The 230,686-nt window shown below is 38.2% G+C and carries 190 protein-coding genes, 8 tRNA genes and 2 rRNA genes (2 of these 200 cut by a window edge); 113 read left to right on the top strand and 87 right to left on the bottom strand.

Annotated elements, in window-relative coordinates:
- Positions 1–1,285: ribosomal RNA gene (locus tag FRZ67_RS06935) — 23S ribosomal RNA — on the top strand; it begins 1,508 nt to the left of the window's first position.
- Positions 1,286–1,356: 71 nt separating this feature from the next.
- Positions 1,357–1,468: ribosomal RNA gene (gene rrf, locus FRZ67_RS06930) — 5S ribosomal RNA — on the top strand.
- 514 nt (positions 1,469–1,982) lie between these two features.
- Here rrf and FRZ67_RS23375 read toward each other — a convergent pair.
- The 5 genes from FRZ67_RS23375 to FRZ67_RS06910 form a co-directional block, all read right to left on the bottom strand.
- On the bottom strand, positions 1,983–2,141 hold the full coding sequence (locus FRZ67_RS23375; RefSeq protein WP_158638325.1) for a hypothetical protein: 159 nt from the start codon (positions 2,139–2,141) through the stop codon (positions 1,983–1,985).
- Positions 2,142–2,211: 70 nt separating this feature from the next.
- Positions 2,212–2,757, bottom strand: coding sequence for an inorganic diphosphatase (locus tag FRZ67_RS06925; protein ID WP_147188839.1), 546 nt, complete (start codon positions 2,755–2,757; stop codon positions 2,212–2,214).
- 171 nt (positions 2,758–2,928) lie between these two features.
- Positions 2,929–3,315, bottom strand: coding sequence for a fluoride efflux transporter CrcB (gene crcB / locus FRZ67_RS06920; RefSeq protein WP_225975534.1), 387 nt, complete (start codon positions 3,313–3,315; stop codon positions 2,929–2,931).
- A gap of 12 nt (positions 3,316–3,327) precedes the next feature.
- Positions 3,328–3,738 carry a hypothetical protein gene (locus FRZ67_RS06915; protein ID WP_147188838.1) on the bottom strand — a complete coding sequence of 137 codons (411 nt, stop codon included), beginning with the start codon at positions 3,736–3,738 and terminating at the stop codon, positions 3,328–3,330.
- A gap of 181 nt (positions 3,739–3,919) precedes the next feature.
- Positions 3,920–4,903 (bottom strand): PhoH family protein, encoded by a 984-nt coding sequence (locus FRZ67_RS06910; protein ID WP_147188837.1) that lies wholly within the window; start codon positions 4,901–4,903, stop codon positions 3,920–3,922.
- Between the two features lie 372 nt (positions 4,904–5,275).
- Between FRZ67_RS06910 and FRZ67_RS06905 the strand changes: the two genes are divergently transcribed.
- Positions 5,276–6,655, top strand: coding sequence for a UDP-N-acetylmuramate--L-alanine ligase (locus tag FRZ67_RS06905; RefSeq protein ID WP_147188836.1), 1,380 nt, complete (start codon positions 5,276–5,278; stop codon positions 6,653–6,655).
- Between the two features lie 55 nt (positions 6,656–6,710).
- On the opposite strand, the gene FRZ67_RS06900 is transcribed toward FRZ67_RS06905, so the two are convergent.
- On the bottom strand, positions 6,711–8,531 hold the full coding sequence (locus FRZ67_RS06900) for a T9SS type A sorting domain-containing protein (protein ID WP_147188835.1): 1,821 nt from the start codon (positions 8,529–8,531) through the stop codon (positions 6,711–6,713).
- A 271-nt stretch (positions 8,532–8,802) separates the two neighbouring features.
- Complete coding sequence (mgtE, locus tag FRZ67_RS06895; protein WP_192903902.1) at positions 8,803–10,209, bottom strand: magnesium transporter; 1,407 nt, start codon at positions 10,207–10,209, stop codon at positions 8,803–8,805.
- A 206-nt stretch (positions 10,210–10,415) separates the two neighbouring features.
- On the opposite strand from mgtE, the gene FRZ67_RS06890 reads away from it, so the two are divergent.
- Positions 10,416–10,799, top strand: a complete 384-nt coding sequence (locus tag FRZ67_RS06890) for an SET domain-containing protein (RefSeq protein ID WP_147188834.1) — start codon at positions 10,416–10,418, stop codon at positions 10,797–10,799.
- 79 nt (positions 10,800–10,878) lie between these two features.
- On the opposite strand, the gene FRZ67_RS06885 is transcribed toward FRZ67_RS06890, so the two are convergent.
- The 6 genes from FRZ67_RS06885 to FRZ67_RS06860 all read right to left on the bottom strand — a co-directional run bounded on the left by FRZ67_RS06885 (position 10,879) and on the right by FRZ67_RS06860 (position 16,875).
- On the bottom strand, positions 10,879–12,168 hold the full coding sequence (locus FRZ67_RS06885) for a TolC family protein (RefSeq protein ID WP_147188833.1): 1,290 nt from the start codon (positions 12,166–12,168) through the stop codon (positions 10,879–10,881).
- 141 nt (positions 12,169–12,309) lie between these two features.
- Complete coding sequence (locus FRZ67_RS06880; protein WP_147188832.1) at positions 12,310–13,890, bottom strand: DHA2 family efflux MFS transporter permease subunit; 1,581 nt, start codon at positions 13,888–13,890, stop codon at positions 12,310–12,312.
- Positions 13,891–13,896: 6 nt separating this feature from the next.
- On the bottom strand, positions 13,897–14,946 hold the full coding sequence (locus FRZ67_RS06875) for an HlyD family secretion protein (RefSeq protein ID WP_147188831.1): 1,050 nt from the start codon (positions 14,944–14,946) through the stop codon (positions 13,897–13,899).
- 23 nt (positions 14,947–14,969) lie between these two features.
- On the bottom strand, positions 14,970–15,587 hold the full coding sequence (locus FRZ67_RS06870) for a TetR/AcrR family transcriptional regulator (protein ID WP_147188830.1): 618 nt from the start codon (positions 15,585–15,587) through the stop codon (positions 14,970–14,972).
- Positions 15,588–15,965: 378 nt separating this feature from the next.
- A complete protein-coding gene (trxA, locus tag FRZ67_RS06865; protein ID WP_147188829.1) occupies positions 15,966–16,283 on the bottom strand; it encodes a thioredoxin in 318 nt (105 codons plus the stop codon).
- Positions 16,284–16,422: 139 nt separating this feature from the next.
- On the bottom strand, positions 16,423–16,875 hold the full coding sequence (locus FRZ67_RS06860) for a response regulator (protein WP_147188828.1): 453 nt from the start codon (positions 16,873–16,875) through the stop codon (positions 16,423–16,425).
- Positions 16,876–17,033: 158 nt separating this feature from the next.
- Between FRZ67_RS06860 and FRZ67_RS06855 the strand changes: the two genes are divergently transcribed.
- From FRZ67_RS06855 to FRZ67_RS06835, 5 genes are all read left to right on the top strand, one after another.
- Positions 17,034–17,786 (top strand): hypothetical protein, encoded by a 753-nt coding sequence (locus FRZ67_RS06855; protein WP_147188827.1) that lies wholly within the window; start codon positions 17,034–17,036, stop codon positions 17,784–17,786.
- Between the two features lie 248 nt (positions 17,787–18,034).
- A complete protein-coding gene (locus FRZ67_RS06850; protein WP_158638324.1) occupies positions 18,035–20,227 on the top strand; it encodes a sensor histidine kinase in 2,193 nt (730 codons plus the stop codon).
- Between the two features lie 19 nt (positions 20,228–20,246).
- The gene (locus tag FRZ67_RS06845; protein WP_192903901.1) at positions 20,247–21,383 is read left to right on the top strand and encodes a sensor histidine kinase; all 1,137 of its coding nucleotides are present in this window, start codon (positions 20,247–20,249) and stop codon (positions 21,381–21,383) included.
- A 479-nt stretch (positions 21,384–21,862) separates the two neighbouring features.
- Positions 21,863–25,285, top strand: coding sequence for a DUF8818 domain-containing protein (locus FRZ67_RS06840; RefSeq protein WP_225975533.1), 3,423 nt, complete (start codon positions 21,863–21,865; stop codon positions 25,283–25,285).
- Between the two features lie 132 nt (positions 25,286–25,417).
- Positions 25,418–26,713 carry a 4-hydroxy-3-methylbut-2-enyl diphosphate reductase gene (locus FRZ67_RS06835; protein WP_147188823.1) on the top strand — a complete coding sequence of 432 codons (1,296 nt, stop codon included), beginning with the start codon at positions 25,418–25,420 and terminating at the stop codon, positions 26,711–26,713.
- A 43-nt stretch (positions 26,714–26,756) separates the two neighbouring features.
- Here FRZ67_RS06835 and FRZ67_RS06830 read toward each other — a convergent pair whose 3' ends face one another.
- The 4 genes from FRZ67_RS06830 to FRZ67_RS06815 form a co-directional block, all read right to left on the bottom strand.
- Positions 26,757–27,314, bottom strand: a complete 558-nt coding sequence (locus FRZ67_RS06830; RefSeq protein WP_147188822.1) for a hypothetical protein — start codon at positions 27,312–27,314, stop codon at positions 26,757–26,759.
- A 221-nt stretch (positions 27,315–27,535) separates the two neighbouring features.
- Entirely contained in the window at positions 27,536–27,952 is a 417-nt protein-coding gene (locus FRZ67_RS06825; protein ID WP_147188821.1) for a thiol-disulfide oxidoreductase DCC family protein, read from the bottom strand.
- 78 nt (positions 27,953–28,030) lie between these two features.
- Positions 28,031–28,753, bottom strand: a complete 723-nt coding sequence (locus FRZ67_RS06820; RefSeq protein ID WP_147188820.1) for a YebC/PmpR family DNA-binding transcriptional regulator — start codon at positions 28,751–28,753, stop codon at positions 28,031–28,033.
- Between the two features lie 313 nt (positions 28,754–29,066).
- Positions 29,067–30,554 carry an amino acid permease gene (locus tag FRZ67_RS06815; RefSeq protein WP_147188819.1) on the bottom strand — a complete coding sequence of 496 codons (1,488 nt, stop codon included), beginning with the start codon at positions 30,552–30,554 and terminating at the stop codon, positions 29,067–29,069.
- Between the two features lie 140 nt (positions 30,555–30,694).
- Here FRZ67_RS06815 and FRZ67_RS06810 point away from each other — a divergent pair, with 140 nt between their 5' ends.
- The 6 genes from FRZ67_RS06810 to FRZ67_RS06785 all read left to right on the top strand — a co-directional run bounded on the left by FRZ67_RS06810 (position 30,695) and on the right by FRZ67_RS06785 (position 36,065).
- A complete protein-coding gene (locus FRZ67_RS06810) occupies positions 30,695–31,951 on the top strand; it encodes a dicarboxylate/amino acid:cation symporter (RefSeq protein ID WP_147188818.1) in 1,257 nt (418 codons plus the stop codon).
- Positions 31,952–32,063: 112 nt separating this feature from the next.
- Positions 32,064–32,786, top strand: a complete 723-nt coding sequence (locus tag FRZ67_RS06805) for a DedA family protein (RefSeq protein ID WP_147188817.1) — start codon at positions 32,064–32,066, stop codon at positions 32,784–32,786.
- A 9-nt stretch (positions 32,787–32,795) separates the two neighbouring features.
- A complete protein-coding gene (locus tag FRZ67_RS06800) occupies positions 32,796–34,043 on the top strand; it encodes an MFS transporter (RefSeq protein ID WP_147188816.1) in 1,248 nt (415 codons plus the stop codon).
- Positions 34,044–34,123: 80 nt separating this feature from the next.
- Positions 34,124–34,600, top strand: coding sequence for a hypothetical protein (locus FRZ67_RS06795; RefSeq protein WP_147188815.1), 477 nt, complete (start codon positions 34,124–34,126; stop codon positions 34,598–34,600).
- A gap of 16 nt (positions 34,601–34,616) precedes the next feature.
- Positions 34,617–35,621 carry a glycosyltransferase family 9 protein gene (locus tag FRZ67_RS06790; RefSeq protein WP_147188814.1) on the top strand — a complete coding sequence of 335 codons (1,005 nt, stop codon included), beginning with the start codon at positions 34,617–34,619 and terminating at the stop codon, positions 35,619–35,621.
- A gap of 15 nt (positions 35,622–35,636) precedes the next feature.
- Positions 35,637–36,065 carry a hotdog fold thioesterase gene (locus FRZ67_RS06785; RefSeq protein WP_147188813.1) on the top strand — a complete coding sequence of 143 codons (429 nt, stop codon included), beginning with the start codon at positions 35,637–35,639 and terminating at the stop codon, positions 36,063–36,065.
- A gap of 131 nt (positions 36,066–36,196) precedes the next feature.
- Here FRZ67_RS06785 and FRZ67_RS06780 read toward each other — a convergent pair whose 3' ends face one another.
- On the bottom strand, positions 36,197–36,616 hold the full coding sequence (locus FRZ67_RS06780; RefSeq protein WP_147188812.1) for an NUDIX hydrolase: 420 nt from the start codon (positions 36,614–36,616) through the stop codon (positions 36,197–36,199).
- Between the two features lie 89 nt (positions 36,617–36,705).
- Between FRZ67_RS06780 and pyrE the strand changes: the two genes are divergently transcribed.
- Positions 36,706–37,338: an orotate phosphoribosyltransferase gene (gene pyrE / locus FRZ67_RS06775; protein ID WP_147188811.1), complete on the top strand. Its 633-nt coding sequence runs from the start codon at positions 36,706–36,708 to the stop codon at positions 37,336–37,338.
- Between the two features lie 18 nt (positions 37,339–37,356).
- Positions 37,357–37,980: a DUF4240 domain-containing protein gene (locus FRZ67_RS06770; protein ID WP_147188810.1), complete on the top strand. Its 624-nt coding sequence runs from the start codon at positions 37,357–37,359 to the stop codon at positions 37,978–37,980.
- A 112-nt stretch (positions 37,981–38,092) separates the two neighbouring features.
- On the opposite strand, the gene ychF is transcribed toward FRZ67_RS06770, so the two are convergent.
- Positions 38,093–39,190 carry a redox-regulated ATPase YchF gene (gene ychF, locus FRZ67_RS06765; RefSeq protein WP_147188809.1) on the bottom strand — a complete coding sequence of 366 codons (1,098 nt, stop codon included), beginning with the start codon at positions 39,188–39,190 and terminating at the stop codon, positions 38,093–38,095.
- 276 nt (positions 39,191–39,466) lie between these two features.
- Between ychF and FRZ67_RS06760 the strand changes: the two genes are divergently transcribed.
- Together FRZ67_RS06760 and FRZ67_RS06755 are read left to right on the top strand one after the other, a co-directional pair.
- Positions 39,467–40,699 carry a spore maturation protein gene (locus FRZ67_RS06760; RefSeq protein ID WP_147188808.1) on the top strand — a complete coding sequence of 411 codons (1,233 nt, stop codon included), beginning with the start codon at positions 39,467–39,469 and terminating at the stop codon, positions 40,697–40,699.
- Between the two features lie 206 nt (positions 40,700–40,905).
- Positions 40,906–42,510, top strand: coding sequence for a flavin monoamine oxidase family protein (locus FRZ67_RS06755; protein ID WP_147188807.1), 1,605 nt, complete (start codon positions 40,906–40,908; stop codon positions 42,508–42,510).
- A gap of 115 nt (positions 42,511–42,625) precedes the next feature.
- Here FRZ67_RS06755 and FRZ67_RS06750 read toward each other — a convergent pair whose 3' ends face one another.
- The gene (locus FRZ67_RS06750; RefSeq protein WP_147188806.1) at positions 42,626–43,114 is read right to left on the bottom strand and encodes a hypothetical protein; all 489 of its coding nucleotides are present in this window, start codon (positions 43,112–43,114) and stop codon (positions 42,626–42,628) included.
- A 255-nt stretch (positions 43,115–43,369) separates the two neighbouring features.
- On the opposite strand from FRZ67_RS06750, the gene fusA reads away from it, so the two are divergent.
- Together fusA and FRZ67_RS06740 are read left to right on the top strand one after the other, a co-directional pair.
- Entirely contained in the window at positions 43,370–45,520 is a 2,151-nt protein-coding gene (fusA, locus tag FRZ67_RS06745; RefSeq protein WP_147188805.1) for an elongation factor G, read from the top strand.
- Between the two features lie 392 nt (positions 45,521–45,912).
- Positions 45,913–46,293: a hypothetical protein gene (locus FRZ67_RS06740; RefSeq protein WP_147188804.1), complete on the top strand. Its 381-nt coding sequence runs from the start codon at positions 45,913–45,915 to the stop codon at positions 46,291–46,293.
- A gap of 50 nt (positions 46,294–46,343) precedes the next feature.
- On the opposite strand, the gene FRZ67_RS06735 is transcribed toward FRZ67_RS06740, so the two are convergent.
- The 4 genes from FRZ67_RS06735 to FRZ67_RS06720 form a co-directional block, all read right to left on the bottom strand.
- Positions 46,344–46,416: transfer RNA gene (locus FRZ67_RS06735), tRNA-Gly, on the bottom strand.
- 28 nt (positions 46,417–46,444) lie between these two features.
- Positions 46,445–46,756, bottom strand: coding sequence for a tetratricopeptide repeat protein (locus tag FRZ67_RS06730; RefSeq protein WP_147188803.1), 312 nt, complete (start codon positions 46,754–46,756; stop codon positions 46,445–46,447).
- 80 nt (positions 46,757–46,836) lie between these two features.
- Positions 46,837–47,244 (bottom strand): hypothetical protein, encoded by a 408-nt coding sequence (locus FRZ67_RS06725; protein ID WP_147188802.1) that lies wholly within the window; start codon positions 47,242–47,244, stop codon positions 46,837–46,839.
- A 175-nt stretch (positions 47,245–47,419) separates the two neighbouring features.
- Positions 47,420–48,916 carry a tetratricopeptide repeat protein gene (locus FRZ67_RS06720; RefSeq protein WP_225975532.1) on the bottom strand — a complete coding sequence of 499 codons (1,497 nt, stop codon included), beginning with the start codon at positions 48,914–48,916 and terminating at the stop codon, positions 47,420–47,422.
- A 58-nt stretch (positions 48,917–48,974) separates the two neighbouring features.
- Here FRZ67_RS06720 and FRZ67_RS06715 point away from each other — a divergent pair, with 58 nt between their 5' ends.
- A complete protein-coding gene (locus FRZ67_RS06715) occupies positions 48,975–49,319 on the top strand; it encodes a hypothetical protein (RefSeq protein WP_147188801.1) in 345 nt (114 codons plus the stop codon).
- Positions 49,320–49,423: 104 nt separating this feature from the next.
- Here FRZ67_RS06715 and FRZ67_RS06710 read toward each other — a convergent pair whose 3' ends face one another.
- Complete coding sequence (locus FRZ67_RS06710) at positions 49,424–50,050, bottom strand: hypothetical protein (protein ID WP_147188800.1); 627 nt, start codon at positions 50,048–50,050, stop codon at positions 49,424–49,426.
- A gap of 189 nt (positions 50,051–50,239) precedes the next feature.
- Positions 50,240–51,112: a sigma-70 family RNA polymerase sigma factor gene (locus tag FRZ67_RS06705; RefSeq protein WP_225975531.1), complete on the bottom strand. Its 873-nt coding sequence runs from the start codon at positions 51,110–51,112 to the stop codon at positions 50,240–50,242.
- Positions 51,113–51,382: 270 nt separating this feature from the next.
- On the opposite strand from FRZ67_RS06705, the gene FRZ67_RS06700 reads away from it, so the two are divergent.
- A complete protein-coding gene (locus FRZ67_RS06700; protein ID WP_147188799.1) occupies positions 51,383–51,766 on the top strand; it encodes an START-like domain-containing protein in 384 nt (127 codons plus the stop codon).
- Positions 51,767–51,928: 162 nt separating this feature from the next.
- Here FRZ67_RS06700 and FRZ67_RS06695 read toward each other — a convergent pair whose 3' ends face one another.
- Positions 51,929–52,537 (bottom strand): hypothetical protein, encoded by a 609-nt coding sequence (locus tag FRZ67_RS06695; RefSeq protein WP_147188798.1) that lies wholly within the window; start codon positions 52,535–52,537, stop codon positions 51,929–51,931.
- Positions 52,538–52,558: 21 nt separating this feature from the next.
- Here FRZ67_RS06695 and FRZ67_RS06690 point away from each other — a divergent pair, with 21 nt between their 5' ends.
- Both FRZ67_RS06690 and FRZ67_RS06685 read left to right on the top strand, forming a co-directional pair.
- Positions 52,559–53,986, top strand: coding sequence for an LptF/LptG family permease (locus tag FRZ67_RS06690; RefSeq protein WP_147188797.1), 1,428 nt, complete (start codon positions 52,559–52,561; stop codon positions 53,984–53,986).
- A 184-nt stretch (positions 53,987–54,170) separates the two neighbouring features.
- Complete coding sequence (locus FRZ67_RS06685) at positions 54,171–55,154, top strand: cation diffusion facilitator family transporter (protein WP_147188796.1); 984 nt, start codon at positions 54,171–54,173, stop codon at positions 55,152–55,154.
- Between the two features lie 28 nt (positions 55,155–55,182).
- Here the strand turns inward: FRZ67_RS06685 and FRZ67_RS23755 are convergent, their stop codons facing one another.
- Both FRZ67_RS23755 and FRZ67_RS23750 read right to left on the bottom strand, forming a co-directional pair.
- Positions 55,183–55,449 (bottom strand): SIMPL domain-containing protein, encoded by a 267-nt coding sequence (locus tag FRZ67_RS23755; RefSeq protein ID WP_147188795.1) that lies wholly within the window; start codon positions 55,447–55,449, stop codon positions 55,183–55,185.
- On the bottom strand, positions 55,437–55,895 hold the full coding sequence (locus FRZ67_RS23750) for an SIMPL domain-containing protein (protein ID WP_147188794.1): 459 nt from the start codon (positions 55,893–55,895) through the stop codon (positions 55,437–55,439). The genes FRZ67_RS23755 and FRZ67_RS23750 overlap by 13 nt, the downstream gene beginning before the upstream one ends.
- 363 nt (positions 55,896–56,258) lie before the next feature.
- Between FRZ67_RS23750 and FRZ67_RS06670 the strand changes: the two genes are divergently transcribed.
- The 3 genes from FRZ67_RS06670 to FRZ67_RS06660 all read left to right on the top strand — a co-directional run bounded on the left by FRZ67_RS06670 (position 56,259) and on the right by FRZ67_RS06660 (position 59,817).
- Positions 56,259–57,251, top strand: a complete 993-nt coding sequence (locus tag FRZ67_RS06670; protein WP_147188793.1) for a sugar phosphate nucleotidyltransferase — start codon at positions 56,259–56,261, stop codon at positions 57,249–57,251.
- A gap of 237 nt (positions 57,252–57,488) precedes the next feature.
- Positions 57,489–58,724 carry a DUF6786 family protein gene (locus FRZ67_RS06665; RefSeq protein ID WP_147188792.1) on the top strand — a complete coding sequence of 412 codons (1,236 nt, stop codon included), beginning with the start codon at positions 57,489–57,491 and terminating at the stop codon, positions 58,722–58,724.
- A 91-nt stretch (positions 58,725–58,815) separates the two neighbouring features.
- Positions 58,816–59,817: a GRP family sugar transporter gene (locus tag FRZ67_RS06660; RefSeq protein WP_147188791.1), complete on the top strand. Its 1,002-nt coding sequence runs from the start codon at positions 58,816–58,818 to the stop codon at positions 59,815–59,817.
- A 107-nt stretch (positions 59,818–59,924) separates the two neighbouring features.
- On the opposite strand, the gene FRZ67_RS06655 is transcribed toward FRZ67_RS06660, so the two are convergent.
- Both FRZ67_RS06655 and FRZ67_RS06650 read right to left on the bottom strand, forming a co-directional pair.
- Entirely contained in the window at positions 59,925–60,335 is a 411-nt protein-coding gene (locus FRZ67_RS06655) for a hypothetical protein (RefSeq protein WP_147188790.1), read from the bottom strand.
- 64 nt (positions 60,336–60,399) lie between these two features.
- Positions 60,400–60,993, bottom strand: a complete 594-nt coding sequence (locus FRZ67_RS06650) for a hypothetical protein (protein WP_147188789.1) — start codon at positions 60,991–60,993, stop codon at positions 60,400–60,402.
- Between the two features lie 158 nt (positions 60,994–61,151).
- On the opposite strand from FRZ67_RS06650, the gene FRZ67_RS06645 reads away from it, so the two are divergent.
- From FRZ67_RS06645 to FRZ67_RS06630, 4 genes are all read left to right on the top strand, one after another.
- Positions 61,152–63,383 (top strand): DUF4954 family protein, encoded by a 2,232-nt coding sequence (locus tag FRZ67_RS06645; protein WP_147188788.1) that lies wholly within the window; start codon positions 61,152–61,154, stop codon positions 63,381–63,383.
- 547 nt (positions 63,384–63,930) lie between these two features.
- Positions 63,931–65,955 carry a choice-of-anchor X domain-containing protein gene (locus FRZ67_RS06640; protein WP_147188787.1) on the top strand — a complete coding sequence of 675 codons (2,025 nt, stop codon included), beginning with the start codon at positions 63,931–63,933 and terminating at the stop codon, positions 65,953–65,955.
- Between the two features lie 204 nt (positions 65,956–66,159).
- Complete coding sequence (locus FRZ67_RS06635; RefSeq protein ID WP_147188786.1) at positions 66,160–66,903, top strand: electron transfer flavoprotein subunit beta/FixA family protein; 744 nt, start codon at positions 66,160–66,162, stop codon at positions 66,901–66,903.
- Between the two features lie 145 nt (positions 66,904–67,048).
- Positions 67,049–68,008: an electron transfer flavoprotein subunit alpha/FixB family protein gene (locus FRZ67_RS06630; protein ID WP_147188785.1), complete on the top strand. Its 960-nt coding sequence runs from the start codon at positions 67,049–67,051 to the stop codon at positions 68,006–68,008.
- Positions 68,009–68,164: 156 nt separating this feature from the next.
- On the opposite strand, the gene FRZ67_RS06625 is transcribed toward FRZ67_RS06630, so the two are convergent.
- Entirely contained in the window at positions 68,165–69,694 is a 1,530-nt protein-coding gene (locus FRZ67_RS06625; protein ID WP_147188784.1) for a S8 family peptidase, read from the bottom strand.
- Between the two features lie 203 nt (positions 69,695–69,897).
- Here FRZ67_RS06625 and FRZ67_RS06620 point away from each other — a divergent pair, with 203 nt between their 5' ends.
- Positions 69,898–70,368 carry a Dps family protein gene (locus FRZ67_RS06620; protein WP_147188783.1) on the top strand — a complete coding sequence of 157 codons (471 nt, stop codon included), beginning with the start codon at positions 69,898–69,900 and terminating at the stop codon, positions 70,366–70,368.
- A gap of 46 nt (positions 70,369–70,414) precedes the next feature.
- On the opposite strand, the gene FRZ67_RS06615 is transcribed toward FRZ67_RS06620, so the two are convergent.
- A complete protein-coding gene (locus FRZ67_RS06615) occupies positions 70,415–70,864 on the bottom strand; it encodes a GNAT family N-acetyltransferase (RefSeq protein WP_225975530.1) in 450 nt (149 codons plus the stop codon).
- The gene (locus FRZ67_RS06610; RefSeq protein ID WP_147188781.1) at positions 70,864–71,280 is read right to left on the bottom strand and encodes an OsmC family protein; all 417 of its coding nucleotides are present in this window, start codon (positions 71,278–71,280) and stop codon (positions 70,864–70,866) included. Before FRZ67_RS06610 ends, FRZ67_RS06615 begins: the two co-directional genes overlap by 1 nt.
- Before the next feature lie 291 nt (positions 71,281–71,571).
- Between FRZ67_RS06610 and FRZ67_RS06605 the strand changes: the two genes are divergently transcribed.
- Together FRZ67_RS06605 and FRZ67_RS06600 are read left to right on the top strand one after the other, a co-directional pair.
- Positions 71,572–73,272, top strand: a complete 1,701-nt coding sequence (locus tag FRZ67_RS06605) for an acetate--CoA ligase (protein WP_147188780.1) — start codon at positions 71,572–71,574, stop codon at positions 73,270–73,272.
- Between the two features lie 54 nt (positions 73,273–73,326).
- A complete protein-coding gene (locus tag FRZ67_RS06600) occupies positions 73,327–74,328 on the top strand; it encodes a 2-hydroxyacid dehydrogenase (RefSeq protein ID WP_147188779.1) in 1,002 nt (333 codons plus the stop codon).
- A gap of 165 nt (positions 74,329–74,493) precedes the next feature.
- On the opposite strand, the gene FRZ67_RS06595 is transcribed toward FRZ67_RS06600, so the two are convergent.
- Positions 74,494–76,383, bottom strand: a complete 1,890-nt coding sequence (locus FRZ67_RS06595; protein ID WP_225975529.1) for a gamma-glutamyltransferase family protein — start codon at positions 76,381–76,383, stop codon at positions 74,494–74,496.
- A gap of 362 nt (positions 76,384–76,745) precedes the next feature.
- On the opposite strand from FRZ67_RS06595, the gene FRZ67_RS06590 reads away from it, so the two are divergent.
- The gene (locus FRZ67_RS06590) at positions 76,746–78,923 is read left to right on the top strand and encodes a carboxy terminal-processing peptidase (protein WP_225975528.1); all 2,178 of its coding nucleotides are present in this window, start codon (positions 76,746–76,748) and stop codon (positions 78,921–78,923) included.
- A gap of 245 nt (positions 78,924–79,168) precedes the next feature.
- Here FRZ67_RS06590 and FRZ67_RS23915 read toward each other — a convergent pair whose 3' ends face one another.
- Positions 79,169–79,456, bottom strand: a complete 288-nt coding sequence (locus tag FRZ67_RS23915; protein WP_374728503.1) for a DUF1328 domain-containing protein — start codon at positions 79,454–79,456, stop codon at positions 79,169–79,171.
- Between the two features lie 9 nt (positions 79,457–79,465).
- Here FRZ67_RS23915 and FRZ67_RS06580 point away from each other — a divergent pair, with 9 nt between their 5' ends.
- The 3 genes from FRZ67_RS06580 to FRZ67_RS06570 all read left to right on the top strand — a co-directional run bounded on the left by FRZ67_RS06580 (position 79,466) and on the right by FRZ67_RS06570 (position 85,668).
- On the top strand, positions 79,466–81,367 hold the full coding sequence (locus FRZ67_RS06580; protein WP_147188778.1) for an OmpA family protein: 1,902 nt from the start codon (positions 79,466–79,468) through the stop codon (positions 81,365–81,367).
- A 240-nt stretch (positions 81,368–81,607) separates the two neighbouring features.
- Positions 81,608–83,095 carry a PQQ-dependent sugar dehydrogenase gene (locus tag FRZ67_RS06575; RefSeq protein ID WP_158638323.1) on the top strand — a complete coding sequence of 496 codons (1,488 nt, stop codon included), beginning with the start codon at positions 81,608–81,610 and terminating at the stop codon, positions 83,093–83,095.
- 422 nt (positions 83,096–83,517) lie between these two features.
- The gene (locus FRZ67_RS06570; RefSeq protein WP_147188776.1) at positions 83,518–85,668 is read left to right on the top strand and encodes a xanthine dehydrogenase family protein molybdopterin-binding subunit; all 2,151 of its coding nucleotides are present in this window, start codon (positions 83,518–83,520) and stop codon (positions 85,666–85,668) included.
- Positions 85,669–85,767: 99 nt separating this feature from the next.
- Here the strand turns inward: FRZ67_RS06570 and FRZ67_RS06565 are convergent, their stop codons facing one another.
- From FRZ67_RS06565 to FRZ67_RS06550, 4 genes are all read right to left on the bottom strand, one after another.
- The gene (locus tag FRZ67_RS06565) at positions 85,768–85,983 is read right to left on the bottom strand and encodes a hypothetical protein (protein WP_147188775.1); all 216 of its coding nucleotides are present in this window, start codon (positions 85,981–85,983) and stop codon (positions 85,768–85,770) included.
- Positions 85,984–86,722: 739 nt separating this feature from the next.
- A complete protein-coding gene (locus tag FRZ67_RS06560) occupies positions 86,723–87,274 on the bottom strand; it encodes a hypothetical protein (protein WP_147188774.1) in 552 nt (183 codons plus the stop codon).
- 119 nt (positions 87,275–87,393) lie between these two features.
- Positions 87,394–88,023, bottom strand: coding sequence for a 7-carboxy-7-deazaguanine synthase QueE (locus FRZ67_RS06555; RefSeq protein ID WP_225975527.1), 630 nt, complete (start codon positions 88,021–88,023; stop codon positions 87,394–87,396).
- 264 nt (positions 88,024–88,287) lie between these two features.
- Positions 88,288–89,163: a bifunctional 5,10-methylenetetrahydrofolate dehydrogenase/5,10-methenyltetrahydrofolate cyclohydrolase gene (locus FRZ67_RS06550; protein ID WP_147188773.1), complete on the bottom strand. Its 876-nt coding sequence runs from the start codon at positions 89,161–89,163 to the stop codon at positions 88,288–88,290.
- Between the two features lie 442 nt (positions 89,164–89,605).
- Here FRZ67_RS06550 and FRZ67_RS06545 point away from each other — a divergent pair, with 442 nt between their 5' ends.
- The 4 genes from FRZ67_RS06545 to FRZ67_RS06530 all read left to right on the top strand — a co-directional run bounded on the left by FRZ67_RS06545 (position 89,606) and on the right by FRZ67_RS06530 (position 96,880).
- A complete protein-coding gene (locus tag FRZ67_RS06545; RefSeq protein ID WP_147188772.1) occupies positions 89,606–92,839 on the top strand; it encodes a SusC/RagA family TonB-linked outer membrane protein in 3,234 nt (1,077 codons plus the stop codon).
- Positions 92,840–92,860: 21 nt separating this feature from the next.
- A complete protein-coding gene (locus FRZ67_RS06540; protein ID WP_158638322.1) occupies positions 92,861–94,444 on the top strand; it encodes a SusD/RagB family nutrient-binding outer membrane lipoprotein in 1,584 nt (527 codons plus the stop codon).
- A gap of 38 nt (positions 94,445–94,482) precedes the next feature.
- Positions 94,483–95,382, top strand: coding sequence for a DUF1735 domain-containing protein (locus tag FRZ67_RS06535; RefSeq protein WP_147188770.1), 900 nt, complete (start codon positions 94,483–94,485; stop codon positions 95,380–95,382).
- 376 nt (positions 95,383–95,758) lie between these two features.
- Complete coding sequence (locus tag FRZ67_RS06530; RefSeq protein ID WP_147188769.1) at positions 95,759–96,880, top strand: TlpA disulfide reductase family protein; 1,122 nt, start codon at positions 95,759–95,761, stop codon at positions 96,878–96,880.
- A 7-nt stretch (positions 96,881–96,887) separates the two neighbouring features.
- Here FRZ67_RS06530 and FRZ67_RS06525 read toward each other — a convergent pair whose 3' ends face one another.
- From FRZ67_RS06525 to FRZ67_RS06515, 3 genes are all read right to left on the bottom strand, one after another.
- Entirely contained in the window at positions 96,888–97,583 is a 696-nt protein-coding gene (locus tag FRZ67_RS06525; RefSeq protein WP_147188768.1) for a hypothetical protein, read from the bottom strand.
- Between the two features lie 152 nt (positions 97,584–97,735).
- Positions 97,736–98,089, bottom strand: a complete 354-nt coding sequence (locus FRZ67_RS06520; RefSeq protein ID WP_147188767.1) for an Hpt domain-containing protein — start codon at positions 98,087–98,089, stop codon at positions 97,736–97,738.
- Positions 98,086–99,471, bottom strand: coding sequence for a sigma-54-dependent transcriptional regulator (locus FRZ67_RS06515; protein ID WP_147188766.1), 1,386 nt, complete (start codon positions 99,469–99,471; stop codon positions 98,086–98,088). Before FRZ67_RS06515 ends, FRZ67_RS06520 begins: the two co-directional genes overlap by 4 nt.
- Before the next feature lie 364 nt (positions 99,472–99,835).
- Between FRZ67_RS06515 and gatC the strand changes: the two genes are divergently transcribed.
- The 3 genes from gatC (at position 99,836) to FRZ67_RS06500 (ending at position 101,553) form a co-directional block, all read left to right on the top strand.
- Positions 99,836–100,126 (top strand): Asp-tRNA(Asn)/Glu-tRNA(Gln) amidotransferase subunit GatC, encoded by a 291-nt coding sequence (gatC, locus tag FRZ67_RS06510; protein ID WP_147188765.1) that lies wholly within the window; start codon positions 99,836–99,838, stop codon positions 100,124–100,126.
- A 49-nt stretch (positions 100,127–100,175) separates the two neighbouring features.
- On the top strand, positions 100,176–100,880 hold the full coding sequence (locus tag FRZ67_RS06505) for an ABC transporter ATP-binding protein (RefSeq protein WP_147188764.1): 705 nt from the start codon (positions 100,176–100,178) through the stop codon (positions 100,878–100,880).
- Positions 100,881–100,983: 103 nt separating this feature from the next.
- Positions 100,984–101,553, top strand: coding sequence for a cob(I)yrinic acid a,c-diamide adenosyltransferase (locus tag FRZ67_RS06500; RefSeq protein WP_147188763.1), 570 nt, complete (start codon positions 100,984–100,986; stop codon positions 101,551–101,553).
- 22 nt (positions 101,554–101,575) lie between these two features.
- Here the strand turns inward: FRZ67_RS06500 and FRZ67_RS06495 are convergent, their stop codons facing one another.
- Positions 101,576–102,595 (bottom strand): serine hydrolase domain-containing protein, encoded by a 1,020-nt coding sequence (locus tag FRZ67_RS06495; protein ID WP_158638321.1) that lies wholly within the window; start codon positions 102,593–102,595, stop codon positions 101,576–101,578.
- Positions 102,596–102,877: 282 nt separating this feature from the next.
- Between FRZ67_RS06495 and clpB the strand changes: the two genes are divergently transcribed.
- The 7 genes from clpB (at position 102,878) to coaD (ending at position 110,219) form a co-directional block, all read left to right on the top strand.
- On the top strand, positions 102,878–105,505 hold the full coding sequence (gene clpB / locus FRZ67_RS06490; RefSeq protein ID WP_147188761.1) for an ATP-dependent chaperone ClpB: 2,628 nt from the start codon (positions 102,878–102,880) through the stop codon (positions 105,503–105,505).
- Complete coding sequence (locus FRZ67_RS06485; RefSeq protein WP_225975526.1) at positions 105,477–106,139, top strand: DsbA family protein; 663 nt, start codon at positions 105,477–105,479, stop codon at positions 106,137–106,139. The genes clpB and FRZ67_RS06485 overlap by 29 nt, the downstream gene beginning before the upstream one ends.
- A 182-nt stretch (positions 106,140–106,321) precedes the next feature.
- On the top strand, positions 106,322–107,368 hold the full coding sequence (locus FRZ67_RS06480; RefSeq protein WP_147188760.1) for a flavin reductase family protein: 1,047 nt from the start codon (positions 106,322–106,324) through the stop codon (positions 107,366–107,368).
- A gap of 16 nt (positions 107,369–107,384) precedes the next feature.
- The gene (locus FRZ67_RS06475; RefSeq protein WP_147188759.1) at positions 107,385–107,906 is read left to right on the top strand and encodes a DinB family protein; all 522 of its coding nucleotides are present in this window, start codon (positions 107,385–107,387) and stop codon (positions 107,904–107,906) included.
- A gap of 204 nt (positions 107,907–108,110) precedes the next feature.
- Entirely contained in the window at positions 108,111–108,632 is a 522-nt protein-coding gene (gene pyrR / locus FRZ67_RS06470) for a bifunctional pyr operon transcriptional regulator/uracil phosphoribosyltransferase PyrR (protein WP_147188758.1), read from the top strand.
- 81 nt (positions 108,633–108,713) lie between these two features.
- Positions 108,714–109,640, top strand: coding sequence for an aspartate carbamoyltransferase catalytic subunit (locus FRZ67_RS06465; protein WP_147188757.1), 927 nt, complete (start codon positions 108,714–108,716; stop codon positions 109,638–109,640).
- Positions 109,641–109,748: 108 nt separating this feature from the next.
- Positions 109,749–110,219, top strand: a complete 471-nt coding sequence (coaD, locus tag FRZ67_RS06460; RefSeq protein ID WP_225975525.1) for a pantetheine-phosphate adenylyltransferase — start codon at positions 109,749–109,751, stop codon at positions 110,217–110,219.
- 83 nt (positions 110,220–110,302) lie between these two features.
- On the opposite strand, the gene FRZ67_RS06455 is transcribed toward coaD, so the two are convergent.
- Positions 110,303–111,583, bottom strand: a complete 1,281-nt coding sequence (locus FRZ67_RS06455; RefSeq protein WP_147188756.1) for an RNA polymerase sigma factor — start codon at positions 111,581–111,583, stop codon at positions 110,303–110,305.
- A complete protein-coding gene (locus tag FRZ67_RS06450) occupies positions 111,583–111,921 on the bottom strand; it encodes a YciI family protein (protein WP_147188755.1) in 339 nt (112 codons plus the stop codon). Before FRZ67_RS06450 ends, FRZ67_RS06455 begins: the two co-directional genes overlap by 1 nt.
- Positions 111,922–112,137: 216 nt before the next feature.
- On the opposite strand from FRZ67_RS06450, the gene FRZ67_RS06445 reads away from it, so the two are divergent.
- The 6 genes from FRZ67_RS06445 (at position 112,138) to rbp (ending at position 118,596) form a co-directional block, all read left to right on the top strand.
- Positions 112,138–112,371, top strand: a complete 234-nt coding sequence (locus tag FRZ67_RS06445; RefSeq protein ID WP_147188754.1) for a hypothetical protein — start codon at positions 112,138–112,140, stop codon at positions 112,369–112,371.
- 159 nt (positions 112,372–112,530) lie between these two features.
- Positions 112,531–113,277, top strand: coding sequence for a hypothetical protein (locus tag FRZ67_RS06440; RefSeq protein ID WP_147188753.1), 747 nt, complete (start codon positions 112,531–112,533; stop codon positions 113,275–113,277).
- 140 nt (positions 113,278–113,417) lie between these two features.
- Positions 113,418–114,131, top strand: coding sequence for an endonuclease/exonuclease/phosphatase family protein (locus FRZ67_RS06435; protein WP_147188752.1), 714 nt, complete (start codon positions 113,418–113,420; stop codon positions 114,129–114,131).
- Positions 114,132–114,344: 213 nt separating this feature from the next.
- On the top strand, positions 114,345–117,314 hold the full coding sequence (gene porW / locus FRZ67_RS06430) for a type IX secretion system periplasmic lipoprotein PorW/SprE (protein WP_147188751.1): 2,970 nt from the start codon (positions 114,345–114,347) through the stop codon (positions 117,312–117,314).
- A 503-nt stretch (positions 117,315–117,817) separates the two neighbouring features.
- On the top strand, positions 117,818–118,066 hold the full coding sequence (locus tag FRZ67_RS06425; RefSeq protein ID WP_147188750.1) for a hypothetical protein: 249 nt from the start codon (positions 117,818–117,820) through the stop codon (positions 118,064–118,066).
- A gap of 215 nt (positions 118,067–118,281) precedes the next feature.
- Entirely contained in the window at positions 118,282–118,596 is a 315-nt protein-coding gene (rbp, locus tag FRZ67_RS06420) for an RNA-binding regulator (protein ID WP_147188749.1), read from the top strand.
- Between the two features lie 159 nt (positions 118,597–118,755).
- On the opposite strand, the gene FRZ67_RS23590 is transcribed toward rbp, so the two are convergent.
- Both FRZ67_RS23590 and FRZ67_RS23585 read right to left on the bottom strand, forming a co-directional pair.
- Positions 118,756–119,355, bottom strand: coding sequence for a sensor histidine kinase (locus FRZ67_RS23590; protein WP_225975524.1), 600 nt, complete (start codon positions 119,353–119,355; stop codon positions 118,756–118,758).
- On the bottom strand, positions 119,292–119,831 hold the full coding sequence (locus tag FRZ67_RS23585) for a PAS domain-containing protein (protein ID WP_225975523.1): 540 nt from the start codon (positions 119,829–119,831) through the stop codon (positions 119,292–119,294). Before FRZ67_RS23585 ends, FRZ67_RS23590 begins: the two co-directional genes overlap by 64 nt.
- A gap of 378 nt (positions 119,832–120,209) precedes the next feature.
- Here FRZ67_RS23585 and FRZ67_RS06410 point away from each other — a divergent pair, with 378 nt between their 5' ends.
- Entirely contained in the window at positions 120,210–122,393 is a 2,184-nt protein-coding gene (locus FRZ67_RS06410; RefSeq protein WP_158638320.1) for a PAS domain S-box protein, read from the top strand.
- A 13-nt stretch (positions 122,394–122,406) separates the two neighbouring features.
- The gene (locus FRZ67_RS06405) at positions 122,407–123,045 is read left to right on the top strand and encodes a response regulator (protein WP_147188747.1); all 639 of its coding nucleotides are present in this window, start codon (positions 122,407–122,409) and stop codon (positions 123,043–123,045) included.
- A 180-nt stretch (positions 123,046–123,225) separates the two neighbouring features.
- Here FRZ67_RS06405 and FRZ67_RS06400 read toward each other — a convergent pair whose 3' ends face one another.
- The 3 genes from FRZ67_RS06400 to FRZ67_RS06390 form a co-directional block, all read right to left on the bottom strand.
- Positions 123,226–124,395, bottom strand: a complete 1,170-nt coding sequence (locus FRZ67_RS06400) for a dipeptidase (RefSeq protein WP_147188746.1) — start codon at positions 124,393–124,395, stop codon at positions 123,226–123,228.
- 329 nt (positions 124,396–124,724) lie between these two features.
- Positions 124,725–125,081, bottom strand: a complete 357-nt coding sequence (locus tag FRZ67_RS06395) for a hypothetical protein (RefSeq protein ID WP_147188745.1) — start codon at positions 125,079–125,081, stop codon at positions 124,725–124,727.
- Positions 125,082–125,288: 207 nt separating this feature from the next.
- Complete coding sequence (locus tag FRZ67_RS06390) at positions 125,289–125,909, bottom strand: hypothetical protein (RefSeq protein WP_158638319.1); 621 nt, start codon at positions 125,907–125,909, stop codon at positions 125,289–125,291.
- Between the two features lie 160 nt (positions 125,910–126,069).
- Between FRZ67_RS06390 and FRZ67_RS06385 the strand changes: the two genes are divergently transcribed.
- The gene (locus FRZ67_RS06385) at positions 126,070–128,436 is read left to right on the top strand and encodes a penicillin-binding protein 1A (protein ID WP_147188743.1); all 2,367 of its coding nucleotides are present in this window, start codon (positions 126,070–126,072) and stop codon (positions 128,434–128,436) included.
- A gap of 142 nt (positions 128,437–128,578) precedes the next feature.
- On the opposite strand, the gene dprA is transcribed toward FRZ67_RS06385, so the two are convergent.
- Both dprA and sucD read right to left on the bottom strand, forming a co-directional pair.
- Entirely contained in the window at positions 128,579–129,676 is a 1,098-nt protein-coding gene (gene dprA / locus FRZ67_RS06380; protein ID WP_147188742.1) for a DNA-processing protein DprA, read from the bottom strand.
- 251 nt (positions 129,677–129,927) lie between these two features.
- On the bottom strand, positions 129,928–130,800 hold the full coding sequence (gene sucD, locus FRZ67_RS06375; RefSeq protein ID WP_147188741.1) for a succinate--CoA ligase subunit alpha: 873 nt from the start codon (positions 130,798–130,800) through the stop codon (positions 129,928–129,930).
- Positions 130,801–131,125: 325 nt separating this feature from the next.
- Here sucD and FRZ67_RS06370 point away from each other — a divergent pair, with 325 nt between their 5' ends.
- A complete protein-coding gene (locus FRZ67_RS06370) occupies positions 131,126–133,615 on the top strand; it encodes a DUF5686 family protein (protein WP_147188740.1) in 2,490 nt (829 codons plus the stop codon).
- Positions 133,616–133,780: 165 nt separating this feature from the next.
- Positions 133,781–135,166, top strand: coding sequence for a tRNA lysidine(34) synthetase TilS (tilS, locus tag FRZ67_RS06365; RefSeq protein ID WP_147188739.1), 1,386 nt, complete (start codon positions 133,781–133,783; stop codon positions 135,164–135,166).
- 92 nt (positions 135,167–135,258) lie between these two features.
- Here the strand turns inward: tilS and FRZ67_RS06360 are convergent, their stop codons facing one another.
- Positions 135,259–135,894, bottom strand: a complete 636-nt coding sequence (locus FRZ67_RS06360) for a rhomboid family intramembrane serine protease (RefSeq protein WP_147188738.1) — start codon at positions 135,892–135,894, stop codon at positions 135,259–135,261.
- Positions 135,895–135,975: 81 nt separating this feature from the next.
- The gene (locus tag FRZ67_RS06355) at positions 135,976–136,449 is read right to left on the bottom strand and encodes a 23S rRNA (pseudouridine(1915)-N(3))-methyltransferase RlmH (protein ID WP_147188737.1); all 474 of its coding nucleotides are present in this window, start codon (positions 136,447–136,449) and stop codon (positions 135,976–135,978) included.
- Positions 136,450–136,719: 270 nt separating this feature from the next.
- Between FRZ67_RS06355 and epsC the strand changes: the two genes are divergently transcribed.
- The 5 genes from epsC to FRZ67_RS06330 all read left to right on the top strand — a co-directional run bounded on the left by epsC (position 136,720) and on the right by FRZ67_RS06330 (position 141,431).
- Positions 136,720–137,529 carry a serine O-acetyltransferase EpsC gene (epsC, locus tag FRZ67_RS06350; RefSeq protein WP_147188736.1) on the top strand — a complete coding sequence of 270 codons (810 nt, stop codon included), beginning with the start codon at positions 136,720–136,722 and terminating at the stop codon, positions 137,527–137,529.
- A 306-nt stretch (positions 137,530–137,835) separates the two neighbouring features.
- Positions 137,836–138,750 carry a cysteine synthase A gene (gene cysK, locus FRZ67_RS06345; protein ID WP_147188735.1) on the top strand — a complete coding sequence of 305 codons (915 nt, stop codon included), beginning with the start codon at positions 137,836–137,838 and terminating at the stop codon, positions 138,748–138,750.
- 92 nt (positions 138,751–138,842) lie between these two features.
- Entirely contained in the window at positions 138,843–139,736 is an 894-nt protein-coding gene (locus FRZ67_RS06340) for a DUF4249 domain-containing protein (protein WP_147188734.1), read from the top strand.
- Positions 139,737–139,970: 234 nt separating this feature from the next.
- Positions 139,971–140,924, top strand: a complete 954-nt coding sequence (gene trxB / locus FRZ67_RS06335) for a thioredoxin-disulfide reductase (protein ID WP_147188733.1) — start codon at positions 139,971–139,973, stop codon at positions 140,922–140,924.
- 132 nt (positions 140,925–141,056) lie between these two features.
- A complete protein-coding gene (locus FRZ67_RS06330) occupies positions 141,057–141,431 on the top strand; it encodes a hypothetical protein (protein WP_147188732.1) in 375 nt (124 codons plus the stop codon).
- Positions 141,432–141,454: 23 nt separating this feature from the next.
- Here the strand turns inward: FRZ67_RS06330 and FRZ67_RS06325 are convergent, their stop codons facing one another.
- Positions 141,455–142,801 (bottom strand): FAD-binding protein, encoded by a 1,347-nt coding sequence (locus FRZ67_RS06325; protein ID WP_147188731.1) that lies wholly within the window; start codon positions 142,799–142,801, stop codon positions 141,455–141,457.
- A 209-nt stretch (positions 142,802–143,010) separates the two neighbouring features.
- On the opposite strand from FRZ67_RS06325, the gene FRZ67_RS06320 reads away from it, so the two are divergent.
- The 10 genes from FRZ67_RS06320 (at position 143,011) to FRZ67_RS06275 (ending at position 156,383) form a co-directional block, all read left to right on the top strand.
- A complete protein-coding gene (locus tag FRZ67_RS06320; protein WP_147188730.1) occupies positions 143,011–143,376 on the top strand; it encodes a dihydroneopterin aldolase in 366 nt (121 codons plus the stop codon).
- A 59-nt stretch (positions 143,377–143,435) separates the two neighbouring features.
- Complete coding sequence (locus FRZ67_RS06315; protein ID WP_147188729.1) at positions 143,436–144,188, top strand: tetratricopeptide repeat protein; 753 nt, start codon at positions 143,436–143,438, stop codon at positions 144,186–144,188.
- 31 nt (positions 144,189–144,219) lie between these two features.
- The gene (locus FRZ67_RS06310) at positions 144,220–144,480 is read left to right on the top strand and encodes an acyl-CoA-binding protein (RefSeq protein ID WP_147188728.1); all 261 of its coding nucleotides are present in this window, start codon (positions 144,220–144,222) and stop codon (positions 144,478–144,480) included.
- 241 nt (positions 144,481–144,721) lie between these two features.
- Positions 144,722–146,221, top strand: coding sequence for an IMP dehydrogenase (gene guaB, locus FRZ67_RS06305; protein ID WP_147188727.1), 1,500 nt, complete (start codon positions 144,722–144,724; stop codon positions 146,219–146,221).
- Between the two features lie 659 nt (positions 146,222–146,880).
- A complete protein-coding gene (locus tag FRZ67_RS06300; RefSeq protein WP_147188726.1) occupies positions 146,881–151,227 on the top strand; it encodes a T9SS type A sorting domain-containing protein in 4,347 nt (1,448 codons plus the stop codon).
- 605 nt (positions 151,228–151,832) lie between these two features.
- Positions 151,833–152,117 carry a hypothetical protein gene (locus FRZ67_RS06295; protein ID WP_147188725.1) on the top strand — a complete coding sequence of 95 codons (285 nt, stop codon included), beginning with the start codon at positions 151,833–151,835 and terminating at the stop codon, positions 152,115–152,117.
- Between the two features lie 57 nt (positions 152,118–152,174).
- Positions 152,175–152,588, top strand: a complete 414-nt coding sequence (gene tsaE, locus FRZ67_RS06290) for a tRNA (adenosine(37)-N6)-threonylcarbamoyltransferase complex ATPase subunit type 1 TsaE (protein WP_147188724.1) — start codon at positions 152,175–152,177, stop codon at positions 152,586–152,588.
- Positions 152,589–152,721: 133 nt separating this feature from the next.
- Positions 152,722–153,936, top strand: coding sequence for an alanine dehydrogenase (locus tag FRZ67_RS06285; protein ID WP_147188723.1), 1,215 nt, complete (start codon positions 152,722–152,724; stop codon positions 153,934–153,936).
- A gap of 394 nt (positions 153,937–154,330) precedes the next feature.
- Positions 154,331–155,206, top strand: coding sequence for a cupredoxin domain-containing protein (locus FRZ67_RS06280; RefSeq protein WP_147188722.1), 876 nt, complete (start codon positions 154,331–154,333; stop codon positions 155,204–155,206).
- Positions 155,207–155,351: 145 nt separating this feature from the next.
- A complete protein-coding gene (locus tag FRZ67_RS06275; RefSeq protein ID WP_147188721.1) occupies positions 155,352–156,383 on the top strand; it encodes an alpha/beta hydrolase in 1,032 nt (343 codons plus the stop codon).
- 181 nt (positions 156,384–156,564) lie between these two features.
- On the opposite strand, the gene FRZ67_RS06270 is transcribed toward FRZ67_RS06275, so the two are convergent.
- Together FRZ67_RS06270 and FRZ67_RS06265 are read right to left on the bottom strand one after the other, a co-directional pair.
- Entirely contained in the window at positions 156,565–158,814 is a 2,250-nt protein-coding gene (locus FRZ67_RS06270; RefSeq protein ID WP_147188720.1) for a multicopper oxidase domain-containing protein, read from the bottom strand.
- Positions 158,815–159,128: 314 nt separating this feature from the next.
- Positions 159,129–159,818 (bottom strand): aspartate/glutamate racemase family protein, encoded by a 690-nt coding sequence (locus FRZ67_RS06265; protein ID WP_147188719.1) that lies wholly within the window; start codon positions 159,816–159,818, stop codon positions 159,129–159,131.
- Between the two features lie 92 nt (positions 159,819–159,910).
- On the opposite strand from FRZ67_RS06265, the gene FRZ67_RS06260 reads away from it, so the two are divergent.
- The 3 genes from FRZ67_RS06260 (at position 159,911) to FRZ67_RS06250 (ending at position 162,874) form a co-directional block, all read left to right on the top strand.
- Entirely contained in the window at positions 159,911–160,390 is a 480-nt protein-coding gene (locus FRZ67_RS06260) for a hypothetical protein (RefSeq protein WP_147188718.1), read from the top strand.
- An 18-nt stretch (positions 160,391–160,408) separates the two neighbouring features.
- Positions 160,409–161,356 carry an MBL fold metallo-hydrolase gene (locus FRZ67_RS06255; protein ID WP_147188717.1) on the top strand — a complete coding sequence of 316 codons (948 nt, stop codon included), beginning with the start codon at positions 160,409–160,411 and terminating at the stop codon, positions 161,354–161,356.
- Positions 161,357–161,440: 84 nt separating this feature from the next.
- Positions 161,441–162,874, top strand: coding sequence for a glycoside hydrolase family 30 protein (locus tag FRZ67_RS06250; RefSeq protein ID WP_147188716.1), 1,434 nt, complete (start codon positions 161,441–161,443; stop codon positions 162,872–162,874).
- Positions 162,875–163,125: 251 nt separating this feature from the next.
- Here FRZ67_RS06250 and FRZ67_RS06245 read toward each other — a convergent pair whose 3' ends face one another.
- Both FRZ67_RS06245 and FRZ67_RS06240 read right to left on the bottom strand, forming a co-directional pair.
- Positions 163,126–163,890, bottom strand: a complete 765-nt coding sequence (locus FRZ67_RS06245; protein ID WP_147188715.1) for an SDR family NAD(P)-dependent oxidoreductase — start codon at positions 163,888–163,890, stop codon at positions 163,126–163,128.
- A 95-nt stretch (positions 163,891–163,985) separates the two neighbouring features.
- Positions 163,986–164,372, bottom strand: coding sequence for a helix-turn-helix domain-containing protein (locus FRZ67_RS06240; protein WP_147188714.1), 387 nt, complete (start codon positions 164,370–164,372; stop codon positions 163,986–163,988).
- Between the two features lie 177 nt (positions 164,373–164,549).
- Here FRZ67_RS06240 and FRZ67_RS06235 point away from each other — a divergent pair, with 177 nt between their 5' ends.
- The 11 genes from FRZ67_RS06235 (at position 164,550) to FRZ67_RS06185 (ending at position 180,636) form a co-directional block, all read left to right on the top strand.
- Positions 164,550–164,906, top strand: coding sequence for a DUF4907 domain-containing protein (locus FRZ67_RS06235; RefSeq protein WP_158638318.1), 357 nt, complete (start codon positions 164,550–164,552; stop codon positions 164,904–164,906).
- Between the two features lie 79 nt (positions 164,907–164,985).
- Positions 164,986–165,207 carry a hypothetical protein gene (locus FRZ67_RS06230; RefSeq protein ID WP_147188712.1) on the top strand — a complete coding sequence of 74 codons (222 nt, stop codon included), beginning with the start codon at positions 164,986–164,988 and terminating at the stop codon, positions 165,205–165,207.
- A gap of 41 nt (positions 165,208–165,248) precedes the next feature.
- Positions 165,249–165,869, top strand: a complete 621-nt coding sequence (locus FRZ67_RS06225) for a T9SS type A sorting domain-containing protein (protein ID WP_147188711.1) — start codon at positions 165,249–165,251, stop codon at positions 165,867–165,869.
- A 272-nt stretch (positions 165,870–166,141) separates the two neighbouring features.
- Positions 166,142–169,123, top strand: coding sequence for an FG-GAP-like repeat-containing protein (locus FRZ67_RS06220; RefSeq protein WP_147188710.1), 2,982 nt, complete (start codon positions 166,142–166,144; stop codon positions 169,121–169,123).
- Positions 169,124–169,396: 273 nt separating this feature from the next.
- Positions 169,397–172,405 (top strand): FG-GAP-like repeat-containing protein, encoded by a 3,009-nt coding sequence (locus FRZ67_RS06215; RefSeq protein ID WP_147188709.1) that lies wholly within the window; start codon positions 169,397–169,399, stop codon positions 172,403–172,405.
- 151 nt (positions 172,406–172,556) lie between these two features.
- On the top strand, positions 172,557–174,110 hold the full coding sequence (locus FRZ67_RS06210; protein ID WP_147188708.1) for a T9SS type A sorting domain-containing protein: 1,554 nt from the start codon (positions 172,557–172,559) through the stop codon (positions 174,108–174,110).
- 272 nt (positions 174,111–174,382) lie between these two features.
- Positions 174,383–175,933, top strand: coding sequence for a T9SS type A sorting domain-containing protein (locus FRZ67_RS06205; protein WP_147188707.1), 1,551 nt, complete (start codon positions 174,383–174,385; stop codon positions 175,931–175,933).
- Between the two features lie 241 nt (positions 175,934–176,174).
- A complete protein-coding gene (locus FRZ67_RS06200) occupies positions 176,175–178,655 on the top strand; it encodes a bifunctional glycoside hydrolase family 9 protein/polysaccharide deacetylase (protein ID WP_147188706.1) in 2,481 nt (826 codons plus the stop codon).
- 82 nt (positions 178,656–178,737) lie between these two features.
- Positions 178,738–178,920, top strand: coding sequence for a hypothetical protein (locus tag FRZ67_RS06195; RefSeq protein ID WP_147188705.1), 183 nt, complete (start codon positions 178,738–178,740; stop codon positions 178,918–178,920).
- 228 nt (positions 178,921–179,148) lie between these two features.
- Positions 179,149–179,766: an HAD family hydrolase gene (locus FRZ67_RS06190; protein WP_147188704.1), complete on the top strand. Its 618-nt coding sequence runs from the start codon at positions 179,149–179,151 to the stop codon at positions 179,764–179,766.
- Between the two features lie 99 nt (positions 179,767–179,865).
- The gene (locus tag FRZ67_RS06185) at positions 179,866–180,636 is read left to right on the top strand and encodes an alpha/beta fold hydrolase (RefSeq protein ID WP_147188703.1); all 771 of its coding nucleotides are present in this window, start codon (positions 179,866–179,868) and stop codon (positions 180,634–180,636) included.
- A 1-nt stretch (position 180,637) separates the two neighbouring features.
- Here the strand turns inward: FRZ67_RS06185 and FRZ67_RS06180 are convergent, their stop codons facing one another.
- Positions 180,638–182,158 (bottom strand): sterol desaturase family protein, encoded by a 1,521-nt coding sequence (locus FRZ67_RS06180; protein WP_147188702.1) that lies wholly within the window; start codon positions 182,156–182,158, stop codon positions 180,638–180,640.
- Positions 182,159–182,714: 556 nt separating this feature from the next.
- A complete protein-coding gene (locus FRZ67_RS06175) occupies positions 182,715–184,685 on the bottom strand; it encodes a multicopper oxidase domain-containing protein (RefSeq protein ID WP_158638317.1) in 1,971 nt (656 codons plus the stop codon).
- A 326-nt stretch (positions 184,686–185,011) separates the two neighbouring features.
- Here FRZ67_RS06175 and FRZ67_RS06170 point away from each other — a divergent pair, with 326 nt between their 5' ends.
- Complete coding sequence (locus FRZ67_RS06170; RefSeq protein WP_147188700.1) at positions 185,012–187,060, top strand: DUF3858 domain-containing protein; 2,049 nt, start codon at positions 185,012–185,014, stop codon at positions 187,058–187,060.
- Positions 187,061–187,143: 83 nt separating this feature from the next.
- On the opposite strand, the gene FRZ67_RS06165 is transcribed toward FRZ67_RS06170, so the two are convergent.
- Complete coding sequence (locus FRZ67_RS06165) at positions 187,144–188,607, bottom strand: alpha/beta hydrolase-fold protein (RefSeq protein WP_147188699.1); 1,464 nt, start codon at positions 188,605–188,607, stop codon at positions 187,144–187,146.
- 255 nt (positions 188,608–188,862) lie between these two features.
- Between FRZ67_RS06165 and FRZ67_RS06160 the strand changes: the two genes are divergently transcribed.
- The 3 genes from FRZ67_RS06160 to FRZ67_RS06150 all read left to right on the top strand — a co-directional run bounded on the left by FRZ67_RS06160 (position 188,863) and on the right by FRZ67_RS06150 (position 191,964).
- Positions 188,863–190,062: a helix-turn-helix domain-containing protein gene (locus FRZ67_RS06160; RefSeq protein WP_147188698.1), complete on the top strand. Its 1,200-nt coding sequence runs from the start codon at positions 188,863–188,865 to the stop codon at positions 190,060–190,062.
- A gap of 230 nt (positions 190,063–190,292) precedes the next feature.
- Positions 190,293–191,285 (top strand): alpha/beta fold hydrolase, encoded by a 993-nt coding sequence (locus FRZ67_RS06155; RefSeq protein ID WP_147188697.1) that lies wholly within the window; start codon positions 190,293–190,295, stop codon positions 191,283–191,285.
- A gap of 1 nt (position 191,286) precedes the next feature.
- Positions 191,287–191,964 carry a hypothetical protein gene (locus FRZ67_RS06150; protein ID WP_225975522.1) on the top strand — a complete coding sequence of 226 codons (678 nt, stop codon included), beginning with the start codon at positions 191,287–191,289 and terminating at the stop codon, positions 191,962–191,964.
- A 239-nt stretch (positions 191,965–192,203) separates the two neighbouring features.
- On the opposite strand, the gene FRZ67_RS06145 is transcribed toward FRZ67_RS06150, so the two are convergent.
- On the bottom strand, positions 192,204–193,130 hold the full coding sequence (locus FRZ67_RS06145) for a LysR family transcriptional regulator (RefSeq protein WP_147188696.1): 927 nt from the start codon (positions 193,128–193,130) through the stop codon (positions 192,204–192,206).
- Between the two features lie 81 nt (positions 193,131–193,211).
- Here FRZ67_RS06145 and FRZ67_RS06140 point away from each other — a divergent pair, with 81 nt between their 5' ends.
- The 4 genes from FRZ67_RS06140 (at position 193,212) to FRZ67_RS06125 (ending at position 196,461) form a co-directional block, all read left to right on the top strand.
- Positions 193,212–194,648 carry an NADP-dependent isocitrate dehydrogenase gene (locus FRZ67_RS06140; protein WP_147188695.1) on the top strand — a complete coding sequence of 479 codons (1,437 nt, stop codon included), beginning with the start codon at positions 193,212–193,214 and terminating at the stop codon, positions 194,646–194,648.
- A gap of 26 nt (positions 194,649–194,674) precedes the next feature.
- Complete coding sequence (locus FRZ67_RS06135) at positions 194,675–194,941, top strand: hypothetical protein (RefSeq protein WP_147188694.1); 267 nt, start codon at positions 194,675–194,677, stop codon at positions 194,939–194,941.
- 347 nt (positions 194,942–195,288) lie between these two features.
- On the top strand, positions 195,289–196,002 hold the full coding sequence (locus FRZ67_RS06130; RefSeq protein WP_147188693.1) for an EcsC family protein: 714 nt from the start codon (positions 195,289–195,291) through the stop codon (positions 196,000–196,002).
- 144 nt (positions 196,003–196,146) lie between these two features.
- Positions 196,147–196,461, top strand: coding sequence for a hypothetical protein (locus FRZ67_RS06125; RefSeq protein ID WP_147188692.1), 315 nt, complete (start codon positions 196,147–196,149; stop codon positions 196,459–196,461).
- An 18-nt stretch (positions 196,462–196,479) separates the two neighbouring features.
- On the opposite strand, the gene FRZ67_RS06120 is transcribed toward FRZ67_RS06125, so the two are convergent.
- Entirely contained in the window at positions 196,480–197,025 is a 546-nt protein-coding gene (locus tag FRZ67_RS06120; protein WP_147188691.1) for an RNA 2'-phosphotransferase, read from the bottom strand.
- A gap of 47 nt (positions 197,026–197,072) precedes the next feature.
- Here FRZ67_RS06120 and FRZ67_RS06115 point away from each other — a divergent pair, with 47 nt between their 5' ends.
- Positions 197,073–198,959 carry a tetratricopeptide repeat protein gene (locus tag FRZ67_RS06115; RefSeq protein ID WP_147188690.1) on the top strand — a complete coding sequence of 629 codons (1,887 nt, stop codon included), beginning with the start codon at positions 197,073–197,075 and terminating at the stop codon, positions 198,957–198,959.
- Between the two features lie 160 nt (positions 198,960–199,119).
- Here FRZ67_RS06115 and FRZ67_RS06110 read toward each other — a convergent pair whose 3' ends face one another.
- Entirely contained in the window at positions 199,120–200,583 is a 1,464-nt protein-coding gene (locus FRZ67_RS06110; RefSeq protein ID WP_147188689.1) for an RtcB family protein, read from the bottom strand.
- 270 nt (positions 200,584–200,853) lie between these two features.
- Between FRZ67_RS06110 and FRZ67_RS06105 the strand changes: the two genes are divergently transcribed.
- Positions 200,854–201,081 (top strand): hypothetical protein, encoded by a 228-nt coding sequence (locus FRZ67_RS06105; protein WP_147188688.1) that lies wholly within the window; start codon positions 200,854–200,856, stop codon positions 201,079–201,081.
- Position 201,082: 1 nt separating this feature from the next.
- Complete coding sequence (locus FRZ67_RS06100) at positions 201,083–201,388, top strand: type II toxin-antitoxin system RelE/ParE family toxin (RefSeq protein WP_147188687.1); 306 nt, start codon at positions 201,083–201,085, stop codon at positions 201,386–201,388.
- 4 nt (positions 201,389–201,392) lie between these two features.
- Here the strand turns inward: FRZ67_RS06100 and FRZ67_RS06095 are convergent, their stop codons facing one another.
- The 16 genes from FRZ67_RS06095 to FRZ67_RS06025 all read right to left on the bottom strand — a co-directional run bounded on the left by FRZ67_RS06095 (position 201,393) and on the right by FRZ67_RS06025 (position 214,403).
- Positions 201,393–202,346 carry an ABC transporter ATP-binding protein gene (locus FRZ67_RS06095; RefSeq protein ID WP_147188686.1) on the bottom strand — a complete coding sequence of 318 codons (954 nt, stop codon included), beginning with the start codon at positions 202,344–202,346 and terminating at the stop codon, positions 201,393–201,395.
- Positions 202,347–202,537: 191 nt separating this feature from the next.
- The gene (locus FRZ67_RS06090; RefSeq protein WP_147188685.1) at positions 202,538–204,058 is read right to left on the bottom strand and encodes a cryptochrome/photolyase family protein; all 1,521 of its coding nucleotides are present in this window, start codon (positions 204,056–204,058) and stop codon (positions 202,538–202,540) included.
- Positions 204,059–204,207: 149 nt separating this feature from the next.
- Positions 204,208–204,705, bottom strand: a complete 498-nt coding sequence (locus FRZ67_RS06085) for a ribonuclease H-like YkuK family protein (RefSeq protein ID WP_225975521.1) — start codon at positions 204,703–204,705, stop codon at positions 204,208–204,210.
- Positions 204,706–204,812: 107 nt separating this feature from the next.
- Positions 204,813–204,884 (bottom strand) — tRNA-Phe (locus tag FRZ67_RS06080).
- A gap of 108 nt (positions 204,885–204,992) precedes the next feature.
- Positions 204,993–205,064 (bottom strand) — tRNA-Asn (locus tag FRZ67_RS06075).
- Positions 205,065–205,144: 80 nt separating this feature from the next.
- Positions 205,145–205,219 (bottom strand) — tRNA-Lys (locus FRZ67_RS06070).
- Positions 205,220–205,224: 5 nt separating this feature from the next.
- Positions 205,225–205,299: transfer RNA gene (locus FRZ67_RS06065), tRNA-Ile, on the bottom strand.
- Between the two features lie 8 nt (positions 205,300–205,307).
- Positions 205,308–205,379 (bottom strand) — tRNA-Arg (locus FRZ67_RS06060).
- 6 nt (positions 205,380–205,385) lie between these two features.
- Positions 205,386–205,456: transfer RNA gene (locus FRZ67_RS06055), tRNA-Arg, on the bottom strand.
- A gap of 111 nt (positions 205,457–205,567) precedes the next feature.
- Positions 205,568–205,640, bottom strand: a tRNA-His gene (locus FRZ67_RS06050).
- Between the two features lie 55 nt (positions 205,641–205,695).
- The gene (locus FRZ67_RS23370) at positions 205,696–205,857 is read right to left on the bottom strand and encodes a hypothetical protein (RefSeq protein WP_158638316.1); all 162 of its coding nucleotides are present in this window, start codon (positions 205,855–205,857) and stop codon (positions 205,696–205,698) included.
- 115 nt (positions 205,858–205,972) lie between these two features.
- Positions 205,973–207,391 carry an MATE family efflux transporter gene (locus FRZ67_RS06045; protein ID WP_147188684.1) on the bottom strand — a complete coding sequence of 473 codons (1,419 nt, stop codon included), beginning with the start codon at positions 207,389–207,391 and terminating at the stop codon, positions 205,973–205,975.
- A 452-nt stretch (positions 207,392–207,843) separates the two neighbouring features.
- On the bottom strand, positions 207,844–208,398 hold the full coding sequence (locus tag FRZ67_RS06040) for a hypothetical protein (RefSeq protein ID WP_147188683.1): 555 nt from the start codon (positions 208,396–208,398) through the stop codon (positions 207,844–207,846).
- Positions 208,399–208,958: 560 nt separating this feature from the next.
- Positions 208,959–209,789 (bottom strand): hypothetical protein, encoded by an 831-nt coding sequence (locus FRZ67_RS06035; protein WP_147188682.1) that lies wholly within the window; start codon positions 209,787–209,789, stop codon positions 208,959–208,961.
- Positions 209,790–209,970: 181 nt separating this feature from the next.
- Positions 209,971–213,390: a ThuA domain-containing protein gene (locus tag FRZ67_RS06030; RefSeq protein ID WP_147188681.1), complete on the bottom strand. Its 3,420-nt coding sequence runs from the start codon at positions 213,388–213,390 to the stop codon at positions 209,971–209,973.
- 332 nt (positions 213,391–213,722) lie between these two features.
- Positions 213,723–214,403, bottom strand: coding sequence for a YqgE/AlgH family protein (locus FRZ67_RS06025; protein ID WP_225975520.1), 681 nt, complete (start codon positions 214,401–214,403; stop codon positions 213,723–213,725).
- On the opposite strand from FRZ67_RS06025, the gene FRZ67_RS06020 reads away from it, so the two are divergent.
- Positions 214,402–215,748: a sensor histidine kinase gene (locus FRZ67_RS06020; protein ID WP_147188680.1), complete on the top strand. Its 1,347-nt coding sequence runs from the start codon at positions 214,402–214,404 to the stop codon at positions 215,746–215,748. The genes FRZ67_RS06025 and FRZ67_RS06020 overlap by 2 nt on opposite strands.
- A 122-nt stretch (positions 215,749–215,870) precedes the next feature.
- Here the strand turns inward: FRZ67_RS06020 and FRZ67_RS06015 are convergent, their stop codons facing one another.
- The 4 genes from FRZ67_RS06015 to FRZ67_RS06000 form a co-directional block, all read right to left on the bottom strand.
- Complete coding sequence (locus FRZ67_RS06015; protein WP_147188679.1) at positions 215,871–217,103, bottom strand: S-adenosylmethionine:tRNA ribosyltransferase-isomerase; 1,233 nt, start codon at positions 217,101–217,103, stop codon at positions 215,871–215,873.
- Positions 217,104–217,299: 196 nt separating this feature from the next.
- Positions 217,300–217,608, bottom strand: a complete 309-nt coding sequence (locus FRZ67_RS06010) for a rhodanese-like domain-containing protein (protein ID WP_147188678.1) — start codon at positions 217,606–217,608, stop codon at positions 217,300–217,302.
- 25 nt (positions 217,609–217,633) lie between these two features.
- A complete protein-coding gene (locus tag FRZ67_RS06005) occupies positions 217,634–218,446 on the bottom strand; it encodes a PASTA domain-containing protein (RefSeq protein WP_147188677.1) in 813 nt (270 codons plus the stop codon).
- Positions 218,447–218,537: 91 nt separating this feature from the next.
- Complete coding sequence (locus FRZ67_RS06000; RefSeq protein WP_147188676.1) at positions 218,538–219,521, bottom strand: D-alanine--D-alanine ligase; 984 nt, start codon at positions 219,519–219,521, stop codon at positions 218,538–218,540.
- A 406-nt stretch (positions 219,522–219,927) separates the two neighbouring features.
- Between FRZ67_RS06000 and FRZ67_RS05995 the strand changes: the two genes are divergently transcribed.
- From FRZ67_RS05995 to FRZ67_RS05975, 5 genes are all read left to right on the top strand, one after another.
- Positions 219,928–220,527 carry a porin family protein gene (locus FRZ67_RS05995; RefSeq protein ID WP_147188675.1) on the top strand — a complete coding sequence of 200 codons (600 nt, stop codon included), beginning with the start codon at positions 219,928–219,930 and terminating at the stop codon, positions 220,525–220,527.
- A 295-nt stretch (positions 220,528–220,822) separates the two neighbouring features.
- Positions 220,823–223,468, top strand: a complete 2,646-nt coding sequence (locus tag FRZ67_RS05990; protein ID WP_147188674.1) for a TonB-dependent receptor — start codon at positions 220,823–220,825, stop codon at positions 223,466–223,468.
- A gap of 123 nt (positions 223,469–223,591) precedes the next feature.
- Complete coding sequence (locus FRZ67_RS05985; protein WP_147188673.1) at positions 223,592–224,308, top strand: LolA-like protein; 717 nt, start codon at positions 223,592–223,594, stop codon at positions 224,306–224,308.
- A 66-nt stretch (positions 224,309–224,374) separates the two neighbouring features.
- A complete protein-coding gene (locus tag FRZ67_RS05980; RefSeq protein WP_147188672.1) occupies positions 224,375–224,566 on the top strand; it encodes a hypothetical protein in 192 nt (63 codons plus the stop codon).
- Positions 224,567–224,666: 100 nt separating this feature from the next.
- Positions 224,667–225,821 carry an alpha/beta hydrolase-fold protein gene (locus tag FRZ67_RS05975; protein WP_147188671.1) on the top strand — a complete coding sequence of 385 codons (1,155 nt, stop codon included), beginning with the start codon at positions 224,667–224,669 and terminating at the stop codon, positions 225,819–225,821.
- A gap of 221 nt (positions 225,822–226,042) precedes the next feature.
- On the opposite strand, the gene FRZ67_RS05970 is transcribed toward FRZ67_RS05975, so the two are convergent.
- Positions 226,043–226,822 carry an NUDIX hydrolase gene (locus FRZ67_RS05970; protein ID WP_147188670.1) on the bottom strand — a complete coding sequence of 260 codons (780 nt, stop codon included), beginning with the start codon at positions 226,820–226,822 and terminating at the stop codon, positions 226,043–226,045.
- Between the two features lie 305 nt (positions 226,823–227,127).
- Between FRZ67_RS05970 and FRZ67_RS05965 the strand changes: the two genes are divergently transcribed.
- From FRZ67_RS05965 to FRZ67_RS05955, 3 genes are all read left to right on the top strand, one after another.
- Positions 227,128–228,042 (top strand): sugar phosphate isomerase/epimerase family protein, encoded by a 915-nt coding sequence (locus FRZ67_RS05965; RefSeq protein WP_147188669.1) that lies wholly within the window; start codon positions 227,128–227,130, stop codon positions 228,040–228,042.
- 157 nt (positions 228,043–228,199) lie between these two features.
- A complete protein-coding gene (locus FRZ67_RS05960; protein ID WP_147188668.1) occupies positions 228,200–229,219 on the top strand; it encodes a hypothetical protein in 1,020 nt (339 codons plus the stop codon).
- 81 nt (positions 229,220–229,300) lie between these two features.
- Positions 229,301–230,686, top strand: the 5' portion of a protein-coding gene (locus tag FRZ67_RS05955; RefSeq protein WP_147188667.1) for a glycoside hydrolase family 3 protein. Its footprint extends 939 nt past the window's final position; the window shows 1,386 of its 2,325 coding nt (coding positions 1–1,386); the start codon lies at positions 229,301–229,303; its stop codon lies off the right edge, out of view.

Below are 230,686 nucleotides of genomic sequence, written 5' to 3'. Positions count from 1 at the left end.
TGGTGAAAGTTCTTCCAAGAAAAGCGAGCATAGCGGCCAGTACCGCAAACCGACACAGGTAGACGGGATGAGTATTCTAAGGCGCTCGGGTGAGCCGTGGAAAAGGAACTAGGCAAATTGACGCTGTAACTTCGGGATAAAGCGTACCACAGTGATGTGGTCTCAGTAAATTGGTTCAACCAACTGTTTAACAAAAACACAGGGCCCTGCAAAATCGAAAGATGACGTATAGAGCCTGATACCTGCCCGGTGCTGGAAGGTTAAGGAAGGATGTTCGGCGCAAGCCAAAGCTTCTGACTGAAGCCCCAGTAAACGGCGGCCGTAACTATAACGGTCCTAAGGTAGCGAAATTCCTTGTCGGGTAAGTTCCGACCTGCACGAATGGTCTAATGAGTTGAACACTGTCTCTTCCACGAGCCCGGTGAAATTGTAGTATCGGTGAAGATGCCGGTTACCCGCCACGGGACGGAAAGACCCCGTGAACCTTCACTACAACTTTGCATTGATTTTGAGCAACAAATGTGTAGGATAGTTGGGAGACTTTGAAGCAGTGTCGCCAGGCATTGTGGAGTCAACGTTGAAATACCAACCTTTTGTTGCTTAGAACCTAACCCCTTGCGGGGGACATTGCATGGTGGGTAGTTTGACTGGGGTGGTCGCCTCCTAAAAAGTAACGGAGGCTCGCAAAGGTACCCTCAGTACGGTTGGTAATCGTACATAGAGCGTATTAGTATAAGGGTGCTTGACTGTGAGGCAAACACGCCGAGCAGGAGCGAAAGCTGGCTAAAGTGATCCGGTGATTCTGCATGGAAGGGTCATCGCTCAAAGGATAAAAGGTACTCCGGGGATAACAGGCTGATCTTACCCAAGAGCTCATATCGACGGTAAGGTTTGGCACCTCGATGTCGGTTCGTCACATCCTGGGGCTGGAGAAGGTCCCAAGGGTTCGGCTGTTCGCCGATTAAAGTGGCACGTGAACTGGGTTCAGAACGTCGCAAGACAGTTCGGTCCCTATCTGTGGTGGGCGCAAGTAAATTGAGTGGACATGCTCTTAGTACGAGAGGACCGGAGCGTACGTACCGCTGGTGTATCTGTTGTGGTGCCAACTGCAATGCAGAGTAGCTATGTACGGCCAGGATAAACGCTGAAAGCATCTAAGCGTGAAACCTTCCACAAGATGAGTTTACTTTTAAGGGTCGTCAAAGACTATGACGTTGATAGGCTACAGGTGTAAATGTGGTAACACGTTAGCCGAGTAGTACTAATTGCCCGTAAGCTTTAATTTTATTTTTGATACCTGATTAGAAAGCAATCCCAATATGTAAATTATTATACCGTAAAAACCGGTAACCTCTTTATGGTGGTTATTCCGGGGGTGTTCACCTCTTCCCATTCCGAACAGAGTAGTTAAGTCCCCCATGGCCGATGGTACTGCACAACAATGTGGGAGAGTAGGTAGCCGCCATTCTTATTGAGCCTCGTAGTTTTCTACGGGGCTTTTTTATTTTTTCCCATTAGGTCAGGGTTCCTTTAAGAAACAAAATCACCTTCATCCGTAATAATAAGTCTTTCTGTGAAACAATGCATCTTCCTGTTAAGTAAAAGCATTTTACTGAATAGTAATTGACTCTTTCACTGAAACAAAGGCATGTTGCGGTAAAACAAAGGCATCTTGCAGTAAAGCAAAAGGTCCTTACAATAAAACAATTTCAGCTTACAATGAAACAATGATATGTTGCTGTAAAACAATTGCATCTTACTATTGAGCAATGTGCTCTTACCTTGATGCAAAAGCTCCCTGCACTAAAGCGAAAGCATTTTTCCTTAATAACAATGACATATTTCTAAGCTGCAAAGCACTAAAATAAAAAAGACTGAATATTTCAGTCTTTTTTATTTTATCTGCTCAGTAAAGATTAGAATGTACAAGAGTGCGACGCAACGGACGCTAAATAGTAATGGTAGGCCTGGCTAAAAAAAATCTAGATAATATTCATTGCGAGTGAGAATTGTGTGCAAACGCCTGGCAATGCTAACCAGAAAAAAGGCCTTGCACCTGGCATTACAAGCATTGTAATTATAAGGGCAAGCCATAAAAAGAAATATATCCAATATTTTCCTGCTGATCTTTTAGCTTCCATGTATTTGAAATTTTGGTAAAAATAATACTTGATTAATTACAGCGTAATTTCTTTGGTGTATTTTTTTGAACTAAGTCTTACTAAACTTCTCTCTATAAGCTTTAATTGCCTCTTCAATAATCTGCATAGCTTGTGCTTTGTCGCCAAATTCTTCTACACTAACGGATTTATTCTCGAGTGTTTTATACTCTTCAAAGAAATGCCTTAACTCATTAAAGAAATGTTTTGGTAATTCTTCAATATTATTCCAATGGTTTACACCCGGGTCGTTAGCTGCAACTGCGATAATCTTATCATCTGCATCTCCACCATCGATCATCTGCATTACGCCTATTACTTTTGCTTCTACAATGCACAATGGCCTTATACCCTGGCTTGAAATAACTAATATATCCAAAGGATCTTTATCATCGCCATAAGTTTGCGGAATAAAACCGTAGTTGGTAGGGTAGTGGAAAGAAGAATAGATAACCCTGTCTAATCTCAAGAGCCCTGTTGGCTTATCTATTTCATATTTAGATCTTGAACCCTGGGAAATTTCAATTACTGCATTTACTGTTCTTGGAGATTGCTCGCCATAATGAACACCATGCCATGGATGTAAAACCGTCATCATAATGTTGGGTAGTGTTTTTGGTTTTTAAATGTTTTTTCTTTTCATGCAGAAGCTTTGGTTAGAGAGCAACTATTTTATAAAAAATATTGCATTTAAAACAGAACGCAAATGTACGGTCAAAATTTTATTAAGGCCGAGAAAGCTATGAGGCAAATCATTGTTTGAAAAATATTATAGCCATTTTACCAGGTAAATACCTGCGAAAACACCTACAATTCCAAGTATTACGCTTGTTCCGATGTATAAAAAAGGCGTAGAGTAATTACCAGCCTTTAGCAGGAATACATTTTCGTAAGCAAATGTTGAGAATGTTGTAAAACCTCCGCAGAAACCGGTGGTTAGTGCTATTCGCCATTCCGGTGTAAGTATATTATGTTTCTCGCTAATTGAATAAAACAAGCCTATTAAAAAGCAACCGAATAAATTAACGATGAATGTACCAATAGGAAATATACCTGGATATAATCTTAGTAACCATGTTTGCATTCCATACCTGGCCACACCTCCAAAACCACTTCCAGCAAAAACAATGATCATTGCTTTAAGAGAACTATTCATGTAGTTTAAAAATTATAGGTTACCGTCAAAAGTATATTTAAAATCGACGAGCCAACTTTCTTTGTGTAAGATGACTTTTACTTTTCGCCCAATCTTATCATAGGAGTTCTGGAAGTTTATAATATGTGTTGTATCATTTAAAACGGCATCTTCAAAAATGGTAATTGAAGCATCGTGGTATTCTTTTTTCTCCTCTTCGGATTTTGTGGTGTAACTATTTTTTTGCTTAAGCAATAAGTCGTTGTTGCGGGGATCCTGCACCATGTAAAAAGAAGCCTTATCAAAATCTCCTTTGAGTGTGGCATCAATAAATTCGCGACCAGCATCTAATGCATTTTCGGCTTTAACGTAATTAGTACCGTTGCCGCAGCTGCTTAACACGAATACAAAAAGAAAAGCAATGCAGTATTTTATGCGTAGCATATTTGAATAAGTTATGAGTCAAAATTACGGTTAGCTGATAAAATGTTTTTATAAAAGTTGATAAAGCTTACTACAGTACAAGTGAGTGACACAAGGGACGATGCCATGAAAGACAAATGGCCGCCAATAATAAAAATAAAAAAGGCAGCAAACGCTGCCTTTTAATAAACTTTATTGCTGATTAATGCCGGTGATAAGAAGGCTCTCCATCTCTTTCCTTTTCTTTTTCATACGCCTTGATAATAGCCTTTACAAGTTTATGACGTACCACATCTTCTTCATCAAGTTCTATATGCGCTATGCCATCTATGTTTTGCAATATACGTGAGGCTTTTTCCAAACCGCTACGTTGGTTGCGGGGCAAATCGATCTGAGTTGGGTCACCAGTGATGATTGCTTTTGCATTGGCACCAATACGTGTTAAAAACATTTTTAATTGCAGGTCGTTTGCATTTTGTGCTTCATCAAGTATAATAAATGCATTATCCAATGTACGTCCGCGCATGTATGCAAGTGGTGCAATTTCTATGGTACGTGTGCTCATGTAATAACCCAGTTTATCGGCCGGTATCATATCATCGAGCGCATCATACAATGGGCGTAGATAAGGATCAATTTTTTCTTTAAGATCACCAGGCAAAAAACCAAGGCTCTCACCAGCTTCTACTGCAGGCCTTGTAAGAATGATCTTTTTGATGATCTTGTTTTTCAGCGCTCTTACCGCAAGTGCAACAGCAGTATAGGTTTTACCTGTACCGGCAGGACCAATGGCGAATACGATATCATTTTTGTCGCTTGCAGTAACCATACGTTTCTGGTTGGCAGTTCTTGCACGAACTGTTTTGCCGTTAGGTCCAAAAACCAGTATGTCGTTAGGATTACGCTCTTTAAAATTATCAATCGTTTCGGCATCGTCGCCGCCAAGTATTTGCTCAAAGTAATTTTCGCTCAGGTCGCCATTACGTTCCATGTATTGAATGATAAGATCAATTTTTTCACGGGCCGTTTCGATTTGCTCGGGAGCGCCACTCAATTTTATCTGCGTACCACGCGAAAGAATTTTCAGTAAAGGAAACTTTCTTTTAAGGAGGTCAAGCTTTCTGTTGTTTACACCAAAGAACTCAATTGGGTTTACAGATTCGAGGTTAATAATTGTTTCAGTCAATGGTTTTTCAATTTAAGTTTTTCAAATTTTTTTCGACGCACTGCTTACTTTCTGTCATTTCAAATTTAATTTATTATCATTGAATCTCAAGTGTTATTATTATACACACAATGTGGATATAAAGTTCGTTTATTTACCTGTAAATATTTGTGAAGATTATATGAAGATTAGTGTTACCAAACATTAGTACATGCATTAAACTTGTGTTGCGTCGCACACTTGTACTTCCTGAACAATAAAAGCTGTTATTCGTAAATCGCTATTTAAAGAACCTAACACTTGCGCTTCTTATTCTGCCACGCTCTATTGTAATTGATGTTTTCAAACGCAGTCATACATGGATTTACGTTTTCTTTCAAATATATTCGCACCATGATTAATTCAATCACAGATTTTAAAAATGTATTCTTTATAGGTATTGCAGGCACGGGAATGAGCGCCATAGCTCAATATCTTGCCGGGGCTGGTTACAACGTAAGTGGTAGCGACCGCTATTTTCAACCTGGTGAAAAAAATGATACGAAAGAAAAACTGGAAGCAGAAGGAATACGATGTTTTTTACAAGATGGATCTGGCATAACAGAAGCAACAGAACTGGTTGTGGTATCTACTGCAATAGAAGATACAGTCTTAGAAGTGCAGAAAGCAAAGCAACTGAACATACCTATTATTAAACGTTCCGCATTACTGGCATTAATAGCAAAGAGTAAAAAAACAATTGCTGTAGGGGGTACATCGGGTAAAAGCACAACAACCGGTATGTTATTTCAAATACTGGAGTATGCGGGATTGCAACCTTCAATTATAAGTGGTGCAGGATTGGTGCATATAATAAAAGAAGGAAAGATCGGGAATGCAAAAAAAGACGATGGAGACTGGCTGGTAATTGAAGCAGATGAAAGTGATGGCTCAATAATAGCATATGAACCAGAAATAGGGCTGTTGCTAAACATAGATAAAGATCACAAAGAGATTGATGAACTGATGAAAGTATTTGAGGTATTTAGGAATAATACAGAGGGACTATTCATAGTTAATCAATCGCATGGTTTAGCAAAGCGATTATCAAAAGACAGTAAGCATGATTTTTCTATTGATGAAAATTCAGGTGCAGGCTTCATCGCAAAAAACTTTAAGCAAGAGGGACTACGCATTTCTTTTACAATAAATGATGTGCCATTTTCTTTGAACCAGGTTGGCAAGCACAGCATGGAAAATGCTTTGGCTGCGACAACTGTAGCTAATCAAATTGGTGTTGACCTTTCTGTTTGTGCAGCAGCCTTACATCAATATGAAGGTATTTACCGGAGACACCAGGTATTCGGTAACAAGCATGGTGTTTGGCTTATTGATGATTATGCGCATAACCCTGCTAAATGCGCTGCATCTATACAGGCATGTCAATATATTGCGCCAAAAGTTATTGCTTGGTTTCAGCCACATGGCTATGCACCTACAAGATTCCTGCACAAAGATTTTGTTGAAGAGATTGCAACCGTATTAAGACCTGCAGATGAGATATGGATGAGTGAAATTTTTTATGCAGGAGGCACTGCTACAAAAGATATTTCTGCCCGCGATCTTATTAATGATCTTAAGTCGATGAACAAAGCTGCATTCTTTGCAGACAACAGAAATACTTTTTTGGAGGAAGTCCGTTCTCATTTTACAGATGATTGTGTACTACTGTTGATGGGAGCGAGAGATCCTTCTCTTGAACAATTTGCAAAAAAGGTATGGGCTGAACTATAATAAAATAAAAGCCGCCGATAAATAACGGCGGCTTTTCAATAAACAATATGGGGGCTTACTTTATTATCTTGATGATCTGTGAGCCATCTGTATTTTCTAATCTTACAAAATAAGTTCCTTGTTTTAAAGCTGTAGCGTTTAATTCTCTCTGTGAAATACCTTCATCAACAGAAATAACGTTTCTTAAAATAGTACGTCCCTGCATGTCAGTGACTGTTACATTAAAAGTGGTTTTTACTTTACTGTTAATGTTCAAAACGATCCTGTCTTTTACAGGATTGGGATACACGGCAATGTCTGTAAGTTTATTATTCGAAGAAATCAAAATCGGGCTGTAAGTAAATTTCCCATCTGCATCCACGATCTTAAGCCTGTAGTAGTTGGTACCATTTAATGGTTTTATATCTGCAAACTGGTAGTTGTTTTGCGTTTGTTTATTCGCTGCCAATACTTTGCCAATAGCTGCGAAAGATGTATTATTTATACCTCTCTGAACTTCGAAATATGAAGTATTAATTTCCTGGGCTGTAGACCATGATAGAAGGTTGGAATTGCCATTTTTAGCAAGTGTGAAACGAATAAGATTAAGTGGCAATATAATTTCTGAACATGCAGTATCAACTGTTGCTGGATTTACCCAGGAAACTCTGGAGAAAGTAGCAACAGGTTCTGTAAGCGGAGAAAGTGTAGTAGAAGTAATTGTTGAAGACGTAAAAGTATAATCTGCAACCGTAAAAGATGCAGCATTATCAGTGCAGTTTTGAAGGCTGGTATCCAAATTGGAAACACTTATATAATTTGTACCTGCAGAAGCATCCCACCCACTAAGCGTGTATTCTGTTCCCATAGGCTTGCTTAAAAAATTAAACGTTGATCCTGTTGTTGTTTTCAAATTCTTGGCAGCCAATAAGCCTCCTGTTGTGTTATCAAGTCTTAAAACATTTATCTCGTTAGGAGAGCCACTTACAACTGTTGCAAGAATAAAGTTGCCTGAAGATAATTGAACAAGATCATTTACATCAACACCGCCTGAACCTGCAATAGACTTTGACCATTTTATATTACCCTTTTTATCAAGTTTAAAAGCCAGTGCGTCAGTACTTCTTGATGCAGCTATAGTGAGTTCTTTATTCTTTGATTCACTAATATCCATTCTGAATGCTGTAAGGTCTTCGTTGATGAGCTTTGTCCAAGTTGGAACACCAAGTGAATCTACTTTCATTACAAAAGAATTGGTGCCAGCCGTACCGATAATTGCAAAACCTTTTGCTGTTGTACTTAATACTTGAGTTTCGTAAGTATCATAGCCGGTAAGCTGATACACTTTATTTAACAAAATGGTTCCGTTTTTTGCTATTTGGGTTGTCCAGCAATAAGACGCACCACCAGAACCTGCATCTGACTTTCCGGCCACAAAAACATTTCCCATGTTATCTTCAGAAACACTATAAGCAGAAGTAAGTGCCTGACCCTTTAAAAATTTTTGCCAAAGCAATGTGCCACTGCTATTCAGCTTTAATACAAAAGCTGCCGTACTTGAAGCGCCATCAGCATATGAACCAACTAAAACAAAGCCCCCATCTTTAGATTGAATAAGAGCGTAAGGAATGGGTGTATTTGCAATAGTTAAGCCAAATGACCACTGAGTTGTGGAAGTTTTATCCATCTTGATAAAGAAAATGTTATTGGTGCTACCGGCATTGTAAAGCCCGCAAAAAATAAATCCACTATCTGCAGTTTGTTTTACGATGTAAGGCGCACCTCCGCTCCAGGCAAGCGGTAACTTTTTTAAGGAAATGTTGTTTTGATAAAAGGTCTGGGCATTAATAACTGTAACAGCAAAGATTAGCAGCAGCAATACGTAGATTTTTTTCATTGCAAAAATTTTAAAAGGATCAAAAGTTTTTTTAGGAAAGATAAGTACTATAATAATTAAAAATAATTTTTATTGGAAAATTCGGTGTACTAATAAGACATTGGTAATTGAATGTGTAGAACTTATGCTACAATTATACATCCTTGGATATTAGACACTGCAAATGAAAACAATCGTCAACATTAAATATTGGTTTGAATGTACAAGAGTGCGACGCAACAGGCGATGCCATAGAAGACAAGTGCCGGGCTCAAAAAGTTTTGGCAACACACTACAGTAAAATACCCTTCAGGAAGATAAACGCAACACTAAAATAAATAACAAGACCGGTAACATCTACAAGTGTTGCAACGAATGGTGCCGAAGAAGCTGCAGGGTCCGCTCCTAATTTTTTTAAAATGATGGGCAACATGGAACCACTTAATGTTCCCCAAAGCACTACTCCTATTAAAGAGAAGCCAACTGAAAAGCCCACCAGCAGCCAGTGTGGGCCATAGAGATCCTGTATTACGCCATGCTGCATCAGGAAGTGCCACAGACATATGCGCAGGAATCCTATGCTGCCTAAAATACTGCCAAGTGTAAGACCACTTAATAATTCGCGGCGCAAAACACGCCACCAATCTGAAAGCGATACTTCACCTACAGCCATTGCCTGTATAATTAATGTAGATGCCTGCGAGCCACTGTTACCGCCACTGCTCATGATAAGTGGTACAAAAATGGAAAGCACAATTGCTTTTGCAAGCTCATCGCTGAAGTATGCCATGGCTGTTGCTGTAAGCATTTCACCAATGAACAAAACGATGAGCCAGCCTACACGTTTTTTTATGAGTTTAAAAAAAGGTGTTTCAAGATAAGGTTCTTCCAATGCTTCCGTACCACCCATCTTCTGCATGTCTTCGCTAAACTCTTCGTTAGCTACCCACAACATATCATCTATGGTTACAATACCTAGCAGGATGTTATTGTCATCTGTAACCGGCAAAGCCACACGGTTATTCATTTTAAATACCTGGCTTGCATGCTCCTGGTCATCGTTTACATTTAATGCCACTACCCGCCCATCAAGCAGTTCGCCCATTTTTTTATCCGTTGCAGCAATAATAATGTCGCGTAATTTCACGTCATCAACCAGTTCGCCTTTTTCGTTAATGATATAGATCACATCAACGGTCTCACTGCTCTTGGCAACTTTTCTTATTACAGATAACGCCTCATCTACTGTGTTGTGTTCATACACATAAACATAATCAGGTGTCATCAATCGTCCTACACTATCTTCCGGGTAACCTAAAAGCGACAGCGTTATTTTTCTTTCTTCCGGGTCAATCAATTTTATAAGATCACGAATTACTTCTTTGGGTAATTCTTCCAAAAAATCTGTGCGGTCATCGGCGGGTAATTCATTTAAAAGTTCTGCAGTTTTAAAGGGGGGCAGTTCTTTTACTATACGTCGTTGTTCTGTAATATCAAGTATCTTAAACACACTGGCAGCTCGGTGTATAGCCATGTTGGCAATTATCTGTGCTTCATAATCCGGATATTCATTAATGAGTTCTGCCACATCGCTGATGTTCTGGTCATTCAAAAACTCAGCAATGGCCAGTTTATCGCCGCGTTGTATCAGTTGTTCAAACTGCTCGGCCAAAGGCAATTCTTCTATTTCAAAACTCATACGTGCAAATTAACAAATGATGTTGTGAAACAGGTTTTGTATAACTATTAATTTTTTATGTACCCGGCAAAACCTTTCTGTTAAACTTTCGTTGCGTCGCATTCTTGTACAAATGGTGCTTGTTTCATCAGATAAAACAAGATAAACGAAATTATTACAGCCTGTAAAATTTCTTAGTTTCGCAAAGCATCATTATCTTTCGCTGTATGATGTCACCTTATTTAGTTGTTGCACCTTCTGATAAAAGAGGGCGTGGTGTTTTTACTTCTAAAAGCATTCCTTCCAATACCATTATTGAGATATCTCCTGTGCTGGTGATAAGTGCTTCAGAGCGCGCCATTATAGAAAAAACAAAATTGTTCAGCTACATTTTTGAGTGGGGTAAAACAAGAAAGCAGGGATGTTTTGCATTAGGATATGTATCGTTGTATAATCATGCTTATCAATCTAACTGCGAGTATGAAATGGATTTTGAACACAGGCTTGTAACGATACGCACAGTACGCAAAATTAAAAAAGGTGAAGAGTTATTTATTAATTACAACGCACACCCTAATGATAATACGGCAGTGTGGTTTGATGCAACATAATTTATGGCGCAAAGACGGAGTAACAGAGAAAGCATCTATATGATATTTCTCTGCGTCTTTGTATTTCTGTTGTTAAACATTACCAATATTGATAGCCAAGTAATCTTGCTAATTCCACTTTAGCTAAACATAACTGGTACTCATATTGTAATCTTGTAAATTCTGCACGCTGCCTGTTGGTGCTTGCATTGGTAATTTCAAGATTAGTACCCACACCGTTTTGGTAACGGCTGGTAGCAAGGTCTTCAGCAGCTTTTGCCTGGCCTATTTGGCCGGCAGTGTTCTTAATTCTTTCCATGTTGCTGTTAAGATCTGTAAGGGCCTGTTGAATATCTTTTTTGAAAGCATTATCAAGTGTTGCTACTGATAATTCATTTTGTTTTACGATTGTCTCTGCAAGCTTTGTTTGCCGTTTTGTTTTGCCACCATCATAAATGGGTATTTTTAATGTTGCACCTGCCGCATAGTTGAATCTTATTTCATTAACATTGGGCACATAGCCATTCTTTAAACCGGCATTGGCGCCAAGGCTTACGGAAGGTTTATCATTTGATTTAATTACTGCAAGATCTGATTGCGCCTGTTGTATCTTGTCTTTTGCCAATACATATTCCAGGTTGTTTGTTTGTGCATCATTCATGGCAGACAGCGCATCTTTTAGTGTTACATCAAAATCGAATGCGGTTCCTGTGGCAGTTATATTACCTGTAGTGTAAGACAATAGGTTAAGTTGTTTCTGCAGGCTGTTTTGCAGATCAACTTTCCTGTTTTCTTCTGCATCAATACTAGATTGTACGTTCAAAAGATCTATACGTATTGCATCTCCGTTTCTTAGTTTACTATCAATGATCCTTTTGTTCTCATTTAAGTAAGCCAATACGCTATCCTCTATTTGTATGGCTCTTTGAAAATAAATAATATTATAATAAATGATAGCAACCTGGTTTGCCAGCTGGCTTTTTGCGTAATCAACATTATGCTGTGCATATTTAAGATCTGTTTTTGCTTTTTCTACATTGGCTTTTATTCTGCCGAAATCAAACAACAAATAATTAGCTCCTGCATTTGCATTAACATTATGTACCGGTGCAAACTGGAAATCTTTTACTTCACCATTTATTGGAAATGGTAATGTTATTTTAGGCTGCACAAAGTTGTAGCTTATGGTTCCTTCAACAGTTGGCATATTGGTTTGAGCAATCTCCAGTTTTTCCTGTGCAGTGCTTATTCCATTCTCTGCTTCTTTAATTTTTGGAAAATAACTGAATGACTGATTAATGAGTGTTTTGAGCTGGTTGTTTGTTTGTACCTGTGCATGTAGTGCGGCAGCAGATATTGTCAATAAGGTTATGAAGAAAATCTTTTTCATATTTATTTTGGTTGATCTTTTATTTATTTAAAGTTCATGGAAAAAATTATACTGTTGAACTGTTGCTTAATGATGTGAACGTATAAGTGTGCGACGCAACGAAAGCTAAATATATGTACTGCTGGTTGGCTCATAAATAAATTAATGTGCTTCTGCAACAGCTGCTTTTGCCGCTGCAAGATCTAGTGGTGATTTTTTCTTTACTCTTAAAAATGCTACCAATGGAATAACAGCTATAAAAAAAACAGTTATCAATCTGAAAGTATCTAAATAAGAAAGATAGTATGCCTGTTTGTCTGCAGCTGCATTGATGATGGTGTATGCTTTTGTAACAGCACTTGCAGAGTCGCTTCCACCTGCTATGAAACCATGTGTTAATGTAGCAACGCGACCGGAGAGCTGAGCACTGCCTTCTGCAAGATTCGATATCATATCAGTTTTATGCTGTGCATAATGCTGTGCAACGTAATTGTTGGCAATGGCTATACCAAAAGCGCCACCTAATTGTCTTGTCATGTTGTTTAATGAAATGCCTGCCGCATAGTCTTTTGGTTGCAAGCCGGCAACGGCCTGGTTAATGAGCGGTAATTGAACAAGGCTTAAGCAAAGAGCACGTAATGCCAGCGGAAAAAAGAAATCCCAGCGGTTTACATCAGGGCTAACTTTTGCACTGTACCAGCAATAAGCTGCAAAGAAAATAAAGCCTGTTACTACAAATGGAATTGGAGAATACCCCTTACTCATTGTTTTTCCAATGATGGGCATCATGATGACAGTGATCATTGTAGGCGCAAGTAATGTTAAACCAGTTTCGTAAGGGGTATAACCTAAAACGCGTTGCGCTAAAACAGGAAAGACAAAGACAGATGTATATAATCCGAAGCCCACTACAAAAGTGAATATGGTTGTAAATGCAAGGTTGCGGTTATTGAGTACACGTAGGTTTACCGCAGGTTTTTTGATTGATAATTCATACCATATAAAACTTACCAAACCAACGAAAGCAAGTATGGCGCAGATTCTTATAGTGTTGCTGCTGAACCAGTCTTCTGCTTCCCCTCTTTCGAGTACATATTGTAAACATCCAATTCCTACGATCAATAGAAGTATTCCATTGTAATCAATGTGCATTCCTTTTTTGTGTTTGCCTTCCCCTTCTTTTTTGTCAATGAATGAAAAGGCAAGCATAGTTGCTATAATGCCAATAGGAATATTTATCATAAAGATCAAGGGCCATTGGTAATTATCCATAATATACCCGCCAAGCGTTGGCCCTAATGTTGGCCCGAGCACAAGGCCCATACCAAACAAACCAGATGCTACAGGTCTGTCTTCTGGTTTAAAGGCATCAAATAAAATAGCCTGAGATGTGGATAATAAAGCACCACCACCCACACCTTGTATAAACCGCCACATAACAAGTTCTATCAATGTTGTTGAGTCTCCACACATGTAAGAAGCAATGGTGAAGATGATCATGGAAGCGATGTAATAATTCTTTCTTCCAAAATATTCTGCCAGAAAACCTGTAAGCGGTATGATGATTACATTGGCAATGGCATAAGCCGTAATAACCCAGCTTATATCTTCGATGCTTACACCAAGGCTGCCACTCATATCAGTAAGCGCTACATTTACAATGGAGGTATCAATTAACTCCATAATGGCAGCGGATACCGTTGTAATAACGATAATAAATTTAGCTAAACCTTTCGCGGCCATGACGCTTTATTTTGTATTAATAGTAATCTCTGCACTGAGGCCTGCCCTCAATATTTCTTTGTATTTGGTAATGTCATTAATGGCGATCTTTACCGGTACGCGCTGCGTAACCTTTACAAAGTTGCCACTTGCATTATCAGGAGGAAGTAAAGAAAATTTTGCACCTGTTGCATCGCTAAGGCTTTCGATTGTGCCGGTTAGCTTTAAATCAGTATATGCATCTAAAGCAATTTCAACCGGCATACCGGGATGAAATTTTTTGATCTGTGTTTCTTTGAAGTTTGCAACGATCCAATATGTGCTGTCATTTACAATAGAGAATAATGGTGTTCCGGCCTGAACATATTGACCTGCCGTTACATTTTTCTTTCCAAGTTTGCCAGATTGTGGCGCATATACTTTAGAGTAGGATATCTTTAATTTTTGTTGCTCTATAGCTGCCCGCTTTATCTCTAATGCAGCTTGTGCTTTTTGTATAGATGCACTTAAGACGGATAATCTGCTATCTGCCGCGGTAAGATCACTTCCGCTGTTGTTAACCTGCTGGTTGGCTACTTCCATTGCATAACGGCTGTCATCTAACTGTTTTTTGGTAATAGCCTGGTCTGCAAAAAGTTTTTGATTACGCTCATAATCTTCTTTGGCCTGTTGTTGTTTTACTTCGTTTAAAGTAATATTCCCTTTATTCACTCTTAGTGAAACCTGTGCATTGTTCAATGCAGCTTTTGCATTAAGTATATCGGCTTCTGCCGCTTTATAATCAGCCTGCATTTGTAATAATTGTACCTGTAACTCATCATCATCAATTGTTGCTACAAGCTGACCTGTTTTTACAGAGTCATAATCCTGTACGGTAATTTCTTTTATATAGCCTGAGATGCGTGGTAATACTGGTGCAATCTGTGTTTCTACCTGTGCATTGTCTGTTGTTTCATGCGCCATCGCAAAAGAGATTTTTGAATAAGCAATTATGCCCCCGGTAATCAGCACAACTGCCAGTACAATAATGCGAATAATTGATCCTTTTTTTTTCTGTGATAATTCCTGTTGTTCCATAATTTCTAAGTATTGTGTAGTGGTTAGTTTTTCAATAAGTATGTGTGTAAAAGATCTTTTAAATGATCGATAAGTCTTTTTTTGAATTTCGGATCCTCATAAGGAATATAGTCTGGATTTTTGTCTAATAGTTTATTGCACATTTTCTTTGATAACAAAACCTGGTTGAATGTTCCGAAGAGCGATGCAATTAAAAGTGGCGGATCTATTTTTCTAAACACTCCTTTTCTTATACCTGTTTCAATAATATTTTTAATAGCGACCGCATTGGGTGATACTATATTTATAATGCTGTCCTGAAGACTCTCCCGCTGATGAAGCAGTAATTCTTGGTGAATAACGCGGTGAAAAAGTCTGTTGTTAAACATCTTGTTTACATAGCTTTCTATTATACGGTCAAGTTTTTCTATTTCAGTTAATGAATTATCTTTTGATAATTCCTCTATAATTCCCTTCAGATAAGCAGCCTTGTGCTGAACCATTGCTTCAAACAATTTTTCTTTCGATCCAAAATAATAATTCACCATGGCTACATTTACTTCTGCTCTGGCTGCAAGGTCTCTTATAGAGGTACCTTCAAAACCTTTCTCTGCAAAAAGCTCCACCGCATGGTTAATAATATGTTCTTTTTTGTCTGTCATAATTAATCGGTTTCAAGAATCCGCTGTAAAGTTTAAACAAATGTTTAAATTAAACAAACGTTTAATTAACTTTTTTTAAAAAATTTAATTTGTATGACAATTGAGTGAATAATGAATAGTACGAAGCCAGGCTTTATATTAGTATGGCATCGCCTCTTGCGTCGCACTCTTGTACTATTTTTTCCCTGATGAGCAGGAAGAATTATTATATGTGGATATCATTTGTCACTCAGTTAAAAAACTGTATTAAGTGTTCCATAAAGAATAAAGCGCCGCAATGTGCGACGCAACAGAGCCTCATTAATGATCCACAGGTGGGTAAATAGCAAAAAAAAGCAGGCTGTAAAGCCTGCTCTTAATGAGTGAGATACTTTTAGCTTATATGTGAGACTGTATCTTTTTTTCGATGATTGACCTTGGCACTGCACCAATCTGTTTGTCTACAACCTTTCCACCTTTAATGAAAAGTATTGCGGGTATAGAAGTAATGCCATAGTTAATACTTACGTTGGGGTTATGGTCAACATTAAGCTTACCAATATTAACCTTTCCATTATATTCTTTGGATAGTTCTTCAATTACAGGACCAATCGCACGGCAGGGACCACACCACTCAGCCCAGAAATCTATCACGGTTAATTTATCACTGTCCAAAACCGAAGTCTGGAAATTTGCATCTGTGAATTCTAAAGCCATAATTTTATTTTTTATGATTAATGATTTACTGTTTGTAAAGTGCAAATTTAAATCCAAAACAAATAACAGGTTTATTTGACATGCACTTTTAGTGTTTAGACGAACAAGTGGTGGAAAACTGACAGTGGGGCAGTAAAAATCAGGACAACAGGTTCTGCCTTGCTAAAAACTCTAATTTATCATTGGCATCAAGAAGTTTATGAGTTAATTCATAGTTCTCTTTTCGTAATTTATAAACTTCATACGCTTTATCTACAAAAATTCTTATATCATTTTCATTCCATGGTTTGGTAAGATATTTGTAAACTTGTCCACGGTTAATAGCATCAATAACCGCATTTATGTCTGTGTAGCCAGTAATAAGAATGCGAATAGGGGAGGGAAAGGATTCAAGAATTGATTCAAAAAACTCGATGCCTGACATACCTGGCATACGCTGATCACTAAGGATAACATGTATTTCGATTTTTTCCAGAATCTTTCTTCCTTCTTCTGCTGATTCTGCGGTAAATACGCAGAACTCTCTTCTGAAAGAGGCTTTGAAGGAAAGAAGATTGTGTGGTTCATCATCTATATATAATACATTAATCATATTGGAGGGGTAAATATTTTACGATATTTATGCAAATTAAAGTAACCATTGCTATTTTATATACTATCTAACGATAAATTTGTTCATATTTTGTGTATAATTGCGATTATTTTAAATTTTATTTTGTTGTAGCCAAAAACTGAGCACACCTTCAATCGATGGAAACTGAATTGAGAATAAGAGCATTCCGGGCAACAGATGATTTTGAGACCTGTCTTAAGTTTTATGAAGGACATAAGAAGGTATTGGAAAATCACGGCATATACAAAGTAACCTCCTCTACTGCAGAATGGATACAAAGCAGTTCAGTTTTCCTGATTGTTGTGGAGACTCTTGATGGAAGCAAGCTTTACGGAGGTGCACGCATCCATGCTGCCGATGGCTCGATGCTTTTGCCTATCGAACAAGCTACTTCAAAACTTGATCCTACTATACTTGATTATGTACGTTATTACAGTATGAACGGAACCGGTGAGTTATGTGGCTTGTGGAATTCTGTTGAGGTTGCAGGTTTGGGTATTGGAAGTCTATTTCCTTCAAGAGCTGCGGTTGTAATTGCCGAACAGATTGGCATGAGTTCGCTTTTTTCGCTTTGTTCACCAGCTACTGTAAGGTTCAATCAATGGATAGGAAGCCGCGTGTTTACGGAAGTAGGTAACAATGGTACTTTTTATTACCCAAAACTCGACCTGCTGGCTACGGCAGTTTTTCTTGATGATGTAGGTGAACTTTCAAAAGCGCATCCAAGAGAAAGGCAAAAAATGCTTTACCTGCGGCAAAATCCTGCATCCTCCATGGCAGAAACCTCGCCTTTTAAAAAGAATATCAGTGTAAATGTACATTATAATTTAAGCCTGCCTAACACTGATGTCAATGAATTTAAGATGCGATATTATAACAGGGCTTCTTAGAGTAGTTTTGTTTCTGTGCCTTTTCCTTATAATAATTCTTTTATCTTTTTTTAAAACCAACAGCTCGGTTTAAATACTAAAATTATAATACATTGCGTGTTATGCATATAAATGTATGGCTACATTAGTTAGATTGTTGAAAAATAATTACACACTGCAAACGAAATAGGGTTGTAAAAAATAAAATCCAATTAATTGGCAATTTGATTTTGATGCCTTTACCTTTAAAAACCATTCAATTTTTTTTGATGAACGAAATAAGGTCAATAACCAAAACGCTGAAAGTTGTTCTAATTACTTTCGCTTTTATTAATTGCTCACTCTATTCTTACGCTTTCAATAAAAATAAAATTTTCGTTGCAACGACTGCTTCGAATTCAACTCCTATCGGTAAATATCTTTATTTGTTGGTTGATAAAGAATCCCGCTTCAATGAATCTAACATAACAAATGATGATACAGCATTTAAGCTTCAAAAAAAGGACATACCTAAAATGGATGTTAAGGATGGAACAAGCTGGCTTAATTTTTCAGTTTTAAATGCTACACAACACCAGGATCTTTTCCTTGACATACAGTATTCTAATATTTCTGAAATTTCACTTTATAGAAAGATTGATAATAAACTTGTACTAATTCAGCGTGCAGGAAATAGCATTAAGCCAGAGTTACAAGCGCAAAAAAGAGCATTTGCATTTAGACTTAGACTACCGCCTTCGGATACAGGAATCTATTACCTGAAAATTAAAAGTTATCATCCCCTGTTTTTACCAATGTTCATTAAAGACACAACATCTCTCGATGAATCAATAAATTCAGGCAACCTTATTTTCGGGCTTTATTTTGGTATTATTTTATCCTTATTACTTTATAACATATTCCTGCTTATTTCAACCAAAGATCTTAGCTATCTTTTTTATGTAATTTATTTATTCTTCCTGGGTTTTGCACAGGTTACCGTTTCCGGTTACGGGTACACTTATTTCTGGCCTTCCCATCCTGATGTAAACAGGTATATGTTGCTGCTCACTTCATGTACCGCAGGTATTACGGGTATACTCTTTGCAATTTTCTTCCTGCGTATAGCGTATTATTACAAGACCTTTGTTTTTCTTTTTTCAATTGTTATTTTTCTTTTTTTTGTTGCAATTATAGCCACCATTTCCGGCAATAATCAATTAGGGTATAAGGTTATAGATTATGCACAACTTGCAGGTGGTGTGCTACTTATTTTAATTTCTTTCCTCATAGGAAGAAAAGGGTATAAACCTGCCTATTTTTATCTTATTGCCTGGACAGCATTCCTTGCAGGGGTTATTGTAATTTCATTACGCAATATTGGTATTGTACCTTATACAACATTTAGTACATATGTATTATACCTTGGATCTGCAATTGAGGCTATATTTCTATCGACTGCTTTGGCCGACAGGATAAATTCTTTGCGAAAAGAAAAGCAGGAATCGCAGGTTTATGCACTTAAAATATCAAGGGAGAATGAAACACTTATTAAAGAACAGAATGTTGTACTTGAACAAAAAGTTACAGAACGTACAAACGAATTGGTTAGTACTAATATGCAGCTTAACCATACCCTTGCTGAACTTAAGGACGCACAAACGCAATTGGTGGAAGCAGAGAAAATGGCCTCTCTTGGTCAGCTTACTGCTGGAATTGCACACGAAATAAATAATCCTATCAACTTTGTTAAATCAAATATCAAACCTTTAAATCTTGATATTGATGATGTTTTTGAAGTAGTAGCCATGTACAGAAAATTGCACAATGCTAACAAAGAAATCATTCCCTCATTATTGCAGGAAGTAGACAGGAAACAGGAAGAGATAGATATGGAATTTGTCAAAAAAGAAATAAGGCAATTAATAAAAGGCATAGAAGAAGGGGCAGAACGCACTGCAGAAATTGTAAGAGGTCTGCGAACATTTAGCCGTCTGGATGAAGGTGAATTAAAAGTGGCTAATGTGCATGAAGGCCTAAATTCCACACTGGTATTATTACGCAACAGTATGCCTGGTTATCTTCGTGTAGAAAAACAGTTTAATGCCAAAGGTGATATTGAATGTTTTCCGGGAAAACTGAATCAGGTTTTCATGAACATAATTAATAACGCCATTCAGGCCATAGACGAAAAGCAGGTAAAGCAAGAGCAAGAATGGATATTAATATCTACTGTGGATGTTCCAGGAAATAAGATGCAGGTTCGTATAAAAGATAGCGGTATAGGAATGAACGAACAGGTAAAGCATAAAATATTTGAGCCCTTCTTCACCACAAAATCTGTGGGAGTAGGCACCGGCCTTGGTATGGCCATTGTATTTAAAATAATAGAAGAACACCATGGTAAAATTGAAGTGGAATCCGAACCTGGAAAAGGAGCTGAATTTATTTTAACTTTACCGTACATTCACCCGGTTACTTAAAACAATCACCAAACTTATCATGCGACAGGACGAGAAAATATCAGTGCTATTCATAGATGATGAGAGTAACAACCTTTTATCCTTTCAGGCTACTTTCAGGCGTAAATACAAAGTATTTCTTGCCAATTCACCTGCAGAAGGAATGGGCATATTAAATAAGGAACAGATACAGGTTATCATTGCCGATCAGCGTATGCCGCAATCAACCGGTGTAGAATTTTTTCAGATCGTTAGAAAAGCACACCCGCATCCTATCCGAATTTTGCTTACAGGATACACAGATGCAGAAGCTATTATCGATGCTATAAATAAAGGAGAGATATACCGCTATATAAAAAAACCATGGGATGAATTTGAACTGCAAAACGCCATTCAAAATGCTTATGAAATATATATAACCCGTGAAAAACTAAATCGTAAAATAAGTGAGCTTGAAAAAACAAACGATGAGCTGAATCGTTTTGTGTACAGCACTTCTCATGATCTTCGTTCTCCGCTTGCTTCAGTCATGGGTATTCTCAATCTTGCTAAAATGGAAAACTCTGTCCAGGATCCAAACGGCTATCTCGGCATGATAGAGACCTGCGTGAACAAGATGGATACTTTCATACAAAAGATTATTGAGTATTATAAAAGTATACGGGTGGAACAGGAGTATACAAGGATCGATTTCAATGTATTACTTGAAGAAAGTATACAATTGTTTAAAATGCAGCGCCCGGATATTACTTATAGTATAAATGTAGATCAGCCCGGAGATTTTATGAACGATGCATTCAGGATGTCTGTAATTATCGATAATCTTATTTCCAACGCCGTTAAATATCAGAAACCATCAGAGCCAAATCCAAAAGTAGAAGTTACAGTTAAAGCAGATGATAAAAAAGCTACTATCAAAATTGAAGACAATGGCGTGGGCATACTCGATAACCACCTAAATAATATATTCAAAATGTTCTTTCGTAGTAATAATACGGTTAATGGACTTGGCATAGGTTTATACATTGTTAAAGAGGCCCTTACCCGCATTGGGGGAGAAATTTCTGTTCACTCTACACATGGTGAAGGGACTGCCTTTTATCTTGAAATACCCAACTATGTAAATATGCCCGATCCGGGGCATGTGCGTAAAGAAGCATTAACCGAAAGTAAATAGCGATAACAAATAAATAGTAATTTTTTGTACCCGGCAGCATAACTTTTTGAATGCTTCCGTTGCGTCGCACACTTGTACAGAAGAATACAAGTGAACAATAAAATACTTATTGCCTGTCACATCGTAGCCTGCTTTTCAGAACGCACAAGTGAGTGACACAACAGGCGTTACCACAAGGTGTCAAAAGCTTGCAACAAAAATAATTCTCCAAAAATCTGCATTCACTGTTTTCATCGTATATATCTGCGCTATGGAAAGTATGCTTTTGTTACACGCAGTTGGGTGCAAAAGGTTTGACAAAAAAATTACACGCGGAGTTGGTAAGTTATAAATAAATGCAAATCTATTACTGTCTTTGTTAGCAGTTTAAACTGGTTATCTTTAAATTTTCAGGGCAATAAACTTTACCCGAAAATTGTTAATCAATAAAAGATAATTAACTGCGGTTCTCAATTATTATACCTGTTCTACTATTGCTTTTGTCGTATCATAACGCAAATGCACAAACGTCTTCACTTCGGAAGAAAAAAATAGCCACGCAAGGGCTGGTGCAGCTGGATTCATTAAGTATAGTGCCAGCTACGTTTTATGCAGCAGGTATCGATTCATCTTATTATTATATCGACTTAATAAATGCAACACTTGCATGGAGAAAGAAGCCCACTATCGATAGTGTAGAAATATCTTATCGTGTTTTTCCTTTTAAGTTGAACCAGGTTGTAAAACGTTATTCATTCGACAGTATCAGAAATAATTTTATAGCTGCGCCCCAATATGACGCCAGCCTTAAAAGCGCAAATGAAAATGCACTTTTCAATTTTGGCAAAGTGAACTATGGCGGCAGTTTTGGCCGCAGCATAAGTTTTGGTAATAATCAGGATGCTGTGCTTAATTCGCAATTTAACCTTCAGTTAAATGGTTATCTCGGCGATAGCATTGAAATAGCCGCCGCCATTACAGATAATAATATTCCTATTCAACCTGATGGTACTACACAACAGTTGAATGAATTTGACAGAGTGTTGCTTCAGTTTAGGAAAAAGGATTGGGAAGTAAGCCTTGGAGATATTGACCTTAGGCAAAGCCAATCTTACTTCCTTAAATTTTATAAACGTTTGCAGGGGCTTGCTTATACACAGCAGTTTAATCCTTTTAGAAATGTAACAAATAAAACAACAGTTAGTGGTGCTATTGCCAAAGGAAAATTTGCACGTAATATTTTCCAGGGTATAGAAGGCAACCAGGGGCCTTATCGTTTGCAGGGGAATAATAATGAGCTTTTTTTTGTGATACTTGCCGGAACAGAAAAAATATTTATCGATGGTGTTCAGTTACAGCGCGGCGAAGACCAGGATTATGTGATCAACTACAATACGGCGGAAATAACTTTTACGCCCAAACAAATGATCACAAAAGATAAACGTATACAGGTTGAGTTTGAATATGCAGACAGAAACTACCTTAACTCTATGCTGTATGTAGCTAACGAAACAAATTTCGGCAATAAGTTACAATTGTACGTTTCAGCTTATAGTAATGCAGACGCCAAAAATTCTCCGATCAATCAAACATTAGATAACCCGCAAAAACAATTTCTTGCTAATCTTGGCGATAGTATTCAGAATGCATACTATCCTTATTCATCCATCGACTCTTTTTCCACAGCTAAAATTTTATACAAAAAAATTGATACGCTTTACAATGGTGTGCATGATTCCATTTATGTTTATTCCACTAACCCTGACAGTGCAAAATACAGTCTTGCATTTGCGGATGTTGGTGTTAACAAAGGAAATTACAGTCCACTTTTCAATGCCGCAAATGGACAAGTATTTCAATGGATACAACCAATAAATGGTATTCCCCAAGGTAATTATGAGCCTGCTACTTTTCTTGTAACACCAAAGAAGCAGCAACTGCTTACAGTAGGAGCGGTATATAAATTAAATGAGAGAACGAGTCTTCATACAGAAGTTGCAGCAAGCAGGTATGATGTAAATACTTTTTCTTCAAAGAATGAAACAGACAATCAGGGTTATGCAGCAAAAATATCTGTCGAAAGAAATGATACACTTAAAACACATGCCGGCAAACAGTTACAGTTAAACAGTACAGCAGGTTATGAGTGGGTAGATCAGCACTTCAGGCCCATTGAACGATTACGTTCTGTAGAGTTTACAAGAGATTGGGGCTTGCCATTGCTTGTAAATTATGCAGATGAAAAACTGCCCTCCTTCTCTGTTCAATTAAAAGATGAAAAAGGGAACTATGCTCAATACCAGTTTGGTGCTTATTTGCGCGGAGATGGTTTTAAAGGAACAAGGCATATTATCAATCATGTGCAGGATATAAAAGGCTTTCATTTTAATAATATTTTCAATATCACCAATAGTAATACACCTTTCGATAAAGGCTTTTACCTGCGGCCAGCAATTGATGTAAGCAAACAATTTCCTGCATTGCATAATTATACTTTAGGAGCAACTTATTTATTAGAGCATAATGAGATCAGTAATAAACTTACAGATACCATCACGCCGTTGAGCTTTGCTTTTGAAACGGTCTCTGCGTATATCCGGTCAGACGCAACAAAAAATAATCATTGGTCATTTACTTATTTTACAAGAAGTGATAAACTTCCGTATCAAAAAAGTCTATTGCAAACAGACCGCAGTCATAACTATAATTTTCAAATGGAGTTGCTGCAAAATAAAAACCAGCAATTGCGATTTAATGTTACTTACAGGCAATTGCAGGTTACAAACACTTCTTTAACCACACAAAAGCCCGACAACAGTTTATTGGGCAGGGCAGAATATATTGTAAATGCCTGGAAAGGTTTCCTGCGTGGTAATGCATTGTATGAATTAGGCACGGGCCAGGAACCACGCCGCACTTTCACTTATGTAGAAGTCCCCGCAGGGCAAGGCCAATATACATGGATAGATTATAATAGCGATGGCATTCCTCAGCTCAACGAATTCGATATTGCTGTGTTCCAGGATCAGGCAAAATATATTCGTGTATACACACCCGTAAATGAATATATCAAAGCAGATTATACGCAGTTAAATTATGCGCTGTCCATTGCGCCACAGGCATTGGCAGCAGCTATAAAAAATAAAGGATGGAAAAATATTATCACCAAACTCAGCCTGCAATCATCATTACAGAGTTTTAAAAAACAACTGGCACAAGGTGGCCCACAATTCAATCCATTCAAAGGTAATATTAGCGACACAGCATTGCTTAACTTCAGTTATATTTTGAACAACACTATTTCGTTTAACCGCTACAGCACAAGCTGGGGTATTGATATTACCAATCTTATTAATTACAATAAAGCCTTGCTTACTTATGGCGCAGAAACAAACCAGTTCAAAGAATGGAACGCAAAAGGGCGTATAAATTTTTTCAAGGTGTATACATTCGAACTTATACAAAAGATCGGTACTGCAAATCTGTTTACACCTTCATTCAATAACCGAAACTATGCCATCAGTATTCATAATACAGAGCCACGTATTACTTACACTTCTGGTACGCGATTCAGGTTACAGGCAGGTTATCAATATACCCGCAAACAAAACGATGCATTGTACGGTGGCGAAGAAGCAGCATTCAATGCCATTAATCTCGAAACAAAATACAACACTTTTTCAAACACCAGCTTAACAGGCAAATTCACTTTCAATAATATTAAGTTTACCGGTACTGCCAATACAACCGTAAGTTATATTATGCTCGATGCATTGCTGCCCGGTAAAAATTATTTATGGACCATCGATCTTACCAAACGTTTCATCAATAACCTTGAACTGAATTTTCAATATGAAGGCCGCAAGCCCGGCAATACCAGAACGATCAATACAGGTCGTGTAAGCTTAAGCGTTTTATTATGATGCCAGCTGTAGCATTTACGAAATGAATGAGGAGAAATTATTTATTTGTCAGCTACAGCATTTCATGGCATCGCCGCTTGTGTCACTCACTTGTGCGTTCTGAAATTTTTTCAGCAATGAAGTCCATTCAAAATTTGCTTTGGTTCAACTTTATTAACTTCGCGGCGTTATAAAGGAGCGCAGCAAAGCGCAGCAAAGATTATGAAGAAGTTCAATGTTCCCAATATATATCGCAGCGATCTTATCACAGCCATTAAGAATAAACGCAAACAGGATGATAAATTAAAAAAAGATTTCTCACCAACACTTCTTGATTTTGGTAGTTTACAAATTTATCTTGCACGTCATTTTGGTTTTTGTTATGGTGTAGAAAATGCAATTGAAATTGCCTTCAATACCATCGACGCAAACCCGGGCAAAAGAATTTTTCTGCTCAGCGAAATGATCCACAACCCACAGGTAAATGCCGACCTTACTGTGCGTGGCGTTCAGTTTCTGCAGGATACTTATGGCAAACAATTGATACCATTTGAATCTCTACAACAAGATGATGTGGTAATCATTCCGGCGTTCGGCACAACAATAGATATAGAAAAATTGCTGAATGAGAAAGGCATTCAAACAGAAAAATATAATACTACCTGTCCATTCGTAGAAAAGGTTTGGAACCGCAGCGAACAAATTGCTGCCAAAGGCTACAGTATTGTTGTACATGGTAAACCCAGGCATGAAGAAACAAGAGCAACTTTTTCTCATGCATCTGCACATACGCCAACTGTAGTGGTAAATGATATGAAGGAAACTAAAGAACTTGCCAAATATATAACAGGTGAGAAACAAGCTGAACAATTCTATACAGAATTCAAAGGAAGGTTTTCAGAAGGGTTTGATGTTACCAAAGATCTGCAACGTATTGGCGTAGTAAATCAAACTACACAACTGGCAACAGATACGCAGGCTATTGCAGAATACTTAAAAGAAACAATAAAAACACATTACAAGCTCGATAATACAAATATTGGAGAAAAGTTTTCCGATACAAGAGATACTTTGTGTTATGCAACCAACGACAACCAGACTGCAGTAACCGGTATGCTGGAAACAGAAGCGGATCTTGCGATCGTTGTTGGTGGTTATAACAGCAGCAACACATCTCACCTTGTAGAGTTGTGTGAACAAAAACTACCTACTTACTTTATTAATAACGCTGATAAGATTATTTCTTCAAAAGATATACTGAATTGTAACTGGATAACCAAAGAAGAAAAACTGACAAACAATTTTCTTCCTGCAAAAGAACCTGTAAAAATATTACTTACAAGTGGTGCAAGCTGCCCCGACGCAGTAGTGGAAGAAGTTATTGAAAGATTAGTTTCATTATTTCCTGCAAAAATATCCGTTGAGCAAATGATTGAAAATTTTGTTTAAAAGGTTCCCGCAGTATTACCTGCGGGAATCACTTTTCCATCCTTTATTGTCTTGTAAGAATTTCTGTAACTTGATGCACTACACTATTATTTGATTCTTTCACTTCTGTAAAAAATGTGAAAGTAGAAGTGAACCTGTCAAATGTTGCCAAAACAGTTTTAAAAGAACCAGGTACTATCTGCGCTTCCATAACACTGTTGGGCACCAATTTGATTGTCCCTGTTTTTTTATCTAGTATAACTTCATACTTCCACCCTTTACTGCTTAAGCCTCCATCCGCATAATCAAGCAATAATCTTTGTCCATCGCCTGCAGTAAATTTTTTTTGAATCAAAAAATCCAGGGAAACAATTGCGGTAGTATCACTTATTTCTCCTCTAAAATCTGTTCTGCTACCCCTTGAACTAAAAGGTGCTTTAAAAAATCTCGCCAAAGCAGTATCTGATACAATTGCATCGCCTGCTGCTGACTGCAATGCTATGCTGTTGCTCTCATTTGTTTCAACTTGTTTTCCGTTGATCTCTTTAGAGCATCCTGTGGCAAATGTTACACCCAACAGGCACACTAATCCTGTGTTTCTCCAGTTTAAAATACGCATCATGTTCATGTTTTTTAAATAATAATTAGTCAGTACCACAGGTAATGGTACAATTAAATAATTGATAGATTAATTTTAGAAGATAAAAACTGTGTACTTACTGCAGGCGCACACATCGTTGTTTTACTGTACGGAATTTATAGTTGATGTGTTGGTGTAACTTTCAAAAACAATGATAAAAGGGGGGTAGACAGTTAACATCCGTAGAAAACAAGAATCAAAACTCAGTTTAAAAAAAGTTGTTTCAATTCGGTTGTAGGCACCCAACAAACCTCTTTTTTTCCGAACCATTTATAACGGTGCTGTGCTATATAAGTATATACTGCATTACGGATAAAAGGCGGCACAATAATAAAACCATAAAGCAATGGCCATAACCCACTCAACTTTTTTGTTACCCTTAACGCGCCTGCAGATCTTGTATAAATCTTTTCGTTTTCTAGTAGAATAAAAGAATTTAATTCATTTTCGGGCAGGCCAAATTTTTTTAACACACGCTGTCCATAATCACTTTGAAGTGATGCATACCGGAATTGTCTTTTGGGATCATGCTTTATTACAAACTGCACACTGCTGCTGCATAAATTGCATACGCCATCAAAAAGAATCACCGGATGGTCTGCTTCTATATCACTTTGCATTCTGTAAAATTACGGCTTAAATAAAAAAGAGGTTGACTGCAAAGCCAACCTCTTTCAAAGTACTTCTTCATATCTGGGTTATCCCATATTGTGAAACACTTTGTTTACGTCTTCATCCTGCTCCAGGCGTTCAATTAATTTCGAAACATCTTCAGCCTGTGCATCGGTTACTGGAACTGTTGTTGTAGGTATCCATTCCAGTTCAGCACTTATAGGTGTGATGCCTTTTTCTTCCAGTGCTTTTTGCAAGCTGCCAAAATCCGTAAAGGCACAACGTAATACCAGTACGCTCTCATCATTTTCATTAGTACTTTCACCAAGTTCATCCAAACCATGATCTATCAGTTCCAATTCAAGATCATCAACATTCAAACCTTCAGGTTTTAATTTAAACACACCCATTTTTTTAAACTGGAAACTTACACTGCCACTATTGCCTAATGCACCACCGCCTTTATTAAAATGGCTCTTTACGTTGGCCACTGTACGCACATGGTTATCTGTTGCAGTTTCTACCAACAGTGCTACACCATGGGGCGCATAACCTTCATATAATATTTCCTCATAGTTGGCTGTGTCTTTGCCCATCGCTCTTTTAATGGCAGCTTCCACGCGGTCCTTAGGCATGCCAACGCTGCGTGCATTCTGGTAACAGCGGCGTAATGCCGGATTGGTGGCCGGTTCCGGTCCTCCTGCTTTTACGGCAATCACAATTTCTTTTCCTATGCGGGTAAACTGTTTTGCCATCCTGTCCCAGCGGGCAAACATGGTGGCTTTACGAACTTCAAATATCCTTCCCATATAAGTTATAAGTTGTATGTTATAATTTGTAAGTTTTTCTTTGAGTGAACTTTTTGTTCTTTGGTCATCGCCTGTTGTGTCACTCACTTGTGCTTTGGGAAAAGGCGTCAACAGTTGACGGTCAACTGTCGGCAGAAGCACAAAGCGTACAAGAGTGCGACGCAATAGAAGCTAAATAAATATTCAAAAAGCCGGGCTCAAAAAAATATCTGTTCTTTTAGCGGCTGCAAATTTAGCAGAAGCAAATGAAGTAGCCAACCAAAAAAGAAAGCCTCACCATAAATGATGAGGCTTAATAAATTGGAAATATTTTTTATGGATTTCTTAGTTTGCTATGTCGCTGGCTGTAACCAAAGTAAACCAGTAGACCTACGATCATCCATATAAAGGCGCTTAGTAAAGTATCATTTGGCAGACTTACAATCATCGCTGTACAAACAATAATACCCAGGATTGGTACCAGGGGAACCAACGGCGTTTTAAAAGGCCGGTGAAGATTAGGATCTTTTTTGCGCAGGATCATAACGCCGGCACATACCAGCACGAAGGCGAATAATGTACCTATAGAAGTAAGATCTCCTGCAACCGTTCCCGGCACAAATGCAGCAAATAATCCCACGAATACAAATAGTACCATGTTACTTTTATATGGCGTGCGGAATTTCGGATGCAATGCAGAGAAAATTTTTGGCAGCAGGCCATCCGAAGCCATTGTATAAAATACCCTCGATTGCCCCATCAGCATTACCAGTATAACAGAGGAAAAGCCGGCAAGTATAGCCACGGTAACCAGGGTGGCAAGCCATTCATATCCCGGCATATAGGTATCAATAGCATACGCTACGGATGCTTCTTTACCTGCCTTTAAAAAATCGGTATAAGGTGCAACACCTGTAAGTACGTAGGAAAATAGGATGTATAAAATGGTGCAAATAACAAGCGAACCAAGAATGCCCAGCGGCATATCTTTCTTAGGATTTTTTGCTTCCTGCGCTGCAGTAGACACGGCGTCAAAACCAATAAAGGCAAAGAACACAATGCCGGCACCAGTCAATACGCCTCCCCATCCATGACGGAAAAAATCTGCATAAGAATACAGGGATCCATCCGGTTGAACAGCAGGTGGAGCATCAGCAGGTATAATATAAGGTGTATGATTGGCAGGATTGATGTATCCCCATCCAATGGCGATAAATATCAGAACAATACTAACTTTTACAATAACGATGATTGTGTTTACGGTCGCAGATTCCTGGGTACCTTTTATAAGAAGTAATGAAAGTATTAATAAGATAAGCAACGCAGGTGCATTAATGATGCCGGTATGTAAAACATTGTTGGCATCAAGCGCCGACTCAAACGGCGAGTGGCACCATTCATAAGGAATTCTGCCTCCCAACAGCCGGTTTAAATATTCGCTCCATGAAATAGACACTGTGGCGGCACCAAGAGCATATTCAAGAATCAAAGCCCATCCGATAATCCATGCAACCAATTCTCCCATGGTGGCATATGCGTAAGTATATGCGCTACCTGCAATAGGAATAATAGAAGCAAATTCTGCATAACAAAGACCAGCAAAAGCACAGCCAATAGCAGCAATGATAAAAGAAATGGTTACTGCAGGACCAGCATGCTGCCCGGCGGCCAAAGCGGTTCTTACAAATAGCCCCGCACCAATAATAGCGCCGATACCCAGGGCAACAAGGTTTCCGGCTGTAAGTGTTCTTTTAAGTCCTTTTTCTGAATCACCTGCCTGAGCAAGCAAAGATGATAATGATTTTTTGACGAATAGACTCATACAGTTCGTTGATTTTTAATAAATGTATCTGGCAAAATAAGGATTTCTTTTTGTACAGCTTTAAATCTTTTATAAATGTCGCAAGCTTGATGCAGTAAAGTTTTAAATACTATATTGCGAACTTATTAATCTGGTATTGAATGAAGTCATCCGGCAGGCTTACATTGTATATATTGATTGCCATGTGTACCGGTGCAATCGTTGGCTACATTGTATATATCAATGGTTCGAAGGATTTCATAACTTCTTTTTCCAATAACATAAAATTACTTACAACAATTTTTTTGCGCCTGGTGCAAATGATCATTGCACCGCTTGTATTTTCAACACTTGTTGTAGGTATTGCAAAACTCGGCGATCTTAAAACTGTTGGTCGTGTTGGGGGTAAGGCATTATTGTGGTTTGTTTCTGCTTCACTTGCAAGTTTACTGCTTGGTATGGTGCTGGTAAATTTTTTTAAACCGGGTGTTGGTCTTGATCTTAGCCATGCAGATGCAAACAGCGTTAAGGACCTTGCAGGAAAAACACAAACATTTACACTACAGAATTTTGTGGAGCATGTTTTTCCAACAAGTCTCATTGATGCAATGGCAACAAACCAAATTCTGCAAATCGTTGTTTTCTCTGTTTTCTTTGGTATTGCAACTGCAGCGATGGGTGATTATGCGAAGCCATTGATAAAAGCACTGGATGTTGTTTCGCATATTATTTTAAAAATGGTTGGTTATGTAATGAAGTTTGCACCATTTGGTGTGTTCGGAGCAATTGCAGCAGTGATAGCAGTAAACGGTTTAGGCATTTTTGTTTTTTATGCGAAATACTATTTGTTCTTTGTTACAGGAATTTTATTGCTGTGGGTTTTATTGATAACAGTGGGCTTTCTTATTTTGAATAAACGGTTGCCCTCGCTTTTGAAACATATTGTGCAGCCATTGATCGTTGCATTTACCACAACAAGCAGCGAGGCTGTATTTCCAAAACTTACGGAGGAGCTGGAACGTTTTGGTTGTAAGGATAAAATTGTTGCGTTTGTTCTTCCATTAGGATATTCATTTAATCTTGATGGCAGTATGATGTATATGACCTTTGCAAGTATTGCTATTGCGCAGGCTTATGGAATTCACCTGGATACGCCTACACAACTTACTATGTTGCTGGTGCTAATGCTTACGAGTAAAGGCATTGCAGGAGTGCCACGTGCATCGTTAGTTGTTGTACTGGCAACCTGCAGCATGTTTAAGATACCGCCTGAAGGTGTAGCGTTGATATTACCAATAGATCACTTTTGCGACATGTTCAGAACTGCAACGAATGTTTTGGGGAATGCACTTGCCACAAGCGTGGTTAGCAAATGGGAAGGTGAATTGGATAACGAAGTTGATATATTGAAAAGTTAAGTGGTTTTAAGTTGAATAAAGAATTTAAACGTACAAGAGTGCGACGCAACGAAAGTTTAATAGTAGCATTGCAGTTCGGCTCATAATTTTAAAGTACCAAGAACGATTATACATGATACCTTATTTATTGACTTTTGACTGGCATGAATTATTACAACCGCAATTTTATATTCAGAATGGGGGCTTGTGGTTATTGCTGTTTGTAATATTTGCAGAAACGGGTTTGTTTGCTGGTTTCTTTTTACCGGGAGACAGCCTGCTTTTTGTTGCAGGAATTTATGCACAAAACATGGATGACGGCAGCCCGGGCTTATCTCATTCTTTCCTGGATCTTATAGGGCTTGGAAATACAAGCAGTGAAGCACTTGATCTTTTTACTTTGATATTACTTGTATCCATTGCAGGTATACTGGGCAATTTTGTTGGCTATTGGTTTGGTCTTAAAAGCGGGCCTTTTTTATACCAGCGAAAAGATACTTTTTTGTTCAAGAAAAAATACCTGCACCAGGCACATGACTTTTATCAAAGGTATGGCGGGTGGGCAATTGTAGCTGCGAGATTCGTACCTATTATAAGAACGTTTGCTCCTATCGTTGCCGGTGTAGTGGGAATGGAGAAAAAGAAATTTACTTATTTTAATATTGTGGGTTGTGTGGCATGGGTAACGAGTATGATACTGGCTGGTCACTTTTTACAAAAATGGATATTGAATGAGTTTGGGTTTGATCTTAAAGATCATTTGGAAATAATTGTGATAGGTATTGTGCTGGTTTCAACTGTTCCTATTGTCTGGAAACTTTTCTTTAGTAAAAGCAAACCAAAAATTTCTCAATAGTTTAGAATTATGCAAGAAAAAAAATACGGCATACTTTCTCTTCCTGTATTAGTTGCTGCACTGGGATATTTTGTTGACATCTACGATTTACTACTGTTTAGTATCATAAGAATCCCGTCTTTAAAATCTTTAGGTTTAAATGATGAACAAATTGCGAAAGATGGATTATTTATTCTCAACATTCAAATGATCGGTCTTTTAGTCGGTGGAATTTTGTGGGGTGTACTGGGTGATAAAAAAGGAAGATTAAAAGTGTTGTACGCTTCCATCATTTTATATTCTCTTGGCAATATTGCAAATGGATTTGTGCAGACTGTTGATCAATATGCAATCATAAGATTTATTACAGGTATTGGTCTTGCAGGCGAGCTGGGCGCAGGCATTACGCTCGTTACAGAATTATTACCCAAAGAAAAAAGAGGTCTTGGCACTTCAATGGTTGCAGGCATTGGATTGCTGGGTGCGGTGTTTGCCTTCTTTCTTAAAGAAATATTTATTCAGCCAGACAATACCGGCTGGCGTATTTGTTATTTTATAGGTGGTGGCTTAGGAGGTTTGTTACTAATACTTCGTGTTGGTGTGTTGGAATCTTTTATGTTTAAGAGCATTCAGAATGCAAAAGTTTCCAAAGGAAATTTTTTGATGCTCTTTACAAATGGCAAGCGATTCAGAAAATATTTACTCGCAATTTTAATCGGTTTGCCCAACTGGTACGTCATCGGTATACTGATCACTTTCTCGAAAGAGTTTGGTGCAAAGATGAATGTTCAGGGCGCCATTGATCCGGGGAAAGCAGTAATGTATGCCTACGCTGCTATTTCTGTTGGTGATATTCTTATTGGTTTTGTAAGCAACTGGCTCAAAAGCAGGAAAAAAGCATTGTATATTTTTTATGTGCTTACTGCTATAGGTATTATTTGGTTCTTCAATCTGCATGGCGCTTCTGTGTCGGAATTATATCTAGCCTGTGCAGTGCTTGGTTTTGGCACAGGCATGTGGGCAATTTTTGTTACGATGGCTGCAGAACAATTTGGCACAAACATTCGCGCTACTGTTGCTACCACAGTTCCAAATATGGTAAGAGGTTCGCTAACAATTATCTCTATTTTGTTTGCCTGGTTGCAAGGGCAAACAGGCGATTATTTAAAAGCAGGCTGGATAACTGGTGTCATCGTTCTTTCGATTGCAATTTTAGCTGCAGTATTTTCAGAAGAAACTTACCACAAAGATCTTAACTATCTTGAAGGCGCAGTATAGTTTTTTGATACCAGCAACAGTTCTTTGTGGTATCACCTGTTGCGTCGCAATCACTTCATCGTTCAGAACAATCATGAACAATGCAAAGACAGAAACTTTCTCAAAGGACTATTTTCAGTGGAATTATACTTTTATTATTCGGTATTTTATCTTCATTTTTTTTCATAAGAAACGTAGATATAAAAGAAGATGGAACAATCGGTTTAATCTTTTTATTTCTTTTATTTGGATTGCTATTGGTGGCTTTGGGTATTTATTTTGTCTTCGATTCTACATTACTCGAATTCGATGAAGAGTCTTTATACATAATAAATCGCAATGAAACCCAACAAATACCGTTAGCAAATATTTATAAAATCAAACGTACAGCATTCAATATAAACTATTCGAAGTTTTGGAAAATCGGGTATAAAGACAATGAAGGAATAGATAAGACAATTCGATTTATGCCAAAATTATTTAATAACGCATTAACGAATTTCCAGCAGAAGGTAAAGATGCATAACCCCGATGTATATATAAAGAAATGGACTTGGTCTTTTGATTTTGATCAATAATAATATTTAAAAAAGCATGAAGTTTCTTGTTATCCGTTTTTCTTCTATTGGTGATATTGTATTGACCACGCCTGTTATGCGTTGTTTGAAAAAACAATTGCCGGATGCTGAAGTACATTTTCTCACCAAAAAAAGTATGAAAGCAGTAACAGAACACAATCCTTACATTGATAAATTTTTCTACTTCGATAAAAATTTAAAAGAACTAAAACAGGAATTAAAGAAAGAGCAATACGATTACATTATTGACTTGCATAAAAATTTTAGAACATTCAGCATCAAGCTTTCTTTGCGCAGAAAATCGTTTACCTACAAAAAAGAAAGCATCAGGAAATTTCTTCTTACAAAGTTTGGCATCAATATGATGCTGAAGAAACACATTACGCAAAGAAGTCTTGAAACGATCTATCCGTTAGGTATAAAAGATGATCACAAAGGGCTTGATTATTTTATTGCAGAAAAAGATGTGGTACCGATTGATGCAATTCCATTAACACACAGGTTTGGGTTTGTTGCTATTGTAATTGGCGGCTCTTACTTTACCAAGAAATTACCAATAGAAAAATTACAGGAGCTATGTACAAAAATAGAACATCCCATCATATTGATCGGTGGAGGAGAAGATGTGTGGGAGGCAGAACAAATTGAAAAAGTAGATACCATAAAAATTTACAATGCCTGCGGTAAATTCAATTTGAATCAATCTGCAGATCTTGTAAGAAAATCGAAACTTGTAATTTCTCATGATACAGGTTTGCAGTATATAGCCTGTGCATTTAATAAACCTGTACTCGCAATTTGGGGCGGCACTTCACCAAAGCTTGACGTAGAACCTTATTATGGAAATGCGTATATCGCATCGCACCCAAAATTCACGTACAAGAATTTTTTAGTAGAAGGTTTATCCTGTCAGCCATGTTCTAATTTTGGAACGAGGAGTTGCCCCAAAGGACATTTTAAATGTATGAAGCTGCAGGATGTTGGTACGATACAGGCATTCACAGAAAAAGTTTTGTGGTAAAATAAATATAAGTTTATGAGCATATGGTTTAACAAATCACTCACCATAAAAAACATTGCACCAATAAGCAAGAATACACTTGGCGAACACATTGGTATGGAGTTCTCTGAAATTGGTGAAGATTATTTAAAAGCAACCATGCCTGTTGATCATCGTACACATCAGCCATATGGTTTGTTGCATGGCGGCGCTTCTGCTGCATTAGCAGAGACATTGGGTAGCGTTTCTTCGGCATTGGTTATTGACCAGGAAAAATTTATTTGTGTAGGTATAGAGATCAATGCCAATCATGTGCGTAGTGTAAGGAGTGGGATTGTAACAGGCACATGCACACCTATTCATATTGGTGCCACCACGCATGTATGGGATATACGCATACATGATGAAAGAAATAAACTGGTTTGCGTAAGCAGGCTAACTGTTGCGATTTTGAAAAAGAAGTGAATAATTCAAAATTAAAAAGTCAAAATTCAAAGCCTGGTTGATCTTATTTGCTCAATAAAGTGTTGAACCTACAAGTGAGTGATACAACAAAAGTTGATAGTAGCAATAAAGATGGAAACAAAAACTTCTTTTTAAAACCCATTACCCTTAAACCTTGCAATGATCTCCTCAATATTCGGGTAACTGTTTTTTAAACATTCATTTATTGCTGCATCGTCTGCCCAGATGATCTTTTCTATATGTTCTTCAACTTGCGGTGTAGGTATTGGGCTGCCTTTTACGTTCATCTTATACCAATGTGTTTCTTTTAAAGCTTCATCATTTATCCATCGGTCGAAATATTCGTGAAAGGTAAGCCCGATAAATTTGCCCAATTCCACATTGCCGATGCCTGTTTCTTCTTCCACTTCTCTTACGGCACATTCTTCAATTGTTTCGCCATCATCAAGTTTTCCTTTGGGCAGGTCCCATTTGCCGCGGCGGAAGATCATTAGTAACTCATTATGTTCATTGGTAACAAGACCACCGGCGGCAACGATTTTTACAGGCATAATTTCTGGTGTTTATAATTATTTGGTAAAGCAATCGGGTTTATTTCTTTGCGCCACTTACCTTCGTCCGAACGGTAAATATAGTAGTTATGTTGTCAAATGAAAAAGCAGTAGCAGAAAAATTATTACAGGCAGGCGCTGTAAAATTAAGTCCCGAAAAACCCTTTACCTGGGCAAGCGGATGGAAGAGCCCGATCTATTGCGATAACAGGAAAGTATTGTCTTTTCCATACATCCGCGACTTTATAAAAAGTGAAATGTGCAATGTGATCTTCGAAAAATTTCCTGAAGCAGATGCGTTGGCTGGCGTTGCTACTGCGGGTATTGCATGGGGTGCCATGGCTGCAGATCAATTGAAACTGCCGTTCTTATATGTGCGCCCCAAACCAAAGGAACATGGTATGGGCAACCAGATAGAAGGCGCTTATGAAGCCGGTCAAAAAGTTGTGGTGATTGAAGACCTGATCTCAACAGGCAAAAGCAGTTTACAGGTTGTTGATGTTTTAAGAAATGCAGGTGTTGAAGTTGCAGGCATGGTTTCTATTTTCAACTATGGGTTTGATGTAGCTGGCAAGGCTTTCGCAGAAAAGAATTGTAATTATATATCGCTTACGAATTATACGGCAATGATTGCGCTTGGTATGGAGAAAGGAATAGTTGCAAAAGAATTAGAGCCGTTGTTGTTGCAATGGAGAAGTGATCCGGCGAATTGGATGAAGTAACATCTACAATAAAATATTATGTCAACCCTTACTATTATTATTCTTTCATTTATTGCCATTCTATTTTTAAGATTACTTTTTAGGAAAGTTGTTGATCTACCTGCTTTTAAAGGACCAGTTTTTTCGGACTTATATCAAGTAGATAATATAATGCTTGAAGAAAATTTTTGGAACATCATTCATAGCGCAGGAAGGGAAGCTAAAGGGAATTATCAATTACAATGCAACTTATTAACAGAAAAATTAGAATTATTATCTACAGAAGAGATCATAAAATTTAATAGACTGTTTTCATTATTAATGGCGAAATCTTTTAGCTATAAAATTTGGGAAGCCGCTTATGCTTTAAACGGAGGCTGTTCTGATGATGCTTTTGAATATTTTCGGTCTTGGTTAATTGCACAAGGAAGAAATAAATTTTACTGGACACTCAGGTATCCCCGACTTTTATTCTTGTTTGGTGTAAAAGAAATGATAGTGAATTATGAAGGGATTGATTATTGCAGTCGTGATGCATTTGAAAATAAAACGGGAAATGATATTCCAGATACATTCGATATAGATTATGCAGACGGAGGAGAGTTATTTAAAGAAAATGCAGCTTTTTTTAAATATCCTGAATTAGCGTTATTAACCTGGTAAAGTTTTTGCCATAAAAATCTTCAGCACAAGAGTGCGACGCAACAACTGTCGCCATAAAATACAAAAGTCGGGTTCATAAAAATTCCCGGCTTTTATTATAAAATTTCATCAACTATACATTAAAACGGAAATGCATTATATCTCCATCTTCCACTACATAATCTTTTCCCTGCACGGCAAGCTTACCATTATCGCGGCATGCAGCTTCTGAGCCGTACTTAATAAAATCTGCATATTTGATAACTTCTGCGCGAATAAAACCTTTTTCAAAATCAGTGTGAATAACGCCTGCAGCCTGCGGAGCCAACATGCCTTTGGTAATGGTCCATGCACGAACTTCCTGCACACCGGCAGTAAAATATGTTGCAAGATTAAGTAAACGATACGTTGATTTTATCAAACGCGCCACACCACTTTCATGCAAGCCCATGTCTTCCAAAAAGAGCTGACGATCATCAAAACTTTCCATCACCGCGATCTCACTTTCAATAGCAGCACTGATAAAAAGTATCTCTGCTTTTTCATCATGCACCGCATCAATCAAAGCGGTTGTATGTTTGTTACCATTCACTACAGATTTTTCATCCACATTGCACACATAGATCACGGGCTTCATTGTAAGCAGGAACATATCGTCAATATGTTTTACTTTATCTTCAACACTCACTGCAAATGCACGTGCATTTTTTCCTTGCTCAAGATGTGCTTTCAATGCTTTTAAAATTGGTAGCGCAGCCGCTGCATCTTTATCATTCTTTGCGATCTTCTCGCATTTATTAATTTTTTTGTCAACGCTGTCAAGATCTTTCAACTGAAGCTCGGTATCAATAATTTCTTTATCGCTGACAGGATCAATTTTCCCATCAACGTGAATCACGTTATCATCATCAAAGCAACGCAGCACATGAATGATCGCATCAGTGTTACGAATGTTGCCAAGGAACTGGTTGCCCAAACCTTCGCCTTTGCTGGCGCCCTTTACAAGACCCGCAATGTCAACGATCTCCACTGTTGTCGGCACCACGCGATTTGGTTTTACCAGTTTTTCCAGTTCAATCAAACGCTCATCGGGCACAGTGATCACACCCACATTCGGTTCAATGGTGCAGAACGGAAAATTGGCAGCCTGCGCCTTTGCATTGCTCAATGCGTTGAAGAGTGTTGATTTGCCCACATTTGGTAACCCCACGATGCCTGCTTGTAAAGCCATATAAATACCCCCATCCCCTAAAGGGGAGTTGAAGCCCCAGCCCTAAAGGGAGTTTTTTGAATTTTGATAAATTTTTGTTACCCAACTACATTGCTACTATTAAACTTTTGTTGCGTCGCACTCTTGTACGTTTTGAACCTGCCTCTGCAGGCAGACTTTAAGCAGCAACAGCAATATTTTCGAGGCGCAAAAGTAACATTGTAGATATTAAATTGAAAGTTTAATTTATTTTCGGCTTTAATACTTAACTCCCCTTTAGGGGTTGGGGGCTTCATTATGGCATTAAACATTGTTTGGGTTGCATTCATTGTAATTGCATTTGTTATTGCACTTATCAAATTTATTTTTCTTGGCGATACAACCATCTTTAAAGTATTGGTAGATGGCATTTTTGATTCTGCAAAATCTTCTGTTGTAGATGTAGCATTTTCACTTGCAGGCACCATGGTTTTCTTTCTGGGACTAATGAATATTGCAAAAGAAGCAGGTGCTATTAACTGGCTTGCAAGAAAGTTAAATCCATTCATGAAAAGATTGTTTCCGGAAGTGCCGGATGGTCATCCTGCAATGGGGGAGATGGTAATGAACTTTAGCGCAAATATGCTTGGTCTTGATAATGCTGCGACGCCTTTTGGTTTAAAAGCAATGAAGAGTTTGGAAGATATTAATCCAAATAAAGGAACTGCTTCAAATGCACAGATCATGTTTTTGGTATTGCATACGAGCGGACTTGTATTGATTCCACTTTCTATTTTTACTTACAGAATTGCTGCTGGTTCTACAGATGCTACGAGTGTGTTTATTCCATGCGTATTGGGAACGGTTATAACAACACTTGCTGCCATATTTGTAGTAGGCATCAAACAAAAAATAAAATGGGATCTTGTTTTTTCAACATGGATCATTAGCATTCTTGTATTGGTTGGTGCACTAATGACCGCTGTATATTTTATGAGCCCTGAAATGAAAAACACTTTTAGCACCGTTTCAGGAAATCTTGCTTTATTAATAATCATTGTTGCCATCATTCTTGGTGGCGTGTGGAAAAAAGTTTCCATCTTCGATGCATTTATTGAAGGCGCGAAAGAAGGTTTCAATGTTGTAATAAAAATCATTCCTTACCTCGTTGGAATGCTTGTGGCAATAAGGGTTTTCAGGGATAGTGGCGCATTGGGTTATTTAACTGATGGTATTGCGTGGGTGTTGCACCAAACAGGTGTTAATACAGATTTTGTACCTGCATTACCAACTGCAATTATGAAACCTTTTAGCGGCAGTGGTGCAAGAGGTTTAATGATCGATACCATGAAAGCCTATGGCCCGGACAGTTTTGTTGGTAAAGTTGCTTGTACATTCCAGGGTAGTGCTGATACTACTTTTTATATTCTTGCACTATACTTTGGAAGCGTAGGAATAAAGAAAGTTCGTTACTCTGTTTGGGCTGGTATGGCGGCAGATTTTATTGGTGTTATTGCCGCGATATTTATTGCCTATATTTTTTTTAGTTAAAGCTGCAAAAAGTTTTCTTGCACAAGTGTGCGACGCAACCGCAGCTTAATAGTAGCAATGCTGCCTGGTACAAAATAATTTTCTTCTTCTCCTGTTTTTTTCTTTCAAAAAAGAATCGCTTAACTTACGTTTTATAAAATAGTGCAATCATATACCGCTATGTATAATGTACTTCATTGCACTTATTCCTCACTACAAACTGCTTTATGCCGGTAAGACATGGATCAAAAACATTTTCCCTGCAGCAGCTGAAAAAATTATTTCGGTTATCCATTGAAGCAAATGACAAACAAACAAACGATGTAACTGCGTTGGTGGAAGAAAATAAATTCTATTCTGCAAACAGGAGAAAATTTTTGAAAGACACATCAAAGATCGCTTTACTGGCAGGTATTTCATCTTTATATAAATCATGTGCACCGGCAAATACTGCAACACTGCCAACCATTGCAATTGTTGGTGCAGGTATCGCCGGTTTGCATGCTGCATACATTTTAAAGCAGGCAGGTTATGAAGCGTATGTTTATGAAGGCAGCGGCAGAATCGGTGGCAGAATTATGAGCGTTACTGATATGCTTGGCCCGGGATTGTGGACAGAAATGGGTGGTGAGTTCATAGATTCTACACACACGGAAATGCTAAACCTGTGCACGCATTTCAATCTCCCATTACTTGACAGGATGGAAGCATCAGAAAAAAATCTTGAAGAGTTTGCATATTATTTTAATGGTCAGCATTATCATGAAAAAGATGTGATAGCTGCACTGCGTCCTTATGCTGCACAAATAAAAAAAGATGTTGATGCATTGTCAGACGAAATCACTTACAAATCTTTTTCTCCAACAGATAAGAAGTTTGACAGCATGTCTGTCATGCAATATCTTGACAGCATTGGTGTTTCAGGATGGTTGCGCAGTATGATCTATAACAGTTACACAGCAGAGTATGGCATGGAAGCAACAGAGCAATCGGCTATCAGTTTTCTTTCTGTATTTGATGTGGGCGATGAAAATCATTATAACATTTATGGCAGCAGCAATGAACGGTATTCTATTATTGGTGGTAATTTAAAATTATGCGAAGCGCTGGCAAACGAAATGCAGGATTATATTTTGCCCAATCATTTTCTTACAGCAATCAAACAAAACAATGATAGGAGTTACCAGTTATCTTTCAAGATCACAGGCTCCGGCACTATTGGCGCTACTGCAGATATTGTGATCCTTACCGTTCCCTTTACGGTATTAAGAGAAGTCGATATACAGGTACCCCTGCCTGCATGGAAAATGAATACGATCAAAAACCTTGGTTACGGCACCAATTCAAAAATGTTCTTTGGGTTAAATGAGCGCATCTGGCGCAAACAAGGTTATGGTGGTTATGCGTTTGCCGATAACGGCATGATGAATGGTTACGACAATACAATGATGCAAAACAATAATCTTGGCCCCGGAGGCTACACAATTTTCCCTGGTGGTGAAGCGGGTGTTGCGGTTGGCAACACGGATCCTTTGATACTGAAAGAAAAATATATTAATGCACTCGATGGCGTATATCCCGGTGCAAAAGGGCAGTTCAATAATAATTTTCAATTCTGGTGCTGGCCCACATATGGTTATTCAAAAGGCAGCTATGTTTCGTTCAGGGTAAATCAATACACAACCATGGCGGGCACAGAATTCGAGCCTGTAGATAATTTGTATTTCGCCGGAGAGCACTGCAGCTACGCATTCCAGGGTTTTATGAATGGCGGCGCAGAAACGGGCAGGATGGCTGCAGAAATGATCATTCAAAAATTGAAAGGAAAATAGAAACGGATATTGAGATATTGGGACAGTATGATATTGTAATTTGATTTCGGGCTGTTGTTCTTTGTGGCATCTTCGTTGTGTCACTCACTTGTACTGTAAAATATTATGGCGACACTTACCAGAAAAATAACAGGCAGGAAAATAATCCAAACAACATGGCTATTAAAACAACCATATCGTTCGGATATTTTTTCAACACGATACTAATGATTGATATGAGAAAACATAGTGCAGCAATCAATACAAATATTTCTAATCCTAATGAACTGTTTACACTATTTACGGGAATGATTGTATTCTGTCCTTTCAATGATGTTTCAAAATATAGCGGTTGTTTAAATATTAATGATACGTGCAAAAACAAAGGTTGGCCATATTCGAAATAATAATCCCAATCATCAGGTAATGAAAGCACTTTTCCTTTATGCGTAATTATTTTTCCTTCCAGATAATTGCCATCATATGAATCTTTTGTGTAAGTCAGAATATGATCATAATAATCTTTTTCACTTGTAGTATTCAGTAGAAAGGTATCCGCAACAATACCTGCAAAAATTACGAACTCAAGGCAAAATAGGATCCTTATAAATTTATATGAAAACATCTGTAACGGGTTTATAACAGTTCGGGTTTAATTGCACAATTAATAACCAATTGTACAAGAGTGCGACGCAAGCAAAGATGCTATGAAAAACCGAAGCTAAGTACCAAAAAATCAACACAAAAAATCCTGGATCACTAATCCGGAATCCGAAATTGACTGTCTTTTCTCCACATTCCTGTTAAGTTTACTTTAACCCATTGATTTATGCCGGATTTTGTTACCTTTGCCGCCCGAAAACTTAAATTTTAATTTTTTATGGCGGATCTGAGATTACAACGCAACTTTGGGATTGCCGCACACATTGATGCAGGCAAAACCACAACCACCGAGCGTATCCTGCGCTACACCGGTATGATTCACAGAATTGGTGAGGTGCATGAAGGTGCTGCTACCACCGACTGGATGGAGCAGGAAAAGGAAAGAGGTATTACCATTACCTCAGCGGCTGTAAGCTGCCAGTGGAATTTCCCTACCGATAAGGGTACGGCAAATGCAGATACTAAAAAATATTATTTCAATATCATTGATACTCCGGGCCACGTTGACTTTACCGTTGAGGTTGAGCGTTCTATGCGTGTACTGGATGGTTTGATCGCCCTGTTTTCTGCTGTTGATGGTGTAGAGCCGCAATCAGAAACTGTTTGGCGCCAGGCTAACCGTTATGGTGTACCACGTATTGGTTTCGTAAACAAAATGGACCGCAGTGGTGCTGACTTCCTGATGGTAGTAGCACAGGTAAAAGAAATGCTGGGTGCGAAAGCAGTTCCATTACAATTACCAATCGGTGCTGAAGATAACTTCAAAGGCGTGGTTGATTTGATCACTATGAAAGGTGTTATCTGGGATGATGCGACAGAAGGGATGACTTACAAGGAAATTCCTATTCCTGCCGATATGCAGGCAGAGGCTGAAGAATGGAGACAAAACCTGATTGAAGCTGTTGCTGAATATGACGACAAATTATTGGAGAAATTCTTCGACGATCCTAACACTATTACTGAAGTTGAGGTACATGAAGCTATCCGTAAAGCTACGCTTGACCTTAGCATTGTACCAATGATGTGCGGAAGCTCATTTAAGAATAAAGGTGTACAAACTGCACTCGATGCGGTTTGTCGTTACCTGCCTTCACCAGTTGATATTCCTGATACAAAAGGAACTGATCCTGAAACAGGCGAAGAGATCAGCCGTAAACCAGATGCAAAAGAACCTTTTGCGGCATTGGCTTTCAAGATCATGACCGATCCCTTCGTTGGTCGTTTGGCATTCTTCCGTTGTTACAGCGGTCATCTTGATGCTGGTTCTTATGTATTGAACGTAAGAAGTGGTAAAAAAGAGCGTATCAGCCGTATCATGAAAATGTTTGCAAATAAACAGAACCCTATCGATTTCATCGAAGCTGGTGATATAGCTGCGGCTGTTGGTTTCAAGGAAATCAAGACCGGTGATACTTTGTGCGATGAAAATCATCCGATCACTTTGGAAAATATGTTTATCCCTGAGCCGGTAATCGCCGTTGCCGTTGAGCCAAAAACACAGGCAGACGTTGACAAAATGGGTATGGCTATTTCCAAACTTGTGGAAGAAGACCCAACATTACGCGTAAATACAGATGAAGATACCGGCCAGACCATCCTTCGTGGAATGGGTGAGTTGCACCTTGAGATCATCATCGACCGTATGCGTCGTGAGTTTAAAGTGGAAGTAAACCAGGGTAATCCCCAGGTGGCATATAAAGAAGCCTTCGGTACTACAGTTACGCACCGTGAAGTATTAAAGAAACAGTCTGGTGGCCGTGGTAAGTTCGCCGATATCCAGTTTGAAATAGGACCTGCTGATCCTGAATGGCTGACAGAAAATCCAGGCAAACACTTCCAGTTCAAGAACGATCTTTTTGGTGGATCTATCCCTAAAGAGTTTGTGCCTGCTATCATTAAAGGTTTTGAATCTTCAATGGGCACAGGTGTTTTGGCTGGTTATCCTGTAGTAAGCATGAAAGTGCGTGTATTTGACGGTAGCTTCCACGCGGTTGACTCTGATGCTATGAGTTTTGAGCTTTGTGCAAAAGGTGGTTTCCGTGAAGCTGGCCGCAAAGCAAAAGCAACTTTGCTTGAGCCGATCATGAAGGTAGAAGTTGTTACACCAGACCAGTACATGGGTGATGTAACAGGTGACCTTAACCGTCGCCGTGGTATGCTTGAAGGCATGGATAGCCGTGGTAATGCACAGGTTATTAAAGCCAAAGTTCCATTGAGCGAAATGTTTGGTTATGTAACACAGCTTCGTTCACTTTCTTCAGGTCGTGCAACTTCAACCATGGAGTTCAGCCACTATGCACCAGCTCCAAACAATATTGCTGAAGAAGTAATAGCAAAGAGCAAAGGCAAAGTAAAGGTGGAAGATTAATCAGAACCAGAGACAAGTTAGAATATAAGCCCCGCTTAAAAGAGCGGGGTTTTTTATTTTCTATTTTGGTACAGTATTTACTGCCTGAATGCTGCAATAATTATTTTGTTATTAGCTGTAGCATTTCATGGCATCGCCGGTTGTGTCACTCACTTGTACTGTAGAATTGTAACTCATCATAGCGAAGACAACAGCAAAGCTTCTCGTCTTAAATAAATAGGTTTTCACAACAGGCGGCGCCATGAAATACAAAAAGCCGGTAACCAAAATCCACCTTCCGTTTTGTTAAACAATAAGATAATATTGGCTGCCAAATGGAGAATGTTTTGTTGAGCATGCTTTTTGATTAAACTTGTTTAAACAAGTCTTGTCAATCTAAACAAATAATAATTATGAAAAAGTTTATGGTATGTTTTGTTTTTACTGCTGCGCTTTTTTTTACAGGAACGGAGTTATTTGCACAGGGTGGTAACGGGGGGCAAAAGGGACAGATGAAAGAGATGATGAAGAAAAATCTGAAAGATTCGGTTGGCCTTTCTGATGTACAGATTGATTCTGTGATGGCAATAAGGGAAGAAATGCAACCGAAGGTGAAGGATGTAATGAAGGATCAATCATTGAGCGATGATGATAAAAAGAGCAAGATGGAAGCGATAAAGAAGGAAATGTATGAACGTTATAAAAAAGCAGGCCTTACAACAGACCAGGTAAAAAAAATAAAAGAAATGGATGAAAAGATGCGGGAACAAATGCGTAACAGAAAAAATAAATAATACAAAAGCATAAAAAAATCCGCTCAACAAAGTGAGCGGATTTTTTATTGAGCGGAAAACGGGACTCGAACCCGCTACCTACAGCTTGGGAAGCTGTCGCTCTACCAGGTGAGCTATTTCCGCAGAATGCTAATGTAAGAAAAGAATTTATTTAATAAACCAAATCTTCGTAAGCACTTTGCAGTTCCTTATAGGCATGATCGTCGCCAGCTTTTTTTGCGGCGACCATTCCTTTTTCGTACCAGGTAATAGCATTTTCTTTTTCGCCGGTTTGTTCTAATAATTTGGCGAGTTGATAATAGGAGCCAACATAATCAGGACTTTTTGTAAGTATTTCTTCGAATAACGATCTTGCTTTAGCAGGATCGTTGATTTTGATATATTCCAGTGCCAATGCATGTTTCAGGAAATTATCGTTAGGAGAGGTTTGTAGAAAGTCGAGTAGTTTTTGTATGCGATCCATAATCAAAAATAATTTAAATAAAAGCATAAAGCCATCTCAATTGGATGGCTTTATGCTTTTGAGAGCTATATGCTATAAATTTATTGACCGCCTGTTTTGCTCTTTTCTTTCTTCTTTTTTATTTTTTGTTTCTGCTCTGGTGTAAGCATGGCGTTTATTTTGTTTTTGGCATCTTTATCGATCTCTTTAAGCTTTTCTTCTTTTTGTGAGTCGGAAAGAGATGCATCATTCTTTATTTTTTCTTTGGATTTTTTAGTATCTGTAAGAATGTTGTCTGCTTGCTTTTTTTGATCTTCTGACAGATCAAGATCTTTCAGATTTTCTTTTGTGATGCCTCTATCTTTTAGGTTTTGTTTCTGAGTACTATCCATGTTCTGCACATGATTTTGCACTTTTTCTTTTTTCGTTTTTTTAGCGGTACTATCCTGCGCATTGGAGGTTATTGCAATTATTAGGATACAGGATATGAGAAGCATAATTTTCTTCATAAAATTTTTTATGTATGAATTGCAAAGTTGCGGTAAGTTTAAAAAAAAAGAAATTTTTATTTGAGGTTATGAAGAGATAACATGTGCTGATATGCTGTGCAAAGAACGGAACGTACAAGTGAGTGACACAACGAAGATTAATAGTAATAATGCAGCTGGTAAGCAAAGAACTGAATTATATTTTCTTCTTTTTCTTATAGGCTGCCAGCATATCTACCACGTTATTATTTTGAAGTATTGAAGGATTTAATTCGATAAATTTCTTTACAAGTTTTGGAGCTTTACTAAGCCCTTCTTCAAGATGCAGCAATGCTTCCTTGGATTTACCTGATGCAAACAGCACTGCGCTGTATAGAAAAGCGAAAACAGGTTTATTTTCTGTAGCCTGCTTTGCAGCAAGACACTGACGGGCGGCCTCATCATAGTGACCAGCTTTGTAAAGACAGCGTATAAGCGAGTCCCACCCACTTACATTTTTTGGTCTTACGCGAACTGCCACACTAAAGTATTGAATAGCTTCCCTGTACTTTTCGAGATGCATATAACATTCTCCCATGGCCAGATTGTATTCTGGGATATGCCGGTGCATACGCATGGCCTGCTCAAGAGAGCTAAGCGCCCTGTTCCATTGTTCTTCATTGATATAGGTTAGTGCAATTTTATAATGAAGTTTGCTGTCATCGGGGTTCATGTGGGAAGCCTTACGGTAATTAAAACGTGCCTGTGCATATTTCCCAAGCCGGTGATAGCAATGCCCGATAGCTTCATGAATTACTTCTTCGGGGCGGGTTAATTCCAGCACTTTTTCCAGGGTTTCAATGGCTTCTTTGTATTTGCGCAATCTTATGTAGGCGTCGCCCATATTGCGATAAGCGTAATCAAATTTTTCGTCTATTACCACTGCATATTGATAGGCATCAATTGCTTTTTCATATAATTTAAGACCCTGATAGGCTGCACCAAGGTTAAACCATGCCAATTCACTGTATGGAAAATCTTCAATGATGGATTGATGCAGGCGAATGCTTTCTTCATTGCGCCCGGTAAAATCTGTCCAGAAACAGATTTTATAAAGGGCTTCTTCATTTGTAGGTTCCTTTTCAAGGATCATTTTAAGGCAGTCGAACACTTTATCAAATTCTTCATAATCGTCGTAAACATCAGCTAACTCGAATAAGAGATCTACTTTCTCTTCCCCGTCAAACATTACCAATGCTTCTTCTAACAACTCTACCGCTTTTTCCTGCTCGTCTAATGCCAGGTATGCGTCTGTTTTTAGAATATAAATATTAATATCATTTTTGTCAAAAAGAGATGCCTGTTCCAGTTTTTCTAACGCTTCACGATAATATCTGGTGGCAATCAAAAGATCGGCTTTTTTGATTAATAACTGGGAGGAAAATGGGAAATATTCCAGAGCCGTATCTGCTGCCTGCATAGCTTTGGACATATCGTCCCTCTCATCAAAATAATCAATAATGCGTTCGAAAGCATCTTCTTCAAGAAACGCATGACTTTTGCCTGAGCGTAGATTTTGATATTGGCGCAGCAGTTCATTAAGTTCATCCCGGTCTTCACGTGAATGATTTTCCTGCATATTGTGATAGGTTTCTGTAAAGTAGTCAGTTTTTTTAAAATTCCAATAATATTTGTAACAATTTTTACTTTCCATCGTTAATTAATTAAGAAAATATTTTGTTAACGATTTTTAGCAATGTAACTTTGAATTAATGGGAAAAGGGCTAAAATACACTAAATACTTTGCAGCAGTTGTATGCATACTTACTGTACAGGTTGTATATGGTTCCTTTACTGGCAATTCTGATGGCTCGAAAGATAAATTCAGCCTTAAGAATCTAAGTTCTGTAAGTAAAGCTTATTCTTTGTCTTCTCTTAGAATAAATACCTTTCATTATAAAGGTACTACGGAATTGTCTCAACAAAATACAGGAGATCAGATTCAGGTTACATCAATGATAAGGCTGGAACGTGGCAATACTACTTTTATTTATCCCTATAAATATTCTGTAAAAGTGCCCCGCTTTGTTACGCCAAAAGCTCCTACTGCTCATTAATTTTTTTAATCAGCTATTATTTTTACCCCATCTTTTGTAGCGTCGCACACTGTCGTTTTCTATACTATATTGAGCGAAATTCTATATTGAGTGAAAATGATTATTTATTTTAAAAGCCTATAACCTGTAGATGGTATTTCAAATTTCGAAGCGGGAACGGGATTAAAATTTATCATGGTGGCAGTATAAACTATTTTTGATGTATTCGAGCCTGAGGAAGTTTCGTATTCAAGTACAAAACCAGGCATATTATTGAATTGATAGGGGTTCTCAGTTGCAGAAGGCAAAATGGCTAAAGCGCAATACATATTGTAAGAGCTTCGATCCCTTAATGTAACAATTACTTTTTCACATTCGTAACCCAGTATTGTTTTCTTTTCATTTGTTGGGGTAATCCTTATTCCTTCAAATCTTTTGTTTTCATTATTCCATTGTTCGGCAGTAAAGACCGACTTATATTTTTCTGAGCCAACTTCCTTCAAAATAACTGCCGTGCCTGTTTTGTTATCGTATATAACAGATTGTTTAAAACCCGGACTGTTTAGATCTACCCTGGATAACTTTCCTTTGATATAAAGATTTTTGGTAGCGCCGGCCAGGTTTTTATTTGTGCCCGCGTCATTTCCACTAATATTGTAAGTAACGGTACAGTCGCCTACTATCACAGGGTTTTGTGCAGTAGTGACGAAAACGTTACAAACAAAGTAAAATAAAAGTAAAATTTTTTGCATAAGCTGACACTAACTGTAAATGTATTGTTTTTTAAAAGCAAACAAGCCATCAATCAATAATCTTCTACTTAAAAAGTCATTGCTCTTTTTACAGAATGTTTATAGATAAACGTAATTAATGCAGCTTTTATGTTATTGAAATAAAAAACCCATGCTAAAAAACATGGGTTTTATTTAAAACGAAAAACATTAACCTAAATATACCTTTAATAATTTACAACGACTTGTTGATTTTAATCTCGTTATTGCTTTGTCTTTTATTTGTCTTACTCTTTCTCTTGTTAGATTGAATTTATGACCAATATCTTCAAGGCTTAGAGCGTCTTCCTGCCCAATGCCAAAGAAATAACATACTACCTCCTTCTGTCGTTGAGAAAGTGTTTCAAGTGATCTTTCGATCTCAGTTTTTAAAGACTCACAATGATCTATATAGTAATCCGCTTTTTCAGCATTTGGGTTTTCAAGTATGTCTGCCAAGGTATTTTCTTCCCCTTCAAAAATGGGCGTATCCATACTCAGGTGTCTGTTGGCTACATTCAATGCCGATGAAACTTCTTCTCTTTCAATATGCAAGAGTTCTGCAAGTTCATCGGTTGTGGGTTCTCTTTCAAATTCTTGTTCCAATTGCTGATAAGCTTTGCTTATCCGGTTTGTTAACCCAACTTTATTAAGTGGCAACCTTACAATCCTGCTCTGCTCGGCAAGAGATTGCAAAATACTTTGGCGGATCCACCAAACGGCATAAGAAATAAATTTAAATCCTTTCGTTTCATCAAAGCGTAAAGCAGCTTTTATTAAGCCCAGGTTCCCTTCATTTATTAGGTCTGGCAAAGACAGACCTTGATTTTGATATTGTTTTGCAACAGAGACTACAAACCTGAGATTTGCCTTGACAAGCCTGTCAAGTGCATTTTGATCATGTTTTTTGATACTTACCGCAAGACTTACTTCATCCTCTGCACTTAGCAATTCAACTTTACCGATTTCCTGCAGATACTTTTCAAGGCTTTGAGATTCACGATTTGTAATTGACTTCGTGATCTTTAATTGACGCATTGCCATGATAATTTGTTTTTAGGGTCAACAATTTTTAGATGCCATAAAAATCTGGTTTGGGGGAGGAATTACTGAAGTAACACCAAGTTAGAGTAATTCCTGTATATATGCCAAAAAAATTTCATGTGATTTTTCACATATTTTTTAGGTAAAAACACGTTGGAAAATTTGTTTTAAAATCACTATATAGTGTGTGATTTTTAAAAAGTTTTTTAACCTGTCAATTATTTAATATTATTGCAACCCCCAAGCTATTGGAAGTATAAAAGAAGCATAATGGCAAAAAAGCAACTATTTACACTTGAATATCCCGTAAGGTGCTCGCCCTCAATTTTGTATGAGTTCTTATCAACTCCTGCAGGCATGCAGGAATGGTTTGCTGATAAAGTAGATGAACGCGACCACGTATTTATTTTTTCCTGGAATGGCGCTGCTGTTGAAAAAGCGCAGGTAGTAGAAAAAGAACAGGACAAGTTTATAAAATATCATTGGTTACATTCTTCCAAAGATGAATATTTTGAATTTCGTATTGAGAAGACCGAGATATCCAACCAAACGATCCTTATTATTAAAGATTTTGCAGAGAAGCCCGACATCAAAGACCAAACCCAATTGTGGGATTACCAGGTGAAAGAATTATTTCACAGATTGGGGAATTAATTTGTACTGCAATTTTTAGTTGTGCAAAAAAACATTCGTAACAAAATATTTTTACGATGTCTGTCCTTGATTTGCTGAGTTGTATGCCTTCTGTACAAGAGTGCGACGCAACGAAAGTTTAAAGCTTATTCAAAAACCCGGCTCAAAAAATTACTTTCAATATTATTGTGTATTCAGCATAGAAAGAATTGCGGAAAAATTGTTTAGATAAAAATCATAAGCATTATCCCATTGTATCAAAGGAATTTTTCTTGATATCTTAAAAAAATCTTTTTTTATAGCTGTAATTGTCTTTATATTATCTTTTGTAATGATCGTGTAGTTGTGTTCTCCAAAGTCATGCTGCCATTGGTTTTCGTTAATACAATAATACCAATCGTGCATATTATTTTCATCTATTGTTCTGATAACTGAATGGCTATACAAGCTTGCATACTTACCGCCAAGATGCAGTGTAATGCTGAAAAAATTTCCCCACCAGAAAAAACAACGTATAGCAAAAGCATCATTGCTGTTAAAGCACCTGGGCTGATCAAGCATTACATAAGGCAGCGATTTATATTGTTCTCCTTTATAGATCTTTGGTGCCTGCAAAAATATTTCTGGCTCCGGAATGCTGTTATTTTGTTGAAGCTTGTTAGTAAACTCCATGCTTAATTGACCAAAGAGTTTGTAAACTTTATCAATAATGTTGTTCTTTGTTAAAATAAATGCTTCATCACAAACGAGTGATAATTCATTTTTTGAAAGCTTTACATTTGCTGGCACCATAATAAACAATAAGATTGCAAAGTGGTAAAAAAACTTGATATACTCATCTTACGGTCGTTTACTGGCCCTTTTCTTGCCACTTTTTTGATTGCACTCTTTGTGCTTACCATGCAGTTTTTCTGGCTATACATTGATGACCTGGTAGGTAAAGGGCTTGATATGGGTACACTTGCCTACCTGACAGGCCTGGTGGCTGTAACATGGGTGCCGCTTGCTTTACCGCTTGCATTACTGCTTTCTTCAATCATGACATTTGGTAATCTTGGTGAAACTTTTGAACTCGTTGCTATAAAGTCCGCAGGTATACCATTGATACGTTTTATGCGGCCATTGCTCATTGCAACAATCATGCTCAGCGGAATTGCATTTCTTTTCGCCAACAATATTATTCCTGTTGCCAATCTAAAACTGAATGCACTTAAATACGATATCATTGTTAAGAAACCTGCCTTTGATATTAAGGAAGGTATTTTTTATGATAAGATAGATGGCTATGTGATCAAGATCGGAAAAAAAGATGCGGATGACAGCACTATTCATAACGTAATTATTTATGAAAAGAATTATAGCCTGCAGGATCATTTTATGGTTGCACAAAGCGGTGTTATGCGCATTACACCAGATCAGCGTTTTCTTGAATTTGAATTACACAATGGATGGAACTACCAGGAAAACGGTAACCGTTATTCTCCCAATACAGAATTTATAAGGCTCGGGTTTAAAACCTACAAGAAAGAATTCGACCTCAGTACTTTTATGTTCAATAAAACAGAAGACAGCCTTTTTAAATACGATCCAAAAATGCTGAGCCTGCGCCAGATTGATATTGCACTAGACTCATTTGAAGCTGCCGATAAAGTTTTTTACACACGATCGCAAAAAGATCTAAAAACGTTCCTTAGTTTTTTGAGATACAAAGACAGCTCCTGGTCTACTGTAAAAAAAGTACAGGCAGATAACAAGATAAAAACTTTTGATTCCATTATTCCCGATTCATTGCGCATGACAGTTTTTGATGGCGCTATTTCAAGCCTCAACAGTGGTAAAGGTCAGGTAGAATTAATGGCTTCAGAATATAGCAGCAGGCAGGAAATGATACGCAAGCATTGGATCGAATGGAACCGTAAACTCACACTTTCTTTTGCATGCATTGTGTTGTTTATGGTTGGAGCGCCGCTTGGCTCCATTATCCGCAAAGGTGGGCTGGGCACGCCACTGATATTTGCCATTGCGTTTTTTGTGTTGTTCAATATGCTCAATACGTTTGGCGAAAAATTTGCAAAAGAGGGCGTCACCAGTGTGTTTACAGGTATGTGGTTATCAACTTTGGTTCTTGTTCCCATCGGTTTGTTTCTCACTTATAAAGCCATGCGTGATTCCCAACTGTTCAACAAAGAATTTTATTTCCGTCTCTTTAAGAAAAAAAGTAAAGAAAAAGCAGACGTATAATTTTTTTTGTGAGCCAAACTTTTATGGCTGCTATTAAGCTTTCGTTGCGTCGCACTCTTGTACGTTGGGTTTTGGTCTCAGCAGATAAAAGATTTCCCACAAATTTTAAACCTTTTATATAACAAATAATAAATGCAGTTGCATCTTGTCTTCAACTGATTAATTTTACCGCAAACATTCTCTTTTGAATTCAGCCAAACAAAACTTTCGTGTGCAGCAATGGATAACATTATTATCGGTAGTGTTGTTTGTTGCAAAGATCATTGCGTATTATTTAACATCATCGCTTGCTATCCTTTCAGATGCGCTGGAAAGTATTGTTAATGTACTCGCTGGTTTTATAGGATTATATAGTTTGTTTGTAGCCGCCAAGCCAAGAGACACAGAACATCCTTATGGCCATGGAAAAGCAGAATTTGTTTCCGCTGCTGCAGAAGGAGCATTAATTATTGCCGCTGGTTTTTTGATACTTTATGAAACACTGCAGAATTTTATTCAGCATAAATCTTTAGAGCAACTAGATACAGGCTTATATGTTGTAGCCATAACCGCTATTGTAAATTATATAGCAGGATATATATGTATTAATATCGGAAAAAAAAATAATTCACTGGCACTGCAGGCAAGTGGAAAACATTTACAGATAGATACATGGTCAACACTTATTATTATTGCCACACTCATAATAATGCTATTTACACAGCTTTTATGGCTGGATAAAGTGGTTGCACTCATTATGAGTTTATTCATCATGTACAATGGTTATAAGATCATCCGTAAATCGCTTGCCGGTATAATGGATGAAGCTGATATGGAACTCCTCCAGCGTTTGGTGATTCTCTTAAATAAGAACAGGCGCACCAACTGGGTAGATATGCATAATCTCCGCGTAATAAAATACGGCAGTGTATTGCATATTGATTGTCATCTTACTGTTCCCTGGTACATGAATATACATGAGGCGCATCTTGAAATAGACATGCTTACTGCTTTAATAAAAGCTGAGTTTGGAGATGCCATAGAAATGTTTGTACACACAGATGGCTGTCTCGATTTTTCCTGCAGTATTTGTACGAAAGATGATTGCGATGTAAGGCAACATCCTTTTAGTAAAAAAGTTGAATGGACTTTGGAAAATATTATTTCCAATAAAAAGCACCAGCTATAATAGCCGGCGCTTTTACAAGGAGCACTTTTTATTGTAAAGCAAATACAACGCTTACTTCAAATCTTACTTTTATTTTTTTAAAATCAACATCGAGTGCTGGTGTAACTGCATTGTCTTCCGTAAGTTTCATGGTCATATTTGCGTAATAAGGTCTTGGTGTATTATCAATTTCTACAGGATCATTGATGCTAATAGCCTGGCCAATATGTTCTCCAACCGCTTCTGAAAGATAAATGGCTTTATCCTTTGCAGCTTTTACAGCAGCAATCTTCATGTCTTTTTTCAAGTCATCCATTTTGCTGTATTCAGCTTTTGCAATAAAAAGTTTTGTGTGGCTTCATCATCCATTTCATCAACCAATTCATCAAGTTTTGAAACATTATTTACTTTAACCCAGTAACTGATGCCTGCTTTCATATCAGGGTTTTGTTTTTTATTCTTTTTGGTCATCCAGTAATTCTGGTCATAACCCTGGTAGCTTTGTACGGTAACATCTTTGTCTGTAAGACCAATACTTTTACAAGCTGCAAGAAAATTATTTTTGATAGTAGTAATATCTATTTTGTCACCATTCTTTTTATTGTATTCACGCAGATCAACCTGTACATAAATTTCATCAGGCGCTACTTCTGTTTCAGATGAACCACTTACAGATATTGTTCTTTGAACTGGTTTCTGTTCCTGTGCTATAACCTGGGATGCAAACATGATGATTGCAATTGCTGTTATTATTTTTTTCATATTTCTTTGTTTTGATTATAGATGTGTACATTAAAAAAATTACATAAATGTTTCTTTCACTAAACAACAGCTTAACAAACCGTTTGCATTCACAACAACCAGTAGAGCAATTCCTGAACAATAATGAGTAAACTTAAAAACCTGAAGTTTTTTTTGATTTTGAATTTCTGTATGCAGTACAAGAGTGCGACGCAACGATCGATGCTACCTGCAATGCAGTAGGGTCCAAAAAAGATTAAAAGCATACTCGTTCTTCACTCCATTATTAACATTTGATTCAGTTACAGTAGTTTTCCCTAATTTCACGCCCTCGATTTGAGCAGTTAGCAACAGAGAGATTAGCAGATAAAATATGACCTCCAAATGAAAGCTATTATACCAGTGGCGGGTGCAGGCGCAAAGCTGCGGCCACATACATATACACAACCAAAAGCATTAATACCTATTGCAGGTAAAACGATTCTTAGTTTTATTGTAGACCAGTTACACACCGCAGGCATAAATGAATTTATTTTTATCGTTGGTTATCTCGGCGAAAAAATCCAGGATTATGTAAAGCAAACTTATCCTGATCTTCATTGCCATTTTGTTTATCAAAATGAAAGACAGGGCACGGGCCACGCTATTGAGCTTACCAAAAATATTGTTGGCGATGATGAAGTGTTCGTGGTGCTTGGTGATACCATTTGCGATTATGATGTAAAAGAAATAATGGATAGTGGTTATAGCATGCTCGGTGTAAAAAAAGTAGATGACCCACGCAGTTTTGGTGTTGCAGAAATTGGTGACGAAGGTTTCATTACACATGTGGTGGAAAAGCCTTCCATTCCAAAAAGTAATATGGCGCTTGTGGGCTTGTATAAAATAAAAGAAACACATTTTTTATTTGAGTGCCTGCATCATCTTTTTACAGAAGATATAAAAACATATGGCGAGTATAATCTTACAGATGCACTTGACTGCATGATAAAACGTGGCGCAAGGTTTAAACCATTCAAGGTAAAGAACTGGTTCGATTGTGGTAAAAAAGAAACCCTGCTGGAAAGCAATGCCACATTGCTAAAAAAGTTTGGTGGTAAAATTCATGAAAGCGTACAGAACGAAAACTCAATCATTGTTCCGCCTGTAAGTATTGGCCCGGGTTGTATTTTAAAGAATGCCATTATAGGCCCGCATGTAGCGGTAGGCGCCAATACAACAGTGCAATATTCTATTCTTCGCGACAGCATCATTGGTTCTTACACTAATTTATACGAAGTTGTTTTAGACAATTCTCTTATCGGCAGCGATGCCAGTGTAAAAGGTCTCAGCCGCAGCCTTAATATTGGCGACAATACAGAAATAGATTTCGGATAAACAATTTAAAGCGATATAATTTTCTGAATTCTTTTTATGAGCCATAGTGCAGTACATGCATGAAGCTTCTGTTGCGTCGCACTTTTCAGCGCCTTGAAAAATATTCTACATAAGTCGCAATTACAATTCATACACAATCCTTCCAAAATGATGATGTTGGAAACGGTAGAACCGTATATTTGAAAGATATTCAAAAGCGGCAGCTACTGCCTGCCTTACTTACAACGATAGAAGCGTATGAATGCAAGGAAATATTTTACACTGATAATTGCTGCTTGTTTTTTAGCAGTTGCCTGCAACACTACACCCGAAAAAAAAGCCACAGCAAAAGATTCTATTCCTGTAAACCACACTTATGGCTACGATAAGAATTTTCTGAAAGAAAATATCATTGGCGCCTTTGAACTCGTAAGTGAGGATAGTGTTTCAAGGGTATTATTGTCTGCAGATTACCAGGGCCGTGTTATAACCAGTACGGCAGATGGAGATAGCGGTACAAGCTTTGGCTGGCTCAACTATAGTTTGATTGGCGGAGATCAAAAGAAAAAACAATTCAATCCATTTGGTGGTGAAGAAAGACTTTGGCTTGGTCCGGAAGGAGGGCAATACTCCATCTTTTTTAAAGGTGGGGATTCATTTAATATCAATCACTGGCAAGTACCAGCATTGATAGATACCGTAACATTTAATCTTGACCAGTTCTCAAGATCGTCTGCAACATTTACAAAGAAAGCACAGCTTACAAATTATAGCGGCAATGTATTCAATATAAATATTGAAAGAACAATTAATCTGTTGAACAAAAAGGATGTTGCCGGTAAACTACAAACAACAATTCCTCCAAATATAAAAATGGTTGGCTATGAGACCGTAAATAAGCTTACCAACATTGGCAATACTGACTGGACAAAAGGCAAAGGCTTATTATCAATATGGTTGTTGGGAATGTTTACACCTTCTCCTAAAACCGTTGTCATCATTCCATTTACACCGGTTACCAATGCAAGAAGTTTTATAACAGATAATTATTTTGGCAGCATTCCTGCAGAGCGTTTACAGGTAAAAGACAGTGTACTGTATTTTACCTGCGATGGAAAATTCAGGAGTAAAATTGGTTTATCACCAACAATCGCAAAACCCATTGCAGCAGGTTTTGATTTTGAAAAAAATGTATTGACGATTGTTATACCGCAGGTACATAAAGATGCACCTTATGTAAACAGTAAATGGGAATTGCAAAAAGAACCTTATAAAGGTGATGTTATTAATTCTTACAATGACGGTCCGTTAGCAGATGGCACACAAATGGGCCCATTCTTTGAAATAGAATCTTCATCCCCGGCAATGGAATTAAAGAAAGGCGAAACCGGAGAGTACAGGCAAACAACCTGCCACTTAACCGGTGATTACAACAGCCTGAAACAGATTGCACAACAATTACTCGGCGTAAACCTCGATGATATAAAGAAATAAATGAACTTTATATAATTTCCAACATGCTGATGTGATGAATGAAGTGAGCGATACATAGTAAGCAATTTATTTATCACTATAATACTGCCATATGTTTATTGTAGAATCTTACGGTGTTGCTGTATTCTTTTGCATAATTACCATGCTCTGCTGGGGCTCATGGGCCAATACACAAAAGCTTGCAGAAAAAACCTGGCGCTTTGAATTGTTCTATTGGGATTATGTAATTGGCATTGTATTATTCTCTGTAGTGTCCGCACTTACATTAGGCAGCACAGGAGATAAAGGCAGAAGTTTTATGGATGATCTGCAACAGGCAGACAGTGCAAACATCGGCAGCGCATTTCTTGGCGGCATAATTTTTAATGCAGCAAACATTTTATTCTCCGCAGCTATTGCAATGGCAGGTATGGCGGTAGCTTTCCCTATAGCCATTGGATTAGCGCTGGTACTTGGTGTAATAGTAAATTATGCTGCGTCCCAAAAAGGAGATCCTACTTATTTATTTCTTGGTGTTGCGTTAGTGATGATCGCTATTATAATCAATGCTATTGCATACAGGAGGATCAGTAATGCTAATCAAAAAGTTTCCGGGAAAGGAATTATTATTTCATTGATCGCCGGTGTGTTAATGTCTTTCTTCTATCGCTTTATTGCAGCATCAATGGATCTTGAAAATTTTGAACAACCAGCCGCTGGAAAGATGACACCTTATACCGCGGTCTTTATTTTTTCTATTGGAATATTAGCAAGCAACTTTTTATTCAACACCATTTTAATGAAGCGGCCGTTTGAAGGTGCACCAGTTTCTTATACAGATTATTTCAAAGGAAAATTTAAAACGCATATGGTTGGTGTGCTGGGTGGATTGATCTGGGGCCTCGGCAATTCTTTCAATCTTATTGCAGCAGGTAAAGCAGGCGCTGCTATTTCTTATGGCCTTGGGCAGGGTGCTACTTTGATCGCAGCACTATGGGGCGTATTTATCTGGAAAGAATTTAAACAATCACCCGCAGGCACCGATGGCTTTGTAACCGCCATGTTCTTATTTTTTATAACCGGATTGGCACTTATTATCTACGCAGGTTCGTAATACCATTAAAGAATTTTTTTGGAGCCCGGCTTCATTGCTGCTATTGTGCTTTACTTGCGTCGCACGCTTGTACAGTTGAATCAATATTCAGGTTGCTATTAAGCTTTCTATTTTTTCTCCAGCTTTATTATGCGGTATGTTTCATTTTTATGAAGTAAGATACCGGACATCTTTCTACCGCTTATAGTAAATGTCCAGTTGCTGTTATATTCATTTGAAACAAGCTGGTTTGTTTTTCCATTATAACCAAAATGCAATGTTCCCATATCTTCTTCCACACCATTTACAATTTTATTTGCCTGTATGGTGAAGCTATCAACACTGTTTCCTTTTGAGATGTGATACGCCACAACTTCATCATGGCATGGAGAATTCTTTACCTGGCAAATGGAAGTTCCCTGCCATGTGCCAACAAGCAATGTATCAACCTGCGTCGAAGTTTTTTGTGCTGATGCACATTGTGCAAACAACAGCGCTAAACAGAGAAGTTGATATTTGAAAAGTGCTTTTGTTTCCATATTGTTTTAGTAATTTTTATTTCTGGTTGATGAGGGGCACCAACCCGTAGCGATAATTCATTATTTAGTCACTCTTTTTGCTATGGTCAAGAAAAGTATCAAAAATTACTTTGGCTTGACTTTCTAATTCTATAATAATGTCTTTCACACCAGAAACTATTGTATTAGCTTTCAGTCCTTCTTCTAAAAATTTAATGTCAAAGTTAGTTTTAGAATATAGTTCAACCCATAATTCTGACAAATCACTGTTCTGAGCTAAGTAAATATTTTTCATTTGAGATTCTAGGATTGTTTTCATTTCAGTCAACGATTTAATGCATTTGTCTAAATTCTTTCCTTCGGCGTCATTTTGCCTTAACATGTCAATTGTAGTAAACAATGCAAATACTGAACTTTTTAACTCAATTTCCGATTGAGCCATATTTAGCCTGTCTACTTTTTCTGAAAGAGTGAATGTATTCTCGCTAATCCTGTATGAGTTATACGATAACATTACTGCGATAGCGCTGAGAAGTAATGTCAATATAATATTGAAAACATTTATCTTTTCAAATCTTGTCATTTTTTGTCCCATATTAATTAAAGCTATTACACGCAATATAATAGTTTTCTTATTCCTGAAAATCAGCCTATCATCCACCACCCCTCCGTTAACCATTATCCTTAACTAGAAGTACGCTTCCCGTTTACGCTATGGAATGCCGCTATAACAATATAATTTCAACAGTTCAACAGAAATTTCCACAGTACAAGAGTGCGACGCAACGAAAGCTTAATAGCTGTATTTTCGTTTGGCTCATAAAAACACTACAAACAATGGCGCAGAATAATATAAAGAAAAGCTCAATTGATAAACTGGGTTACAATTTTATAAAACCTGAATATCTACCAAAAGGTAAAGATGAATATTACCTGCGTGAGGTACAGAATCGCAGCGGCATTGAATACCGCAACCTTACAGCATATGAAATTGAGGCGCTGGTTAAGAACCGCAATGCAAGTGACGACTGGAACAAGATATTGGTGAGCGATGCATTCAATCCTGAACTGGTAAGGAACTGTAAATTTTTTGGCCTGGTGCGTATTGGCAAACTGGAACCCTGTTACCTGGAGTTTAGTGATATGAAATATGTGGTGGGTTTATATAATTCCACTATCATCAGTTGCGATCTTGGCGATAATGTAGTGGTGGATAATGTAAATTATTTATCGCATTATGTAATAGGTAATGAGGTGATCATTGTAAATGTAAATGAATTGATTACTACCGATCATGCAAAGTTTGGTATTGGTATAGTAAAAGAAGGCGAGCCGGAGTCTGTGCGTATATGGATGGAGATATGTAATGAAAATGGTGGACGCAGTGTTATTCCTTTTAATGATATGTTGCCTGCTGATGCGTGGTTGTGGAGTAAGTATCGTGACGATGAAAAGTTATTGGAACAATTTAAAATATTCACCGAAAGGCAATTCAAAAAAGAACGCGGCTATTATGGTAAGATCGGCGACAGAACCGTGATAAAGAACTGCGCCATTATAAAAGATGTTTGGATCGGCAGTGATGCGTATATAAAAGGTGCTAATAAATTAAAGAACCTTACCATTAATTCGGGGCCAGAAGGTATATCTCAGATAGGCGAAGGGTGCGAATTGGTAAATGGTATCATTGGTTTTGGCTGCAGGATATTTTATGGTGTTAAGGCAGTAAGGTTTGTTATGGCCAGCAACTCGCAATTGAAATATGGCGCAAGGCTTATCAATTCTTATCTCGGGAATAATGCAACCATCTCCTGTTGCGAAGTATTGAATTCTCTTATTTTTCCTGCACATGAACAGCATCATAATAACTCTTTTTTATGTGCAGCATTGGTAATGGGACAGAGTAATATTCCTGCGGGTGCTACTATTGGCTCTAATCATAACTCAAGGGCTGCAGATGGAGAGATCGTTGCAGGCCGTGGTTTCTGGCCGGGCTTATGTGTAAGCCTGAAGCATAATTCTAAATTTGCCAGCTTTACTATTCTTGCAAAAGCGGATTACTCCTACGAATTGAATATTCCAATACCTTTTTCATTGGTAAGTATTGATAGCAGTAAAGATTTTCTTACGGTAATGCCCGGGTACTGGTTCATGTATAATATGTATGCTTTGGCACGTAATGCATGGAAGTATGGAGATAGGGACAAGCGTATTCAACCCATTCAGAATATGGAATATGATTACCTGGCACCTGATACTGTGAATGAAATGTTTGATGCGATGAAGATGCTGGAATTATTTACAGGACGTGCTTTTTATAAAAAAGAAAATCCAGATACCAGCATTAATAATGATGATTGCAGTAAAAAAGGTAAGCAGCTACTGAAAAATAATGATGCTATTATTGATGAACTTGAGATTTTAGCTGAAGGTTTTGAAAATCACAAACGCAAAACCGTCATTATAAAAGTTCAGCAATCTTATAACTTGTTTGAACAGATGATCACCTATTATGGTGCCCTGCATTTGTTTAATCTCATTAAAGAAAATAATGCGACTTCTTTTGAAGCAGTAAAAGAAGTTTTGCCTAAAGCGGGCAGTCGCTCAGAATGGCTGAATGCCGGCGGACAGTTATTGCTGAAAAAAGATGTTGCACTGATTCGTCAAAGGGTAAAAGAAAATAAAATTAATTCATGGGATCAGCTGCACAGCGTTTATGATGAGATGGCTACCCGTTATGTTACAAATAAAACAGCCCATGCTATTGCTGCTCTGCTTGAAATTAAGGCATTAACAGCTAAGAAGCTTTCCGGTAATGATATAATTACAATTCTCGCAGAACTTATTACAACCAAAGAATGGATAGCCGCTAAAATAAAAGAGTCAAGAGCAAAAGATTATACTAATCCATTCCGTAGCATGGTTTACGATTCAGAAGAAGAAATGAACAATGTTGTAGGCTTGCTTTCCGAAAACAGTTTTATCAAACAGCAGCAGGATGAGTTGAAAAAATTTAAATCAATGGTTAATTTGACTTTAAAAAAGTTTAGTATGCCTTCGCCAAAATAACTGCATTTATAAAATTTTTATGATCCGGGCTTTATAATAGTTATCAGGCTTTCGTTGCGTCGCACACTTCAGGGCTTTTTTTCTAATGAGCAAATAAAATACGGTGTGCTTAAGAATTTTGATCAACAGGCAAATTTTGTGATCAGTAATATTCATGTAAAGATGATTTCATTATTCATTTGTTGTTGTTTAAAGCAAAGTTGTGCAATTAATTTTTAGAAAATTTTCAGGTTTTTACAAGGGTACATTTAAATTTTTTAAGCTGTTTATCAGAGTAAACTCGATTTTATTCCTCAATTTCGTGACATTGCTTTTAGTGCGTTGAAAAGCTAAGTGCTTTAATGTTAAACAAACCATTACTAAAACTATAGCTCAATCTAAACAGCATAATAGCAATTCCTGCAAGCGGTTTTTAATGTATAAATTACTGGCATTCCAGAATCATTAACTGCTAAGAAAGTCCAATCTCCAATGATCGATCAATATTAGTGTTGTATAAAAATCAACCCAGACTATTTTAAATTTTTGTAGACCCAACTATTTAACTATGAAAACTTCAAAACAAACGATCATTGTTTTTGGAATTGCTTTGTTGACTTTTGCTTTTATTTCCTGGGACAGGAATAAACAATCAGGCAAAACCAGTGATCCTGCATTCTCCAGAATATTTTCAACAAATAATACAGCATTGCCATGGGTAGATGACAATGATTACGCTGCATATCTGGCAGATGATAATTATGGATTTGATGGCACTACAGATCGTAACCCACCGGCAGAAGATGTTCTTGTGCAAAAAATACCTGGCGATAATTATCACCTCTTGTTAATGGCCGTTTACTCTTTTGAAAACTACTCAGGAACATCAATTACTGTTGACAATAATGGAGAACAGCTTGTTTTAAGAGATGATGGCCAGGGATTTGATAAAGTCGCAGGCGATGGTATTTTCACTACCAAAATTTTTGCTGATGTAAATGAGTTCCGGAAAACAGCTATGTCTTTATATAGTGAGGCGAAAAAAAATGGCCCACAAGTGCAATTTTATAATAGAGCAATCGCAAATCCGCAGGATTGTAATAGAGGTACATTTGATCCACAGTCTTTTGATAAAGTTCAGGCAGTTTCTATATCAGATCTTATAGGTGGTGGAAATGAGCTGATCGATTCTGTAAGAAGGAATTGTATTTTCATTACTGATTTGGCTGTTGTAGAAGATCCCACCCGTACCTGGAATCCATGTACCCAAACTGGTAATATAGATGGCCCATGGACATTTAAGACCATCATGAAGAACCTTGCAAAATCCTCTGCAGACGTTGACCCTACAGATGCTGAGCTATCTGATTTTGTAATGAAATTTTTACACAACTGGCAGGTACAAAGAGAGATCAATGGAGATACAGTACCTCCACGCCCTCTTATAACAGATAAAGTAATTACGCCATGGTTAGAAAAAAGTGAAGCAGCAGGGGCGCCTCCTGGTCAATTGGATATGCGCTTTGCTCCTTATAAATTAACTGCAATTGTAAACAGGTTCGATATTCGTGAAAGAGCAGCTGGAATACCTGCCGGAGAAGGGCGTTATACATTTTGTTTAATAGACAGTACCTGCACAGCACCTTTACAGGCGACCATGGTGGTTGAATATGGTATTACTTCTAAAAATAATTGTGACAGCTTGCAAAGCTGGGCTCGCAGATGGTATGATCTCAAAGATCTTGTGTTAGGTAGTCCGGAGTACAATGCTGCATTGGAAGATATTACTAACCGTTATACTCTTTGGGGTTCTGCTCCGGGAAGGGATTCGAAAATTGCATTGGATGCAATCAGGACTAATGAGCTTGAGTTTGCTCCTGAAGACGGGAGTATTAAAAGATATGAATTCAGAGAATTTAATCTGATGATCGACCCCGAAAGAAAGCTTTTTCAAAAAACCGTTGGTCAGATACCGCGTGATCTGTATAACGCACAGGTTGATAATCCTGATGTTAGGGCAATGGTTAACTGGATCAATAATAATAAGAGGCCAATCATTAATGATGCGTATGTAATTCCTGACAGCATAAACGGACAGCCATTTCTTGGCGGGCATGCACAGATTCTAGGTGAACCTGTTGGGCAACCTACTGGTATCTATCACTGGGATGGGATACAAACCAAGAATAATCCAGCACGTATAAAAAATACCACCGCACGTCATGTCTTTTCAAGAAATACCTGTACAGGTTGTCATGCTGGTGAATTACAAACCTTTTTCACTCATGTTGACCCCGTATTTTTTGGTACCGAAGCTACACTATCCGGATTTCTTTCAGGAACTGCAGGGCGCGGTGGTGCTATAGATTTCGATAATAATCCAGATAACGATAGTATGATGGTAAGGGACGCTGCTGGTCGTGGCGGCAAATTAAATTCACTGCGCATGTTTAACGATATTCTGCGTAGAGCCCGCGATCTAAAAGATTTTGTATTAACGCCTCCATGTGCTACAACTACTACTACATCTGCAGCAAATGTATTTGCACTAAGAAGTAAACTTATGTTCAAACCATTAAATTCTGTTCACTAGAATATATAGATTTGGCTTTTATACAAAGGGGTTTCAAATAATTTTGAAACCCCTTTTTTATTTGAGTTGTCTGCAAATCAATCCGTCTTCCAAAATTTAATAAATAAATTTTTATACAAACCTTTGTTAGTAATCTTTACATATTATATTTGCAAATAGTTGCATAAACAACTATTTTTTATATTTTTAAATAAAATCTCTGCCATGAAGATTTTAGTTTGCATAAGCAAAACACCAGATACAACTTCGAAAATTTCTTTTAAGGATGGAAACACAAAATTCGACGAAAGTGGAGTGCAATGGATTATTAACCCTTACGATGAATGGTATGCATTTGTGAGGGCCATTGAACTTAAAGAAAAAGATACTTCTGTTGCACTGCATATTATTACAGTTGGAGGAGCAGATTGCGATCCTATAATACGAAAAGCTTTAGCGCTTGGTGGTGATGAAGCTATTCGTGTTAATGCCGAAAGCAGCGATAGTTATTATATAGCTGCTCAAATTTCGGAAGTTGCAAAGCAAGGAGCTTATGATTTGATTTTTACAGGTAAAGAAACAATTGATTACAACGGATCTTCCATAGGTGGTATGATTGCAGAGTTGCTTGATATGCCTTATGTATCACTCGCTACAAAGTTTGATATTGGTGGAAATACTGCAACAGTAAGCCGCGAAATTGAAGGTGGTGAAGAAGTTTGTGAAGTAGCGCTCCCTGTTGTAGTTAGTTGCCAGAAAGGTGTTGCGGAGCAGCGCATACCCAATATGCGTGGTATTATGTCTGCGCGTACGAAACCATTAAAGGTAGTGGAGCCTGCTGCAATTAATGCATTAACTACAGTTTCAAATTATGAATTGCCGCCGGCAAAAGCGGGTGTAAAATTAGTTGCTCCTGATAATGTAGCAGAGCTGGTTAGATTACTGCATGAAGAAGCGAAAGCAATTTAATCAGTCGAGTGCTAACTATTATAAGCAATTATTTGTGAGCCGCCAATTGTTTTTTCATGGCGTCGTTACTTGCGTCGCACACTTGTACAGATAATTCTTTAAGCATCACAAAAGCGAATAACCAATAAATTTTCAAATCTATTTTATGCCAGTTCTTATATTCATAGACCATGCAGATGGTCACATAAAAAAAGCTTCTTACGAAGCACTAACCTACGGAGCAGCAGTTGCCAAACAATTAAATGATTCTGCAGAGGGTTTATTATTGGGCTCTGTAAATGATGATCTTGCGGCACTGGGTAAATATGGTGTTTCCAAGATACACCAGGTAAGCAATGAAGCGTTGAGCCATCTTGATGCGCAGGTATATGCAAAAGTTATTGAAGAAGCTGTAGCCAGCATAGGTGCTAAGGTTATTGTGTTTTCGCACAACCAAACAGGCAAAGCGGTTGCGCCAAGGGTTGCTGCTGGTTTGAAAGCTGGTATTGTTACAGGTGCCGTAGGATTGCCAGATATATCCAGTGGATTTGTTGTAAAAAAATCTGTATTTAGCGGTAAGGCATTTGCCAATGTAAATATTACTTCAGCTATAAAAGTGATATCGCTTAACCCGAATAGTTTTAAGACAGTTGCGGGAGAAGGAACTGCTGAAATAAATCAATTGAATGTTATCGTACCTGCTTCTAAGATAAAAATTACTGCAGTAAATAAAGTAAGCGGAGAAGTGCCTTTAACAGAAGCTGAAATAGTTGTAAGCGGTGGTCGTGGATTGAAAGGCCCGGAAAACTGGGGAATGGTAGAAGAACTTGCGCATGTATTGCATGCAGCTACGGCATGCAGCAGACCTGTTGCAGATAGTCATTGGAGGCCACATCATGAACATGTGGGGCAAACCGGTGTGCAGATTGCACCTGACCTGTATATTGCATTAGGTATTTCCGGGGCTATACAACATCTTGCCGGTGTAAACAGGAGTAAAACAATTGTTGTGATCAATAAAGATCCTGAAGCACCATTTTTTAAAGCAGCTGATTATGGTATTGTAGGTGATGTGTTTGATGTAGTACCTAAACTTACAGAAGAAATAAAAAAACTAAAAGCATAACAGCGATAAATGGTTTATAAAAAAAGTGCTACTCGCAGAGTAGCACTTTTTTTATATGTAGCACTTTTTTTTGTTGCTATATATTCTACAGTAGAAAGGATTGCGACGCAAGGAACGATGCTATAATTTTCCGCCGCTGGTATCACAATTGAAAAACTAATTTGTTGCTGCGTCTGCATTCATTTTACCCCAACCATAGTTCTTAGTTTTTGCAGGATAATTGCTTGCCGTGGTTGTAAGTTTATTGATAACATCTTGTCTTGTATAACCTGGGAATCGGCTCCACACCAGCGCGGCAATGCCTGCTGCTGTGGAGGTAGCAACAGAAGAACCACCAACAGTTGTGGGTACATCTCCACTGGTTGCTGTACTGAGTGCATGCAAGCCTCCATTGGCTTTTTCCATAACGATAACGAAATCAATTTGCTTGCCTTTGTGACAATCGCTGCACGCTGTTAGTGTAGCTTTATCTTTTATACCTGTTACGGCCTCTACATTTGGTAAACTTGCCGGAAATATAACGCCAACAAACAGGGCGGTCCAGCTAAAAGAAGTACCACCTGCACAGAACATCAGTTTGCCTTTTCCATCTGCATAATTAATGGCGTCTTTTATTTGGCTGCTGCCGGTAATACGGCCCATACTCAGGCTGATGATCTTAACTGTAGCATTGTCTGCTGCCCAAATGTAAGCATCGCTAACACCTTTTACTTCATCACTCTCATCTATAAAAACATCTCTTGCAGCACGACAGGCAACAAGGTTGCTATTGTATGCTACACCACATGAATTGCCATCTGTGCCGCGTGGTGCTGTTGCCTCGCCACACATAGTTGTGCCATGACCACAGCCATCATCTGCAGATGTGGCACCGGGGAGTGTAAATATTTTTTCGATGGTTCTTCCCGCAGAAAGTCCCTGGTTAAAATCGCTGCCAAGATTTTCCTGGTCGGGGCTTACACCACTATCTATAACCATGATCTTTACACCAGAGCCGGTAGATTTTGTCCATGCATTTGATATACCATGATAACTGTAGTTCCAGGAAACTTTTGCATTGGGAGAAACAACAGTATAGTCAGATCCATTTACCAAACTGGTATTACCATCGTAACCACCGCAGCCACTGCCATCGAAGATACTTAAGTCAGTTGCTTTATTTTCTTCAGCAATGGGATCGTAACCCATTGGTTCTACATAACGCACCAAAGGCAGACTTCGCAAGGCTTGTAGCGTTTTGATGTTTTCGATCTTTACATCTATAACAGGTAGTTTTTTATCTTTCCATATTTCAAGGTCTTCGAATTTGAGTGATGGATTTTTTTCTTTCTCGGAAGTATAAATTAATTCAAGCACTTGGTTTTTTGCATTGCTCCATTGTATATCGTTTATGTTGATGGAAGAAATTTTGTTATCAATATCTGTTTCTGAAACAGGTTTATAACCTATAGAAAAAATCTTATCACTGTTTTGCGCAGCACTCCATAACATTTTATCTGTTGCATCTTTCCAGTCAAACGTACCTGTTTGCGTAAACTTGTCCATGATAACATCGTTTATCTCTTTCCTGCTCATTTTTTCTTCCTGTGGATCTGCGGATACGGTAGTAGATTGATTTTTTATTTCTTTCTGGCAGGCACTTAATACGAAAGTGGCAATAGCTGTAATTGCATAAATTTTTCTCATACGGTTATGTTTTGGATTGGAGCATTGAATTTAACAAGTATCTGCTGAAAATAAAAATAAGAATGAAGGACGATTGATAATTCACGGTTTTGAAAAAATCTTACATTGCTTTTCGTCAATTTAATTTATTAAGTATGGGCAATTTTTTACTGTATATTATTGTGACAGGTATGTAACTTTAGAAAAAAATAAAACACTAAGCTATGAAAGCAAATGTTGGTCTTTCAGAAAAGAACAGCCAGGCTATTGCAGAAAAACTAAATACAATACTGGCAGATGAATTTTTACTTTCTCTTAAAACACGCAATTATCACTGGAATGTTGAAGGAAGTAATTTTATGGAGATGCATAAATTTTATGAGGGCATCTACGATGAACTGGATGAAGTAATTGATGAAGTGGCCGAACGAATAAGATCCATTGGGCATTATTCACAGGGCAGGATGGCTGACTTTATGAAAACAACCAACCTGCAGGAACAACCTTATACCAATGACCAGGGAAAGCAATTAAAAGATCTGTTGGATGATCATGAAACCATCATTCGTTATTTGAGAAAAGATATTGACCTGATGCAGGATAAATATAAAGATGCGGGGAATGCAGATTTTCTTACCGGGCTAATGGAGAAGCATGAAAAATGGGCATGGTTTATAAGAAGCTATTTAAAATAATTTGCCACCTGAAACATAAGGCCCCCTGCTTAGCAGGGGGCCTTTCTTATAAATTAATGCTGTAAAAAAGATCGGTTTCTTTATGCCAGCCATTCTTTTCGTAGAGTGACTGTGCTGCAGCGTTTGTGATACCTGTTTGCAACATGAGCCATTTACTGTTTGTACTTCTGCCAAAATCTTTTGCAGCATCAAGTAATGCACTTGCTATACCTTTTCCTCTTGCAGATGAATCTATATAAAGATCATTCAGCAACCAGGTACGTTGCATACCCACAGATGTAAAAATTGGATACAACTGTGTAAATCCAACTGCAACATTATTGATGAATGCAATAAATATTACACTCTCGTTTTGCTGTAACCTTTCTGTAATAAATTCTGTTGCTCCTTTTATATCAGAAGGTTGCTGGTAAAACATCCTGTATGCATCAAACAGTGTTGCAATAATACTTGCATCTTCTGCGGTGGCTTTATGTATGCTAAACTCCATAAACATTACAGCAATTCTGCGTCTAAAGTTATTTCAGCATTCAGCAGTTTGCTGATGGGGCAATTTGCTTTTGCATCTGCAGAGCATTCGTCAAATTTTTCTTTGCTTATACCCGGCACTTTTGCTTTTAAAACAATATGAGAAGCTGTAATTGCACCTTGTGCAGGATCTAAATTAATAGTGGCTGTTGCTTCCAGCGAATCAGGTGTAAAACCTGCAGCTCCTAATACAAAACTCAACTTCATAGCAAAGCAGCCTGCATGTGCAGCGGCAACCAATTCTTCCGGGTTGGTACCAATGCCTTCCGCAAATCTTGAGTTGAATGAATACTGGTTATCTTTCAATACACCGCTTTGCGTAGTTACGGTGCCGTGGCCTTCTTTTCCTGAGCCGTTCCATACGGCTGTTGCGTGTCTTTTCATAATCTAAAATTTTTTTGAGGCTGTAATTTACAAACAGATACTGTTTTGAAAATTAATTTTATGCAGCCAGCTTTGGTAATACTATTCAGCGCCTGCTGTGTCACTCACTTCTACGTTCGGAATGTAGAGCACCAAAGTGAAAAGTCAAAAGTAAAAACTCTTTGCCTCCTTGTCTCTTGCCTTTCTTTCTTCAGTACAAGAGTGCGACGCAACGAAGTTCAATGCACATTCTGCTGCCGGGTACAAAAAAATTAATAACTTGTATGCTTACCATTATATAAAATTATTGCTATGCCTTTCACCATTATGCGTGACATTCTACATGCAATTACGCATCGCCAATATGATATGATTCCATCTTTTGTTGTTCCCGAAAAATTTAACTGGGTAAGAGATGTTTTTGAACCATTGCACGTAGCAGAACATCCCGAAAAAAATATGCTCGAACTGGTGCATGATGATGGAACAACAGATACAGTTACATACAAAGAAGCATTAGATAAAAGTAACCAGTTGTTGAATTTTTTGCGTAGTAATAGTGTTCAGAAGGGCGATACAATATTCGTTATGTGCGGCCTGCACACAGGTTTATGGATCTCTTACCTAAGTATTATAAAAGGCGGGTTTATTATGATACCTGTAGCAAGTATAATGAGTGTTGATGATGTTGTGTACCGCTTTCAAAGATCAACGCCGAAAGTGGTGATAACAGATAAAGATAATGTTGATAAGACAGAAGCAGCAATGTCACTGTATGAAAAAGAGATTCCGGTTAAGATATTATTGGATGATGTAAAAGAAAACTGGCACAACATAGATGCAATAAGCGCAGAAAGCAATGCAGCTGTTGCAGCGGATACTAATGCAGATGATGTTTTATTCTGGTTCTTTACATCAGGCACTACAGGATTACCCAAGGTTGTAGCGCATACACATGCAAGCTATCCATTGGGCCATTTAACAACTGCAGCATGGATAGGTTTAAAACCGGATGATAAGCATTATAATATATCGCAACCGGGCTGGGCAAAATTTGCATGGAGTTGTTTTTTTGCGCCGTTGAATATTGGTTGTACTGTATTTATTTATGCGCAACGGGGACGATTTAATCCATCGGTTCAATTAAAAATTATGGAGCAGCATAAGGTTACTACTTTGTGTTGCCCGCCAACGGTATTGCGCATGTTGATACAGGAACCATTGCAACAATATCATTTTTCTTTTTGTGAATGTGTTAGTGCTGGCGAGCCACTTAACCCGGAAGTAATAGAAGCGTGGAGAAAAGGAACGGGTATTATAATTCGTGACGGCTACGGACAAACAGAAAGCACCTGTATGATATACAATTTGCCAGACGCTGTAATAAGATTTGGGTCAATGGGTAAGCCCGGGTTTCTTTATGACACAGTTATTGCTGATGAAGATGGTAATGAAAAGCCGTTGCATGAGGAAGGACAGATTGCGGTGCGCATGAATAATTCTTTTAATGGCATTTTCAAAGCTTACATCGGTGATGAAACAAGACAGAAAGAAGTATTTAAACATGGATTATATTACACAGGCGATAAAGCATATAAAGATGAAGATGGTTATATATGGTTTGTTGGCAGAAGTGATGATGTAATAAAGTCATCTGATTATCGCATAGGACCTTTTGAAGTAGAAAGTATTTTGATAGAAATCGAAGAAGTGCTGGAGTCGGCAGTGGTTGGCAGCCCACATGCTTTAAAGGGGCAGGAGGTAAAGGCTTTTGTTGTGCTGAATAAAGAAGCAGGAAGTAGTGAGGAACTTGCGAAAAAAATATTTGATCATTGTAGGCAAAAAATGGCGCCATACAAGATGCCACGCATCATTGAGTTTGTACAGGAATTACCCAAAACTATAAGCGGTAAAATACGAAGAGTGGAATTGCGTGCCATGGAAGCACAAAGTAAAGCGCGTAATGAAAAACGTGAAAATGAATTTTACTTTGGCAAAGGGATAAAACTATAAACATGATTTCTTGTTATTTTTATTGACAGGTTATCTTTTATTCAATTCAGCATTATGCAAAAAGATCCAAATGGAATAAAAATATTTGTAAGTAACACCATCCCTGATTTAGGTATTGAACTGTTGCGAAAGGAAGGGTTTGATGTATCGGCATGGGTAGAAGATGTTTTAATAACAAGAGATAAATTGATAGCTGAAACAAAAAAGTGCAATGCGTTGTTAAGTTCGGGTGGTGCTAAAATAGACGAAGCATTTCTTAATGAATGCAGCCATCTCGATATTATTTCCAACTTCGGTGTAGGGTATGATAATATTGATATTGCAGCAGCAACACGTTTAGGCATTCCTGTTGGCAATACACCGGGTGTATTAAATGATGCGACTGCGGATATAGCTTTTGGATTAATGATAGCCGTATCAAGAAAAATGTTTTACATGTATAAAAAGATTGAGAGAGGAGAATGGACGCATTTTAGTCCTAAAGCTAATTTGGGGATAGAACTCAAAAATAAAACACTTGGTGTTTTTGGTTTAGGCAGAATTGGAATTGAAATGGCAAAACGCTGTAAAGGTGCATACAACATGAATATTATTTATTGTAACCGTAAACCAAATAAAGAAGCTGAAAAATTATTAGATGCAAAGTATGTGAGCTTTGATGAGCTGCTTGCACAAAGTGATGTGCTGTCTGTGCATAGCGCTTTTACAGAAGAAGTAAGAGATATCTTCAATAAAGATACTTTTAGTAAAATGAAACCGACATCCATCTTCATTAATACATCAAGAGGTGGTGTACATAATGAAGAAGATTTGATTGAAGCATTGAATACAAAAAAAATATGGGGTGCAGGTTTAGATGTTACTAACCCTGAACCAATGCAGAAAGATAATCCTTTACTGCAAATGGAAAATGTTGCGGTACTACCTCATATTGGTTCTGCAACTGTTGAAGCAAGAGACGGTATGTCAAGATTGGCTGCTGAAAATATTATTGGTCTTTATAAAAACGGTAAGGTGCCCAATTTGGTAAATCCGGATGTGATGAAGAAATTATAACTGCAAAGGCAGAGAGACGCAGAGAAATATTTTTTATTCGGTTTTGTTAAGTATATAACAGAAAGCACAAGTGTGCGACGCAACAAAAGTTTAATGCTTATTCAAAAGCCGGGTTCACAAAGCTTTTCCATCTTATCCTCCCCACCGGAGGAGTTAGAGGGGGCTTCACCAGCCTATTCCATAATCTTCTCCATGATTACTTGAACCGCCCCAGAAACTGCCGTGTTTCCAGTCAAAATAAATGGCGTTGATCGGTCCGCTGGTGCGATCATCGAAAGTTAATTTGTAACCCATCTTTATTAATTCTCTTCTTACATAATCCGGGGTGTTGCTGTTTATTAAAATACTTCCGGGATGTGGCTGACGGTCTTTTACCTGCTCACCGCCAAGTGATAACCATAACTGGTCTGTATTAATGTTGGCGGCTTCAACAGCTTCCTGTATCGTCATTCCAAACTCAACAACATTCAGGAAACATTGCAACAGATTTTGGTCCTGTGTATCGCCGCCCTGCACAGCAAATGCCATAAAAGGTTTTCCATCTTTCATGGCAAGTGTAGGTGTTAATGTAACACGCGGTTTTTTTCCGGGCTCAATAACATTGAATGGATCAAGCGTGCTATCCAAAACAAAACTCTGTAAACGCTGGCTCATACCAACACCTGTATGCCCTGCAATGCAGGCAGGTAGCCAACCTCCGCTGGGTGTAACAGATACGACCCAGCCATCTTTATCGGCTGCTTCTACTGAAGTTGTGCCACGCCATAAGCGATCCATGTAAGCAGAATCATTTACAAATGATGTTGCATCATGTGATGGTGTAGCACCGGGATTTGTTTTGTTATCAGTATCAACATTGAAGCCTCTCTGTTTTAAAATATTGAGATAAGGATTTGTTTTTCCTTCAAAAGGATACGGATCACCGGGACCAATATCAGGATCATTCTTATCAGGATTTATTAATGCCGCTCTTTGTTTTGCATACGCTTTATCAAGTAAACCTTTCATTGGTTCTGCGGGTGGAAAATACGGATCGCCATAATAAAAATCCCTGTCAGCAAATGCAAGGCTCATTGTTTGATACAAGGTATTAATGTAGCGCGATGAATTATAGCCCATACTCTTCAGATCAAAATTCTCCAGTATATTCAACGCTTGCAACATACTTGGCCCCTGGCTCCATTGCTGCAACTTATATACATCAATACCCTTATAATTTACATGTAGTGGTTCTTCTTCAATTGGTTTCCATTTAGCAAGATCTTCCATAGTTATCAAACCTCCCTGTTCCTGTGCGCCGCGTACAAATTCTTTTGCAATATCTCCTTTATAAAAACGCTCCATCGCTGCATAGATCGCTTCTTTTCGTGTCTTCTTTTGTTTCAATGCCTGTTGCTCTGCATCAACCATTTTGGTTAATGTTTCCAACAGGTCTTTCTGTACAAATATTTCACCTGCTTCCGGTGCTTCTCTTTCCTGCCCTTCATGTGGTAAAAAAACGGATGTACTATAAGGCCATTGTTTGATCATTTTCTTTCCCCGCTCCATACTGTTGGCTGTTTGCGCTTCTATCGGATAGCCTGCAGCCAGTTGCATGGCAGGCGCCAACACTTCCTTCAAACTCATGGTGCCATATTCTGCCAGCATGTAACACAAACCACCCGGAGTACCCGGTGTTACTGCTGCAAGTGGCCCATATTCCGGAGGAAAATTCATGCCTTTGTTTTTAAAGAAGTCAACAGTTGCACCTGATGGTGCAACACCCAGGCCATCTATCGCAATTACTTTTCCTGCTTTTGGATTATAGATCAACGCCTGTGTTTCTCCACCCCAACTCAATACATCCCACATAGTGCAGGTAGCTGCAAGCATTGCACACGCTGCATCTACAGCGTTTCCGCCTTTTTGAAAGGTCATCGCACCGGCTTCAGCAGCTAATGGTTTGCCGGTTATTGCCATCCAGTTTTTGCCGTGTAATGGTGGCTTTTGTGTTTGCTGACAGAAAGTGAAAAGTGAAAGGTGAAAAGTGAATACAAAAATTATAAAGCATTTCATGATTGGTAATTTACCATTTAAAGATAACATCAAAAAACTGCTCACAGTTCTAATATTCAACACGTTTTATATGAAATATTATGGTACCGGCAGCAAAAAAGCATAAAGCTTCCGTTGCGTCGCACACTGCAGCGTCCTGTTCAATAACCAGCTTTGGGTTGCAGATATGCTCAAGTGCTCTTGCTGTAAATATGCAACTTGTTAAACATATCCCAGTAAAATGCCGTTAATACATTTATTCGTTCGCCGTTAGGGCTAAATGGTTTAATTTACTCCTTTAGCGGTTGCTTAAGCTAAAAAAACCTTGTTAATAAGTAACAAGGGTTATAGCGCCTTTTATTTTTTCGACTAATTTTGACCCAATGGCTTCTAAAATTTTAAAAATTATGATGAACAGGAAAGTTTGGCCCGTGTTGATTATTGTTCTTTTATTCAGTGGAATTTTTTGGGCATTTACCGGGAGAGGAGATGCACAGGTTAATATAAACAGTAATGATGATAAATATGTAAAGCAGCAAAAACTGCTTACTGCTATAGGTTCAATTCTTGAAGAAAGGCATTACAGCCCTAAAGCAATTGACGATGCTTTTTCAAAAGCTGTTTTCAAGAAATACCTCGAAGATCTTGATCCTGATAAGGATCTTTTCCTGCAATCAGATATAAAAACATTAGCTAAATACCAGACTTCTATAGATGAAGAAATTTTAGGCAAAGCAACGATGGAATTTTATCCTGCCGCGGGAGAAATTTACCAGAAAAGGTTGAATGAAGTTATGGCCGTTTATAAAGATATACTTGCCAAACCTTTTGATTTTTCTGTTAATGAAACAGTACAGTTAGACGGAGACAAAATTGATTATCCTGCTGATGAAGCCGCAAGAAAGGAAGCTTGGCGCAAGCGGTTAAAGTTTATGACATTGGAACGCTTTGTAGATCTGCAGCAGCAAAGAGAAAAGGCAGATAAGAAAGATACTTCTCTCAATAAAACAGACGTGCAGTTTGAGAAAGAAGCGAGAAACCGTGTATTAACTGCCTTAGACAGAAATTATAACAGATTGAAACTGGTATTTACAGAAGATCAGCAATTCAGCACATTTGTGAATACTATTACTGACCTGATGGATCCGCATACAGAATATTTTGCTCCTGTTGAAAAGCGTGGTTTTGATGAAGAAATGAGTGGTCGTTTTTATGGAATAGGCGCACAATTAAAAGAGGATGATGGTGCTATAAAAATTGCCAGCCTTATTACAGGCAGCCCGGCGTGGAAGAGTGGTCAGGTACAGGTAAATGATGAAATAATGAAAGTGGCACAAGGAAATGAGCCACCTGTTGATGTTGCAGGTTATGCAGTTACGGATGTAGTGAAATTAATTCGTGGTACCAAGGGTACAGAAGTAAGGTTGACATTTAAAAAGAATGATGGAACATTACAGGTGGTATCTATTATCAGGGACGAAATTGTGCAGGATGAGACCTTCGCCAGAAGCTCTGTTATACAAAGTGGCGATAAAAAAATTGGCTACATATATCTCCCCGAATTTTATGCTGACTTTGACAGGCCTGATGGTAACCGTTGCTCGCAGGATGTAGCAAATGAAGTAAAAAAATTAAAAGCAGAAAATGTTGAGGGTATTATTCTTGACCTTAGGAATAACGGTGGAGGTTCTTTATATGAAGTAGTACAAATGGTAGGATTATTTATCAAAAGTGGTCCTGTAGTGCAGGTAAAAGACCGGGATGGTAAACCAATTACGCTTAGTGATAATGATCAGAGTGTTTTATATGACGGACCTTTAGCTGTAATGGTGAATGAACTTAGTGCTTCCGCCTCTGAAATATTTGCCGCAGCTATACAGGATTACAAGAGAGGTGTTATTATTGGCAGTACTTCAACCTATGGTAAAGGTACCGTACAAAAGAATCTTCCATTAGGTAAACAGGATATGACAACTGGTCAAACAGAGTTTGGTGCATTGAAACTTACCTTTGAAAAGTTTTACCGTGTTAATGGCGGTTCTACACAACTGAAAGGAGTAACACCTGATATAGTTTTGCCAGACACATACGAGTATATTAAATTTCGTGAAAAAGATAATCCATCAGCATTGGCATGGGATCAGATTCCACAGGCAGATTATAAATACAGTCTTGATATTAACTGGGCTGAAATACAAAAGAAAGCTGCTGAAAGAATAGCCACTAATGAAGCTTTTACAGGTATAAAAAAGAATACAGACTGGCTAAGCATTAATACAGAAAAACCTTATGAACTAAATATTGATGCCTACAAAAAGCAGCAAAGCATTTTAAAGACAACTGTTAAACAGGATGACACGTGGAGCAAATTAACACAGCCCATGAATATGCGTCCTGTAGAAGTAGATAAAGACAAATTTTATAACAACGCAGATAAAGCTAAGGGTGAAAGATACCAGGCATGGTTGAAGAATGTACAAAGCGATCTTTATATAAATGAAACAGTAAATATTATAAAAGATATCATGCAGGTTCAGGACAGGGTAACTGTAAAACAATAACCTTATATTACCTGATAATCGTTTTCTATAATATTTATTTTACGGAAAGTTGCTCACTGTACAAAAGATTAAGGGATTGCGACGCAACGATGATGCCATAAGGACAAAGAGCTGGTATTACTATTACTTTTTTCATAAATAAAAAATAAAAGCTTTCCATAATGGAAAGCTTTTTTGATGATTACAGTGTTACACAAGTGGGTAAAAACAACCCCAGTTTATAACACATCCAAGCACTCAAAATTTTATTCTATAGATTTTCTGCCTAAGATCAAAGACAAAAGGAATAGTACAATAAAAATGAAGAATAAAACTTTTGCAATACCTGCTGCGCTTGCAGCAATACCGGCAAATCCAAAAATACCGGCTACAATGGCTACTATCAGAAAAATAATTGTCCAGCGTAACATAGATTTATGTTTTAATGATGAATAATATATTTCAATCTTTTTCAGAAAATGTGCCAGAAAATGTTCCACACAATAATCACCGATATTTGAAAGTTTAACAATGGGGATTACTTTATACCGCATTTATACAAAATGAAAAGACTCTTGTTTATAATATTAATAATTGCATCGTTTCAGGCAACAGCACAGGAACCAAAGATCAATCCTAAAGCTGCAAAAGCTTATAACGATGCCATTGCACAATTGCAGGATGGTTTTATAAAAGATGCTATACCATTGCTTGGTAAAGCGATAGAATATGAGCCACATTTTGTAGATGCTTGGTTATCGCTTGCAGGTGTGTATGGTGAATTAAAAGATTACCAGAAAGCAGTTGACCACTATGAGAAAGCAAGAGAAATGGATACGGCCTATTTCAAATTCTACAATCTTCCCTATGCCATTGATCTTGCAGGCCTAGGAAGATTCGAAGATGCGGCGAAAGCTATTGATACATTCCTTGCAATTCCATCCCTGAATGATAAGAGTGTAAAGAGTGCTATGTACTGGAAGTCCTGTTATTCATTTGCAATTGACTATAAACAAAAACATCCTGCAACAGATTATGTTTTTACACCGGAGAATCTTGGTGATAGCATTAATTCAAACAGGCCTGAAGTTTATCCCTCTTTTACCATTGATGACAGCACTTTTGTTTTTACAAGACATGAGCTCGATGGAAGAGAAACATTCATGATGAGCCGAAGAATACAAGATGGTTTTAGTACATCTGTACCCATTAAAGGACAGCTGAATGAAGAACCATCCAAAGGCGCTATCAATATTTCGCAGGATGGTGAGTGGCTTGTATTTGCAGGAAATTTTCCTGGTAAGGGTTATGGCAATTATGATATTTTTATTTCTTACAATACGCCGCAGGGCTGGAGTGTGCCTATCAATTTAGGAGAGAACATCAATACAGATTTCTGGGAGAGTTCTCCAAGTCTTAGCCCTGATAAAAATGCATTGTACTTCAGCAGCAACAGGCCGGGCGGTTATGGTGGTAAAGATATTTATGTAAGTTATCGTTCGGCAAATGGTAAATGGTTGCCTGCGCAGAATCTTGGCCCATCCATTAACACAGCAGGGGATGAGATAGAACCATTTATTCATGCAGACAATAGCACGCTTTACTTTACCAGCAATGGGTTACCCGGTTATGGTGGTTTGGATATTTTTCTTACACGAAAAGATGCGAATGGTAAATGGCAAACACCGGAGAATCTTGGCTATCCAATAAATACCATAAGCGACCAGGAAAGTATTTTTATTTCTGCTGATGGCGCCACGGGTTATTATGCAAGTGACCGATCAGACACACGGGGTGGTCTTGATCTCTACAAGTTTAATATGCGTAATGATATAAGACCAATCAAAACATTGTATGTGCAGGGAACCGTTTATAATGCTGAAACAAAACAAACCATTCCATGTGCAGTGGAGTTAACAGATAACGCCACACAAAAACTGATCACGAAAGTACAGACAGATGAAACGGGTTTTTATTTTATAACACTGCCAGTAGGAACAGATTATACTTTCACTGTAAATAGGAAAGGCTTTCTTTTTTATAGTGATCTCTATAATCTTGGCAATAAAGATGCAGACAGTATTTATGTAAAAGATATTCCGCTGCAACCCATTGCTGTTAATGCTGTTGGCGTGTTAAAGAATATACAGTTCGAAACAAACGCTGCAACATTAGAACCCGTGAGTTTAATTGAACTGGATAAGTTGTTGCAACTGCTGACTGATAACGTAACTATCAAAGTGCAGATAAATGGGCACACAGATAATACAGGAACAGATGCCCGCAACAATCAACTTTCTTTAGACCGTGCAAAGGCAGTTGCAGACTATCTTGCCAGTAAAGGCATAGATCCTAAAAGACTTACATGGAAGGGCTTTGGCGCAAGTAAGCCCGTAGCAGAAAATACTACAGAACAAGGCAAAGCACTGAACCGAAGAACGGAGTTTGTAATTATTGGTTTGTAAAGTCATTCTTTTTAATTCAAATGAGGTCTATTGGAAATTATGTAAACCATTTCAGCATATAAATATTCCAGTCTGGCAAATCATTTTTCGTAGCATAAACAGATATGCCTATCTTCTGTAATCTTTTATTATTCCCTTCCTGATGTAATAATTATCACTCCCCATAATGTGAACTTTTTACCAATGGCTGTTAACCATTGCTATGATTGCTTATTTGTTCACATTTAAATGATAAACACCATGAAAACGGTTACTCTCTTTGCGCTATGCATGCTGCTTGCGCATGCAGTTAATGCCCAGTCTGCAAACAATCTTCCAAAACTAGGACTCACTTCTTTTGCTTCAGGTTTCGATGCTCCGATGGATATTGCCAACTGCGGCGACAGCAGGCTCTTTGTGGCGGAAAGGTTAGGTAAAATATGGATACTCGATGCCGCAGGTAACAAAATGGCGGAGCCTTTCCTGGATATAACTGATATTGTTTTTACAGTTTACCCAAATGATTATGATGAACGTGGTTTGCTTGGTTTTACTTTTCATCCCAACTACCCTGATTCACCTTATGTATATGTAAACTATACAGGACATGACAGTGATAGTCACATCTCCCGTTTTACTACAAACCCAAATAACCCAAATAAAGCCATGCGTCATAGCAAGTTTGATATTATAAAGATTACCCAGCCATCAGATCCAGAATTTGTGAACCATAAAGCCGGTTGTATAAAATTTGGTCCGGATGGTTATTTATACAGCACATTTGGCGACGGCGGAAGTGCAGGTGATCCTTTAAACAATGCACAAAACCCACGCATATTACTTGGTAAAATGATACGCATTGATGTTGATCATCCTGATGCTGTAAATGACAAACATTACAGCATACCTGCAGACAATCCTTTTGTAAATGTTCCTAAATTCAAAGATGAAATATGGGCAACAGGTTTGCGCAATCCATTCCGTTTTAGTTTCGACAGCAAGAATGGTGCTTTATGGATAGCAGATGTAGGCCAGGACAAGTGGGAAGAAATAGACCTGGTAGCCGGTGGCAGTAAAGGCGGTAAGAATTTTGGATGGAGTTGTTACGAAGCCTACCATAATTACAAGCCCGACAGTTGCGATGCCAATGGCACATCATACACATTCCCTATTGTTGAATACAAACATCCATCTGATAATTGCGCTTCTATAACCGGTGGTTTTGTTTACCGCGGCAGCAAATTCAAAAAAATGCAGGGCAAGTATTTCTATAATGATTACTGCACCGGTAAATTCAGTACCGTATTTAAATACAATGATACATGGTTAAATATATTCCTTAAAGAATCTACACAATTTGCATTTACTACCTATGGTGAAGACATCAATAAGGAGTTGTATGTGGCAGACAACCTGGATGGTATTATTTACCATCTGGTAGATTCATCTGATACAGATGCAAAGAGCCCAATAGCTGCAGGCGATGATATTGCAAAGAGCCTTATTGTAAAACTCTTTCCCAATCCTAATCACGGGCAATTCAGTGTGGAACTTAATGCAATGCAAAACGAATCATATAACATAAGTATTACCAACGTTTTTGGTAAAGAAATGATACGCGATACACGAAATGCAGTTAAAGGATATAACCGCTGGAACTTTAATGCATCGCAATTACCCAAAGGCATTTATATATTGCATGTGCAAAACGGTAAAGGAAACGTAAGTACAAAGTTTACGGTTGAGTAAATAATATTATACTCCTCTTAGTTAAGCCGGGCACACATTGCTGTACCCGGTTTTTTATTTTATTATGAGACCAGGATTCTGAGAATTGTAATACCTGCTGCAGTATTTCATGGCATCTTCGTTGCGTCGCAAGCACTTTAATTGTTGAACCAATGAGCATCATTGATTTTGGCGAAGTGTACAAAAAAATAAAATGATATGTTTACAGTAATTGCCTTTAAAGGCTGCATAGTAAATTCCTGCAGTACAGGTGTGCGACGCAACCAAAGCTCATAGCATTCCATATGCCGGGTACAAAAGCTAATCCTAACGTTAATACTTGTCTGCTTAAATAAAGAGCAACTTATTTTTCAAAGATTGATTTAATTTCATACCGTGCTTTGCATTCGGGTAATGTCAGCATTTCTGCTAAATAATTTTTTATGAAGGCTTCCAATAAAATTGCCAGAAGAAAGTTCTTACAACTTACCGGCATTTCGGGTGCAGGTCTTGCACTTGGTTATACATTCATTGCGGGCAAGGCACCTGCAATTGTGCATACAGAAGCAGGCGATAATAGCCTTGCGTCAGAAGTGAACCCTTATATTTTTATTGACGATAAGGGAAAGATCACCATCTATAATCAGCGCCCGGAAATGGGGCAGGGAACTTTTACTGCGATACCCATGATCATTGCAGAAGAACTTGAGGTGAATATGGAAAATATTACCATCATGCCTTCGCCTGCCAACAGTGAAAAGTATGGCGACCAGGCAGTATATGGCAGCCGCAGCATAATGGAAAATTATGAACTGATGCGCAAGGTGGGCGCTTCTGCAAAAGAAATGTTCATCACTGCTGCTGCAGCAAAATGGAATATTGATACAGCACAATGCTATGCAGCAGATGGGAATGTTATCAACCGCAACACTGCGGCCAGGCTGAGTTACGGAGCACTTGTTACAGATGCAAAAAAACTTTCGCCGCCATCTGATCCAAAACTAAAAGACCCAAAAGATTTTAAGATCATTGGTACACCCGTTCCAAGAAAAGATCTTGATGTTAAGATAAATGGTGCAGCCCAATTTGGTATTGATATAAAAGTGCCGGGTATGCTGTATGCATCTGTAGAACACTCTCCTGTTTTTCTTGCAAAGCTGGTGAGTTTTGATGATGCAAAAGCAAAAGCAGTACCGGGTGTAAAATATGTTTTAAAAACCCAACGTGAAGTGTTTGGAAATATTCGTGAAGGCGTAGCGGTAATAGCAGATAACTATTGGGCGGCTACACAGGGAAGAAAATTACTCGACATAAAATGGGATAATGCCGGCAATGAAAAATGGAACACGCAAAATATAAAAGAAGATTATCTCAAAGCATCTCAACAAAAAGGTGAGTCATTTGATACAAGAGGTGATGCAGCGGCAGCTATAAACAATGCTGCTATAAAAGTAGAGGTAATTTATGAAACGCCTTACCAGGCACATGCACCCATGGAGCCTATGAATGTAGTGGTAAGTGTTGAGAAAGATACATGCAGTTTCTGGGGCTCTACACAGAACCCAAATGGTATGCGTTCTTTTCTTGCAGAAAAGCTTGGTATTAAAGAAGAGAATGTTGCTATCAATTATACATTCATGGGTGGTGCATTTGGCAGAAGATCTATGACCGATGTGGTGGAAGAAGCGGCGATACTTTCCAAAAAAGTTGGAGCACCTATAAAAATTATATGGAGCCGTGAAGATGATATTACACAAGGCCCCTTCCGTGCATGCTCGCTCAATGTATGTCGCGGTGCGGTTGATAATAACGGCAACATCATTGCGCTGGAACATAAAGTAATTTGCCAGGAAATACAAAACCAAAGTGGCAATGATATGAAGCCCAGCGGTGCAACAACAGAGGCTGTAAATACTGACTATGCAATACCCAATGTAACCGTTAGTGCAGTGCTGCGTAAATTGCCGGTGCCTGTATTTTACTGGCGTTCTGTTTACAATTCCACCAACTGTTTTGCACACGAATCATTTATAGATGAATTAGCATACGCAGCAAAGAAAGACCCACTTGATCTGAGATTATCATTACTAAAAGATCATAAACAATACACGCAGGTATTACAAACCGTTGCAGAAAGATCCAACTGGTACCAGCCACGTGAAAAAGATACCGGCAAGGGTGTTGCTATCGGAGAACGATCCGGTGCTTTTGTTGCAATGGTAGTGGAAGTAAAAAATACAAATGGTAAAGTAAAGCCTGTAAAAGTTAGCGTTGCTATTGATTGCGGTACAGCAGTAAACCCCGCCATTATTACCGAACAGGTGGAAGGCTGTGTGGTAATGGGTTTGCAGGCCGCGTACCAAAGCATCACTATTCAAAATGGTAAAGCAGCAGAACAAAATTTTGATACTTATAAAATGCTGCGCATTAATGAGTGCCCCGACATTTCTGTACATATCATTAGTAGCACAGCCGCACCGCAGGGTGCAGGTGAATCAGCATTACCCAATGTAGCGCCTGCATTGTGCAATGCTATTTTTGATCTTACTAAAAAACGCATCAGGGTATTGCCGCTTAATCTGGATGAAGTGTAGAAGAATTTTTTTGGTGATAAGCTGTAGTATTTCATGGCATCGTTCCTTGCGTCGCACTCTTGTGCATTTAGTTTGGAAGTCAACGAGACCGATTTAAACTTAAAATATCTGATTGCGTCGGGCATTATAAATAGCAACAACTAATAACGGTATGGTTAGTAGTAATGCCCAATACCAGTTTGCATTATGTATAAATGCAACTTCTGCAATAATTGCATTTATCAAAACAAATGCAAGAATGATAAGCTTGTTGATAGGTATATTTTCTTTTGAAGATGACATGGCTTTATCTTTTATCGTTAAGGGAAGCTGCATGATTTGCAAAGAGCAACATTGATTTGCCTGTAAATTTATCATGCGCTAAAAATGTAATTGTTTGTCAACAAAACTTTGTTTACTCCGCCAGTCTTTGATTTTATGGGTCAGCCATATACAAAAGGAAGCAATAAAAATTCTCATGATTGTAGTATTTTATTTTACGTTTTTGAATGCTGATTTTTATAATACCTGAATGCCGTTATTTCATAGCATGGCAGTTGCAGTGTTGTTTTTATATAGTACACTGCAATTGCTACATGCCGGATATCAGCATAACATCAACTCAATATTAGCAGAAACAAAGTAAGAATATCCCGTACCCAAAAAATTATAATAAGGCCGGGATGATAGTTTTAAAATCTTTGAAACTTGAAAAATAATAAAGCTCAGAAGCGAAAGGAAGAAATTCTGTAAATGAGCAAGTATAACAATCACGTGTGTCAGGTACAGGCAGATACCTTTTGATTGTTGAAGGTTTTATTTGGAAAACTTTACTTGTCATGATATAGGCAAACATAACATGTTAAATGCAAGGATTTGGTTAAAACTGATTGTTATTTGCTGCTATAAAAACAGAACGGACAAGTGTGCGACGCAACAGGAGATGCTATGAGATACAAAAGCTGGGGTCATATGATATGCCTTCTCACATTTTTATTTTGTGTAAAACAATCTGCAACCTGGACATATACACGGAAACTTATACTCGTTCACTCTAATAGGAACTGCATGCCCGTTAATTTGAATCTGTGCTGTTTGTGCCTATAGTTACACTGTTCAATCGTATCTTATGTGTTTTACCCTCTCTGTCTATTTCAAATTTTCCACTCCAGTTTGCAACCTTGAATGGACCGCTCGTCCATTGAACTGTTTTATTCGCTGCATTATATGTAAAAGACCCCTGCCCGATATTTTTTTTACTCATGTTATAATAGGTGTATTTACCATTTTGTAATTCAAAATATCCTATTCGTATTGGATTGGAGGCACTGCCATAGGAAAGGATTATATAGGTTCCGTTACGTGGTCCTTTCTTATCATTTTCCACATTTGCATCAGAGGTTTGCTGCATCCTGATATTTGCTGCTTTTATCCATTGCACCTGGCTATATCCATCATATTGAACTTTATAATACCCGGCATAGGTACCTGTACCGGTTTCAAGAATGCTTCCTTTATACCATGCACCGGAATTATATGCTTCTATTTTATCTCCTATGCTGAAACTTTGTGTAAAACCAATTGAAAAAAATAATTGAAGTGCTGCTACCAGTATAAATTTTCTCATAGAGTTTTTTTGATTAAAACTAGTAAAATTTACATACTGATAAATCTATTTTTTGTATGCACAGATTTTTTGAGAACAGAACTTGTTTGGGAACAGCATATTTGATACTGTGTGTTGTTTTATGGAACATTAATATACTTATGCAACTGCATGCTCAGTTCCCATTGAGGGTTTGCTTTTATATAGTCAATAATAAGCGGTGTAATCTTTTCGCTTTTGCCCCATTCAGGTTGCAGATACAATTTACAGGTTGCAGAAACTTTTGCGGCATAATCTTCTGCCCATTTAAAATCAGACTTATTATAAACAACAACTTTCAATTCATTGGCGAGTGGCAATATTTCCGGTAATGGTGCTTTGAATTTTTTTGGTGAAAGACAGATCCAATCCCATGTACCACTTAATGGATGAGAGCCGGACGTTTCAATATTATTTTCAAAGCCTGCATTATGCAATGCACGAGTTAGTGCATCAAGATCATGCATCAGTGGTTCGCCACCTGTTACCACAGCCAATCTGCCCGGATGTTTTTTGGCCTCTGCAATAATTTTGTCAATAGACAACACGGGGTGTTTCAATGCATCCCAACTTTCTTTTACATCGCACCACGAACACCCCACATCACAACCACCAAGCCTTATAAAATAAGCGGCCCTTCCCTGGTGAAAACCTTCTCCCTGCAAGGTATAGAAGGCTTCCATTACAGGAAGTGAAGTTGTTTGATGTTCTATTGTTGTTGTTACTATCATTACTTATTTCAGGTCTGTAAATCTGTAGAATATTTATTTGAATACCGGCTGTAGTGTTCATGGCATCGTTCCTTGCGTCGCAATCACTTCATCTGTATAACTACGGGCAACTTAACTTACAGAGGAAAATATTCCTATCAATTCACACTACTTTTATTTTAAAACCAAATGATAAAGATGAAGCGAACTTTTTATAAAAGTTGTATTGTACAAGAGTGCGACGCAACAGGTGATGCTATGAAAAACTTTTGCCTGGCCCATAAATTATTGTCTTTGATGATATGCCTGCAATGTATTCTTTAACAAACCTGCTATTGTCATTAAACCAACGCCACCCGGAACGGGTGTAATGGCAAATGTTTTTGGTGCAACCTCATCAAAAGAAACATCTCCTTTTATTCTGAAACCTTTTTTAGCAGTTGCATCTTCTACTCTTGTAATTCCAACATCAATAACAACTGCTCCTTCTTTTACCATGTCTGCTTTTACAAACTGAGGTCTGCCAAGTGCTGCTACAAGAATGTCTCCCTGTAAACAAATTTCTTTTAGATTCTGTGTATGGGAGTGACAAATAGTGACCGTACAGTTGCCATGTTTTATATTGCTGCTTAACAGAATGCTCATAGGGCGACCAACAATATTGCTTCTTCCTATTACAACAGCATGCTTACCTTTTGTTTCAATATTAAAATGATCAAGCATAAGCATAATACCATAAGGCGTTGCCGGAATAAATGCAGGTAGGCCTTGAACAAGCTTGCCGGCATTTACAGGATGAAAACCATCCACATCTTTTTCTGGTGCTATTGCTTCAATTACTTTTTGTTCATTAATATGTTTTGGCAGTGGCAGCTGAACGAGTATGCCGTCTACCGACACGTCATTATTTAAAAAATTGATTTTTTGTAAAAGGATAGATTCTGCGATATCTTCTTCTAACCTGATTAATGTTGACTGAAAACCAATTTCTGCGCATTGTTTTACCTTGCTTGCCACATATGTTTCGCTTGCTCCGTTATTTCCAATCAGTATTGCTGCAAGATGCGGGGGGCGCTTACCATTGTTAGTTAATATTTCCACTTCTTTTTTCAGTGATTCTTTAATTGCAGCAGATGCAATTTTGCCATCAAGTATTATCATGCTGCAAAAGTATTGCAGGCAGCTCAGATTTTTTGGCTAATTGTTTTCTATACCTGTTTTACTGCTGGAATTAAAATTGATTTTTGGGTCTTAATACCCAGATAATTTGAAGCTGATTGTTTTGATGATGGTATTAATTACGATTTTTTTGAGCAGTAAGGTTATGAAAACAGTAGTTGTGCAGGGTTTAATAATAATCTTTCTAAAACTTTTTAAAAACTGCTTGCCTGGATTTAAGAAATCAAAATAAGTAGCTGCAAAATATAAAAATACATATTAATATAAAATATATTTAACAAACTTACAGGCGTAAGCAGCGCAAACTTGCCGCTCATTGTCTTTTTTCTTGGTTTATAGAATTTAACAACACGTTTAAATTTATTTAACCATTTGTTTTTAATCCCCTACATTTGGGCGCAAATTTTTAAAAACCTATAGTCACATGAGAAAAATTGTAAGTTTCTTACTCTTGCTATTGCTATCAACCTCGATAGCTATTGCACAAACCCGAAACATTACGGGTAAGGTTACTGATGAAAATGGAAGTCCGATACCTTTTGTATCAGTAAAGGTTAAGGATGGCAAGACAGGCGTATCTGCAGATGCAAATGGTGTATTTATCATTAAGGCATCTATGGGTTCAACCCTGGTAATCAGTTCAGTTGGTTATACAGAAAAAGAAGTTACTGTTAATGCAGAAAGTATCTCTGTCACTTTAGCAAGAGATACTAAATCAACAATCTCTGAAGTGGTTGTTACTACTGCCTTTAACATTAAAAAAGATCAACGTACTACACCTTTCAGTACACAGGTGATCAAATCTGATGCCTTAACAATTATCCCTCAGTCAAACCTCAACGATGCGTTAGCGGGTAAGATTGCAGGTGTACAGTTCAGGTCTCAGTCTGGCGCAAAGCTCAACAGCCAGTCATTTGCACGTATCAGGGGTGGTTTATTACTCTCTGGTGATGTAGGTGCTATTTATGTTGTGGATGGAACAATTGTAGGTGATGCTTACGATATTGATCCTAACAGCGTAGAAAGTATCAACGTATTAAAAGGCGCTAACGCAACTGCGCTTTTTGGAAGCCGCGCTTCAAATGGTGCTATTATTATTACTACTAAAAAAGCTGCTGCCGGTAAAACAAGTATTGATGTAAGTCAGGGATTAACATTTGACCGTGTAAACAGGATACCTCATTTACAGAATAGCTATGCTGGTGGTGGATCCGCGGATCTTATCCCATTTACTTTTGTTGAGGGTATGCCTGAAGAATGGAGAGCGCTTGATGGCAAACTGTTCCCGGATTATACAGATGATGCAAGCTGGGGGCCTAAAATGGAAGGCCAGGAATATGTGCCTTGGTATGCATGGGTACCTGGTACAAAATATACAGGAAAAACAGCCAGCCTGGTTGCTCAGCCGGATAATATAAAAGATTTCTTTGCAAATGGTTTTAATTCTAATACCAACGTAAACTTTTATAAATCAGGTCAGGGCTATAGTACAAGACTTTCTTTCTCCAAACAATTTATACAGGGTATAATTCCTAATTCAAAATCTGACAGGTACGTAGTTTCTACCAGTACATCGTTAGACCTTAATAAATATTTTACTGCAGGTATAAACCTGAACTTTAATACGCAGAATATTTATGGTGAATATGATGATGGTTATGCCAACCAGACATCAGGAAACTTTGGTCAGTGGAACCACAGAGATCTTGACATGGGTATTATGAAAGAATTACAGTACTTACATGTACCTGATTATGCAGGCGGCGGCCTTGCAAGCTGGAACTGGTCTTCAAATCCAACAGCTTATGATCCAACTAATCCTGCAGGATTTTTTACCGGTAACTATTGGTATAATTTCTACAGTTATATGGATAACCTTGATCAGCGTCAAAGACGTGACAGGTTATATGGAGACGTTTATTTGAACTTTAAATTGAATAGTCACTTCAACATAAGGGGAACTGTTCGCAGAGACCAGTCAAATTATTATTATGAAAATAAAGTGAAATCACTTCTGGAAAAAAGTGCTACCCAAACAGGCCTTAAAGCCGGCTTTGGAACAGGTGAGCGTTATCAGAATGAGACCAATTATGAATTGATTGCCACTTATAATACTACTTTCCTGAAAGACTTTGGTCTTAATTTATTGGCTGGTGGTAATGTGCTTACTTACCTGCGGAAAGATCTTGATGCCAGCACTGTTAATGGTCTTACTATTTATGACCTTTATGCTTTGTCTAACTCTGTTTCCACACCTAATCTAAGTAATTCAAGGTTGGAATCAAGAACCAATTCTTTGTTTGCAAGTGGTGATCTTGAGTATAAAAAATTCATCAGTGCAACATTTGCGGTTCGTCAGGATTATAACTCTACCTTACCAACAAGCGATAATAAATTATTCTATCCTTCTGTGGGTATGTCTTTTATTCCAAGCACATTTACAAAGGACGCTTTGCCATGGTTGTCTTTTGCCAAAGTATTTGGAAGCTGGGGCAAAAAACCATTGGCGCTTGATATATATGCACTTGATCTTACATATCCTATTAACCAGAATAAATGGGATGATAATGCATTGCAGACTGTTAGCAATACTATACCTGACAGGAGTCTTGCCGGTACTACCATTACAAGCTACGAAGCTGGTGTTGAATTAAGGTTTGCTAAAAATAAGATCGGCTTAATGGCTACTTATTACAATGAGAAAGCTGCTGATCAGCCAATTAATATCCAGGTTCCCGGTCAAAGTGGATTTACAACAAAAACGGTAAATGCTGCTACAGTAGAAAGAAATGGTTTAGAATTTACAGTTGATGCTAAAATCGTTAACCGTAAAGACTTTACCTGGTCTGTAACCAAGACTTTTGGTTACCTGATGGGTAATAAAGTTACCAAGCTTATCGAAGGAACTACAAGAATTCAGCCTTCAGGTTGGGCAGGCGCATTTGGATCAAGATATGCTACAGCTTATCAGGTTCTTGGTGAAGATTGGGGCCAGCTGATCGGTGGTGGTATGACACGTAATGAAGATGGTAAAGCATTGATTGACCCATCGAGCGGCTTATATGCTGCCGGTAACGCTAATTATAACTGGGGCAATATAGTGCCAAAAGTTACAGGTGGTTTCCAGAGCTTATTTACTTATAAGAATTTTATATTGAACCTTAGTCTTGACTACCAGGTTGGCGGTAAATTCTTCTCATTGTCTGAAAGCTGGGGTGCTTTCTCTGGTTTGCTTGATTACACAGCAGAGACAAACGACAGAGGTAAGAACGTACGTGATCCTTTAAGCGAAGGCGGCGGCGTGCATGTTGTAGGTGTTAGTTCAGTTGACAGCAAAACTCCTGTTGACATGTATGTTGACGGATTCACATACTTCCACCAATTCTACGGTGCAGGTATTGCTGACCCATACGTTCATGACCTTTCTTACCTTAAATTAAGAGAAGTTAGCCTGGGCTACAGCATACCATCTGAAAAGCTTGGCTTTATGAGCAATACTGTGAAAGGTATAACGGTTTCTTTAATTGCCCGTAATCCATGGCTTATATACAGTGCGTCCAAGAATTTTGATCCTTCTGAAATTTCAGGCGTGTATGGTGAAGATGGCCAGTTGCCTTCTGTTCGTTCTCTTGGATTTAATGTAAAATTCAACTTCTAATTATTTCAAACATTAATGATTATGTTACGACCTAAAATAAAAGTATTCCTCGCTGCATCTTTAGCTGCATCATTGATGACCATGTCATCGTGCAGTAAGATTGATGATTTTGGTAATATGAATACCAACCCAACTGTGCCACTTACACCGCTTACTTCTGCATTGCTTACCCAAACTTTGAGCAATGTGGGAAGTAGCTATGCATGGGACCAGGGAGGTATTTCTACGGTTTCCGGTTTATACTGCCAGTATTTTTCAGAAACACAATATACGGATGCTTCTGCCCAGTATTCCAAACCTACATTTAACTGGGACGGTTATTACGCTGGTAATCTTAAAGATCTTCAAACCATTATCGATTACAATAGTGATCCAAATACTGCAGCAATTGCTTTGGCTAATGGTTCAAATGCCAACCAAATCGCTATTGCAAGAATATTGAAATCTTACATCATGTGGTTCATAACAGACACATGGGGTGATGTTCCTTACAACGATATTTTTAATGCTGATGCAAATGGTGTAATACCTTACACATCCCAGCAGCAAATTTATTCAAGCCTTTTTACAGAGCTGTCTGAAGCTGTTGCTCAGTTTGATGATGGTCCCGCTGTAAAAGGAGATATTCTTTTTGATGGCGATATCACCATGTGGAAGAAGTTTGCCAATTCACTCCATGCTTTAATGGCCTTACGTTTAAGCAAAAAGGATGCAACAACCGGTGCCGCTGAATTTAATGCTGCATTAAATGCGGATGGCGGTGTATTTGAAGAAGGCGAAAGTGCAACTATGGATTACCCCGGTGGTAATTTTAACAGCCCTGTATATAATTACTACAACATCATAGCACGAAAAGACTATGCGGTTACGGACGTTTTGATTGATGGTTTATATAATAATTATGATGACAGATACTATGTTTTTGGAACAGGTGAAGGAGCTACAGGCACTGTTGCGGGGCAAGTTATCACTGGTTTCCCTTTTGGTTTAACTAGGGATGATGCTATTGATTTTCTTAATAACCATGCAAGTTTTGCAAGAGTGGTTGGCAGCAGTAAAACTATTTTTACAGATGGTACTGATTTTAATGTTTCCACTTCTCCCGTAGTATTGCTTTCTTCATCTGAAGTATATCTTGCAAGGGCTGAGGCTGCTTACCTAGGTTGGACCGGTGATGACGTGAATGATATGTACACAACCGGCATAAGAGAAAATTGGAAGCAATGGGATATATATGCAGGAGAGCTGCAGGGAATTTTTGGTGGCGGTGCTTTGAATGGTGAAGATTACGATTATTATATTTCTCAGGACAATATCGCGTTAGGTACAGAAACTGGCGATGATTATGCAAAGATTGCTTATGAAGAATGGGTAGCACACTACCCTAAAGGCTGGATGGGTTTTGCAGATTGGAGAAGAACCGGTTATCCTGAATTAACACCTAGCGTTAATTCAAGTTTAGGCGGTATCCCACGTCGCATGCCTTATGGACCTAATGAATACAGTCTTAACCCAACCAATGTTGCATCTTCAGCAAGTCAATATACCGGTGGAAGCCAGTCTTCTGACTCTCAGCTAGGACGTGTATGGTGGGATGCCCAGTAAAAGGATTTATTTATCAATTAATTATTTAAAGTATAAATATGAAAAAAATATTGTCTGCCTTTTTGCTCGGTACCGCATTGTTCTCGGCCGGTTGCAGTAAGGAAAAAGTATTCTTCGAAGAGGAATTAAATGGAGCCAAGGCCGGCGCTGGTTTCGGTTTGCCAAACAGTGAGCCTCTGTCATTAACTGTTGAAGCTTCCAGTACTTCTATTACGCAAGCTATAAATGCCTTTGCGGCAAGTGGTATTAGTGCGGATATAAATTTAGCAGTTGACGAATCATTGGTAACTGCTTATAATGATGCAAATGGTACTGCTATAGATGTAATGCCTTCAGACGTTTATAGTTTGCCTAGTTCTATAAGTATTTCCGGTGGAAGTGGAAGTGCCGACGCAACTTTTGATATTCAGAAATTGCTTACTTATGGTACAACCCTCGCAATCGGTCTTAAAATTACCGATGTAAGCGGGGGCACGGATTATATTGTACCCGGTAATAGCGAACTTGTTATCATCATCAAAGTAAAAAATGCTTACGAGGGAGATTATGGTGTAAAGGGTTATTTTGTGCATCCAAGTTCTCCAAGAGCTATTGCAAAAGATAAATTTGTATCCACCGTAGATCCTAATAGCAGCGAAGCAGAATTGGGTGATTTGGGTGGATCTGCATATTATTTTGACTTTGATGTAGATGGCTCAACTGTTGACAATTGGGTTGCTGTTGGAGCAACACCTCCTGCACCGCAATCTGGCTTTATGACAGTTGATAACCCAACCGGGAATGCTACTTATCCTGGAGGTAATTATACAAGTGCCAATTATCCTAACACTTACGATGAAGCTACTGGTATATTTAAGTTGCATTACGGTTACGGTGGGGGTGCAGGTAGCCAGGCAGGTTATACAAGAGAAATTTTTGAGACATGGACCAGAAAATAAGTTTTAATTATTTCTTTTATAGAAAGGGCCACCTGTTAGGTGGCTCTTTTGTTAATTTAAAGAATTGAAACTGATTTAAAGAATAGAACTACTGATGCATACACGCAAATATTGCAGAAGAGATAATCTTAGTATCCTGCAATACAGCATTGAGCATCTTTTGTTGCGTCGCACACTTGTACATTTGAATACGACTGTTACAAAATACCAGTGCAAAAAATATTTGCCTTGAAAATGTAAACTCAGTGTGAATTGCCGTGTTGCCATAAAAGAAGAAACCCGAACTGAGCGTAGCAACAGGCGATGCCATTATATCTATAGCCGGCAACCAAAATAATCGTCCCTGATATATAATTTTGAATTTCACTTTGATAGTATGATACATAGAAGAATTGCCTTGTTTATTTTAGCAGCACTGGGTTTGGTTTCCTGTGGTAATAATAAAAACAGGCAAACGGAAATTACTTTGACAATAAAAGGTGCTGCCGGCAAAAAAGTGTTTTTATACAGGGAGCCTTTTGTAAACGAAGTTGCTGTTAAGGTTGACTCTGCCATTGTAGTTGATTTGAATCATCCTGTACATTTTATCATTCATGATACTTTACAGAGGCTCTATATGTTAAGGGTGGAGCAAAGTGGAAATAGGTATTATTTTATAAATGATGTGTCTGCGCTGCAGATAAATGCTAACGAAATAAATGGAAAATATGTAATCAGTTCATCTCCTGCAAGTATTTCGCTTAAAGCGTTTAATGAAAAACAGTCTCATATTTCAGATAGCCTGCGGCAATATGTAAAGCAGATGAAGGCTATATCCAAAAATAAAAAAGCGCTTGATTCAATGAAGCGTGTATACGATAAAAAGTTTGCAGTCTTTTCACAGAATTACATCAATTATGCGGATACTATACAAAACGGTGCATGCTTTATGACTGTTTATGAGAATATTGAATTTGGGAATAATTATGAGAAGCTTAAATCTTTTGTTGACAGGGCAAGTGAACGCTTTCCGGATTATAAACCAATTCAGGAACTTAAATCTGAAACATACGACATGATAGATATTTTTGAAAAAGAATATAATGTGGGTGATACTCTTCCGCATATTGCGCTTAATAATACTGCAGGACAAATTTTTTCTACAAAATCTTTAGAGGGCAAATATTATTTTATCGATTTTTGGGCTACGTGGTGCCCGCAATGTTTGTCTTATAATTATTACAAAAAGCAACTATGGAATAGTTATAAATTAAAGGGACTTGCTATGGTAAGCGTAGCGCTTGATGATGAAAAAGAAAATTGGCTGAATATGCTTACTAAAGACAGCCTTACATGGACACAATTGATAGATGAAAATATGTGGCACGGCACTGCTGTAAAAACTTTGAAATTTGATAGTATCCCGTTTAATTTTTTTGTGGATCCTGATGGCAGGGTTATAGGTAAAGCTATAAAACCTGATTCGCTAAAACCTTTTATCGGCAGATATTTGAAGTGAATATTTGTTAGGGTAAAGTATTATAATAATTAATCAGTTTGGCCCAGCCATCTTCACTACCTGCAGAGATGCCATTTGTTTTTGCATAACTATTTACAGCATCCCATTTAGCAGCAAGTAATTTTTCCAGGTTCTTTTTTCCCAGGCTTATTTCTTTGCCCGGCTGTCCATCTTCAATTACATAATATTTATTCTTATCAATAAATTTTTTCTCTTTGTAAGTAGGGCTTGATTCATACACTTCTTCAATATCCTTTACGTAATATTTAATAAAGGTTATTTTACCATCAGCTAAAAAGCTTACAAATTTATCGGGTGTAATTTCTTCAAGATTTATTCCATTGCTAAAGCTAATTATCTTGGTTGTATCAGGTGAATTAGGGAAAATATCAAATTGAATAATGCCGGAAGTGCTAATATCAAATATGGTATCGTTCAGGTTAACGTATATTTTGTTTGTGTGTACATCAAATTTTAATTTAAGATCTGTATACATTCTTGTTGAAGTAAACACTCTGCCCATAACCCAGGCTTCCGTTAAAAAACCATTGCCGATAATTCCATCATATTGGTTGTCGAATGCAACAGGAGATGATTTCATATCTTCTTTGTGCAATATTTCATACATGGTATAAGTGAGATGTTGTGCAAAGGATAGCTTAGCAGCAAAGAGGAAAAAGAAAACAAAAATAATCTTGCGCATAATTGTTCATTTAAAGAACAACAAGATATAAAATATAGTGTTATAAATATGAAGATATTGAGAAGAAAAATGTCCCGCTTAAGATGAAGGGTAAGAGAAAGGGGGCATGGCTTAATTGCAGAAAATATTCAGGAAAATCTATGGATGGTGTGTTATTTAAAATCAAAATCTTTTTTCATTTGCCCGGCGGCATTTTTGATTATTCCGTCAATGAAATTTACTTTGTCAGCGATCATATTAATATTAATTCTGTTCTTGGCGCTTTGCTCCACAAACTTTACGTCTTCAGTTATCATATCCATACTTAGCAGGGTTACATTCGCTTTTATTTTATGTGCAAAAAAATAAACCTGTTCCCAGTCCTTTTCTGCACATGCTTTAACCAGAGCCTCAGCATTAGATGGAACAGTTTCCAGAAAAATAGTGATCACCTGAAGAATAAAATCTTCATTGTCATCAATTTCTTTAAGTTGACCGAGGTTGTATAATTGCGCATCAGGGGTCATGAATGCTGGTCTTCGGTGTGCTTATAAAGTTTTAATTCATTATTGCTGATCATGCGGTATATGGTTGACTTACCTATATCCAGTTTTTCGGCAACTTTCAACACATCATATTCGAATGTGTCGAGATAATGCTGCAGCAATTGTGTAGTAAACTGTTTCAGCGTAAGGTTTTCTGTATTGTTGTTAAAACTTTTATTGTTGCTGGTATGTATCTGTATATGCTCCGTATTTATTTCATCTTCATTACTCATTACGCACGCCAGTTCCACGATAGATTTTAATTCCCTGATATTACCCGGAAAAGAATATAGCATCAATGTTTTTTTTGCTTCAACATCAAGATGCTTTTTAGGTAAATGGTTTTCGTTACAGAACTGATCAATGAAATAATTGGCGATCAGAATAATATCATTACCCCTGTCACGCAATGGGGGAAGATGTATAGGCAAACCCAATAAGCGGTAATAAAGATCCTCCCTGAATTTACCTTTCTTTACCTGTTCCTGAAGGTTGCGGTGCGTAGCAACTATAATACGAACATTGATCTTTATGATCTCATTACTTCCGATCCTTGTTAACTCCTGTTCCTGTAATACACGCAATAATTTGGCCTGCATGTTTACATCCATTTCACCAATCTCATCCAAAAACAATGTACCCTTATTAGCTTCTTCAAACTTACCAATACGCCTGTTGGTAGCACCTGTAAACGAACCTTTTTCATGACCAAAAAGTTCGCTTTCCAGCAAGTCTCTTGGTATGGCCGCTACGTTTACCGGAACAAAAGGAAATTTTTTTCTTTCTGAATTAAAGTGAATACTTTTTGCCACCAGGTCCTTACCGGTTCCGGTCTCGCCATATACTGAGCAGGTTATATTTGCAGAAGCAGCTTTTTCCATTAAAGCAAAAACCTGTTTAATGGCAGGGCTGTTACCAATAATAGCTTTTTGAAAATTGTATTTCTTTTGAACTTCCTGCTGAAGTGTTGCAATCTCTTTCTTTAATGAAATGTTTTCCCGCAGGTTCTGTATACTCATCCACAAACGCTCCTGTGTATCTGCATCTTTTACTATATAATCATTAGCTCCTTTCTTAAAAAGCTCAACGGCCACTTTTATATCTTCCTGCCCCGAAATTATGATTACTCTTGTTTCCGGGCTGGCTGTTTTTACCTTATCCAATAATATATCACCGGTCATATCAGGTAGCGAATAATCAAGTGTAACTATATCAGGTTTCTCATGGATGGCCGCTAATATTTCTTTGGCAGAAGTGAATTTTTTTACCTGGAAATCGGGATTTAACGAAAGGAAATGACTAAGCACAGCGCTGTAAACAGCATCGTCTTCAACGATAAAAATAGATATTGGGTCTTGCTTCATTTCAGTATTCAAACCTACAGCAAAAAGTTGGTTTTCCTTGTATCCCAAAACGGGAAAATTCCCACATTATTGTACAATGGCTGTATTTGATATAAAGATTTTGTGCCCGTCAGCAGAATAAGTATCAGGCATTGTTGCGTCGCACTCCTGTACGCTTTGTTCTTTTGGCGACCGGTGACAACTCCTTCAAAAGTACAAGAGTGAGACGCAACAAAATGATGCCGGCAGCATTACTGCCGGGCTAAAAAATAATTTTTAAAACAGCATTATTTATTTATCCTGCATATATCAAGGAACGGAGTATTTATTTGCCGTTGCTATATTTTTTGCCGCTGAATTCTGCTTTACAGCTATTTTTGTTATCATGGAAATAAATAGTGCACTGATAGATAATATAGCTCATTTATCCCGCCTTTATTTTACCGACGAAGAAAAGAAGGAGATAGAAACTGATATGCAACGCATGATATCATTTGTTGAAAAACTAGCAGAGATAGATACTTCTGGGGTAGAGCCGCTACAGCATATGGGTTCGTCTATTAATGTGTTGCGGGAAGATGAAGTAAAGGGCTCTATAAGCCGGGAAGAAGCATTACAAAATGCGCCGGTAACAGACGGAATATTTTTCAAAGTACCCAAGGTTATAAAAAAATAGCAGTTGTGGTTTATTTAGTAACCGCAAACTGTAAATTATAAAATGATTTATGGAATCAATTATCCATCTCGAAAATATCAGGAAAAGCTATTATATGGGTAGCCATGCCCTGGAAGTACTAAAAGGCATTACACTGGATATTTACAGGAAAGAATATGTGGCGCTGATGGGCCCCAGCGGTAGTGGCAAGAGCACCCTGATGAATATTTTAGGTTGTCTTGATACGCCTACTTCAGGCACTTATATTTTGAATGGCAGTGATGTAAGCAAAATGGCCGATGATGATCTTGCGGAAGTGCGCAATAAAGAGATTGGTTTTGTGTTTCAGCAGTTTAATTTATTGCCAAGGCTTACTGCTGCAGAAAATGTAGCGCTGCCTTTGATTTATGGTGGTGTAAGCAAAAAAGAGAGAATGGAAAGGGCATTGGAAGCGCTAAGAAAAGTAGGATTAGCAGACCGTAGCCAGCATAAGCCTAATGAAATGAGTGGTGGACAAATACAACGTGTGGCTATTGCACGTGCATTGGTAAATAATCCATCTATACTATTAGCGGATGAACCTACGGGTAATCTTGATTCAAAGACCTCTGTAGAAGTAATGGAAATATTTGGACAGATACAGGCCGCAGGAAATACAGTTGTATTGGTTACACATGAAGAAGATATTGCAGCATTTGCAAAACGTGTGGTTAGATTAAGGGATGGTTTGATTGAAACTGATACAACAAGAGAACCCAAGCATGCAATGGCGTAAAATATTGTATAAATAAAATAATAGAGGAGAGTTGCATACTCTCCTTTTTTATTTCTGCTGAACAAGCAATGTTTATTTTTGTTGCTCACTTAAATGTTTTTCCATGGCTTTAAAGATATATACCAAGACAGGCGACAAAGGCAAAACAAGTTTGATCGGTGGCACTAAAGTACCTAAAAGCCATATACGCATTGAGACCTATGGCACTGTTGATGAATTGAATTCATATATAGGTTTATTGAATGACCATATAAATAATGTGCATAGCAATAAAATGCTTAGAGAAATACAGGACAGACTTTTTACCATTGGTTCATCTCTGGCATGCGATCCTGATAAAGAACCATTAATGAAAATCCCTGATCTTAAAGAAGAAGATATAACAACACTGGAGAAAGAGATAGATGCAATGAATGAAGTGCTGCCCGCAATGAAACATTTTATTCTTCCCGGTGGCAGTATAGCTGTTTCCACGGCGCATATTGTGCGTTGTATTTGCAGGCGTGCAGAGCGGTTATGTGTAAATATGCAGGAACATGATATGTTTGTAGAAGCACTTGTTATAAAATATCTTAACCGGTTGAGCGATTATTTATTTGTGCTTGCACGATACATTGCACATATCAACAACGTAGAAGAAATTGCATGGAAGCCGAGAGTAAATCAAAAGTAAAATCACAAATCAAAAAAAATTATCAATTGCATTTCGATGCGATTTGCGCATCTATAGTTCTCTTAATGTCTGTATAAATTTCTTTCCTGCTATCTCGTAATAATGTCTTTACGAAAATAATGCAGGCATAACCTCTGCATTTGTCCACCATTGGCCAGGTGCCAAATAATCCGGGGCTTGCAACAGTGGTACTGCTACCGGTTGCATCAGCTTCAAGTATCCATTCGCCTAGTGCATAATTAAAGCCTTCGGCAGTTGGCGGGGCGTATCTTATCATGTTTTGATTGGTCTGTGCTTTTTGCATTTCTGCAACGGATTGTTCACTTAAAATTCTTTTGCCATTGAACATTCCCTTGTTTAATATCATTGTGAGAAAATTCATGTAGTCATTTGCCGTTGACTTTGCACCGCCGCTGGGGTTTGCAGCACGCTCACTATAAAATGTACTTGCTTTCATATTAAGTGGGCGAAATATTCTTTGCGTCATCAATTGGTCAAATGGTTTCCTGCTGATTATTTCCAATACCCGGCCAGCAATATTCAGCCCGACTGAACTATACGCAAACTGTTGCCCCGGCTGCGCAAATATTTCATGCTTGCTCATAAAGTTATTTACCTCATCCTCCAAAGTTGTAAATCGGCTATTTTCTAAAATGCCCGCAAGCCCGGATTTATCTTCAATGCCCGTTGTGTGAGATAAACAATTTCTAATCGTTATATAACCCTTGCCATAAGATGTAAATTCGGGAATGAATTTGCTTACTTTATCATCTAAAGAAAGTTTGCCTTCGTCAACAAAAGTCATAACCAATGCAGCCGTTAGCCATTTGCTGCAACTGGCAACCGGTGCAACCGTATTCGCTTTGAAATCCCCTAATTCTTTTTTATAGATAAGCTGGCTGTCTTTGTAAATCAATGTTACCACGTTACCTCCTAACTGCTGCTGGTATTGACTTAATTTACTATCCAGTTCGCTAAAATTATATTGTGCATCGGCAACCTGTAATAATAGCATGAAAACTAGTACAGTACTGACTTTCATGCAGGTTGAGGATATTTTTTGCGCCATATTTTCCTGTTACTTATGTTGGATTGTGATTTGCTGAAAGATATAAAGCTATTTGAATAAAAGATGTTAAAGCAATATTTATGAGCCCGGCTTATGAATAAGCATTGTACATCGTTGCGTCGCACTCTTGTACGTTCAGTTGAATATGGAACAGTAAGTACAAGTGAGTGACACAACGAAGAAGCCATGAAAAACTTTAGCCAACAACACAATTCAAAAAACCTTATTACTTAAAACTTATAACGTACAACATATATGAACTTAGGAAATTTCACTATTAAAGCGGCAGAGGCTGTACAACAGGCACAGCAGCTGGCGTTCAATAATCAGAATCCAAATATCGAAACAGAGCATATTCTAAAAGCGCTGCTTGATATGGAAGGCTCGCCTGTTGAATACTTGTTAAAGAAGAATAACGTAACCGTTAATCTTGTTGAAAACAAGCTTGATGAATTATTAAACAAACTTCCAAAAACAAATGGAGAAGCTGCACAATCAATTGGTCGCGATGCGAACAATGTTGTGTTGCGTGCAGGTGCTGTATTAAAGAAATTCAATGATGAATTTGTAACGCCGGAACATTTACTGCTGGCAATAGTGCAGGGTAACGATGCGGCTGCAAAATTATTAAAAGATGCAGGCTTAACTGAGAAGGGTTTGATAACTGCAATCAACGATTTGCGCAAAGGTGATACGGTAAAATCTCAAACACAGGAAACGCAATTCAATGCATTAAATAAATATGCAAAGAACCTGAACGAAATGGCAAGACAAGGTAAACTTGATCCTGTTATTGGTCGTGACCAGGAGATAAGAAGAACATTGCATATACTTAGCCGTCGTTCGAAGAACAATCCAATTCTAGTCGGTGAGCCGGGTGTTGGTAAAACCGCCATTGCAGAAGGTTTGGCAATGCGTATTATAAACGGCGATGTACCGGAGAATTTGAAAAGCAAAGTGATTTATGCATTGGATATGGGTCAGTTGATAGCAGGTGCAAAATATAAAGGCGAATTTGAAGAAAGATTGAAAGGTGTAGTAAAAGAAGTATCAACCAGCGATGGAGAGATCATTCTTTTTATCGACGAGATTCATACACTAGTTGGTGCCGGTGGAGGTGAAGGAGCAATGGATGCAGCCAATATTTTAAAACCAGCATTGGCACGTGGGGAGTTGAGAGCAATTGGTGCAACTACGCTTAATGAATATCAAAAATTCTTTGAAAAAGATAAAGCACTGGAGCGTCGTTTCCAGAAGGTAGTGATTGATGAGCCAACGGAAGAAGATGCAATTTCTATTTTGCGTGGTTTAAAAGATCGTTACGAAACGCACCATCATGTGCGTATTAAAGACGAAGCAATTATTGCTGCGGTTGAACTATCGCATCGTTATATAACAGACCGTTTCTTACCGGATAAGGCAATTGACTTAATAGATGAAAGTGCTGCAAAGCTTAGGTTGGAAATGAACTCTATGCCGGAAGAACTGGATAAGCTGGAAAGACAAATTCGTCAATTGGAAATTGAACGTGAAGCGATCAAAAGAGAAAATGATGACTTTAAATTAAAAGAACTGAATACAGAGATAGCAAATCTTTCTGTAGAGCGTGATACATTCAAAGCAAAGTGGAAAGAAGAGAAAGAACTGGTAGAAAAGGTGCAAAATGCAAAGGCTGAGATCGAGCATTTAAAACTCGAAGCAGAGCAAGCTGAAAGAAACGGCGACTATGGTAAAGTGGCTGAAATACGTTATGGAAAAATAAAAGATAAAGAACAGTCAATCGATAAACTTTCGAAAGAACTTGATTCCATAAGTGATAAACGCATCATGAAGGAAGAAGTAGACGCGGAAGATATTGCCGAGAGCATTGCAAAATCTACTGGTATACCTGTTGCAAAAATGCTGCAAAGTGAAAGGGAAAAACTTTTACATCTTGAAGAGCATTTACACGAAAGAGTAGTAGGTCAGCATGAAGCAATTGTTGCAGTAGCAGATGCGGTAAGAAGGAGCCGTGCCGGCTTGCAGGATCCTAAAAAACCTATTGGCTCCTTTATATTTCTTGGTACTACCGGTGTAGGTAAAACAGAGTTGGCAAAAGCGTTGGCGGCTTATCTTTTTGATGATGAAAGTATGATGACGCGTATTGATATGAGCGAATACCAGGAAAAACATACGGTATCACGTTTAGTTGGTGCGCCTCCCGGATATGTAGGTTATGATGAAGGTGGCCAGCTTACAGAAGCAGTTCGTCGTAAACCGTACAGCGTGGTTTTGTTGGATGAAATAGAAAAAGCGCATCCGGATGTCTGGAATGTTTTGTTGCAGGTTTTGGATGATGGGCGCCTTACCGACAACAAAGGGAGGGTGGTAAATTTTAAAAATACAATTATTATTATGACCAGCAATATTGGTAGCCACCTTATTCAAGACGCCTTCGAAAATGTTGATGAAGACAATGTAGAGCAAGCTACTGGTAGAGCTAAGATAGAGGTAATGAACCTGTTACGTCAAACTATACGTCCTGAGTTTCTTAACAGGGTAGATGAGATAATTATGTTCCATCCATTACTTAAAAAGGAGATCCGGAACATCATTAACATACAATTGAAACAATTAGAGCAGTTGGTTGCGGAAAATAGTATACATTTGACGTTCAGCGATTACCTGGTAGATTTTCTTGCAGAAAATGGATATGATCCACAGTTTGGTGCCAGGCCTTTAAAGCGTTTAATACAGAAAGAGATTGTAAATCAATTAAGTAAGCGAATTTTGGCCGGGGATATTGATAAGTCAAAACCAGTACTGGTGGATGTGTTCGATGGAACAGTTGTATTCCGGAATGAAACTCCGGAACTTGAAAAAGCAAACGGAAAAAGAAAATAAATACAGTGCCATCGCATCGCGATGGCATTTGTTTTCATATCAAAACAAAGAAAAGGAGTTAGTTATGGCATTTAAAAAAGAGGTAGTAGAAATCATAGACCCTAAAAAAGTATTTGTAGGTAGCAGCGATGCTCCTGTAACAATCATGGAGTTTGGTGAATATGAAAATGAGGATTGCGCCAAGGCAAATGAAGTGGTGAAACAGGTTTTGCAGGATTACGATGGTAAGGTAAAATTTAATTTTCGTCATTTCCCTCTTACAAGAATTCACCAGCGTAGCATGAAAGCAGCAGAAGCTGCAGTTGCCGCTGTTCAGGAAGGTAAGTTTTGGGAAATGCACAATGAAATGTTTAACAACCGTCGCAATCTTGGAACCATCAGCTTAAAACTTCACTCAAAAGAAGTCGGCATCAGTAATAAGAATTTCCTTACAGACCTTGTAAATGGAACTTACGGATGGCATGTACAGGACGATCTTAAAGAGGGTATTGACCGCGGTGTAAAAGAGTTACCAGCCTTCTTCATCAACGATGAACCGTTGCAGGGCAAACCAACTTATGCAAACATAAGTGCGGCTATCGATGCAGCATTGAAGAAATCAAAAAAGAAAACAACGCAAAAACAAGTAGCATAAGATTATCCCGCTGTAATGGCGGGATTTTTATTTATGTACTTAGCTGTAGTGCAGCTATTAAGCTTAGTTGTGTCACTCACTTCTACGCCTTTCAAAATAGCAGCCAGGCGAATAATTTATTTCACAATGAAATGTTTGCGCTCTTTATGGATAAATAACAGGTAAATCTTATTTTCATTTTTATGGATACTTCAGTGCTTCAAAAAGTGAAAGTGGCAGATATTATCGTTGAAACAGCTTTGACAAAAACTTTTGTATTACAACCACTCAATGGTTGGCAACCTCACTACCAGCCCGGACAATTCATTACCTTACTTTTTTATAATACGGGCACAGAAAAAAGAAGATCATTTTCACTTACCTCAAATCCTTTACAGGAAAATTTTTTAAGCATTACTGTTAAAAGAGTAGTAAACGGAGAATATTCCCGTTACATGCTGGATCATGTGTTAAACGGAGATGAATTCTATACAACAGGCATATCTGGTTTTTTTATACTTCCCAAAGAGAAACCAGCTAACATAAAACAGATACTCTTTCTCGCTGCAGGAAGTGGCATCACGCCTGTTTATACATTGATAAGGGCCGCATTGCAAAAATGGAATGATGTGTCCATAACACTCATTTACAGCAATCGTCATGAAAATGATGTGATCTTTTTTGAAGCATTGCAATTCCTGCAAAAGCAACATTCTGATCGTTTTAAAATTGAATTTCTCTTTAGCGACAATATTAATATTCATAAAGCAAGATTGAGCAATTATCTTTTGAATATTCTTTTAAAAAAATACAAAGTAGAAGCAAACAATGCTTTGTTCTATATGTGCGGTCCTTTTGATTACATGTTAATGATACAAATAACCTTGTTATCTTATGGAGTTCCAATGAAAAGTATTTATAAAGAACAATTCAGCACCTTACCAAGAATTGTAAAACCAGTTCCGCCTGATACCGGTAAGCATAACGCAACTATTCACATTGGGCATACAGAATATGAACTTTCTGTTCAATATCCATCAACGATCTTAGCTGTAGCAAAATCACAAAATATTATGCTGCCTTATAGTTGTGAAGCAGGTCGCTGTGGCAGTTGTACAGCAAAATGCACCAGCGGCAAAGTATGGATGGCTTACAATGAAGTACTCACCGATGATGAAATTGCAAAAGGTTGTGTATTGGTTTGCCAGGCTTATCCTGTAGGCGGCGATGTTGTGATAGAATATGAATAATCATAAACAAATTATTATGACAACTACAAAACAACCTGAATATTGGATGCGTGGTCCTATTGAAAATATTCCCGCATTATTGCAGCCTGTTGCCCACGCACTATTGCAGGCCAGAGATGAAATAAATGAAATGATGCGAAATTTTCCACCTGAATTATTATGGGAAAAGCCTGCAGGTAATGCCTCGGTTGCTTTTCATTTGCAACATTTAACTGGTGTGCTTGACAGGCTTTTTACTTATGCAAAAGCAGAACAGTTAGACCAGCAGCAATTAGATTATTTGGTAGCAGAAGGGAAAGAAGATAGTGCAATCAACACTGCTATGCTGCTGGAAAATTTTAATAAGCAAGTTGATCTTTCGCTTAAACAATTAAGCTCAACAAATGAAAACACGTTAACAGGTTTTCGTGGTGTTGGTCGTAAGCAATTACCTTCAACTGTAGTGGGACTATTATTTCATGCGGCAGAACATACCATGCGGCATACCGGTCAGTTACTTGTAACTGTAAAAGTTTTAAAACAAAATAATAACCGCTGAGGCGCAAAGGCGGAGAGATAATACGAATTTTCTTTTGTCTCCGGGCTCTGCGGTTTTCTCTGCTCAATATTATTCACACAGTACAAGAGTGCGACGCAATGAAAGCTCAATATCAGCTTTATTGCCTGGCTCAAAATATATCTCCAAATTGTCTTTTTTGTAAGTGTACCTGAATGCTTTATTTTAGTGCAAAATTGAACTGCATTGAAATCTATTTTGTCTCAGCAACAGGTTGCATTAAGTATAAAAAGACTGGCACATAATATTCTTGAAAATCATCTTGAACTAAATGATACAGTGATCATTGGTATACAACCACGCGGTATTTATGTAAGCGACCGCATTGTGAATGAACTAAAAGCTTTAATTGACCCTGCAAAAATTAGATACGGCAAACTCGATATCACTTTTTACCGCGATGATGTGCGCAAGGAACTTAAGATAGCCAACAAAACAGACATTTCTTTCAGCATTGAAAACAAAAGCGTGGTGATCATTGATGACGTGTTGTGGACGGGTAGAACCATTCGTGCAGCACTGGATGCATTGCTGGATTTTGGACGGCCTGCAAAAGTTGAACTATGCGTATTAATAGACCGCCGCTTCAGCCGTGAATTACCCATTCACGCAGATTATGTGGGCCGAACAATAGATACGTTTCCCTCGCAAAAAGTTCTGGTGCACTGGAAAGAAAAAGATGGTGTGGATGATGTTGTGCTTATATAATTAGAAAATTTATACACAAAAATTTCAACATAAAAAACTCAAAACTGTAAACTCGAAACATTCTTATATCTTCGCTTTTTAATGAAACTTTCTACTCGACATCTGCTCGGTATCAAAGACCTCACGAAGGAAGATATACAGCTTATTCTTTCCACAGCACAGCAATTCAAAGAAGTTTTACAGCGCCCAGTAAAAAAAGTACCATCGTTAAGAGATGTTACTATCGTAAATCTTTTTTATGAAAACTCTACACGTACACGTATGAGTTTTGAACTGGCAGAACGCAGGCTTTCTGCAGATACACTCAACTTTGCCGCAAGCACTTCATCCGCTGCAAAAGGAGAGACGTTACTTGATACAGTGAATAATATTCTCAGCATGAAAGTAGATATGGTGGTAATGCGCCATAGCGCCAGTGGTGCGCCGCACTTTCTTGCAAAACATATTCCGGCAGCAATTGTAAATGCAGGCGATGGCATCAATGAGCATCCTACACAAGGCTTGCTTGATGCATTTTCCATGACTGAAAAAAAAGGAACCCTTGAGGGCTTAAAAGTTGCGATCATAGGAGATGTTATGCACAGCCGTGTTGCTCAAAGTAATATTTATTTACTCAAAAAAATGGGTGCAGAAATTCTTGTTGCTGGTCCCCCAACACTTATTCCAAAATATATAAAAGAAGCACATGGCGTAAATGTTACCTACAATGTAATGGAAGCGTTGCAGTGGTGCGACGTTGCGAATGTATTGCGCATACAATTGGAACGTCAGAACCAACCATTGTTCTCTTCGTTGCGTGAATACAATCTTGCATACGGCATTAAACGCAGCATGCTTGATAAACTCAACAAAGAAATTGTGATCATGCATCCGGGTCCAATCAATCGCGGCGTGGAATTAGACAGCGATGTTGCCGATGGTCCGCACAGCATCATTCTTAACCAGGTAGAAAACGGTGTTGCAGTTCGCATGGCTGTGTTGTATTTATTAGCGAACAGGGAGAATTAATTTTATGTAACGGACTTTTGTTTTCATGGCATCGCCTGTTGTGTCACTCACTTGTACGTTCCGAGCAATAATGAGCAATCCGAAATCTGCAATCTAAAATCCGAAATCATGAGAGTATGTCTTTTTCCCGGCACATTCGATCCTGTAACGCTTGGTCATACAGATATTATCAATCGTGCATTGCCATTGTTTGATAAGATCATTGTAGGCATTGGTATTAATCCATCAAAAGAACCAATGTTCTCTGCAGAGCAACGGATGCAATGGTTCCGGGATATTTATAAAGACGAACCAAAGATCGAAGTACATACTTATGATGGATTGACAGTAAATTACTGCAAAACAATAGGAGCAAATTTTATATTACGCGGTATTCGTTTCGTAAGTGATTTTGAATATGAAAAAACCATTGCAGATGCTAACCGCACTTTAGACAGGAGTGTGGAAACAGTTTTTCTGACCGGCGAGCCTCAATATACATCAGTTGCTTCTACGATTGTAAGAGATATTTTAAGACATCATGGAGATGCATCTCCATTTTTACCAGGAGCCGTGATAAAAACATTAAAGGGATATTAGTTATTTGCAGCATTTATTTCTAACAGTACAAGAGTGCGACGCAAGCAAAGCTTAATTGAAATGCTTTAGCTGGGTTAAAAATTTTATGACCATTGTATACTGCGTAATGTGTTGATCTTCTCTTTCAACAATTTTTTTTCTGCATCACTTTGTGTAAGCTGTAGAGCTTTTTCTAAATAATCTGTAGCTTGTTGTGACTGGTTATTTCTTATATGTAACTCACCAAGCACAGCGTTGAACATATATTGAGTCTTCAATAAAAGTTCAATGCCTTCTATTGAACGCATCAGTTCAATAGCCTCTTTTGTTTTTCCTGTGTAAGAAAGCACGATGGCTTTGTTCATTTGCACAATGGGCGTGGGCTTCATTTGATAAAGCATATTGTACAGGTGCAACAATCGTGTAAAATTTGTTGACGCAAAATTTTTTGCAAGACAATGTTCTGCAGCAATAGCAGATTCTATATGATAGACCGTGATGTTTTCGCCCGAAGAAGATTTATTTAAATAATAATAACCACGATCTATCAGTTCACGATTCCACGAACTTCTGTCCTGTTGTTGCAAAAGAATGATGGTATTATTTTTATCAAGCCTGCTTTCAAATCTTGAAGCCTGGAAACACATCAAGGCAAGCAGCGCAAAAGATGCAGGATGTGTAACAGTTTTATGTTCGCACAATAACAAACATAAACGCATGGCTTCTGCACAAATATCCTTTCTTATCAGTTCATCAGATTTGCTAGCATTATAACCTTCATTGAAAATTAAATATAAAACTGTATGTACTGTATCAAGTCTTTGCTGTAATGCTTTTCCGGTAGGTATTTCAAGCTCAATATTATTTTGCTGTATAAATTGTTTTGCTCTGTATATTCTTTTTTGAATCGTTTCTTCCTGCGTAAGCAAAGCATTCGCAATTTCTTTTACACCAAAACCCGAAACAGTTTTCAATGTCAATGCAACCTTATCTTCTTCTTTTAATGAAGGATGACAACAAGCGAATATCAATTGCAACTGACTGTCTTCAATTTCTGTGTCAAGAAAAACCTGGTCAACATAATTACCTGTTGCTTCCTGTAGTTGAGTGGAGAGTTCTAGAGAATAGTGATCGGCAACATTTTTTCTGCGTAAAATATCCAGTGCTTTATTTTTTGCGACTTGCATTAACCACGCAGAAGGGTTATCGGGTACAGTTTTAAATTTCCATGTTTGTGTAGCTTTTAGAAATGCATCCTGCACTACATCTTCAGCCATAGAAAGATTGTGCATACCAAATAAACGTGTAAGCACAGCAATCATCTTTCCCGCTTCGTGGCGGAAAAGATGATCTACTAAAATTTCATTTGATGGATCTTCCTGCATTACATTTTCATTACTTCACGCACTTCAACAGTTCCGCTGCCGGGAAGGTCGGGGCAATCCTTTGCAAGTTCTGCAGCCTGCTCAATTGTATCGGCTTTAATAATAAAAAAGCCACCCACAACTTCTTTGCTTTCAGCAAATGGACCATCTGTTATTACAGTTTGTTTTCCTTTCAATACTTTGCCGGCTGGTGTTAATGGCTCGCCGGCTACATAAATGCCCTGGTTTTTTAATTTTTCCACCCATGCAAACCAAAGCTGCATATTGCTTTGCATTTCTTCTGGTGTGGCAGAAGGTCTGTCTGTGGTGTTACGGAAAATGAACATAAAATCTTTCATGATAAATTTTTTTTGAATTGTTGAATGTGTTTATCAATAAAATGACGGGTAACTAAAACATAAGCGGACAATAAAGTAAAACTTTTTTTGTACAATTTTATTCAGCATTTAAAAAGCCAAGATCAGCACAGTTATATACGGCTTCTTCTAATTTTAATCACGCTCCAATTATCTCATACCAAAAAGAAGCGTTAAATTTAGAGACATAAATATTTTATGAGAAAAAATATTTTGGTAGTTCTTGCTTTTAGCACAATGAGCCTTTTCGTTGTCGCAGGCTGTTCCAAAAAGGCTGTTGTTCCACCAAAGCAAACCGACAAAAGCGCTGCCACTGTAAAACCTGGTACAAGTGCCGGAAGCACGGCTGCTAATCAACCAGCCACAACCCACACGTGTGGTGGCGGTGGAAACTATGATGGTTCCGCAGCCAGCAGCACAGCTGGCTATTGAATTTGTCGGCTAACTGTTAAGTTCTCCTTGAGCTGCTAATAATAAATGCTGTTCAATGAGAACTTTTTATTTGTGATAATGTCATATACTCTTTATTTTACTTCATACGTTATATACAGGTAAATTTTTACAAAATCTTCTTTCCTTATCTTGCGTTGCATGAAGCAGATACTGTTTGCATTCTTTACTACGTCATGGTTGTTGCTGTCTTGCGCTAAACAAACCGAAACAGTAAACCTGCCTGCATTATCTGATTATTATCCCCTGCAAACCGGCAAAGTTTTTATTTACAAATTAGATTCATTACTTATCCCTATTTCCGGCGGCAGTGAACTTGAAGTAAAAAGTTATCATGCAAGAGACAGCATTGCTGATACTATAAGAGACAACATAGGTCGTCTTTCTTATCGTGTTTACCGTTCCATTACCGATACGCTGGAATCACAACCATGGAAAACAATAGGCTCTTATTACATAACTCCCGAAGACAATACTGTAGAAGTAATGGATGAGAACAATCTGCGGTTTATAAAACTTAAAGAGCCATTACGTAATGATTACAACTGGCAGGGAAATTCTTATATCGATACAAGAAGTGCATCCTCTTCATATCAATTCATGGATGGCTGGAATTATATTTATCAAAACGCTGCAATGCCTTATACGGTGTTAATGGGTGAACTGCCTAATACAATTACTGTTTTGCAGGAAGATGAAACTTCGCCGCCGGGAGACTTTGATCCTAATAGTTACCAGCAACGAAATTATTCCATAGAAGTGTATGCATACGGCATAGGTCTTGTATATAAAGAATTTCTCCATTGGACCTGGCAAACAACCCCGCCTCCGGCTAAGTTTGATAACGACAGTTATGGTATAAGACTTAATCTAATTTCTTACCGCTGATTTTTACTATAACCTGATTTTTTTTAGTGACCGGCATAAAAATTTTATGGCATCACCTGTTGTGTCACTCACTTGTACGTTCAGAAATAATAGCAACTAATAATTATTTATTAAGTTTATCTGTTCATATCTGCTATACAATGAAGATCATTACCTGGAATTGTAATATGGCTTTCCGAAAAAAAGCAGCAACAGTATTTCGGCTTCAGCCAGACGTTCTTGTTATACCCGAATGCGAGCATCCCGATAAATTAATGTTTATAAACATTGATGTTCAGCCAACACAAATACTTTGGTTTGGCGCAAATCACCATAAAGGTCTTGCCATAATTGCTTTCAATAATTACAAACTCAAACTACTGGATGTTCATAATCCTGCATTTAAAATGATCATCCCCATTCGTGTTACGGGTAATAAAAGAAAGTTTAATTTGTTCGCTGTCTGGGCAAATAATCCTCAAGATAAAGATGGGAAATATGTTGAGCAGGTTTGGAAAGCTGTAAATCATTATGATAAATATTTAAAGAAGACCTCAACAATACTTGCCGGCGATTTTAACAGCAACGCTATATGGGACAGAAAACGCAGGATCGGCAATCACTCAACAGTTGTAAAACGTCTTGAAGAAAAGGGTATTTACAGCACTTACCACCAACATCACAAACAGATGCAGGGCAAAGAAGAACATCCAACATTTTTTTTATACAAGAATAAAGACAAACCGTACCATCTTGATTATTGTTTTGTTTCTAAAGATCTGCTTCAAAAGCTGAGATCTGTTGAAATTGGCGATCATACTTTTTGGATGCAGTATAGCGACCATGTTCCTGTAATCGTGCGTTTTGATGATTGAAGTGAAATTCATTCAGCCGCCATATTTCCGAAAGTACAAGTGAGTGACACAACAGGCGTTCAATTGAAATACTGGCGCTGGTCACACAAAAGATTGCCTAAAATCGACCCTATTTGCATTAATATTTACTTCATGGCCCTGAATAAAAAATAACTGTACTTTTAAAAAATATTTTAGGCTGTTTTTAAGTTATTATAAACTGAACTTTACTGCATGCGTAAATCGTTGTTGAATATATTTTTAACCGTATTTCTTGCCATTATTTCGCTAACCGTTTTTTCCCAGCCGGGAACCACAGTTGAGCTGGATAAACCGAAGCAATACGAGAACCGCACTTTAAGTTCTGAAAAAAGTGACCAAAAGAAATTTAAATATCCAAAACGGGTTTACCAGAACGGTATTACGCATTACAATTATTACTTCAACGCAGAGAATAAATTAAACGAAATCCTGGACGGCGCAAAAAAGTCGTTCAAAGACGATTATACCAAACTACTTCCTTTTTACAATTATACGCTTGATGTTACAGCCACCAGCGGAGAACTTGATTCGGTTATCTATAAATGTAATGCAGGTATTTTATTACATGACCTGCGTAATGACTGGATTGATAATCTATACCTTTTACTTGGAGAGGCCTATTTCTACCGTAAGAATTTTGATTCGGCTAATGCTGTCTTTCGTTATATCAATTATGCATGGGCGCCAAAGGAAGAAGGTGGTTATGATATTCCTGTGGGCAGTAATGTTTCGGGAAACGGTGTTTTTAGCGTGGCCACTAAAGAGAATAATTCTTTGGTGCAAAAAGTTTTTGCTACACCACCCAGCCGCAACGAGTCTTTATTGTGGCAGGCGAGGAATGATATGGAGACGGATAATTTTGGCGAAGCAGGAGGCATTCTTGAAATTCTTCAGCATGATCCGGTATTTCCTGCCCGGTTGCAACCTGCGTTACACGAACTGGTGGCCTACTGGAATTATAAACAAGGCATTGCCGATAGTTCTGCGGCGCATCTTATAAAAGCATTGGAAGCAGCTGGCAGCAACCTTGAAAAAGCAAGAATGGAATTTCTGATTGCGCAGTTATATGAAAAAACTGACAGCATAGAGAAAGCAATTGCATGGTACAGCAAAAGTGCAGCTCACACTACAGATCCTGTAATGGAAGTGTATGCCAATCTCAATAGCATTAAAGCATCTGGCAGTAAGGATGAAAATGTATTGAAAGAAAAGCTTGATAATTTGCAGAAGATGGCAAAACGCGATAAATATTATGGTTACCGCGATATTATTTATTATGCTATTGCACAGGTAGAACTTGATATGAAAAATGATTCGGCTGCTGCTATTATGCTGAAGAAAAGTATTTATTACAACACGGAAGAAAATCCTGAACAAAGAAGTAAATCTTTCCTGCTGCTGGCAGACATCAATTACAATGATAGTAAATATGTTGACTCAAAAAATTTTTACGATAGTGTGGAAACTTCTTCTATAACAGACGAACAAGACCTTAAAAGAATTGACTTGCGTAAAGAAGCACTTACAATTATTGCAGCCGATGTGATTGTAATCAACAGGGAAGACAGCCTCCGGGAAGTGGCTGCTTTGCCTAAAGACAAACGGGATGCATTGATAAAAAAAACTGTACGGAGTTTACGCAAGCAAAAAGGGCTTTCAGAAGAACCGGAATTAAGTATAAACCCCGCTGTGCAACAGCCACAGCCCGCCGATCTTTTTAATGCTAACACCAGTGCAAGTAATAAGGATTGGTACTTTAATAATCTTCAGTTAAAGAGCAGTGGCGCTAATCAGTTCCGCGCTACATGGGGCAACAGGCCTAATGCGGATAACTGGCGCAGACTTGCCGGCATCAAGCAGGAAAAAGCCGGCGATGACCAAAAAGACGATAATGATACAGATACAGGAGATGACTCAACTGAAGTAGTTGCAAATACAGGAGAACCTTTGTTAACGGATTCAACCGGTGAAATTACTTACGAGAGTTTATTAGCATTATTGCCATTAACTGATGAACAAATGAAAGCATCAAATGAAAAGATTGCCGATGCTTTGTTCCTTAATGGCCAGGCTTTCCAGGATAAGTTAGAAGATTATCCTGCCGCCATAAAAACCTATATTGAATTACTGGAAAAATATCCTGATACAAAAAATAAAGAACAGGCATTGTTTAATCTTTATTATTGTTACAACAAAACAGGCGACAAGGCAGGTGCAGCAGCAGTAGCTGGTACACTTTCAAAGAATTTTCCTGAAGGTGATTTTACAGCTAAAATAAAAAATGCCCGTAAAAATGCAGAGAAGCAAAGCGATCCTGCTACGGCAAAATATAAAGAAATATACGATCTCTTTGTTTCCGGTGAATTTGAAAAAGCCGAAGCAGCTAAAGTTATTGCAGACAGCACTTATGGTAATAGCTATTGGACACCACAGTTGCTTTATATAGAATCTATTTACTACGTTTCAAAAAGAGACGACAGCACGGCTATTGAAAAATTAACTAACCTGCAAAACATGTATGCGCAAACACCGCTTGCAGAAAAAGCAGCCACTATGATAGATGTGCTTGGCCGCAGAAAAGAAATTGAGAACTATCTTACCAATCTTGATATTAAACGTTACCAAGAAGATGCTGGCCCTGTTGTAAATCTTGAAACACCAAAGACTGTTTTTGAAAAAGTAGATACCAAACGCGATTCCCTTGTATCAAAACCGGTAACGCAAATTGCCAAATCAAATGTTGATACAACCAACAAAGTTGCGGCTCCTGTTATAAAATCTTATGAGTTTAATGCAAAAGATCCGCAATATGTAGTTGTGTTGCTCGATAAAGTAGCGCCTGTTTTTGTAAGCGAAGCGAAGAATGCATTCAATAAATACAACCAGGTAAATTTCTACAATCAGAAATTAAATATTACGCCTGTGCCACTTGATGAGCGTTATAATCTTGTGCTCATCGGCCCTTTTACAGATGCGGCCGTAGCAGTTGAGTACGTTGATAAAGTAAAACCTGTAACCGGCAGCCGCATTATCCCATGGCTCACCCCTGATAAATACACTTACAGTATTATCAGCGAAAGCAACCTTGCTATTATGAAAGAAATTAAAGATGTAGACAGTTATAAAAAACTAATAGATAAAGTATTGCCCGGCAAGTTTTAATTTTTGTTTACAGGCTTTAGTATTTATTTCATGAAATGCCGTAGATATTATTTGCTTTTCAGCTACGGCATTTCATGGCATCGTCTCTCGTGTCACCATTTGTTCGCTTGGAAATTTTATTGTGCAGCAAAATAACTGAGCCCGCTATAAATTTTAAAAATCATGTTTCATAGTTCTAAGTAGAGGCTTGTATTAATGCGTGATGAGACATAGACTAATAGTTGTTGAACAGATATCTTATTTCCCTGTTTTGCTTATGGTACTACATCGCTTTTATAGAGAAAAATTTTGCCTGGCATAATAATCACTATATTTGTAAAGATCCCGTTTGTCTGCAACAATTCAGTACCCGTCTTAAGCACTTAATCATTTGTTGTTGCATGTGTCTTAAAAGTTGAAGTTCATTTAGTTATTGTCCGCGGTCTTTTTTGTTTTCGTTTAGTTAGTTCAGTTCAAGGTTATTAGTAAACATTTATTTAGTTAACGCTATTAAAATTAAAACTATGAAGCTTTCTGAATTTATTCTATTGAATGAGGCAGATAAAAAAAAGTCAGTGATGCAAGAGGGCGTGCTGCTCGCCAAAAGAACTTATCCCGATTCCATTGTTTTTCTTTTTCAGTTAGAAAATTATTATATAGAAACCTATTGCAATACAGCAAATAAGGTTATTGAAGAATACAGGGTTCTGCCCGGTATTGATGCACTGCGTCCTTACCTGGAGGCAATTCCTATTGATGATTTATTAAACTAACACTTGGAAAAAATTATCTCCTGACTGCATGATTATTAAGCAGGCCAGTATTCTTTTTGATGTTTTATTAGGTAATGCAGAAATAAAGGTTATCTTCGCACTGTTAATTTGAGCCTCGCATCAGTATTCATTAATTACATTGCTTAGTAAATCTGCATTTAGTTAGTTTCTTACTCTTTGCTTTCTCAGAAATCTTTAATTTTTAATTGTTAAGAATGAACATTTATGTTTCTAATTTAAGCTTCAACGTACAGGATGAAGACTTAAAAGAATTTTTTACTCCTTATGGAGAAGTAACCTCAGCTAAAGTTATCAACGACAGAGAAACAGGCAGATCAAGAGGCTTTGGCTTCGTTGAAATGTCTGACGATGCTGCTGGTAAAAAAGCTATTGCTGAACTTGATGGCGCAACTGTAGAAAACAGGGCTATCAGCGTAACAGTAGCTAAACCAAAAGAAGACAGGCCTGCACGTGGCAACGGTGGCGGCGGTTACAACAACGGAAATAGTTATAATAAAAACAGGTATTAAGATATTTTCCGGAAATGCATAAAGCCCTGGCAACAGGGCTTTTATTTTGCCCATAACTCAATAATTTTTTGTACCCGGCACTTGTATACCTATGTGGCTTTTCTTGCGTCGCACTCTTGTGCTTTTTAAACGCTAATGAGATTTATGTAAGCAATAATTTTATTCAGGCTTTAAGTATATTTTAAATTCTGAGCCTGTACCCAATTCACTTTCTAATACAATTTTTCCTCCTGAATTATTTACGAGCTCTTTTACCAGATATAATCCAATGCCGGAACCCTCAATAGCATTTTCAATGCGATAATATTTTGAAAAAATAGCATCAAACTTACCTGCATCAATGCCGATGCCATTATCCTTTACAGAAATAACAATGAAATTTCCTTCTCTTTCTGTTTTAATAAAAATTTGAGGCTTTCTGTCTGGTGATTTAAATTTTATGGCATTGCTTACAAGGTTATAAATAATGCTTCTTAACTTTCTTTTGGAAAAAGTAATTTCCGTAATATTTATTTCACTTTTTATAATTGCTCCCGATGCTGAAATATTATTATTAAGTGTAAGTCGGACATCTTCCAGTATATGTTTGAAATTTAAAACCTCTTCTTCAGCTTTATATTTTGGTCCTTCCTTCCTTGTATCCATTAATTCAATAATTATTTTATACATTTTCGACAAGGAACTATCTACAATTTTTAAAAGTGATTGAAATTCTTTTTGGTTATCAGGAGAAGTATTTTTGAACAGGTCAACAGCCATTGACAAATTAGCCAAAGGATTTTTATATCATGGGAAATGGTATCCAGGAGGGTTTCATAATCTGCAATCAGCTTCTCACGTTCTTTTAAATCGTTAATACGCATTGTAATATCCACAAATGTTATGATTACGCCATTTGTTTTATTAGTCCTGCGTTCTATATATGGAATAATATTCATTTCGAACCACCTGTAATCAGTAGTTTGAATTTCTTTCTCAAGAACTTCATTACTGCCTATTACTTCCTGAATGTCGTTTATGATTGTAGGGAAGCGAAAATTATCATGAATTTCAATAATTGATTTACCCATATCATCATCAGATATATTAAACTGTTTCATGGCTGGTGGCGTGTATTTCCTTAATATAAGATTGCCATCAATATATAACTGTGGTATAATGGTATTTCTAAAATAATTTTCCAGTTCATCATTCAGCTCTATCAGCTCACTTATTTTAGTATTTGCTTCAGGCATATTTAAAAGCTTGCACTTATTTAAACATATAGATAAAAGAAGGTAAAGATAATATTAGTTACAAGCTGTCTTATGAGGAATGTTTTACCCAATAAGAACGGAAGGTAACGTGTCTCATGCATTATCGTGAAAACGACAGAAAGAGGATAATAAACAATTAATATTAATATTATCGGCTTTATTTGGTACAGTAGAATTACCGGTCGTACAAGTGAGTGACACAACCAAAGCTCAATGGCACCCCTTATGCCAGCTTACAAAACTGCTTTTTTATTATGGAAGACCAACTTATTTATTTTTTTTATAAATTACACAGAGGTGACAAAAGTAAGGCATTGATAATTCTTTTACCGGAGGCTGCTTATGAAAATACATCTTATGTCCCGAAGAGTGCTGATACAAGTCATTGCATTGCTTTTAATAACTGTGTTTCTCATCCTGCTTATCGCTGCCCCACATTACAGGCGCATGGAGCCACTGCAATTTTATCTTTTACTTGCTCTTGTTTTCTTAGCGTTGATTTTATTGTTATTACTTTTTTTGCGTGCCCGGCAATTATCTGTAGAGAACAGGAAATACATTGCAGAGAGAGACGAATCAGAAGCAAAGATTATTAAAGCAAACAGGTTGTATCTTCTTATCAGTCAGATCAATCAAATGATTGTAAAGACTACTGATGAGGCAACACTTTTTAAAGAAGCCTGCAGGATTGCAATAGAGACTGGTAAATTTAAAATGGCATGGGTAGGCATAATAGATGAAAGCACCAGGATACTAAGACCTGTAATGCATGATGGGATGGATTTGGAATATCTATCTGCCATAAAAATTATTGCAGATAATCGTGTGCCGGAAGGAAGAGGACCAACGGGTACTGCTTTGCTGGAAGGAAAATATGTATTCTGTAATGATATAGAAACCGACCCAAGAATGGTTCCGTGGAGAACAGAAGCTTTGAAACGTAACTATCTTTCTTCAATAGCGCTTCCTATTATGAAATCAGGAAAACTTATAGGAGCCTTTACACTATATGCTGATACAAAAAATTTTTTTGATGCAGAAGAAATTGCATTACTGGAAGAAACAGCCCGTGATATTTCTTTTGCATTAGATGTTTTTGAAAAAGAAATGCTACGTAAAAGAGCAGAAGCAGTGATATTGGAAAGAGAGCGGCGGTATCAGACGCTTGCAGAATCATCCCCGGTAGGAATATTTCATACAGATGCTTCCGGTTATACCACATATGTTAACCCAATGTGGAGTCTTATTTCTGGTTTACCTTTTCAGGAGGCATTGGGAGATGGCTGGTTTAGTGTGGTACATCCGGAAGACAAACCCGCATTGGTAAAAGGCTGGCAGGAAGCAACAAAGAAACAGACAACATCATCTACAGAGTATCGATTTGTGCGCCCCGACGGAACAATTGCATGGGTTATTGGACAGGCTGTTCCTGAAAGAAATGCGGAGCATGAAATAATAGGATATGTTGGTACTATCACTGATATTACAGAGCATAAAAAAGCAGAACAAGAAATAGCGAGAATATACAAAGAAAAAGAAACAGCATTAAACCGAATCAAGGACAGGGTAATATCTCTTGATAATGAATGGCGGTATACTTTTTTGAATGATGCTGCAATGGTTATACACCCGGAAGGCAAAAAAGAAATTATAGGCAAAACAATTTGGGAAGTACACCCGGAACTTATCGGCACTAATTTCCAAAAGAATTATCAGGATGCGATGCGCGCCAAGAAAGTGGTTGAGTTTGAAGATTATTATGCGCCTATGGATAGCTGGTTTTTTGCAAAAGTATATCCTTCTGATGATGGGTTAACAGTCTTTTATAAAGATATAACAGAGCAAAAAAAAGCTGAAGAAGATATTAGAAGTACTAACGAAAAATTACGGCAGTTAACAACACACCTGCAAACCATAAGAGAAGAAGAGCGTAAAAGAATCGGCCGTGAAATACATGATGAACTTGGGCAACAGCTTACCGCCATAAAAATGGATGTTGCATGGATAGATAAAAAAATACCGGAAGAAACAACGCTTCTAAAAGCCAAATTAAAAAACATTATGACCTTGCTTGACGGAAGTAACCAATCAATAAGAAGGATATTGAGTGAACTGCGTCCCGGCGTTTTAGACGAAAATGGATTGCTGGAAGCTATGCAATGGTTAGACAGCCAGTTTACTGCCAATACCGGCATACCTGTTATATTTTCTACGGTTGAAAAAAAGATCAGATCATCCGAGCCAATTGCAAACTGCATTTTCAGGGTGTATCAGGAGGCTTTAACCAATATTACCAGGTATGCAAATGCACATAAAGTTTTCAGCTCTTTAAATATTACAGGTGATAATATTGTTGTAACTATTGAAGATGATGGGCAGGGTTTCGATATGGCATCTGTAAAAAATAAAAAATCTTTTGGTATCTTAGGAATGAAAGAAAGAGTGCTTTCACTGGGTGGAGCATTTGAGTTAATTTCTTCTCCAGGTAAAGGAACAAAGATTATTATCAGCCTGCCTTATATTACTTCAGATAACAGTTAAACCTGCATGCAAAATGAAACGAATACTTTTAGCCGATGATCATAGCTTTATACGGTTAGGCCTTATCCAGATATTGAAAGATGAATATCCATCTGTTGAAATAAAAGAAGTAGGCGATGGTGATGCATTGGTAAAAGAAGTAATGCAGCAAGACTGGGATCTCGTAATATCAGACCTTGACATGCCTGGCAAAAATGGCCTGGAAGCATTAGAACAAATTAAACTTTTAAAACCTAAATTACCAGTTTTGATCCTAAGCGTTTTTACAGAAGATCTTTATGCAGTAAGGGTTATAAAAGCAGGCGCATCGGGTTACATGAACAAGAACGCAGCTCCCTATGAATTAGTTACAGCCATACAGCGTATACTCTTGGGAAGAAAATATATTACAGCAGAGATTGCTGAAAAGTTATTGTCAAACCCCGACGCCGATAAAAAACCACATGAATTACTCAGCAACAGAGAATTCGAAATTTTTAAAATGCTTGCATTAGGAAAAACTATCTCGCAGATTGCAGACTCACTCTCATTAGCACTCACCACCATCAGCACCTACAGGGGAAGGATCATGGAAAAACTAAACCTGTCTACCAATTCAGAACTAACGCGCTACGCAATAACAAACCATATCATTTCGGATATCAACCTGTAAAAAATATGGGCAATATGTACACCATTGCAGGAAGAAATAACGCTAACAGGTATCAGCGTATTTTTTTATGAGCCCAACGCTGCTACTACTATTAAGCTTTCGTTGCGTCGCACGCTTGTACGCTTTGTTCTTTATTAAACTTTCGGTGCAGTAATAATGAAACAATCGTTGCTGTGCAAATTATTTTACTTCATTAGCTTTTAAAACCCTTAGAAAATTACCGCCGAGAATTTTAGTTATATCCGTTTTACTATATCCTTTTTCAACCAATGCTTTTGTGATCAACGGATAATTTGTAACATCATCCAGTTGCAACGGTGTAAGATTAATTCCATCAAAGTCTGAACCCAGGCCCACATAATCAACTCCCACCAATTTTATGATGTATTCAATATGCCGGATCACCAGGGACAAAGGCGGCCGTATCTGGTTTGCCTCTTCCGCATATTTATTATACAGGTAATCCATCGTATAAAAATCACCCATACCGCTTTTGATAAGAGAATCATTTTCTGCAGCATGTCTTATAAGAAAAGCTTTTTCTTTGGCACCAAAGCTGCTGTCGATAAACCCCGGGTTAAAGTTTATCTGTATCACACCACCATTTCTAGCAATAGCTTTTATTTGCTCGTCTTTTAAATTTCGGGGATGCGGCACAAGGCTGTATACTGAACTGTGCGAAGCGATAACAGGTTTTGTGCTTATCTTAATAACATCCCAGAAGGTTTGATCCCCGGCATGGCTTACGTCTATGATCATCCCAAGCTGGTTCATACGTTGTACTACCTGCCTGCCAAAATCTGTAAGCCCTTTGTGCTGTAGGTTTGGGTTGCTTGTCTCTTCTGCCGCGCTTGTTGCCCAGGAAGGTGCTATGTTATGTGTCAGGGTCAAATATCTTGCGCCTCGTTTATATAATGAATCTAATTTATTCAGATCATCTTCTATCATGTGGCCGCCTTCCACACCAAACATTGCAGCAATTTTATGTTGCTTTACAGTCTTTATAAGTTCATCATAGCTGCTGACTTTTGCAATCTTATCCGGATTTCTTGCCACTACAGCATCGAGACTATCCATTTCCCTGTTGGCAAAAGCAAATGGATTTTTCACATCGCCGTCACAGTAAACAGAAAATAATTGAACATCGAGTCCCCCTTTTTTCCAGCGTGCCAGGTCGCTATGCGTTTTACCTGTAAGATCCTGGTCAAATACAATTCCTTTATCAGCAGCCTTCATCAATATGTCGTTGTGTGTATCTGCCACAATAGCTTTGCGATGTATTTTTTTGTAAGACTGCGCATATGCATGGTCTATTAAAAGCATAGTGAGTACGAATAGTATTATTCTCATGTTGCCGTTTTGGTTTTTAAGTAAGTTCGACCTTGAATGATTGCTGACAAGTGCATCGGTTTTATCATACACAATGTAATATTTTTCCTGTTACTAAAAATTAATCCCGCTCTTGTATTGCTGTTGAACTAATACAACTTCGTTTTATAAACTTTATAAATATTTGAAAGTAAATATAGCAGGAGAATTGGTGTGCGTTTCCTTTACTTCACGGTTACTAAATGTATCTATAAAACTGGATTGCCCGAATTTTTTATGAGCCAGGGACCGGTGCTGCTATTGGGCTTTGGTTGCGTCGCACACTTGTGGGGTTGGATTGGTGGTTGGGCTTAATCAATATTTGAAACCCAATTCTTCATTTTATCAATTTCATTTTCTATTAAATGACTTTCACAATTGTAATCATAAACAATTGTGCTTTGCCCGTCTCTAAATTTGATATTAAAAGATTTTGCTAATGATACATAGGTAATTATAACCCTTGGATTGTCAAACCGCTCTTTATAATTGTTGAACATTGATAGAACTAAAGATTCATGCGAATTACTCGGATAAAATGTTTTGCAAAGACCATAATTCTCTAACTTGTTTATTAATTCAATAATGGGTTCCTGATCCCATTTATATTTGTCTATAAGCTCTAGGTAATTCTCAATATTCTCTTTCCACAATTCTTCTCTTGTCATATAAAAATTGATTTGTAATACAGGCATTTAATATTCACAGCATGTTTATGTCTAAGTTGCTTTTGTTTTATTATTGAAGATACATTTTTGTTTTGCGTGCAGTTTTGTAAAATAAAAAATCATGTTTACCGAAACGCAACTTCTCATAACCTATACACTAAATCTGTATGAAGACGTTGCTGAGAAAGAAGCACATTTTAGCGGTAATCAGTTTTCTGTCAACACTACAGTTATCTTCTTTCTTAGGTCGGTCTTGATGTTAATTGTTATTGGTTCAAGTTCTTTTGGAACGCTATCTTTTTTCAGATATTCTCTTCTGATGTTGTCGTTGCTATAGAACACTTCTGAAAATATATTAATACCGATTTTAAAATTTATTGTAATAATTGTGTCAGTCGTTTGGAAAAATGCAAATGTTTGAGGAGTACTAAGTCCAATGTAATAGCCCAAAGTGTCTTGCTGTCTATTTTTAATTATGCACTGTAGTTCTTCCGGTCTTTTGATTATGCTATATCCTTTGCCTTGTCCTAAAGTGTCTGTCCATTCTACGTAAAATAAATTTTTATCGTAGTCTTCAGGAATCACCTCGAATGTAAGTTTGATTTTTTGTTTTGTTTTAATGCTCAAAGTATTCGTCTGTTCGCAACTAAAAACAACAAAAAAAAATACTATGAAGTTTGCAAGTCGCATATAATTACCGCCAACGTTTGTATTTGCTTTGGCAAAATATTCGCATTCCCTCACGTTTATACCAAAGTTGCTTTTTGTTTTATTATAGAAGATACATTTCGCTGCAAAATAAAATAAATAGCTGTCTTGTTGCTGCATATCATTCCCAACCGTACAAGAGTGCGACGCAACCAAAGCTTCATGCTTATTCCAAAGCCGGGTATCAAAGCTATTTCTTCATTATAAAATGCTAAAGTGCAGCGCGGAATAATATTTGCAAGTAATTAAAACACCTAAATTGCGTTGTTTAAATTTTCGTATGAAAAAGTCTGTAAAAATTCTCTGGCGCGTATTCCTTTTTGGTTTCGGCCTTTTTATATTAATCATACTGCTGGCCAATTTTGGCATATTTGGCAGCATGCCTTCTATTGCTGACCTGCAGAACCCTTCTGCATCACAATCCAGCCAGTTATATGCAGATGATGGTACGCTAATGGGCAAGTATTACCTGGAAGACAGGGTAAATGTGGAATACAAAGACATTAATCCTTACATAGTAAAGGCATTGGTGGCTACAGAAGATGAGCGTTTTTATGATCACAGCGGTATTGACCCACGTTCTTTGGCAAGGGCCTTTTTTTTCCTGGGCAGTAAAGGCGGTGCAAGTACCATAACCATGCAAACGGCCAAGAACCTTTTTACAGAGAACTGGAACACGGGGAACATTTTCCTGCGTATCATACAAAAAGTGAAAGAGTGTATCATAGCAGTTAAGCTGGAAAGGAATTTTACCAAAGACGAGATCGTTACACTCTACCTGAATACTGTTGCTTTTGGTGATAATGTTTTTGGAATACGCAATGCATCAAAAACTTTTTTTGGTAAAGAGCCGGATCGTGTAAGCGTGGAAGAAGCTGCGGTGCTGGTGGGTATGGTTAATGCGCCTACTACGTATAATCCGCGCATTTATCCAAAGAATGCACTGGACAGGCGCAATGTGGTGTTTGAACAAATGGTAAGAAATAATTACCTGTCAGAAGCTGAAGCAACGGACCTGAAACGGAAAAAAATTCAGTTGAATTATAAAAAGCTGGATGAGACAGCAGGCCTTGCACCTTACTTTAGAATGGTAATGGGAGAGGAGTTAAAAAGATGGTGTAAAGAACATAAAAAATCGAATGGTGATAATTATAATCTTTACAAAGACGGGTTAAAAATATACACCACCATTAATCCGCGTATGCAGTTGTATGCAGAAGAAGCAGTTGCCAAACATATGGCTTATATGCAAAAACTTTTGAACCAGCAAAGCGATGTAAAAAGCGGCAGCGTTTGGAAAGAACATGAGAATGTGTTGCAGGCTGCTATGAAACAAACAGACCGCTGGAAGAATATGCAGAAAGCAGGAGTAACAGATGATGATATAAAAAAATCTTTCTATGTAAAAACACCCATGAAAGTTTTTGCATGGAACAACAACCGTTACAAGGATACGGTAATGACGCCCTACGATTCAATCAAGTATCACCGTCAAATGTTGCAGGCAGGTTTTATGGCAATGGATCCTTTAAGCGGTGAAGTAAAAGCATGGGTGGGTGGTATAGATTTCAAGACCTTTAAATACGATCACGTAAACGTTAATACTAAGCGGCAGGTTGGCTCTACTATAAAACCTTTGTTGTACAGCCTTGCCATAGAGGATGCAGGTTTTACACCAGGCACAATGGTAGAGGATGTGCAACAGAATTTTAAAGGTTATGGTATGGTACCGGCTACGGATAAAACATGTACGGGCCGAACGATGCCGATGGCTGAAGCGCTTGCCACATCAAGGAACTGCGCCACTGCTTATATCATGCAGCAGTTGGGTGGAGGCAATGAAGGTGCAAAAAGATTTATAGATTTTCTACGCAACTGCGATGTTTCTTCAAAGCTTGAACCTTATCCTTCTATTGCACTTGGAGCCGGTGAAATTTCTTTGATGGAAATGATGCAGGCTTACAGCATGTTCCCCGGTCGTGGGTTTAATGTTAAGCCCATGTATATAACACGCATTGAAGATAAGAACGGAAATGTGTTGCAGACTTTTACACCGCTGCGTAAAGAAGTGATCAGTGATGTTACCGCATATTCTGTTATCAGTATGATGCAGGGTGTAATGCAGTTTGGTACGGGTCGCCGAATATGGAGTTATGGTGTTACCGGTGAGATAGCCGGTAAAACAGGTACCACCAATGATAACAGCGATGCATGGTTCATGGGGTATACGCCACAGTTACTTTGCGGTGCATGGACGGGTTGCGATGATCGTTTTATTCGTTTCAACAGTACAGCGTTGGGTCAGGGTTCTTCTGTTGCCCTGCCTATCTGGGCCTATTTTTATGCAAAAGCATCAAATGATAAAAATGTAGCGATCGATAAATCATCTGTATTTGCAAAGCCCGATGTTATGGAGAATGATATCAGTTACGATTGGATCAATGATGTACCAACAGATCTTGGTGCAGAGGGTGATGATATTGGTAATGGCAATGCAAAGGATTATGGAGATGAAGTATTACCCCCAATAAAGCAGGAAGATATAAAACCCGAAAGCGAACTGCCCGATACAACAAAAAAAGAAAAATTACCGGATGGGAATGATAAGCCAAAAGCAATAATGCCAAAGAAGCCGGGTATTAAGTAGAATTTTTTTGTGACAGGCTCTTGTATTGCATGGCATCTTCGTTGTGTCACTCACTTGTACGGTTGGCTTTTTGTTGAGCAATAAAAGATGCTGTTTTTTATTAATTCGCACATCTGCCCATTTACATATCTGCACATTGGCTTTATGCCAGTCTGTACATTTTTCCGGGCAAACTTATCAGTACATTTTGCAGTTCAAGACTAAGCATTGATGCAGCGATGGCGCTGCTGCTTAAGCCACTTTTTATAAACAGTTCATCAATATGAACACTGTCTCTTTCTTTCAGAAGGTCAACAATTACTCTCTCATCTGCAGAAAGATCAATAAACAATTCTTTCTGCGCTTTTGCCTTTGCTTTCTTTTTTTGCCAGCCCAACATTTCTATCAGTTGCTGTGCATCGGTCAATAATGTTGCATGTTTTTGTTTAATAAGATAATTGCAGCCTGCACTCTTGCTGTCTGTTGTTTTGCCGGGCAATGCAAATACATCACGGTTATAATTGTGTGCCAGTTCTGCAGTGATCATACTGCCACCTTTTATAGCTGTTTCCACAACAATCGTTGCATCAGCCATACCCGCAACGATCCTGTTACGTTTTGGAAAATTATGTTTATCAGGTTTTGTTTGTTTGATGAATTCTGTAAGCAACCCACCCTGCTGCAGCATTTCTTTTGCCAGTCCTTTATGATGCGATGGATAGATCGTATCAAGCCCATGTGCCAGTACGCCAACAGTAGGTAAATTATTTTGCAATGCAGCTTTATGTGCAATGGCATCAATGCCAAATGCAAGACCACTTAGCACCAATACATTTTCATCTGCAAGATCGGCTACTAATTTTTCTGTTACCTGTTTGCCATAATCTGTGTTATTCCTTGTGCCGATAATGCTGATGATCTTTGTATGATTAAGATCTGCATTGCCGCGGTAATACAGCAGGGCAGGAGCGTCATAACATTTTAATAAACGCTGAGGATAATTTGTATCAGTAATAAAGATGGGTTGTATCTTATACTTCTCAATAAAATCTATTTCCTCCTGTGCCTTTTCGAAATTGTCAAATGCTTTAATAGATTCTGATCTTACTTCACCAATATTTTCTACGGCATTTAATTTTTTGAGGCTCGCTTTAAAAATACTTTCCGCATCTCCAAAATGATCAACCAGTATTTTGGCTTGCACGGCGCCAATATTCGGCACCAACGTTAAGGCTATTTGATATAAGAGATCGTTGGGCATGTTTCCGGTTTGAAATTCTTTATTTGATTGAAGATACTACTGTAAAAGAAAAATACAAACCGCAACGACGCTGAGACGAAGTGATGTTTAATATTTTCTTTGCGCTTCTCTGTCTTTGAGGTTTCAATGTCCAATTGAATTGTTGCTGCACAAGAGTGCGACGCAACAGTTGTTGAGAAAAGTTATAGTGACGGGCTCAAAATAAAAATGGCCGTCTTTACAGACAGCCATTCAATATATTAGTTTATAATTTATTTCTTTAACGCAGCAGCCATTGTTTTACCAATATCTGCGGGGCTGTCAACAACATACAGTCCGCAATCTCTCATGATCTTCATCTTTGCTTCGGCAGTATCGTCAGCACCACCAATAATAGCGCCTGCATGGCCCATCCTGCGGCCCGGAGGCGCAGTTTGCCCGGCTATAAAACCAACAACCGGTTTGGTACCATTTTCTTTTATCCAGCGTGCAGCTTCGGCTTCCATGCCACCACCAATTTCACCTATCATGATGATACCATCTGTATCAGGATCATTCATCAATAATTCAACGGCTTCTTTAGTAGTAGTACCAATGATAGGATCGCCCCCAATGCCAATGGCAGTGGTTATTCCAAGACCTGCTTTTACTACCTGGTCAGCAGCTTCGTAAGTAAGCGTACCTGATTTTGAAACCACACCTATCTTACCGGGTTTGAAAATAAAGCCAGGCATAATGCCAACCTTTGCTTCACCTGCAGTAATAACGCCGGGGCAGTTAGGTCCTATGAGTCGTGTATTTTTTCCCTGCAGATAATTTTTCACTTTCACCATATCCTGTACAGGAATGCCTTCTGTAATACAAACTACAAGCGCAATACCTGCATCAGCAGATTCCATAATAGCATCAGCAGCAAAAGCAGGTGGCACAAATATGATGCTTACATCAGCGCCTGTTGCTTTAACTGCATCAGCCACCGTATTAAATATCGGCCTGTCAAGATGCGTGCCGCCACCTTTACCGGGCGTAACACCACCTACCACATTGGTTCCGTATTCGATCATCTGGCCGGCATGAAAAGTACCTTCCGTACCAGTAAAGCCCTGAACAATTATCCTGGAATTCTTATTAACTAATACTGACATGATGCATTTTTTTCGGTTGCGCAAAAATAGGTGAAAGAGATTAGAGTTTACCTTTTATGGTTTGTAGTTTTTTTGTTCCCGGCATTTGAGTAAGGATTTGGCTTTTGTTGCGTCGCACACTTCATCGTTCTGTTCGTTTATCAGCATATATAAGCAAACTGTGTTAATTTTACGGCCATTTATAAATTCAATATTGTTGTGATACGCAATGCGTCTTATCTTACTGCTCTAAACACCAGCTGCCTTGTTAAACCGCTTGTAATTGTTTGCCGTATGTAAAGAAGCTGATATTCATGTTTTTGAATACAAGTAATTTTGAAATTGTATGGCATTGAAGAAAACGTTAGGAATTATATTGTTACTGTTTGTTGTCGGCATGAATAGTTCTTATGCCCAGGCAAGAATATTAAGAGGCGTAGTGCTGGATAAGCAGAGTGATGAGCCCATTCCGTTTGCTTCTGTTGTTTTTAAGGTAAATGGCAGAGGTGTACTTACCGACTCTCTTGGGCGTTTCGATTTTCAACTAAACACATGGCCTGTTGGCGATACACTTCAGGTACTTAACGTGGGATATAAAATAACCGAGATACCTTTTGCCAACATCAAAGACTCCTCTTCCATTACTGTTTATATAGAAGTATTGCCTTCAAGAAGTGAAGCGATCGTGAAAGTGAAATACAACAGGGCATTGTGGTTCTGGAGAAAAATAATTGCCAGCAAGCCGAAAAATAACCGGACCGTTTATGATAATTATGGTTATGAAGTGTACAACAAATTAGAGCTTGACCTGAATAAAGTAAACAAAGATAAACTCGAAAAGAATTTTGTATTAAAGCCGCTGAAATTTGCGTTTGATTACACAGATACCACCTCTGAAAGGGATCCATTTCTACCTGTGTACCTAACAGAAACGATCTCTGATTATTATTACCAAAAGAAGCCGTTCCGTACAAGAGAAGTTATCAAAGCAACCAATGCCAGCGGGTTTACCAATGAAAGCTGGATGAAACAATTGGGGGCTACCTACCAGAATATAAATGTGTACGATAACCAGATACCTGTTTTCGATAAATCTTTTGTAAGCCCTTTTAGCGATAATGGCGATAATTATTACAATTTTAAACTGCTCGACACACAATACCTCAGCAAACGCAGGCTGGTACATTTGCAGTTCAAGCCAAAACATGTTGGTGAAAATACTTTTGAAGGAGATTGCTGGGTGAATGATACCACATTTGCCATTCAGAAAATTACACTGCGTCCTGCGCTTGACGCCAATATAAATTTTGTTACCGGTTTAACACTGATACAGGAATATAAACTCATCAGCGATTCTGCATGGTTTTTATATAAAGACAAGTTCGTAGTAGACATTGCCCCAACAGGTCAAAATAAATTAGGATTTAAAGGAAGGAAGACCACCACTTACCGGAATGTAATTGTAAACAGTGATTCGGTAACTAATGAATTAAATAAAAGCAAACCAAGTGAAGACATTATATTGGTGCCCAATACACAAAACCTTCCTGATTCTTTCTGGTTACAAAACCGCTTTGAACCGCTTAGTAAAAATGAACAGAATATCTATTCTTTGTTAGATACATTACAGAACAATAAGACATTTATTTTTTATAAAAACTCCGTAGACTTTCTTACTACAGGCACAAAGTATATAGGCAATTATGTTATTGGCCCATGGTATTATTGGCTTTCCGGCAATCGGTGGGAGGGAACAAGGGTGCGTTTTGATCTTGGTACAAACAGAGGCTTCAGCCAGCACTGGAACCTGCATGGGTATCTTGCCTACGGCTTTCAGGACAAAAAATATAAAGGTCTTGGCGAAATAAAATACCAGTTCAGCCGCAAACCATGGAGTTATATAATGGCTTCTTATAAAAGCGATCTTGATAATGGCCAGGTTGTGTATGATCAATTAGGCAGCGATAATATTTTTGCTGTGTTTGCACGTAAACCCAATGTGCCTTATAAGTTTCAGCAGATTAGAGAAAAGAAGCTGGAATATTTTGCAGAAACAAATAAGAGCTTTTCTTTTGGCCTTACTTTATCAAGCAGACAATTTACGCCTTTACTAAACCTTCCGGGTAAAGAATACTTTCCTTCAAAAAATGGAGATCCGCTGAACACTTTTGAAACACGTTTCAAAATTCGTTATGCTTACCAGGAAAGATTCTTGGAAAGTAATTTTGACCGCAGCAGTTTTGGCAGTGAATATCCTATTCTTCAATTGATATATACACACGGTTTTAGTGGCATACTCAACAGCAGTTATGATTACAACAGAATTGACTTCAACATATCAGATTATTTAAAAATCGCGCCTTACGGAAGTCTGCGTTATAATTTATTTGCAGGAAAAGTTTTTGGCACATTACCTTACCAGATGCTGGTGCATCAACCGGGTAATGAGTGGTATTATTATAGCTATCATTCTTTCAATCTTATGAATCGTTTTGAATACCTCACAGATCAGTATGCCGGGTTTAATATAGAGCATAATATCGGTAGTGGTTTGTTTCGTTATGTACCCCTTACACGCAAGTTAAAGCTGCGTCAGTTCTGGGAAGTAAAAGGTGTTGCGGGTAATCTAAGCGACGCCAACAAACAACTCAATTTTGTAGAAGGCGCACCATTCAAATCATTAGATGGCAAACTGTATATGGAGGTAGGAACAGGCGTAGATAATATTCTTAAATTCTTCCGCATAGATTTTATATGGCGCGTGTTGCCACAGCCATTGCCCGATGTAAAGCAGCAAAGATTTGGTGTGTTCTTTGGTTTCAGGTTTGCTTTATAATGTTATAGAATAACATTTTTTTGTTGCCGGCAATTGAATATTAATTCAGCTTCTGTTGTGTCACTCACTTGAACTGCAACAATACTATTCAACCAGGATTTGAAGAGTTGGATATATACATTACTCCTGAAATTTTAAAGCGGCAACTTTCACTACTTTTACCACATGTTATTACAGCAGTTTCAGCAACGCTTAAAAGATCATTTTCAGTTGCAACAACAGCGGCATAAATTTTTGCTTGCTGTAAGTGGCGGAATAGACAGCATTGTACTTACCGATCTTATTTATAAAAGCGGCTTTGATTTTACGATCGCACATTGCAACTTTCAATTAAGAGGTGAAGAAAGCGAAAGAGATGAAGCATTTGTAAGATCGCTTGAAGCAAAATATAACAAGGCTGTTTTAGTGGAAAAGTTTGATACAAAAAACTATGCTGCACAAAATAAATTAGCCATACAGGAAGCAGCTAGAAACCTGCGCTATCAATGGTTTGAAGAAATCGTCAATCGTGAATCGTCAATCGTGAATAATAGCCGAAATTTTACTCACGATTCACGATTCACTACTCACCTTGCAACTGCACACAATGCCAACGATAATATCGAAACAATGCTGATGCATTTTTTTCGTGGCACAGGTATTCATGGTCTAACGGGTATTCCTGAAACAGATGTAGCAAGAAAAATTATCAGGCCTTTATTATTTACAAAGCGGGAAGATATTTTAGCTTATGCAAAAGAAAACGATTTGCAGTGGGTTGAAGATTCCTCCAACGCTTCAGATAAATACACAAGAAATTTTTTCAGGTTACAGTTGCTGCCAGCTATTAAAGAAATATTCCCAAAAGCAGAAGCTAATTTGCTAACTAATCTTGAACGTTTTAAAGAAGCAGATCAATTGTATAAACAAGCTGTTGACCTGCATAAGAAGAAATTAATTGAGCAAAAAGGAAACGAATTGCATATTCCTTTTTTGAAGCTAAAAAAAGTAAATCCGCTCAATACCATTCTTTGGGAGATTATAAAAGACTTTGGTTTTTCAGCAACGCAGTTGCCTGAAATAAAAAAACTCTTTAATGCAGATAATGGAAGCTTTGTAATGAGCACAACGCACAGGATCATCAAAAACCGCAACTGGCTTATTATTGCGCCATTGCAAACTGAAACAGCAGCCAATATTTTAATTAATGCCAATGACAGAAAGATAGGTTTCGAAAATGGAATAATTATGTTGCAGGAGAGTTCTGATTTTGTATCTCGGATTTCGGATGCTTCAACATCTGCTTTACTTGATGCCGCAACAATAAAATTTCCTTTGCTCCTGCGCAGGTGGAAACAAGGTGATTATTTTTACCCGCTAGGTATGCAGAAGAAAAAGAAACTCAGTAAATTTTTTATCGATCAGAAATTATCCAAAACAGAAAAAGAAAAAGTTTGGGTGTTGGAAGCTGACAAGAAAATTATCTGGATAATTGGTTACAGGATAGATAACAGGGTTAAAGTAACTGATAAAACAAAATCAGTTTTGCATATTGAATTCAAAAGCAAATAGACCATCCTATTTGCTGCATATAGATACCTGGTACAAGAGTGCGACGCAACAGCAGCCACATTTCTATTCTAATGCACGGTCCAAAAAAATATCTACCTGAAATAATCTGTTACCTGTTCTACAAAACTTTCTAAAGGCCTGAACTCGCTTAGGAAATACGATGTCACGATCAGGAAGGCCAGCCCATATAATGCACCCCATAAATGTGCAGAATGATTAATGCCGCTGTCTCCTTTTTTATCAAGATATGCGGTGATGATAAGATAAATGGGAGCGAATATAAAAGCAGGTATAATGGGTGGTATTACCAACAGACCAATTTTGGAAGTGGGAAAAAGAAGTATGCCTGCAAAAACTACTGCAGACACAGCACCTGATGCGCCAAGGCTTTTGTAATAATAATTGTCTTTATGTTTGGAATAAGTGGGTAAAAGACAAATAGCCAATGCAGATACATATAAGGTTACATAAAGAAATGTACCGATACCGGGAAATATTATACGAAATTCCTGCTCCACCAACTTTCCAAAAAGGTAAAAAGAAAACATATTAAAAGCAAGATGTGCAATATCAGCATGTATCAATCCACATGTAAAAAAACGATACCATTCTTTTTGCTTATTGATGGCAGGCGGATAAAAGATAAGCTTATCAACTATGGCCTGGTTGGAGAAGGCCATAAATGATACGACACAGGTGATAACCAAAATTGTGATCGTTACTTCCATTGCGTGTTTTCTTTTAAGCGGCGTAAATATACCGCAATGAACCAAAAAGCGGGGATGAATATTGTGTAAAGTCTTAAAAGATTACGAATGGTGATATTTCTCGTTCTTTAGTATGGTGCATGCACGGTACACCTGTTCTGCTAGTATAAGCCTTACCAGCATATGCGGGAATACCAGCTTAGAAAGACTCCAGGTATAATTAGCTCTTTGCATAATTGTGTCATTCACCCCAAATGCACCGCCAATCAGAAACACAATTCGCTTGATGCTCTCATTGGCTCGTTGCTGTATGAAATTGGCCAGCTCGGGAGAGGATAATTGTTTACCGCGTTCATCTAATAAAACAAGGTAGTCGTCTTTGGAAAGCTGTTGCAGCACTAGTTTGGCTTCCTGTTTTTTCAATTCGGTTTCGTTAAGTGCTGCTGCATTTTTGGGCGGCGCAACGATGATCCATTCTGCATTGAAATATTTTCCTGTGCGGCCTGTAAAATCTTCCACGCCGGCTTTTATATATGCTTCATGCGGTTTGCCAACAGACCAGAATTGTAATTTCATTATTGCGAATGTACGTTTGTGATTTTTTATGGCCTGAACGGTATGGTCAGGCCAGTTATCAAATGTCAGCAAAATGTTATTTTGTTATATTTATTTCTGAAATCAGAATAGTCTACTAAATTTGTCGTCAAATTATTTTTAACCATGCGCATTTGTCAAAACTGTTGTTGTTGTTTCCAGCTTTATTAACAGGGAGGAATGCGTGTAATTATATCAAACTAATTATTCCCTTCTCTCACCGGAAGGGTTTATTTTTTAAATAAAACATAAATGGAATACCCCGGCCATATTCTTACCAACCACCTCCCTTCAGTAAAAGAGATCAATGCTTTTACGGATGAGATGATCGCTTATCTTTTCCCGGTTAGCGATGAACCTGAAATGTTTATGGAACATCATGAAGCTTCCTTGTATAAGCTGGAAGAGCATTTCAGGAGGTTGCTCGATTCCGTTGACCTGAGTAGCAAATTGAATAAACATTCTATTACAGAACATTTCTTTTTGTCGTTATCCGGTATTAAAGATCTGTTGTTAAAAGATGCGCATTTAATCCTTGATTTCGATCCTGCAGCATCATCACTGGAAGAAGTGATCTTATCTTACCCCGGTTTTTATGCTATCATGGTGCATCGGTTGGCGCATGTTGTCTATCTCGCCAAAGTACCGTTGATACCGCGTTTCATGAGCGAGTGGGCACACAGCAAAACAGGTATTGATATTAATCCCGGTGCAACAATCGGCTCTCCGTTTTTTATAGATCATGGAACTGGTGTGGTAATTGGTGAGACTGCTGTTATTGGCAACAACGTTAAGATCTACCAGGGTGTAACGCTTGGCGCAATGGCTGTGCGCAAGGAAGATGCACAAACAAAACGTCATCCGACCATCGAAGACAATGTGATCATCTATGCAGGTAGTACCATACTTGGCGGGCATACAACCATTGGTCATGATAGTATCATTGGTGGTAACACCTGGGTTACGCAAAGTGTGCCACCGTTTAGTGTGGTGTATCACAAGAATCAAACGATCGTAAATGACCGCAAAGATTTTGAAGAGCCACTGAATTTTATTATTTAATTTTTTGTAACCGGCACTAGTTCTTTATTCAGCTTTGGTTGTGTCACTCACTTGTACGTTCGAAATTTTATTGAGCAATGTTTATGGGTTCACGAAGTTTACACGTTTACACGTTGGTCAAATGCAGAGAACTTGTGAACATGTAAACCAGTAAACTGCTGAAACTTTTGCATCAGCCCAAGAGTGCGACGCAACAGGCGATGATAAAAGAGTTAAATGCCGGGCTCATAAAAAAGACTTAAACTCAATTCTGTAAACTGCCAAAAATAAAACGGTAAATACGTGAACTTTGAAACTATTTAAAGCATGAAAGCAAACAACATTTTAGAAACGATTGGCAACACGCCGCATGTACGTATTAATAAATTATATCCATCAAACATTGAAGTATGGAGTAAACTGGAAAGGGCTAACCCCGGTGGAAGTATTAAAGACCGTATTGCATTATCCATGATCGAAGATGCAGAACAAAAAGGCATACTAAAAAAAGACAGCGTAATTATTGAGCCAACATCTGGTAACACAGGTATCGGCCTGGCAATAGTTGCAGCAGTTAAAGGTTATAAACTGGTATTGGTAATGCCCGAAAGCATGAGTGTGGAGCGCAGAAGATTGATGAGTGTTTATGGTGCAACATTCGAACTTACGCCACGCGAAAAAGGCATGAAAGGCGCTATTGAAAAAGCAAAAGAACTGATTGCCACTACACCCAATTCATGGATGCCGCAACAGTTCGATAATCCTGCAAATATTGATGTGCACGTAAAAACAACTGCGCAGGAAATACTCGCAGATTTTCCGGATGGCGTTGATTTTTTAATTACCGGCGTTGGTACAGGTGGCCATATAACCGGTGTAGGCGAAGTATTGAAACAAAAATTTCCTAAACTTAAAGTGTTTGCAGTAGAGCCGGAATTATCACCTGTACTGAGTGGTGGTGCGCCGGGGCCGCATCCCATACAAGGTATTGGTACCGGGTTTGTGCCGAACAATTTGCATGTTTCTGTGTTAGATGGAGTGATACAGGTTAGTAAGGATGAAGCATTTGCTTATTCACAAAGAGCTGCAAAAGAAGAAGGTATTTTCCAGGGTATTTCAAGCGGTGCTACTATGGCCGCGCTTGCAAAAAAATTACCAGACATTCCTGCAGGCAGTAAAGTGCTCATCTTTAATTACGATACCGGCGAAAGATATTTAAGTATTGATGGACTCTTCGCGTAACTATAGAAACCGCAGAGGCGCGGAGACGGAAAGAAAAGTATAAATATCACTCTGCGCCTTTGCGCCTCAGCGGTTAAATCTATTTTTGTATTATGAAATATATTTTAGTTGCCGCAGTATGTACGGTACTGTGTTCCTGTGAAAAAGAGATCAAACTTGACGTGCAGAACCAGCCTGCAAAACTGGTGGTTGATGCAAGCATAGAAAACAATAACGTGCCGGTAGTGGCATTGTCAAACTCCCTCAATTATTTTAGTTCCATTTCAGCAAAAGAACTTTCTAATTCATTTGTGCATGATGCCGTGGTAACAGTAAGTGATGGCACTATAACAGCAAAATTGAAAGAATACAGTTTTACTGATACAAGTGGTTTTACGGTATATTATTATAGTGTAGATAGTGCTGATCTTTCTTCCATTATAGTGGGGGCATTTGAAAGACAATACAAGCTTGGTATTACTACAAAAGACGGGCAAACATATACATCCACTACTACTATACCTGCACTTACAAAAAAGGTGGATTCTTTGTGGTGGAAACCTATATCTTTTACAGATGATACAACGCTTTGCGCTTTAGTGGCAAAAGCTACAGATCCTTCCGGTCTTGGGAATTACATACGCTATTTTACAAAAGTAAATAGTGGCCGTTTTTTGCCAGGGCTTAACTCTGTTTTCGATGACCAGGTGGTAGATGGTATTACATATACACTACAGTTTGATGCAGGCTGGGATAAGAACAGCCTTGAAAATCCTGCTTCCACAGATGATTATGGTTTTGTAAGAAGAGGCGATACGGTAACGCTTAAATACTGCAATATAGATAAGGCCACTTATACATTCTGGAGCACCTGGGAGTTTGCCTGGCAGAGTTATGGCAACCCTTTTTCTTCGCCCGGCAAGGTATTGGGCAACATCAGTAATGGGGCATTAGGCGCTTTCAGCGGTTACGCGGCACAATACAAAACCATCATTATCCCCAAATAATGCAGGTGTTTTTTTACTAACACTTTATTATGTAAGACGAACTTAACTTTGCACGTCTTTAGAAGAGTTGAGTAAGAATATTTATGTACCCAACTTTAGTTCCTGACTAAGCTTTCGTTGCGTCGCACTCTTCAGCATTCTGTTCATTTATGAACAAAGCGTACCAGTGAGTGACACAACGGAGATGACGGATGAATAAAAGTTTGTAAACAAAAAATTATTAAGACAACAGGTATGGAAAATGCTGCAACAGAAAAAGTTCATTGTTTGATTATAGGCTCAGGGCCTGCAGGTTATACTGCAGCTATCTATGCTGCAAGAGCAAACATGCACCCGGTTTTATACCAGGGTATCCAGCCCGGCGGGCAATTAACGATAACAACAGAAGTGGAAAATTATCCCGGCTATGCTGATGGTGTGCAAGGGCCCGAAATGATGGTGCACTTTGAAAAGCAGGCTATGCGCATGGGTACAGATGTGCGTTATGGTATTGCAACGGCTGTTGATTTTACAGGCCCTGTACATAAAGTACAGATAGATGAAGAGAAATGGATAGAAGCTGATGCCGTAATTATTTCAACAGGCGCCTCTGCAAAATGGCTTGGCCTGGAAAGTGAGCAACGTTTAAATGGTTATGGCGTTAGTGCCTGTGCTGTTTGCGATGGTTTCTTTTTTCGGGGTAAAGAAGTTGCTATTGTTGGTGCAGGTGATACTGCTTGTGAAGAAGCATTGTATCTTTCAAAACTTGCAACCAATGTGCACATGATCGTTCGCAAAGATGAACATGGCATGCGTGCCAGTAAAGTAATGCAGGATCGTGTAAAGGCAACACCGAACATAAAAGTTTACTGGAATTCGGAAACGCTGGAAGTGGTTGGTGAAACAAAAACGGAAGGTGTACGTATAAAGAACAATAAGACAGGAGAAGAGCAAACAATTCCTGTAAGCGCATTCTTTGTTGCCATTGGTCATGAACCCAACAGTGGCATCTTTAAACCGTGGATAGATATGGATGAAGCCGGATATATAAAAACAATACCAGGCACCTCCAAAACAAATATTGAAGGTGTATTTGCGGCAGGAGATGTGCAGGATAAAATTTATCGCCAGGCGGTAACCGCCGCGGGCAGTGGTTGTATGGCTGCTTTGGATGCAGAAAGATATTTAAGCGCCAAAGGCGTAGTATAAAGAAGAAACACATTTATAATAAAAAAGCAGCCGGGTAAAAGGCTGCTTTTTTATTGCAGGTATTATTTTTCTTAAATGGTGACTGGATTAATAAGCATTCCACTAAATTTGATAGGAATAAAACCATTGCATATGCCTGGCACTCTTTACCTGATGAAATTACATTTGCGTTACCGCCTCTGGATAGCTGAAATGAATGAAGACATAAGTGTATTACGCATCTTTGATGATCATCTTGCTGAACTGCAATCAAGACACGAGCCAACAACAGCAAATGCCGTTAATAATTATAAGCAACAATTCGCAGGTTTCAGGAAAACGATCGATGAATTAAAGCATGAAATGCATCTTCGTAAAATGGATATTGCAGCGCTTACAAAAGAAGAAGTAAATACTGAAAAGGAAAAGAACGAAAAAGAATTACATGTGGTTTTAGAGAAGCGCTATAATGATTTCAGGAAGCAATTTGATGCGTTTAAAAACTCTTTTGTATTGCTGGATGCGTAACGCCGGAAATCTCCGCCCAAATATTATACACCATAAATATTCCTGTCCAGAAATGCATTCCTGAATTTTCCTTTGGGGTCATAATCTTTCAATGTTCCAACAAATGCATGCATTTTTTTATGACGGTTTGCAAGTTGCGCATGCGTATGCGTAAACAACTTACCCCAATGGGGTTTAGCTTTGAAAGGCTCTAATGCTTTTTCAATAACCGGTAACAAATTCATTACTTCAGGAATTTCCTGCTTTAAAGTAAAATGTATAGTAACGGAATCCTGTTTATAACAGGGGCTCATCCAAAGATCATCTGCTGCCATAGTACGGATCTCGGTAATAAAAAGATGCGGTCCTATTTCTTTACCAAGCTTTGCAATTGCAAAAATGGCTTCTACTGCATGTTGTTTAGGAATAAAATATTCAGCCTGCAATTCTACACCACTGCTTGGTGTAAAACCCATTTTAAAATGAGGCAGTCTTTCATACCATGGCCCGGAAACACCCATTTGTTCAGTACAATTCTCGGCAGATAATGCAGCAATAGGATGCATATTTTTTGTAGCTGCTTTAGCACCAAAGAAATCAGCTTTAGGATCAAACTTCATTTCATCACCATCTTTTGTTTTGATCCATACTTCATTTATATTTCCTGATTGCCAATCTGTAAAAAGACTTACACTGTAACCTGCAGCAACGATCTCTTCAAAATGTTCATTTAATACAGCCATGGGCAATTGTTCATACACATATTGCCGCATGGTAAATGTGGGCACAAGGTTCAGGGTAACTTTTGTGAGTACGCCAATTGCACCAAGACCAACAACAGCCGCATTAAATCTTTCACCATCTTTTGTCTTAGACAGATTATGTAATGTTCCATCCGCACTTACAAATTCTATAGCAGCAACAGCGGTAGAAAGATTACCATTCTTTACACCAGAGCCATGCGTTGCAGTTGTAATGGCACCTGCCACAGAAATATGTGGCAGCGATGCAAGATTGTGCAGCGCAAAACCTTTGCTGTCAAGGTATGGAGCAAGCTCACCGTATTTTATACCGGCTTCCACTGTTACCGTTTTTGCATCTTCCTCAAGCGATATGATCTTATTTAATTGTTTGGTGGAAACAAGATTGTCTTTGCTGTCTGCGATATCGTTAAAGCAATGACGTGTGCCAAGCACTTTCAGTTTATCATATTTTTTCACCAGTTCCTGTACTTCGGTAACTGATGCAGGATAATAAACTTTATCCGTACTATAGGTAAGATTACCTGCCCAGTTCTTTAGTTTATCACCAGGCAGCCACGATACAAGCGGCAATATTATAGGAGCAGTCATCAGTGCAGAAGTTAATTTTAAAAATGTTCTTTTCTTCATGACAAATCGTTGTAGTATAGCTAAAGATAATTAATGCCGAAAACAAGTATGAATATATTTATGGCCCAGGCTTTTATTTATCCATTAAGCTTTGGTTGCGTCGCACACTTCGGGGCTTTATTATCATTTCAACTTTAATGCAGTTCTGTTTATGGCAGTAAAAATTCAAAATATTTTAGGGTTAGGGGGCTTCGGCTTAGATTTGCTGCATGCTTACAATTGAATTAACAGGATTACGTTTTCATGCTTTTCATGGTTTGTATAAAGAAGAAAAAAAGATCGGTGGCGATTATGAAGTAAATGTAACTATCCAGCACCTGCCCAAAAAATTACCTGTTGTACATATAGATGAGACAATAGATTACACCGTTGTATACAATCTTATCAATGAATTGATGCAAAAGCCTGAGCCGTTACTGGAAACAGTTGCCAGTCTTATTGCTTCAGAAATTTTGAGGAAATTTTCACATGCAGAAACGGTAAGTGTAAGCGTTACCAAGTTAAATCCGCCTATCATTGCATTCCAGGGAAGTGTTGGTGTGAAGTGTGTGTTGAATCGTGAGAGTGAGAAGTGAAAGGTGAGAAGTGAAAACCAATATTCAACATTGAATAATCTTTCAATTTGTAATTAATCATGAAGTATATACTGATCGCATTGTTTTTTGTTTGCTCTGCTTTTTTGCATGCACAGGATATAAATATTTTACTTAAAGAAGCATCCAATTATGAAAAGCAGTTGAATGAGACAGAGGCTTATAAAAAATATGCACAGGTTGCAGAACTTGATACAAAAAATATAACGGCACTGGTAAAATGTACAGAAATAAACTGTGCTATTGGTACAAGACAAAAAGATAAAAGTGCAAAAACCATTTATTTCAATGCGGCACAAACATTTGCACAAAAAGCGTATGCAGCAGATTCCACTAAAGCAGATGCCAGTTATGCTATGTCACTTGCTGCAGCTAAAATGACCGAAGTGGCAGAAGAAAATAAACAAGTAGTTGCATGGGTGCGTCAATCAAAATTATATGCCGGTAAAGCCTTACTGTTAAACCCAGGCCATGCAAAAGCAAATTATACAATGGGTAAATGGCATTATGAAATGACGAATCTTTCGTGGGGTAAAAAAGCAGCCGTTAAAACCTTATATGGAGGTTTGCCAAAGGGAGATATGGATAGTGCCATTTACTACATGGAGCAATGCAGAAAGTTTGATATGTATTTTGTGCAAAACTATCTTGATCTTGCTAAAGCATATAGAGATACTGACCGCCCTGCACTTGAACTGGAAGTATTGAATAAACTGGTAAAGCTTCCCAACCGTACACCCGATGATGCAGCGTGGAAAGAAGAAGGTAAAAAAATGCTCGAAGGAATACAATAATATCAAAACCATTATAAAAATCTATACCATTATGGAATTACAACAATTATTTGAACAGGCAGTTATCAACAGTAAAATGCTTGGTGATAAACCTTCCAATGAAGTATTGCTGCAATTATATTCTTTGTACAAACAATCCACCGAAGGTGATGTAACAGATGATAAAGCGCCTTCAAATGCATTTGATTTTGTAGGTAAGGCAAAGTTCAATGCATGGAGCGAACTGAAGGGTAAATCAAAAGAAGAGGCGATGAAAGCTTATGTTGATCTTGTTGAGAAGCTAAAGGGATAATGGCTATACCGCAGGGGCGCAAAGTTATTGAGAAAACAATTTCTCTCCGTTTCGGCGGTTTTAAAACAACTGCATGGCATACTAAACCGTACAAGTGAGTGACACAACCTCAGCCTAATAGTATTGTAAAAGCTAAGTACATCAAATAAAAAAATATCCTCAAACACAGTGCTGTCAATAGTTTCAGCCCATTTACAAAAAATTATTTTGAACCAATTTACCTGCCACGCTATCTTTGCACATGGCAACACTAATTAATTCCCCACGTAAGAAGACGAACAGTTCAAGATTTTTTGGAGAAGGGCTCACCTTCGATGATGTATTGCTGATGCCCGCATACAGCCAGGTCTTACCAAGAGAAGTAAATATTCAGTCACGTTTAACAAAAGCGCTCACACTTAATGTGCCCATGCTCTCTGCAGCCATGGATACGGTAACTGAAGCAAACCTTGCAATAGGTCTTGCGAGAGAAGGCGGTATCGGTATGCTGCACAAGAACATGAGTATTGAAAGACAGGCAGAGCAGGTACGTAAAGTAAAAAGAAGTGAAAGCGGACTTATTGTTGACCCTGTAACACTGCATGATGATGCTACTATTGGTGATGCACTGCGGCTGATGAAAGAAAATAAAATTGGTGGTATTCCTATTATTGACAATAACAGGATACTGGTTGGGATCCTTACCAACCGCGACCTGCGTTTTGAGACCAATAAGGCCATCAAAGTAAAAGAGGTAATGACCACCCAGAACCTTATTACTGCACCACAGGGAACAGATATGAAGAAGGCAGAAAAAATTCTGCGCCAGTATAAAATTGAAAAACTGCCCGTGGTAAATAAACAGGGCAAACTCATTGGTCTTATTACGTACCGGGATATTTTACAGATCCGTAATTTTCCTTATGCCGTTAAAGATGGTATGGGAAGATTATTGGCAGGTGCAGCACTTGGCATTACCAAAGATCTTTTGGAAAGAGCAGAGGCATTGCAAACAGTAGGTGTGGATGTTGTAACACTCGATAGTGCGCATGGTCATACGAAAGGTGTAATTGATTCTGTAAAACTCTTAAGAAAAAATTTCAGAGACCTGCAGATCATTGCAGGTAATATTGCTACGGCGGCAGGTGCATTGGCATTGGTTGCGGCAGGTGCAGACGCTGTAAAAGTTGGTATTGGTCCGGGTTCTATTTGCACCACCCGTATTGTAGCAGGAGCAGGTGTACCGCAGCTTACAGCCATTATGGAAGTTGCTGCAGCATTGAAACCGAAAGGCATTCCGCTGATTGCTGATGGTGGAATTCGTTATACCGGTGATATGGTAAAAGCACTGGCAGCAGGTGCAGGCACCGTAATGATGGGTAGTGTATTTGCAGGCGTGGAAGAAAGCCCTGGTGATACCATTATTTACGAAGGGCGCAAATTCAAGGAATACCGCGGTATGGGCAGTATTGGTGCCATGCAGCAGGGTAGCAGCGACCGTTATTTCCAGGATGTGGAAGATGGCATCAAGAAACTTGTTCCCGAAGGCATCGAGGGCCGTGTGGCATACAAAGGTTATCTAAGTGAGGTGGTGGCGCAGTTTGTTGGCGGTCTGCGTGCAGGTATGGGTTATTGCGGTGCAAAAGATATCAATGCATTACAGCAATCCACTTTTGTAAAGATCACCAATGCAGGTATGCGTGAAAGCCATGCACATGATATTGAGATCACAAAAGAAGCACCTAATTACAGCAGGAGCTAGATTGAAGTATATAGCGCAGATAAAGTATATAAAGTGCCGGGTATGTAAATTAATTTTTATGTACCCGGCTTTTGTATTTTATAGCATCTCCTGTTGTGTCACTCACTTCAGGGTTCTTCTTTTATGGCAGCAAAGAGAAACTGCAAAGCATTAATCATCTGGTTGCATGATCACTTGTCTTCATTGATTCTCATAATTCATATAGTTCATACAATTCATCTTCATTTGTTCAACATTATCCAACGATTAATTTTCCCTGAAAGATTAGGATGTTAAAAAAAACTTATTTAAGTTCGTTATCCAGACCAGAAAAAGCTTCCCGTTGAAAACTCACCTTGAAAACCCTGGAACGAGAAAAATCCGTTACCCGAATTTTCCCTTCCGGCTATTTTTAGAATGCTGATATTTTTTGAAAAGCCATAGCTGATATAATAGGCATGTATCCAGTTTGCACTGATGATTTTTTGTGCCTGTGTATATTCACTATTTTAAACATGGGGCCCTTTAAAACCTGCACCTAATGATTGTAGTACTCATACCCGGATCAAGCTATGCTGTTTGTTTTTACGTAGAAAAACAGAGACGATATCCATCTTTATTTCCTTCTATATTTTTTACAAGTATTATCTTTTTTTTATCAGCATTCAAAACTATTGTATATGAATAATTCTACCCTAAGTTGTTTGCCAATTGGAAAACAATCAGCACAAAATAACGCCTACCGGTTTATGATGCGCATCATGTCCATCTTTATATTGGTATTATTTTCATTTATGAGCAACTATGCCTGGGCACAATCAGGCGCAGCAACGATAATAAGTGACCAGGTTGATTACGCACCAGGTACTACCGCAACCCTCACTGGTAGCGGTTTTCAGCCCGGAGAAACTGTTGTGCTGCAGGTTTTGCATTACGACGGCACGTCAGATGGTGGAGAAGACCATCAGCCATGGGAAGTAAATGTGGATGAAAATGGAAATTTTACAGCCACTTGGCATGTCTGTGAAGATGATTGTGTTGGTTCTACTTTGCGTGCTACTGCTGATGGACAAAGTTCAGGACTGCATGCGGAATGCTTTTTTACGGACGCAATTGATTGGACTATAGCGTTACCTACAACGACATTGTGCCCTGGTAAAAAAGTTACCTTAAAATTTACTGCAACCAGTACTGGATCTACTCAAGTTGGATGCATACGGGTGGATATTCCTACAGGTTATATATCACCTGCCAATCCAACTATTATATCCTCAAGTGGGTTTAATTGGAATATATCAATAATTACTGTTTCAGGCACTCCTACAATTAGTGTGCAGGCAAATACGAGTGGGGATAGGATTTCAGGTAGCTCAAACAATCAGGTCGTTTTTAGTATTGATGTCATTGCGCCATCTTCTGGATCCAGTACCTGGCTTTCCAAAGCTCGCACCGCAATTAATTGTTCCGGAGGCGGTGCAAATCCTACTGCAAATCCAACAACAGCTGTTTTAGATAATAATGCTCCTGTGCCAAATGTTGTAGCGTTGCCAAATGCAACTGGTGAATGTTCAGTAACGGTATCGACTGCACCAACAGCAACAGACGATTGCGTTGGCAGTATTACAGGAACAACAAGTGATGCATTAACTTACACTAATCAAGGCACCTATACAATAAATTGGAATTATGATGATGGTAATGGCAATATAAGTCATCAGAGCCAAACGGTCATTGTAAAAGATATAACAGCACCCGTTGTTCCGACACTTGCCGATGTTACAGGAGAATGTGAAGCTACAGTAACTGCACCCACCACAACGGATAATTGTGCAGGGACAGTTACAGGAACAACAAGTGATGCACTAAGCTATAGCACACAGGGTACACATGTAATACATTGGACATTTGATGATGACAACGGTAATGTAAGCCATGCTGATCAGAATGTAGTGATAGATGATGTAACAGCACCCGTTGTTCCGACACTTGCCGATGTTACAGGAGAATGTGAAGCTACAGTAACAGTACCCATCACAACGGATAATTGTTTAGGGGCAGTTACAGGTACAACAAGCGATGCACTAAGCTATAGCACGCAGGGTACACATGTAATACATTGGACATTTGATGATGGCAACGGTAATGTAAGCCATGCTGATCAGAATGTAGTGATAGATGATATAACAGCACCCGTTGTTCCGACACTTGCTGATGTTACAGGAGAATGTTCAGCCACAGCATCAACTGCACCCACCACAACGGATAATTGTGCAGGGACAGTTACAGGTACAACAAGTGATGCACTAAGCTATAGCACACAGGGCACACATGTAATACATTGGACATTTGATGATGGCAACGGTAATGTAAGCCATGCTGATCAGAATGTAGTGATAGATGATATAACAGCACCCGTTGTTCCGACACTTGCCGATGTTACAGGAGAATGTGAAGCTACAGTAACTGCACCCACCACAACGGATAATTGTGCAGGGACAGTTACAGGAACAACAAGCGATGCACTAAGCTATAGCACACAGGGTACACATGTAATACATTGGACATTTGATGATGGCAACGGTAATGTAAGCCATGCTGATCAGAATGTAGTGATAGATGATATAACAGCACCTGTTGTTCCAACACTTGCTGATGTTACAGGAGAATGTGAAGCTACAGCATCAACTGCAACCACAACGGATAATTGTGTAGGGGCAGTTACAGGTACAACAAGCGATGCACTAAGCTATAGCACACAGGGCACACATGTAATACATTGGACATTTGATGATGGCAATGGTAATGTAAGCCATGCTGATCAGAATGTAGTGATAGATGATATAACAGCACCCGTTGTTCCGACACTTGCCGATGTTACAGGAGAATGTGAAGCTACAGTAACTGCACCCACCACAACGGATAATTGTGCAGGGACAGTTACAGGAACAACAAGCGATGCACTAAGCTATAGCACACAGGGTACACATGTAATACATTGGACATTTGATGATGGCAACGGTAATGTAAGCCATGCTGATCAGAATGTAGTGATAGATGATATAACAGCACCTGTTGTTCCAACACTTGCTGATGTTACAGGAGAATGTGAAGCTACAGCATCAACTGCAACCACAACGGATAATTGTGCAGGGACAGTTACAGGTACAACAAGCGATGCACTAAGCTATAGCACACAGGGCACACATGTAATACATTGGACATTTGATGATGGCAATGGTAATGTAAGCCATGCTGATCAGAATGTAGTGATAGATGATATAACAGCACCCGTTGTTCCGACACTTGCCGATGTTACAGGAGAATGTGAAGCTACAGTAACTGCACCCACCACAACGGATAATTGTGCAGGGACAGTTACAGGAACAACAAGTGATGCACTAAGCTATAGCACACAGGGTACACATGTAATACATTGGACATTTGATGATGGCAACGGTAATGTAAGCCATGCTGATCAGAATGTAGTGATAGATGATATAACAGCACCTGTTGTTCCAACACTTGCTGATGTTACAGGAGAATGTGAAGCTACAGCATCAACTGCAACCACAACGGATAATTGTGCAGGGACAGTTACAGGTACAACAAGCGATGCACTAAGCTATAGCACACAGGGCACACATGTAATACATTGGACATTTGATGATGGCAACGGTAATTCAACTTCTGCTAATCAGAACGTAATTGTTCATGATGTAACCGAACCAGCAATAACTTCACTACCGAATATATATTTATCAGCTTGTACAAATACAGCTACGTGGTCAGTGCCATCATTTAATGATAATTGTACAGGAGCAACAATTGCACAAACTGCAGGTCCAGCCTCAGGCTCTGCGTTTGACAATGGTACCACAACTATTATTACATATACAGTAACAGATATTGGAGGTAATCAGAAGAGTTGTTCATTTACGATAACCAGAGCTCCAGCATTTGTGGCATCATCATCGTCAACTGCAATCCTCTGCAATGGTGGTAATTCAACTATAACAATAAGTGCAACAGGTGGAACTGCGCCATATACAGGAACGGGACTGTTTACAAATGGTGCAGGCTCATATTCTTATACGGTAACAGATGCCAATGGTTGTACTTCGACAACTACAGGTACAATCACTCAGCCAACGGCATTAACGGCAACTTGTAATCTTAGTAATACAGATCTTTATTACGGTTACACCGGAGATCAAACAACCGTGTTCAGCGTTAAACCATCTGGTGGTACAGGGCCTTACACTGTAGTTATCACTATGAACCGAGCGCTGAAATGCAACCAAATTAATGATGCCGGAGATGAAAACTGGATAGGCAGCGCCGGTGTAAATACAATTGGTACCAGCTGTCCTTTATATCCTGATTCTACGCACGGACCTAGTCCTGTTTCTACTAAAACAATTACAGCTGCCGGTGACTCAGCATATGTTAAGTTAACATTGCTTGCTGATGCAAATATCACTGCTATCATTACAGATGCAAATGGATGTGTAACAACCTGTACTAAGCATATACATGCTGACGACGTTCGGTGTTTTGGAGGTAAGAGCGGAGTAGTGAAAGTTACGCTCTGCCATAAAACCGGCAGTGCAAAGAATCCTTGTGTAACAATTTGTGTGGATGAGGATGCTGTTGCAGAGCATCTTGCACATGGCGACTTTTTGGGTAAGTGTACCGCAGATTGTTTGCCACCGGCTTCTGTTTCAAGCACTGCTGCTTCTATAACTTATACAGGTACAAAGATTGTTGATCCAACAACTGAAAAGCTAAATGTGAAAATACTGCCTAATCCTGCAACATCAGTATTTACATTGGTAATGCAAAGCAATTCCAATGAACCAGTAGAAATTGTTGTAGCGGATATGTATGGCAAGAAACTATACCAGATAAAAGGCAGTATTACAGACACATATAAATTTGGAAACAATTTTGCTTCCGGAATGTACATTGTAAGAGTAATGCAGGGTTTAAAGACACAAACTGTAAAGGTGATAAAGACAAAAGGATAGGGATAAAACACAAATACTTTCTTTCAAGGGCCATCAGAAAAAGATGGCTCTTTTTCTTTTTAACCAAGGTGTTATTGACGACGTTATTTATGATTGATTTTGAATGTGTTTATTATTTATTTAGACTGAACAATAAACTAATGAGCAACAGCAGTTATGCTGCTTCCCTGTGTGATTTTATAGTGCTCCTCAGCAGGTTCATCGACTGTGTACCAGGCGCAGTTCTTTCTGATTAAGCATGAAAAATAAGCTGGAATAATCATCTGAAGTTCGTAAAGTATAAAGTAATAGCTTACTTAAAACAGAGTGAAGCAAATCGGAATTTCAGTGGTTTAAAAAATGGTGTTTTTCACTGATCAGCAACGGTGTTTCCAGATAATAACAATTCGGGATTGGGTATTGAAAAAAGGACAGTGCAATACTACAGCGGCTCCAACTTTTAAAAAAGGTGATTTTTCACATAAGATGATGTGATTTTTCACACAAATGGATGTGATTTTTCACGGCACACTTTTTTTACTGAATATTTTTATAAGCATACATAAGCCTTTTTCTCTTCAAGGCCGATTCGGCTGTGGTTTTCTTATTTTTGAAGAAAGCTTTCTATGCAATTCGAAATCTTTCAGCAAAGTATAAAAGATAACAAACTGCCCCGAGGCATCTCTGTTTACCTGCAGTCTATGTGGTATGATGGAAACGCTAACTGGCACAAAGCCCATAGAATGGTTGATAACCTGGAAGACAGCACTGCCTGTTGGGTTCATGCTTACCTGCACCGTAAAGAAGGTGATATAGGGAACGCAGATTACTGGTACAGAAAAGCAGGCAGGCTAAGGCCTGAGGTTACTTTGCAACAGGAATGGGAAATCATTGTAAAAGCGCTGTTATAAAAATTTTATTGCTTTTGTGCGGTTGCTTCTCTGCTGTTTATGCAGCATCTTTGCAGGATGGAAATTGTGTTTACCCTCAATGAAATAAAAGTGGCAGCAGGAAAATGCTGGCAGCAACATCAATCCAAAAAAATATGGGCATTTCATGGCGCAATGGGCGCAGGTAAAACAACTTTTGTGCATGCATTGTGTGATGTGCTGGAAGTAAAAGACGTAATAAGCAGCCCTACATTTGCTATTATCAATGAATATAAAAGCCCTGTTGCAGGAATTATTTATCACATGGATTGGTACAGGCTAAAAGATGAAGAAGAGGCTATAAATGCGGGTATTGAAGACAGTTTATTAAGTGGCAATCTTAGCCTGATAGAATGGCCGGATAAAGCGGCTGGTCTGCTGCCGGATGATACCTTGCATATACACATTGAAACGATTAATAATAATACAAGAAGACTGTACACTGAAACTTAGGCCGCCCAATGATTAGAAAGATAAAGTGCTTGCGACGCAACAGGTGCTCCCCTGAAAAACCGCAGCCTGTATTATAAATTTCCTATCGTTAAATTCTTTAATTTTACTTTCACTGCAAACACAAACCATTTCAATGGCTACATCAAAACCTATTGTAAGTACCTCTTTCAGTTACGAAACATTAGAAGAAACACTGGATATAAAATCAAAACGTGCAAGTCTGCATATTGGTATTCCCAAAGAAACGGCTTTCCAGGAAAACCGTGTAGCGCTTATACCCGATGCCGTGGGCGTTTTGGTTGACAATGGTCATGAAGTGATTGTTGAAACAACTGCAGGTGAAGGCAGCAAATACAGTGATAAAGATTTCAGTGAAGCGGGTGCACGTATTGCTTATGATAAAGCAGAAGTTTATAAAGCACCCATATTAATTAAAAGTGCACCGGTAATAGAGCAGGATCTTCCGCACCTGCAAATGAACCAAACCATTATTTCGCCAATACATCTTTCTATACTACAAAAAAACATCATTGAGCAAATGATGGCAAAACGTATTACTGCACTTGGCTTTGAAAATTTAAAAGACGACAGTGGCACCTATCCTATCGTTAGAAGTATGAGTGAAATTGCCGGAAGCGCTGTGATGCTTATTGCAGGGCAGTATCTTGGCAGCCCTAATAGTGGCAAAGGCGTATTACTTGGTGGTATCAGTGGCATACCACCAACAAAAGTTATTATTATCGGCGCCGGCGTGGTGGGCGAGTTTGCAACAAGAACTGCATTAGCAATGGGTGCCTCAGTGAAAGTATTTGACAATAATGTTTACCGTTTAAAACGGTTACAGAATAATCTTGGTGTACGTGTATGGACCAGCGTAATGGAGCCCCGCATTCTTGCAAAGCAACTTAAGACCTGCGAAGTTGCAGTAGGTGCATTAAGCAATGAAAATGGCCGCAGCCCGATCGTTGTAACAGAAGAAATGGTAATGGCTATGCGCCCCGGTAGTATTATTATTGATGTAAGTATAGATCGTGGCGGATGTTTTGAAACAAGTGAGATAACCACACATCAACATCCTACATTTGAAAAGCATGGTGTTATTCATTATTGCGTCCCTAATATTCCCAGTGGTTTTGCAAGGACTGCCAGTCATGCTATCAGCAATGTTTTAATGCCGCTTTTGCTAGATGCCAGTGACGAAGGAGGTCTTGACGAAATGGTCTGGCACAATTTTAATTTACGTCATGGTGTGTATATGTATAAAGGCCACCTTACCAATTTTTATATCAGCCAGCGTTTTGATCTTAAATTTACAGACCTCAACCTGCTTATTGCCAGCAGAAGATAAATCATTTCATTTTTTTAGCCAGGCTTACGAAAATATTTTGATGCATTCGTTGCGTCGCACACTTGTACGTTCATAATACTCTTCAGCCTTTTCACATACAATCTTGTTCAGCATTGGATTTTACCTGTTCAGCAGGATAATTTTTTTATGAGATATAATTAATTATAAATTTCCTAATCTTTATAATTAGCCAGTTATAAAGTACCATAACTAACCAAGTCCCCTGCAAAACCACTGTTTTAATTTCAGCGAATAAGCAATGCATTTGTAATAAAGAATTAAGCGCTACATAAGAATAATATTTCTTTACGGTAAGTGTTGTTGCCAATGCTGTTTTTTATCCAAGCCTGTTTTTTCTGTGCCTCATTAATAAAATCTAAAAAAAACTTACATCATGAAAAAATTTACCCTTTTTACTGCATTTATAATATGCAGTTTTTCTGTTATCAACGCAACCATTATCACGGTAAAGGTTTCAGATTTTCAGTTTAAACCAGCTACTGTAAATGCCAAAGTAGGAGATACCATACGCTGGCTTTGGAAAAATGGTATTCATACAACCACATCTGTTACGATACCTGCAGGTGCCACAGCATGGAACAGACCTGTAGATTCTGCGCACAGAAATTTCCGGTACCGTTTAAAGGTAGCGGGTAAATATACTTACCAATGTACATTTCATTTTACCGTAATGAAAGGAACCCTCAATATTACTTCAGCATTGGATGCAGGACTAAATGATTTCGTTGTTAGCGGTGATGATTTAAAAGCTTTGCTAAGCTGGAAAACAAATACATCAAAGGATGTTGCTTATTTTTCCGTGCAAAGAAGCACAGATGGTGATAATTTCAGAGAGATACAGAGAATAATGCCATCACCAGGAAACCTGTACAGCATTGCAGATAATACAGCCACAGCAAAATATACTTACTATCAGCTTCAGATGGTTGATACAAAAGGAAATATAGAGTACACAGATATACAAATGCATACACGCAATATTGCGTTAGATAAGATAGTCACGAGCCTGAGCCCAAATCCAATCACCAGGCCGGGTCATTTAATGATTCAGTTCAATTCGGATATAGAAGGCAGTATGCGGGTTCAGCTATTTGGACCTGACGGACGGCTCATCAAAGAGCAGAACATGTCTGCCTCAAAAGGCATCAATAACGGACATTTTCACATGGGTGATCTTTCACCGGGATCATATTATATTCTTTGCACTTTGGGTACGAGGACGGAAAAACACACAGTGATAATGAAATAAAGAAAATGGGTCAGATAAAATGCAAAAAGCCGCTGGTTTCTACCAATGGCTTTTTTGTTTTAATAATCACCTGTAATTAATTGCCGGTAATCATCATCTTTAAAACAAATCAAAAATTCCTGTAGTTTTATTTGAAAATAATTTTATGCGTTTTTTAAAATGGTTAGCCATAATCATCATTGGAATTTTTATTATTTATTTATTAGGGCCCAGCCCGGTAACACCGGTCTATACTATAACAATGCCTTCAGTACCTGCGACCCCAAATGAATTAGAGACTTACATAAAAAATAATGAAGCGCAGCATACACTAAAAAAAGATAATGAAGCAAGAATTGTTTGGGCAAATGATTCGCTAAAGCAAAAAACTGAATATGCCATTGTATACCTGCATGGTTTCTCTGCTTCGCAGGAAGAAGGAGAACCCATTCACAGAACAATTGCAAAAGAATTCGGTTGTAACCTTTATCTGTCGAGACTTGCAGAACACGGTATAGATACAACAGAGCCAATGATAAATCTTACTGCCGGTGAATATTGGGAGTCTGCAAAGCAGGCACTGGCAATTGGTAAGCAACTTGGCAATAAAATTATTTTAATGGGTTGCTCAACAGGTGGCACCAATGCACTACAACTTGCAGCAGCCTATCCAAATGATATTGCAGCTCTTGTTTTAATGAGCCCTAATATTGCTATCAATAATGATAAAGCTTATCTACTCAATAATCATTGGGGCTTTCAACTTGCAAAAATGATTATCGGTTCAGATCATATCACATCATCAGATCAACGAGATATATTCAAAGAATATTGGTATTCATATTATCCATTACAGGCAACAGTGCAATTACAGGAATTGCTTGAGACAACTATGACAAAAGAAACTTTTGAAAAAGTAAAGCAACCAACTTTGCTGTTATACTATTATAAAGATTCTATTCACCAGGATAGCGTTGTAAGCGTGCCTGCCATGCTTAAAATGTTTGATGAGCTTGGTTCTGCAACAAAAATAAAGCAGGCATTACCAAACACCGGAGATCATGTATTGGGCAGTTACATCAAATCAAAAGATTTACGCAGCGTGCAAATTGCCATTGATAATTTTATGCAGCAAACACTGGGCTTAAAAAAGCAGGAAGACATTGTAATTGATAACAGTATACAATTAAGACAATAATTTTTTTGAGCCAGGCTAAAGTATTTCAAGTAAACATCGTTGCGTCGCACACTTGTACTGCAACGAAGATAGCAACAGGATTATCCTGGTCTGTGTTCATTTATTTCTGAACGCACAAGTGAGTGACACAACAACCGATGCCAATTGTACAAGAGCTTGTAACCAAAAACCTATAACCAAATTAATTACTTTGTAATATTTCTACCTGTTGTTTGTACACAACATTTTTATTGCTTTGCAGTGTAAAAAAATACATACCGCTTATTAAATTATTTACTTCCACCTGAATATTCGCTGTGCCCGAATTGATCTTTTGCGTTTTTACAACAGTGCCGGTTACATCCGCAATAATAAGCTGTAACTGATCTTTAAATATCAATGGAATTTTTATACTAAGTATGCCATTCACTACAGGATTAGGATAGGTTTGTATTCCTGTTTTATCAATCAGTAAACTGTTGCTGATAGCAGATGCAAACGCAGCATCATCGTTTATGATAGTTCCTTTTGCAGCAGTAACAGCAAGTGTTGCATTAGCTGGTTTTTTAAGTAAGAGTTTAAAAGTTTCATTGCTTTCAGGAGAAGTATCTCCGTTAATTGTAACAGGAATTGCTTTTATTGTTTCTCCGGGTGCAAATGTAAGAACACCACTTGCGGCTACATAATCGCCGGGGGCAAGTGCAGTAACATCTTTCGTAAGATAATTTACCGTAATGGTTTGTGTTGATGGTGCACTTAATGTTACTGTAAAATTCATTGGTGCAACGCCTGTATTACCTTCTGTTGTACTTTTATTAATGACGGTTATCGTTGGAAGCGCAGGAGCTGGTGGCATTACCACAAACTGTCCCATCATTCCTTCATCTTCATGAAAGCTTACATGGCAGTGGTACATGTATGGATGTGATGAATCTGCATAGTCGGAGAATTTTGCAATAAATCTTACAGTGGTTCCTTTTCTGATAAGTATTACATCTTTCCAGCCTTTTTCATAAGCCTCAACAGGGCCATTTGATTTGCTGAGTATTTTAAAAGATACATCATGTATATGAAAAGGATGAGAAGTAAGTGCATTGTTTGTGATCTCCCATATCTCTGTAGCATCCTGTTTTACTTTGTAGTCAATGCGGTTCATATCAAAGAACTGTTTGTTGAACCACGCACATTTTGTTGTAGGATCAGGACATGCCAAGCCAGCCTGTGTTATTTTAATTGTTCTTGTAACAGTTGCCTGGGTTGAATCTATGGTTTCATTAGTAATAAGTGTAGCAGGCATAGCTGTAACCGCATTAGCTGTAGCACCGGCAATATTCAGTTTAAGTATATCAAAATCTCTTGCACCAAGTGCGTTGCGCACAAAGTCAGCAGTTTTAGCATTATCAGGATCAGAACCCGAAATGTCCGATGGCAGTTCGGAATTAAAAGCCCGCAGTGTTACCGCCTGATTTATTTGCCCCGAAAAATCTAATAATATTTCTATGCGCTCGCCGGGAGACATGATATACCGTGTTAATGCAACCGGGCTATTCAGTAAGCCTGCATCACCTCCTATTACAGAAAAACTTCGATTGTCGCTAAAACCTATATTATAAGCCCTGTCTGGCGCTGCATTCAGTAACCTGAAACGCACCACCTGTGCAGGAATATTAAATTGAGCATTCAATGTGCCGTTGCACATCATCGTATCGCCGTAGCGGGACATTACAAATTGATTGCTTACTGCCTCAAACCTTTTGTCATTTAAAATAAGCGGTATATCATCCACTCCATAAGTGCGGGGAAGATTTAATGTGCTTTCTTTATCATCTCTTACGATGATCATTCCTCCAAGCCCTTGTATTAGCTGCTGTGATGTTTTTTGGTGCAGGTGCGGATGATACCAGTAAGTTGCTGCATTATTTTTTACAACCCATTTTGGTTCCCACAATGCACCCGGTGCAATAACCTGGTGCGGACCACCATCCATTATAGCAGGCAAATGAATACCATGCCAATGTACCGTAGTGCTGTCCTGCAGCTCATTCCTTACATGCATTTGCACCGTAGTGCCTTTATTGAAAATAAGTGTGGGCCCTAAAATATCATTATTGTTGTATGCCGATGTTGCAGTTGCAAGCCCGCTGAGATATTGCTTTGTTGAATCGTGTATACGTAATGTAAAATTTGTACCACTCAAGGTATCAGGAATAAATAAGGTATTGAACCCGCTTTCCGGCGCAGTTACATTATAATTCCATCCTGTAAACGGGAGATAAGTAAAAGTATAACCATTGCTGGTTAACGATGTTTTGTTTGCACCGCATGAAATAGTATTCTGCTGTTTATAAGCCAATACCTTTTTAACGGCCGCTTCATTATTATTCGTATTGGAAAATTGAAGAAATGCAAAAGCGAAAACGTAAGCAAACCAGGAAACAGAAAGTGTTTTCATGATGATATAGGGTTTCAGATAAAATGTTGCTCAAAGTTATGTTTATAGATATTGTCTTTTCTATTAAATACATTAAAAACTCCTGAAGTGATTGTATGATTTTGAGCATGTGCCCGGCAATTGAATAAACATAGGGCTTTCGTTGCGTCGCACTCTTGTACTGAAGAACAGGTTTCGGCAATCAGCAATCAGGTTTTAGATAAATTCACTTTGTTTACTAAATACTGCTACCTGATAGCTCATACCTTTTCCGAGCGCACAAGTGAGTGACACAACAGGCGATGCTATGCGATACTGCAGCTTGCAACCAACATTTATTTCAATGCAAATTCAACAGCAGCTTTTGTATGTATTGCTGTAGTGTCAAAAACCGGAACGGCAACATCATTTTGTTTTATAAGAATGGGAATTTCTGTACAGCCCAGTATAATGCCCTTTGCACCTTGAGTTATAAGCTCGTTTATAATGCGCAGAAAAACTTTTTTTCTTTCGGGAAGAAAAATGCCTTTACCCATTTCGTTGTAAATGGCATCGTTGATGTAATCGGCATCTTCTGTGTCTGGTATTATGCTTTCAATATTTTTTTCCGCAAGCTTGTTCTTGTAAAAATCAAGTTGCATTGTGTATTTGGTGCCAAGCAGCGCAACTTTTTGTAATTGTAATTGTGTAACAGCTTTTGCAGTCTCTTCTGCAATATGGATAAGCGGAATTTTTATAACTGATTGTATTTTATCTGCGATTTTATGCATGGTGTTTGCGCAGATCAATATGCAATCTGCGCCGGCTGTTTCTAATTTTTGCGCAGCATCTGAAATGATTGCTGCAAGACCATCCCAATCATTTGACTCTGTAAGTCTTTTGATCTCTCCAAATTCAACAGAACTCATTAAAATTTTTGCAGAGGAAACGCCGCCGATTTTTTCGTTGATCATTTGATTGATCAGGCGATAATAATCAATTGTAGAAAGCCATGTAATGCCACCAATAAGGCCGATTGTTTTCATAAAGTGAAGATAGCAGAAATCTTTGCTTTATAAGTGTGGTTATTGAACGAGAAGTTTTTTGTTTAATTAACTTAGCTTTAAAATAAATAAACGTGAAGAAAAAAATTTACTTCCTGTTGATAGTGGCAGCTATGTCTGCCTGCAATAACAATAACGACAAGGAGGCTGCAAACAAAGACTCTGTTTCAACAACAATAATTACAGATACTGCAAGAAATATAATTTCAATTCCGGGTAAATTATGTTTTCAGCGTGTGTTGCAAAGAGATACTATTTCTATTGAGCTTTTTATAAAAGATAGTGTTGTTTCGGGTAATCTTATTTATAATTTTTATGAAAAAGACAGGAATAAGGGAACGTTTAACGGATCGATCCATGGCGGGATCATAAAAGCGGATTACACGTATGCATCTGAAGGCAAAACTTCAATAAGAGAAGTAATGTTTCAATTGAAAGACAGTGTGCTGACAGAAGGTTTTGGTGTGACGTTAATGCAGGATAATAAATCTATTTTTAAAGACACTTCCAAGATTCAATATACACAGGTATTCAAACGTGTTAATTGTAAATAATTATCTTAAAATATTCAAATGCGTTCATTCATAACGTTATTAATATCCCTTGCTCTTTGCAATATTTCTTTTTGCCAGCATTCTTTTAAAGTGGTTCCGTTAGGTGTAAAAGGTGGCATTGATGAAAGTAATCTTTCTGCTTACATGCTTGCTGTTAATGGCACTGACGATTATGTTTGTCTTGATGCAGGGACATTACATGCTGGTATTCAGAAATCAATCGATGCTGGAATCTTTAAGAATGTTTCTGCAAACGATGTTCTAAAGAGATATATTAAAGGGTATTGTATTTCTCATGCACATCTCGATCATCTTTCAGGCCTTATCATTAACTCACCAGATGATACAGTCAAAAATATTTATGGTATGCCTTACTGCCTCGATGTGTTGAGAAATAATTATTTTACCTGGAGAAGCTGGGCAAATTTTGCAGATGATGGCGAAAAACCAACTCTTAATAAATATCATTATCTGCCACTCGAAGAAGGAAAAGAAATTCCGATTCCGCAAACAAACCTACATATAACTGCCTATCCATTGAGTCATTCGTCACCTTATCAAAGTACTGCTTTTTTAGTGCGGTATGAAGATGCTTATTTCCTTTATCTGGGGGATACCGGTGCTGACACCACAGAACACTCCGATAAGCTTAAATCAGTATGGCAACATATTGCGCCATTAGTAATAGCAAAAAAACTTAAGGCAGTCTTTATTGAAGTTTCTTATACTGATGCTCAACCTCTAAATAAACTGTTTGGTCATCTCACGCCTTCTTTATTGATGAATGAAATGAATGTATTGTCAGCGCTTGCCGGTACAGATAATATGAAGCCTCTGCCAATTGCCATTACGCATATAAAACCATCCGGAAGCAATCAAATCATTATCCGGCAACAGTTAGAACAGTTAAATACGCTGCACCTGAAACTTGTTTATCCAGAACAGGCTAAACTATTATTATTTTAAAATGCATTTACGTTGTTCAAAAAAATAAATAATGTATTGTATCTGACGCACAATTAATTTTATAGCATTATAATAAAGCCCCACATGAAAAAAATATGTTTGCTTGCCGGCCTTGCTGCATCTTTGATTAATGCTTCAAACACTAAAGCGCAACAACAAAAGATCATTGTTTATACCACTGCAGAAAACACTAACCTGCGGATTACGCCAACCGATACTTTGTCGTTTAGCGATTTTGGCCAGCCGCTGGAAACACAACCCTGCATTTTTGTTGATCCGGCAAAAATGTTTCAAACTTTTATTGGTATTGGCGGTGCATTAACCGATGCATCGGCAGAAACATTTTATAAACTGCCTGCTGATAAACAAAAAGAGTTACTACAGAACTATTTTGATCCTGTAAAGGGTATTGGCTATACACTTGGCAGAACAAATATCAATAGTTGTGATTTCAGCAGCGACTCATACATGTATGTGCAGGAGGATGATAAAGACTTAAAAACTTTTTCTATAACGCATGATGAAAAATATAAGATACCATTTATTAAGCAGGCCATTGCTGCAGCAGGTGGCAGGCTTATCATGTTTGCAAGCCCCTGGAGCCCGCCGGCATTCATGAAAACCAATAATGATATTTTGCATGGTGGTAAACTGAAACCAGAATTTTATCAAAGCTGGGCCGACTATTATATAAAATTTTTCCAGGCTTATGCAAAAGACAATATTCCTTTCTGGGGTCTTACAGTGCAGAATGAGCCTATGGCTGTGCAGAAGTGGGAATCCTGTAATTACAGTGCAGAAGAGGAAAGAGATTTTATAAAAAATTATCTAGGCCCAACACTACAGAATGCAGGTATGGGTGAAATGAAATTAATTGCCTGGGATCATAACCGCGATCTTATGTACCAGCGTGCAAGCGTAATCCTTAGCGATCCCGGTGCGGCCAGGTATGTGTGGGGTATCGGTTTTCACTGGTATGAAAGCTGGACAGGTGGCGGAAAAATTTTCGATAATGTAAAACGTGTTTCAGAATCATTTCCCGATAAGCAACTCATTTTTACAGAAGGTTGCGCAGAAAGCTTTAAAGCTTCAACTATTGATGACTGGCAATGGGGAGAGGCCTACGGTCGCAACATGATCAACGATTTCAACAGTGGCACATGTGCATGGACTGACTGGAATATCCTGCTTGATGAAAAAGGCGGCCCCAATCATGTTGGTAATTTTTGTTTTGCACCGGTTCATGCAGATACAAAAACAGGCGAGTTGCATTACCTCAATTCATTTTATTATATAGGTCATTTTTCAAAATTCATCAGGCCGGGTGCACATCGTATTATAAGCTCAAGTAGCCGCGGACAATTGCTTACAACAGCTTTTATAAACACTGATGGAACTTTGGTGGTAGTTGTTATGAATCAAAGCGGCGATACTATACCATACCGTTTGTGGCTGAATGGTAAAGCTGCAGAAACAAAATCGTTGCCGCATAGTATGCAAACATTTGTTGTGCAGTAAGAGAAGAAGAATTATGTACTAAGCTTTAGGATAAGTATTAAACATCGTTGCGTCGCACTCTTGTACTGATGGAATTTAACGCAAAGACGTAAAGTTTATAAGACGCAAAGATATCTTTGCGGCTTTGTCTTATGTTCCTTTGCATGAAAAGCTCATTATAAACTAAGCGCATAAGTGTGCGACGCAACGATGTTTAATAGCATTCGTGATGCCTGGCTCAAAAATATATAAGCGCTTATATAAAGATCAGGTTACACATTTATACCACCACTTACTTCTATTCGTTGCCCGTTGATCCATCTTGCTTCATCTGTGCAAAGAAAAGCAACCACACCACCAATATCATCCGCATTGCCAACCCTGTTAAGAGGAGACAGGGATGCAAGTCTTTCTTTTAATTGAGGATTATTTCTTATGGTAGCATTATTGAAATCTGTTTCAATCGGGCCGGGCGCCACAATATTTGCACCAATGCCTTTTGCACCCAGTTCTTTTGCCAGATATTTTGTAAGCACTTCCATAGCACCTTTCATAGACGCATACACAGAATAACCGGGGTTTACAAAGCGTGTAGTGCCTGTTGAAATATTAATGATACGTCCGCCTTCATTGATATGCGGTACACATTTTTGGGTTAAAAAATAAATGCTTTTAAAGTGTACGTTCATAAACTCATCAAAAAAAGTTTCCGTAACATCCGGAAAAAATTTTGAGCCACCCATGCCTGCATTGTTGACCAGGAAATCAAATTTGTCTGTGTTCCATTTTGATTGCAATGTTTGTACTAATTGCTGCATGAAGTTATCCAGCGAATCAAACTTTGCCATATCAAGCTGCAGTGCTGCTGCTTTTTTTCCTGCTGCTTCAATTTCTTTTACCACTTTATTGGCTTCTGCTTCGTTTGTGCGGTAAGTAAGTATCACGTCAATTCCTTTGCGTGCAATGCTAAGTGCCATATCTTTTCCAAGTCCGCGGCTGCCACCTGTAACCAATGCGATCTTTGTTTGTGTTGACATATTTTATTTTTTTTAAAAATGTTGTACAAAGTTGAAGCCATATCAATACACAAACATGGTGTTTGTTTAAGGAAAAATGGTGAGTGCTTAAGATTTTATAATGAATTGATAAACTGGTCCCTGAATTTCTTTGGTGTAGTTCCGGTATAATGTTTAAAAAACTTTGTAAAGTTAGAAGGATCATAGGTAAGCTGCTTTGCAATAGCGGCGATACTCATATTGGTATTCAATAAAAGATCTTTTGAAATTTTAAGTAAACGCTCTTCGTATAAGTCGCAGGTTGATCTTCCTGTAACTTCTTTAATAGTATTACTTAAGTGGACAGGATGTACATGTAACAATTTTGCAAGATCCCTTATCTCCATTGCACGGTCTGCTTTGCCTTCTTTTAAGTCTTGTATATGTGTATCAAGCTCTGTTATATACTGTGCGGCTAGTTCTTTTTTCCGGTAGGAGAGCACCGGTGTTAAAGTGTTGTCCATAATATTAAAGCTAAAGATAAAATAATCTGTTCTATTACAAAACTCCGATCCTAAATATCATAATTACTCTAAATTGCAAAAAAGCTTGTCAATGATAATAATCATTTCTCCGGCTAATTGCTATCATTGAAGAATTGTATAAAATAAATAAAATTTATACTTCCAAAATTAATGAGTATGAAAAGTTATACGATACACAAATATTTCGGAGTATTACTTTTTATTATATCGTTATTATATGTTGAAAATATTCAGGCGCAAAATCTACAACAGTCATCCGGCATAAACACTACAACAAAATTTAATTACAAGATCATTGATGCACCCGATAAAACATTTGGGTATGATGTATATGCTGACGATAAGTTATTAATACATCAGACAAACAAACCCGCAATGCCCGGCAGTAAAGCATTTGCTACAAAGAAAGATGCAGTAAAAATAGCAGAACTGGTTATTGAAAAATTACGAAAAGGTATTATGCCACCAACAGTATCCAAAGAAGAATTACAAATGCTAAAAGTAATTCGATAGTATATTACCTAACTCAAAATTAAACTTATGAAAAAGACAACATTTCTTTTGGGTACACTGATGTCATTCATTACCATATATGGTAATGCACAGGGCACATGGACAAGAGAAGCAGATTTTGCTGGCATGCAAGACAGGATGGCACTGCTTTTCTGTTGGAGGCAAAGGATATATTGGTCTTGGTTATGACGGTATTACCTATGGGTTAAAAGATTTTTTGGAATATGATAATACGACCCCGCAACAAATAAATGGACACGCCAGGCTGATTTTGGCGGCACCGGAAGATCCCAGGCGGTAGGGTTTTCCATAAATAACAAAGGATATATTGGCACTGGCAATATGTCAAAAGACTTTTGGGAATATACACCTGGCGGCGGTTGTGCTGTAACTTCGGATTTAAGGGTGGCTAAAATAACAGATACATCTGCCGTATTAAGATGGGCATTGCCAACCGAAACTGTTTCCAGTTTTAAGATTCGTTATCGCGCAGTTGGTTCCACAGAACTCACAAAACGAAATGTAAAAGGCGGTAGCAATTATGTTGTATTATGCGGCTTATTACCCAACACAACATATGAATGGCAGATAAGAAGTAATTGCACAGAAGATACTTCAGCATGGGTATGTGGGCCAAACTTTACTACAGCAAGTAACATCGCAGTAGTAAGTTTAACTGATGCATTACAGGCAAAAACAAACACAGTACAAATGCTTGTTTCACCAAACCCTAGCAAAGGCAATTTCAATATTCATATCCAATTACCTTCCAAGGAAGCTTTAACAACATTAATAGTATATAACAGTCTTGGCGAAAAAGTTTGGCAACAAAGTTTAGGTGCAGTAAATGGTTCGGTAATTAAGAATATTGATCTGGAAAACAAACTAACAACAGGTATATATACTTTAAGAATTGAGAGAAACGATATACGTTTGATGCAAAAAGTCGTAGTAACTAAATAAGCAGGAACATTCATTTTAAAAGAGCTGTTTCATGAGAAACGGTTCTTTTATTGGCAACCCCGCTGTACAACTTTATGCATCTGTCGTTGCGTCGCACTCGTGTACATCCGTTATACTATTCAGCAGCTCACTCCTGGCTGAAAAACTAAAACTATCAGAGCAGCATTATATTTTTTTATTGAGTACAATCATTGATCACGCTGGCAATGGTCATAGAAAATGCGGGTGATAATAAATAATATTTGCTGCTACTATAATCAAAAAAGAATGCCATGAAAATCACTACACAATTAGTTGTTGTATGTCTGCTTTCACAGGCAACATTTGCACAACCAGTAAATACAACATTAAGTACTCCAAATTCGTGGATACAAAAGGCAGATTTTAACGGAGGGCTGAGGAATTGTGCAATTGGATTCAGCATTGGTGACAAAGGTTACCTGGGTACAGGATCAGTATATGGGCAACCTATTATCTATTACAAAGACTTCTGGGAATTCGATCCTCAAACCAACGTATGGACACAAAAAGCTGACTTTGGTGGTACAGCCAGGGATCGTGCCGTTGGCTTCAATATTGGTGACAAAGGTTATGTTGGCACAGGTTATAGTCCGGCTAATGGGTATTTAAAAGACTTCTGGGAATATGATCCTGCTGCAAATCAATGGACGCGCAAATCCGATCTTTCCGGACCTGGAAGATATTCTGCATTTAGTTTTAGCAGTGGCTACAAAGGCTATATTGGTACAGGGGACATTGCTGCATATACGCACAGTAAAGATTTCTGGGAGTATGACCAGTCAAGCGATACCTGGACGAGAAAAGCTGATTTTGGTGGTGCAGCACGCCAATATTCTGCTGCGTTTGCTATTGATGGAAAAGGCTATGCCGGGACCGGGTATGCCGAAGTGCGTTTTAATGATTTTTGGGAATACAATCCAACAAATGACATATGGACACAAAAAGCAAATTTTCCCGGATCTCAAAGGGCCGCAGTAGTAGCATTCGCCATTAAAAACAAGGGATATATAGGCACTGGGTCATTGTATCATTTTTATCCAATGAATGATTTCTGGGAGTTTGATCCTGTTACTGATAAGTGGACCCAAAAAGCTGATTTTAGTGGTAAGGCTCGAGATTTTGCAGTTGGTTTTTCAATAGGAAATAAAGGCTATGTCGGAACCGGTAGATCAGATGATGGTGCTGGCAACATAATTGAAGACAAAGATTTCTGGGAATACACACCCGATGCTCAAACAACAGCAGTACCCACCATTACTTCCTTTGCCCCAACCTCCGGCCCAGTTGGTACAACAGTAACCGTTACTGGTACAAACTTTGGAGCAAACCCCGCAGATAACATTGTTTATTTCGGTGCAACCAAAGCAGTGGTTACAGCAGCAAGCACAACAACTTTAAAAGTTAAAGTACCTGTTGGTGCAACCTATCAGCCGGTCAGCGTAACAGTAAATGGGTTAACCGGTTCTTCAGCAATGCCGTTTGTCGTAACCTTTAAAGCCATCAGGGGTATTGATACTGTTTCATTCGCGCCTGCAATTAATATTTCAATGGGTAGTAACCCCGATCAAATGGCGCTCGCCGATATAGACGGAGATGGTAAATCAGACATGATTGTTGGCAGTTACGGCGAATCAGCCTTGCCACAAAATGCAGTTGCAGTTTTCAGAAATACCAGTAATACCGGAGCAATTGCTTTTGCACAAAAAGTTGAGTTGTTAAAAGGCAGCGCACAGACGTATCCTGTTGTTACAGATTTTGACGGGAATGGAAAAACTGATCTTGCTGTGCTGGACACCCGTTTGGAAAAGTTATATTTATTCAGCAACAAAAGCACACCGGGAAACATTTCTTTAATTCAGCAGGCAGAATATACGACCGGCGATTTTCCATATAGTATAGGAACGGTCGATATAGATGGCGATGGTAAACCGGATATCGTGATACCAAACCTCAACGGTAAGAATTTTTCAGTCTTTAGAAATACCAGCGCTTCCGGCTCCATTTCCTTTGCGCCAAAAATTGATTTTCAGCTGACTCTTAAACCAATTTCCATTGCCATTGGCGACCTCGATAAAGATGGAAAAACGGACATTGTGATTGGTTATACCGACTACAATAACTATACAATCTCTATATTCAGGAATAACAGTACCCCGGGATTGATTTCATTTGATCCAAAAATTGATTTAGCAAACAATGCGGACGGCTACACAAGCGGTATCAGTATTGGCGATCTTGATGGAGACAGTAAGCTGGATATCACCATATCAAACTTTTCAAACAGCGCCAGCACATTATCGTTGTACAGGAATACAGGAAGTACAGGATTGATTTCTTTTGCCCCCAAAGTAAGTTACGCTACAAAAGGTACAGGGTTCCAGAACAATGCTATCAATGATCTTGATGGGGACAGCAAGCCTGATATTGCCGGTACAAATTATTGGTCAGGAACTACTGCAATCTTTAAAAACAAGAGCATTCCCGGCACATTATCATTGGGTAAAAGTGTAATGTATCCTGCAGGCTCAGGCCCTAAGGCTACAACTATTGGTGATATTGATGGAGATGGTAAACCTGATATTATTTTCCTGAATTTATTTTCAGGAACAATTTCAATTCTGAGAAACCAGGTCAAACCAAGTCTTTGCCAACCACCTTCCTCATTAACAGTTGATAATTTAATTTACAATACTGCAAGACTAGGATGGACATTACCTGACTCGTCAGTTAATGGTTTCATGATCCGTTATTATCCGGCAGGTACAAATGAAATAAGGGAAAGACTTGCAACATCAACTGCTACGCATCTCATCTTAAAAAATCTGCAACTCAACACCACTTATAAATGGAAAATAAGAAGTGTATGTTCAAGTGATGTTTCTTCCTGGGTTAAGGGTCCTGATTTTACAACAGCGGCATCCTTTGCATTATCATCAAATGCTGAAACCATTACCCGCAGCGGTGTTCAGGGGAGTGAAGTTGTACAGATAGTACCAAACCCCAGCAACGGCAACTTTACCATACAAATGCAGTTACCTGCAAAAAATGTGTTAACCACATTAGCATTGTATAATAGTTTTGGAGAAAGAATTTGGCAGCAGCAGGCAGGCATGTTAAGTGGTACAGTTACAAAAAGCATTGCGCTGGACAGTAAGCTTTCTGAAGGTGTTTACATATTAAGGATTGAAAGAAGCGATGTGCGTTTGATGCAAAAAGTTGTTGTAAATAAGTAAACAAGAACATTCATTTTATAAAAGCCGTTTCGCAGGAAGCGGTTTTTTATTTTGAGCCCTTCTTCAAATCTTTTGGCATCGCCTCTTGCGTCGCACCCTTGTACGTTCGGTAATACTATTCAGCAACTAACCCCTTGGCCTAAAGAATAAAACTATCAAAGCCGCATTATATTTTTTTATTGAGCACAGTCATTGATCAGGCTAGCAATGGTCATAGAAAATGCGGGTAACAATATATAATATTTGTTTTTAGAATCATCCAAAAGCATAACCATGAAAATCTTTACACAAATAGTTTTTGCATGCTTGCTTTCAAAGGTAATGTTTGCACAACCAACGGTTACAGTATCAGGCACATTAGACACATGGACACAACAAAGCATACCATCCATTACTGCAACATCTAATACTGCCGGCTTTTCAATTGGATCTAAGGGGTATATATGTGCAGGGTTAGAATGTTGGGAATATGATCCTGGTTCAGATACATGGACGCAAAAAGCAGATTTTGGCGGAGTAGCCAGAGATAACGCCAAGGGTTTTTCCATAGGTTCAAAAAGTTATCTTGGTACCGGCGGGTCTCGTATTTTTTGGCTTAATGATTTTTGGGAATATAACCCTGCCCTGAATATCTGGACCCGTATAGCAGATTTTCCAGGTAATGGTTATAGACCTTTTTGTTTCAGTATTGGCAATAAGGGTTATGCCGGAGCAGGTGGATGGGATGAGGATTATGATAATAGTTTTTGGGAGTATGACCCACAAAATAATGCATGGAGCAGCAGAGCCAACGTTCCGGGGTACAGCAGAAGTGATGCTATAGCATTTTCAATTGCTGGTAAAGGATACATGGGAACAGGCATCGAACAATTCTACGATTACGGGGTTTTAAAATCAAACTTTTATAACGATTTATGGGAATATAATCCCGAAACGGATAGCTGGGCAAGAAAAGCCGATATTCCCGTTGATAGAGGAAGATCAGATGCAGTTGGTTTTGCTATCGGATCAAGTGGCTATCTAGGAACTGGTTATTGGACAGATACCTGGGGAGAGATGGAAACGCATTATAAAGATTTCTGGGAATATGATCCGGAAACAAATAACTGGACCCCAAAAGCAGATTTTGGAGGTGGAGAAAGAAGAAATGCAGTTGGCTTTTCTATTAATAATTTAGGATTTATGGGTATGGGCATTGGCGGTTTTCAGGATTGGTGGAAATACACACCCGTTGCAGTAACATCAGTGCCAGCCATTACTTCATTCTCACCAACCTCTGGCCCTATTGGTACAACAGTAACCATAACTGGTACAAACTTTGGCGCAAACCCTGTCGATAACATTGTTTATTTTGGCGCAACAAAAGCAACGATTACTACAGCTACTTCAATATCACTTACTGTTACGGTACCAATTGGTGCAACATATGATCCCATAACTGTAACAACAAATGGCCTTACTGCTTATGCTGCCAAACCTTTTAATGTGACATTTGAGGGCGGTGATGGCCCTTTCGATGATGGCTCGTTTATAAAAGAACTCAGTCTGGCTACAGGCAGATCCTACACTTGGTCATATCCTTTTGGCATTACGACGGCAGACTTTGATGGAGATGGCAGAGCTGATCTTGCCGAAAGCATAATATATTATGACAGCTTGGTGGTATATAGAAATATTTCTGCCGTTGGTGCATTTGCTTTTGCAGAAAAGATCAAATTGCCGGTTCCTATAGATCGTTTCAGTTCATATAGAATTCCTGTTCATGCCAGCGATATAGATGGTGATGGCAAGCCTGATCTTATTGCTGTCAATGAAGGCAACAGCGATTATTATTTATACAACGGCGGTGTTTCATTCTTTAGAAATAAGAGTACCAGTGGTGCTATTTCTTTTGAACAGGAATTTTTTTTAAGTTATCAGATCTCAAGAACACAGGATATTGCCATCGCAGATTTTAACGGGGATGGTAAAGCGGATCTTGCCGTATTGAATGCAGGAGGGGACCCTCCATATTTGCCCTGGTACCTTTCAATTCAAAGAAATACCAGTGCTCCTGGTAATATTGCTTTTGCAAACCGCGATACTATATTCATCGGCGAAGAAGGGAAACATGTTAATCCTATAAGTATTGTCTCTCGGGATTTTGACGGAGACCACAAACCCGACCTGGCATGGGTAGATAATCGCCTGAATATACTTTCTATAGCCAAAAATATCAGCACAACTGATTCAATAATGTTTGCAGAAAAAACAGATTACTCTTTATCGCTAACTCCCTACTATATTAGCTCTTTTGATGTTGATAATGATGATAAACAGGATATTGTAATAGCTAATCGAACAAACACAGTTTCTGTATTCAGAAATATAACCGCTAATGGCAATATTGCTTTTTCTTCAAAGCTTGATTTTACAATTAATGCGGCAGCAAGAAGCCTTGCTATAGCAGATCTAAATGGCGATGGAATGCCAGACATCGCTGTTGCCACTGATAATGATCCCAATGCTGTTTCCTTGTTAGAAAACAAAAGTAGTTTTGGTGTTATTGATTTTGCGCTTAATGCAAATTATGATGCAGGTAGCGCCGCCGCTAATATTTGCATAGGCGATCTTGATGGAGACGGAAAACCTGATATTGCAGTAACCCACCAGGACGAAGATTCCATTTCCATTTTAAGAAATTTGATCAGCGCAGAAAATTGCATTCCACCAACAGCGTTAAGTGTTGCAAAAATTAGAGATACGGCTGCACTATTAAGATGGACATTACCCGCAGAACCTGTTTCTGGTTTTAAGATCCGTTATCATGCAGTCGGTACTTCACAGCTTATTAAACGAAATGTAAAAGGAAGCAGTAATCATATTATACTCTGCGGCTTAATGCCCAATACAACGTATCAGTGGCAAATCAGAAGTAATTGTCTTACTGATACATCAAATTGGGTGCGAGGGCCAAACTTTACTACAACCTCATCGTTTGCATTATCAGGATTATCAATGGATGTGGACAGTAAAATTTCAGGGAACAACGGGTTAAAAATAATGCCCAATCCAAATAATGGGAACTTTGTGATACAAATACAATTACCTATCAAAGAAGCGCTCACCTCATTGGCGCTGTACAACAGTATGGGAGAAAGAATCTGGCAGCAGGCAGGAATGTTAAGCGGAACAGTAATAAAAAATATTGTATTGAACAACAAACTTTCTGCAGGCATATACATATTAAAACTTGAAAGAAATGATGTGTATTTGATGCAAAAAGTGGTTGTAAGCAAATAAATGCTGAGAATAGCCGTATCATAAGGCAGTTATTTTTAATAGATTGTCAACAGAGATTATTAGTCGTGGTATTTTAATAATCTTTTCTGCCCTATACCTGTTGAAGAATAGAAGCCTTGAAAATAAATTGATAATATTAAAAGCCTGTACAATGAAAGAAGTATTTCTGACACATTGCTTCTTTGCAATGTTTGCAATTGCACATGCACAACAAGAAAATTCATGGGTAAAAAAAGCTGATTTTGGCGGTAATGCAAGACAGGACGCTAGCGGTTTTTCTATTGGCAATAAGGGGTATATTGGACTAGGTTATGATGCAACGACAAATTATAAAGATTTTTGGGAATATGATCCTGTTACTAACATTTGGTCGCAGAAAGCCGACTTTGGAGGTATAGAGCGAGACGGACAAGTAGGATTTTCCATTGGGTCAAAAGGTTATATCGGAACCGGACAAAGAGTCGATGTTACTGAAAAATACTTCCAGGATTTTTGGGAATACGATCCCGTTACCAACAACTGGACACAAAAAGCCGATTTTGGAGGCGCGGCAAGGCGCGGGGCTGTTGGCTTCTCTATTAACAATAAGGGCTATATAGGAACTGGAATTACTACTTATGAATATCCGTATACATTTTATAAGGATTTCTGGGAATTCGACCCGCTTACGAATAGCTGGCTAAGAAGAAGTGATTTCGCTGGCGTAGAAAGATCCTATGCAGCTGCATTTTCTATTGGTGGCAGAGGATATATTGGTACAGGTGTAAATTTTAATGGTGAAGGGCCAACAAACGATTTTTGGGCATACGATCCTTTTACAAACATATGGACACATATGGCCGATTTCGTGGGAACTAACAAAAGAAGTGCAGTTGCTTTTTCTATTTACAACAAAGGATATGTTGGGCCTGGCTCCGGGGGATATCCTGTCGGAGACAGTACTCTTTGGGAATATGATCCTATTACTGATACCTGGGTGCAAAAAGCAGATTATCCTGGCGTTGGAAGATACGGAACGGCTGCATTTTCTGTTGAAGGAAAAGCATATATTGGCATGGGTGTAAATTTTATCGGTGAAATGCCAACGAATGATTTCTGGGAATATAGCCCCGGCATAACTTCCTGCCCTTTACTTACCGGATTAAGAGTTCAAAAAGTAACCGATACTGCTGCACTATTAAGATGGGCATTGCCAACCGAAACTGTTTCCAGTTTTAAGATTCGTTATCGCGCAGTTGGTTCCACAGAACTCACAAAACGAAATGTAAAAGGCGGTAGCAATTATGTTGTATTATGCGGCTTATTACCCAACACAACATATGAATGGCAGATAAGAAGTAATTGCACAGAAGATACTTCAGCATGGGTATGTGGGCCAAACTTTACTACAGCAAGTAACATCGCAGTAGTAAGTTTAACTGATGCATTACAGGCAAAAACAAACACAGTACAAATGCTTGTTTCACCAAACCCTAGTAAAGGCAATTTCAATATTCATATCCAATTACCTTCCAAGGAAGCTTTAACAACATTAATAGTATATAACAGTCTTGGCGAAAAAGTTTGGCAACAAAGTTTAGGTGCAGTAAATGGTTCGGTAATTAAGAATATTGATCTGGAAAACAAACTAACAACAGGTATATATACTTTAAGAATTGAGAGAAACGATATACGTTTGATGCAAAAAGTCGTAGTAACTAAATAAGCAGGAACATTCATTTTAAAAGAGCTGTTTCATGAGAAACGGTTCTTTTATTGGCAACCCCGCTGTACAACTTTATGCATCTGTCGTTGCGTCGCACTCGTGTACATCCGTTATACTATTCAGCAGCTCACTCCTGGCTGAAAAACTAAAACTATCAGAGCAGCATTATATTTTTTTATTGAGTACAATCATTGATCACGCTGGCAATGGTCATAGAAAATGCGGGTGATAATAAATAATATTTGCTGCTACTATAATCAAAAAAGAATGCCATGAAAATCTTTACACAAATTCTTGTTGCATGCTTATTTTCAGAGATAATGTTTGCACAACACATAAATACAGCGTTAAGTACTCCAAATACCTGGACGCAAAAAGCAGATTTCGGAGGGGCTGACCGGGGATATGCAGTAGGGTTCAGCATTAATGGTAAAGGGTATCTGGGAACCGGAGGTAAATACCCTGATCCACCTTATAAAGATTTCTGGGAGTACGATCCTGTTACAGACACGTGGACGCAGAAAGCAGATTTCGCTGGAACAGCCCGTATGTATGCAGTAGCATTCAGCATAGGCAGCAAGGGGTACCTTGGTACGGGATATAATGATGGCACTGTCTACAAAGATTTTTGGGAATACGATCCAACGACTAACCTCTGGACACAGAAAGCTGATTTTGGAGGACCTCCACGTTCATTTGCGATTGGCTTTAGCATCGGCAACAAAGGGTACCTTGGAACGGGGAGTAATTATCCGTACTACTACAAAGATTTCTGGGAGTATGATCCTGCTGGTGATAAATGGACACAAAAAAAAGATTTTGGAGGCGATGCCCGTGCTTATGCGGTTGGCTTCAGCATAGACAATAAGGGATACCTGGGAACTGGTTATACTTATCCAAGCTATTACAAAGATTTCTGGGAATATGATCCTGCTAATGACGCATGGACACAAAAAGCAGATTTCGGGGGAAATTCCCGGGCATATGCAGTTGGCTTCAGTATTGGTGGTAAAGGATACCTGGGAACGGGAGATATAAGCATCTCGTCCTATCCATCAAAAGATTTTTGGGAATACGATCCGGCAACTAATAACTGGTCTCAAAAAGCTGACTTCGGCGGAGCTGCACGTGGGTATGCTGTTGGTTTCAGCATTAACAGTAAAGGTTACCTGGGAACTGGAGATATTAGCGCCTCACCCTATCATGCAAAAGATTTTTGGGAATATACACCCGGCAATAACTGCCCTGCACCCACAGATTTAAAAGTGCTCCGTGTTTCAGATACCTATGCCATATTAAAATGGGATGATATTGGTGGAGGCGTTTTAAAATTGCAGGTACGTTACCGGACATTGAATGAAACTTCATGGACCAAACAAAGGAGAAATCCTGATCATAACTGGATGTATATAAATAAACTAATACCCAATACAACCTACCGATGGCAGCTAAGAAGCTTATGTGCTGAAGATACATCCGGTTGGATTGCCGGGCCAAATTTTACTACAACTTCTTCAGTTGTATTGTCAGGTATATCAGGTGATCTTAACTACAAAGCAGCAGAAAGTTTTGCAATACAAATAACACCAAACCCAAATAAAGGCAACTTTACTATTCACCTGCAGTTGCCTGCAAAAGATGCTTTAACTACATTGACATTGTATAATAGTTTTGGAGAAAGAATTTGGCAGCAGGCAGGTATGTTAAGTGGAACAGTAACAAAAAATATTGTGCTTGACAATAAACCGGCAACAGGAATTTATGTTTTATATATCGAACGAAGTGATATGATTCTTACTCAAAAAATTGTAATAAGCAAATAAGATTATGATCCTCAAAGTAACGTGCTGCTTCTAACGAAACGGCACTTTACTATTTTGAACATTTATTTTTATAGGCGTATTTATTTTTTTCACCGGCAGTATCACTACTTTCATCTTCGTTGTGTCACTCACTTGTACTGTTATATCTTTATTCAGCAGAATTTATCATTGCTTAAAAGAAATCGTAATGCACAAGTGTGCGACGCAAGGAACGATGCCATAAAAAACAAATGCCGGGAACATGAAAAAAAATTTCTTTCTTTTCTTTTTTTGTTGTTGCGTAATAGTTGTTACCGCACAGTCAAATGCCTGCATTAGAATTAACCAGCTTGGATATACACCCAATGGTTTGAAGATTGCGGTATTAGGTAGTAATGAAAAAATTGCAGCAGAAAATTTTGCTGTGATAAATACTGCCAATAATGTGGTGGTGTTTACAAAAAGGATCGGCGCTGACTTTGGAAAATACGGACCTTTTGTCAACACTTATCGTCTTGATTTTTCTTCATTCGGTAAAAGCGGAAATTATATTGTTCGTGTTGATAATATTGTTTCACCTGCATTTACTATTGATGTATCTGTGTATGATGGCGCTGCTGATTTTTGTTTGCGTTATATGCGCCAGCAACGCAGTGGTTTCAATCCTTTTCTAAAAGATTCCTGTCATGCGCATGATGGTTATACTTTGTATGCGCCTGTGCCGGATAGTACACATATAAATGTTATTGGTGGCTGGCATGATGCGAGTGATTACCTGCAATACAGCACAACATCTGCTAATGCAACTTATCATTTACTGGCAGCGTATCGTGATTTCCCAACCGTCTTCAAAGATGAAAAAGAAGCCAATGGTCTTGATGGGAAAAATCATATAACAGATGTACTGGATGAAGCAAAGTGGGGGCTTGACTGGTTATTGAAAATGCATCCCAAAGATGGTTGGTTATTTAATCAATTGGGTGATGACCGTGATCATCGTGGTATGCGCATACCAAAAGAAGATACTAATTTTTATGGCCGTGGTTTGGAACGACCTGTTTATTTCTGTAATGGCAAGCCACAGGTAAGAGGGAAATTTATGAACAACTCAACAGGCGTTGCCTCAACAGCAGGTAAATTCAGCAGCGCATTTGCATTGGGTAGTGCCATTTTTTTTAATATCGACAAAGCATATGCAGACAAGCTTTATCATAAATCTATAACAGCCTATGCGCTTGGACTTGCTAAACCTGGTGTTGCACAAACAGCTTCTGTGCTTTCTCCATATATCTATGCAGAAGATAACTGGACAGATGATATGGAACTTGCATCAGCCATTGCAGCAAATAAAAAAGATCAATCTTCCATGCTTGATAATGCTTATCAATATGCATTGAAAGATCCCATTACACCATGGCTTGGCGCAGACACAGCAAAACATTACCAATGGTATCCGTTTATTAATGTTGGGCATTATGAGCTTGCAAAAGAATTAACAGATAAAAGAAGAGATACGATTATTCAATTTTACAAAGAAGGAATTGATCGGGTGTGGCAGAAAGCAAGATCAAATGCATTCTATCATGCTATTCCGTTTATATGGTGCAGCAATAATCTCACCGTAAGTTTTGCCATTCAATGTTACTGGTACAGACAATTGACAAGCGACAATACATACATGCCATTGGAACAGGCTTGCTTTGATTGGATCTTTGGTTGCAATCCCTGGGGCACCAGTATGGTATACGGTTTACCATCATGGGGTGACACACCGACTGATCCGCATTCTGCATTTACGCATCTCAAAAATTATCCTATCGATGGCGGCCTTGTGGATGGCCCGGTTTATACAAGCATTTACAAAAATCTTATCGGCATACAATTATTCAATGCAGATGAGTATGCGGCTTATCAAAGTGATCTTGCTGTTTATCATGATGATTATGGCGATTACAGCACCAATGAACCAACGATGGATGGCACGGCCTCATTAATTTATTTATTAGCTGCACAACAATCACAGGCAACTAAAGAAAAGCATTTTACTTATTCGCATGGCGGTATTGTACGAGGTGATTCAACTAAAAAAGAAATTGCATTGGTTTTTACCGCAGATGAATTTGGAGATGGTTTGCCTGTTATAACAAAAACGCTGCAGGAAAAAAATTTAAAAGCTTCATTTTTCTTTACGGGAAGATTTTATCGCAATAAAAAATTTCAACCGGCCATTCAGCAATTGTATGTGCAACGCAATTATATGGGGCCTCATTCTGATGAACATCTTTTATACAATGACTGGAACAATAGAGACAGCTTGCTTGTGTCGCATGATCGTTTTAATGCAGACATGCAAAACAATTTAAGCACTATGCAGCATCAAAATATAATGGTAAGCTATCCGCAGTATTTTATTCCTCCTTACGAATGGTGGAATGATACTATCGCAGCATGGAGTAATAAACTTGGTTTGAAACTTTTCAATTTTACATCCGGCATACGCACCAACGCAGACTATACTTATCCTGAAATGGGCAACACTTATAAAAGCAGCGAATGGATATTGCAATCGCTAAAAGATCAGCAGGATAAAGATGCTAATGCATTCAACGGCGCTATTATATTGATACATACCGGCACAGATCCACGCAGAAAAGATAAATTGTACAACAGGCTTAATGATATTATTGATTATCTGCAATTAAAAGGTTATGTATTTAAAAGAATAGATGACCTGCTGAAATAATTGTGTACTGAGCTTTATTACTGCTATGATACATCGTTGCGCCGCACACCTGTACTTCATCACTTTATTCAGCAATTAATACGTGTTTACCGCATCAATAGAAATAAATAATTTTAAAGATGCTAACAATAGCTTTGTACAGCCTGCTGTTATGTACACTGCATACGTTGGCACAACCAAAAAAATAAAACTCACTGATAATAGTATTTTAGAAGTAAGAATGCAAAAAGGCCAAACCATTATTTTTGAGAATGGTTATGAATAATTTTATGGGCCAGGCTTTTGAATAAGTATTATACATCGTTGCGTCGCACTCTTGTGCTGTTTGTGCTTCAGTCAACTGTTAACCGTCCACTGACCACAGTAAATCCGAACGTACAAGAGTGCGACGCAACGGAAGCTTAATAACAGTACAGGTGCCCGGTACAAATAATTTGTTATAATGCTTTTAGCTTTACTTTGCCTGGTTAATTTATACACAACACTTTTAAATATGAAAGCAAAAATTTCTATCAATACCATTTTTACAGATATCGGCGGCGTATTACTTACCAACGGCTGGGATCGCGGCTGCCGCAGAAAAGCGATAGACATTTTCAAACTCGATCCTGAAGAAACAGAAGAGCGTCATCATCTTTGTTTTGACACACTAGAAGTTGGTAAGTTATCGCTTGATGAATATCTTGACCGTGTAGTGTTTTATAAAAAGCAATCTTTTACGCGTAAGAAATTCAAGGATTTTATGTACGATCAGTCAAAACCATTTCCTGAAACGATCGAACTGGTAAAGCGTTTAAAAAAGCAATATAATTTAAAAGTAGCCGTGGTAAGTAATGAGGGCAGGGAGCTTGCTGAATATCGTATCAAACAATTCAGGCTGCATGAGCTTGCAGATTTTTTTATTGTTTCCAGTTTTGTTCGTTTCAGAAAACCCGATGCAGATATCTTTCGCATTGCATTGGATACAGCGCAGGTAAATGCAAAGGAAGTGCTGTATCTTGAAGACCGACCAATGTTTGTGCAGGTGGCACAGAGTCTTGGCATTCATGGGTTGCGGCACACAGATTATAACAGTACCTGTAAAAAGCTGGAGAAGTTTGGATTAAAGTAAGGTTATATTATTGCCGGTTGGCGCTACCCTGACAATATATATAATTCAGCTCATGCAACTGCTGTTACGAATAAAAATAAGCAAACAAAAAAACCTATCATGACAACAGGAAATTACGCCAGCGTTAATGGTATAAAAATGTATTACGAAATTCATGGGGAAGGTAAGCCATTGGTACTTATACACGGCGGCGGTTCGACGATTGAAACAACTTTTGGAAGAATACTTCCTTTGTTTGCACAGCATTATAAAGTGATAGCAGTAGAACTGCAGGCACACGGCCATACAAGCGACAGAGATGCGCCTGAAACTTTTGAACAGGATGCAGATGACGTTGCTGCATTATTGAAGCAACTCAATATTTCAAGAGCATACATCTTTGGCTTTAGTAACGGCGGTAGTACAACATTGCAGATTGCTATTCGTCATCCTGAAGTAGTTGATAAAATTATTGTGGCTTCAGCCGCTTATTTGCGGGAAGGCCTTATGCCAGGTTTTTTTGATATGATGCAACATGCAAGTCTTGAAAATATGCCACAGCCATTGAAAGATGCGTTCCTGAAAATAAATCCTGATACCGCTGCACTGCGCAATATGCATGATAAAGATGCAGCAAGAATGGTTGCTTTTAAAGACTGGAAAGACAGCGATCTGCAAAGTATAAAAGCACCGGCTTTAATTATGAATGCAGATAAAGATGTTGTGTTAAATGAACATGCTTTAAAAATGTCGAAACTTATACCCAATGCCGGGCTGATAATTTTGCCGGGCGTGCATGGTGCATTTTTAGGTGATGTTTGTACGGCAGTGCCTGGTAGCAAAATGCCTGAAATAACTGTTGCATTAGTACAGGAGTTTTTGGAAAAGTGATTTAGGAAAGTTTAAACTCTATTGTAAAAAGGCTTCTCACAATTTTTACATAGGTGCATATTCCATTTGTATAGAGGTAATAATTTATATTGCCATCAGGCAATGTTAATTTATACATGCCGTCTTTATTTTTTTCAATGGTAAGCATAACATGAAAAAAATCAGAATAGACCTGTTTAATATTTACCGGTTCAGAAAAATACAGGCTCAGCTGGTTATAGTAAATTCCACTTATTGGTATATGTTCATCGTTTTTTGTTTTGCGTATTATATATTGATTGCCTGTGTATGCAGTTTGCTGGTCAAATTTTATTTCGTTATTTATTTTGCGGTACACGTAAGATTTTATGAGTAACCCGTTTTCAAACACTGACTCCTGTTTTTCATTGAATGTAAAAAGGGTGATCATTCTTTTTTTTGTTTCCGATTCCGACCTTATTGACGAGAGATTACTGCTGTCCGTCTTTTCAATATTCATCCAGCCGATCTTGTTGCTACCCTGCATAATTGCATAATGCAATTTTAACTGCTGTGACGTTCCAGAGAAATTACAGCCAATCAAAAGCGTGATTAATAAGATCTTTAAAATACTTATTAATGGTTGTCTTGTAACAGCATGATTATTCCTGGCTTTCTTATACCCTTTTTCAGAAGCTGTGGTTTCTTTTTTTCTAAGCTGGTTTGTTGTTTTGCTGCTGCCATCTTTGCTCCAGCCCGGAGCATTAAAAATAAAATTAAAAGCTTCTGATACAGATATTGCTTTGCGCAGGTCATTAAACATGTTGTACCATTCGTGAAAAGCAATTTTGACGGGGTTACGCGAATTGATCTTTTTAGTTAAGCCATAAACAGGCTTTTTGCTTTCATCAACAAAAGTTCCAAATAACCTGTCCCATATGATAAATATGCCACCATAATTTTTATCAAGGTAATCAATATTGCAGCCATGATGTACACGATGGTGAGAGGGTGTATTGAAAATAGCTTCAACCCATTTTGGTAATTTATTGATGACCTCGGTATGTATGCAAAACTGGTAAATGATGCTAACAGACTTTATCAATAGAATAAGACCCGGTTCAAAGCCAACAAAAGGCAGCCATATCCAAAACAGTAAGATACCGGTAATATTGCTTGTCCAGCTTTCCCTAAGGTTTGCTAAAAAGGAAAATGTTTCTGATGAATGATGTACAGCATGAGATGCCCAGAAAAATCTTATTTTATGACTTAACCTGTGAAACCAGTAGTAAGTAAGATCATCAGCAAAAAAACAAATTATCCAAACCCACCAAACATTATTTGCAAAATCAAATATCCTGTAACTGTAAACCACACTATACAGGTACATCGTTACACCCTTGCCTGCTGCAGCCGATATAATAAAGCCTGCACCAATACCCAAACTTACCGGAAAGTCTTTTTTATATTGATCTCTATTCTCCTTCACAAAGAACATAAATTCCAGTATTACTAATAATATAAAGCCGGGTATGGCATGCAGCAAGATAGTATCCTGGTTCATAAGTGAAGATTGGGAGGTTATGTAATTTTTTTAGTTCAACACAGTAAACAGTGTGCTTGCCTGTATTGATGGCATAAAACTATTACCCCTGCAGGCGGGCTCATAATTGATCTGTTCCGTAAATTTTTATGTTGAATGATTAAATAAGAAAAATGAAAGAGCACGTTTCTTTCCGTAATGAATATTGCTTTGCAGATGATTGAAGAATCATTTATGGCAATAATTGCAAAAAATAATTTTCGGTTTCAGGGTTTATGCAAAAAATAAATGAACACTTAAGAAAGTAAAGCCTGCAGGTATTAAGGAGATTTCAGGAAGATTGTTTATAATTAATTGGGGCGCCAGCTATTGTATTTTATGGCATCGACTGTTGCGTCGCACTCTTGTACAAAAAGAATTTTATAGCACCTTAAATTAAAACTCAGAACAGGAACATGGAGTAAAAAAATTTTTATTGCACTGCATAATGATGCATAATAAATAAAGCGTACAAGTGTGCGACGCAACGATGCTTAATTAAAACATAAAGGCAGGGCTCAAAAACATCAAAATACATTTATTGTACGCGCAACACCTTTCTTAAAACGATAGAATCTGTAAAGTCTTTTACTGCAAATACATAATCACCTTTCTTTTCCGGATCAAATTCAAAATCCCTTGTTTGGCCTACCGTTATGCATTCGTCTTTGGCAGGTTTTATTATTTGCAGGTCAGTTGGAAGATAGGCTCCGTCTTTTGCAAAGGCACGCCAATTAACGGGAACATCATTTAGTAAAATGGAAACGTTTAGATCTGTTAAGTAGCCAGTTGTATTTATAAACCTGAAGCGGTAGTTTTTCCCCGGATGCAATGTCATCGTATCTGTGCGTGATTTTCCATTTAAGAGTAAATGGCCTTCCGTAAATACGGCAGTGATATCCTGGCTGAAAAGAAAAACCTTATCTGTTGTGCTATTGTATTTTTCATTCGGTTCTGTAACAATGAAAGCCCCATACAATCCTTCAAACACCTGGAAGTTGTGCATATGTGTATGATAATAAAAAGTGCCGGCACGGGGAGGTGTCATATGCACCACAAATGAATCGCCGGGCATGATCATTGGTGCCAATTCTTTACCCCTGTTTCCCCAGCCGGAAACGCCATCATAATAACTCTCAATCTCAAGCCCGTGCCAGTGTATAGTGGTTGGTTCATGCAAATGATTAATGATCTTAATGGCTACCGGTTTGTCACGTTCAAGGATAATGGACGGACCGGGAATACTTCCACTTGTATCTGTCGAAGCGTTGCCTTCGCGCAATACAAATCCATAGCCATTTAATGTATCGTAGTAGTTCTTTTTTTCTTTGATGATCATTGTCAATTCGCGTTCAGCAATTTTTTCATCAGGCGCTTTCTTCACTTCATTTATTGACGGCAGTATCGAAATACCCATGATCAATCCTCCCATCCCTTTTGCAGCATGTGTGTTTATATCGGTCATTTCCTGATCCGTCATCTCAGGCATCTTTCTCAGGAAGCTGCCTGCCATTAAATGAAAAAGGGTATGGCAATGAAACAACCAGTTTCCTTCCCTGTCTGGTGTCCATGTAAACGCAATAGTTTGATGCGGTTTCAACAATTCTGTTACAGAAAGATAACGATCCTGTTCTTTGTAAATAGTATCTGCTTCTTCATTGCCACGGCTGTTCACAGTATAAAAAAAGCCGTGCAGGTGCATAGGATGGTCCTGGTTACTTGCATTTATTACTCTCCAGTGAACAGGCACATCTTTTGGATAAATAAGCCGCTCTGTAAAAGGCCAGGTAAGCCCATTAATGGCAAGTTCTTCACGGTCGTTTGTATACTCTCCTGTCTTTGTCGTATCATTCCACAGACCTATTATAAATATTCTTTCCTGCGGGTCGGCAATTATATTAGGTGCATCAACTATGAATGCACCAAAAAGCTGGCTGTCATTTAGAAAGGGTAAATTATTGAAGGGTGTTCTTACACTTCCATCACTGGCCCAATACATATAAGTACCGGCCTTGCCTGCTTTGAACTGTACTTTATATGTTTCATTAAAAGCAATTTTCACACTATCTTTTTCATTACCGGGACGTGAATAAAAACCATGCAGCACTAAAGGGGGGCCGGGAATGGAATTATGAATTTCAGCGTTGATGATGGCGCCTTCCGGAACACGGATAAGTGGACCCGGCAATTGTAAAGTTTTACCTGTTTCTGCAAATGCACATACCTGCAAAGGATCTCCTTCATGCGTTTCAGGATACCAGTTACCTATGCGGGTTTCAAGTTTTAAAAACAGTACACCGTTGCGCAGTTCGCCTGCTGTTTTACGATTGTCGTTAATAGCGATTTCTTGCGTACCATCAAATTTGCCTGTTATATTTCCTGTGGTTAATGGACCGCATGCGATAATATTTTGCTTTTGGAAAGTTGAGATAGTATTATTGTTTAATATAAAAGCATTCAGGAAAAACAAGAACAGGCAACATCCTGTCAGGAATGTGAGTTGTTTCATGTTGGGCCGGTATTTGCTTCTGAATATACAAAATATATTTAATATTAGAAATAATATAAACTTCAAGTGCTGTTTTATCATGTATATGTCTGCAACCCAGGCGTAGATAGAAACATATATAAGTATGGGCCGGGCAACTGAACTCTGTTAGACTTTTGTTACGTCGCACACTTCTACTGTTTAATGCATGGCGGCAATGCTTCACTAAGCTTTTCTCAGCATCCTGTCTTATATTATTCACCTGTATTTTCTGAAATTTTTTATCTTCGGCCTATCGTCAGTAATATTAATATGCATTGTCTTATTGTACTAAACCCTTTTAAAAAATGAGAAGATATTCTTTACTGCTTATCAGCATTATTGCCAGCGTAGCAGCAGATGCGCAGGATAAAAGCAACATAAAATTTGGAAAAATAATAGCAGCTGATTTTATTATCAACTCACCGGTAGTAGATTCTAACGCCAATGCAGTGGTAATTGCAGATATAGGCAGTTCTGAATTTGAAGGAAATAATACCGGGTGGTTTACACTTGTATATAAAAGGATAAGAAGAATTAAGATCATCAATCAAAATGGTTTAGATGCAGGTAATGTAAGTATTTTATTGTTTAAGGATAATGGCTATTACCAGGATACAAAAGATAAGGAAGTGCTTTTAGATCTTAAGGGATCTACTTATAACCTCGAGAATGGAAAAATAGCAGAAACAAAACTCGATACAAAATCCGTCTTTGAAAACAGAATTGACAAAAACTGGTTAGAAAAAAAATTTACAATGCCTGCAATAAAAGCAGGCTCAGTCATTGAATATTCCTATACTATTAAGTCAGATTTTATATTCAACCTGCAGCCCTGGTATTTTCAGGGAAAATATCCCTGCTTGTGGAGCGAGTACAAAGTAAAGATACCTGACTGTTTTACTTACATCGCTTTATCCAAAGGTTACAACCCATTTTTTATCAATGAGAAAAGTAGAGAAGCCAAAGTATACCGCATCGAAGATCTTGCCTGGAAAAAAGGATCTTATGGCAGTATTACTCCGGACGTTTATAGTGTAAACGCAGATGTTTTGGTTAACAGATGGGTTATTAAAGATGTTCCGGCTTTAAAGGAAGAAAGCATGGTTTCTACAAACAGGAATTATGTATCTGAAATAGAATTTCAACTCTCGCAGTACAGGTTTACAGATCCACCCGAAAATAAGATGCAGGACTGGCTTACCGTTAGTAAAGAATTTTTAGAAAGCTATGATTTTGCCCGTCAATTTGATGATAGTAAATGGTTGGTAAATGAGCTAAATACTTTTCTTGACAGCACTATGAATAATGCAGCAAAAGCAAGAACTATTTTCGCTTTTGTGCGGGACAATTTTACCTGTACCGGAAACAATGGTATTTATTTATCACTGGATGCAACACTTAGAAATATTTATAAAAATAAAAAGGGATCAGTCAGCGATATTAATTTATTGCTTACTGCAATGCTTAAACAGGCGGGTGTAAGAGCAGACCCTGTAATACTCAGTACAAGAGACCATGGAGTAGTGCATCCTGTGTACCCATTATTAAGCAGGTATAATTATGTTATTTGCAGAACTATCCTTAATGATTCATCTTTTTATCTCGATGCAAGTAACCGTTATTTAGGGTTTAATAAATTGTCAAAAGAATGTTTTAATGGCCTTGCAAGGGTAATAAGTACTGATACAGCTACCTTAAAATTTACTCCCGATTCCCTAAAAGAATTTTCCGTTAAAACAATCTTTCTTGCAAATAGTCAGTCTGGCAACAGTATTTCAGGAACGTTTTTATCTACACTTGGTGATGACGCATCAATGAATTTAAGACAGCAACTTTCAAAACAGAAAAGGGAAGATTATTTTAAAGAGCTGGAAAAGGCTTATGGTTCCGATATAAAAATTGATAATTGCAATATCGATTCTTTGAACAACTATGATGCACCAATTGCCATAAGATATAATATTACCTATAACTATAACAATGACGATGTAATCTACCTGAACCCTATGTTTGGACAGGAATTAAAAGAGAATTCGTTTAAAAGTGAAGAAGCAAGATTATTTCCCATCGAAATGCCTTACTGCCCGGATGATCTTTTACTGGTTAATATGGAAATACCAAAAGGGTATAGAATAGAAGAAATACCAAAGTCCGCAAGAATTAAATTAGGCAACGATGCAGGCATGTTTGAATACCTGCTCGATCAAAGCGGAAACAGGATACAACTAAAATGCAGGCTAAAGATCAATAAAGCAATCTATGATGCAGACAATTATAGCGCTTTAAGAGATTTTTATTCTTATGTGCTAAAAAAAGAAAGTGAGCAGATTGTGCTTAAGAAAATAAGCCAATAATTTTTTGTGCCATGCTTAGAAAAAGTATTAAGCTTTTATTGCGTCGCACACTTGTACTATAGCCTTAATGGCGGCAAATTTAATTATGGATGCTGCTTTTGCCACTCCAAATATTTTTCTGCAAGAAACGCAGAACCGGCTTTCCTGTATTCAGGTGTAGAAACAGTAAAATGATCACCGGGGTAATAACCAAAAACAAATTTGCTGTTTAGCTTTTGCATTTCTCCATCAAGTATGTGCACTGCATCATTCAATAAGAAATTGTCCTGCTCACCAACACTCACTCTTATTTTGCCTTCAAGGTCTGATTTTAAAGTATTCCAATTGGTGCGCAGGTTCAGTGAAATATCATAATGCTTCCAGTGTTCCAGCGTATTTTTATTTACTACACCTGTTGCCGCATCACAAATTCTTTCCGGGTTTCCATCTGCCCCTTTACCACTAAATACTGCATCAAAGGAATGCATCTGTTCACCACGATAAATAATATTCTCCATTTGATAAGCCTGCTTCTGACTGGCCCATGGAAAAAATCCTGCAACCGTTGCTACCAAATGTAAACTGCTATCTTTAGCATAAAACATATTGTCACCATCATACAGGTTTACCTTTTGAAAACTTCTGAAATCAACAGGATCGGGGGAACTTGACCAGCAGCCCGCAAATATTGATGGGTATTGAGTTTGCAGCCATAATACTGTCCAGCCGCCGCTGCTATGACCTCTTAATAAACGAGCTCCGTTGCAACGAAACTTACTTTCAAGCAATGGAATAAATTCTTTTACCAATGCATCTCCCCAAGGACCGTTGTTATCGCTATTTGCATACACGCAATGACCAAGCGGACAATTTCCATCAAGGAAAACTGTAATACAAGGAATACTATCCACAGGGGAACTTCTGAAACTTGTATCTCCTGAGAAACGATGATAATCGCCGCCATAACCAAACACATAAAACACTACAGGAAATTTACGCATAGGTTCTGTGTAATAGTTTGGAGGCAATGTTACGGCCGCATCAACTGTCATACTTTTTTTATGAAAAGCAGATAACAATGCAGAAGGCGCTTTTAATTCTTTTACAAATTCAGTTTCTTTAAACTCCGGTTGTGGGATAACCTGGTCGCAAACAATGCTGTATGTTTTTGTATAGTCTTTTGTTAGATTACATTGTATCGTTTTTGAATACATGTTGCCGGGACTTGCTGCAATGGCACGGCCGCCGAGATCCCTGTCCCACACAGCCTGTACAAAATAATTTCCTCTTTCAATATCTGATAATGGAACCGGGTAGGAGAGTGCTTTATCATCAATTACTATACTGGTACCGGGCGTAACATTTTTTACATCGAGCGAAAAACACGGGAAAAACTGTATTCCTACAACCGCATTCCTGGGCTCTTTGTTATCCTTGCTCATGTATAAAAAAACCTTGCCGGTAAATGGCCCGTTATATGCTGCGGCCGGATAACTGATCTTAAATTTTTGTGCTGTTACAGATACTGTTACAAAGATCAATAACAACAATGGTATTAACTTTCTCATAAAATTGTATTAAGCATGGTATGAAAGATAAGCAGTAATCAGAATCCTTTTTATATTTTTTATGAGCGGGGATTTGGTAGAACGATGATACTTCGCCTGCGTTGCACACCTGAACGCAAACCTTTTTTGGCGGCTTATACAGCAGACTTTTCGAAATTGGACCGCTGGTATTTAACTTTACCAATGGCAAACGGATCTGTAAACTAAAAGCTTTTATGAGTAAAGTGCAAAAAAGAAATAACCCCGGGTAAAAGCATGATATATTTAGCAGGCATTTTTATTACCATTTTTCTTTTTATTGTTTTGATAAGCAAGAAAAGAAAATCGCAGGCTGATAAGATTTTAGCGGCCTGGTTGTTTTTTACAGGCCTGCACCTTGTTCTGTTTTACCTCTTTGTTACAAAAGATTATACGCAGTTCCCTTACCTGCTTGGTGTAGAGAAAGGTTTGCCGCTTGTACACGGACCGTTTTTGTTCCTGTACACATTGGCTTTAACAAGTGCAAAAAAAGTTACAAAAGTTAGTCTCCTGCATTTTATTCCCGTGGTGATCCTGTATGGATTAATGATGCCCTTTTTTCTCATGCCACCGGAAAGAAAAATTGATGTGTACAACCACCAGGGGCAGGGTTATGAATGGCTTGCAGTTATCTTAATTCCGGCCATAATGCTTTCAGGCATAGTATATGTTATTTTGAGCTTTTATCTTTTACGCAAGCACAAAAAGAATATAGAAAGCCAGTTTTCTGACACAGAAAAAATCAACCTCAACTGGCTTCGATATCTTATTTATGGCACTTCTGTTATATGGATAATTATTATTGTGGGTTTAGATGATGATTATATTTATACAGCAGTAGTTGTGTATGTATTTTTTCTTGGCTACTTCGGTATTAAACAGGTTGGTGTGTTTAGTAACCCGGTCTTGCAGGAAGATAATTCCATCGTTGCGAAGCAACAACTAAATACAGAAACGGTAAATGAAATTATAAATCCTGTGACATCTTCAGAAGCTATTTCTTTGGAAACGGATCATGATTCAAACGAAGCCATTGAATCAAACGAAAAAGTAAAATATAAGAAATCATCTTTAACAGATGAAGATGCTGAAAAAATTCATGATGATCTGGAACGCATTATGTCAGATGAACAACTTTTCAAGGACCCGGAACTTACCCTTGGAGAACTTGCACAAAAACTATCAATCCATCCTAATACGCTCTCACAGGTCATTAATTCTTTTGAGCACAAAAATTTTTATGATTATATCAACAACCTGCGTATTGAAGAATTTAAACGGATAACCCAACAACCCGACAGTAAAAAATATACCCTGCTTTCCCTTGCTTTTAAATGTGGATTCAATTCCAAGACAGCCTTTAACCGGAACTTCAAAAAAGCTGTTGGTCTATCTCCAACAGAATATCTTTCTCAATCAGAAATTGAGCTGGGCTAAAATTCTTATCGATTTGTTAATGCTGCCGCTCAAGGCGTTGCCGTACAAGAGTGCGACGCAACAATGCTCAACCGGCGTTACAAAAGCCGGCACCAAAAAAATCACGGCGCTATTGTCATGTGCCTGACAAATGGCACCTCAAAACACCTTGTTATCAGGTGCCACCTTACAAAATGGAGCGATAAGGCTGTGTGATAGATTCATATTTGCAGGACGAAAAAATTTATACAATGAAACGAAGACAAAATTTATTCTGGACGATTCCATTACTGTTTCTTTTTTTCTCCTGTAAAAAAGAACTACAGGTTAATGATGAGGGTAACCTGGTTCCGAAAACCGTGGTGAATGATGCATCTCTTTCATCCGTTACGGTAAGCGGTGCCATGTTTCATGCCGAAACTTTTGGCGACCCTAAAAACAAAATGCTGGTGATCTTACATGGCGGCCCCGGGAATGATTACCGCTACCTGCTCAATTGTAAAGCATTTGCAAATGAGGGTTACTATGTGGTATTTTATGATCAGCGGGGTTCCGGCTTGTCGCAGCGTTTTAGCAAAGACAGCTATTCCATTCAATTAATGCTCGATGATCTCGGTGCTGTAATTGCCCACTACAGAACATCGGCTGCACAAAAGGTTTTTTTGCTGGGGCATTCGTGGGGTGCCATACTGGCGACCGCATATGTCAACAAGTATCCCGCTGCGATAAACGGTGTGGTGATGGGAGAACCCGGCGGTTTTACCTGGCAGGATATCATGGACTATGTAAACCGTTCACAGGATTACAGGCTCTCCAGCGAAACCCTGAACGATGCAACTTACCTCGACCAGTTTCTTACGGGCAGTGATAAAGACCAGGCCATACTCGACTACAAGCTTGGGTTACTTTCTGCTTCCGATGCATCGCCGGACAGCCCAATTGGCAATGAGGGCTTATTGCCATACTGGCGTGCAGGTGCAGTTGTGAACCGTGCATTATTTGATCTTGGCGAAAAGGAAAAACCTGATTTTACAACAAACCTGCATCAATTCACAACACCTGTACTCTTTTGTTACAGCGAACGCAACAAAGCTTATGGACAGGCTTATGCGCAGAAAGTATCATCGGCATACCCAAATGTTCAGCTTGAAAAGATCAACAATGCAGGTCATGACTTCATCAGCTTCTCCGCAGGATGGAACAACTTTTTTCCAATAGCTTTAACCTATTTAAACTCACTTTGAAATGAAAAATGCCAAAAAGTTTTTTTTGCTAACCACCGTATTATTCATCGCCCTTTTGTCAAAAGCACAAACCATTAACTGGGCTAACCTGAGCAAAAAACAAAAAAATATTATCAATGTAAATGCCGGCGTTGACTATTCGCTTTCCTATGGTATTGGTTACGGCTACCAATTGAGATCAAAATTGCCAATTGTGCTGAACACAGAGTTCTCGGTTCCTTCCGGCAATAATTTAACCGATGATTACAAAGCAAAAATTGGTGCGCAGATCCGCTGGCTGCAATTAGACAACGTACACTTTACCACGAAGATCCAGGGTGTATTCAGAAGATATGAAAATGACTATGCCACGCTGCTGAATTTTGGAAGCGATCTCTCCGGAATTGTTGGTTATTATAAAACACATTGGTTTGTTGCCGGTGAAGTTGGTTTCGATAAAGCGATCGTAACGCATTTCAAAAACTCCGATCTCGAAAAAGAAAATTACCCCGATATACAGGATGGCTGGTATGAACCCTCAACCGGCGGCAATTTTTATTACGGTATTCAAACAGGATACTCGCAGCAGAAATTCGATGTGTACTTAAAAGCAGGAAAAATAACAACGCAAACATTTTCCGATGCGCCACTTGTTCCTTTCTATGCGCAACTGGGCGTAAATGTGAAATTGGGTAAATAGCTCGTCTCACTCGTTGTATATAAATCACTTGTCGTTCTCATGCATGCATGGGAATTGATGAGTGATTTTTTTGTGAGCCCAGCTGGAGCAACTTCTTGCATCGCCTGTTGCGTCGCACACTTGTACTCAAGGTTAGAAAGCAGCAATTTCAAGTGATTAAAATCCTGTTGCTAAACAACAAATGTATAGTGCCAAATTTTCGGGCAATATGTTTTGTATTTTTCATAATCCGATAAACGTCAATATGCTTCTGTCCAGGAAAAATAATTTTTATAAATATCGGGCTTTTGTTTTCTTATAAAATCCAGGTAGGATTGTGCTACTGTAGAAAATTTCTTTTGCCTAAGCCAGATCAAACGCCAGTTAGATTTTAATGGCAAGCCTTGCACAGGAATAATTTTTATGCTTTTTAGTTTTAATTCATTCTTTAAACTCAGCACTGGTAATATAGAATAGCCAAGCCCCGCAATTACAGCTTGTTTTACTGCTTCACTGGATGTTAATTCCAGTTTTACTTTGGGTATAATACCAGCTTTTTCAAAATATTTTTGCATCGTTTCCCTTGTTCCTGAACCCTCTTCCCTGAATATTAACGGAAGATCACTAAAAACGGATTTGTGTAAGCGGCTTTTTACCTTTATGTCTGTTTCCGCAGATGCTGTTAGTACCAGTTTATTGGGCAATAGTATTTCTTCTTCAAGATCAATATGTTTAGGCAATACAGATACCAGGCAAAAATCTACCTCATTTTTCTCAAGGCTTTCAATCACTTTTGACTTATTGGTCACATCTATCATCAGGTCAATCTTGGGATTTTCCTTCAGGAAATCTTTCAGGTAATACGGCATTATATATTTTCCGGTTGATACAACAGAAACCCTTAATTTTCCTGAAAGCAAGCCGCGAAAACTGTGGGTCTTATAATGTATCGAATTTACATGTTCCAGGGTAGTTACAGCCAGTTTATATAACTCCATTCCAAACTCTGTTACATATACCTTTCTTGCTATTACTTCAATTAACGGAATATCAAACTGACTTTGAAGATTGCTTATCTGAATGGATACTGCGGGCTGTGTCATGTGAAGTTCTTCCGATGCCTTTGTAATACTTTTTTTGTCAACTACTGCGACAAATATTCTCAGCTGATTGAGTGTAAAATTCATAAAAATTATTTATACATAGCATATCAAATATAAATAAATACTTATGAAAAAACCTTTTGATTTTTGCATAAACAAAAAAGAATGACAAAAATTACAATTGCAAAAGGAGATGGCATCGGGCCGGAAATAATGGATGCCACCTTACGTATTCTTGAAGCTGCAGGTGCACAGCTTGATATTGAAGAGATCGAGATTGGTGAAAAAATTTATCTCCAGGGAAACCAGGCTGGAATAGCCGCAGAAGCGTGGGATTCGCTGAGAAGAACAAAAGTTTTTTTAAAAGCACCCATTACCACGCCGCAGGGCGGGGGTTTCAAAAGCCTGAATGTAACCACAAGAAAAGTACTGGGCTTATTTGCCAACGTACGTCCCTGTGTATCTTATCATCCCTTTGTACAAACAAAGCATCCTGTGATGGATGTTGTTATCATCCGCGAGAATGAGGAAGACCTTTATGCAGGAATAGAACATCGTCAGACAGATGAGGTTTATCAATGTTTAAAACTCATCTCCAGGCCCGGAACGGAAAAAATCATCCGCTATGCTTTTGAATATGCAAAGGCGTATAACAGAAAGAAAGTTACCTGCTTTACAAAAGACAATATTATGAAAATGACGGATGGGCTTTTTCATAAGGTATTTGAAGAAGTAGGGGAGGAATACCCGGATATTCAAAAGGAACACTGGATCGTTGATATTGGTGCTGCAAAGCTGGCAGATACACCGGAAGTATTCGATGTAATAGTAATGCCAAATTTGTATGGCGATATTCTGAGCGATGTAGCTGCGCAAATAACCGGTTCTGTTGGGCTGGCCGGAAGTGCCAATATAGGTGATGGCTTCGCCATGTTTGAAGCAATTCATGGTTCGGCTCCAAGGATTGCAGGAGCTAATAAAGCTAATCCTTCGGGCCTATTGCTGGGAGCCATTCAGATGCTGGTGCATATCGGACAGAAAGATGTTGCAGAAAAAATACAGAATGCCTGGCTTAAGACGCTGGAAGAAGGAATACATACTTACGACATATACAAAGAAGGAACATCAAAAGAAAAACTTGGAACAAAAGAGTTTGCAGATGCTGTAATTGACAGATTAGGCCAGCAACCTACGCAACTAAAGCCGGTTGCATATTCATCTTCCATTTCAAATTTCAACATACAGGTTTCAGCCCAACCCAAGGCAAAAAAAGAATTAGTAGGCATAGATGTGTTCCTGCAGGCAACAGGCACCACTGCAGAAGAAATAGCTAAATCTATTCAGCAATATACAAATGGTCATCTTCATTTAAGTATGATCACTAATCGTGGTACCAAAGTATGGCCCAATGGCTTTCCGGAAACTTTCTGCACAGATCACTGGCGCTGCAGGTTTAAAGCAACAGATAACAAAATCCTGAATTTCAGCCATGCTATAGAACTGCAATTAAAACTACACAACGCCAATCTTGATATTATTAAAACTGAAAACCTTTACCGTTTCGACGGCGAGCCGGCTTTCACAGCTGCACAGGGACAATAAATTCTTATCAATTAATAATGCAAAAAATGGAAATACAATTAATCAGCGGACGTTTTAATTTGCAAGATGCGGAGAACCTGCTTACTGCGGTAGTAAAAGTAAAAATAGCTTTTCATGAAGAAAAAATAAGAACGGTACACCTTTCAGAGGAAGATATTAAGCATTCAGAAAAGCGTATCATTCAATTGCAGAATTCTTTAAGAGACGCAATTAAAAAACTCCGGGAAAAGGGCCAGGAGTTTACAGATGTAAACGCATTTATAGAAGTTAACTTTACTCCACGAATTGGATAAGTAAGTCTTTCAAACTGGTTCAATTTGCAGCAGTATCCTGTTTATACGTGCACCATTCAGGGGGTAACGTAAAACCGGTGAGTTACAATTCTCGTACTTCATATATAAATCACTTATCGTTCTCAGGCATCACGGGAATAGATAAGTGATTTTTTTATGTACCCAATTGCAGAAACTTTTGGCATCGGTTGTTGCGTCGCACTCTTGTACGTTCAGCTCAATATTGAACAAAGTGTACAAGTGAGTGACACAACGATACTTAATAGTAGCAATGCAGCTAAGTACATAAATAGGCATACATACAGGCAAGCCATGTTTGGCATTTTTTTTAGATTAATTTCACACTAATGCAAACCTATAATATACATCCATTGCAAGAATTAAAAAGCTGGCAAAAGGAAATGCAGCGTAAGCCGTCTTTTACAAACAGGCTGGCTAAAAAACTGCAAACAAAAATGAACAGCCTGCTTCCCGAAAAAGTGCATAAAGCTATTACTGTTGCCATTAAACAAATGGTAAGGGTAGTTTTGTTTGGAGCCGGCATTACAACTTCAAAACCTAACACAGAAGATAGCCTGGAAATAAAAGAAAAAGCTGTGCTGGAACGCATAAAGATGTACAGAACTACCGCGGCTGCAGAAGGTGGCATAACTGGTGCCGGCGGCATCCTGCTTGGGCTTGCAGATTTTCCTTTGCTGGTTGGCATCAAATTGAAATTGTTGTTTGATATTGCCGCCCTTTACGGCTTTGATACCAAAGATTATAAAGAGCGCATATTTATTTTATACATTATGCAACTTGCGTTCAGCAGCCAGGAAGAAAGACGCAATGTGTATTTAAAAATGGAGAACTGGAAAGAACATGCGCAACAATTACCGGATGATATTAATCAATATGACTGGCGTACATTTCAGCAGGAATACCGCGATTATATTGACCTTGCAAAGATGGCGCAGTTAATTCCCATAATAGGTGCACCTGTTGGTATTGTGGTTAATTACAGGCTTATAAAAAAGCTCGGCAAAACAGCTATGAATGCTTACAGAATGCGATTGTTATAACCATTTTATTTACCCAACTTTTGCATTTCAATTATTCTTCGTTGCGTCGCGCACTTGTGCCTGGGAATCTTTAAGCAGCATATTTGTATTTTGGCTCTAACTTTATAAAGACCTTTAAATGACGTCATCAACCAACTATAATTTATGAAGAACATTTTGCTAATAGGAAAATTACTTGTAAACATTCCATCTCCTGAAAAACTGGTAAAGAAAGATGTACATTATTTTGTTGCGCATGATATAGCAACTGTACAGGAAGTTTTTAAACATAATAAAGTAATTGATACAGTTATCATGGGCGCAGGTATTGAGCTTGAAAAACGACTTGATATCGTTCGCTATATTTTTAGTACAAGTGATACGGTGACTATTCATATGAAAGATTATGCAACGGGACCGGAAGGTTTTGTGCCATTTATTAATAATGTGCTTGCCGGAATGATTCAGGACGAAGAATAATTTTTATACAGCAGTTTATCACGACTCAATAAACTCAACAGGCACATGGTCTGTTAACCAAACGCCATTATCTGAATGATAAAATGTATAACCTGCAGCAAACATTTCAGCAGCTTTTATTTCTAATATAATTGGTTTGCCTCTGCGTTCTGCAACTTTTGTTGCGATTGTTTTATCTGCGCTTAAATGCACATGATGACGTTTCATTTTTTGCAAGCCATCTTTCATAATGGCTATAAGAAATTTTTCTACTGTTCCGTGGTATAAAATCTCCGGCGGTTGTTGTTCTGTATAACCCAGTTCTACATCAACTGAATGACCCTGGCTTGCTCTTATTTTGGTTAGATCTTCATTAAATGCAAAACGCTTTTTGTTGTTGGTATCTACAATGTGTTGCAATATTTCGAAGCTGATGTTTTCGTTGTGTGCATTTAGCTTGGTGATGAGTTCATCAACATTTGTGTAGCCGTTTTCACCTAATTCAATTCCATATTCTTCTGGTTTGTGGCGAAGAATGTAAGAGAGGAGTTTACTTAGTTTTGTATTTTCTTTTTCAGAGAGCATTGATTTTTGAATAAAAGTTTTTTATATTTTTAAAGTAAACAAAACTTGTGTCTCAAAAAACCAACATAAAGATATTTATTGCTTCTTCAGCTGAATTAAAAGAAGAAAGAGAGAAATGTATTTTGATTATTAATAAAATCCGAAAAAATCATAAGCATCTCGACCTTGAGCCTGTTGAATGGGAGTATGATATAGTTCAAGGTAATTTTCCTGGATACGAAAATATTCAAGCTGGTATAAATAAAACACTAGAAGAATGTCAATTGGTAATCTTTTTATTTTATTCTCGGATTGGAAAGTATACAAGAGAGGAGTTCGAAATCGCTACGAATCTGAATAAAAAAATATTTGCATATTTTAAGGATGGCTTTACACCAAAACGGGAAACGTTGCAATCTTTTAGCGAAGTTTTAGAATTCAAAGAAAGCTTAACAGATACTGTACTTTATAAAGAATATAAAAATCTTATAGATTTTGAATTATTAATATCAGATAACCTGAATCTTTTTTTCTCTGAAGCCTATCATATAACTTATGTAAAAAGAACTGACGAAACTGTAAGTACGCTTTCACAGTCGAATCTTGAATTAATAAGAATGCTTGGAGAAAAAGATAATGAAATAAAAGAGTTGAGAGCTGGAAACAACAAGTCTAATGACCGGCAAATACAATTACAAATAGAGAAATTAACACAAGAAAAAGAAAGTATAAGAACTGAATTGTATCAAAGCCAGGAAATAATAAATCAATTGGCACAGTATAAACAAAAATTAGAATTGCAATTAGGATCTCAAAAAGTAAATGATAAGCTAAAAGCTAAAGCGCTTGAAGAGGTTGAAAGAGGAAACTATGAAGAAGCAGAAAGTTATTTAAAACAAAGTGCTAAAGAAAGAATTAATGACACTGCTTCTACATTTTATGAACTAGCAAAAATTAAGAAGCTTCAATTGCAATATACAGAAGCGTTGGATTATTACGAGTTATCTATAAAGGTAAACCCTGATAATAGCGATTACCAAAATGAGGCAGGAATTATTGCATACGATTTAGGGCTATTCGAAAAGGCTATTAAATATTATAAGAAGGCTTTGGATATTGCACTTGAGTATCATGACGACAAGCATCCTGATGTTGCAATTTATTATAGTAATATAGGTCTTGCTTACTACTGTAAAGCCGAGTATAAGAAAGCAATTCAATATCATGAAAAGGCTTTAAAAATCAATCAGGCTAACTATGACGAAAATTCAGAGGAAATAGCTAATGGGTATAATAATCTTGGGTTAGCTTTTAATGGTAAGGGAGAATATGAAAGGGCTATTCAATATTATGAGAAATCCTCGAAAATTAATTTAAAACTTTATGGTGAAGAATCAACAGATATTGCTACAGATTATAATAATATAGGTTCAGCTTATCATAACATTGGGGCGTATAAAAAATCAATCGAGTATCATAAAAAGGCTTTAGAAATAAATTTGAAATTTTATGACGATGATTCTCCGGAAATTGCCATTGATTATAATAACCTTGGATCGGCGTACAACAGTATTGGAGATTATGATAAGGCAATCGAGTATCATAAAAAGGCTTTAAAGATCGATCGAAAATATCATGGCGAAATGCATCAAAAAATTGCAACCCGTTATAATAATCTTGGCTTGGCATATAGTAACAAAGGAGATTATGATAAAGCAATCGAGTATCATAAAAAAGCTTTGGAAATAGATACTGAATATTATGGAGATGACCACCCAGACATCGCGATTGATTATAATAACCTAGGTGTTGCTTATTATAATAAAGATATTTATAATAAAGCCATTGATTGTTACCAGAAAAGTCTTGAGATTTTTAAAAAGTTTTTGCCTTCAAATCACCAGGATATTCAAAATGCGGAGAAAAATATTCGACTTGTAAAACAAGCTATATAGATAATCCAACCGCTCCAGTGTGCGACGCAACTATGCTCAATAGTACCACTACAGCTAAGTACATAAAAAGGCTGAACCAATATTTATAAGATTAAAGGATTAGCACGATTTTAAAATCATCCTGTAATTCTTATCATCCAACAAATCCCGGTTCAGACAATTATTCTCCTTCCACCGCATCTCTCTTACCCGCCTTTCTTGTTCTATTGGTTTCCGCACCACACATCTTTACAATCTTTGGCGTGAACTTGCCCACCACATCAACCAATGCTTTCTGCGATTGCATTACGACTTCAATATCCTTGTATGCAAAAGGCGCTTCATCCAAACCGCCGCCGAGCAATTTTACATTGTGTTTGGCGAGTTCTTCTTTCAATGCATTGTGCGTAATGTTTGCCATGGCTTGTGTACGACTCATCTTTCTGCCGGCACCATGCGATGCGGAGTTGATGCTCGCCGCTGAACCTTTGCCTTTTACAATAAAGCCAGGTGCCGTCATACTGCCGGGAATAATACCCAGCACATCTTTACCCGCAGGCGTGGCACCTTTGCGATGCACGATTACTTTCTTGCCATCATGGATTTCTTTCCATGCAAAGTTGTGATGGTTCTCCACCATCTTCATTGGCTTGCGACCCAACTGCTTTGCAATCTTTTCATGTATCACGTGGTGACAAGCGCTTGCATAATCACCCGCCAAATTCATAGCCAGCCAGTATTCCATGCCTTCCGCTTCATCCATCGTAAGCCATGCAAGATGTTTTGCTTCCTGCGGCAAACGTCGTTTGCTGATTGCCAGTCGTGTGTAATGATTGGCAATGTTTGCACCCAATGCACGTGAACCGCTATGCGTTACAAAGCCAACATATTTTCCTGCAGGCACATTCAACACAGCATCTGTTTCATCAATTTCAATAATGCCAAACTCTGCAAAGTGATTACCACTTCCTGATGATCCCAACTGTTTCCATGCACGTGTATGCAAACCTTTCAATAATGGCATTTCAAAAAATAATTTGTTGTCCATCACTTCATGATCCGGCGATTGCTGAAACTGTGCACCGCTGCCAAACAAAGTTGCTTCGCCGAGCTCACGCACAAAGAATGCTTCACGTTGCGTAAGGTCTTTTGTATCGATATCAAAAATGCTCAGGCACATACGGCAGCCAATGTCAACACCAACGCCGTACGGTATCACCGCATTTTCTGTTGCCAGTACACCGCCTATCGGCAAACCATAACCGTGATGGGCATCGGGCATTAATGCACCGGCAACTGCTACCGGTAATTTTGCTGCTGCATACATTTGATGCAATGCACCTTGTTCAATATGATCTGCACCAAATATGTTGAAATGGACGCCTTCTTTGTTCAAAGAGACCTCACCCAAACCCTCTCCAAAGGAGAGGGCTTTAGGCAGTAATTTTTCTGCAATCAGCGCCAACATTGCATCGTTGGCATATTCCACCGGCGCAGCAAGCACTGCTTTTAAAATCTCCATCGCTTCCTCCTTTGTGTGATGTTTATAATTTTTTTCCATCACATTCATCGCCACAGGAATCACCGGGCTTTCGGGATAGCCGATTGCACGCAATTCTTTGGCTGTTATTTTTAACTTTCCCATATTATGCCCCCATCCCCTAAAGGGGAGTAAATTTTTGTTTATTAATTTTTATGATGCCAGCGATAGTATTTCATGGCATCACCTGTTGTGTCACTCACTTGTACGTTCGGAACAGTGATGCACAACGAAACACTTTCTCTAACTTGGTTTTGAACTCAGGTCAATATCTTTTGATTGACCGGTATGATAGTACACGCATAGCAGCCTCCTTTGGGTTTAGTTTTTTTTGTAAATTGCATTTGTAGAATACTATTTTCTAAAATTCATTGTATGGTTAATTCCGAAATACGCGATCAAATTCATAAACTGATTGATAAAGCCAGTGATACACAACTCGATGCTGTGTTGCAGGTATTGGAATCTTCTTCTGTTGAAAACAAGTATACGAAAGAAGATTTCGATTCATTTTACGAACGCATCACCATGTTTGAAACAGATGGAAGCAAAGGATATTCTGTTGAAGAATCTCATGCTATGATCCGTAACAAACAAAAATAATATGGCGCATACAATTGTAATTACTCCTTTTGCGCACAACGACGAATACGAAGCCTACACCTGGTATGAAGAACAACGCATCGGTCTCGGTGAAGAGCTTTTAAAAGAACTTGAAACAGCTTACCAGAAAATATCCAACAATCCCGAACACTACAGTTTTATTGATGAACGAAAAGAACTAAGAGATTTCCTTATTCATCGCTTTCCTTATCTTGTTGTTTACAGGATCAATGGCAATACTGTCGAAATAATTGCTGTACATCATGGCAAGAAGCATCCATCAAAAAAGCATGGTGATAAAAAATAAATAATCATTTATTCACATTCACACAAACTTCCTCCCCAACCTTCCACTCATTCCTCATCATCCTTACGACAATCTTTACATCATTCACCAACACTTCTGCTTCGTAAAAGCTTCCCCAGAAACTAATCTTTTGTATAATTCCTTTTACAGCTTCCTTTGCATTTGTGCTGATAACAAATTCTTCTGGTCGCAGCATTACATTTTTACCATTTGCTTCAATACCAAACAATGCAGCCTGTTCCGGGTTTAATAAATTATATTTTCCAAACATACCTGCCACATATTCATTCACCGGCTTGTGATAAATTGTTTGCGGTGTTCCCTGCTGAATGATTTTTCCTTCCTTCATCACAATTACTTCATCTGCCCAGGAAAGTGTATCATGCGGGTCGTGCGATGTAAGCATACATGTTATCTGCAATCTCCCCGTAATATCTTCCAATACAGCTTTTAAAATATCTGTATGTATTGGGTCAAGATTGGAGAACGGTTCATCCAGTATCAGCATCTTTGGAGATTTTATCAGCAGCATGCATAAAGCAATGCGTTGTTTCTCCCCACCGGAAAGCTGGTCTGTTTTACGTTTCAGCAAATGATCAATCTGACATATTTCAAATAATGTTGCCGCTTCATCATGTGTTAACTGGTTTTCAAACCATACCAATTCTTCTACTTTGTAATTATGCAGCAAGTCGTGCTCCTGTGATAAATAAGCGATCTCTTTATGTCCCGGTAATAATTTTTCTTCCGGTCCAATTACTCTTTTGCCATTGAATAAAACTGTTCCACTATCTGCCTGTGCATGTCCAGAAATTATTTTTAATAATGTTGTTTTACCTGCACCAGATTCTCCTGCAATAGCAACCTTTTGTAATGCTCCCTGTTTGAAATTTATATCGTCAACAATCAAATTGCCTGCTATGTGTTTGCTTATATGTTGTACTTCGAGTAATGCCATGCATCAAAAATACATCGTCTGAACGGGGATTTGAAGGGATTTGATGGATTAAGGAGATTGTAAAGATTTATCCTGTAAATCTATTAATCTCCCTAAATCATGGTTCAGACAATTGCTCAATAAAGCGTAAGACCTACAAGAGTGCGACGCAACGATGCTTAATGCTTATTCAAAAGCATGGCTCAAAAAAATTATTTATTCCGGGCATCCAGCAGTTGCAAAAAATCTTCTGCAACCTGCAGATGTTGATTGCGCTTTTCTGCGGGCATTTTTTGGAAGGTCTTTAACAGCATGCCAATGCGCGGATTGCTTTGAAAATAATTGCTGTGCACATGCATGAAACGCCAGAATAAACCATCCCATATTTCCTGCCATGTATGCTCGTTGACAGCTTTTGCATTTTTATAGTCGCTCATTTTTAAAATGTAATTGCTTCCGCTGATGTAAGGCTTTGTGGTTATAAGACCGCCATCTGCGAACTGCGTCATTCCATACACATTTGGCACCATCACCCAATCGTATGCATCAATGTACATTTCCATGAACCACTTGTAAACATCATTTGGGTCAAACTCACAGAGCAGCATAAAATTTCCGAGCACCATCAATCGCTCTATATGATGTGAGTACGCATTTTGCAACACATGATTTATAACATTATCAACCGGCACAATACCTGTTTCACCTTTCCAGAATGATGCAGGAATTTTTCTTGTAAAGCCCCAATAATTTGTGGTGCGTTGTTTTCTTCCTTCGCGTTCATACACGATGCGTATAAAGTCGCGCCAGCCAATAATTTGCCTTATAAAACCTTCCACAGAATTCAACGGTAACTTTTGCCGCTGATAAATTTTCAATGTTTCATCTATTACCTGCTGTGGAGTGATCAAGCCAATATTTAACAACGGCGAAAGCACACTGTGGTATAAAATACTTTGGTTTGCAACCATCGCATCTTCATACTTTCCAAAGTTTGGTAAACGCTCTAACAAAAAACCGTGCAACCATTTTTCAGCCTCTGTAAATGTTACAGGATAAAAACTGTTTACCGTATTAAAAGGTGCATCCGCTAAGCCATAATGGTGACTGAAATATTTTACAACATAACTTCTCGCCTCTTTTACATACTTGTTTTCTTTTGGAAAATTGTATGCAGGAAGCTTTTCATTTTTTGGGAACTTTAAACGATTCTCTGCATCAAAACTCCACTTACCGCCAGCAGGCTGATTGTTTGCTTCAATCAAAATGTTTCGTTGTTTGCGTTGCTTAATATAAAAATCTGTTTGAAAATATGTTTTCCTGTTTTCAAAGAACTTACTTACGCCGTTAAGCGTATTGAGAAACATGGGTGTTTCATGTTCCACGGTTTCTATTGCATGTTTCTTACATGCATGTTGAAATCTTTTTCTTAACCAGTCATCAACCACATCTGCATTATGAATTTCTGTTACTCCCTGTTTTGAAAGATGTGCAATAAGTTTTCTTACTTCTGCGTGTGCATTTGTACTCTCTATGTATTCAACTATATATCCATTTTCTTCTAGCCATGATCTGTAGAATTGCATGCTTGCCCTGTGCAACACAATCTTTTGTTTATGAAATTTGTATTGTTTAAAAAAAAGCCATTCTTCAACCAGGTAAACTTTGTTTGCTTTGTCCAACGCCGGATGCTGTTTGAATAACTGGTGCGGAAATACTATTGCTGCGATCACAGGAAAAATTTTCTTTCATAACATTTTTTGTAAATGAAAGTTTGATGCAGCTGAATATTAAACTAAGATCCGGAGAGACATTGAAGCCGAATGGCATTAGTTTTATTTCCTGTCATCCTTCTTAATCTCTCCAAATCCTTGTTCAGAACTTATTGCACTATCTTATTCGCACAGCTTGAGCTTGCAAATGCATATGGTTTTGCTTTGAAAACAAAACCCATCCCCATAATGTAGCCCATCGCTTCTTTCAAAGCATCATTACTTTTAAAGTTTGGATTGGTGTTGATATCCGCATGCACTTCCATATCGATATTGAATGCAATGAACAGATCACACAACCTGAAAGCAATGTCAATGCTCCTGGCAACTTCTTCCAGCATTCTTTCTTTTATCGCCATTTTTCTTTTGGTTGTTTCGTTGTGTATGTACATGAAACCACCTTTGCCTTTGCGGATGAAAACGATCACCGTAGCAAATTCAATCTCTTTTCCTTTGCGTTGGCTATCGGTACCGATGCAAACTTTCAAATGATATCCCAATTCTTTTTCTTTCATCAACATCTGTCTTACTTCTTCTTCGATTGGTAGTTTGATCCTTCTTCCATCAAGCCTTCTCCATTGTTGCTGTTCCATTGTTATTGCCCCCATCCCCTAAAGGGGTGTTTTTATAAAGAATATTTTTTGATGCCAGCTTTTGTTTTACATAGCATCTTCGTTGTGTCACTCACTTCATCTTCCTGTTATTAATTTATCTGTGGACGAAGTTGGGTTCGAACCAACACTGTCACGACTTCAACGTGATGCTCTGCCATTGGAGCTATTCGTCCATATTGTCTGAACCATGATTTTAACCTGATTGTTTTGATTAACCTGTTTGATAAAAACTAATCCTGCAAATCAGTTAAATCTCATAAATCCTGGTTCAGACAATTTTGCGGATGAAGAAAGATTTGAACTTTCAACCTTTGCCTTAACAGGGCATTACTCTGTCGTTGAGCTACTCATCCATTTTTATTTTATAATCTGTGCTGACTGATTTCTTTTTTCCTCATTATCGAATTGAACAAATCATTAAACAATTTTTTTGTTAGTCCGGTGCAACTCGAACGCACAACCCTTCGGGTAAAAGCCGGATACTCTTGTCCAGTTGAGCTACGAACTATTTTGTGATGACTGATGGACTCGAACCATCAATCTTTACGGTATCAGCGTAATGCTCTCAACCAATTGAGCTAAGTCATCATTTTTTGTAGATGAAGAAAGAATCGAACTTTCAGTCTTCCCGTTAGAAGCGGGATGTTTTTCCATTAAACTATTCATCTGTACAGTTGGCTTAGAAAGGTTCGAACTCTCGTCTCTGCGTTCGAAGCGCAGCATTCTTCCATTGAACTATAAGCCAGTCGCAGTGCGACTTTCAGACTTGAATTGAAAACATTCATCTTATGTTTACCTTCCAGAAAGAAAGGAAGACGAGCATGTTACCCTTACACCAAGCCGCATTATTTTTATTGGTTGACTCCGGGACTTGAACCCTGTTCTCCACATTCACAGTGTGGCACTTTACCGGTTAAGCTAAAGCCAACATAAAAAAGCCCGATCAATTTTATTTGACCGGGCTATACCTCCTCCGCTGATTCATCAGCAAAGATCTTTATACCTGCCTGGTCGTTTATGTGTATGCAGTTCTATCGAAAACTCAAAACCATCATTATGCGCATACCTCTTGCCTGTGAGAATGGGTAGTGATTCTGTACGATCAATTCTTTGTTTATTAAATGATATGTTTTGTAATTGCAACATTTTTATTTTGTTTTTTGTCGAATAATTACTCCAACAGTACAAGAGTGCGACGCAACGATGCCTAATGTTTATTCTTAAGTCTGGCTCATAATAATTCTTTTAATTTGCACATTCACTACACACTCACCGTTTTCCATTTACCTCTTTTAAAAAAGATGTACGCTGCAATTGCCATGAGCGTTTCTGCTACCGGTATTGCGATGAATACACCTGTTGGACCCATGTTGAAATAATCTGCCAGCAAATACGCCAGTGGTATTTGAAAAAGCCAGAACCCAAAAAGATTGATCCATGTTGGTGTCCATGTATCGCCGGCGCCGTTGAATGAACTGATCATGACCATACCAACGCCATAAAAAATATAACCCGTTGTTATGATGCGTAATGCCATTGCTGCAATATCCTGTACTGCTTTATCATTTGAGAAAATACTTAAGATGGGTTCTGCACCTATCAAAAATATCAGCGACACGATGCCCATAAATACGGCACTATACTTTGCCGTTTTCATTACAGATTCTTGCGCACGTTCAGGTTGCTTTGCACCAAGATTCTGCCCCACCAATGTTGCTGCTGCGTTGCTTAAGCCCCATGCAGGTAATATAAAAAATATTACTACGCGTATAGCAGTCTGGTAACCCGCAGATGCAGTACTGTGACCGGTTTCAGCCACAAGCCTTGCAAGCAGTATCCAACTGCAGGAGCCAATGATGAACTGGAATGTTCCTGGCGATGCAATGCTTACCAAAGATTTGATGACAGGAAATTCAAGATGAATATTCTTCCGGTGAATTTTGATTGTTCCCTCACCTTTGAACAAGTGATACAACTGGTAACTTACACCAATACCACGACCAATTGTTGTTGCCATTGCTGCACCATTTAAACCGAATGCAGGTATTGGTCCAAGCCCGTTGATGAGTAAAGGGCAAAGTATGATGTTGCAAATATTTGCGATCATCAAACTTCTCATTGCCATTGATGCATCACCTGCGCCACGGAAAATTCCATTGATCAAAAACAATAACATGATCACCAAACTTCCACCCATCATGATGCGTGTATAGGTAACACCAATTGCAATGGTCTCGCCTTCAGCACCCATAATGCGTAAAATATCTTCCGCATAAATAAATCCTGCAATGCTTATCACAGCCGTTAATGCAAGTGATAGCCAGATTGCCTGCACACCTGCTGTTGCGGCAGCTTCCGGGTTTTTTTCACCAATGCGTCTTGCTACAACTGCTGTTGCTGCCATGCTTATACCGATTGCCAATGCATAAATGATCGAGAGCACACTCTCCGTTAAGCTTACTGTTTGCAAGGTGTGCTGACTGTTGTGCAAATGCCCCACGAAAAAAAGATCTACCAACGCAAACACACTCTCCATGCTCATTTCAAGGATCATTGGTATGGCAAGCATAAACACTGCAGTCCGTATACTGCCCGTTGTATAATCCATATGCTCACTCCCCGTGAGTGCCCTTTTTATGAAAGAAAAAATATTCTTTGCTGTATATGTTTGCTCCGACATTGTTGATTGTTTTTGCTTCTTATAAAGAAGCCGTTAATTAAATGTATTTCTTTTTCTTTTGTTGATCACTACAATTCCAATCATAGATACACTCCGTTGTTTTAATTTTTTATATTGGTTTTCAACTTTTGTTCTTATAGCATCGCAGGTTGTGTCACTCACTTCAACGTTCGGAACACTTTTCAGCTTTGCTTATGTTGTGTTGAAGTTTGTTGAGCTGTTATCTTACAGCCCAACACTCCAACGGGTTTGGGGTTGAAACCTTACATTTAATTCTGAGAAATTTCTTCTCTTCGGAAACCAATTACAATGGTTGTTTACGTTGCCTTTCTTTATGTTCTTTTGCCCGGCTCACAATTACTGCGAACGATTTTTATCAGTTACTATTTCATTACAAGATTGCGCATAAAATATTTTTTGAAAGAATGGAGCAAGCTGCTCCATTCTTGTTGTTAATTCATCTCTGCCTGTCGTGCGAAACCAACAACCTTTGTTGTTGCATTTGCATTTCCTGGCAATCTGAAATCTTTAAACACTTCACATATGTTGCGCATCCACTGATGATCGTCAACATGATATAAAAGATGACAATAATTGTTTCCCAACTCTATCATTCTCTGATTTGGCATTATGAGTATGATTGAATTGAAAAAATTTTCATTCTTGTCATGATCGAAATAAGAGTGATGATAAACCTGTTTAACATCGTCTTTAAAAGTTTCTTTGATGTAGCCGAATGCTTTTTCTATATCCAACTCACCAACGAAGGTGATGCAAGGAACTTTTCCGGTCTGCAAAACATACAATGCTTTTGCGTCAATGTAATGCCCATTGAACAACATGCTTAAACTGTTTATTTTTCTACAGAATCTAAAATTCATCTTATACCTCCGTTTTGCAGGGTTGTAATAACCATTCCTTGTACGGGCCGAATCCTCCATGGCTTTTACAATGATGAAAATAAAGCGTACGAGTATAAAGATCAGCAACGGCGAAAAGAGTGTCATGGCGTACGCGTTTATTTGTCATCAATAAAAAACCCGGTAAGGCTTTATCCTGACCGGGTTCGTATCTATACTGAAATACTTATCAGCACTGTGTTACAGACCACGGTCGTTTATATAGAAATATGATTGTTTGAAAATTCAAATCGAAAGAACTGATGCAGGTAAGAACATGATTGCGACATGCTCCTGTGTTTGTGTTGATAGCGTTGACCTGTATCTGTTCTCTGATCTTCATTCCGGGATGTATTGTTGAACTGGTTGCAACAAAAAACCCCGCTTGGTGCGGGGCTTTCATATGGTCAGTTAGTTTTAGTTTTGGCTAACTTACAGCATCTGATGCCCCGCCGATGATATAATCCACGCTGGGATTAAACCACCTTTTTGATTCAATATGTAACATTGCGGGTTTCATCTTTGCTTTAAGTTTTGTTATTTTTTGTGATACAAAAGTGTAAATAATTTTTCAATTACACCAAATTTATTTTAAACTATTTTTTTGCAGCATTTTTGCATGTTGGCTGAAATGCCTGTAAATACTGATGTTTCAGCAGAAAATATTTTTAAAAATTTATATTTTGTATCAGCACTGTTACAATTTCCCAATAGCCGAGATCATCATCAAAGTGAAAGATTACTGTCCACGAATCATTCCAATCTATCTTATCGCTGCCAATTAATCCCGTTGCGGAATATGCTCCCTTTATGGTGCAGGTGGTTTCTTCTATAGTACAACTTGCGACTTCTGCATTGTGTAATACGATATCGTTAAACGCATCTTTGAATTGATTGATAATATCTGCACAGGCTTCTGCCGAAAGTTCTTTATGATTATTAAGCGTTATTTTTTTTGCGAGATTTGGTATATGTTCTGCCAACTCTTTTTCAAAAATAAGTTTTATACATTCCAATGCAGCATTTGTATTCTCATATTCATAATCGGGATAAAATTCATCGTAAATAAAGCCGCTGATCATGCCTGGAATATTGATATCATCTGTCTGATGATCGAATAGTTCTTCTGTTGCGAAACGATATAATTCCCTTGCTGTAACTTTTGGGTTGGTTGCACTAAGATCTATTCCATGATTGAGCATGTAGTTATATAGCTCATCCCATGCATCTTCCATTGTATTATCAGGAATTTCATTTACAGGTTTGAATTGTGTGGGTCTGCCTATTTTATCAAAAATGGTAATGATCTTATGCTGATCGAACTGTTTTTCAAATTCCATAATATTGCGCAGAAACTGGTTCTCTATGTCTGCTGATAATTCATTTCCTTCTTCTGTTTTTTCAAATTCAGCACCGCGTTCAAGCATCATTTTCATTTTAAGAAAATCGTTTTCGGCTTTTAGTTTTTCTTCATCACTCATATTTTCAAATCCTTCCATAGTTTGAGTTTATGTAACAATGTACAAAAAACTTAATTACAGCAAGACATAAAAAATAAATGCCTCACATTAGTTTGTGAGGCATTATTTAAAGTGTTCAATTATGTTAAGAAAGTTGAAGAGTGCGACGCAACAGGATCTTAATTTTTATTCTATTGCTCCCGCTCAAAAAATTCAGTTTTTATTTTGCACCAAATTGCATGTTCATAATACCTGCCTGCGCTTTTTCTGCAGCATTTTTTGGTTTGCATGTGATGTATACTGTGTGGAACTTACCATCTGTTACGGCTTCGACACCGATATGCACCATACCAAACTGTACCTTACCCTGTGGTGGTAAAAGACTTCCGGTACCAATTACTTTACCAGCAGGTGCATCGAGCCTTACTTCAAAATCGAAACCAAATTTCGGTGCTTCCTGCCAGCCTGCAGTTAGTGTTACACTTCTTACGCCGCTGAGATCAATACTGTCAACAGCAAACCAACCACCACCTGCTGGAATAAGCATAATGTTCATGCCATTATATGCCATGGTGGTAAAGCCCTGTGTTTTTTCAGTACCCTTGAATGCGACTGTGCTTCCTGCTAATGCAATACTGTTACTGCCTGTAAGGGCTTTGATATTGTTGCCACCTTTATCAGTGTAACTCGCAGATAAAACAAGTACTGTATTAGGCTTCTGGTTGGCAACAGGTGTGATTGTTCCTTCGGCAGGTAAAGATTTTTTTGCTGCATCTTTATTAGCCAGTGATAAGATCCATGTTACGATTTGCTGCAAATCATTTTGCGGAATTGTTGGATGTGCTGCCATTGCAACTTCACCCCATACGCCAGAACCACCTTTCATAATTTTATTGGTGAGGTAACTCATGGCATTTGGATCCTTAGCATATTTTTTGGCAACCAGAACAAATGCAGGACCGACAGAGGTTTCAGCTTCTTTGTGGCAACTCTTACAATCGAAAGAAAGCATAAGATTTTTACCACTTACTGTTGCGGCGCCTTGCTGGTGACCCATTGTGGATGCTGCTTTATCAAAACCTTGTGCGTAGTCGACGGACACAAAAAGATTTGCAGGATCGAACTTTGCAGTATCATGCGGATCGGATACAGTGATCTTATAGTTGATCGGCACACCGGGCAAGTAGAATGATCTGTTACCTGATGTTAATGCTATACTTACCTGCGGAGCTTCATTACCTGCATAAACATCTACTGCATCACTTTTGGTAACAGCACCCGTAGCATCTTTTACATCAACAGTGATTTTAAAATCACCGGCTGCTGTATAACTGTAATCCAAAGAAGGCTCTGTTGTTTCTTTTGTGGTGCCATTACCAAGATCCCATTTATAAGTAAGTTTATCTTTTTCAGGATCCATTGCATTAACTTTCAGCTTAACTGCAAATGGTAGCACGCCTGAAGTTTTATCAACATTAATAGCTGTTACTTTCGGTGCACGGTTGCCACCATTATAGTCAATACGTGATAAGCCAGCATCCGGGTTTTTGCTGAACCAACCTGTGCCATATTCCAATAAATACAATCTTCCATCCGGACCAACTTCCATATCAATGCAATTGTTTAGTTTGATATGTTCCATAAATGGTTCCATCTTATCGAAGTCACCATTGGGTAACATTGTTACCGCTTTTATCCAACCACGTATCCAGTCATACATAAATAGTTTGCCATTGTAATAATCCGGCATTCTTGTAGAATCAGGAAACATATCAGTATAATAAACCGGTCCGGCCATTGCATTGCGGCCGCCGCTGCCCACTTGTGGAAAATCAGGAGAATTTCCATAAGGATACCAGATAAAAGCTGGTGATACAGGTGGTAATTCTCTAAGACCTGTATTATTTCTTGAATCATTAATTGGCTTCAGGGGATCGAATGCTGGGCCACTGGCACCTGTAGCATAATTATAGGCACGATAAGGATAATTATTACCCACAAAAAGCGGCCATCCAAAATAACCGGCTTTGCGTGCCTGGTTCAATTCGTCATAACCGCGTGGGCCGCGTGTATCGAAGCTGTCATTGTTTGCATCAGGGCCAACTTCACCCCAATAGAGGTAACTGTTCTTCTGATCAACAGAAATACGATATGGATTCCTGTCTCCCATTACATAAATTTCAGGTCTTGTTTTTTCTGTGCCTTTGGGAAATAAATTGCCATCAGGTATTTCATAACTGCCGTCATCTTTTACGCGGATGCGTAAGATTTTCCCACGCAGATCATTGGTGTTGCTGGAGCTTCTTCTTGCATCATATTGCATGTGGCCGGGCTCATCATTCATCGGGCCGTAGCCACTGTTTACAAAACGTGCTCCGGGTTCATCAAAAGGAGTGGAGTTGTCACCTGCTGAAAGATAAAGCAATCCATCGGGACCAAATGCAATTGAACCGCCGGTATGGCAGCAAATATCTCTTTGTGATTTTACTTCAAGAATTACTTTCTCTGTTGCATTATCAATGGTATCATTTTTAAATGTAAATCTTGAGAGACGATTTACAGAACTATCGGCGGGGCTATAGTATATATAAACCCAGTTATTTTGCGCAAAGTGAGGGTCTTTTTGCATACCCAATAAACCTTCTTCTGCATTGACACCCGGCTTATCAGTTTTCCAGTACACTTTTAAATAACCTGCCTGTTTTAATTTCTTTGTATCATTTTTATACAACATGATCTCACCACGACGCTGACCAACAAGTATATCAAAGTTGGGCAGTATGGTCATTTCTGTTGGTTCAAAAAATTCTCCCTGCACCAATGGTGTTTTGGTAAAGCGATCCTCAGCCGGAGGCAGTTGTGTTTTCGCTTTTGAATAATCAAGCTCAGCATTATCGCCAATAGCATATTGAATACCGCCTAAAATATGTTTCAGGTATAAGTCTTCAGAAAAGGATTCCTGTGTGTGACCTAAGTTGGTATAAAAAGCTCTTCCGCCATCATAATCATGATACCACGACATTGGATGATTTTCACCGTTTATGCCACCATGATATGATTTTTCATCTATTGTTATCAGCACTTTGATGTCTTTACTTATCTTTTTAAAGTTGTAGAATTCATCCGTGCGTTTCCATTCTTTAGGAAGATTTTTTGTGGCTTCCATACTTTGATCAACTACATTAAATACACCTTGCTGAACATTAGGAAAAGTATCGTTGATACCGGGATGACTTATAAAATATGCACCAACCAATCTGCCGTACCAGCCCCAGTCATATTCACAATCTGCGGCTGCATGAATACCCATATAACCTCCGCCAGCCTGAATATATCTTTCAAATGCGGCTTCCTGTTTGTAGTCAAGTACATTGCCTGTGGTGCTTAGAAAAATAACGGCAGCATATTTTTTCAATGAGTCTTCATTGAACATATCAGCGTCTTCTGTAGTATCTACATCAAAGCCATTTTCCTGGCCCAGTTTCATAATAGCTGCCTGGCCATTTGGTATGGAGCCGTGCCGAAAACCTGCTGTTTTCGAAAATACTAATACGCGTGGGTTGCCGCTCCTTTTGTTACTACACGATGTAGCCAGTATCACAATTGTTGCCAGTGCAATTAATGGAAGAAATTTTTTCATGTGGCGATAAGACGTTTGATGGTTTTAAAATGATGGCTATAAAAATAGGCCGAAAGAGGCAAATTAACAGAAAGATTTTGCAAACGGTAAAAATGACACAATGGAGAAGTTTTTGTGATACCAACTTTTGTTTTTTATGGCATCAGTTGTTGCGTCGCAATCCTTTCAGCTGTTGAAACTTTTTTGATCAGTTTTACATGGTAATAACTGTACATCAGAACTTGTAAACATAAAAACGTATGAACTGTTGAAACTTTTCTGAATGTACAAGTGTGCGACGCAACGGAAGCATCATAGTATTACTGCAGTATGGCACATAAAAAAGAAAAATATTAATTCAATGTAGGATCAATGGGATAATGTATAATCTGCTCATAATCGCCACCAATTTGTTTGATGGCATCCTGCCAGATAAGATTTTCGTCGCGGTGGAAAACCAGTTTTTTATTTCCTTTTGTGGTGAGCCAGCTTTTTTCTTTTAGTTCATCCTGTAATTGCCCTTCGCCCCAGCCACTATAGCCGATAAAGAAGCGAATATGATTTTGTTTAAGCGTATTGTTTTGTAATAATACGCTTACGGTTTCAAAATTACCACCCCAGAAAATGCCATTGGCAACTTCAATGCCATCGCTGATAATATCGGGGCGCTGGTGTAAAAAATGCAGTGCATCCATTTGCACAGGGCCGCCATAATACACCGGAAAATCGCAGCCGGAAAGATCAGGAAGCAAATCGCTGAGGATGGTATTATGCTTACGGTTAATTACAAAACCAAAACTGCCGGCAGGTTCATGATCGCATAAAAACACAACGGTACGTTTGAAATTGGGATCTTTCAAAAAAGGATCAGCAATAAGTATGGTGCCTGTTTCAATTTCAACCATAGTACAATTTAGTATTTTTATTGATAAATCAAAATAGCTGTTTAAACAATCATTGGCGTTAAAAAGCTGGTAAACATTAACGCCAAACTTGTGCATCTTTACTACGGATGTATATATTTGTAACTGCATGAAGAAAATCTTCCCCATTATTGTTGTATTGATTGCGTTGTCTATTGTTGGCCTTATTGTTATACAGGTACAATGGGTGTCGAACTTATTAGTAGTACAAGGCGAACGTTTTTTATATAAAGTTGATAAGGCCGGTGTTTCCGTTTCTGAACAGATCGGTCAGCAGACACTTGCAGGAAGGGTGATGCGTTTGCCGCACCGGAGAGACCTGAACTTTATGCCAAATGATCTTTCCTTTGGCATAACACGAATGCCTACGATTGCCGAAAGATATTCTGAGCAGGATATAGATTCTGCATTGCGCCGCGAATTTGATAAAGAAGAATTGAAAAATTTTCGTTTTGAATTTGCCATCACCTCTAATGCAACAGATTTTCGTGCAGTAGAATTGCAGTCAACAAATTTCTTCAAAGAACTGATGGATACTGTGCATAACCGGCGTGAAGAAATAGCTATAGTACCGGAAAGTGGTTCAGACATGGAAGGTCTTATGGCTTACGAACACCTGATACTTATAGTGCCGGATTTTAAAACGCAGGTATGGCATTCTATTACCTGGGTAATTGTGGGTGCGGCATTGTTTAATATTATTATTATAGCGGCATTTTATCTTGCCGTTAAAACTATATTGAATCAGCGCAAACTAAATGCGATCAAAAGTGATTTTATTAATAATATGACGCATGAGTTAAAGACTCCGTTAGCTACTATATCGCTTGCTACTGATGCTATGAAAAACGAAAAAGTACTGGCAGACAGAAGTAAACTTGAGTACTTCAGCAGCATTATTAAGGATGAAAACAAACGCATGAGTAAACATGTGGAAACCATATTGCAGGCGGGGCTCATGGACAGGCAGGATATACGCATGAATATTAAACCTGTACATGTGCATATGTTGTTGCAGAAAGTATTGGATACCTTCAATCTTCAGTTTCAGGAGAAGGGTGCTGCAACTACACTTTTGCTGAATGCAAAGGATGATCTTATCAATGCAGATGAAGCGCATTTTACCAATCTTATTTCCAACCTTATAGATAATGCTATAAAATATTCTAAAGAGAAAGATCCGCTCCAGTTAAAAATTACCACGCATTCTTCAGCAAAATTTTTTGTAATGCAGGTTGAAGATAATGGCATTGGCATGAGCAAAGAAACTACCAAACGCATCTTCGAAAAATTCTACCGTGCACACACCGGAAACATACATAATGTAAAAGGTTTTGGCCTTGGTATGAGTTATGTAAAAACTATTGTAGATGTGCATAAGGGCCGTGTAAGGGTTGATAGCACCTTAGGTAAAGGCAGCACGTTTACCATTGAAATGCCATTGGCAAAAGCATAGTGTTTTTCAGGAGCCGAACGACAGAATAGGTAATAAACTTTCGTTGCGTCGCACACTTATACTTTCTGTCTTCTCTCTCATCAACTGAAATATTTCTATGCGTCTCTCCGCCTCTGCGGTAATCAAACTGCTACTGGATACAGCAAGCAACCATCTCCATAACTCAAAAAGCGAAAATTATTTTCCAGGGCATAATTGTAAACCCTTCTCCAGTCATCACCAATTATTGCAGCTACCAATAGCAGCAGAGTAGATTGCGGCTGATGAAAATTCGTGATCAATGCTTTTGCAATTTTTAATGCGTAACCCGGTGCAATGATGATCTGCGTTTTCGTTATCAGGCTTGATAAATTGTGTTGTTTCATCCATTGTAATAAAGCTTGCAACGCATCTTTGGCAGAAATATTTTCAGCATCTACGTCATAAGCATCCCATTGATAAACCTGCAAACTTTCTAAATATATAGTTGGGTTTAAAATTGTTTTTACACCAAGCCAGTACAAACTTTCTATGGTGCGTAAAGAAGTAGTGCCTACAGCTATAACTGTTTTATCAATATGCTGGAGTATATTTTCAATCAATGCTGCACGCACATCAATAAACTCTGTATGCATTTCATGTTCTTCCATTATTGCTGCTTTTACAGGTTTGAATGTACCGGCACCAACATGGAGTGTAACAAAATCTCTTTGGATATTTTTTTGATCAAGCTTTTGAAACAATCTTTCTGTAAAATGCAAGCCTGCAGTAGGTGCTGCAACAGAACCATTATATTTTGCATAAATGGTTTGATATCTTTCTTTGTCAGTTTCTTCTGCAGTTCGATTTAAATAGGGTGGCAATGGTACAGAACCCGCTGCATGTAATACTTCTGCAAAAGATAATGAATCGTCATCCCAACTGAACGCTATTAAAAAATAGTCTGTAAATTTTTCGATCTTCTTTGCAGTAAACTTAAATTCTTTCAAATCATTTTTGATTATTTTAATCACCGGCTCGTCCTTCCATTTTTTTGCACCACCTATCAAACATTTCCATAGTACTTTACCTTTTTGCAGCATAGCAGTTGTGATGTCTGCATATATATCGGCAGGTTCCAAACAAAATATTTCTATAATACTGCCGGTTGATTTTTGAAACAATAATCTTGCTTCTACAACTTTAGTATTATTGAAAATAAGTAAAGAGTTTCCGGGAATATATTTTTCAAGATTGTAGTAAGTGTCTTCTGTTATTGATTGATCTTTATATACCAGCAACTTGCTTTCATCTCTTTGTGGTAAAGGATATTTAGCAATTCTTTCTTCCGGAAGCTTGTATAAAAAATCTTTTATGAATAATCTTTTAGGATGCACTTATTGTAGTATATAGGTAAATAGTGTTTGTAAAATATAAAGTATAAATAAGTAACTGTATTAATTATAAAACCTGTTAGGTTTTATAACTCTAACAGGTTTATTTATTTTTTGCATTGCTCATTAAAATACAGCATGTACAAGAGTGCGACGCAACGGAAGTTTAATGCATGCTTTATAGCCGGGCTAAAAAAAATTATTTTCCAAATTTTTCCTGCCAGGCAAGCATGCCACCTGTAAGATTAACCGGATTTTTAAAACCTGCCTGCTCTAAAAATAAACTGGCCATTCCACTGCGGTTGCCACTGCGGCAATAAACGATAACTTCCTGATCTTTCCAGTCTTCAATATCATCCAGCTGCATAGCTTGTATTTTGCCAAGCGGTATATGTGTGCCGCCAATATTAAAATCTGCTCTTTCATGATCTTCGCGTACATCAAGCAGGTTTACAACTTCGCCATTATCTAAACGGGCTTTTAATGCTTCGACAGTTGTTGTTTGCATAGTATAAAAAGTTTATAGTGATTAATTATTGAGCTTGTTCAGGCGGTGCTGTTACCAGCTTTTGCTTACTGATCCAAATATCCATGATTTGTCCGGGCCTTATTTTATTTTTTGTGGTGGTGCCATCTGCTTCTGTATTAAACTCGATCGGTTTTTGATTTACCACAAAAGCATTAGCGGTATCAGATACGGCGTCAAGCGGAATGATAGCACCCATCACAATATTATAACTGCTAAGCAAAGAACGGGCATCATTCACCGTCATACCCACAAGATTTGGCACGTCTAATTCAATATCGCTTACACCATTGCCAATAACCAGACTAATACTGCTGCCCATATTTATTTTGGTGCCTGGTGTAATTGGTTTGCCATTATATGATTGCTCTTTTACTGCATTGCGTGCTATATCGTACACATAACTTGTATCGCCAACTTTTAAACCAAGGCTTTGTAAATACAGGGTTGCACTTTTGATGGAAAAGCCACGCAGGTCGGGCATTTCAACCTGTGGAGGTACTGCACGGTTTATAGTTAAATAAACTGTTCTGCCTGCTTTTACTGACGCATCTACATCGGGTGACTGGCGCATAACCTGCAGTGGCCTTGCCGTATCTGCATAAACAGAATCCTGTATGCCTGTTTCAAAACCTGCAGCTTCGAGTATCTTTTTTGCTTCATCATAAGTTCTTCCTGTAACCGAGGGCACCTTCTGTGTTTCATTGTGATTGGTAAGTACACCAAGCAAACTGAAAAATAAAAAGATCAGCATACCCACCAACAATATTATTACCAGCAGGTTTACCAGGAAAGATTTGTGTGTGATGAATTTAAACACGAAATATATTTTGTTATTGTAAAGTTTGAATATTGCTAAAATGGCGATCTGTTATTTCAATTCCGAAATCAAACATCATATATCGAAATCACTACACAAATGCTTCTTCAATTACTGCTGTATAAAATTCTTTCAGTGTCCAGCCCATGGCTTTTACCTGTTGCGGCACAAGACTGGCTTCACTTTGCCCCGGCACGGTATTGATCTCCAGCATAAACGGTTCCGCAGCTTTTTCATTGTATATGAAATCAATTCTCACAATACCTTTACAGTTAAATACCTGGTAAATTTTTTTGGCTGCTGCTCTTATTTTTTCTGCAACAGTTTCATCTACCTCTGCAGGTGTTATTTCTTCACTTTTACCAAGGTATTTTGCTTCAAAATCAAAGAACTCTTTTTGAGAGATGATCTCTGTCATCGGCAATGTAATGATTTCATTATTTTTTCTGAATACACCGATCGTTAATTCTCGGCCTTGTATAAATTCTTCCACCAATACCTGGTCATCTTCATTAAATGCTTTCTCAATTGCTGCACCTAGTTCTTCCGATGCATTGTTTACTTTACTCATCCCAATGCTCGATCCGCCGTTATTGGGTTTTACAAAAACAGGGAACTGTAAATTATTAATGATTTCTTCAGGATTCGTAAACCTGTTCTTTATAAGCAATACAGAACGGGCCACACGAATGCCACTGAATGCTGCAACCGCAACTGTATACCTTTTATTAAAGGTCAAGGCACTGGTTGCAGCATCGCAACTGGTGTAAGGAATTTTCAGCATATCAAAATAGCCCTGCAGTTTGCCATCTTCGCCGGGGTTGCCGTGAATGCACATCAAAGCTGCATCAAAAGTTAGCTTATTGCCATCAAAATTTATAGAAAAATCATTCATATCAACAGGCGTACGATTGCCTTTGCCATCATCATATAACCAGCCTTCTTTGCATATATCAATTGTATAAAGGTCAAATTTTTCTCTGTCCACATTTTGTGCAACGGTAATAGCGCTTTTATAACTTATCTGGGCCTCGCCACTATATCCACCGGTAACCAATGCAATTCTTTTTTTCATCTTATGCGTGCTTGATTCCCCGCAAAGAAATAGAAATTTTTGAACAGGCGATTATTTATAGCTGTTTATTAAGAAAAGAGTATGAAATTTTTTGGAACTGGCAAGTGTTTTTCATGGCATCACCTGTTGTGTCACTCACTTGTACGTTTTACTCTTAATTGAGCTTGTAAAAACAATATTTGCCACAAAGTATATTTTTGTGCTGAAAAATGAATATTCTGTCCGTTACTTTCCTCACATTCCCCACATTTAACACTAGTAATTATGAAATTGAAATAGCTAAGGGGTGACTGCTAAAACCATTATGCACAAAGGGAATAGCGCAGATAAAGGTAAATGTTTACCATACCTTTTAACTGCTGGCACAGGGTTTGAAAATTTATAATGTGAATCAAAAAATGAATCTATGAAAAGAATTATGTTAGGGGCATCAATAGTTGCATTGGCTATGATCATGAATACATCGAATGCCCAGGATAGCAAAAGCCATTATACAATGCCTAAAATGGGTATTAAAGGTGGTCTTAGTCTTACAGGTATTTCAAACTTTGAAGGTGACCAAAGAGTTACAGCACATGCAGGTATATTTGTTCATCATACCATTAATAAAAACTGGTGCTTTCAACCTGAATTATTGTACTCTGCACAAGGACAAAAGTATATGACAGATGAAGGCCAGAAAAGAGTTTTGGCACTTGATTATATACAAGCGCCATTTATGATGCAATATTATCCTGCAAAAAGATTTTATGTAGAAATGGGGCCGCAGGTGGGTTTATTGATAAACTCAAAAACAAAGAACGCTCCGACGGGTGAGGATAAAATTGCAGTAGATGGAGGATATCGTAAAGTTGATTTGGGTGTTAATGCAGGATTAGGCGTAAACTTTACTGATCATTTTGGTATATACGGCAGGTATACACAAGGCCTTGTTGATGTAACAAAATCATCAGAAGCGTATAAGTTAAATACCGGTGTACAGATAGGTGCTGCGGTAAGATTTTAAGATTGAAAATAGTATATGTAAAAGGCTGTTGTTTTTCAACAGCCTTTTGTTATTTACTTAATATCTAAATTTATTACTGTTGGTCCAGCTTTTATTTGCTCACTTGTTATATAAACGTACAAGAGTGCGACGCAACGGAAGATTAATTCATATACATAGCCGGTCTCATAACGGCTGTTAGTATTCTCTTTCAAACTAACTTTCTTCTTTTCGTCGCAACATTTTATGGCATTGTCTCATTTGAACAATCTGTCATTTATACGCAATATACTTTTGCATCATCAAAAAAATAATTATGAGAAGGTTTTTACTAGTTGTATGTGCGATGATAGTGACTGCTGATCTTATGGCACAATTTCCTGGTGCAGCACCCGGAGGCAAAGGCAATGCACAGGCAATGAATATTGGTCATATCTATGGTAAGATAGTGGATAGCCTTGGCAAACCGGTTAGTGAAGTTTCTGTATTGCTGCTGCAAACAAAATTTGATACCGTTTCTAAAAAGAAAAAAGAATTATTGCTAAATGGTCTGACCACTAAAGCAAATGGTGAATTTAGCTTTGAGCAACTTCCATTGTTTGGTCAGCTAAAATTAAAGATATCTGCTGTAGGTTTTAAACCGGTAGAGCAAGCCGTTGCATTCCAAATGAAAATGGATCCTAATGCAACAAAGCCCGGTGCAGGCGCCACACAACAAATGAGTGGCATGAGCAATATGCTGAACAATGTAGATAAAGACCTTGGCAATATATCTCTTGTACAAGATGAAAAACAGCTTGCGGGTGTAACAGTTACGGCATCTACTTCAGCATTAAAAATGGATATTGATAAAAAAGTATTTAATGTAGACAAGAATATTGTAAGTGCCGGTGGCACAGCTTTGGATGTGATGAAAAATGTACCATCACTACAGGTAGATATTGATGGTAATGTAAAACTGCGCAATGCCGCACCACAGATATATATTGATGGACGGCCTACAACTTTATCACTCGATCAGATACCTGCAGATGCTATTGAAAGTGTAGAAGTAATTACAAATCCTTCGGCAAAATATGATGCTTCTGGTGGTAACGCCGGAATATTAAATATTGTTTTGAAGAAAAATAAAAAGACTGGTTATAATGGTAATCTGATGGCAGGTGTTGACAGGCGTGGCGGTGTAAATGGTGGTGGTAATTTTAATGTAAGAGAGGGAAAAATAAATTTATCTGCTGCAGTAATGGTAAACCAGATGCGTAACAGAACAACGGGCACTACTGACCGTTTAAATTTTGGCGATACACAGGCACATGTTTACCAGAGTAATCTTAATAAAACCAATGGTGGGTTTATGTTTGGCAGAGTGGGGCTTGATTATTTTGTTACCAACAGAACTACATTATCGCTTGCTGTAATAAAGGTGCATGGTGAATTCAAGCCCAACGAAACTATTGATATTACTACCGATAGTATTTTCAAAACAGGTGCTGTGGCAAGCAGTTACAGTCAAAGATTTTCAAACAGCACCAGACAATTTAACGCTACAGGTTTGCAGGGTGGCATGAAATATAATTTTCCTAAAGCAGGTGAGGAACTAACAGTTGACGGAAACTTTTTTAATGGTAAGAATGAAGGGAATTCTATGTACACCACCAATTATTATGAAGGAGGTATTGCTGGTGGTTCACAATTGCAACAAGTGATCAGCAGCGGGGGCAACAGGTTTCTTACTTTACAGACCGATTATGTGAAACCTATAACTGATAAGACAAAATTAGAAACTGGGTTACGTGCACAAATGAACAGGATTAAGAACGATAACGAAACATTTATCCAGGGCGTTGGAGGTTCTGAATTTATAAAGATACCTTCTGCTACCAATAACTATAGCAACCACGATAATGTTTACGCAGCGTATGTTTCATTTACAAGTTCTATAAAGGATTTTGGGTATAAAGTTGGTTTGCGTGCAGAGAGCTCCAATTATAAAGGTGAGCTGAGTAATACGGGAGAGACATTCAGTAACAAATATCCTGTGAGCTTATTTCCATCCGTATTCTTTAGTCAGAAACTGAAAAATAAGCAGGAAGTGCAGTTGAGTTATACACGCAGGGTAAGAAGGCCAAATTTCTTTCAGTTGATACCTTATGTTGATTATACAGACAGTCTTAGTATAAGAAAAGGAAACCCGAATTTAAAGCCTGAGTTTACCAACTCTCTCGAAATGTCTTATACAAAAACATTGAAGGGAAATAATACCATTCTTACTTCAATTTATTTTAAACAAACAACAGACCTGATCACCAATTACCTGGATAAATCTATTAACCCTGTTACAGGTAATGAAGACCTTATCAGTACTTATGTAAATGCTAATTCAAGTTACAGTTATGGTGCAGAAGCAACTTCTGTAAACTATCTTAAAAAGTGGTGGGATCTTACAGCCAATATAAACATATATAATTCTAAGATCAATACAGATAATATCAATGGCACTTCGCAGGCTGCAATCTGGAGTTGGTTTGGAAAGATCAATAACAACTTTAAATTGCCAAAGAATTTTACCATACAGTTAAGTGGAGACTACCAAAGCAAAACGAACCTTCCTGTGAATAATAACACAGGTCAAATGGGGCCACCAATGTCGCAGGCACAGTCTTCATCACAAGGTTATATCAGACCATTCTGGGGCGTGGATATGGCTTTCAAGAAAACTTTTCTTAAGAACAATGCTGCTGCAATTACACTTAGTATCAGCGACATTTTTAAAACACGTAAACAGGATCAATATTCGTACAGCGAATACTTTACACAGAATTACTATCGCTTAAATAATCCACAGATGGTGCGGTTGAATTTCACGTATCGTTTTGGAAAAATGGATGTGGCTTTATTCAAGCGCCAGAATATGAAGAGCCAGGGCGAAGGTATGCAGGGTGCTACACAGGGAATGCAATAACATATTAAGCGTGGGGAATGAAATGAATTGGGAACAAATTCGGGCAAAAAAATTGTTCACGCTTATTTTTAAATCTTGCATCCAAACAGTTTTGCTATATTAGATTTCCAAAAAATTAAATCAATGAGAACTTACCTGCTCACCTTATTCGCGTTTTTTATTGTAACGATCGCCAAAGCACAAACTGCCGATGAAATAATTGCAAAACATATTGATGCAGTAGGCGGAAAAGACCTCATAGCAAAAATAACTTCTCTGTATGTAGAAAGCAGTACTGCCGTTATGGGCAATGATGCACCCACAAAAACAACCGTAATAGCTGGCAAAGGCTACAAAAATGAAACAGATTTTAACGGGCAAAACATTGTACAGGCAGTAACTGATAAAAGCGGCTGGATGATCAACCCTTTTGCAGGTGCTTCTGATGCAACAGCAATGTCTGATGATGATTTCAAAATTGCATCAGACGACATTTATCTTCCCGATCCTTTGATAAATTATGCAGCCAATGGCGCTAAAGTAGAATTGATCGGTCAGGAAAAAATAGGAGAAATAAATGCATATAAGATCAAATACACCAATAAGTACAATGCAGAAACTGTTTTTTATATTGATCCTGCAACCTATTATGTTATTGAAACTGTGAAGAAGGGTATGGCAATGGGCCAGGAAGTAACTGTAATCACTACACTTTCGGATTATCAAAAAACAGATTATGGCATTTTTATGCCATACGCTGTAAACATAGATATGGGGCAATTTACTTTAGATATAACGAGAAAGAAAGTTGAGATCAATGGATCTGTCGATGAAAAGATTTTTGATATGCCTGGTAAATAGATTTTGTTCCCGGCTAAAGTTCTTTGTGCATCATCGTTGCGTCGCACACTTGTACTTTAGAATAAAATGCTGCAAGCTGATACGTCATCTACTTTATGGATCGCTGAATCAGGAACATATACCGTTAAGATCGGCGCTTCTTCAATAAATATAAAACAAACAGCAACCTTCGATCTTGCCAAAGATATAGTAACGGAAAAAGATAATAGAGTGTTGATGCCACAGGTTTCCATTAACGGGCTGAAGAAATTTTTATAACATACTATAACCGTAAAAAGTTAAAAAGGAAGAAGGGGTATAAACAAAATCAGGTAATTTTCATTTTACAATATGGAATGAAAAATTAAAAAAGCCTGGTATGAAATATGTCTTCTTCCTTTTTCTGTTCTTTGAAATATCTGTAGTTAATGCACAAACAAATGGTTCTGCAAGGCCTTCTCTTTTTACATTGCCGTTGCCACCTGAAGTAAAAGACAGTACAATTCTTTTTCGTCTTCGTGCACCTTATGCAAATAAAGTAATGCTTTCACTGAATAATAAGGTGCAGGCCATGCAAAAAGATGCAAAAGGTATATGGAGCGTAACTGCTGCAGCTATGCAGCCAGATATATATGCCTACAACTTTATAGTGGATAGTTTTACCGTTACAGACCCTTCAAACCCGCTTATTAAATTTGGATATTACGGTAACGGGCAAAGCCTTGTTGTGGTTCCTTCAACACCGCCAAACAATTGGGAACTGCAGGATGTACCGCATGGCGCTGTTGCAAGACATCTTTTCAAATCTGCTGTAATAGGCGATCAGCGCGACTTTTACGTGTACACACCGCCAGGTTATGATGCAAAAAGAAAAGAAACGTATCCTGTGTTATATCTTTTGCATGGCATAGGTGATGATGCACGTGCATGGACACAAATTGGTTTTGAAAATATTATTCTCGACAATCTTATCGCACAGGTAAAAATAAAACCAATGATCGTCGTAAATACATTGGGTTATGGTGTGCCTAAAACAATGATAGGAGATGGGTCGTTCGAAAACTTTACAAAGTGTTTGCTTAATGAAGTAATGCCGCAGGTTGAAAAAAATTATAATGCTTCAAAAGAAAGCAGCAAACGTGCTATTGCGGGCCTTTCAATGGGTGGTGCAGAAGCGGTATATGCAGGGCTTAACAACACGAACATGTTTCAATGGATCGGCGGCTTTAGCAGCGCGTTTATCATGTATCGTGGTGCCGGCCGTGCTGGTATGCCGGTTACAAACCAACAAGCTACAGATGCTGCTGTGTACAATTATAATTTTCCCGGCATAAACGAAAAAGTAAATGATAAAATAAAATTGCTTTGGATCTCCTGCGGAACCTCAGATTTTTTATTGTTCTCCAATAAAGATTTTGAAAGTTGGCTTGCCAAACAAAATATCAACTTCAAAAATGTAGAAACAACCGGCGCACATACCTGGATGGTGTGGCGCAGAAACCTGGAAGCATTTACACAATTGTTATTTAAATAAAAAATTTTAGAGACCGGCATTTTATTTTCCATAGCATCTTCGTTGTGTCACTCACTTGTACGTGCAGAACCGAATTCATCAGGTCAGATGTGAAAGGTGAAAAGTCAAAACATACTATTCACTTTCGCCTTTTCACTTGTTGGTAAATGCAATGCAGTACAAGAGTGCGACGCAAGGAACGATGAGTAAAGACAAGCAGCATGGTACAAAAATTCTTCCTTTTAGAACGCTAATATAATTCCGTCTTTCAAAGCCTTGTCATATTTACGTTTGTCAAATTTATACAGGAAGGGAGAGCGATGCGCACCAATACTTCTGCGCTCATTCAGTTTTTTTATAAGGCCAAGCGAGATGAGTTTTTTAGCAAAATTTCTGCGGTCCAATTCTTTGCCAAGAATGGTTTCATAGAGATCATGAATCTCGGGCAACGTAAATTTTTCAGGCAATAAATTATAGCCAATTGGTTGATGATAGATCTGCATGCGCAATGCTTTCAGCGCTTCTGCGAGAATAAAATTGTGATCAAAAATAAGTTTAGGCACAGAATCAATTTCCCACCATTCGCACTTGTCTGAAAGCGGGTCAGGGTGCGGGTTTACCTTCGAATATTCGGTAACCGCATAATAGCCGATAGAAACAGTTCTTTTCAGCAACCAATGATCGGCGGGCACAGAACCTTTGGTAATTGTCTCAAGATGATCAATGTCTGCCTTGCTTCTGTGAGAGCGCTTTGGCTCACCAAAAGTTTGGAACTGTTGCAGAAAAATTTCATCAAGGCCGGTTCTTTCTTTTAGAATTCTTGTAGCTGCCTCTGAAAGATTTTCTTCCAGTTTTATAAAGCCACCGGCAAGCGACCATTTATCTGATTCTTTCCATTTCAAAAGCAGCACTTTTAACTGGTGTTCATGGTATCCAAAAAGCACACAGTCAATAGACAAATGATGGAGGAATTCCTTATGGCCTTTCTCTATAAAATCAATCGTTTCGTTCTCGGGTATCATACCTTAAAAGTAGAAATTTAAGTCACAAAATAAAATTTATGGATTAAAATTTATAATTATCTTCATTGCGTATTGATTACGGAATAATTGCTGCCTGCTAAATATGTTTATAATGCACATAAGAAATTCCGGTACATTTTTCTAAGCCAACAACCAATAGCCCCGGCATATTTTGCCGGGCTATTTTTGTAGATGCGATTATTGGCTGTTGATTGTTTCTGTAACTAATTAAACTCCACATATCCCTCCAAATAAATTAAACTGGCAACACTAATATAATTTTAAAATACTAAAACACAAGTGACATGTATAACCGCAGAAAATTTTTGCAAAGTTCCGGCGCACTGGTACTCGGTGGTACGGCATTAACGGGAACTGCCAAAGCATTTTTTGGCGAAAAAGCTATGCATCCAATAGGCTTGCAGTTATTTACTTTCTTTAACGAAATAGATAACGATGTAGAAGGCACATTGAAAAAAATTGCAGGTGTTGGCTATAAAGAAATTGAATCTGCCTTCAGCAAGAAAGACGGCTATTATGGTATGAAGCCAAAAGAGTTTGCTGCATACTTAACAAGCATTGGTCTTTCATGGAAATCGCATCATGTGTTAGGTGCACCTTTTAAAATGCCTCCTGGTGCAAAGATGCCAACCGGTGCCGATGGTAAGCCATTGGTTATTCCGCCAATGCGTAACCTAAGAGATAATACGCAGGAACTTGTTGACGAAGCTGCAGAAGGTGGCGTTGAATTTTTGGTTTGTGCAAACACACCTATCAATACACTTGATGATATAAAATCTTCTATTGAAGTGCTGAACAAAACAGATGAAGCCTGTAAGAAAGCAGGCATCGGTTTTGCATACCACAATCACGATGCAGAATTTCATACAGTAGAAGGGCAGGTGCCTTATGAAATGTTCCTGTCTCAAACAAAAATGCAGATGGAACTTGATCTTGCATGGGCAACAAAAGGTGGTAAAGATCCGGTTGAGTTGTTCAAACAAAATCCCGGTCGCTTTCCATTATGGCATGTAAAAGATCTTGATGCATCAAGAGAAGATATTCTTCCCGTTGGCAGTGGCACCATCGATTATAAACGCATATTCGACGCTGCTTCCACAGCAGGCATGAAACATTTCTTTGTAGAGCACGATATGCCAAAAGATGCGCTGGCAAGCATTACAGCAAGCTATGCCTATTTAACCAGGATGCTTGGATAATAGTTTTATGTACTTAGCTTCATTGCTACTATGGTACTACTGTTGTGTCACTCACTTGTACTGCAACAATTCTATGCAACAACAAAATGTTTAAAACGGCTAATAACCGCCTTAACCGTAAATTTGAAGACCATTCAGTAAAAAAAAATTTGGAACTATGAAAAGAACCTTTTTTACAATTTCCTTGCTTGCGTCCCTTGCGATTGTTACTTGTATTGCACTGGTAAGTTGTGCTAACAGGAAGAACCTGTCAGATGATAAACCTAAGACTACAGGAGATGGCGGATACCAAACACTGCCTGATACGGCTTATTCAGGAAAAACGCTTTTTGGCGCAAAAATTCAGCACGATAAAAGCGAGAATCAAATTTATGTGGCTAAGCAAATGCACTTATCCTGCATAAGACCATCTTCTATTTCAATGGATACTTACACATCACTTCCCGAACCATTAGTTCAATTTCACAAAGCAGGTTTTATTTGTGTAACGAATGTGAATGCAACAAATACCTCCGGCAGTAATATTGTTGAATATCTCCATGGGGCCGATACGATACAATTTAAAAAAGCATTTAAGCAACTGTGCGAAGATGTAAAAAACAATATTGGTGTTGATAACTTTATTGCGGTTATTGAAAATGAACCTATCAATCTTAAATACTACAAAGGAGATTTCAAAAACTACCTGGAAGAGTTGCGTATGTGCATAGAAATAGCAAAGCCTTATCATATAAAAGTGGTAAGTGGCGCTATGCATCTGCAATTAGTACAAGCTGTGAAAGATAAAATTACGGGCGATATAAGAGTTGAGCACACAAGGCAATTAATGGACTTCGAAAGAACACATGAAGTATATGCCACTAACATACATCATAAATTTCAACCTGAGAAATCCAAACGAGACATCAGTGACTTTGTTAGTCTTAGCAAATGGTTAAGTAATTATACAGGACACGCTGTAATGACAAATGAAATAAGCATGAAGGGGGTAACCCCGCAACTCATTACGGGTTATTTAAAAATGGCCAGGGAAGCAAACTATCCTATTTATATGTTTTGGAGTGGTGACACGTTTAATGGAGTTAGATCTGCCGGAAGTAATAGTGCCGGCGATGCATTAAATAGCGGTGGTACACTTTCTGAGCTTGGGAAAGCCGTTGCCGAATTCAAAAAATAAGCAACCCCATAACTTAACATGTGTAACAGTTAATATTATTTATGCAACAATCGGCTACATAAAAAAATTATAACTATTGCTATGAGGAAAATAAAACTGTCCATCACTCTTTGTCTTGTTTTGCAAGCTGCATTATTGCACGCTCAAAACTGGAGTGAAAAAATTAACGGCACACTTAGTACGGTTACCAACAAGAACGGGCAAACACTTGGCTACTCAACATCTTCAGGTGTAAAGCTTATTATCGTTGATGGCTTTGCATTTAAAGACCTTAATAAAAATGGTAAGCTGGATAAGTATGAAGATTGGCGTTTGTCAGCAGACGTCCGTGCAAAAGACCTTGCGTCTCAAATGAGTGTTGAGCAAATTGCCGGGCTTATGTTATATAGCAGGCATCAGCCGATTCCCACCGCGCCAACAGGTCCTTTCGCTGGCACATATAATGGTAAATCGTTTGCAGAAAGTGGTGCCAATGCGTCAGACCTCAGCGACCAACAAAAGACTTTTCTAACGAAAGATAATGTTCGGCATGTATTGGTTACTTCTGTTAAAAGCCCTGAAGTAGCAGCAGAATGGAATAACAATGTACAGGCACTTACAGAAAGTATTGGCCTGGGTATTCCTGCAAACAACAGTTCTGATCCTCGTCATGGAACTATTGCCAATGCAGAGTTCAATGCGGGTGCCGGTGGTGCTATTTCAATGTGGCCCGGGTCACTGGGTTTGGCTGCAACATTTGATCCTGCTGTCGTAAAACAGTTTGGACACATTGCTGCACAGGAATATCGTGCATTGGGTATTGCAACTGCATTATCTCCACAGATTGATATGGCTTCTGAACCACGCTGGAATCGCTTCAGCGGCACATTTGGCGAAGATCCAAAACTCGCTGCTGATATGGCCCGTGCTTATATCGATGGCTTTCAAACATCAACAGGTGATAAAGAAATAAAAGATGGCTGGGGCTATAATAGTGTAAATGCTATGGTGAAACACTGGCCTGGTGGCGGCAGCGGAGAAGGTGGAAGAGATGCGCACTATGGCTTTGGAAAATATGCAGTGTATCCTGGAAATAATTTTGCACAACACCAGGTTCCCTTTACAGAAGGCGCATTCAAGCTCGAAGGTAAAACAGGTATGGCTGCTGCTGTAATGCCTTACTATACTATATCCTGGAACCAGGATACAAAGAATCATGAGAACGTTGCTAATAACTATAACTCGTATATCATCACAGATCTGCTGAGAAAAAAATATCATTATGATGGTGTGGTTTGCACAGACTGGTTGGTAACAGGTGATGAAACAGCCGTTGATATTTTTATAACAGGAAAGTCATGGGGAGTAGATTCACTAACACTTGCACAACGGCATTATAAAATATTGATGGCGGGTGTTGACCAGTTTGGCGGAAACAATGATGCAGCACCGGTTATAGAAGCATACAACATAGGTGTAAGAGAACAC

The organism is Panacibacter ginsenosidivorans (assembly GCF_007971225.1).
GTDB classification, from domain to species: domain Bacteria; phylum Bacteroidota; class Bacteroidia; order Chitinophagales; family Chitinophagaceae; genus Panacibacter; species Panacibacter ginsenosidivorans.
This window is presented reverse-complemented; position numbering and strand designations above follow the sequence as displayed.

What these genes read in the sequence shown, in the direction of transcription:
- FRZ67_RS23375 (WP_158638325.1), bottom strand. Translation starts at nt 2,141, where the DNA reads ATGGAAGCTAAAAGATCAGCAGGAAAATATTGGATATATTTCTTTTTA.
- FRZ67_RS06925 (WP_147188839.1), bottom strand. Translation starts at nt 2,757, where the DNA reads ATGATGACGGTTTTACATCCATGGCATGGTGTTCATTATGGCGAGCAA.
- crcB (WP_225975534.1), bottom strand. Translation starts at nt 3,315, where the DNA reads ATGAATAGTTCTCTTAAAGCAATGATCATTGTTTTTGCTGGAAGTGGT.
- FRZ67_RS06915 (WP_147188838.1), bottom strand. Translation starts at nt 3,738, where the DNA reads ATGCTACGCATAAAATACTGCATTGCTTTTCTTTTTGTATTCGTGTTA.
- FRZ67_RS06905 (WP_147188836.1), top strand. Translation starts at nt 5,276, where the DNA reads ATGATTAATTCAATCACAGATTTTAAAAATGTATTCTTTATAGGTATT.
- FRZ67_RS06900 (WP_147188835.1), bottom strand. Translation starts at nt 8,531, where the DNA reads ATGAAAAAAATCTACGTATTGCTGCTGCTAATCTTTGCTGTTACAGTT.
- mgtE (WP_192903902.1), bottom strand. Translation starts at nt 10,209, where the DNA reads ATGAGTTTTGAAATAGAAGAATTGCCTTTGGCCGAGCAGTTTGAACAA.
- FRZ67_RS06890 (WP_147188834.1), top strand. Translation starts at nt 10,416, where the DNA reads ATGATGTCACCTTATTTAGTTGTTGCACCTTCTGATAAAAGAGGGCGT.
- FRZ67_RS06885 (WP_147188833.1), bottom strand. Translation starts at nt 12,168, where the DNA reads ATGAAAAAGATTTTCTTCATAACCTTATTGACAATATCTGCTGCCGCA.
- FRZ67_RS06880 (WP_147188832.1), bottom strand. Translation starts at nt 13,890, where the DNA reads ATGGCCGCGAAAGGTTTAGCTAAATTTATTATCGTTATTACAACGGTA.
- FRZ67_RS06875 (WP_147188831.1), bottom strand. Translation starts at nt 14,946, where the DNA reads ATGGAACAACAGGAATTATCACAGAAAAAAAAAGGATCAATTATTCGC.
- FRZ67_RS06870 (WP_147188830.1), bottom strand. Translation starts at nt 15,587, where the DNA reads ATGACAGACAAAAAAGAACATATTATTAACCATGCGGTGGAGCTTTTT.
- trxA (WP_147188829.1), bottom strand. Translation starts at nt 16,283, where the DNA reads ATGGCTTTAGAATTCACAGATGCAAATTTCCAGACTTCGGTTTTGGAC.
- FRZ67_RS06860 (WP_147188828.1), bottom strand. Translation starts at nt 16,875, where the DNA reads ATGATTAATGTATTATATATAGATGATGAACCACACAATCTTCTTTCC.
- FRZ67_RS06855 (WP_147188827.1), top strand. Translation starts at nt 17,034, where the DNA reads ATGGAAACTGAATTGAGAATAAGAGCATTCCGGGCAACAGATGATTTT.
- FRZ67_RS06850 (WP_158638324.1), top strand. Translation starts at nt 18,035, where the DNA reads ATGAACGAAATAAGGTCAATAACCAAAACGCTGAAAGTTGTTCTAATT.
- FRZ67_RS06845 (WP_192903901.1), top strand. Translation starts at nt 20,247, where the DNA reads ATGCGACAGGACGAGAAAATATCAGTGCTATTCATAGATGATGAGAGT.
- FRZ67_RS06830 (WP_147188822.1), bottom strand. Translation starts at nt 27,314, where the DNA reads ATGATGCGTATTTTAAACTGGAGAAACACAGGATTAGTGTGCCTGTTG.
- FRZ67_RS06825 (WP_147188821.1), bottom strand. Translation starts at nt 27,952, where the DNA reads ATGCAAAGTGATATAGAAGCAGACCATCCGGTGATTCTTTTTGATGGC.
- FRZ67_RS06820 (WP_147188820.1), bottom strand. Translation starts at nt 28,753, where the DNA reads ATGGGAAGGATATTTGAAGTTCGTAAAGCCACCATGTTTGCCCGCTGG.
- FRZ67_RS06815 (WP_147188819.1), bottom strand. Translation starts at nt 30,554, where the DNA reads ATGAGTCTATTCGTCAAAAAATCATTATCATCTTTGCTTGCTCAGGCA.
- FRZ67_RS06810 (WP_147188818.1), top strand. Translation starts at nt 30,695, where the DNA reads ATGAAGTCATCCGGCAGGCTTACATTGTATATATTGATTGCCATGTGT.
- FRZ67_RS06805 (WP_147188817.1), top strand. Translation starts at nt 32,064, where the DNA reads ATGATACCTTATTTATTGACTTTTGACTGGCATGAATTATTACAACCG.
- FRZ67_RS06800 (WP_147188816.1), top strand. Translation starts at nt 32,796, where the DNA reads ATGCAAGAAAAAAAATACGGCATACTTTCTCTTCCTGTATTAGTTGCT.
- FRZ67_RS06795 (WP_147188815.1), top strand. Translation starts at nt 34,124, where the DNA reads ATGCAAAGACAGAAACTTTCTCAAAGGACTATTTTCAGTGGAATTATA.
- FRZ67_RS06790 (WP_147188814.1), top strand. Translation starts at nt 34,617, where the DNA reads ATGAAGTTTCTTGTTATCCGTTTTTCTTCTATTGGTGATATTGTATTG.
- FRZ67_RS06785 (WP_147188813.1), top strand. Translation starts at nt 35,637, where the DNA reads ATGAGCATATGGTTTAACAAATCACTCACCATAAAAAACATTGCACCA.
- FRZ67_RS06780 (WP_147188812.1), bottom strand. Translation starts at nt 36,616, where the DNA reads ATGCCTGTAAAAATCGTTGCCGCCGGTGGTCTTGTTACCAATGAACAT.
- pyrE (WP_147188811.1), top strand. Translation starts at nt 36,706, where the DNA reads ATGTTGTCAAATGAAAAAGCAGTAGCAGAAAAATTATTACAGGCAGGC.
- FRZ67_RS06770 (WP_147188810.1), top strand. Translation starts at nt 37,357, where the DNA reads ATGTCAACCCTTACTATTATTATTCTTTCATTTATTGCCATTCTATTT.
- ychF (WP_147188809.1), bottom strand. Translation starts at nt 39,190, where the DNA reads ATGGCTTTACAAGCAGGCATCGTGGGGTTACCAAATGTGGGCAAATCA.
- FRZ67_RS06760 (WP_147188808.1), top strand. Translation starts at nt 39,467, where the DNA reads ATGGCATTAAACATTGTTTGGGTTGCATTCATTGTAATTGCATTTGTT.
- FRZ67_RS06755 (WP_147188807.1), top strand. Translation starts at nt 40,906, where the DNA reads ATGCCGGTAAGACATGGATCAAAAACATTTTCCCTGCAGCAGCTGAAA.
- FRZ67_RS06750 (WP_147188806.1), bottom strand. Translation starts at nt 43,114, where the DNA reads ATGTTTTCATATAAATTTATAAGGATCCTATTTTGCCTTGAGTTCGTA.
- fusA (WP_147188805.1), top strand. Translation starts at nt 43,370, where the DNA reads ATGGCGGATCTGAGATTACAACGCAACTTTGGGATTGCCGCACACATT.
- FRZ67_RS06740 (WP_147188804.1), top strand. Translation starts at nt 45,913, where the DNA reads ATGAAAAAGTTTATGGTATGTTTTGTTTTTACTGCTGCGCTTTTTTTT.
- FRZ67_RS06730 (WP_147188803.1), bottom strand. Translation starts at nt 46,756, where the DNA reads ATGGATCGCATACAAAAACTACTCGACTTTCTACAAACCTCTCCTAAC.
- FRZ67_RS06725 (WP_147188802.1), bottom strand. Translation starts at nt 47,244, where the DNA reads ATGAAGAAAATTATGCTTCTCATATCCTGTATCCTAATAATTGCAATA.
- FRZ67_RS06720 (WP_225975532.1), bottom strand. Translation starts at nt 48,916, where the DNA reads ATGGAAAGTAAAAATTGTTACAAATATTATTGGAATTTTAAAAAAACT.
- FRZ67_RS06715 (WP_147188801.1), top strand. Translation starts at nt 48,975, where the DNA reads ATGGGAAAAGGGCTAAAATACACTAAATACTTTGCAGCAGTTGTATGC.
- FRZ67_RS06710 (WP_147188800.1), bottom strand. Translation starts at nt 50,050, where the DNA reads ATGCAAAAAATTTTACTTTTATTTTACTTTGTTTGTAACGTTTTCGTC.
- FRZ67_RS06705 (WP_225975531.1), bottom strand. Translation starts at nt 51,112, where the DNA reads ATGGCAATGCGTCAATTAAAGATCACGAAGTCAATTACAAATCGTGAA.
- FRZ67_RS06700 (WP_147188799.1), top strand. Translation starts at nt 51,383, where the DNA reads ATGGCAAAAAAGCAACTATTTACACTTGAATATCCCGTAAGGTGCTCG.
- FRZ67_RS06695 (WP_147188798.1), bottom strand. Translation starts at nt 52,537, where the DNA reads ATGGTGCCAGCAAATGTAAAGCTTTCAAAAAATGAATTATCACTCGTT.
- FRZ67_RS23755 (WP_147188795.1), bottom strand. Translation starts at nt 55,449, where the DNA reads ATGGATGACTTGAAAAAAGACATGAAGATTGCTGCTGTAAAAGCTGCA.
- FRZ67_RS23750 (WP_147188794.1), bottom strand. Translation starts at nt 55,895, where the DNA reads ATGAAAAAAATAATAACAGCAATTGCAATCATCATGTTTGCATCCCAG.
- FRZ67_RS06670 (WP_147188793.1), top strand. Translation starts at nt 56,259, where the DNA reads ATGAAAGCTATTATACCAGTGGCGGGTGCAGGCGCAAAGCTGCGGCCA.
- FRZ67_RS06665 (WP_147188792.1), top strand. Translation starts at nt 57,489, where the DNA reads ATGAATGCAAGGAAATATTTTACACTGATAATTGCTGCTTGTTTTTTA.
- FRZ67_RS06660 (WP_147188791.1), top strand. Translation starts at nt 58,816, where the DNA reads ATGTTTATTGTAGAATCTTACGGTGTTGCTGTATTCTTTTGCATAATT.
- FRZ67_RS06655 (WP_147188790.1), bottom strand. Translation starts at nt 60,335, where the DNA reads ATGGAAACAAAAGCACTTTTCAAATATCAACTTCTCTGTTTAGCGCTG.
- FRZ67_RS06650 (WP_147188789.1), bottom strand. Translation starts at nt 60,993, where the DNA reads ATGGTTAACGGAGGGGTGGTGGATGATAGGCTGATTTTCAGGAATAAG.
- FRZ67_RS06645 (WP_147188788.1), top strand. Translation starts at nt 61,152, where the DNA reads ATGGCGCAGAATAATATAAAGAAAAGCTCAATTGATAAACTGGGTTAC.
- FRZ67_RS06640 (WP_147188787.1), top strand. Translation starts at nt 63,931, where the DNA reads ATGAAAACTTCAAAACAAACGATCATTGTTTTTGGAATTGCTTTGTTG.
- FRZ67_RS06635 (WP_147188786.1), top strand. Translation starts at nt 66,160, where the DNA reads ATGAAGATTTTAGTTTGCATAAGCAAAACACCAGATACAACTTCGAAA.
- FRZ67_RS06630 (WP_147188785.1), top strand. Translation starts at nt 67,049, where the DNA reads ATGCCAGTTCTTATATTCATAGACCATGCAGATGGTCACATAAAAAAA.
- FRZ67_RS06625 (WP_147188784.1), bottom strand. Translation starts at nt 69,694, where the DNA reads ATGAGAAAAATTTATGCAATTACAGCTATTGCCACTTTCGTATTAAGT.
- FRZ67_RS06620 (WP_147188783.1), top strand. Translation starts at nt 69,898, where the DNA reads ATGAAAGCAAATGTTGGTCTTTCAGAAAAGAACAGCCAGGCTATTGCA.
- FRZ67_RS06615 (WP_225975530.1), bottom strand. Translation starts at nt 70,864, where the DNA reads ATGTTTATGGAGTTTAGCATACATAAAGCCACCGCAGAAGATGCAAGT.
- FRZ67_RS06610 (WP_147188781.1), bottom strand. Translation starts at nt 71,280, where the DNA reads ATGAAAAGACACGCAACAGCCGTATGGAACGGCTCAGGAAAAGAAGGC.
- FRZ67_RS06605 (WP_147188780.1), top strand. Translation starts at nt 71,572, where the DNA reads ATGCCTTTCACCATTATGCGTGACATTCTACATGCAATTACGCATCGC.
- FRZ67_RS06600 (WP_147188779.1), top strand. Translation starts at nt 73,327, where the DNA reads ATGCAAAAAGATCCAAATGGAATAAAAATATTTGTAAGTAACACCATC.
- FRZ67_RS06595 (WP_225975529.1), bottom strand. Translation starts at nt 76,383, where the DNA reads ATGAAATGCTTTATAATTTTTGTATTCACTTTTCACCTTTCACTTTTC.
- FRZ67_RS06590 (WP_225975528.1), top strand. Translation starts at nt 76,746, where the DNA reads ATGGCTTCTAAAATTTTAAAAATTATGATGAACAGGAAAGTTTGGCCC.
- FRZ67_RS23915 (WP_374728503.1), bottom strand. Translation starts at nt 79,456, where the DNA reads ATGCGGTATAAAGTAATCCCCATTGTTAAACTTTCAAATATCGGTGAT.
- FRZ67_RS06580 (WP_147188778.1), top strand. Translation starts at nt 79,466, where the DNA reads ATGAAAAGACTCTTGTTTATAATATTAATAATTGCATCGTTTCAGGCA.
- FRZ67_RS06575 (WP_158638323.1), top strand. Translation starts at nt 81,608, where the DNA reads ATGAAAACGGTTACTCTCTTTGCGCTATGCATGCTGCTTGCGCATGCA.
- FRZ67_RS06570 (WP_147188776.1), top strand. Translation starts at nt 83,518, where the DNA reads ATGAAGGCTTCCAATAAAATTGCCAGAAGAAAGTTCTTACAACTTACC.
- FRZ67_RS06565 (WP_147188775.1), bottom strand. Translation starts at nt 85,983, where the DNA reads ATGCAGCTTCCCTTAACGATAAAAGATAAAGCCATGTCATCTTCAAAA.
- FRZ67_RS06560 (WP_147188774.1), bottom strand. Translation starts at nt 87,274, where the DNA reads ATGAGAAAATTTATACTGGTAGCAGCACTTCAATTATTTTTTTCAATT.
- FRZ67_RS06555 (WP_225975527.1), bottom strand. Translation starts at nt 88,023, where the DNA reads ATGATAGTAACAACAACAATAGAACATCAAACAACTTCACTTCCTGTA.
- FRZ67_RS06550 (WP_147188773.1), bottom strand. Translation starts at nt 89,163, where the DNA reads ATGATAATACTTGATGGCAAAATTGCATCTGCTGCAATTAAAGAATCA.
- FRZ67_RS06545 (WP_147188772.1), top strand. Translation starts at nt 89,606, where the DNA reads ATGAGAAAAATTGTAAGTTTCTTACTCTTGCTATTGCTATCAACCTCG.
- FRZ67_RS06540 (WP_158638322.1), top strand. Translation starts at nt 92,861, where the DNA reads ATGTTACGACCTAAAATAAAAGTATTCCTCGCTGCATCTTTAGCTGCA.
- FRZ67_RS06535 (WP_147188770.1), top strand. Translation starts at nt 94,483, where the DNA reads ATGAAAAAAATATTGTCTGCCTTTTTGCTCGGTACCGCATTGTTCTCG.
- FRZ67_RS06530 (WP_147188769.1), top strand. Translation starts at nt 95,759, where the DNA reads ATGATACATAGAAGAATTGCCTTGTTTATTTTAGCAGCACTGGGTTTG.
- FRZ67_RS06525 (WP_147188768.1), bottom strand. Translation starts at nt 97,583, where the DNA reads ATGCGCAAGATTATTTTTGTTTTCTTTTTCCTCTTTGCTGCTAAGCTA.
- FRZ67_RS06520 (WP_147188767.1), bottom strand. Translation starts at nt 98,089, where the DNA reads ATGACCCCTGATGCGCAATTATACAACCTCGGTCAACTTAAAGAAATT.
- FRZ67_RS06515 (WP_147188766.1), bottom strand. Translation starts at nt 99,471, where the DNA reads ATGAAGCAAGACCCAATATCTATTTTTATCGTTGAAGACGATGCTGTT.
- gatC (WP_147188765.1), top strand. Translation starts at nt 99,836, where the DNA reads ATGGAAATAAATAGTGCACTGATAGATAATATAGCTCATTTATCCCGC.
- FRZ67_RS06505 (WP_147188764.1), top strand. Translation starts at nt 100,176, where the DNA reads ATGGAATCAATTATCCATCTCGAAAATATCAGGAAAAGCTATTATATG.
- FRZ67_RS06500 (WP_147188763.1), top strand. Translation starts at nt 100,984, where the DNA reads ATGGCTTTAAAGATATATACCAAGACAGGCGACAAAGGCAAAACAAGT.
- FRZ67_RS06495 (WP_158638321.1), bottom strand. Translation starts at nt 102,595, where the DNA reads ATGAAAGTCAGTACTGTACTAGTTTTCATGCTATTATTACAGGTTGCC.
- clpB (WP_147188761.1), top strand. Translation starts at nt 102,878, where the DNA reads ATGAACTTAGGAAATTTCACTATTAAAGCGGCAGAGGCTGTACAACAG.
- FRZ67_RS06480 (WP_147188760.1), top strand. Translation starts at nt 106,322, where the DNA reads ATGGATACTTCAGTGCTTCAAAAAGTGAAAGTGGCAGATATTATCGTT.
- FRZ67_RS06475 (WP_147188759.1), top strand. Translation starts at nt 107,385, where the DNA reads ATGACAACTACAAAACAACCTGAATATTGGATGCGTGGTCCTATTGAA.
- FRZ67_RS06465 (WP_147188757.1), top strand. Translation starts at nt 108,714, where the DNA reads ATGAAACTTTCTACTCGACATCTGCTCGGTATCAAAGACCTCACGAAG.
- coaD (WP_225975525.1), top strand. Translation starts at nt 109,749, where the DNA reads ATGAGAGTATGTCTTTTTCCCGGCACATTCGATCCTGTAACGCTTGGT.
- FRZ67_RS06455 (WP_147188756.1), bottom strand. Translation starts at nt 111,583, where the DNA reads ATGCAGGAAGATCCATCAAATGAAATTTTAGTAGATCATCTTTTCCGC.
- FRZ67_RS06450 (WP_147188755.1), bottom strand. Translation starts at nt 111,921, where the DNA reads ATGAAAGATTTTATGTTCATTTTCCGTAACACCACAGACAGACCTTCT.
- FRZ67_RS06445 (WP_147188754.1), top strand. Translation starts at nt 112,138, where the DNA reads ATGAGAAAAAATATTTTGGTAGTTCTTGCTTTTAGCACAATGAGCCTT.
- FRZ67_RS06440 (WP_147188753.1), top strand. Translation starts at nt 112,531, where the DNA reads ATGAAGCAGATACTGTTTGCATTCTTTACTACGTCATGGTTGTTGCTG.
- FRZ67_RS06435 (WP_147188752.1), top strand. Translation starts at nt 113,418, where the DNA reads ATGAAGATCATTACCTGGAATTGTAATATGGCTTTCCGAAAAAAAGCA.
- porW (WP_147188751.1), top strand. Translation starts at nt 114,345, where the DNA reads ATGCGTAAATCGTTGTTGAATATATTTTTAACCGTATTTCTTGCCATT.
- FRZ67_RS06425 (WP_147188750.1), top strand. Translation starts at nt 117,818, where the DNA reads ATGAAGCTTTCTGAATTTATTCTATTGAATGAGGCAGATAAAAAAAAG.
- rbp (WP_147188749.1), top strand. Translation starts at nt 118,282, where the DNA reads ATGAACATTTATGTTTCTAATTTAAGCTTCAACGTACAGGATGAAGAC.
- FRZ67_RS23590 (WP_225975524.1), bottom strand. Translation starts at nt 119,355, where the DNA reads ATGGCTGTTGACCTGTTCAAAAATACTTCTCCTGATAACCAAAAAGAA.
- FRZ67_RS23585 (WP_225975523.1), bottom strand. Translation starts at nt 119,831, where the DNA reads ATGCCTGAAGCAAATACTAAAATAAGTGAGCTGATAGAGCTGAATGAT.
- FRZ67_RS06410 (WP_158638320.1), top strand. Translation starts at nt 120,210, where the DNA reads ATGTCCCGAAGAGTGCTGATACAAGTCATTGCATTGCTTTTAATAACT.
- FRZ67_RS06405 (WP_147188747.1), top strand. Translation starts at nt 122,407, where the DNA reads ATGAAACGAATACTTTTAGCCGATGATCATAGCTTTATACGGTTAGGC.
- FRZ67_RS06400 (WP_147188746.1), bottom strand. Translation starts at nt 124,395, where the DNA reads ATGAGAATAATACTATTCGTACTCACTATGCTTTTAATAGACCATGCA.
- FRZ67_RS06395 (WP_147188745.1), bottom strand. Translation starts at nt 125,081, where the DNA reads ATGACAAGAGAAGAATTGTGGAAAGAGAATATTGAGAATTACCTAGAG.
- FRZ67_RS06390 (WP_158638319.1), bottom strand. Translation starts at nt 125,909, where the DNA reads ATGCAGCAACAAGACAGCTATTTATTTTATTTTGCAGCGAAATGTATC.
- FRZ67_RS06385 (WP_147188743.1), top strand. Translation starts at nt 126,070, where the DNA reads ATGAAAAAGTCTGTAAAAATTCTCTGGCGCGTATTCCTTTTTGGTTTC.
- dprA (WP_147188742.1), bottom strand. Translation starts at nt 129,676, where the DNA reads ATGCCCAACGATCTCTTATATCAAATAGCCTTAACGTTGGTGCCGAAT.
- sucD (WP_147188741.1), bottom strand. Translation starts at nt 130,800, where the DNA reads ATGTCAGTATTAGTTAATAAGAATTCCAGGATAATTGTTCAGGGCTTT.
- FRZ67_RS06370 (WP_147188740.1), top strand. Translation starts at nt 131,126, where the DNA reads ATGGCATTGAAGAAAACGTTAGGAATTATATTGTTACTGTTTGTTGTC.
- tilS (WP_147188739.1), top strand. Translation starts at nt 133,781, where the DNA reads ATGTTATTACAGCAGTTTCAGCAACGCTTAAAAGATCATTTTCAGTTG.
- FRZ67_RS06360 (WP_147188738.1), bottom strand. Translation starts at nt 135,894, where the DNA reads ATGGAAGTAACGATCACAATTTTGGTTATCACCTGTGTCGTATCATTT.
- FRZ67_RS06355 (WP_147188737.1), bottom strand. Translation starts at nt 136,449, where the DNA reads ATGAAATTACAATTCTGGTCTGTTGGCAAACCGCATGAAGCATATATA.
- epsC (WP_147188736.1), top strand. Translation starts at nt 136,720, where the DNA reads ATGGAATACCCCGGCCATATTCTTACCAACCACCTCCCTTCAGTAAAA.
- cysK (WP_147188735.1), top strand. Translation starts at nt 137,836, where the DNA reads ATGAAAGCAAACAACATTTTAGAAACGATTGGCAACACGCCGCATGTA.
- FRZ67_RS06340 (WP_147188734.1), top strand. Translation starts at nt 138,843, where the DNA reads ATGAAATATATTTTAGTTGCCGCAGTATGTACGGTACTGTGTTCCTGT.
- trxB (WP_147188733.1), top strand. Translation starts at nt 139,971, where the DNA reads ATGGAAAATGCTGCAACAGAAAAAGTTCATTGTTTGATTATAGGCTCA.
- FRZ67_RS06330 (WP_147188732.1), top strand. Translation starts at nt 141,057, where the DNA reads ATGCCTGGCACTCTTTACCTGATGAAATTACATTTGCGTTACCGCCTC.
- FRZ67_RS06325 (WP_147188731.1), bottom strand. Translation starts at nt 142,801, where the DNA reads ATGAAGAAAAGAACATTTTTAAAATTAACTTCTGCACTGATGACTGCT.
- FRZ67_RS06320 (WP_147188730.1), top strand. Translation starts at nt 143,011, where the DNA reads ATGCTTACAATTGAATTAACAGGATTACGTTTTCATGCTTTTCATGGT.
- FRZ67_RS06315 (WP_147188729.1), top strand. Translation starts at nt 143,436, where the DNA reads ATGAAGTATATACTGATCGCATTGTTTTTTGTTTGCTCTGCTTTTTTG.
- FRZ67_RS06310 (WP_147188728.1), top strand. Translation starts at nt 144,220, where the DNA reads ATGGAATTACAACAATTATTTGAACAGGCAGTTATCAACAGTAAAATG.
- guaB (WP_147188727.1), top strand. Translation starts at nt 144,722, where the DNA reads ATGGCAACACTAATTAATTCCCCACGTAAGAAGACGAACAGTTCAAGA.
- FRZ67_RS06300 (WP_147188726.1), top strand. Translation starts at nt 146,881, where the DNA reads ATGAATAATTCTACCCTAAGTTGTTTGCCAATTGGAAAACAATCAGCA.
- FRZ67_RS06295 (WP_147188725.1), top strand. Translation starts at nt 151,833, where the DNA reads ATGCAATTCGAAATCTTTCAGCAAAGTATAAAAGATAACAAACTGCCC.
- tsaE (WP_147188724.1), top strand. Translation starts at nt 152,175, where the DNA reads ATGGAAATTGTGTTTACCCTCAATGAAATAAAAGTGGCAGCAGGAAAA.
- FRZ67_RS06285 (WP_147188723.1), top strand. Translation starts at nt 152,722, where the DNA reads ATGGCTACATCAAAACCTATTGTAAGTACCTCTTTCAGTTACGAAACA.
- FRZ67_RS06280 (WP_147188722.1), top strand. Translation starts at nt 154,331, where the DNA reads ATGAAAAAATTTACCCTTTTTACTGCATTTATAATATGCAGTTTTTCT.
- FRZ67_RS06275 (WP_147188721.1), top strand. Translation starts at nt 155,352, where the DNA reads ATGCGTTTTTTAAAATGGTTAGCCATAATCATCATTGGAATTTTTATT.
- FRZ67_RS06270 (WP_147188720.1), bottom strand. Translation starts at nt 158,814, where the DNA reads ATGAAAACACTTTCTGTTTCCTGGTTTGCTTACGTTTTCGCTTTTGCA.
- FRZ67_RS06265 (WP_147188719.1), bottom strand. Translation starts at nt 159,818, where the DNA reads ATGAAAACAATCGGCCTTATTGGTGGCATTACATGGCTTTCTACAATT.
- FRZ67_RS06255 (WP_147188717.1), top strand. Translation starts at nt 160,409, where the DNA reads ATGCGTTCATTCATAACGTTATTAATATCCCTTGCTCTTTGCAATATT.
- FRZ67_RS06250 (WP_147188716.1), top strand. Translation starts at nt 161,441, where the DNA reads ATGAAAAAAATATGTTTGCTTGCCGGCCTTGCTGCATCTTTGATTAAT.
- FRZ67_RS06245 (WP_147188715.1), bottom strand. Translation starts at nt 163,890, where the DNA reads ATGTCAACACAAACAAAGATCGCATTGGTTACAGGTGGCAGCCGCGGA.
- FRZ67_RS06240 (WP_147188714.1), bottom strand. Translation starts at nt 164,372, where the DNA reads ATGGACAACACTTTAACACCGGTGCTCTCCTACCGGAAAAAAGAACTA.
- FRZ67_RS06235 (WP_158638318.1), top strand. Translation starts at nt 164,550, where the DNA reads ATGAAAAGTTATACGATACACAAATATTTCGGAGTATTACTTTTTATT.
- FRZ67_RS06230 (WP_147188712.1), top strand. Translation starts at nt 164,986, where the DNA reads ATGGTAATGCACAGGGCACATGGACAAGAGAAGCAGATTTTGCTGGCA.
- FRZ67_RS06225 (WP_147188711.1), top strand. Translation starts at nt 165,249, where the DNA reads ATGTCAAAAGACTTTTGGGAATATACACCTGGCGGCGGTTGTGCTGTA.
- FRZ67_RS06220 (WP_147188710.1), top strand. Translation starts at nt 166,142, where the DNA reads ATGAAAATCACTACACAATTAGTTGTTGTATGTCTGCTTTCACAGGCA.
- FRZ67_RS06215 (WP_147188709.1), top strand. Translation starts at nt 169,397, where the DNA reads ATGAAAATCTTTACACAAATAGTTTTTGCATGCTTGCTTTCAAAGGTA.
- FRZ67_RS06210 (WP_147188708.1), top strand. Translation starts at nt 172,557, where the DNA reads ATGAAAGAAGTATTTCTGACACATTGCTTCTTTGCAATGTTTGCAATT.
- FRZ67_RS06205 (WP_147188707.1), top strand. Translation starts at nt 174,383, where the DNA reads ATGAAAATCTTTACACAAATTCTTGTTGCATGCTTATTTTCAGAGATA.
- FRZ67_RS06200 (WP_147188706.1), top strand. Translation starts at nt 176,175, where the DNA reads ATGAAAAAAAATTTCTTTCTTTTCTTTTTTTGTTGTTGCGTAATAGTT.
- FRZ67_RS06190 (WP_147188704.1), top strand. Translation starts at nt 179,149, where the DNA reads ATGAAAGCAAAAATTTCTATCAATACCATTTTTACAGATATCGGCGGC.
- FRZ67_RS06185 (WP_147188703.1), top strand. Translation starts at nt 179,866, where the DNA reads ATGACAACAGGAAATTACGCCAGCGTTAATGGTATAAAAATGTATTAC.
- FRZ67_RS06180 (WP_147188702.1), bottom strand. Translation starts at nt 182,158, where the DNA reads ATGAACCAGGATACTATCTTGCTGCATGCCATACCCGGCTTTATATTA.
- FRZ67_RS06175 (WP_158638317.1), bottom strand. Translation starts at nt 184,685, where the DNA reads ATGAAACAACTCACATTCCTGACAGGATGTTGCCTGTTCTTGTTTTTC.
- FRZ67_RS06170 (WP_147188700.1), top strand. Translation starts at nt 185,012, where the DNA reads ATGAGAAGATATTCTTTACTGCTTATCAGCATTATTGCCAGCGTAGCA.
- FRZ67_RS06165 (WP_147188699.1), bottom strand. Translation starts at nt 188,607, where the DNA reads ATGAGAAAGTTAATACCATTGTTGTTATTGATCTTTGTAACAGTATCT.
- FRZ67_RS06160 (WP_147188698.1), top strand. Translation starts at nt 188,863, where the DNA reads ATGATATATTTAGCAGGCATTTTTATTACCATTTTTCTTTTTATTGTT.
- FRZ67_RS06155 (WP_147188697.1), top strand. Translation starts at nt 190,293, where the DNA reads ATGAAACGAAGACAAAATTTATTCTGGACGATTCCATTACTGTTTCTT.
- FRZ67_RS06150 (WP_225975522.1), top strand. Translation starts at nt 191,287, where the DNA reads ATGAAAAATGCCAAAAAGTTTTTTTTGCTAACCACCGTATTATTCATC.
- FRZ67_RS06145 (WP_147188696.1), bottom strand. Translation starts at nt 193,130, where the DNA reads ATGAATTTTACACTCAATCAGCTGAGAATATTTGTCGCAGTAGTTGAC.
- FRZ67_RS06140 (WP_147188695.1), top strand. Translation starts at nt 193,212, where the DNA reads ATGACAAAAATTACAATTGCAAAAGGAGATGGCATCGGGCCGGAAATA.
- FRZ67_RS06135 (WP_147188694.1), top strand. Translation starts at nt 194,675, where the DNA reads ATGGAAATACAATTAATCAGCGGACGTTTTAATTTGCAAGATGCGGAG.
- FRZ67_RS06130 (WP_147188693.1), top strand. Translation starts at nt 195,289, where the DNA reads ATGCAAACCTATAATATACATCCATTGCAAGAATTAAAAAGCTGGCAA.
- FRZ67_RS06125 (WP_147188692.1), top strand. Translation starts at nt 196,147, where the DNA reads ATGAAGAACATTTTGCTAATAGGAAAATTACTTGTAAACATTCCATCT.
- FRZ67_RS06120 (WP_147188691.1), bottom strand. Translation starts at nt 197,025, where the DNA reads ATGCTCTCTGAAAAAGAAAATACAAAACTAAGTAAACTCCTCTCTTAC.
- FRZ67_RS06110 (WP_147188689.1), bottom strand. Translation starts at nt 200,583, where the DNA reads ATGGGAAAGTTAAAAATAACAGCCAAAGAATTGCGTGCAATCGGCTAT.
- FRZ67_RS06105 (WP_147188688.1), top strand. Translation starts at nt 200,854, where the DNA reads ATGGTTAATTCCGAAATACGCGATCAAATTCATAAACTGATTGATAAA.
- FRZ67_RS06100 (WP_147188687.1), top strand. Translation starts at nt 201,083, where the DNA reads ATGGCGCATACAATTGTAATTACTCCTTTTGCGCACAACGACGAATAC.
- FRZ67_RS06095 (WP_147188686.1), bottom strand. Translation starts at nt 202,346, where the DNA reads ATGGCATTACTCGAAGTACAACATATAAGCAAACACATAGCAGGCAAT.
- FRZ67_RS06085 (WP_225975521.1), bottom strand. Translation starts at nt 204,705, where the DNA reads ATGGGGGCAATAACAATGGAACAGCAACAATGGAGAAGGCTTGATGGA.
- FRZ67_RS23370 (WP_158638316.1), bottom strand. Translation starts at nt 205,857, where the DNA reads ATGTTGCAATTACAAAACATATCATTTAATAAACAAAGAATTGATCGT.
- FRZ67_RS06045 (WP_147188684.1), bottom strand. Translation starts at nt 207,391, where the DNA reads ATGTCGGAGCAAACATATACAGCAAAGAATATTTTTTCTTTCATAAAA.
- FRZ67_RS06040 (WP_147188683.1), bottom strand. Translation starts at nt 208,398, where the DNA reads ATGACACTCTTTTCGCCGTTGCTGATCTTTATACTCGTACGCTTTATT.
- FRZ67_RS06035 (WP_147188682.1), bottom strand. Translation starts at nt 209,789, where the DNA reads ATGGAAGGATTTGAAAATATGAGTGATGAAGAAAAACTAAAAGCCGAA.
- FRZ67_RS06030 (WP_147188681.1), bottom strand. Translation starts at nt 213,390, where the DNA reads ATGAAAAAATTTCTTCCATTAATTGCACTGGCAACAATTGTGATACTG.
- FRZ67_RS06020 (WP_147188680.1), top strand. Translation starts at nt 214,402, where the DNA reads ATGAAGAAAATCTTCCCCATTATTGTTGTATTGATTGCGTTGTCTATT.
- FRZ67_RS06025 (WP_225975520.1), bottom strand. Translation starts at nt 214,403, where the DNA reads ATGCAGTTACAAATATATACATCCGTAGTAAAGATGCACAAGTTTGGC.
- FRZ67_RS06010 (WP_147188678.1), bottom strand. Translation starts at nt 217,608, where the DNA reads ATGCAAACAACAACTGTCGAAGCATTAAAAGCCCGTTTAGATAATGGC.
- FRZ67_RS06000 (WP_147188676.1), bottom strand. Translation starts at nt 219,521, where the DNA reads ATGAAAAAAAGAATTGCATTGGTTACCGGTGGATATAGTGGCGAGGCC.
- FRZ67_RS05995 (WP_147188675.1), top strand. Translation starts at nt 219,928, where the DNA reads ATGAAAAGAATTATGTTAGGGGCATCAATAGTTGCATTGGCTATGATC.
- FRZ67_RS05990 (WP_147188674.1), top strand. Translation starts at nt 220,823, where the DNA reads ATGAGAAGGTTTTTACTAGTTGTATGTGCGATGATAGTGACTGCTGAT.
- FRZ67_RS05985 (WP_147188673.1), top strand. Translation starts at nt 223,592, where the DNA reads ATGAGAACTTACCTGCTCACCTTATTCGCGTTTTTTATTGTAACGATC.
- FRZ67_RS05980 (WP_147188672.1), top strand. Translation starts at nt 224,375, where the DNA reads ATGCTGCAAGCTGATACGTCATCTACTTTATGGATCGCTGAATCAGGA.
- FRZ67_RS05975 (WP_147188671.1), top strand. Translation starts at nt 224,667, where the DNA reads ATGAAATATGTCTTCTTCCTTTTTCTGTTCTTTGAAATATCTGTAGTT.
- FRZ67_RS05970 (WP_147188670.1), bottom strand. Translation starts at nt 226,822, where the DNA reads ATGATACCCGAGAACGAAACGATTGATTTTATAGAGAAAGGCCATAAG.
- FRZ67_RS05965 (WP_147188669.1), top strand. Translation starts at nt 227,128, where the DNA reads ATGTATAACCGCAGAAAATTTTTGCAAAGTTCCGGCGCACTGGTACTC.
- FRZ67_RS05960 (WP_147188668.1), top strand. Translation starts at nt 228,200, where the DNA reads ATGAAAAGAACCTTTTTTACAATTTCCTTGCTTGCGTCCCTTGCGATT.